The 199,719-nt window shown below is 75.9% G+C and carries 175 protein-coding genes, 1 pseudogene and 1 riboswitch (1 of these 177 running past the window's edge); of the genes and pseudogenes, 89 read left to right on the forward strand and 87 right to left on the reverse strand.

What is annotated here, in order from left to right; all coding sequences use genetic code 11:
• Positions 1–645 carry the 3' portion of a pentapeptide repeat-containing protein gene (locus WHI96_RS04620; protein WP_345650847.1) on the forward strand. The gene continues 441 nt to the left of window position 1, outside the view, so 645 of the gene's 1,086 nt are visible here — the last part of the coding sequence; its start codon lies beyond the left edge, outside the window; the stop codon is at positions 643–645.
• Positions 646–651: 6 nt separating this feature from the next.
• On the opposite strand, the gene WHI96_RS04625 is transcribed toward WHI96_RS04620, so the two are convergent.
• From WHI96_RS04625 to WHI96_RS04665, 9 genes are all read right to left on the reverse strand, one after another.
• Positions 652–1,263, reverse strand: a complete 612-nt coding sequence (locus WHI96_RS04625; protein ID WP_345650850.1) for a hypothetical protein — start codon at positions 1,261–1,263, stop codon at positions 652–654.
• A 69-nt stretch (positions 1,264–1,332) separates the two neighbouring features.
• Positions 1,333–2,139 carry a hypothetical protein gene (locus WHI96_RS04630; protein ID WP_345650853.1) on the reverse strand — a complete coding sequence of 269 codons (807 nt, stop codon included), beginning with the start codon at positions 2,137–2,139 and terminating at the stop codon, positions 1,333–1,335.
• Between the two features lie 138 nt (positions 2,140–2,277).
• The gene (locus WHI96_RS04635) at positions 2,278–3,207 is read right to left on the reverse strand and encodes a hypothetical protein (RefSeq protein ID WP_349302344.1); all 930 of its coding nucleotides are present in this window, start codon (positions 3,205–3,207) and stop codon (positions 2,278–2,280) included.
• A gap of 161 nt (positions 3,208–3,368) precedes the next feature.
• Positions 3,369–4,340 carry a 5-oxoprolinase subunit C family protein gene (locus WHI96_RS04640; RefSeq protein WP_345649769.1) on the reverse strand — a complete coding sequence of 324 codons (972 nt, stop codon included), beginning with the start codon at positions 4,338–4,340 and terminating at the stop codon, positions 3,369–3,371.
• Positions 4,337–5,209: a 5-oxoprolinase subunit B family protein gene (locus tag WHI96_RS04645; protein ID WP_345649771.1), complete on the reverse strand. Its 873-nt coding sequence runs from the start codon at positions 5,207–5,209 to the stop codon at positions 4,337–4,339. The genes WHI96_RS04640 and WHI96_RS04645 overlap by 4 nt, the downstream gene beginning before the upstream one ends.
• Positions 5,206–6,558 (reverse strand): acetyl-CoA carboxylase biotin carboxylase subunit, encoded by a 1,353-nt coding sequence (locus WHI96_RS04650; protein ID WP_345649774.1) that lies wholly within the window; start codon positions 6,556–6,558, stop codon positions 5,206–5,208. Before WHI96_RS04650 ends, WHI96_RS04645 begins: the two co-directional genes overlap by 4 nt.
• Positions 6,555–6,800 (reverse strand): acetyl-CoA carboxylase, encoded by a 246-nt coding sequence (locus WHI96_RS04655; protein WP_020625095.1) that lies wholly within the window; start codon positions 6,798–6,800, stop codon positions 6,555–6,557. Before WHI96_RS04655 ends, WHI96_RS04650 begins: the two co-directional genes overlap by 4 nt.
• A gap of 15 nt (positions 6,801–6,815) precedes the next feature.
• Complete coding sequence (gene pxpA / locus WHI96_RS04660; protein WP_345649778.1) at positions 6,816–7,541, reverse strand: 5-oxoprolinase subunit PxpA; 726 nt, start codon at positions 7,539–7,541, stop codon at positions 6,816–6,818.
• Positions 7,542–7,564: 23 nt separating this feature from the next.
• A complete protein-coding gene (locus WHI96_RS04665; protein WP_345649781.1) occupies positions 7,565–9,952 on the reverse strand; it encodes a xanthine dehydrogenase family protein molybdopterin-binding subunit in 2,388 nt (795 codons plus the stop codon).
• 122 nt (positions 9,953–10,074) lie between these two features.
• Between WHI96_RS04665 and WHI96_RS04670 the strand changes: the two genes are divergently transcribed.
• Complete coding sequence (locus WHI96_RS04670; protein WP_345649784.1) at positions 10,075–11,577, forward strand: PucR family transcriptional regulator; 1,503 nt, start codon at positions 10,075–10,077, stop codon at positions 11,575–11,577.
• Positions 11,578–11,844: 267 nt separating this feature from the next.
• A complete protein-coding gene (locus WHI96_RS04675; RefSeq protein ID WP_345649786.1) occupies positions 11,845–12,585 on the forward strand; it encodes a sulfite exporter TauE/SafE family protein in 741 nt (246 codons plus the stop codon).
• A gap of 45 nt (positions 12,586–12,630) precedes the next feature.
• Here WHI96_RS04675 and WHI96_RS04680 read toward each other — a convergent pair whose 3' ends face one another.
• Positions 12,631–14,694, reverse strand: coding sequence for a serine/threonine-protein kinase (locus tag WHI96_RS04680; protein ID WP_345649788.1), 2,064 nt, complete (start codon positions 14,692–14,694; stop codon positions 12,631–12,633).
• 124 nt (positions 14,695–14,818) lie between these two features.
• Positions 14,819–15,328, reverse strand: a complete 510-nt coding sequence (locus tag WHI96_RS04685) for a MarR family winged helix-turn-helix transcriptional regulator (protein WP_345649791.1) — start codon at positions 15,326–15,328, stop codon at positions 14,819–14,821.
• A gap of 275 nt (positions 15,329–15,603) precedes the next feature.
• On the opposite strand from WHI96_RS04685, the gene WHI96_RS04690 reads away from it, so the two are divergent.
• Positions 15,604–16,434, forward strand: a complete 831-nt coding sequence (locus WHI96_RS04690) for a DUF427 domain-containing protein (RefSeq protein WP_345649794.1) — start codon at positions 15,604–15,606, stop codon at positions 16,432–16,434.
• Positions 16,435–16,449: 15 nt separating this feature from the next.
• Here the strand turns inward: WHI96_RS04690 and WHI96_RS04695 are convergent, their stop codons facing one another.
• A complete protein-coding gene (locus WHI96_RS04695) occupies positions 16,450–16,950 on the reverse strand; it encodes a MarR family winged helix-turn-helix transcriptional regulator (RefSeq protein ID WP_345649797.1) in 501 nt (166 codons plus the stop codon).
• An 87-nt stretch (positions 16,951–17,037) separates the two neighbouring features.
• On the opposite strand from WHI96_RS04695, the gene WHI96_RS04700 reads away from it, so the two are divergent.
• Positions 17,038–18,153: a M20/M25/M40 family metallo-hydrolase gene (locus tag WHI96_RS04700; RefSeq protein ID WP_345649800.1), complete on the forward strand. Its 1,116-nt coding sequence runs from the start codon at positions 17,038–17,040 to the stop codon at positions 18,151–18,153.
• Here the strand turns inward: WHI96_RS04700 and coaA are convergent.
• Positions 18,125–19,054, reverse strand: a complete 930-nt coding sequence (gene coaA, locus WHI96_RS04705; RefSeq protein ID WP_345649901.1) for a type I pantothenate kinase — start codon at positions 19,052–19,054, stop codon at positions 18,125–18,127. The genes WHI96_RS04700 and coaA overlap by 29 nt on opposite strands.
• Before the next feature lie 313 nt (positions 19,055–19,367).
• Here coaA and WHI96_RS04710 point away from each other — a divergent pair, with 313 nt between their 5' ends.
• Genes WHI96_RS04710 through WHI96_RS04720 form a run of 3 tightly spaced genes read left to right on the forward strand, consistent with a single transcriptional unit; the run spans position 19,368 to position 22,777 of the window.
• Positions 19,368–20,738 carry a hemolysin family protein gene (locus WHI96_RS04710; protein ID WP_345649905.1) on the forward strand — a complete coding sequence of 457 codons (1,371 nt, stop codon included), beginning with the start codon at positions 19,368–19,370 and terminating at the stop codon, positions 20,736–20,738.
• Positions 20,735–21,796, forward strand: a complete 1,062-nt coding sequence (locus WHI96_RS04715) for a hemolysin family protein (RefSeq protein WP_345649803.1) — start codon at positions 20,735–20,737, stop codon at positions 21,794–21,796. Before WHI96_RS04710 ends, WHI96_RS04715 begins: the two co-directional genes overlap by 4 nt.
• A 27-nt stretch (positions 21,797–21,823) precedes the next feature.
• Positions 21,824–22,777, forward strand: coding sequence for a 3-methyladenine DNA glycosylase (locus WHI96_RS04720; RefSeq protein WP_425571662.1), 954 nt, complete (start codon positions 21,824–21,826; stop codon positions 22,775–22,777).
• Between the two features lie 4 nt (positions 22,778–22,781).
• On the opposite strand, the gene WHI96_RS04725 is transcribed toward WHI96_RS04720, so the two are convergent.
• The 4 genes from WHI96_RS04725 to WHI96_RS04740 form a co-directional block, all read right to left on the reverse strand.
• The gene (locus tag WHI96_RS04725) at positions 22,782–22,979 is read right to left on the reverse strand and encodes a hypothetical protein (protein WP_226357117.1); all 198 of its coding nucleotides are present in this window, start codon (positions 22,977–22,979) and stop codon (positions 22,782–22,784) included.
• Positions 22,980–23,105: 126 nt separating this feature from the next.
• The gene (locus WHI96_RS04730; protein WP_345649808.1) at positions 23,106–23,966 is read right to left on the reverse strand and encodes an SDR family oxidoreductase; all 861 of its coding nucleotides are present in this window, start codon (positions 23,964–23,966) and stop codon (positions 23,106–23,108) included.
• Positions 23,967–24,020: 54 nt separating this feature from the next.
• A complete protein-coding gene (locus WHI96_RS04735) occupies positions 24,021–25,724 on the reverse strand; it encodes a P-loop domain-containing protein (protein WP_345649811.1) in 1,704 nt (567 codons plus the stop codon).
• A gap of 84 nt (positions 25,725–25,808) precedes the next feature.
• Positions 25,809–26,504 carry a DUF4232 domain-containing protein gene (locus tag WHI96_RS04740; RefSeq protein ID WP_345649813.1) on the reverse strand — a complete coding sequence of 232 codons (696 nt, stop codon included), beginning with the start codon at positions 26,502–26,504 and terminating at the stop codon, positions 25,809–25,811.
• 150 nt (positions 26,505–26,654) lie between these two features.
• Between WHI96_RS04740 and WHI96_RS04745 the strand changes: the two genes are divergently transcribed.
• Positions 26,655–27,788 (forward strand): DUF368 domain-containing protein, encoded by a 1,134-nt coding sequence (locus WHI96_RS04745; protein WP_349302345.1) that lies wholly within the window; start codon positions 26,655–26,657, stop codon positions 27,786–27,788.
• 224 nt (positions 27,789–28,012) lie between these two features.
• Here the strand turns inward: WHI96_RS04745 and WHI96_RS04750 are convergent, their stop codons facing one another.
• On the reverse strand, positions 28,013–29,398 hold the full coding sequence (locus WHI96_RS04750; RefSeq protein WP_345649818.1) for a chloride channel protein: 1,386 nt from the start codon (positions 29,396–29,398) through the stop codon (positions 28,013–28,015).
• A gap of 53 nt (positions 29,399–29,451) precedes the next feature.
• Positions 29,452–32,343 carry an aminomethyl-transferring glycine dehydrogenase gene (gene gcvP, locus WHI96_RS04755; protein WP_345649821.1) on the reverse strand — a complete coding sequence of 964 codons (2,892 nt, stop codon included), beginning with the start codon at positions 32,341–32,343 and terminating at the stop codon, positions 29,452–29,454.
• A 168-nt stretch (positions 32,344–32,511) separates the two neighbouring features.
• Positions 32,512–32,607, reverse strand: a riboswitch (glycine riboswitch).
• Between the two features lie 73 nt (positions 32,608–32,680).
• On the opposite strand from gcvP, the gene WHI96_RS04760 reads away from it, so the two are divergent.
• Positions 32,681–32,980 carry a YiaA/YiaB family inner membrane protein gene (locus tag WHI96_RS04760; protein WP_062394965.1) on the forward strand — a complete coding sequence of 100 codons (300 nt, stop codon included), beginning with the start codon at positions 32,681–32,683 and terminating at the stop codon, positions 32,978–32,980.
• A gap of 10 nt (positions 32,981–32,990) precedes the next feature.
• Here WHI96_RS04760 and WHI96_RS04765 read toward each other — a convergent pair whose 3' ends face one another.
• The 5 genes from WHI96_RS04765 to clsA all read right to left on the reverse strand — a co-directional run bounded on the left by WHI96_RS04765 (position 32,991) and on the right by clsA (position 36,375).
• Positions 32,991–33,569 carry a MerR family transcriptional regulator gene (locus WHI96_RS04765; RefSeq protein WP_208623102.1) on the reverse strand — a complete coding sequence of 193 codons (579 nt, stop codon included), beginning with the start codon at positions 33,567–33,569 and terminating at the stop codon, positions 32,991–32,993.
• 273 nt (positions 33,570–33,842) lie between these two features.
• Positions 33,843–34,319 carry a bifunctional nuclease family protein gene (locus WHI96_RS04770; RefSeq protein WP_010224693.1) on the reverse strand — a complete coding sequence of 159 codons (477 nt, stop codon included), beginning with the start codon at positions 34,317–34,319 and terminating at the stop codon, positions 33,843–33,845.
• A 378-nt stretch (positions 34,320–34,697) separates the two neighbouring features.
• Positions 34,698–35,150, reverse strand: a complete 453-nt coding sequence (garA, locus tag WHI96_RS04775) for a glycogen accumulation regulator GarA (protein ID WP_345649826.1) — start codon at positions 35,148–35,150, stop codon at positions 34,698–34,700.
• 183 nt (positions 35,151–35,333) lie between these two features.
• A complete protein-coding gene (gene gcvH, locus WHI96_RS04780) occupies positions 35,334–35,726 on the reverse strand; it encodes a glycine cleavage system protein GcvH (protein WP_345649829.1) in 393 nt (130 codons plus the stop codon).
• A 10-nt stretch (positions 35,727–35,736) separates the two neighbouring features.
• On the reverse strand, positions 35,737–36,375 hold the full coding sequence (gene clsA / locus WHI96_RS04785; RefSeq protein WP_345649911.1) for a cardiolipin synthase ClsA: 639 nt from the start codon (positions 36,373–36,375) through the stop codon (positions 35,737–35,739).
• 189 nt (positions 36,376–36,564) lie between these two features.
• Between clsA and WHI96_RS04790 the strand changes: the two genes are divergently transcribed.
• The 4 genes from WHI96_RS04790 to WHI96_RS04805 all read left to right on the forward strand — a co-directional run bounded on the left by WHI96_RS04790 (position 36,565) and on the right by WHI96_RS04805 (position 40,341).
• Entirely contained in the window at positions 36,565–37,092 is a 528-nt protein-coding gene (locus WHI96_RS04790; RefSeq protein ID WP_345649832.1) for an OsmC family protein, read from the forward strand.
• Positions 37,093–37,397: 305 nt separating this feature from the next.
• Entirely contained in the window at positions 37,398–38,306 is a 909-nt protein-coding gene (locus WHI96_RS04795) for an MEDS and STAS domain-containing protein (protein WP_345649914.1), read from the forward strand.
• Complete coding sequence (locus WHI96_RS04800; protein ID WP_345649835.1) at positions 38,303–39,253, forward strand: ATP-binding protein; 951 nt, start codon at positions 38,303–38,305, stop codon at positions 39,251–39,253. The genes WHI96_RS04795 and WHI96_RS04800 overlap by 4 nt, the downstream gene beginning before the upstream one ends.
• A gap of 218 nt (positions 39,254–39,471) precedes the next feature.
• Entirely contained in the window at positions 39,472–40,341 is an 870-nt protein-coding gene (locus tag WHI96_RS04805; RefSeq protein ID WP_345649838.1) for an AfsR/SARP family transcriptional regulator, read from the forward strand.
• A 97-nt stretch (positions 40,342–40,438) separates the two neighbouring features.
• Here the strand turns inward: WHI96_RS04805 and WHI96_RS04810 are convergent, their stop codons facing one another.
• Together WHI96_RS04810 and fgd are read right to left on the reverse strand one after the other, a co-directional pair.
• The gene (locus tag WHI96_RS04810; protein ID WP_345649841.1) at positions 40,439–41,215 is read right to left on the reverse strand and encodes an enoyl-CoA hydratase/isomerase family protein; all 777 of its coding nucleotides are present in this window, start codon (positions 41,213–41,215) and stop codon (positions 40,439–40,441) included.
• The gene (gene fgd, locus WHI96_RS04815) at positions 41,212–42,216 is read right to left on the reverse strand and encodes a glucose-6-phosphate dehydrogenase (coenzyme-F420) (protein ID WP_345649844.1); all 1,005 of its coding nucleotides are present in this window, start codon (positions 42,214–42,216) and stop codon (positions 41,212–41,214) included. Before fgd ends, WHI96_RS04810 begins: the two co-directional genes overlap by 4 nt.
• A 363-nt stretch (positions 42,217–42,579) precedes the next feature.
• Between fgd and recQ the strand changes: the two genes are divergently transcribed.
• The 3 genes from recQ to WHI96_RS04830 are packed head-to-tail and all read left to right on the forward strand — an operon-like array spanning position 42,580 to position 45,276.
• Entirely contained in the window at positions 42,580–44,406 is a 1,827-nt protein-coding gene (recQ, locus tag WHI96_RS04820; protein ID WP_345649917.1) for a DNA helicase RecQ, read from the forward strand.
• Positions 44,407–44,413: 7 nt separating this feature from the next.
• Complete coding sequence (locus WHI96_RS04825; RefSeq protein ID WP_345649847.1) at positions 44,414–44,695, forward strand: gamma-glutamyl-gamma-aminobutyrate hydrolase family protein; 282 nt, start codon at positions 44,414–44,416, stop codon at positions 44,693–44,695.
• Positions 44,696–44,706: 11 nt separating this feature from the next.
• Positions 44,707–45,276, forward strand: a complete 570-nt coding sequence (locus WHI96_RS04830) for a DinB family protein (protein ID WP_345649850.1) — start codon at positions 44,707–44,709, stop codon at positions 45,274–45,276.
• A 7-nt stretch (positions 45,277–45,283) separates the two neighbouring features.
• Here WHI96_RS04830 and WHI96_RS04835 read toward each other — a convergent pair whose 3' ends face one another.
• The 4 genes from WHI96_RS04835 to WHI96_RS04850 form a co-directional block, all read right to left on the reverse strand.
• Entirely contained in the window at positions 45,284–47,671 is a 2,388-nt protein-coding gene (locus tag WHI96_RS04835) for a HelD family protein (protein WP_502310946.1), read from the reverse strand.
• A gap of 195 nt (positions 47,672–47,866) precedes the next feature.
• Positions 47,867–50,251: a glycoside hydrolase family 65 protein gene (locus tag WHI96_RS04840; RefSeq protein WP_345649853.1), complete on the reverse strand. Its 2,385-nt coding sequence runs from the start codon at positions 50,249–50,251 to the stop codon at positions 47,867–47,869.
• Positions 50,248–50,982 (reverse strand): beta-phosphoglucomutase family hydrolase, encoded by a 735-nt coding sequence (locus tag WHI96_RS04845; RefSeq protein WP_345649856.1) that lies wholly within the window; start codon positions 50,980–50,982, stop codon positions 50,248–50,250. Before WHI96_RS04845 ends, WHI96_RS04840 begins: the two co-directional genes overlap by 4 nt.
• A gap of 73 nt (positions 50,983–51,055) precedes the next feature.
• Positions 51,056–52,912: a histidine kinase gene (locus WHI96_RS04850; protein WP_345649859.1), complete on the reverse strand. Its 1,857-nt coding sequence runs from the start codon at positions 52,910–52,912 to the stop codon at positions 51,056–51,058.
• A gap of 160 nt (positions 52,913–53,072) precedes the next feature.
• On the opposite strand from WHI96_RS04850, the gene WHI96_RS04855 reads away from it, so the two are divergent.
• Both WHI96_RS04855 and WHI96_RS04860 read left to right on the forward strand, forming a co-directional pair.
• The gene (locus WHI96_RS04855) at positions 53,073–55,622 is read left to right on the forward strand and encodes a DEAD/DEAH box helicase (protein ID WP_345649862.1); all 2,550 of its coding nucleotides are present in this window, start codon (positions 53,073–53,075) and stop codon (positions 55,620–55,622) included.
• A gap of 132 nt (positions 55,623–55,754) precedes the next feature.
• A complete protein-coding gene (locus WHI96_RS04860) occupies positions 55,755–57,899 on the forward strand; it encodes a putative bifunctional diguanylate cyclase/phosphodiesterase (protein ID WP_345649865.1) in 2,145 nt (714 codons plus the stop codon).
• A 2-nt stretch (positions 57,900–57,901) separates the two neighbouring features.
• On the opposite strand, the gene WHI96_RS04865 is transcribed toward WHI96_RS04860, so the two are convergent.
• Together WHI96_RS04865 and WHI96_RS04870 are read right to left on the reverse strand one after the other, a co-directional pair.
• The gene (locus WHI96_RS04865) at positions 57,902–58,687 is read right to left on the reverse strand and encodes an LLM class F420-dependent oxidoreductase (RefSeq protein ID WP_345649868.1); all 786 of its coding nucleotides are present in this window, start codon (positions 58,685–58,687) and stop codon (positions 57,902–57,904) included.
• 56 nt (positions 58,688–58,743) lie between these two features.
• Positions 58,744–59,595, reverse strand: coding sequence for a DUF742 domain-containing protein (locus WHI96_RS04870; protein WP_349302346.1), 852 nt, complete (start codon positions 59,593–59,595; stop codon positions 58,744–58,746).
• A 505-nt stretch (positions 59,596–60,100) separates the two neighbouring features.
• On the opposite strand from WHI96_RS04870, the gene WHI96_RS04875 reads away from it, so the two are divergent.
• Positions 60,101–61,030, forward strand: coding sequence for a hypothetical protein (locus WHI96_RS04875; RefSeq protein WP_345649874.1), 930 nt, complete (start codon positions 60,101–60,103; stop codon positions 61,028–61,030).
• Positions 61,024–61,377: a GntR family transcriptional regulator gene (locus tag WHI96_RS04880; RefSeq protein WP_062394920.1), complete on the forward strand. Its 354-nt coding sequence runs from the start codon at positions 61,024–61,026 to the stop codon at positions 61,375–61,377. Before WHI96_RS04875 ends, WHI96_RS04880 begins: the two co-directional genes overlap by 7 nt.
• Positions 61,378–61,393: 16 nt before the next feature.
• Here WHI96_RS04880 and WHI96_RS04885 read toward each other — a convergent pair whose 3' ends face one another.
• Both WHI96_RS04885 and WHI96_RS04890 read right to left on the reverse strand, forming a co-directional pair.
• Positions 61,394–62,602, reverse strand: a complete 1,209-nt coding sequence (locus WHI96_RS04885; protein WP_345649877.1) for an acyl-CoA dehydrogenase family protein — start codon at positions 62,600–62,602, stop codon at positions 61,394–61,396.
• A gap of 309 nt (positions 62,603–62,911) precedes the next feature.
• Positions 62,912–63,760, reverse strand: coding sequence for an NAD(P)-dependent oxidoreductase (locus WHI96_RS04890; protein ID WP_345649880.1), 849 nt, complete (start codon positions 63,758–63,760; stop codon positions 62,912–62,914).
• A gap of 391 nt (positions 63,761–64,151) precedes the next feature.
• On the opposite strand from WHI96_RS04890, the gene WHI96_RS04895 reads away from it, so the two are divergent.
• Complete coding sequence (locus WHI96_RS04895) at positions 64,152–64,892, forward strand: HpcH/HpaI aldolase family protein (RefSeq protein WP_345649882.1); 741 nt, start codon at positions 64,152–64,154, stop codon at positions 64,890–64,892.
• A 281-nt stretch (positions 64,893–65,173) separates the two neighbouring features.
• Here the strand turns inward: WHI96_RS04895 and meaB are convergent, their stop codons facing one another.
• The 3 genes from meaB to WHI96_RS04910 all read right to left on the reverse strand — a co-directional run bounded on the left by meaB (position 65,174) and on the right by WHI96_RS04910 (position 70,460).
• A complete protein-coding gene (gene meaB, locus WHI96_RS04900) occupies positions 65,174–66,157 on the reverse strand; it encodes a methylmalonyl Co-A mutase-associated GTPase MeaB (protein ID WP_073574919.1) in 984 nt (327 codons plus the stop codon).
• A gap of 164 nt (positions 66,158–66,321) precedes the next feature.
• On the reverse strand, positions 66,322–68,532 hold the full coding sequence (scpA, locus tag WHI96_RS04905) for a methylmalonyl-CoA mutase (RefSeq protein WP_345649886.1): 2,211 nt from the start codon (positions 68,530–68,532) through the stop codon (positions 66,322–66,324).
• On the reverse strand, positions 68,529–70,460 hold the full coding sequence (locus WHI96_RS04910) for a methylmalonyl-CoA mutase family protein (protein WP_345649889.1): 1,932 nt from the start codon (positions 70,458–70,460) through the stop codon (positions 68,529–68,531). Before WHI96_RS04910 ends, scpA begins: the two co-directional genes overlap by 4 nt.
• A gap of 357 nt (positions 70,461–70,817) precedes the next feature.
• Here WHI96_RS04910 and WHI96_RS04915 point away from each other — a divergent pair, with 357 nt between their 5' ends.
• The 12 genes from WHI96_RS04915 to WHI96_RS04970 all read left to right on the forward strand — a co-directional run bounded on the left by WHI96_RS04915 (position 70,818) and on the right by WHI96_RS04970 (position 89,918).
• Positions 70,818–71,438, forward strand: coding sequence for a molybdopterin-dependent oxidoreductase (locus tag WHI96_RS04915; protein WP_345649892.1), 621 nt, complete (start codon positions 70,818–70,820; stop codon positions 71,436–71,438).
• Between the two features lie 2 nt (positions 71,439–71,440).
• The gene (locus WHI96_RS04920) at positions 71,441–72,157 is read left to right on the forward strand and encodes an FAD-binding oxidoreductase (protein WP_345649895.1); all 717 of its coding nucleotides are present in this window, start codon (positions 71,441–71,443) and stop codon (positions 72,155–72,157) included.
• Positions 72,158–72,222: 65 nt separating this feature from the next.
• Positions 72,223–73,152: an alpha/beta hydrolase gene (locus WHI96_RS04925; protein ID WP_345649898.1), complete on the forward strand. Its 930-nt coding sequence runs from the start codon at positions 72,223–72,225 to the stop codon at positions 73,150–73,152.
• Between the two features lie 241 nt (positions 73,153–73,393).
• On the forward strand, positions 73,394–78,109 hold the full coding sequence (locus WHI96_RS04930; RefSeq protein ID WP_349302350.1) for a Pls/PosA family non-ribosomal peptide synthetase: 4,716 nt from the start codon (positions 73,394–73,396) through the stop codon (positions 78,107–78,109).
• Positions 78,106–78,807: a BPL-N domain-containing protein gene (locus WHI96_RS04935; protein WP_345641535.1), complete on the forward strand. Its 702-nt coding sequence runs from the start codon at positions 78,106–78,108 to the stop codon at positions 78,805–78,807. The genes WHI96_RS04930 and WHI96_RS04935 overlap by 4 nt, the downstream gene beginning before the upstream one ends.
• Positions 78,804–80,582 carry a heparan-alpha-glucosaminide N-acetyltransferase domain-containing protein gene (locus WHI96_RS04940; protein WP_345641538.1) on the forward strand — a complete coding sequence of 593 codons (1,779 nt, stop codon included), beginning with the start codon at positions 78,804–78,806 and terminating at the stop codon, positions 80,580–80,582. Before WHI96_RS04935 ends, WHI96_RS04940 begins: the two co-directional genes overlap by 4 nt.
• Before the next feature lie 57 nt (positions 80,583–80,639).
• Positions 80,640–82,091, forward strand: a complete 1,452-nt coding sequence (locus WHI96_RS04945; RefSeq protein ID WP_345641541.1) for a M1 family aminopeptidase — start codon at positions 80,640–80,642, stop codon at positions 82,089–82,091.
• 107 nt (positions 82,092–82,198) lie between these two features.
• Positions 82,199–83,722, forward strand: a complete 1,524-nt coding sequence (locus WHI96_RS04950; protein WP_345641544.1) for a cytochrome ubiquinol oxidase subunit I — start codon at positions 82,199–82,201, stop codon at positions 83,720–83,722.
• A gap of 16 nt (positions 83,723–83,738) precedes the next feature.
• Positions 83,739–84,803, forward strand: coding sequence for a cytochrome d ubiquinol oxidase subunit II (gene cydB, locus WHI96_RS04955; protein WP_345641547.1), 1,065 nt, complete (start codon positions 83,739–83,741; stop codon positions 84,801–84,803).
• A gap of 5 nt (positions 84,804–84,808) precedes the next feature.
• On the forward strand, positions 84,809–86,584 hold the full coding sequence (gene cydD / locus WHI96_RS04960; RefSeq protein WP_345641550.1) for a thiol reductant ABC exporter subunit CydD: 1,776 nt from the start codon (positions 84,809–84,811) through the stop codon (positions 86,582–86,584).
• A complete protein-coding gene (gene cydC, locus WHI96_RS04965) occupies positions 86,581–88,284 on the forward strand; it encodes a thiol reductant ABC exporter subunit CydC (RefSeq protein WP_345641553.1) in 1,704 nt (567 codons plus the stop codon). Before cydD ends, cydC begins: the two co-directional genes overlap by 4 nt.
• 188 nt (positions 88,285–88,472) lie before the next feature.
• Positions 88,473–89,918, forward strand: coding sequence for a GH39 family glycosyl hydrolase (locus tag WHI96_RS04970; RefSeq protein ID WP_345641556.1), 1,446 nt, complete (start codon positions 88,473–88,475; stop codon positions 89,916–89,918).
• Between the two features lie 67 nt (positions 89,919–89,985).
• On the opposite strand, the gene fabG is transcribed toward WHI96_RS04970, so the two are convergent.
• Positions 89,986–90,744, reverse strand: coding sequence for a 3-oxoacyl-ACP reductase FabG (gene fabG / locus WHI96_RS04975; RefSeq protein WP_345641559.1), 759 nt, complete (start codon positions 90,742–90,744; stop codon positions 89,986–89,988).
• Positions 90,745–90,909: 165 nt separating this feature from the next.
• Here fabG and WHI96_RS04980 point away from each other — a divergent pair, with 165 nt between their 5' ends.
• The 3 genes from WHI96_RS04980 (at position 90,910) to WHI96_RS04990 (ending at position 93,065) form a co-directional block, all read left to right on the forward strand.
• The gene (locus WHI96_RS04980; protein ID WP_345641562.1) at positions 90,910–91,668 is read left to right on the forward strand and encodes a class I SAM-dependent DNA methyltransferase; all 759 of its coding nucleotides are present in this window, start codon (positions 90,910–90,912) and stop codon (positions 91,666–91,668) included.
• Positions 91,669–91,774: 106 nt separating this feature from the next.
• The gene (locus tag WHI96_RS04985; protein ID WP_345641565.1) at positions 91,775–92,284 is read left to right on the forward strand and encodes a substrate-binding domain-containing protein; all 510 of its coding nucleotides are present in this window, start codon (positions 91,775–91,777) and stop codon (positions 92,282–92,284) included.
• 19 nt (positions 92,285–92,303) lie between these two features.
• Entirely contained in the window at positions 92,304–93,065 is a 762-nt protein-coding gene (locus WHI96_RS04990; RefSeq protein ID WP_345641568.1) for an SDR family NAD(P)-dependent oxidoreductase, read from the forward strand.
• A gap of 52 nt (positions 93,066–93,117) precedes the next feature.
• On the opposite strand, the gene WHI96_RS04995 is transcribed toward WHI96_RS04990, so the two are convergent.
• From WHI96_RS04995 to WHI96_RS05015, 5 genes are all read right to left on the reverse strand, one after another.
• Entirely contained in the window at positions 93,118–94,119 is a 1,002-nt protein-coding gene (locus tag WHI96_RS04995) for an ABC transporter substrate-binding protein (protein WP_345641571.1), read from the reverse strand.
• Between the two features lie 55 nt (positions 94,120–94,174).
• Positions 94,175–94,942 (reverse strand): ABC transporter ATP-binding protein, encoded by a 768-nt coding sequence (locus WHI96_RS05000; protein ID WP_345641575.1) that lies wholly within the window; start codon positions 94,940–94,942, stop codon positions 94,175–94,177.
• Positions 94,939–95,934 (reverse strand): FecCD family ABC transporter permease, encoded by a 996-nt coding sequence (locus WHI96_RS05005; protein WP_345641578.1) that lies wholly within the window; start codon positions 95,932–95,934, stop codon positions 94,939–94,941. Before WHI96_RS05005 ends, WHI96_RS05000 begins: the two co-directional genes overlap by 4 nt.
• 79 nt (positions 95,935–96,013) lie before the next feature.
• The gene (locus WHI96_RS05010) at positions 96,014–97,120 is read right to left on the reverse strand and encodes a cytochrome P450 family protein (RefSeq protein WP_345641581.1); all 1,107 of its coding nucleotides are present in this window, start codon (positions 97,118–97,120) and stop codon (positions 96,014–96,016) included.
• A gap of 38 nt (positions 97,121–97,158) precedes the next feature.
• Positions 97,159–98,748 (reverse strand): Na+/H+ antiporter, encoded by a 1,590-nt coding sequence (locus WHI96_RS05015; RefSeq protein WP_345641638.1) that lies wholly within the window; start codon positions 98,746–98,748, stop codon positions 97,159–97,161.
• Positions 98,749–98,853: 105 nt separating this feature from the next.
• Here WHI96_RS05015 and WHI96_RS05020 point away from each other — a divergent pair, with 105 nt between their 5' ends.
• From WHI96_RS05020 to WHI96_RS05035, 4 genes are all read left to right on the forward strand, one after another.
• The gene (locus WHI96_RS05020) at positions 98,854–99,387 is read left to right on the forward strand and encodes a YbhB/YbcL family Raf kinase inhibitor-like protein (protein WP_345641584.1); all 534 of its coding nucleotides are present in this window, start codon (positions 98,854–98,856) and stop codon (positions 99,385–99,387) included.
• 11 nt (positions 99,388–99,398) lie between these two features.
• On the forward strand, positions 99,399–100,436 hold the full coding sequence (locus WHI96_RS05025; RefSeq protein ID WP_345641587.1) for a hypothetical protein: 1,038 nt from the start codon (positions 99,399–99,401) through the stop codon (positions 100,434–100,436).
• Positions 100,437–100,531: 95 nt separating this feature from the next.
• Entirely contained in the window at positions 100,532–100,999 is a 468-nt protein-coding gene (locus WHI96_RS05030; RefSeq protein WP_345641590.1) for a nitroreductase/quinone reductase family protein, read from the forward strand.
• 147 nt (positions 101,000–101,146) lie between these two features.
• Positions 101,147–102,226, forward strand: a complete 1,080-nt coding sequence (locus WHI96_RS05035) for an AbrB family transcriptional regulator (protein WP_345641593.1) — start codon at positions 101,147–101,149, stop codon at positions 102,224–102,226.
• Positions 102,227–102,233: 7 nt separating this feature from the next.
• Here the strand turns inward: WHI96_RS05035 and WHI96_RS05040 are convergent, their stop codons facing one another.
• Positions 102,234–103,115 carry an ABC transporter substrate-binding protein gene (locus WHI96_RS05040; RefSeq protein WP_345641596.1) on the reverse strand — a complete coding sequence of 294 codons (882 nt, stop codon included), beginning with the start codon at positions 103,113–103,115 and terminating at the stop codon, positions 102,234–102,236.
• Between the two features lie 54 nt (positions 103,116–103,169).
• On the opposite strand from WHI96_RS05040, the gene pgm reads away from it, so the two are divergent.
• From pgm to WHI96_RS05055, 3 genes are all read left to right on the forward strand, one after another.
• Entirely contained in the window at positions 103,170–104,825 is a 1,656-nt protein-coding gene (gene pgm, locus WHI96_RS05045; RefSeq protein ID WP_345641600.1) for a phosphoglucomutase (alpha-D-glucose-1,6-bisphosphate-dependent), read from the forward strand.
• The gene (gene ppgK / locus WHI96_RS05050; RefSeq protein WP_345641603.1) at positions 104,822–105,571 is read left to right on the forward strand and encodes a polyphosphate--glucose phosphotransferase; all 750 of its coding nucleotides are present in this window, start codon (positions 104,822–104,824) and stop codon (positions 105,569–105,571) included. The genes pgm and ppgK overlap by 4 nt, the downstream gene beginning before the upstream one ends.
• A 204-nt stretch (positions 105,572–105,775) precedes the next feature.
• Positions 105,776–106,399: a TetR/AcrR family transcriptional regulator gene (locus tag WHI96_RS05055; protein WP_345641605.1), complete on the forward strand. Its 624-nt coding sequence runs from the start codon at positions 105,776–105,778 to the stop codon at positions 106,397–106,399.
• Between the two features lie 12 nt (positions 106,400–106,411).
• On the opposite strand, the gene WHI96_RS05060 is transcribed toward WHI96_RS05055, so the two are convergent.
• A complete protein-coding gene (locus WHI96_RS05060; protein ID WP_345641607.1) occupies positions 106,412–106,957 on the reverse strand; it encodes a dihydrofolate reductase family protein in 546 nt (181 codons plus the stop codon).
• A gap of 83 nt (positions 106,958–107,040) precedes the next feature.
• A complete protein-coding gene (locus tag WHI96_RS05065) occupies positions 107,041–108,522 on the reverse strand; it encodes a mannitol dehydrogenase family protein (RefSeq protein ID WP_345641609.1) in 1,482 nt (493 codons plus the stop codon).
• A gap of 208 nt (positions 108,523–108,730) precedes the next feature.
• On the opposite strand from WHI96_RS05065, the gene WHI96_RS05070 reads away from it, so the two are divergent.
• The 8 genes and pseudogenes from WHI96_RS05070 (at position 108,731) to WHI96_RS05105 (ending at position 117,043) form a co-directional block, all read left to right on the forward strand.
• Complete coding sequence (locus WHI96_RS05070) at positions 108,731–109,651, forward strand: TetR/AcrR family transcriptional regulator (RefSeq protein ID WP_345641612.1); 921 nt, start codon at positions 108,731–108,733, stop codon at positions 109,649–109,651.
• Positions 109,648–110,539 (forward strand): annotated as a pseudogene (locus WHI96_RS05075) (beta-keto acid cleavage family enzyme). Before WHI96_RS05070 ends, WHI96_RS05075 begins: the two are co-directional and overlap by 4 nt.
• Entirely contained in the window at positions 110,532–111,515 is a 984-nt protein-coding gene (locus tag WHI96_RS05080; protein WP_345641615.1) for a 3-hydroxyacyl-CoA dehydrogenase NAD-binding domain-containing protein, read from the forward strand. Before WHI96_RS05075 ends, WHI96_RS05080 begins: the two are co-directional and overlap by 8 nt.
• Complete coding sequence (locus WHI96_RS05085) at positions 111,512–111,973, forward strand: thioesterase family protein (protein WP_345641618.1); 462 nt, start codon at positions 111,512–111,514, stop codon at positions 111,971–111,973. The genes WHI96_RS05080 and WHI96_RS05085 overlap by 4 nt, the downstream gene beginning before the upstream one ends.
• A 51-nt stretch (positions 111,974–112,024) precedes the next feature.
• On the forward strand, positions 112,025–113,575 hold the full coding sequence (locus WHI96_RS05090; protein ID WP_349302347.1) for an ABC transporter substrate-binding protein: 1,551 nt from the start codon (positions 112,025–112,027) through the stop codon (positions 113,573–113,575).
• Entirely contained in the window at positions 113,572–114,546 is a 975-nt protein-coding gene (locus tag WHI96_RS05095) for an ABC transporter permease (RefSeq protein ID WP_345641623.1), read from the forward strand. Before WHI96_RS05090 ends, WHI96_RS05095 begins: the two co-directional genes overlap by 4 nt.
• Before the next feature lie 35 nt (positions 114,547–114,581).
• Entirely contained in the window at positions 114,582–115,451 is an 870-nt protein-coding gene (locus tag WHI96_RS05100) for an ABC transporter permease (protein WP_349302348.1), read from the forward strand.
• A complete protein-coding gene (locus WHI96_RS05105) occupies positions 115,448–117,043 on the forward strand; it encodes an ATP-binding cassette domain-containing protein (RefSeq protein ID WP_345641626.1) in 1,596 nt (531 codons plus the stop codon). The genes WHI96_RS05100 and WHI96_RS05105 overlap by 4 nt, the downstream gene beginning before the upstream one ends.
• 21 nt (positions 117,044–117,064) lie before the next feature.
• Here the strand turns inward: WHI96_RS05105 and WHI96_RS05110 are convergent, their stop codons facing one another.
• From WHI96_RS05110 to WHI96_RS05125, 4 genes are all read right to left on the reverse strand, one after another.
• Complete coding sequence (locus tag WHI96_RS05110) at positions 117,065–117,664, reverse strand: malonic semialdehyde reductase (RefSeq protein WP_345641629.1); 600 nt, start codon at positions 117,662–117,664, stop codon at positions 117,065–117,067.
• A gap of 79 nt (positions 117,665–117,743) precedes the next feature.
• On the reverse strand, positions 117,744–118,676 hold the full coding sequence (locus tag WHI96_RS05115) for an aldose 1-epimerase family protein (protein WP_345641632.1): 933 nt from the start codon (positions 118,674–118,676) through the stop codon (positions 117,744–117,746).
• 27 nt (positions 118,677–118,703) lie between these two features.
• Positions 118,704–122,255 carry an AAA family ATPase gene (locus WHI96_RS05120; protein WP_349302349.1) on the reverse strand — a complete coding sequence of 1,184 codons (3,552 nt, stop codon included), beginning with the start codon at positions 122,253–122,255 and terminating at the stop codon, positions 118,704–118,706.
• A complete protein-coding gene (locus tag WHI96_RS05125; protein ID WP_345645273.1) occupies positions 122,252–123,478 on the reverse strand; it encodes a metallophosphoesterase family protein in 1,227 nt (408 codons plus the stop codon). Before WHI96_RS05125 ends, WHI96_RS05120 begins: the two co-directional genes overlap by 4 nt.
• A 223-nt stretch (positions 123,479–123,701) precedes the next feature.
• Here WHI96_RS05125 and WHI96_RS05130 point away from each other — a divergent pair, with 223 nt between their 5' ends.
• Both WHI96_RS05130 and WHI96_RS05135 read left to right on the forward strand, forming a co-directional pair.
• The gene (locus WHI96_RS05130) at positions 123,702–123,884 is read left to right on the forward strand and encodes a hypothetical protein (RefSeq protein ID WP_062394822.1); all 183 of its coding nucleotides are present in this window, start codon (positions 123,702–123,704) and stop codon (positions 123,882–123,884) included.
• Complete coding sequence (locus tag WHI96_RS05135) at positions 123,881–124,108, forward strand: hypothetical protein (protein ID WP_179759914.1); 228 nt, start codon at positions 123,881–123,883, stop codon at positions 124,106–124,108. Before WHI96_RS05130 ends, WHI96_RS05135 begins: the two co-directional genes overlap by 4 nt.
• An 8-nt stretch (positions 124,109–124,116) precedes the next feature.
• Here the strand turns inward: WHI96_RS05135 and nhaA are convergent, their stop codons facing one another.
• From nhaA to edd, 3 genes are all read right to left on the reverse strand, one after another.
• Positions 124,117–125,430, reverse strand: coding sequence for a Na+/H+ antiporter NhaA (nhaA, locus tag WHI96_RS05140; protein WP_345645269.1), 1,314 nt, complete (start codon positions 125,428–125,430; stop codon positions 124,117–124,119).
• Between the two features lie 314 nt (positions 125,431–125,744).
• On the reverse strand, positions 125,745–126,362 hold the full coding sequence (gene eda / locus WHI96_RS05145; protein WP_345645266.1) for a bifunctional 4-hydroxy-2-oxoglutarate aldolase/2-dehydro-3-deoxy-phosphogluconate aldolase: 618 nt from the start codon (positions 126,360–126,362) through the stop codon (positions 125,745–125,747).
• A 37-nt stretch (positions 126,363–126,399) separates the two neighbouring features.
• A complete protein-coding gene (gene edd, locus WHI96_RS05150) occupies positions 126,400–128,241 on the reverse strand; it encodes a phosphogluconate dehydratase (protein WP_345645263.1) in 1,842 nt (613 codons plus the stop codon).
• Between the two features lie 139 nt (positions 128,242–128,380).
• Here edd and WHI96_RS05155 point away from each other — a divergent pair, with 139 nt between their 5' ends.
• On the forward strand, positions 128,381–129,559 hold the full coding sequence (locus tag WHI96_RS05155; RefSeq protein ID WP_345645260.1) for an ROK family transcriptional regulator: 1,179 nt from the start codon (positions 128,381–128,383) through the stop codon (positions 129,557–129,559).
• 5 nt (positions 129,560–129,564) lie between these two features.
• Here WHI96_RS05155 and WHI96_RS05160 read toward each other — a convergent pair whose 3' ends face one another.
• A complete protein-coding gene (locus WHI96_RS05160; RefSeq protein ID WP_345645258.1) occupies positions 129,565–130,302 on the reverse strand; it encodes a GNAT family N-acetyltransferase in 738 nt (245 codons plus the stop codon).
• A gap of 119 nt (positions 130,303–130,421) precedes the next feature.
• On the opposite strand from WHI96_RS05160, the gene galK reads away from it, so the two are divergent.
• Both galK and zwf read left to right on the forward strand, forming a co-directional pair.
• Positions 130,422–131,558, forward strand: coding sequence for a galactokinase (galK, locus tag WHI96_RS05165; protein ID WP_345645255.1), 1,137 nt, complete (start codon positions 130,422–130,424; stop codon positions 131,556–131,558).
• Between the two features lie 138 nt (positions 131,559–131,696).
• Positions 131,697–133,193 (forward strand): glucose-6-phosphate dehydrogenase, encoded by a 1,497-nt coding sequence (zwf, locus tag WHI96_RS05170; protein WP_345645252.1) that lies wholly within the window; start codon positions 131,697–131,699, stop codon positions 133,191–133,193.
• Here the strand turns inward: zwf and cobM are convergent.
• Genes cobM through cobT form a run of 3 tightly spaced genes read right to left on the reverse strand, consistent with a single transcriptional unit; the run spans position 133,187 to position 136,881 of the window.
• The gene (cobM, locus tag WHI96_RS05175) at positions 133,187–133,948 is read right to left on the reverse strand and encodes a precorrin-4 C(11)-methyltransferase (protein WP_062394808.1); all 762 of its coding nucleotides are present in this window, start codon (positions 133,946–133,948) and stop codon (positions 133,187–133,189) included. The two genes, zwf and cobM, sit on opposite strands and share 7 nt — an antisense overlap.
• A 10-nt stretch (positions 133,949–133,958) precedes the next feature.
• The gene (gene cbiE / locus WHI96_RS05180; protein ID WP_345645248.1) at positions 133,959–135,170 is read right to left on the reverse strand and encodes a precorrin-6y C5,15-methyltransferase (decarboxylating) subunit CbiE; all 1,212 of its coding nucleotides are present in this window, start codon (positions 135,168–135,170) and stop codon (positions 133,959–133,961) included.
• Positions 135,163–136,881 carry a nicotinate-nucleotide--dimethylbenzimidazole phosphoribosyltransferase gene (cobT, locus tag WHI96_RS05185; RefSeq protein ID WP_345645245.1) on the reverse strand — a complete coding sequence of 573 codons (1,719 nt, stop codon included), beginning with the start codon at positions 136,879–136,881 and terminating at the stop codon, positions 135,163–135,165. The genes cbiE and cobT overlap by 8 nt, the downstream gene beginning before the upstream one ends.
• Before the next feature lie 128 nt (positions 136,882–137,009).
• On the opposite strand from cobT, the gene WHI96_RS05190 reads away from it, so the two are divergent.
• From WHI96_RS05190 to WHI96_RS05210, 5 genes are all read left to right on the forward strand, one after another.
• Positions 137,010–137,369, forward strand: a complete 360-nt coding sequence (locus tag WHI96_RS05190; protein WP_226357021.1) for a YchJ family protein — start codon at positions 137,010–137,012, stop codon at positions 137,367–137,369.
• A 217-nt stretch (positions 137,370–137,586) separates the two neighbouring features.
• Positions 137,587–138,858 carry an HNH endonuclease gene (locus tag WHI96_RS05195; protein ID WP_345645242.1) on the forward strand — a complete coding sequence of 424 codons (1,272 nt, stop codon included), beginning with the start codon at positions 137,587–137,589 and terminating at the stop codon, positions 138,856–138,858.
• Between the two features lie 50 nt (positions 138,859–138,908).
• The gene (locus WHI96_RS05200; protein ID WP_345645239.1) at positions 138,909–140,093 is read left to right on the forward strand and encodes a CaiB/BaiF CoA transferase family protein; all 1,185 of its coding nucleotides are present in this window, start codon (positions 138,909–138,911) and stop codon (positions 140,091–140,093) included.
• 63 nt (positions 140,094–140,156) lie between these two features.
• Positions 140,157–140,639 (forward strand): DUF4188 domain-containing protein, encoded by a 483-nt coding sequence (locus tag WHI96_RS05205; RefSeq protein ID WP_345645236.1) that lies wholly within the window; start codon positions 140,157–140,159, stop codon positions 140,637–140,639.
• A 50-nt stretch (positions 140,640–140,689) separates the two neighbouring features.
• Complete coding sequence (locus WHI96_RS05210) at positions 140,690–142,078, forward strand: sugar porter family MFS transporter (protein ID WP_345645232.1); 1,389 nt, start codon at positions 140,690–140,692, stop codon at positions 142,076–142,078.
• 19 nt (positions 142,079–142,097) lie between these two features.
• On the opposite strand, the gene WHI96_RS05215 is transcribed toward WHI96_RS05210, so the two are convergent.
• Positions 142,098–144,401 carry a molybdopterin-dependent oxidoreductase gene (locus tag WHI96_RS05215; protein WP_345645229.1) on the reverse strand — a complete coding sequence of 768 codons (2,304 nt, stop codon included), beginning with the start codon at positions 144,399–144,401 and terminating at the stop codon, positions 142,098–142,100.
• A gap of 53 nt (positions 144,402–144,454) precedes the next feature.
• On the opposite strand from WHI96_RS05215, the gene WHI96_RS05220 reads away from it, so the two are divergent.
• Positions 144,455–144,970: a mycothiol transferase gene (locus WHI96_RS05220; RefSeq protein ID WP_345645226.1), complete on the forward strand. Its 516-nt coding sequence runs from the start codon at positions 144,455–144,457 to the stop codon at positions 144,968–144,970.
• 27 nt (positions 144,971–144,997) lie between these two features.
• A complete protein-coding gene (locus WHI96_RS05225; protein WP_345645223.1) occupies positions 144,998–145,921 on the forward strand; it encodes a LysR family transcriptional regulator in 924 nt (307 codons plus the stop codon).
• A 27-nt stretch (positions 145,922–145,948) separates the two neighbouring features.
• On the opposite strand, the gene crcB is transcribed toward WHI96_RS05225, so the two are convergent.
• The 5 genes from crcB to WHI96_RS05250 all read right to left on the reverse strand — a co-directional run bounded on the left by crcB (position 145,949) and on the right by WHI96_RS05250 (position 148,937).
• Positions 145,949–146,317 carry a fluoride efflux transporter CrcB gene (gene crcB, locus WHI96_RS05230; protein ID WP_345645221.1) on the reverse strand — a complete coding sequence of 123 codons (369 nt, stop codon included), beginning with the start codon at positions 146,315–146,317 and terminating at the stop codon, positions 145,949–145,951.
• Positions 146,314–146,703, reverse strand: a complete 390-nt coding sequence (locus tag WHI96_RS05235; protein WP_345645218.1) for a fluoride efflux transporter FluC — start codon at positions 146,701–146,703, stop codon at positions 146,314–146,316. Before WHI96_RS05235 ends, crcB begins: the two co-directional genes overlap by 4 nt.
• On the reverse strand, positions 146,700–147,947 hold the full coding sequence (locus tag WHI96_RS05240; RefSeq protein WP_345645215.1) for an MFS transporter: 1,248 nt from the start codon (positions 147,945–147,947) through the stop codon (positions 146,700–146,702). Before WHI96_RS05240 ends, WHI96_RS05235 begins: the two co-directional genes overlap by 4 nt.
• Entirely contained in the window at positions 147,944–148,384 is a 441-nt protein-coding gene (locus WHI96_RS05245) for a MarR family winged helix-turn-helix transcriptional regulator (RefSeq protein WP_345645213.1), read from the reverse strand. Before WHI96_RS05245 ends, WHI96_RS05240 begins: the two co-directional genes overlap by 4 nt.
• Positions 148,385–148,469: 85 nt before the next feature.
• On the reverse strand, positions 148,470–148,937 hold the full coding sequence (locus WHI96_RS05250) for a MarR family winged helix-turn-helix transcriptional regulator (protein WP_345645210.1): 468 nt from the start codon (positions 148,935–148,937) through the stop codon (positions 148,470–148,472).
• 438 nt (positions 148,938–149,375) lie between these two features.
• On the opposite strand from WHI96_RS05250, the gene WHI96_RS05255 reads away from it, so the two are divergent.
• Positions 149,376–149,786 carry a DoxX family protein gene (locus WHI96_RS05255; RefSeq protein WP_345645207.1) on the forward strand — a complete coding sequence of 137 codons (411 nt, stop codon included), beginning with the start codon at positions 149,376–149,378 and terminating at the stop codon, positions 149,784–149,786.
• Here the strand turns inward: WHI96_RS05255 and WHI96_RS05260 are convergent.
• From WHI96_RS05260 to WHI96_RS05270, 3 genes are read right to left on the reverse strand one after another with little or no spacing between them, the layout of a single operon-like run.
• On the reverse strand, positions 149,783–150,058 hold the full coding sequence (locus WHI96_RS05260) for an SRPBCC family protein (RefSeq protein WP_345645204.1): 276 nt from the start codon (positions 150,056–150,058) through the stop codon (positions 149,783–149,785). The two genes, WHI96_RS05255 and WHI96_RS05260, sit on opposite strands and share 4 nt — an antisense overlap.
• A 50-nt stretch (positions 150,059–150,108) precedes the next feature.
• Positions 150,109–151,206, reverse strand: a complete 1,098-nt coding sequence (locus WHI96_RS05265; protein ID WP_345645201.1) for a baeRF2 domain-containing protein — start codon at positions 151,204–151,206, stop codon at positions 150,109–150,111.
• A 46-nt stretch (positions 151,207–151,252) separates the two neighbouring features.
• Positions 151,253–152,077, reverse strand: coding sequence for a hypothetical protein (locus tag WHI96_RS05270; RefSeq protein ID WP_345645198.1), 825 nt, complete (start codon positions 152,075–152,077; stop codon positions 151,253–151,255).
• A gap of 107 nt (positions 152,078–152,184) precedes the next feature.
• Between WHI96_RS05270 and WHI96_RS05275 the strand changes: the two genes are divergently transcribed.
• The 6 genes from WHI96_RS05275 to WHI96_RS05300 all read left to right on the forward strand — a co-directional run bounded on the left by WHI96_RS05275 (position 152,185) and on the right by WHI96_RS05300 (position 157,774).
• The gene (locus tag WHI96_RS05275) at positions 152,185–152,514 is read left to right on the forward strand and encodes a hypothetical protein (protein ID WP_345645195.1); all 330 of its coding nucleotides are present in this window, start codon (positions 152,185–152,187) and stop codon (positions 152,512–152,514) included.
• A gap of 46 nt (positions 152,515–152,560) precedes the next feature.
• A complete protein-coding gene (locus WHI96_RS05280) occupies positions 152,561–152,956 on the forward strand; it encodes a hypothetical protein (protein ID WP_345645192.1) in 396 nt (131 codons plus the stop codon).
• Between the two features lie 216 nt (positions 152,957–153,172).
• Positions 153,173–154,291, forward strand: coding sequence for a polyprenyl synthetase family protein (locus WHI96_RS05285; RefSeq protein ID WP_345645189.1), 1,119 nt, complete (start codon positions 153,173–153,175; stop codon positions 154,289–154,291).
• A gap of 86 nt (positions 154,292–154,377) precedes the next feature.
• Positions 154,378–155,136: a class I SAM-dependent methyltransferase gene (locus tag WHI96_RS05290; RefSeq protein WP_345645186.1), complete on the forward strand. Its 759-nt coding sequence runs from the start codon at positions 154,378–154,380 to the stop codon at positions 155,134–155,136.
• Positions 155,133–156,743 (forward strand): FAD-dependent oxidoreductase, encoded by a 1,611-nt coding sequence (locus tag WHI96_RS05295; RefSeq protein WP_345645184.1) that lies wholly within the window; start codon positions 155,133–155,135, stop codon positions 156,741–156,743. Before WHI96_RS05290 ends, WHI96_RS05295 begins: the two co-directional genes overlap by 4 nt.
• 23 nt (positions 156,744–156,766) lie before the next feature.
• Positions 156,767–157,774, forward strand: coding sequence for a Rieske (2Fe-2S) protein (locus WHI96_RS05300; RefSeq protein WP_345645181.1), 1,008 nt, complete (start codon positions 156,767–156,769; stop codon positions 157,772–157,774).
• Positions 157,775–158,080: 306 nt separating this feature from the next.
• Here WHI96_RS05300 and WHI96_RS05305 read toward each other — a convergent pair whose 3' ends face one another.
• Complete coding sequence (locus WHI96_RS05305) at positions 158,081–159,103, reverse strand: AraC family transcriptional regulator (RefSeq protein WP_345645178.1); 1,023 nt, start codon at positions 159,101–159,103, stop codon at positions 158,081–158,083.
• Positions 159,104–159,221: 118 nt separating this feature from the next.
• On the opposite strand from WHI96_RS05305, the gene WHI96_RS05310 reads away from it, so the two are divergent.
• From WHI96_RS05310 to WHI96_RS05320, 3 genes are read left to right on the forward strand one after another with little or no spacing between them, the layout of a single operon-like run.
• Positions 159,222–160,829, forward strand: coding sequence for a flavin-containing monooxygenase (locus WHI96_RS05310; protein ID WP_345645175.1), 1,608 nt, complete (start codon positions 159,222–159,224; stop codon positions 160,827–160,829).
• Complete coding sequence (locus tag WHI96_RS05315) at positions 160,829–161,689, forward strand: SDR family NAD(P)-dependent oxidoreductase (RefSeq protein ID WP_345645172.1); 861 nt, start codon at positions 160,829–160,831, stop codon at positions 161,687–161,689. Before WHI96_RS05310 ends, WHI96_RS05315 begins: the two co-directional genes overlap by 1 nt.
• The gene (locus WHI96_RS05320; protein WP_345645169.1) at positions 161,686–162,573 is read left to right on the forward strand and encodes an alpha/beta fold hydrolase; all 888 of its coding nucleotides are present in this window, start codon (positions 161,686–161,688) and stop codon (positions 162,571–162,573) included. The genes WHI96_RS05315 and WHI96_RS05320 overlap by 4 nt, the downstream gene beginning before the upstream one ends.
• Here WHI96_RS05320 and WHI96_RS05325 read toward each other — a convergent pair.
• The gene (locus WHI96_RS05325; RefSeq protein ID WP_345645166.1) at positions 162,510–162,929 is read right to left on the reverse strand and encodes an SRPBCC family protein; all 420 of its coding nucleotides are present in this window, start codon (positions 162,927–162,929) and stop codon (positions 162,510–162,512) included. The genes WHI96_RS05320 and WHI96_RS05325 overlap by 64 nt on opposite strands.
• Before the next feature lie 69 nt (positions 162,930–162,998).
• Between WHI96_RS05325 and WHI96_RS05330 the strand changes: the two genes are divergently transcribed.
• Together WHI96_RS05330 and mtnA are read left to right on the forward strand one after the other, a co-directional pair.
• On the forward strand, positions 162,999–164,351 hold the full coding sequence (locus WHI96_RS05330; RefSeq protein ID WP_345645163.1) for a PQQ-dependent sugar dehydrogenase: 1,353 nt from the start codon (positions 162,999–163,001) through the stop codon (positions 164,349–164,351).
• Between the two features lie 102 nt (positions 164,352–164,453).
• On the forward strand, positions 164,454–165,503 hold the full coding sequence (mtnA, locus tag WHI96_RS05335; protein WP_345645160.1) for an S-methyl-5-thioribose-1-phosphate isomerase: 1,050 nt from the start codon (positions 164,454–164,456) through the stop codon (positions 165,501–165,503).
• Here the strand turns inward: mtnA and WHI96_RS05340 are convergent.
• Positions 165,427–166,101, reverse strand: coding sequence for a class II aldolase/adducin family protein (locus WHI96_RS05340; RefSeq protein ID WP_345645156.1), 675 nt, complete (start codon positions 166,099–166,101; stop codon positions 165,427–165,429). The two genes, mtnA and WHI96_RS05340, sit on opposite strands and share 77 nt — an antisense overlap.
• A gap of 95 nt (positions 166,102–166,196) precedes the next feature.
• Here WHI96_RS05340 and WHI96_RS05345 point away from each other — a divergent pair, with 95 nt between their 5' ends.
• From WHI96_RS05345 to WHI96_RS05365, 5 genes are all read left to right on the forward strand, one after another.
• The gene (locus WHI96_RS05345) at positions 166,197–166,739 is read left to right on the forward strand and encodes a hypothetical protein (protein ID WP_345645153.1); all 543 of its coding nucleotides are present in this window, start codon (positions 166,197–166,199) and stop codon (positions 166,737–166,739) included.
• Complete coding sequence (locus WHI96_RS05350) at positions 166,736–167,740, forward strand: hypothetical protein (protein WP_345645151.1); 1,005 nt, start codon at positions 166,736–166,738, stop codon at positions 167,738–167,740. The genes WHI96_RS05345 and WHI96_RS05350 overlap by 4 nt, the downstream gene beginning before the upstream one ends.
• An 83-nt stretch (positions 167,741–167,823) precedes the next feature.
• Positions 167,824–168,375 (forward strand): hypothetical protein, encoded by a 552-nt coding sequence (locus WHI96_RS05355; RefSeq protein WP_345645149.1) that lies wholly within the window; start codon positions 167,824–167,826, stop codon positions 168,373–168,375.
• Entirely contained in the window at positions 168,372–169,202 is an 831-nt protein-coding gene (locus WHI96_RS05360; RefSeq protein WP_345645147.1) for a hypothetical protein, read from the forward strand. The genes WHI96_RS05355 and WHI96_RS05360 overlap by 4 nt, the downstream gene beginning before the upstream one ends.
• A 191-nt stretch (positions 169,203–169,393) precedes the next feature.
• A complete protein-coding gene (locus WHI96_RS05365; RefSeq protein ID WP_345645145.1) occupies positions 169,394–169,696 on the forward strand; it encodes a hypothetical protein in 303 nt (100 codons plus the stop codon).
• A 7-nt stretch (positions 169,697–169,703) separates the two neighbouring features.
• Here WHI96_RS05365 and WHI96_RS05370 read toward each other — a convergent pair whose 3' ends face one another.
• From WHI96_RS05370 to WHI96_RS05385, 4 genes are all read right to left on the reverse strand, one after another.
• Positions 169,704–170,552: a CBS domain-containing protein gene (locus WHI96_RS05370; protein WP_345645142.1), complete on the reverse strand. Its 849-nt coding sequence runs from the start codon at positions 170,550–170,552 to the stop codon at positions 169,704–169,706.
• 40 nt (positions 170,553–170,592) lie between these two features.
• Positions 170,593–174,003, reverse strand: a complete 3,411-nt coding sequence (locus tag WHI96_RS05375; RefSeq protein ID WP_345645139.1) for a proline dehydrogenase family protein — start codon at positions 174,001–174,003, stop codon at positions 170,593–170,595.
• 71 nt (positions 174,004–174,074) lie between these two features.
• Positions 174,075–174,692 carry a maleylpyruvate isomerase family mycothiol-dependent enzyme gene (locus tag WHI96_RS05380; RefSeq protein ID WP_345645136.1) on the reverse strand — a complete coding sequence of 206 codons (618 nt, stop codon included), beginning with the start codon at positions 174,690–174,692 and terminating at the stop codon, positions 174,075–174,077.
• The gene (locus WHI96_RS05385; RefSeq protein ID WP_345645134.1) at positions 174,659–175,846 is read right to left on the reverse strand and encodes an SGNH/GDSL hydrolase family protein; all 1,188 of its coding nucleotides are present in this window, start codon (positions 175,844–175,846) and stop codon (positions 174,659–174,661) included. Before WHI96_RS05385 ends, WHI96_RS05380 begins: the two co-directional genes overlap by 34 nt.
• 49 nt (positions 175,847–175,895) lie before the next feature.
• On the opposite strand from WHI96_RS05385, the gene WHI96_RS05390 reads away from it, so the two are divergent.
• Positions 175,896–176,318: a hypothetical protein gene (locus WHI96_RS05390; protein ID WP_345645131.1), complete on the forward strand. Its 423-nt coding sequence runs from the start codon at positions 175,896–175,898 to the stop codon at positions 176,316–176,318.
• Positions 176,319–176,332: 14 nt separating this feature from the next.
• Positions 176,333–177,100, forward strand: a complete 768-nt coding sequence (locus tag WHI96_RS05395; RefSeq protein ID WP_345645128.1) for a PIG-L deacetylase family protein — start codon at positions 176,333–176,335, stop codon at positions 177,098–177,100.
• A gap of 57 nt (positions 177,101–177,157) precedes the next feature.
• Here WHI96_RS05395 and WHI96_RS05400 read toward each other — a convergent pair whose 3' ends face one another.
• Positions 177,158–178,075, reverse strand: a complete 918-nt coding sequence (locus WHI96_RS05400) for an MEDS and STAS domain-containing protein (protein WP_345645125.1) — start codon at positions 178,073–178,075, stop codon at positions 177,158–177,160.
• Between the two features lie 199 nt (positions 178,076–178,274).
• On the opposite strand from WHI96_RS05400, the gene WHI96_RS05405 reads away from it, so the two are divergent.
• Positions 178,275–178,496 carry a hypothetical protein gene (locus tag WHI96_RS05405; protein WP_345645122.1) on the forward strand — a complete coding sequence of 74 codons (222 nt, stop codon included), beginning with the start codon at positions 178,275–178,277 and terminating at the stop codon, positions 178,494–178,496.
• A gap of 40 nt (positions 178,497–178,536) precedes the next feature.
• Positions 178,537–180,126 carry a benzoylformate decarboxylase gene (gene mdlC, locus WHI96_RS05410; protein ID WP_345645118.1) on the forward strand — a complete coding sequence of 530 codons (1,590 nt, stop codon included), beginning with the start codon at positions 178,537–178,539 and terminating at the stop codon, positions 180,124–180,126.
• Positions 180,127–180,145: 19 nt separating this feature from the next.
• On the opposite strand, the gene WHI96_RS05415 is transcribed toward mdlC, so the two are convergent.
• On the reverse strand, positions 180,146–181,948 hold the full coding sequence (locus WHI96_RS05415) for an ABC transporter ATP-binding protein (protein ID WP_345645115.1): 1,803 nt from the start codon (positions 181,946–181,948) through the stop codon (positions 180,146–180,148).
• A gap of 70 nt (positions 181,949–182,018) precedes the next feature.
• On the opposite strand from WHI96_RS05415, the gene WHI96_RS05420 reads away from it, so the two are divergent.
• Positions 182,019–182,507: a MarR family winged helix-turn-helix transcriptional regulator gene (locus WHI96_RS05420; protein ID WP_345645111.1), complete on the forward strand. Its 489-nt coding sequence runs from the start codon at positions 182,019–182,021 to the stop codon at positions 182,505–182,507.
• On the opposite strand, the gene WHI96_RS05425 is transcribed toward WHI96_RS05420, so the two are convergent.
• From WHI96_RS05425 to WHI96_RS05450, 6 genes are read right to left on the reverse strand one after another with little or no spacing between them, the layout of a single operon-like run.
• On the reverse strand, positions 182,476–183,723 hold the full coding sequence (locus tag WHI96_RS05425) for an APC family permease (RefSeq protein WP_345645108.1): 1,248 nt from the start codon (positions 183,721–183,723) through the stop codon (positions 182,476–182,478). The genes WHI96_RS05420 and WHI96_RS05425 overlap by 32 nt on opposite strands.
• Before the next feature lie 37 nt (positions 183,724–183,760).
• Positions 183,761–184,435 (reverse strand): phosphonatase-like hydrolase, encoded by a 675-nt coding sequence (locus WHI96_RS05430; protein WP_345645105.1) that lies wholly within the window; start codon positions 184,433–184,435, stop codon positions 183,761–183,763.
• On the reverse strand, positions 184,432–185,262 hold the full coding sequence (phnE, locus tag WHI96_RS05435; RefSeq protein WP_345645102.1) for a phosphonate ABC transporter, permease protein PhnE: 831 nt from the start codon (positions 185,260–185,262) through the stop codon (positions 184,432–184,434). Before phnE ends, WHI96_RS05430 begins: the two co-directional genes overlap by 4 nt.
• Positions 185,259–186,023 (reverse strand): phosphonate ABC transporter ATP-binding protein, encoded by a 765-nt coding sequence (locus WHI96_RS05440; RefSeq protein WP_345645099.1) that lies wholly within the window; start codon positions 186,021–186,023, stop codon positions 185,259–185,261. The genes phnE and WHI96_RS05440 overlap by 4 nt, the downstream gene beginning before the upstream one ends.
• Positions 186,020–186,931, reverse strand: a complete 912-nt coding sequence (locus tag WHI96_RS05445) for a phosphate/phosphite/phosphonate ABC transporter substrate-binding protein (protein ID WP_345645096.1) — start codon at positions 186,929–186,931, stop codon at positions 186,020–186,022. Before WHI96_RS05445 ends, WHI96_RS05440 begins: the two co-directional genes overlap by 4 nt.
• A gap of 14 nt (positions 186,932–186,945) precedes the next feature.
• Positions 186,946–188,118 carry a TIGR03364 family FAD-dependent oxidoreductase gene (locus tag WHI96_RS05450; RefSeq protein WP_345645093.1) on the reverse strand — a complete coding sequence of 391 codons (1,173 nt, stop codon included), beginning with the start codon at positions 188,116–188,118 and terminating at the stop codon, positions 186,946–186,948.
• Positions 188,119–188,243: 125 nt separating this feature from the next.
• Between WHI96_RS05450 and WHI96_RS05455 the strand changes: the two genes are divergently transcribed.
• Positions 188,244–188,978 (forward strand): GntR family transcriptional regulator, encoded by a 735-nt coding sequence (locus WHI96_RS05455; RefSeq protein ID WP_345645090.1) that lies wholly within the window; start codon positions 188,244–188,246, stop codon positions 188,976–188,978.
• 573 nt (positions 188,979–189,551) lie between these two features.
• Here WHI96_RS05455 and WHI96_RS05460 read toward each other — a convergent pair.
• Positions 189,552–190,607 (reverse strand): alcohol dehydrogenase catalytic domain-containing protein, encoded by a 1,056-nt coding sequence (locus WHI96_RS05460; protein ID WP_345645087.1) that lies wholly within the window; start codon positions 190,605–190,607, stop codon positions 189,552–189,554.
• Between the two features lie 140 nt (positions 190,608–190,747).
• Here WHI96_RS05460 and hchA point away from each other — a divergent pair, with 140 nt between their 5' ends.
• Positions 190,748–191,626, forward strand: a complete 879-nt coding sequence (gene hchA / locus WHI96_RS05465) for a glyoxalase III HchA (RefSeq protein ID WP_345645084.1) — start codon at positions 190,748–190,750, stop codon at positions 191,624–191,626.
• Between the two features lie 25 nt (positions 191,627–191,651).
• Here the strand turns inward: hchA and WHI96_RS05470 are convergent, their stop codons facing one another.
• The 3 genes from WHI96_RS05470 to WHI96_RS05480 are packed head-to-tail and all read right to left on the reverse strand — an operon-like array spanning position 191,652 to position 196,559.
• Positions 191,652–194,375, reverse strand: coding sequence for a molybdopterin-dependent oxidoreductase (locus WHI96_RS05470; RefSeq protein WP_345645081.1), 2,724 nt, complete (start codon positions 194,373–194,375; stop codon positions 191,652–191,654).
• Positions 194,372–195,178 carry an FAD binding domain-containing protein gene (locus tag WHI96_RS05475; protein ID WP_345645078.1) on the reverse strand — a complete coding sequence of 269 codons (807 nt, stop codon included), beginning with the start codon at positions 195,176–195,178 and terminating at the stop codon, positions 194,372–194,374. Before WHI96_RS05475 ends, WHI96_RS05470 begins: the two co-directional genes overlap by 4 nt.
• A 4-nt stretch (positions 195,179–195,182) precedes the next feature.
• Complete coding sequence (locus WHI96_RS05480) at positions 195,183–196,559, reverse strand: 8-oxoguanine deaminase (protein WP_345645075.1); 1,377 nt, start codon at positions 196,557–196,559, stop codon at positions 195,183–195,185.
• A 92-nt stretch (positions 196,560–196,651) separates the two neighbouring features.
• Between WHI96_RS05480 and WHI96_RS05485 the strand changes: the two genes are divergently transcribed.
• A complete protein-coding gene (locus WHI96_RS05485) occupies positions 196,652–198,205 on the forward strand; it encodes a PucR family transcriptional regulator (protein ID WP_345645073.1) in 1,554 nt (517 codons plus the stop codon).
• A gap of 7 nt (positions 198,206–198,212) precedes the next feature.
• Here WHI96_RS05485 and yidC read toward each other — a convergent pair whose 3' ends face one another.
• Positions 198,213–199,112 carry a membrane protein insertase YidC gene (gene yidC, locus WHI96_RS05490; RefSeq protein ID WP_345645069.1) on the reverse strand — a complete coding sequence of 300 codons (900 nt, stop codon included), beginning with the start codon at positions 199,110–199,112 and terminating at the stop codon, positions 198,213–198,215.
• Between the two features lie 97 nt (positions 199,113–199,209).
• The gene (locus WHI96_RS05495; protein WP_345645066.1) at positions 199,210–199,548 is read right to left on the reverse strand and encodes a hypothetical protein; all 339 of its coding nucleotides are present in this window, start codon (positions 199,546–199,548) and stop codon (positions 199,210–199,212) included.
• Positions 199,549–199,719: the final 171 nt, after the last annotated feature.

Raw genomic sequence — 199,719 nt, forward strand, 5'->3', positions numbered from 1 at the left:
GACCTGCTCGCGGCGGCCCGGGACGGCGTCGAGGTCGGCTCGGCCGTCCTCGACGAGACCGACCTGCGGGAGACCGACCTCGCCGGGCTGGTCCTGCGGGGCGGCTCGCTCGCCGGGGCCGACCTGCGCGGCGTGCGGCTGGTCCGGGCGCGGATCACCGCGACGTCGCTGGCCGGGGCCGACCTGCGCGAGGCGGACCTGACCGACGCCGTGCTCAGCGGGGTCGACCTGTCCGGGGCCCGGCTGGCCGGGGCGACCCTCGGCGACACCCGGTTCACCGGCTGCCGGATGATCGGCACCGTCCTGCGCGGTCTGCGGGGGCTGACGGCGTCGTTCGTCCTGGACGACTGTTCGCTGCAGCTGGCGGACCTGCGCGACGTCGCGATGCGCGGGCTGCGGATCGCCGACTGCGACCTGTCCGAGGCCGACCTCTCGGGCGCCGACCTGCGCGACGTCCGGTTCGAGCGGTGCCGGCTGCGGGGCACGGTGCTGCGGTCCACCCGGCTCGACGGCGCCGACCTGCGGGGCTGCGACCTCGGCGAGGTCACCCCGGACACCCCGGGCGAGCTGCGCGGGGCGATCGTCTCCCCCACCCAGGCGGGCGCGATCTGCGCGGCGCTGGGGCTGACGGTGCTCGAGCCGTAGGCCGGGTCAGCCGACGGGGCGGTCGAGGCCGCCGCGGCGCATCGCGTCGTCGACCTGGCCGGCGATCCACGGGTCGTCGTCGCACTGCGGTCCGGTCGCGGTGAGCGGGCCGAGCCGGACGACGTCCGCGGCGCGGCAGAGCGGCGAGGTGTCGGTGAGGTCGTCGTCCCCGGTCTGCTCGTCGGGGACGACGGGGCGCGAGACGTCCGCGACCCGGTCCTGACGGGCCGCCTCGTCACGGTGGTAGGCGGCGAGCTCGGCGTCCCCGGCGGCGCGGGCCGCGTCGGCCCGGGACCGTGCCTGGTCGCGCAGCTCGGCGGCCACGGTGCTGACCCGGCCCGCGGTCCGCGCGTCGCCCGCCCGGGTGGCGGCGTCGCGGGCCCCGCCGACGGCGTCCAGCACGATCTCGCCGCGCCCGGGGACCGCGACGGGTTCGGTCACGTCGACGGCCGTGGCGTCGGCGGCTGCGGCGGCGGGGGTGGCGTCCCGGGCCGGGTCCGTGCCGTCGGCGCCGCCGGCGAGGGCGGCCGCCAGACCGGCTCCGCCGACCAGCGGGACGGTGCCGAGCAGGGCCAGGCGGCCGGGCGTGGTGCGTGGACGTCGGTGCCGTCCGCTCATCGTGATCGCCTCCTGTTCTGACGGTAGCCGGAGCCGGAGGGGCTCAAACCTGCATCGCCCGGCCGGACGTCAGCAGGGCACGATCACGGACCGGACGACCCGGCAGACGACGCCCTCGGTGCGCGGGACGCCCCCGGTCGGGGCGGGGGCCGCGGTCCGGGTGTCGTCGGGCGCGGTGCCGGTCGGCGGGGCCGAGGTGGGGCTCGGGTCGGGCGGGGTCGTGGGTGCCCCGCTCGGGGGGACGGTGGCGCGGCGGCGCGCGTCGGCCTGCTCGCGGGCCCGTCGGGCGGCACGGTCCTGCTCCGCGCGCCGCTCCGCGGCCCGGCGCTCCTGTGCGGCCACCTCGGCGGCCCGGCGTTCCTCGGCGATCCGCCGGTCCTCGGCGATGCGGGCCGTGGCCGCCCGCACCGCCCCGTCGGCGACGGCGGCCGCGCGCGTCTCGCGGGCCGCGACCGGTGCCGTGGTCGGCGCGACCCCGGTGTCGGAGCCGTACCAGCGCGACGGCATCGGGATCGACGAGGCGTCGTCGACGGTCGGGCCGGAGGCGAAGGTCGGTACCGGGACGTGGTCGTCGACCCGCTGGTCCGCCGGAGCGACCCCGCCGAGCACCCCGGTCCCGAGGAGGCCGGCGACGGTGACCGCGGCGACCAGCACCACCGGGACGACCCCGGCCAGGGTGATGCGCAGGCGCCGGCGGCCCCGCGGCGGCCGGGCCCGCCCCTCGACCGGTCGTGGCGCGTCCCACGTGCCGACGGGCGCCGTCGCGGTCGCGCCCCGGGAGCGGGCCGCGGAGCGCGGTCGCGCCTGGGGCCCGACCGTGGCCGGGTCCGGGCCGGCCGGGTCGGCCTCGCCCGGGATCCGGTGCCGGCCGGTCACGTGGTGGAGCCGCTCGCCGTGCGCATGGGGTGATCGTCACCGGCGGACGGCGGTACGACCATGCACCGAACGGGTGTGTCGCCATCGCGGGCCGTCCCGGTGGGGTGAACCGCGCGCCGCCCGGACGGGCGGCCGGGCTCAGCCCCCGAGCAGCGACCGCGCGGGTCCGGGCACCCGGACGTCGACGGGCGGGGTCTCGGCGATCCGCAGGCGTAGCCGGAGCAGCGCGCCGTCCGCCACACCGGTGCTCGGGTCGGCCGGTGCGACGGCGCCCGGGGAGACACCGGAGGAACCGCTGCCGGTCGGGTCGTCGTCCTGCGGCGCGGTGGACCGTGGGGCGGCGTGTGGCGGGACGGCCACGCGCGGGGCGGGTACCACCGGCCGCGGGACCGTCGGCCGGGACGGGGCGGACCACCCGGTGTCCCTGCTCCGTCCGGTGTCCCGGTCCGGTCCGGTGTCGTCGCCGGGTGCGCTGGCGTCGTCCGGCGCGGTGTCGTCGGCCGGGGGCGTGTCGTCGGCCGGGGCGGTGTCGGCCGGGGCGGTGTCGGCCGGGGCGGTGTCGGCCGGGGCGGTGTCGGCCGGGGCGGTGTCGTCCGGAGCGGTGACCTGGCCGGGTGCCGGCGCGGTCCCCGTGCCGGGCGCGACGGCGAGGGGTCCGGGCGCGGTGCGGTCACCGGCCGTGCCGCCGGCCGGGCCCGCCGGAGCGGGGCCGTCCGCCCCGCCGGTCGACGGCGGTGCGGCGGAGCGCGGCGCGGCGCCCCCGCCGGACCGGACCGGGCCGGGCCCGCCGGTGGCCGTGCCCGGCTCCCGGGGCGATCCCGCCGTGGGGTTCCGGGGCGCGGCGGCCGCGGCGTCGGCGGCCGCCCGCACCGGTGCCTGCGCAAGCGGTGCCGGGTCGGCCATCCGCGCCGGGGAGCCCCCGCCGGGCACCGCGGGACCGGCGGCGAGCGGCGCGGCCGGGCCGGGGTCGGTCTGCTCCCCCTGCCCCGCGACGGGCTGCTCCCCCGGCGTCACGGTGACGACGACCGCCGCGGCGAGGGCGAGCGCCCCGACCACGGGGACCGTCACGGCCAGGACCCGCCTGACCGGTCCGGCCCCCGCCGTCCTCCGGTGCCTGCCGCTCATCGCTCGGTCCTCCCCCGCGTCCGGTACCGCCTCGCGTCACCGAGCGTCGAGTCTGGACCAGACGGGGCCCCCGGGGCCACCCCGAACGGGTGAGCGGCGCGGTCTCACCGCTCCAGCGCGCGATGCACCCGCGCGAGCCGGTCCTTCCGCTCGGCCCGCAGCGACAGCGCCGTCTCCAGGTCGACCGCTACGAACCGGGTCCGGGTGCGCGGCGCCGACTGGGCGACGACGTCGAGGTCCCCGGAGATCACCGTCGCCACCATCATGTAGCCGCCGCCGGACACCGCGTCCCGGTGCAGCACGATCGGCTCGACACCGCCCGGGACCTGGATGGAGCCGATGGGGTACGGCGAGTCGACGATGTTCGACGGGTCCTGGCCCGCCCCGAACGGCGGCTCCCGGTCGACGGTCTCCAGCTCGCCACCGGTGTAGCGGAACCCGATCCGGTCCGCGACCGGGGTCAGCGTCCACGTGGTGTCGAGGAAGGTGCCGCGGCCGCGGTCGGTGAGCCGGTGGTCGTAGAGCCCCATCACGACCCGGACCTCGACGTCCTTCGCGAGCGACGGCCGCAGGTCATCGGGTACGACGAGCCCGGCCCGGCCGGTGCCGGACCCGACGGGCAGGACGTCGCCCTCGGCCAGCGGCCGGCCGTCGAGCCCGCCCAGGGCGCCGAGCGCGTAGGTGGCGCGGCTGCCGAGCTTCTCCGGCACGTCGATCCCGCCGGACACCGCGAGGTAGGCCCGTGCGCCGGCCTTGAGGTAGTCGAAGGCCAGCACGTCGCCCTCGGCGACGTCGAAGGACTCCCACACCGGGCGGGGCTCGCCGTCGACCGTCGGCGTGATCGTCGCGCCGGCCACCGCGACCGTCGCCGGGCCGGTGAACACCAGCTCCGGGCCCAGGTAGACGATCTCCAGTGCGGCGGCGCCGTCCGGGTTCCCGACCAGCGCGTTCGCGCAGGTCAGCGAGTACTGGTCCAGCGCGCCCGACGGCGGGATGCCCAGGTGGTAGTAGCCGGAGCGGCCACCGTCCTGCACGGTGGTGGACAGACCGGGCTTGCGGACCTCGATGCGTGTCACGCGAGCACCTCCAGCAGGCGCGTGTTGTAGCCGTCGGGGTCGTCGAGGAACGGTTGCAGGTCGAACGCCACCGGCCGGGCGGTGATCCGGTACTCCCCCGCCTCGGCGGCGGCCTGGAGCTGGTCGTACTCGTCGCGGTCGATGCCGCGGAACGTGACCATGTCCCCGGGCCGCATGAACACCATGTGCTCGGTGAAGTCGGGCTTGGTCTGGGTCGGGTCGTAGATCGGCGCCGGGGTGATGCCGAACATCTGGTAGCCCCCGGCGCCGCGCACCGAGTAGATGCAGGAGAAGCAGCCGCCGTAGCCGACGGTCTGCTTGGGGGTGTCGGTGCGCGGGCGCAGGTACTTCGGCACCACGATCTGCCGGTCCCGGGGCACCATCTGGTACTTGAACGGCAGCCCGGCGACGAAGCCGACCATCGAGGTGAACCAGGGCGAGCCGGAGTGCGCGGCGATGAACTCGTCCACACCGGCGTAGCCGTTGATGCGGGCCGCGTACTCGATGTCGGTGACCTCGGGGTCCTGGTGGCGGTCGCGGAACCGCATCAGGGTCTCGGTGGTCCACGGGTCCTGGTAGAGCACCGGGATCTCGACGACCCGGCAGTCCAGGGTGACCCCGAGGGCGTCGCCGACCCGGGTCTCCAGCTCCTTCAGCTGCGCCATCAGGGCGTGCGGGTCGAGCACGTCGGGGTCGTAGCGCACCTGGTACGACGCGTTCGCCGGGCAGATCTCCAGGATGCCGTCCGGACGTTCGGAGCGGAGCAGGTTGGTGATCGCGACGGCCTTGAAGTTGGCCTGCAGGCTCATCTGTTCGGCCAGCTCGACGAACACGAACTCGTCGCCGCCCCAGCTGTAGCGGGCGCTCATGAGGTCCCCTTCCCTTCGGCCAGCCAGTGTTCGAGGGTCCCGGTGTGGAAGTCGGCGTCGGCGACCCACGGCTCCCCGGCCAGGGTGCGGAGCAGCCCGGCGGTGGTCGGGATCCCGGCGACGGAGAACTCGTCGAGCGCACGCCGGGACCGGGCCAGCGCCTCGGTCCGGTCGGCACCCCACACCACGACCTTCGCCAGCAGCGAGTCGTAGTACGGCGGGACCGTCCCGTCGGGCTCCAGCCAGGTGTCGCAGCGCACCCACGGACCGGACGGCAGCGTGACCCGCCCGACGCCGCCGGGCTGGGGCAGGAAGTCCCGCTCCGGGTCCTCCGCGCAGACCCGGAACTCGATCGCGTGCCCGCGCCGCTCGATCCGGCCCTGGGTGAACCGCAGCGGCTCCCCCGCGGCGACGCGCAGCTGCTCGGCGACCAGGTCGATGCCGGTGACGAGCTCGGTGGTGGGGTGCTCGACCTGGATGCGGGTGTTCATCTCGATGAAGAAGAACTTGCCCGTCTCGTCGTCGACGAGGAACTCCACGGTGCCGGCCGAGGTGTAGCCGACCTCGCGGCACAGCGCGACCGCCGCGGCCGTCATCGCCTCGCGGGTCGCCCCGGTGATCCCCGGCGACACCGCCTCCTCGACGACCTTCTGGCGGCGGCGCTGCAGCGAGCACTCCCGCTCGAACAGGTGGACGGCGTCGCGGCCGTCGCCGAGGACCTGCACCTCGACGTGCCGGGCGCGCTCGACGAACCGCTCCAGGTACATGGTGCCGTCGCCGAACGCCTTCTCCGCCTCGGTCGAGGCCTGCCCGAACGCGGTGCGCAGCGCGTCGGCGTCGGCGACGACCCGGATGCCCCGGCCCCCGCCGCCCGCGGCGGCCTTGAGCATCACCGGGTAGCCGACCTCCTCCGCGGCGGCGACCGCGGCGTCGGCGTCGGCGACCCCGCCGGGGGTGCCGGGCACGGTCGGGACCCCGGCGGCGCGGGCGACCTCCCGGGCCGCGACCTTGTCGCCCATCCGCTCGATCGTCGCCGCGTCGGGGCCGACGAAGGTCAGGCCCGCGCCGGCGACGGCGGCGGCGAACGACGCCCGCTCGGACAGGAACCCGTAGCCGGGGTGCACGGCGTCGGCGCCGGTGTCCTTCGCCGCGGCCAGGATCGCGTCGGCGACCAGGTAGGACTTCGACGCGGGCGAGGGCCCGATCGCCACCGCGGTGTCGGCCAGGCGCACGTGCAGGGCGTCGGCGTCGGCCTTCGAGTGCACCGCGACGGTGCCGATGCCCAGGTCCCGCGCGGCCCGGATGATCCGGACGGCGATCTCGCCGCGGTTCGCGACGAGCAGCCTCATGCCGTCTCCACCACCGCCACGGGCTGGCCGGCGTCCACCTCGTCCTCGTCGCCGACCAGGAACTCGACGACGGTGCCGGTGGCGCCCGCCGGGATCTGGTGGAAGGACTTCATGACCTCGACCAGGCCGATCGCCTGGTCGTCGGTGACGGCGGCGCCGTCCTCGGCGAAGGGCGGGCTGCCGGGGTCGGGACGGCGGTAGAACACGCCGGGGATCGGGGAGACGACCTCGTGTCGGGGCACTGCGGGTACTCCTTCTCAGCTGCTCAGGTGGGGCGTCAGCGCGTCGTGCACGGCACGGGCGAGCTCGACGGCGTTCGGGGTGTCGGAGTGCACGCAGACCGAGTCGGCGCGCACGGTGAGCTCCTTGCCGTTCTCCGAGGTCGCCTTCCCCTCGGTGACCGCGCGCAGGGCGCGTTCCGCGGAACGCGCCGGGTCGAACGCCTCGTGCTCCCGGGTGATGATCAGCGAGCCGTCGTCGCGGTAGTCGAGGTCGGCGTAGTACTCGGCGACGAACCCCGCGGGCCGGTCACCCCAGACCTGTTCGTGCACGGTGCCGACCATGCCGACCAGCGGGGCGCCGAAGACGTCCGCGGCGTCGGCGATCGCGGCGGCCACCTCCGGGTCCCGGGCCGACATGCCGTAGAGCGAGCCGTGCACCTTGACGTGGTTGAGCTCCATGTCGTGCGCGCGCAGGAACCCCGCCAGCGCGCCGATCTGGTAGACGACGCCGGCGGTCAGCTCCTCGCGGTCCAGCCTCATCTCGCGGCGGCCGAAGCCCTCCCGGTCGGGCAGCGACGGGTGCGCCCCGACCTTCACCCCGTGCCGCTCGGCCAGCGCCACGGTCCGGGCCATGACCCGGGGGTCGGAGGCGTGGAAGCCGCACGCCACGTTGGCGACGGTCACGAGCGGCATGAGCCCCTCGTCGTCGCCGCAGTGGTAGATCGAGTACGACTCGCCCATGTCGCAGTTGATGTCCACCATGTCCGGTCTCCCTCCCGGTGGGTTCAGGCAGTCTGGCCGGACGCGGCGGTGATCGCCCGCCAGACCGCCTGCGGCGTCGCGGGCATGTCCACGTGGGTCACGCCGAGGTGGGCCACGGCGTCGATCACCGCGTTCACCACGGCGGGCGAGGATCCGATCGCGCCGGACTCGCCGATCCCCTTGACCCCCATCGGGTTCGTCGGCGACGGCGTGACCAGCTGCTCCAGCTCGAAGTGCGGCAGGTCGGTCGCGGCGGGCACGGCGTAGGACGCCAGGTTGCCCGCGGTCGGGTTGCCGGCCTCGTCGAAGGTGGCGTGCTCGTAGAGGGCCTGCCCGATGCCCTGGGCGATGCCGCCGTGCAGCTGCCCCTCGACGATCGTCGGGTTCACCACGACCCCGCAGTCGTCGACGGCGACGTAGCGGCGGATCCGGGTGAACCCGGTCTCGGTGTCGACCTCGGTGACGCACACGTGCGTCCCGAACGGCCAGGTGAAGTTCGGCGGGTCGAACGCCGAGTCCGCGGTCAGGTTGGGCTCCATGCCCTCGGGCAGGTCGTTCGCCAGCGACGCCGCGCCCGCCACCTCCTGGATGGTCACCGACGGCCCGGCCGTGCCCGCCACCGCGAACCGGCCGCCGGTGAACTCCAGGTCGGACTCGTCGGCCTCCAGCAGGTGCGCGGCGATCCGCATCGCCTTGTCCAGCACCTTCCCGGCGGCCAGGTGCACCGCGGTGCCACCGACGGCGAGGCTGCGCGAGCCGTAGGTGTCCCGGCCGAACGGCGCGACCAGGGTGTCGCCGTGCAGGACCTCGACGTCGTCGGGGTGCACACCGAGGCGGTCGGCGACGATCTGCGACCAGGCGGTCTCGTGGCCCTGCCCGTGCGGGGAGGTGCCGGTGACGACCTCGACCCTGCCGCTGGTCGTCATGCGCACGGTGGCCTGCTCCCAGCCGCCGGACTGCAGCCGGACCCCGGCCGCGACCTTCGACGGCGACAGCCCGCCGGACTCGGTGAAGTTGCCGAACCCGATCCCGATCTGCACCGGGTCCGAGGAGGAACGGCGGCGGGCCTGCTCGGCGCGCAGCTCGTCGTAGCCGACCAGCTCCATCGCCCGGCGCATGCAGGTCTCGTAGTCCCCGGAGTCGTACTGCACCCCCGACGGGACCGTGCGCGGCTCGAGGAACTTCGGGTGCAGGTTGCGCAGCCGCACCTCGGCGGCGTCCAGGCCGAGCTCGCGGGCCAGGTCGTCCATGATCCGCTCGTGGCCGTAGGCGGCCTCCGAGCGGCCGGCGCCGCGGTAGGCGTCGGTCGGGGTGAGGTTGGTGAACACGCCCTTCGCGGTGAACGAGTAGTGCCCGAAGTCGTAGAGCCCGCAGAAGGTGAACGCGCCGAACACGGCGATGCCGGGGGTGAGCAGCTGCAGGTAGGCGCCCATGTCGGCGAGCAGCTCCACCTTCATCGCGAGGATCCGCCCGTCGCGGGTGGCGGCGACGGAGACGTCCTGGATCTGGCCGCGGCCGTGGGTGGTGGCCTGGTGGTGCTCCGAGCGGGTCTCGGTCCACTTCACCGGGGTGTTCAGCCGGCGGGCGAGGACGAGGGCGAGGAACTCCTCGGCGTAGACGTTGAGCTTCGCGCCGAACCCGCCGCCGACGTCCGGGGCGACGACCCGGATCCGGGTGTCCGGGATGCCGGTGACCGCGGCGAGGATGTCGCGCACGAAGTGCGGCACCTGGGTGGCGGTGTAGACGGTGAACCCGGCGCCCACCGGGTCCGGCACGCACACCACGGCGCGCGGCTCCATCGGCGAGGGGATGACCCGCTGCTGCAGGTAGCGCCCGGAGACGACGACCTCGGCGTCGGCGAAGGCGGTGTCGACGTCGCCGGTGGCCAGCGGCCAGGTGTAGCAGTGGTTGGTGCCCATCTCCTCGTGCACGACCGGGGCACCGTCGGCGAGGGCGTCGGCCATGTCGACCACGGCGGGCAGCTCGGCGTACTCGACGTCGACCAGGTCGGCGCCGTCGCGGGCGGCCGCGGCGCCGGTGGCGAGGACGACCGCGACGCCGTCGCCGACGTGGTTGACCTCGTCGCGGGCGAGCGGGCGGTGGTCGGGGATGCGGATGTCCTCAGTGACCGGCCAGCCGCACGGGATGCCGGCGAGGAACTCGTCGTCGACGTCGGCGGCGGTGAGGACCGCGCGGACGCCGGGGACCGCGGCGGCCGCAGTGGTGTCGATCGCGACGATCCGGGCGTGCGGCAGCGGGCTGCGCACCACGACCATGTGCAGGGTGCCGGGCGGGGCGATGTCGTCGGTCCAGGTGGCACGGCCGGTGAGCAGCGCCTGGTCCTCCTTGCGCTGCATGCGGGTGCCCACCCACGGTGCCGCAGCGGTACCGGTCTCCTGCGTGGCGGTCAAAGCGCTCCCTCCGACGACGACTGCGGTCCGTGCCGGACAGCGTGATCCGGAACACGCCGACGCGGTAGTGTCCGGAGTGTCCAGTTCGATGTCCGGGACACGCCGGTCCGGCAGGGGGTCCGATGGCGCTGACGCTGCGCACGCTGTGTGCGAGCCGCAGTCTCGGACTGCGGCTCGCGTGTCCGTCCGCGGATCAGGATCGACCGCTCACGTGGGTGCATTCGAGCGAACTGTCCGATCCGACGCCCTACCTCGACGGCGACGAGCTGCTGCTGACCACCGGCCTCGGGCCGGCGTCCGACCCGGCCGGCTACGTGTCCCGGCTCGTCGCGCACGGTCTCGCCGGGCTCGGGTTCGGCTGCGGTCTGGGCCACGACGACCTGCTCCCCGCGCTGCGCGAGGCGTGTGCGCGGGCCGGGCTGGCGCTGCTGGAGGTCCCCGAGCGCACCCCGTTCCTGGCGCTGACCAAGGCCGTCGCCGAGGCCCGCGCCGCCGACCGCTACGCCGAGGTGGTCCGCACCGACGAGGCGCAGCGGGCGCTCACCGCCGCCGCACTGGGCGAGGACGACCCCGACACCGGCACCGCCCGGGTGCTCGACCGGCTCACCGAGCGTCTCGACGCCTGGGCGCTGATCTCCGGGACCGACGGCCGGGTCCGCCGGTCCGCGCCCGCCGGGGCGGCCCGGCGGGCGGACCTGCTGCGGGCCGAGATCGACCGGGTGCGCGAGCACCCCGGGCCGTCCAGCGTCACCGTCGCCGCCGGGGACGGGCAGGTCGTGCTCCAGCCGGTGCGCCTGATCGGACCCGCGGTGCTCGTCGTCGGGCGGGACCGGCGCTTCACCCCGGTCGACCGGCAGCTCATCGGGTCCGCGGTGTCGGTGCTGACCCTGGCCCACGCACGCAGCGCCGCGGCCGGGCGGGCAGAGCGCCGGGTGCGGACCGCGGTACTGCGGGCGCTGGCCGCGCTGCCGGGCTGCGGTGCCGAGGACGTGCTCGCCGAGACCTGGGGGCCGCTGCCCGGCGGGGACCTGGTCGCGGTCGCGCTCGGCGGGCGGGCCACCGGTGCACCGCCGGACGTGCTGCTCGACGCCCTGGAACGGGCCCCCGGGGTCGCCTTCCACGCCGAACTCGACGGGCGGGTGGCGGTGCTCGTCGGCGCCGGGTCGGCGCCGGCGGTGCTGGAGGTCGCCGGACGGGTGCGCGGGGTGCGGGCCGGTGTGTCCACGCCGGCGCCGGTCGGTGAACTGGGCCGCGCGCTGCGCGAGGCGGGCCGGGCGCTCGACGCCGCCGAACGCCGCGACCGGGCGGTGCTGCGCTTCGCCGACCTCGCGGGCAGCGGGCTCGCCTCGCTCGTGCGCCCCGAGGACGCCACCGCCTTCGCCGACGCGGTGCTGGCCCCGCTGGTCCGCCACGACACGGAGCGGCGCGGCGACCTCGTCGCCTCGCTGCGGGAGTGGCTGGCCCACCACGGGCAGTGGGACCCGGCCGCGTCCCGGCTCGGGGTGCACCGCCACACCCTGCGGGCCCGGATCACCCGGGCCGCCGCCCTGCTGGAGCGCGACCTCGACTCCCCCGGTGTCCGCGCCGAGCTGTGGTTCGCCCTGCACACCACCGACCCCGGCTGAGGAGGCGCTACCGGGCGGCGACCGACCCCACCGTGGCCTGCGGCGGCTCGGTGGTCGCCACGAACGCGACCCCGGGCGGCCGCGAGTACCGGGGGGGCGGGCGGGCAGGAGCAGCGGGGCGGCACCCACCCCGGCTCGCGCGGACTCACCACCGCGCCCTCGGTTCCGACGCAGGTCGCTGCGCCGGTCGGCGTCACCGTGAGGTGGGCGTGCCCCTCACCGGGCGGGGGGTAGGGTCCTGTGCATCGACAACGAGGGGCTCCGCCCGTGACCCCGTGGCAGCTGCTCACCCTGTTCGGTGCCGGCGTCGCGGCCGGCCTGATCGGCGCCGTCGCCGGGCTCGCGTCGCTGTTCTCCTACCCCGCGCTGCTGGCCGTCGGGCTCCCCGCGACGACGGCGAACATCACCAACACCGTCTGCATGCTGTTCCAGGGGGCGGGCTCGGTCGCCGGGTCGCGCCCGGAGCTGCGCGGCGCCGGGCCGCAGCTGCGCCGCTGGATCGGCCCGGCGCTGCTCGGCGGCGCGGCCGGGGCCGGGCTGCTGCTGCTCACCCCGGCCGGTGGTTTCGAGCGGATCGTGCCGTTCCTCGTCGCGGTCGCGGCCCTGCTGCTCCTGCGCCCGCCCCGGCCCGCGGCCGAACCGCGACCGCCCGGGCCGGGCGTCGCGGTGGGGGTGTTCGGCGTCGCCGTCTACGCCGGGTACTTCGGCGCCGCGGCCGGGGTGATGATGCTGGCGCTCACGCTGTCGCTTCCGGGCGCGACCCTGCTGCGGGCCAACGCCCTGAAGAACGCGCTGAGCTGGGCGGCGAACGCCGTCGCCGCGGTCGGGTTCGCGGTCTTCGGTCACGTCGCGTGGGCGGCGGTGCCCGCGCTGGCCCTGGGCCTGCTCATCGGCGGCCGGCTCGGCCCGGTCGTGGCCCGGCTGCTCCCGGCCCGCCTGGTCCGGATCGGCATCGCGGTCGCGGGCCTCGGCCTGGCCGTGCGGCTGTTCGTCCAGGCCTGGCTCTGAGCGACCCGGCGACGCCCGGCGGTGCGCCGTGGGTGGGGCGGGCCCTCAGCCCCGGCGGTACTCCAGCATCGCGGTGACCGGGCCGTCGGTGCGGTGCCCGTGGCGGCGCAGCCAGCCGTCGAGCTTGCCCTGCACCGTGGGCAGGTCCGGACGCCGGTGCGGCTCGGTGCGCATCGCCTGCTTGAGCAGCGCCAGGTGCGCGGTGCGGCTCGGCAGGTGGGTCAGTTTCGCCCCCGCCGCGGCGGCCCGCAGCCCGGCGACGGCGTCGGCGGACTCCCCGCGCGGCGGGTGCCCGCTCAGCGCGAACGACACCGCCGCCGCGAGCTGCCAGGAGTCCGAGGCGGGCGAGGCGGGCTTCCCGGCCGCGGCCTCCGGCGCCAGGTAGTCCGGCGTGCCCAGGACGTAGCCGGTCTGGGTCAGCGTGGAGTCGCCCTGCTTGCGCGCGATCCCGAAGTCGATCAGGTGCGGGTGCCCCTGCGGGTCGACGACGATGTTGCCCGGCTTGATGTCGCGGTGCAGCACCCCGGCGCGGTGCGCGGTGTGCAGGGCACCGGCGATGCCGGTCCAGATGCGGGCCGCGGAGATGTCGTCCACCGGGCCCTGCTCGCCGACGAGCTGGCCCAGGGACATGCCGTCGACGTACTGCATGACGATGACCAGCCCGTCCATGCCCTGCAGGCCAGGGTCGGACGAGGCGTGCAGCAGGTCGTGGATCTGCACGCAGCAGGGGTGGCGCAGCGCGCCGAGCGCGGCGGCCTCCCGGCGGATGCGCTCCTCGGTCTCCGGGTCCGCGGCGTGCGCGGACTTGACCGCGACGGTGTGGCCGAGCTTCGCGTCGTGGGCCAGCCAGACCCCGCCGAAACCACCGGCGCCGAGGCGGCGGATCAGCCGGAACCGGGATGCCCGCGGCGGACCGCCCGCCACGGGTGCGACGAGCGTGGGCCGGCGCGGCGGACCCGCCGGGGGCCGTCCCGCGCCGGAGACCGGGCCGCGGGCCGCTCCCGACACCGGGCCGCGCAGCGGACCCGCGGCGGGGTGTGCGGCCGGGCCGGTGAGCGGTGGCGGTCCGGCGGGCGGGCGTCCCGCCGGGCCGGGTGCGTACCCGGCGGGCGGCAGCGCGCCGTACCCGGACGGTGGGCGGGGCGCGGCGGCGAACCCGGCGTAGGGCGCGGACTGCTCGACCGAGGACGGCCCGCGGGTGCCGTTCGTCCCGGCGGTGCCCGGGGTCTCGCGGGCGGAGAAGCGCTGGGCGAGGCGCTCGGCGACACTCGGCGTCGCGGCGGCGCCGGACTGCGGGGCGAGCCCGTCGCCGCCACCGCGCCCGGCCCGCGACGACCCGGTGCCGGTGCGTCCCGCGGCGGACGGCTCGGCGCGGCGCGGCGGCGCGTCGCGCCCGGCGCGGATCCGCTCGACCGTCGCCCGCGACGGCGCGGGGAACAGCGGGACGACCAGCACCCCGACCAGGCTCGCGGCGAGGATGCCGACCCACAGGTGCTCGGCGGTGCCCGCGGGGACCGCGCCGGTCAGCACGATCAGCGCGAACAGCGGGAGCCAGAAGAACTTGGCGGGCCAGCGGGGCCCGCGACGGAGCGCGGTGCGCGCCTGGACCGCGACGAGCACGGTCGCGAGCAGCGGCACGACGCCGAGCAGGGCGACGGAGGTGACCGAGGTGACGACGTCCCCGCCGATGGACCCCGCCACGGTACCGCGGCCCAGGTAGCTGCTCTGGGTCCCGACGACGCTGCAGGTCTCGACCCGGATCGACGACGTGGCCGACGAGCTCAGGCCGGGGACGGCCGGCACCCCCGCGGTGGCCCGGCTGAACACCCCGCCCGCCCCGACGAACACCGCCAGCGGGAGCAGGCCCGCCGACAGCACACCGATCCCGGCCAGCAGCACGGACTCGGCCGAGCCGTAGCCCGAGGAGGACCCGGAGCCGATCCCGCGGCGCAGCAGCGCGACCAGCGCCGCACCCGCGGTGGGCAGCAACCCGGTCAGCACGCCGAGCGCGGTGACCGACCAGGCCCAGTCCCCCGGGCACACGTCCGGCACACCGAGCCCACGGATGCCGTCCAGCACTCCGGCGACGAGCGCCACCAGCGCGTCCACGCCCGTCCTCACCCCCGAACTCGCTCCGGGTGCGGGCCACCCGGACTGCCCACTATCGCATCACCCGGGTGGGGCCCGGCGGAGCAGCGGGGTACACGGACGCGCGCGGGCGCGGGGCGGACCCTCAGCGGACGAACAGGTCCAGGTCGGTGTTGAACCGGTCGAGCAGCTCGGCCAGGGAGTCGCGGTCGTGGGTCGGCCAGTGCGCGATGACCTCGCGCAGGGGCGCCAGGCGGGCCTCGCGGACCTGCTCACGGGCGGCGAGCCCGGCCGGGGTCAGGGTGACGCTGACCGAGCGGGGGTCGCGCTCGCGGGGGGACACGTCGACCAGGCCGGCCCGCGACAGACGCGAGACCTGGCGGCTGGCGGTGGGCTTGGAGACACCCAGCTTGCCGGTCAGCGCGGTGAGCGAGAGGGCGCCCTCGTCGTCGAGCAGCATGAGGACCGGGTAGGTGTAGCGGTCCACGGCGTCGTTCGCGCCGTAGCCGTGCGACCACACCGACTCCATGGTGCGGCGGACCAGCAGCGTGATCTGCTTCTCCAGCGAGTGCAGCGGGTCCTGGGTCGCCGTGGCGAGGCCGCCGGTCGCCACGGTTGCGTCGTCGTCAATCGGGCCAATCGGACGTTCCGTCATGATTCGCATGCTACACACGTTGCGGGCCGCAACATTGACGATCGCAATCACGTAAGCGGATCGAAAGGTTCGTGCGCCTTCACGCAACGATGCTGCGCCGAACGGGTGTGATCGGCGACGCCCGTCGTCGAGAGTGCCGGAAGCACCCCCGACTCCCCCTACGTGCCCGAGGTCGCCGAGTACGTCGGGACCTCGCCGCGCGCCACTCATGGAGCTTTGGTTCGGTGGCACCGGACCGAAGCTCCATGAGTGCACCACCCTGCGAGGAGGGGAACGTGGGACTCACCCGCACCGACGGCCCGCTGTCGCCGTACGCGCCGTCCACGGTGAACTACGCGATCGACGGACCGCCGCACAAGCTGCTGATGCATCCGTTCCCGAGGCGGGTGCGGGCGGAGTTCGCCGGGCGCACCGTGCTCGACACCCGGGCCGGGTTCCTGCTGCACGAGTCGAACCTGCTGCCCGTGCTGTACGTGCCCGAGGCCGACCTCGACCCCGGCGTGCTCGTGGCGACCGACCACTCCACGCACTGCCCGTTCAAGGGCGACGCGTCCTACCGCTCGCTCGTCGTCGGCGACCGGACCGCGGAGAACGCCGTCTGGCACTACCCCGAGCCCGTCGCGGCGGCGCCCTGGCTGCGTGGGCTCGCCGCGCTGTACTGGAACGCCGCCGACGCCTGGTACGACGAGGACGAGCAGGTCTTCGCCCACCTCACCGACCCCTACACCCGGGTCGACGTGCGCCCGACCCACCGCGAGGTCGTGGTCACCCACGTCGCGACCGACGGCGTCGAGACGGTCCTGGCCCGCTCGGCGCACCCGTGGGTGCTGTCGGAGACCGGGCTGCCGAACCGCTGGTACCTGCCCGACGCCGACGTCGCCGTCCCGAGGACGCCGAGCGGGCTGCGCACCCGCTGCCCCTACAAGGGCGAGGCGCACTACGAGCACGCCGACCTGCCCGGCGGGACCCGGCTGGCCGACGTGTTCTGGCACTACCCCGACCCGCTGCCGGAGTCGGCGCGGGTCGCGGGGCTGCGTGCCGTGGCGGGCGGCAGCCGTGACGACGGCTCCCGGGTCGTGGTCACCGTCGACGGCGCCGAGGCCTGAGGGGCCCCGCAGCGCTCAGTCCTCGTCGGCGACGATCAGGGCCTCGATCGCGGGCAACGCGGCCTCCAGGGCGGCGCGCTGAGCGGCGTCGAGCCGGTCGAGCCGGCGGGCGACCAGCGCGGTGCGCTGGCTGCGGACCTCGCGCAGCCGGTCCAGCCCGTCGGCGGAGATGGAGATGAGCACGCCGCGGGCGTCACCCGGGTCGGCGGCGCGCCGGACCATGCCCTGGTCGTCCAGCGCGGACAGCACCCGGGACATCGTCGGTGCGGTCACGCCCTCCCGGCGGGCCAGCTCCGACAGGCGCAGCGGGCCGTGCTGCTCGACGGTGACCAGGGTCGACAGCTGCAGCGGCGGCAGCGACTCGGAGCCGTCGATGCGGATCCGGCGGTTCAGCCGGCCCACGGCCAGGCGCAGCCGGGAGGCCACCTCGTCGTCGCTCGTCTCGAAGCGGCCGGCCACCACCGTGCCGCCCGCGCCGCCGGAGCCGCCGGACTCGCTGCCCGATCCCTCACTCATCGCCCCATTCTGCCAAAGAAGTGCTGAGCAATGGCATCGGCCCTCGGCGGCAGCTGGTCGTGGCGGGGTCGTGGCAGGGTCGCGGGGATGGAGACCCCCGACCCCGTCGCGCTCGCCGGCTCGCTGATCGCCCTCGACACCCGGGGCGGCGGGGAGCGCGCGGCCGCCGACCTGCTCGCCGGCCTGCTCGACGACGGCGGCTTCACCGTGCGGACCGAGCCCGACCCGGCCGACCCGGCGCGGGCGAACCTGGTGGCGCGCCGCGGCGACGGCCGCCCGCCGGTCACCCTCACCGGGCACCTCGACACCGTCCCCGCCGACCCGGCCGGCTGGTCGTTCGACCCGCACGCCGGTGACGTCGTCGACGGGCGGCTGCGCGGGCGCGGCAGCACCGACATGAAGGCCGGTGTCGCGGCACTCGTCGTCGCGGCGCTGCGCAGCGACCCGGCGACCCCGCTGCAGCTGGTGTTCACCTTCGGCGAGGAGACCGGCGGCGACGGCGCCCGGCTGCTGACCGGCCTGGAGCCGTCGCCGCTGCTGGTGGTGGCCGAGCCGACCGCCAACCGGGTGCTGCACGGCCATAAGGGCGTGCTGTGGCTGCGGCTGGTGCAGCACGGGGTCGGCGCCCACGGGTCGCGCCCGGAGCTGGGCGACAACGCGCTCGTCGCGCTCGGGCGGGTCGCGGCGGCGCTCCACGACCACATCTGGCCGGTCGGCCCGACGCACGGCGCCGCCACGGCCAACCCCGGGACGCTGCACGCCGGACTGCAGCCCAACCTGGTGCCCGACCGCGCGGAGCTGGAGGTCGACCTGCGCCTGGTCCCCGGCCTGGACGCCGCCGCCGCCCGCGACGAGGTGGCCGGGATCGCCCGCGCCGCGCTGGCCGGCACCACCCACCGCGGCGTCCCGGACGTCGAGGTGCGCCTGGACCTGCCCGCCGTCGGGACCGACCCGGCCGACCCGCGGGCGGCCGCGGCCGCGACGGCGCTCGGGTACGGCGGGCCGGCGGCGTTCGCGTCCTACTTCACCGACGCGTCGGTGCTCGTCCCGGCACTCGGGGACCCGGCGGTGCTGGTGTACGGACCCGGCGACCCCGAGCTGGCGCACGTCACCGACGAGACCTGCTCCGCGGCCCGGGTCGGCGAGGCGGCCGACGCCCTGGTCCCGGCGCTGGTCAGAGCTTGCGCAGCCGCACCCGCGTGACGTCGTGGTTCGGGCCCTTGGTCAGCACCGCGCTGGCCCGCGAGCGGGTGGGCAGCACGTTCTGCTCCAGGTTGGGCTGGTTGATCGTCGCCCAGATCTGCTCGGCCCGGGCGATGGCCGCGTCGTGGTCGAGCTCGGCGTAGCGGCGGAAGAACGACTGCGGGTCCCGGAACGCGGTCTGGCGCAGCCGCAGGAACCGCTCCACGTACCAGCGGCGCACGTCGGCGGTGGCGGCGTCGACGTAGACCGAGAAGTCGATGAAGTCCGACACGGTCAGCGCGCCCGCGACCGCGGGCTGGAGCACGTTGAGACCCTCGACGACGAGGATGTCCGGGCTGCGGACCACGAGCTGCTCGTCGGGCACGATGTCGTAGACCAGGTGCGAATAGACCGGGGCGGTCACCTCGGGGCGGCCACCCTTGATCTCGGAGACGAACCGCAGCAGCTTGCGGCGGTCGTAGGACTCCGGGAAGCCCTTGCGCTCCATCAGCCCGCGGGCCCGCAGCTCGGCGTTGGGGTAGAGGAACCCGTCGGTGGTGACCAGCTGCACGTCGGGGTGCTCCGGGGAGCGGGCCAGCAGCAGGCGCAGCAGCCGCGCGGTGGTCGACTTGCCGACCGCGACCGAGCCCGCGATCCCGATCACGAACGGGGTGCGGGCCCCGCCCGAGCCGAGGAAGCGCCGGTAGGCCCGGTACAGCCGCCCGCCCTCCTCGACGTGCAGGTTGAGCAGCCGCGACAGCGGCAGGTAGACCTCGCGGACCTCGTCGAGGTCGACGAAGTCGCCGTAGCTGCGCAGCTGCTCGAGCTCCCGGGACGACAGCGGCACCGTGGTCGAGGACGCGAGCTGCGCCCAGGAACGGCGGTCGAAGTCGACGAACGGTGAGGCGCTCCCCCGAGCCAGCCCGGAGCTGCGCCGACCGCCGTACTGCGGGGGCGCCGCCGCCGCGGGGGTCGCGCGCTCCGACGGGGGCGTCGGCTGCGGGGCGCTCACCGCTGCGCCGCGGTCGGGGCCCCGCCCACCGGCCCCCGGCGGCCGTCCGAGGGACCCGGTGGCGCGGGGAGCGGTGCGGAGGGCGACGTCGCCGTGGTCATGGCTGACCAACCTAGACCCCGGCCACGGACCGGATCACCGTCGGGACGCCGTGAGATCACTCGCAGCTCCCGTCGGGCGGTCGGGGCGCGGCGCCCGTATCGTCGTGCACCGTTTCTCCCTGATGGAGGCCCTGAACTCCGTGTCCGTCCTGCTCTCCTGTCTCGGGCTGCTCGCGGTCGTCGCGCTCACCCTGGGAACCGCCGTCTCCGTCGCCTCGGAGTTCTCCCTCACCGCGCTCGAACGCAGCCGCATCGACGCCGCCGTCGCCCGCAGCGACGACCGCCGCACCCGCTCGGTGCAGCGGGCGCACGAAGGGCTGTCGTTCCAGCTGTCGGGCTGCCAGCTCGGCATCACCGCCACCACCCTGGCTACCGGCTACATCGCCGAGCCCGCCGTCGCCGAGCTGATCCGGCCGGTGCTGGAGGCCGTCGGGCTGCCCGCCGGGATCGCCTCGGGCACCGCGACCGTCCTGTCGCTGGTCCTGGCCACGGTGCTGTCGATGGTGTTCGGCGAGCTGGTCCCGAAGAACCTCGCGATCGCCCACCCGATGGAGGTGGCGCGCTCGGTGGTGTGGCTGCAGGCCGGGTTCGCCTCGGCGTTCCGCTGGCTCATCACCGGCCTGAACACCGCGGCCAACGCCATCGTGCGCCGGTTCGGCATCGAGCCGGCCGAGGAGCTGCGCTCGGCACGATCCCCCGGCGAGCTGAGCTCGCTGGTGCGGGCCAGCGCCGAGAGCGGCAGCATCGACCCGGGCACCGCGGTGCTGCTGGAGCGCTCGCTGCGCTTCACCGACCGCGTCGCCGGGGACCTCATGACCCCGCGGGTGCGGGTGGAGACCATCGACGCCACCGACACCGTCACCGACCTGGTCGCGCTGGCCCGCCGCTCCGGGTTCTCCCGGTTCCCGGTCGTGGACGGCGACCCGGACGTCCCGCTGGGCCTGGTGCACGTCAAGCAGGCGTTCTCGGTGCCGCCGGCCCGCCGCGCCGACACCGCCGTGCGGGACCTGGCCCGCCCGGTCGAGACCGTGCCGTCGTCGCTGGACGGTGACGAGCTCATGACCCGGCTGCGGGCGGCCGGGCTGCAGACCGCCGTCGTCGTCGACGAGTACGGCGGCACCGCGGGCCTGGTGACCATGGAGGACCTGGTGGAGGAGATCGTCGGCGACGTCCGCGACGAGCACGACCGCGGCGAGCAGAACCGGGTGCGCCGCCTCGGCGACGGGGTCTGGGCGCTGTCCGGGCTGATGCGCGACGACGAGGTCGACGAGGCCACCGGCTTCCGGATGCCGCACGGGGAGTACGAGACCCTCGCCGGGCTGGTCGTGGCCCGCCTGGGCCGCATCCCCGACGTCGGCGACGCCGTCGAGGTCGACGGGTGGACCCTGGAGGTCCTGCGCCGCGACCGCAACCGGGTCGCCGAGGTCCGGGTGGGCCGCGCCACCGACCGCGCCACCGACCGGACCGCCGCACACGGGGCGGTGCCGGCGTGAACGACCTGCTCGCACTGCTCGCCGCCGTCGCCCTGCTCGGGGTGAACGCGTTCTTCGTCGCCGCGGAGTTCGCGCTGATCTCCGCCCGCAAGGACCGCCTGGAGGCCATGGCCGACGGCGGGTCCGCCGGGGCGCGGCGGGTGCTCGACGCCTCGCACGACCTGTCCCGGATGCTCGCGGCCTCCCAGCTGGGCATCACGATCGCCTCGCTGCTGCTCGGCCGGCTGGGCGAGCCCGCCGTCGCGCACCTCATCGACGGACCGCTCGCCGCCGTCGGGGTGCCGGAGGCGTTCGCCTACCCGGTCGCGTTCGCGGTGTCGCTGATGATCGTCGTCGTCGCGCACATGATGCTCGGCGAGATGGTGCCGAAGAACATCTCGATCGCGGGCCCCGAGCGCGCGGCGATCCTGCTGGTCCCGCCGTTCCTGGTGTGGACCCGGGTCACCCGCCCGTTCATCGACCTGTTCAACGCGATGGCCAACGGCACCCTGCGCCTGGTCGGGGTGACCCCGCGCGACGAGCTGGAGACCGCGTTCACCACCGGCGAGCTCGCCGAGATGCTGGGCGACTCGCGCCGGGAGGGCCTGCTCGACGACTCCGAGAGCTCCCGGATCGAGCGGACCCTGTCCTCGGCGGAGGCGACCGTCTCCGACGTCGTCGTCGCACTGGAGGACCTGGTGTGCCTCGACGCGGGCCCCGGCGGGTCGACGACGGTCTCCGCGCTCACCGAGGCCGTGGAGCGGACCGGGTACTCCCGCTTCCCGATCCGCGGCGCCCAGGGCAGGCTGACCGGGTACCTGCACGTCAAGGACGTGCTGGACCTCGCCGACTCCGAGTCGGCGACGATCCCGCCGCAGCGGGTCCGCAGCCTGCCCTCGGTCCCGGCCTCGGCCCGCCTGGACGAGGCGCTGGCGACGCTGCGGGCGGCCCGGGCGCACCTGGCCCGCGCCGTCGACGGGCACGACACCACCGTCGGGGTGGTCACCATGGAGGACCTCACCGAGGCGTTCGTCGGCAGTGTCCGCGACACCACCCACGCCCCCGGCACACCGGCCTGACCCGGACGGGTCGTACCGTCGGACACCGTGCCGACCCCGTCCGCCCCCGCCACCGCCGTGCCCGTCCTCGACGGCGCGGCGTGGCGGGCGCGGGCGGCGGCGCACCGGGAGCGGGTCGCGGTGTGGACCGTGCCGCACCGCGAGCGGCGCCGGCGCGGCGAGCCGCACCCGGTGTGGGACTTCCTGTTCACCTACTACTCCCACCGCCCCGTCCGGCTGGAGCGCTGGGACCCGGGCCCCGGAGTGGCACTGGCCGACGCCGCGGAGTTCGCCGACCGCCCCGGCCACGTCACCCGGCCCGACGGCACGGTGCTGTTCGACCCCGCGACGGCGCCGCCGCGGCTGCGGACGACGGCGGCGTTCGTGCACCGGCTGCTCACCGCGACCCGGTCCCGGGCGCCGCGGCTGGGCTGCTTCGGCCTGCACGAGTGGGCGATGGTCTACCGCACCGACGACGCCCGGCACCGCGACACGGTGCCGCTACGCCTCGGGCGGGCGGGCACCGACGCCGTCGTCGAGTCGGCGCGGATCAGCTGCACCCACTACGACGCCTACCGGTTCTTCACCGACGCCGCGGCCCCGCGCAACGAGCTCGTCCCGACCCGGGAGCGGCAGGTCGAGATGGAGCAGCCGGGCTGCCTGCACGCGACGATGGACCTCTACAAGTGGGCCTACAAGCTCGCCCCGGCGGTGCCGTCGGAGGTGGTGGCCGACTGCTTCGCCCTGGCCGCGGACGTCCGCGAGCTGGACATGCGGGCCTCCCCGTACGACCTGTCCGGCCACGGGTTCGATCCGGTGCGGATCGAGACGCCGGCCGGCCGCGCCGAGTACGCCCGCGCCCAGGCCGGGTTCGCCGAGCGCGCGGCGCCGCTGCGCGAGGAGCTGATCGACCTCGCGGGGCGCCTCGCCGGGGCCGGTGACCGTCCCGGGGACGACGACGGGGCCGCCGGGGAGGTCCCCGGCGGCCCCGCGACCGCGTAGCGGCTCAGCTCGCGACGAGCTCGTCCAGCAGGCCGTTGCGGGCCGAGGCGACCAGGTCGGCGAACTGGTCCACGCTCATCTGCACGCGCTGGCCGAAGTCGTCGGTGACCACGATGCGCTTCTCCGGCACGGCGGCGTCGTCGACGTAGAGCTCGGGGCATCCGCAGTTGCAGCTGCCGCAGAAGGTGGCGATGTGTCGCACTCGGGTGCTCCTCGTCGTCGGTCCGGGGTGGCGGGACGGGTGCCCGCGCCGTTGTGAGGGGTCGCGCATCCGGTTCCGCCGGTTCCCGACATCACCCGATGGGGTCAACCGGTCACCGTCGGACCACTAGTGCTCCGGGAGGTCCGCCGGGTCGGTGCCCTCGATGAAGAAGTCGATGTCGTTGTGCTCGGAGTCGCCGTACGGGGCGAGGTCGGTGACGCCGTGCGCGGCGAGCACCTCGTCGTCGATGAAGGTCTGCCCGGTGGGGCGGGCCGGGTCGGTCAGGACGGCCACGGCGGCGTCGGCCATGATCTCCGGGGTGCGGGCCCGCTTGCCCGCCTCGTCGCCACCGAGCAGGTTGACCACGGCCGCGGTGGCGATGGTGGTGCGCGGCCACAGGCAGTTGGCCCGGATGCCGTCGCCGGCGAACTCGTGCGCCCAGCCCAGGGTCAGCAGCGACATGCCGTACTTGGAGAGCATGTAGGGCGGGAACACGCCGAGCCACCTCGGGTCGAGGTTGATCGGCGGGGATAGGGTGAGTACCTGCGCGTCGTCGGAGGCCTTCAGGTGCTCCAGCGCGGCCCGGGTCAGCAGGTAGGTGCCGCGCGAGTTGATCGACTGCATGAGGTCGTAGCGCGTGGGCGTGACGTCGGCGGTGCCGCTCATGTTCAGCGCGCCGGCGTTGTTGACGACGATGTCGACGCCGCCGAAGGTCTCGACGGCGGTCGCGACGGCGCGGTCCACGTCCTGTTCGACCCGCACGTCACCGACGACGGCGACGGCCCTGCCGCCGGCCTGCTCGATCTCGGCGACCGCGGTGTGCACGGTGCCGGGCAGCCGCGGGTCGGGCCGGTCGGTCTTGGCCAGGATGACGGCGTCGGCGCCGCGGCGGGCGGCCGCGAGCAGGATCGCGAGGCCGATGCCGCGGCTGCCGCCGGACATGACGATGGTGCGGCCGTTCAGGTCCCGCTGGGCAGGCTCGGTCATGGGGTCCTCCGGTGACGGTGCGTCGGTGCACGTACTCGGAGCGGACTGTAACAGTCAGCTCTGACCGTTTCTGTGGAGGTGGATCACCCGAGCGGGTCGCAACCGGTTCAGAGCGGCCGCGACCTCGTGCCGCCGCGGCACCGCGACGTCCACGGGGGCGCCCCGGGTGATCGCGTCGGGTCCCTCGCGGCGCAGCGCCTCCTCCAGCCGGTCCAGGGCGTGGGCGAGGGTGACCCCGCGCAGGTCGAGGGCGGCCAGGGCGTACCCGACGCCGGTGGTCTGGCCGGGGTCGGCGAGCTGGGCGATCGCGGACAGGTCGATGTCGTCGGCGCCGAAGGTGAGCCGGCCGCGGCCGCGGGCGGTGACCCTGCGCCGACCGCGCACCGAGGCGTCCACGCTGCGGGGGTCGAACTCGCGGCGCGCGAACCCCGGGAACGCGGTGTCGCCCGCCTCGTCCGCCCGCCCGGCGATCTCCCGGGCCCGCCCGGTGACCTCGGCGGCGGCGTAGTCCTGCAGCAGGACCACCGTGTCGGCGCGGTCGAGGTACTCCCCCGACCCGCCCATGACGAGCACGGTGGACACCCCGTGCCCGCGGTGCAGCGGCCGGACCCGCTCGACGAACGGGACCAGCGGCTCGGCCGGGACCAGCGCGCGCATCCGGTCGTCGCGGATCATGGCGTTGGTGGCGGCGGTGTCCTCGTCGACCAGCAGCACCCCGGCGCCGGCCTCCAGGGCCTCGACCGTGGCGGCGGCCTGCGAGGTCGACCCGGACGCCGACTCCGTCGAGAAGTCGTCGGTGGGGTTCCCGGACGGCAGGCCGGTGACGAAGGCCGACACGTCGACGCGCTGCACCGAGCGCTCGTCCTCGGCGCGCACCGACACCGTGTCGGCACGGGCGACGACGCGCTCGCGGCCGTCGCCGGGGACGTGGTCGTACACGCCGTTCGCCAGCGCGCGCAGCAGCGTGGACTTGCCGTGGTAGCCGCCGCCGACGATCAGCGTGACCCCCTCGGGGACGCCCATCCCGGTCACCGTGCCGCGGTGCGGGACCTCCAGGGTCACCCGCAGCTCCGGCGGGGAGACGAACGGGACCCCGCCGGCCAGCGGCCGGTCGTCGACACCGGAGGCCCGCGGCAGCACCGCGCCGTCGGCGACGAACCCGACCAGGCCGCGCCCGGCCAGCGCGTCGCGCAGGGCACCCGCGTCGGTGACGGTCTCCACGAACTCCTCGGCCGCGGCGGTGTCGGCGGTCTCCCAGCGCAGCGCGCCGAGCACCGCGCGGGGCAGCACGACCGTCACCGCGGCGGCCGCGGCCCAGCCGTCGATCCGGCGACCGCGGCCGGGCAGCGGGACCGACAGCTCGGCGACGACCGTGCCGTCGGACCGGATGCGGACCGCGCTGCGGTCGAGCACCTCCTGGCCGCCCGCGTCGACCCGCAGGCTGCTGTGCTCCACGGCGCGGCGCAGGGCGCGGGCGAGGAACCCGCCGAGGGCACGCGCGCGGACGGGGCCGTGGTACAGGCCGGGCGGCAGTCCCGCGGTCCGTGCGGGCACGGTCACCCGCAGCCGCGACGGCGGCGCGAACGGGTCGGCCTGCACCGTCCGGATCTCGAGGTCGTAGCCGTCCTCACCCGTCCAGACGCCGGTGAGGCCCTTGTAGGAGCGGTAGGAGGCTCCGTCGAGGTCCTGCAGCCGGTAGCCGAGCGCGGCGACGTCGCCACGCCGGCGGGGCGCGTGCGGGCGGTCGTGCGGGGTCATGCGGGGGTTCTCTCCTCCACCGTCGTGGCGGCCACCCGCGGACCCCGCCGGCCCGGTCCACGGCGGACCGGGCCCGGGCGCGGGTCAGCGCGCGGTGAACGCCTGGATCACCAGCTGGTCCCCGGGCGGGGTGGCGGCGCAGCCGGTGCCCTCCATCGGGACGAACAGCGAGTCGGTCTCGCCGGGCGGGTAGACGCGCAGGCCGCGCACGGCCGTCGGGCGGCAGGCCGCCTCGTCGAAGTTCCGCACGTTCACCACCCGCAGTGTCGCACCGGCGGTCCCGCCGGGGGCGAGGCGCACCGGGTCGCCGTGCCCGCCCTGCATCGCGGCGGCCGGTCCGACCTGGTGGCCGTCGTCGCCGCCGACGTAGGACACGCCGGGGAAGCCGCGCACGTGGCAGGTGCGGGCGCCCTGGTTGCGCAGCGTCAGCGTCACGTACGAGGAGCCCGCGGCGCCGCCGCCCGGGTCGGCCGCGACCGAGCCGGCGAGCTCGGAGGTGTGGCAGCGCTCGTCGCCGCCCGCCTCGGCGCCACCGGTGCCGGGGTGCGTGCCACCGTTCCCGGCTCCCCCGGCCGATCCGGCGCCCCCGGCGTCGGACACCGGGGCGCTCGTCGTCGGCGCGGCGGCGCTCGGCGTGGCGGCGCTCGGCGTGGCGGAGGCGCCGCCGGACCCGGCGGCCGCCGGCCAGTCGCCACCGCCCCCGCAGCCGGCCAGCACGGCGCCGCAGGCGGCGATGGTCACGGCCCGGCGGGCGGTGCGGCGCAGGACGTACCCGTCCATGTCAGTCCCCCGATCGTCATGGTGTGTACGTCTTCTCGGACGTATCGGCACGCAACCGGTTGCCCCGATCCTTCGTGATGCGAACGAGGGTTCACCCGTCCGTCCCCGACCGTCGCCCGGTCGGTACCGTCCTGTCCTGTGTTGTCGCGTATGTCCGGTGTTCATCTGGCCCGTGGGGCCGCGATCGGCGTGGTCGAGACCATCCCGGGGGTCAGTGGCGGGACCATGGCGCTGGTCGTCGGGATCTACGAGCGCCTGATCGCCCAGGGCGCCCACCTCGTCGGCGCGGCCCGGGCGCTGCTGCCGGGCGCGGCGGGCGGTGACGTCGCACCCCGCGAGGAGCTGCGACGGCTGGACTGGGGCCTGCTGCTGCCCGTCGCGCTGGGCATGGTGCTGGCGGTCCTGGCGGCGTCGCAGGTGCTCCCGGGGCTGATCGAGGACCACCCCGTCGGCGCCCGGGCGGTGTTCCTGGGGATGGTCGCCGCCTCGGTGGCGGTCCCGCTGCGGATCACCGGGCGACCGTGCGGGCTGCGGGAGTGGGCGCTGGTCGTCGTCGCGTTCGCGGCGACGTTCGCGGTCAGCGCGCTCCCCCCGGCCGTCGGCGACGGCCGCCCGCCGATGCCGCTGGTCGGGCTGGCCGCGGCGGTCGCGGTGTGCGCGCTGGTGCTGCCGGGCTTCTCCGGGTCGTTCCTGCTGCTGGTGTTCGGGCTCTACGAGCCGACCCTGCGCGCGGTGCGCGACCTCGACCTTGCCTACATCGCGGTGTTCGGGCTCGGCGCCGTGCTGGGGCTCGCGAGCTTCGTGTCGGTGCTGACCTGGCTGCTGGAGCACCACCGCCGCACCCTCATGGTGATCATGATCGGGGTGCTGCTGGGAGCGCTGCGGGCGCTGTGGCCCTGGCAGGACGACGCCCGCGGCGTGCTGGCGCCCGACCCGGGCTGGTGGTGGATGCTGCTGCCGGCCGCGGCCGGCGCCGCGGTCGTCCTGGCGATCATGGCCGTCGAGCGGCGGGTGGACGGGTCGGGGGCGCCGGCCGCCGCGCACGGCGCCCCCGGCCACGCCCCCGACCACGCCCCCGACCAGGCCACGACGCAGGTCATGGACCGCGTCCCGGGCACCGTCGCGGACCCGGGCGGGAACCGCGCCGTGGACCGCGCCGTGGACCGCGCCGTGGACCGCGCCGTGGACCGCGCCGTGGACCGCGCCGTGGACCGCGCCGTGGACGATGCCGACGTGACCCGCCCGATCCCCCGGGTGGAGCCGCCGCGACGCCGCGACCGCTGATCGGCGGGCTCCGGACCCGGACCGCCGGACGCCGGCCTCGGCGCAGCAGCACTCCGGGCGTCCGGACCCGCGGGGAGGAGGAGCACCGTGCGGGTGCTCCCCGGCGTCGCGCTCGTCGTGACCTGGTCGGTCACCCCCTGGTGGTGCCCCGGCGGGGTCTGCGCGGTGGACGTGTCCGGGGCGGCCACCACGCCCCGGGCGCCGCGCTGCCCGCCTGACCCGCCTCAGGTGGTCTGGTCGGCCGAGGGCTGCGCGGCCAGGCGCGCCGAGTAGATCGAGTACCCGTCCAGCCACCGGGCCACCGCGGTCGCCACCAGCGTCGCGGCGACCAGCGGGACGGCGATCGCGAACCCGGTGCCGGTCAGCTCCAGTACCAGCACCAGACCGGCCAACGGCGCCTGCATCCCGGCTCCGATCATCGCGGCCGCCCCGACCAGGGCGAACGTGCCGACCGGGGTGCCCGGCCACAGCGCCGACCACGCCCCGCCGAGCGCGGCCCCGAGCACGGCGCCGGTACACAGCGTCGGGGTGAACAGCCCGCCGGACGCGCCGCTGCCCAGGCACAGCGCCGTCACCAGCGGCTTCAGCACGGCCAGCGCCGCGAACAGCAGCAGCGCCCCGCCGCCGAGGAACGCCTGCTCGGCCAGGTCGGCGCCGTTGCCGTAGAGCTGCGGGAACGCCAGCCCGGCCACCCCGAGCAGCCCGAACGCGACGACCGGGGCGGCGATCCGCCACCACGTCCGCCGGGGCCCGTGGTGCGACACGAACCCGATCAGCCGGACCCAGCCGGTCGCGAGCACCCCGATCAGCACGCCCGCGGGCACCGCCCACACCAGCAGCGACGGCGTCGTCGCCGGGACCGGCAGGCCCGGGTAGACCGGGCCCACGGGCAGGTACAGCCACGCGACGACGGTAGCGGTCGCGGTACAGGCCAGCGCGGGCAGCACCACCGGCAGCCGCACGGTGCCCACGAGCACCTCGGCGGTGAACAGCGCCCCGCCCAGCGGCACGTCGTAGACGCACGCCAGCCCGGCCCCGGCGCCGCAGGCGACCAGCAGGCGTCGCTGCTCGACCGACAGGCCGCCCCAGCCGGCCAGGACCGCACCCCACACCCCGCCCATCAGCTTGGGCGCGGCCTCGCGGCCGAGCGAGGCGCCCAGCCCGACGACGACCTCCGACAGCACCGCGGTGCCGGAGCTGCGCCGCACGCCGAGCCGCGCGTCGCCGGTCCAGATCGCGTCGTCGACGTCGGTGCGGCCGGGGACGCACCGACGCAGCAGGTACCCGCCGACCCCCGCGAGCAGCCCCGCCACCAGCAGCGGCCACACCCGGCCCCAGGCGTCGGCCCGCTCGACCGCCGCCTGGAACTCCTCCGCCGCCCCGGACCCCCAGGCCCGGTCCGACACCGCGTGCAGCAGCGCCATCAGCACGATCCCGGACAGCCCCGCGGCGACGCCGGTGACGACGAGCAGCACCCAGAACCGGGCGGTCAGCGGCGACGCGCCGTCGCCGGTGACGTTGGGCTGGTCGGTGGCGGCCCGCTTGGATCTGACGCGCGTCCGCAGGACGGGGGCGGGGACCCGGAGGCGCTCACTCGGTCGGCGTGACACCCCGCCATGATCCCCGCCCTGTCCGGACATTCTCCCGGTGGGCCGGTGCCGGCTCAGGCGAAGGCGTCCGGCGGCGGGCAGGAGCAGACCAGGTTCCGGTCGCCGTGCGCCCCGTCGATCCGCCGCACCGGCGGCCACACCTTCCGGTCGTGCACGCCCGGGGTGACCCCGGTCGGGTACGCGGCCAGCTCCCGCGGGTACGGGTGGTCCCACTTGTCGTCGGCCAGGCAGGCCGCGGTGTGCGGGGCGTTCCGCAGCGGGTTGTCCTCGGCGGGCCACTCCCCCGCGGCGACCCGGTCGATCTCGCCGCGGATGGACACCATGGCGGCGACGAACCGCTCGATCTCCGCGAGGTCCTCGGACTCGGTGGGCTCGACCATCAGCGTCCCGGCCACCGGGAAGGACATGGTCGGGGCGTGGATGCCGTGGTCGATGAGCCGCTTGGCGACGTCGTCGACGGTCACCCCGGTCTCCTTGGTCAGCGTGCGCAGGTCGAGGATGCACTCGTGGGCGACCGTGCCGTCGGCGCCCGCGTAGAGCACCGGGAAGTGCTCCCGCAGCCGGGTGGCCACGTAGTTGGCGGCCGCCACCGCGGTGAGCGTGGCGCGGCGCATCCCGTCCAGGCCCATCATCCGCAGGTAGGCCCAGGAGATCGGCAGGACGCCGGGCGAGCCGTGGCGGGCGGCGGACACCGGGCCGACGCCGCCGTCGGACCGGGGCGTGCGACCGGGCAGGAACGGCGCCAGGTGCTCGGCCACCGCGACCGGGCCGACACCGGGCCCGCCGCCGCCGTGCGGGATGCAGAAGGTCTTGTGCAGGTTGAGGTGGCTGACGTCGCTGCCGAAGGCCCCCGGGCGGGCGACCCCGACCAGCGCGTTCAGGTTGGCGCCGTCGACGTAGACCTGGCCGCCGGCGTCGTGCACCGCAGCGCACACGTCGCGGACCCCGGCCTCGTAGACGCCGTGCGTCGACGGGTAGGTGATCATCAGCGCGGCCAGCCGGTCGCCGTGCTCGGCGATCTTCGCGTGCAGGTCGTCGAGGTCGACGTCGCCGCCCGGGGCGGTCCCGACGACGACCACCCGCATCCCGGCCATGACCGCCGAGGCGGCGTTGGTGCCGTGCGCGGAGGCGGGGATCAGGCAGACGTCGCGGTCGTCCGCCCCGCGGCTGCGGTGGTACGCGGCGATCGCGAGCAGCCCGGCGAGCTCGCCCTGGCTGCCCGCGTTGGGCTGCAGCGAGACCGCGGCGTAGCCGGTGAGGTCGGCCAGCCAGGTCTCCAGCTGCTCGATCATCGCCCGGGTGCCCGCGGTGTCGGACTCGGGCGCGAGCGGGTGCAGGTCGGCGAACTGCGGCCAGGTCACCGCCTCCATCTCGGCGGCGGCGTTGAGCTTCATGGTGCACGAGCCCAGCGGGATCATCGTGCGGTCCAGCGCGAGGTCGGCGTCGGCGAGGCGGCGCAGCCAGCGCATCAGCGCGGTCTCGGAGCGGAACTCGTGGAACGTCGGGTGCGTGAGGTACTCGCTCGTGCGCCGCAGGTCCGCGGGCAGCGCGTCGGCGGTGTCCCCGTCGAGGGCGGTCACGTCCACCCCGGTGACGCCGAACGCCTCCCACACCGCGTGCAGGTGCGCCACGGTGGTGATCTCCGAGGTGGCGACGCCGACCTCGTCGTCCGAGGCGCGGCGCAGCGCGATCCCGGCGTCGTGCGCGGCGGCGACGACGGCGTCGGCGCGGCCGGGGACGCGGGCGAGCACGGAGTCGAAGAACGTGTCGTGGACGATCTCCACCCCGCCCGAGCGCAGACCGGCGGCGAGCACCGCGGCCATCCGGTGGGTGCGGGTGGCGATCGCGCGCAGCCCGTCCGGGCCGTGGTGCACGCCGTAGCAGGCGGCCATGACGGCGAGCAGGACCTGCGCGGTGCAGATGTTGGAGGTGGCCTTCTCCCGGCGGATGTGCTGCTCACGGGTCTGCAGCGCCAGTCGCAGGGCGTAGTGGCCGTCGGCGTCGCGGGAGACCCCGACCAGGCGTCCCGGCAGCTGACGGGAGTGGCGCTGCCCGACCGAGAGGTAGCCGGCGTGCGGGCCGCCGAAGCCGAGCGGCACCCCGAAGCGCTGGGTGGAGCCGACCGCGGCGTCCGCGCCGAGCTCCCCGGGCGGGGTGAGCAGGGTCAGGGCCAGCAGGTCCGCCGCGACGGCGACGAGCGCCCCGCGCCCGTGCGCGGCCTCGACCAGCGCCGACGGGTCGGCGACCCGGCCCGACGCGCCCGGGTAGGACAGCAGCACCCCGAAGAACTCGCCCTCGGGCAGCGCGCCGTCGCCGAGGTCGGCGACGACCAGCTCGATGCCGAGCGGCTCGGCGCGGGTGCGCAGCACGTCCACGGTCTGCGCCACGGTGTCGGCGTCGACGACGAACCGCGGGCTGGTCGAGCGGTTGGCCCGGCGCAGCAGCGTCATCGCCTCGGCGGCGGCGGTCGCCTCGTCGAGCAGCGACGCGCCGGCGACCGGCAGCCCGGTCAGGTCGGACACCATCGTCTGGAAGGTCAGCAGGGCCTCGAGCCTGCCCTGGCTGATCTCGGGCTGGTACGGCGTGTACGCGGTGTACCAGGCCGGGTTCTCCAGCACGTTGCGGCGGATCACCGACGGGGTGCGGGTGCCGTGGTAGCCGTAGCCGATCATCGGGACGGTGACGGTGTTGCGCCCGGCCAGCCCGCGCAGCTCGGCGAGCATCTCGGCCTCGCCGACCGGCGCGGGCAGCGACGCACCGACCGGTCCGTCGTCGCGGATGGTGTCGGGCAGCGCGCGGGCGGCGAGCGCGTCGAGCGAGTCGACGCCCAGCACCTCCAGCATCCGGGCCAGGTCACCGGGCCGGGGGCCGATGTGGCGCTCGGCGAACGGGAGCCCCCGCTCCAGCTCGGCGAGGGTGGGACGGTGCTCGGACGTCGGGCTCACGGCGCCTCCGGAGGTCGTCGGGCGGATCGGGGCAGGGCAACTCGCCCCTCCCCCTCTGTCCGTACCCGTGGAACGGGCGCCTGAGAGATTCACCGGAGGCTTCCGGCTTTCCCCGTCGGCGGACGGGCGCCCCGCACGCGTGTGCGGCCCGTCGCTTTCCAGAGGCGCCTCGACCGCGCGGTCCGTGTGCCTGAGAGATTCCGGGAAGGGGTTTGCTCCTTCGGCGCCCGGGCTCGTTCCCCGGGGCTCTCCCGCGCGGCGTCGACGACTACCGGGCCAGCCTACCTGCGTAGTTCTGCGGCGTCGCCGCCTGCGCCGGCTCGTCACACTTCCTGCCATGTCGAACACCAGCGCTCCGAACACCACCCCGGCCACCACCGCCGCGTTCCATACGCAGGCGATGTTGTCCTTCGGCGTCTCGCTCGCGGCCGTCGTCGTCGGGACCGTCTACCTGCCCGTCGACGGGTGGGTGAAGGCGTTCCTGGCCATCGCCGTGCTGTACGCGATCACCTCGGCGTTCACCCTGGCGAAGTGCGTGCGGGACCGGCAGGACAGCCTGACCGTGGTCAACCGGGTCGACCAGGCGCGGATGGAGAAGCTGCTGGCCGAGCACGACCCGTTCCGAGCCGTCGCCTGACCGGGTCCGGTCAGGAGATCGCGCGGCGCGCGCGACGGCGGGCCAGCTCGTCCTCGGGGGCCTCGTCGACGGTGCCGCCGTCGGCCCGCTCGGCCGGGAAGTCCTTGATGACGCCGGAGATCTCGCGCATCGCCCCGGACACCGCGATCCCGAACACGCCCTGGCCGCCCTGCAGCAGATCGACGACCTCCTCCGGGGAGGTGCACTCGTAGACGGTGGTGCCGTCGGAGAACAGGGTGATGCCGGCCAGGTCGCGGATCCCGCGCCTGCGCAGGTGCTCGACGGCGATCCGGATGTTCTGCAGCGAGACACCGGCGTCGAGCAGCCGCTTCACGATCTTGAGGACGAGGACGTCCTTGAAGGAGTAGAGCCGCTGGCTGCCCGACCCGGCGGCGCCGCGGATCGACGGCACGACCAGCCCGGTGCGGGCCCAGTAGTCCAGCTGCCGGTAGGTGATGCCGACGACCTGGCACGCGGTCGGCCCGCGGAAGCCGACCAGGCGGTCGGTCACCCCGTCGAGCCCCTCACCGACGAGCGGGTCCGGGAACAGCTCTCCCTGACCCGGCCCCTCGGGTGGTGGCGTCTGCACCGCGCGGTCTCCCTCGGTCGGGACCGTGGTCCTCCCCTACCATGTGACTCTGGGTAGTGGGTGAGTTCCACGGATGTCATCAGTCGTGATGACGGTAGGCCCAGTGGCCGAGGTGGTCAACGCGGCTCGCCGACCCGGGCGTACCGGACACCCGCCCGGGTCGGCAGGTACGGAGGGCGTACAGCAGGTGAACGGTCGGTGACGTCGGTGAACGGTCGGACGACGGTCCGCCCGATCCCGGCTCCGGATGACGGCGGTGGTCACCCGGACGGATCAGCCCGGCTGGGCCCCGCGGAAGTCCTCCGGCGACACGGAGTCGAGGAACTCGCGGAACTTCTCGACCTCGTCCTCCTGCTCGTCGGGGATGACCAGCCCCGCCTCGGCGAGGACGCTCTCGTCGGCGTGCACCGGGACACCGGTCCGCAGCGCCAGCGCGATCGAGTCGCTCGGCCGCGCGGACACCGTGACGCCGCCGTCGAAGATCAGCTCGGCGTAGAAGGTGCCCTCCTGCAGATCGGTCACCCGCACCTGCTCGAGCCGCCGCCCGAGGGCCCCGATCACGTCCTTGAGCAGGTCGTGGGTCAGCGGCCGCGCCGGCTTGACCCCCTGCTGCTCCAGGGCGATCGCCGTCGCCTCCACCGATCCGATCCAGATCGGGAGGTATCGGTCGCCGTTCGTCTCCCGCAGCAGCAGGATCGGCTGGTTCGCCGGAAGTTCGACCCGGACGCCCACGACGCGCATCTCGCTCATCAGCCCGCCTCCCCGGCCCTGTCGGGCCTGTCGGGCCACCCGGGTGGACACGCCACCCCGGCCGCCCTGATCGCCTTGCTCGCCCTGACCCGTGCGGCGGACCCGACGGGCTCCGTGTCGTTGCCACCGCACTGCCACCGACACCTGATGACGCTACACGGCGGCCCGCCCCGACGCGCGCCTCCGGACGGGGAGTGACGGGGTCCGTTCGACGATCGTCACACGCCCGTCGCGCGCGGCGTGTGGGCTCGACACCCGCCGGTACGGACGCACGCCGACGGCCCGCCGCGGTACGGGTGCCGGAGCACCCGTGGCCGCGACGGGCCGGTCGTGCGAGGGGCGCGGGCGGGCGGCGGTGGCGCCGGCCGCGTCCCGGGGTCAGCCCTGGGCGCCGGCCTCGCGCGGTCCGGTCAGGAAGACCAGGCGGAACTTGCCGATCTGCACCTCGTCGCCGTTGGCGAGCACGGCCGTGTCGACCGGCTCGCGGTTGACGTAGGTGCCGTTGAGGCTGCCGACGTCGACGACCACGAACTCGCCGGCGTCGCGGCGGAACTCCGCGTGCCGCCGGGAGACGGTGACGTCGTCGAGGAAGATGTCGCTGTCGGGGTGCCGGCCGGCGCTGGTGGTCGGCACGTCCAGCAGGAAGCGCGAGCCGGCGTTCGGACCGCGCCGGACGACGAGCAGCGCCGACCCGGCGGGAAGCCCGTCGACGCCCGAGACGGCGGGCTCGGCGGCCGGCTGCTCGACGTCGGCGAGGAAGTCCGCCCGGAAGACCGACGTGGTCTCCGGTGCGCGCTCCGGTGGCACGTCGCGCGGGTCGTTCGTGGTCACCTCGGGGACTCCTCCTCGCGGATGCGGTACCCGGACGGCGTCCGGGCGGTCAGGGCTGTGCGGGGCCGGTGTCCCGGTCCCCTCCGGACGGCACGTCCAGGGGATGTGAACCTACCGGTCGGAGCGGCCGGGGCGATACGGAGGTCGGCGCGCCGTGCCGCGTGGCGCGGCGGGCGGGCCGGCTCAGGCGCCGTCGGCCAGCTGGCGGTAGGCGTCGGCGTCGAGCAGGCCGTCGAGCGAGGCCCCCTCGGCCAGGCGGATCTCGACGATCCACCCGTCGCCGTAGGGGGCGGAGTTCACCAGCTCCGGACCCGCGTCGAGACCGTCGTTCACGGCCACGACCTCGCCCCCGACCGGCGCGTAGATGTCCGACACGGACTTGGTCGACTCGACCTCGCCCATGGCGTCGCCCGCGGCGAGGGTGTCACCGACGGTCGGCAGCTGCACGAAGACGACGTCGCCGAGCTGCGACTGGGCGTGGTCGGTGATGCCGACCCGGACCACCCCGTCCCCGCTGCGGCGGACCCACTCGTGGGCCTCGGTGTAGGACAGGTCCGACGGAATCTCCGAGCTCACGCCGGGGAGCCTATCCCCCGGCGCCGCCGTGATCGAACCGGGTCGCCGGGGCCGGGACGCCCGGTGCCGGGCGGCGCAGGGCCAGCCGGAACTGGGCCAGGTACAGCAGCCCCGACCACAGGTAGAGGGCCACGCCCCAGATGGCGAAGGCGTTCGCGACGACACCGACCACGGCCTCGGCGGCCGAGGGCCCGTCGCCGAGCAGGAGCAGCGGGAAGGCGTAGAGCAGGACGAAGGTGGCGGCCTTGCCGAGGTAGACGACCTCGAACGGCCCGTAGCCGCGGTGGCGCAGCACGAACACGCAGCCGGCGAGGACGACGTCGCGGGCCACCAGGGCGACCACCGCCCACCACGGGACGATGTCGCGGGCGGCCAGCCCGACCAGCGCGGCCAGGATGTAGAGGCGGTCCACGGCCGGGTCGAGCATGGCGCCGAACCGGCTGAACTGGTCCAGGACGCGGGCGAGCTTGCCGTCGAGCCAGTCGGTGAACCCGCCGATCGCCAGTACCGCGACGGCCCAGCCGTCGGCCTCCGGGCCGAGCATCAGCCACAGGAACAGCGGCACCCCGGCCAGGCGCAGCACGCTCAGCGCGTTGGGGACGGTCCAGAGCCGGTCGTCGTCGGTGGGCGGGCCGACGGTCTCGTGCACCGAGCCCCGCACGGTGTCGCGCACCGTGTCCCGGACGGTGTCACGGGCCCCGCGGACCGAGTCGGCGGCCCCGCGGGCGCTGCGGCGCACCGCTGCCGCCCGTCCGGTGTCGCTCTCCCCGCCCACACCGGGCACCCTAGTCGTCGGGTCGGGGTGTGCGGGTCGCCCCGTCGGGGTGAGGATGGGGACATGACCGACACCAACATCTCCCTGCGCGACCTCCAGGCCCCGCTCAAGCAGCAGTACCGCGACGACCCGGAGTCGGCGGTCATCACCCTGAGGGCGGACGGGGAGCTCGGCTCCGGGGTGGCGTGCAAGGTCTCGACCGGCCGGGCGATCGCCGAGGCGGGCCTGCACCCGGCCACCGGCGGCGACGGCACCCAACTGTGCTCGGGCGACATGCTGCTGGAGGCACTGGTGGCCTGTGCCGGGGTGACCCTGCGCGCGGTGGCGACCGCGCTGGAGCTCGAGGTGCTCGGCGCCGTGCGCGCCGAGGGCGACCTCGACTTCCGCGGCACCCTCGGCGTCGCGAAGGACGCCCCGGTCGGCTTCCGGGAGATCCGCCTGTCCTTCGACGTCGACGTCCGCGACGGCGGCGCGCCCGCCGCCGAGGACAAGGTCGCGACCCTCGTGAAGCTGACCGAGCGGTACTGCGTCGTCCTGCAGACCGTCCAGGGCGGCACGACCACCTCGGTCGCGGTCAACCCGGCCGCCTGACCCGCCCCGCCGCGCGCCGGACGGTGATCACCCGGACACGGGGTGCCACAGCCGTCCGGCGGGCACCGGGCAGCGCCGAACGGCCGTAGGTCCTGGTCGGACCGGGTCTGCCGAGCCCCGTCCCCCGCCGTCGGCGATCCGCTCGTCGCGCGTCACCGTCGGTTCGGCGCCCCACACGCTCCGAGGGCTCGGGCCCCCGCCGAGGGCCTCCGTACGGTTGGTCCGTCCAGGATTCCGTGACGGGGTGTGCCCGGCGCCGCGACGTGCGGCGGCGGGGCGCGCGCGGCAGGTGAGACGTGATCAAGATGGCGGACGCGCTGACGTCCGGCGATCACGTGTGCGCGGTCCCGGACAGTACGGAGCACCTCGGGGAGCTCGCCGCCGCCTACGTCGCACACGGTCTCGACCGGGGCGAGCGCATCCTCTACTTCGACGACGACGGCGCCGCCGACGTCCTGCTCCGCCGCCTCGCCGAGGACGGCGTCGAGGTCGACGACCCGCTGCGCCGCGGCCAGCTGGAGATCCTGCCCGCCGAGCAGACCCGGCGCACCTTCCGCACCCCGCTGTCCGACGTGCACGCCGGGATGTCCGGCGAGGTCGCCCGCTCCCGCGAGCTCGGCTGGAACGGCACCCGGATGACCGGGCAGATGCACTCGGTGCTCGGCGCCGGCGCCGCGGGCACCCTGCCCGAGTACGACGGCCTGCTGGCCCGGCTGGTCCGTGAGAGCGCGGGCGGGCTGACCGCACTGTGCACCTACGACACCGAGCACTTCCCGGCCGAGCAGATCGACATCATGCGGGCCCTGCACCGCGACCACGTCCCCCGCTCCACCGCCTACGACGACGGCCTGCTCCGGATCGTGCGCCTCGGCACCGGCCACGCCCGGCTGGCCGGCGAGGTCGACCACAGCAACCGCTCGAAGATCACCTCGCTGCTGCACTCGGCCCTGGACGCCGCGCTGCGCTCCGCGGACGCCTCCCCCGACATCGGCCTGGACATGGCCTCGGTGCGGTTCGTCGACGTCGCCACCGCGGTCGCGCTGGTGCACGCCGCCGAGGGCTTCCCGGCGACCCACCGCCTGGTGCTGCACCGGGTCCGGCCGCGGGTGCTGCGGGTGCTCGAACGCTGCGGCGCGGCCTTCTCCCCCCAGCTCGTGTTCGACGACCACCCGCCGGCCCCCGAGGTCGTGCACCCGGGAGGACGGCTCCGGTGAAGGTCAACGCCGCACCCCGCCCGCCCGGCTTCCGGCACGCCCTCGTGCACGCCGACGACCCGGTGGAGCTGCTGGCCGCCGTCGCCCCCGCCGCCCGGGCCGCGGCACGGGACACCGGCGCCCGGGTCGCGCTGGACCTGCCCGCACCGCTGGAGCAGGCGCTGCACGACGAGCTCGGCGACGAGGTCGAGCTCGGCAGGCTCACCTCGCTCACCAGCTCGGCCCGGGAGTCCGGACAGACCGTCGCCGCCTGGCGGGCCCGGGAGCTGCGGGCGCTGACCTCCTCGGGCCGCCCGGTGTTCGTGGTGGGCGCGCACGACCCGGACCTCGACGGCGTCGACGGCGGGTTCTGGGTCGAGCTGGAGGCCGCGCTCAACATCTCCCTCGCGGGGCTGCCGGTCCTGCAGGTGTGCGCCTACCCGCGGCTGCCGGTGCACGGCGCGGTCGGCGAGTCGGCGGTGGTCAACCACCCGCTGCGGCTGCGCGCCTCCGGGCTCACCGAGAACCCGCGCCACCGCCCGCCCGCCGAGGTGCTCGCGGCCCTGCCGATCGCGCCGCCGCACCTGCTCGGACCGCCGGACCTCACGCTGTCCTACAACACCTTCGAGCTGTCCCGGGTGCGCGACGCCGTCACCGAGGCCGCCCGGGTGTGCCGGTTCGACACCGCCCGCGGCGAGGACATGGTGCAGGCGGTCAACGAGGTCGCCACCAACGCGGTCGAGCACGGGTCCCCGGAGGCGGGGCTGTCGGTGTGGGCGCGCGACGGGGAGCTGGTCTGCGAGGTCCAGGACAGCGGCGCGATCGCGCTGCCGCTGATCGGGCTCGCGCCGCCGCACCCGTCGCAGGCGCGGGGACGCGGGACGTGGATCGCCCGGCAGCTCTGCGACAGCCTGCACGTGTGGCGGGCCCCGGACGGGACCCACGTCCGGCTGCTCTCCCGGGCCTGAGGCGGCTCTCACAATCCGGCCGTACCCGGATCTCACACCGTGGGCACTGCTGGGCTATCCTCGTCCCACGACACCACACGGAGACGCCGCCCGCCGTCCGTGTCGGTGCGGTTCCGTCGTGCCCGCTCCGCGATCCGAGGCCCTCCCGCCCGGCGCGCCCCGGCTCCGTACGGAGCCGACCGCGGGCCGCACGCCACGACCGATCCGGGGAAACGGCCATGTCCGACGATCACTGTCGATCCAGTGAGCAGAGCACTCCCACCCCCGCCCCGCACGTCCGGGTGCTGGGCTCGTTCGGGCTGCGCGCGGGTGACCGCGCCGTCCCGCTGCCGGTCGACTCCCGTCGCCTGGTCGCCCATCTCGCCGTCCACCGGCGGCCGCAGCCGACCGCGGCGCTCGCCGCGACGCTGTGGCCCGGGGTCGGCCCCGTGCCCGCGGCCCGGCTGCTCGACGAGGCCGTCGCCGGCGTCGACGTACCGGGTCTGCTCGACGCCGACCACCTCGGTCGGCTGCAGCTCGGCGACGACGTGGTCGTCGACCTCACCGAGGCCATGCTGCTGATCCGCGGTCTGTCGGCGCCCAGCATGCTGCGCACCGTGCGCGAGATCGGCGCCCCGGAGACCGCGCTGCTGGAGGCCGACATCCTCCCGTCGTGGACCGCGGCGTGGATCGCCGTGGAGCGCGAGCGGTTCCGTCAGCTTCGCCTGTCCGCCCTCGAGGGCCTGGCCGGCACGCTCAGCGCCGCCGACCGGCACGACGACGCCGTCGCCGTCGCGCGCCGGGCCGTCGCCACCGCGCCGAGCCGCGAGCGGTCGCGCCGCGCGCTGGTCGAGGCCCTGCTCGCCGGCGGGCACGTCGCCGACGCCCTCGCCGAGTACGACGAGTTCCAGCGGCTGTTGCGCAACAGCGTCGGCGCCACCCCGGACTCCGAGCTGGACCGCCTGCTCGCCCCGCTCGACGCGGGCTGGCCGCGCGGCCCGGGCCTGCACCGCCCGGCGCAGCGCTTCGCCGTGGGCATGCCCGGCACGGGCCGTGGCCCGCAGCGGTCGCGCCGGGTCGTCGCGGGGAGCCCGGCCAGCGGGCGCTGAGCGACCGCGACGGGGCACCCACTCACCCGCGGAGGGGGCGCGACCGGGTCGGTCGCGCCCCCTCCGTCGTGTCCGGGTGCGTCGTGGGCGAGGGTGCTCAGTGGAACTGCGGGCGGCGCTTCTCGCCGAACGCGGCGAGGCCCTCGGCGCCCTCCGGACCCGCGGCGCAGGTCGCGATGGAGTCCGCCTCGGCCTGGAGCTGCTCGTCGAGCCCACGGTCCCAGGTCACGGTCAGGAGCCCGCGGATGCGGCCCAGCGCGGCCGTCGGGCCCTGGGCGAGCCGGTGCGCGACCGCGGCGGCCTCGTCGGCGACCCGGTCGTCGTCGACGACGGAGGCGAGCAGCCCCAGCTCGGCCAGCGTCCCGGCATCCAGGACCTCGTCGGTGAGCAGGACCCGCCGCGCCCGCGCGGCACCGATCAGCCGCGGCAGCGTCCAGGTCATCCCGCCGTCCGGGGAGAACCCGATGCCCGGGTAGGCCGGGCGCATCCGGGTCGAGGTCCCGCCGACGGCGAGGTCGCAGGCCAGCGCGATGCTCATGCCCGCACCGGCGGCCCAGCCCGGCACCGCCGCGACCGTGGGCACCGGGGAGGCGGCCAGCGGGCGCAGCATGGAGTGGAAGGTGTCGGCGAGTTCGTGCACGGAGGCGTAGCGGTCCTCGGCCCCGGCGAAGGCGCGCACGTCACCGCCGGTGCAGAAGTTCTCGCCGTCGCCGTGCACCAGCACCGCGCCGGTCTCGGCCGGGTCGAGCGCCAGCAGCGCCTCGGTGACCTCGGCCGTGGCGGGCCCGTCGAGAGTGCCGTGGCGGCCGGTGGAGACCCGGCAGCGCAGCACCCGCCCGTCGCGGACCACCGCCGGGGTGCCCGCGGCGCTCACGCGAGCGCCCGCAGCCTCGGCGCGACGTCGGAGGTGAACTGGGTGAGGAACCGGCGCTGGTCGTGCCCCGGGCCGTGCACGACGAGGTGGTTCAGGCCCGCGTCGAGGTAGGGCCTGATCTGCTCCACGGCCTCGTCGGGGTCCGACGCGACGATCCAGCGCTTCACGACCTGCTCGATCGGCAGCTCGTCGGCCAGACGCTCCATCTCCTGTGCGGAGTCGACGGAGTTCTTCTGGTCCGCGGTCAGCGACAGCGGCGCCCAGAACCTGGTGTTCTCCCGCGCGGCGTCCGGGTCGCGGTCGTAGCTGATCTTGATCTCGATCATCCTGTCGATGGCGCCCGCGTCGCGGTCGGCCTTGCCCGCGCCCTCCTCGACGCCCGGGAGGAGCTTGTCGGTGTAGAGGTCCATGCCCTTGCCGGAGGTGCAGATGAACCCGTCGCCGAACCGGCCGGCGAACCGGGCGACCATCGGGCCGCCCGCGGCGACGTAGATCGGCACCGGCTGCTCGGGCCGGTCGTAGATCATGGCGTCGACGACGGTGTAGTACTCGCCCTCGGTGCTGACCGACTCCTCGGTCCACAGCGCGCGCATCAGCTTCACGGCCTCGCGCAGCCGGGCGAAGCGCTCCTTGAACTCGGGCCACTCGCGCCCGGACACCGCGATCTCGTTGAGCGCCTCGCCGGTGCCGACGCCGAGCGCGACCCGGTTGCCGGTGAGCAGCGCCATCGTGGCGAACTCCTGGGCCAGCACCGCCGGGTTGTAGCGGAAGGTGGGGGTGAGCACGGAGGTGCCGATCTGCACCCGCGTCGTGCGCTCCCCCACCGCCGCCATCCAGGGCAGCGCGGCCGGGGCGTGCCCGCCCTCGTGCCGCCAGGGCAGGAAGTGGTCCGACGCCCAGACGCTGTCGAGCCCGAGCTCCTCGGCCAGCACCGCGTACTCGACGAGGTCGCGGGGGCCGAACTGTTCGGCCGACGCCTTGTACCCGATCTTCAGATCCACGGATCAGTCCTTCTCGCGTGATCGCCCGGCGTCCGGTCTGCGAACGCCGTTGGTCCTGCAGGTCTTGCTACACCCCGGGGCCGTCCGGCGCAGCACCGCGGCGCCCGCGACACCCGGGCGGTGACCGGGACCACGCCCCGGCCCGGGGTCCGGCGCGGTCGGTGGTGCCGCGAGGCGAGTGCCGGGCGGGGCGGACGTGACGGGGCTCGTAGGATCGACGACGTGTTCGACGCCTCCGACCCGGACGAGATCCCGCTCCCGCCCGAGCCCGAGGACGACTACGGCGACGAACCCCCACCGGAGGACGCCCGTGCCGCCGCGCCCGCCGGGCCGGGGCGGCTGCCGGAGCCGGTCCCGGAGCGGGTGCACAGCAGCGACCCGCACGAGATCCTGCGCCGCGTCTTCGGTTACGACGCGTTCCGCGGCGAGCAGCAGGCGATCGTCGAGCAGGTCACCGGCGGCGGGGACGCGCTGGTACTCATGCCGACCGGTGGCGGCAAGTCGCTGTGCTACCAGGTCCCGGCGCTGGCCCGGCCGGGCACCGGGGTCGTGGTGTCGCCGCTGATCGCGCTGATGCAGGACCAGGTCGACGCGCTGCGCGCGCTCGGGGTGCGGGCCGGTTTCCTCAACTCCACCCAGGACGCCGACGAGCGCCGCCTCACCGAGCAGGAGTTCCTCGCGGGCGAGCTGGACCTGCTCTACCTCGCCCCGGAGCGGCTGCGGGTCGAGTCCACCGTGCGGCTGCTGGAACGCGGGCGCATCGCCCTGTTCGCGATCGACGAGGCGCACTGCGTCGCGCAGTGGGGGCACGACTTCCGGCCCGACTACCTGCTGCTCTCCGAGCTGCCGAAGCGCTGGCCGGACGTCCCGCGGATCGCGCTGACCGCGACCGCGACCGACGCGACCCGCGCCGAGATCGCGCAGCGCCTGGAGCTGACCGGGGCGCGGCACTTCGTCGCGAGCTTCGACCGGCCAAACATCCAGTACCGGATCGTCGCCAAGAACGAGCCGCGCCGCCAGCTGCTGGAGCTGCTGCGCTCCGAACACGCCGGGGACGCGGGCATCGTCTACTGCCTGTCTCGCAGGTCGGTCGAGCAGACCGCGGAGTTCCTCACCGCGCAGGGGATCCGGGCACTGCCGTACCACGCGGGGCTCGACGCGTCGGTGCGCCGGGAGAACCAGTCCCGGTTCCTGCGCGAGGACGGCCTGGTCATGTGCGCGACGATCGCGTTCGGCATGGGCATCGACAAGCCCGACGTCCGCTTCGTCGCCCACCTGGACCTGCCGAAGTCCGTGGAGGGCTACTACCAGGAGACCGGCCGCGCGGGCCGCGACGGCGAGCCGTCGACGGCGTGGCTGGCCTACGGGCTCGCCGACGTCGTCCAGCAGCGGAAGATGATCGACGACGGCGAGGGGGACGCCGCGCACAAGCGGCGCCTGGCCCAGCACCTCGACGCGATGCTCGCGCTGTGCGAGACCACCGAGTGCCGCCGGGGGCAGCTTCTGCGGTACTTCGGGCAGGGGCCTGGTGCGCAGATGTGCGGGAACTGCGACACCTGCCTGACGCCGGTGTCGTCGTGGGACGGCACGGTCGCGGCGCAGAAGGTGCTGTCGACGGTGTGGCGGCTGAAGAAGGAGCGCAACCAGGAGTTCGGCGCCGGGCAGGTCGTCGACATCCTGCTGGGCAAGCGCACCCCCAAGGTCGACCAGCACCGCCACCACGAGCTGTCGGTGTTCGGCGTCGGGACCGACCTGACCGACGTCGCGTGGCGCAACGTGCTGCGCCAGCTCGTCGCGCGCGGGCTGCTGACCGTCGGCGGGAACTACTCGACGCTGCGGTTCACCGACGAGTCCCCCGCGGCGATGCGCGGCGAGCAGAAGGTCATGCTGCGCACCGAGCCGGAGCGCGCCGCGCGGTCGTCGCGGTCGCGGGGCGGGTCGAAGCAGGCCGTGGAGATGCCGGCCGAGCTCGCGCCGGTGTTCGAGCGGCTGCGGGCCTGGCGGGCGGCGACGGCGAAGGAGCAGGGCGTCCCCGCCTACGTGATCTTCCACGACGCGACGCTGCGCGAGATCGCGACCCGCGCCCCCGCCGACCGGGCCGCGCTGGGCACGATCTCCGGGATCGGCGAGGGCAAGCTCGCGCGCTACGGCGACCAGGTGATCGACGTGCTGCACGGTGCGGACCCGTGAGGCCGGCGTGACCCTGCCGCTCCACGGGATCTCCTGCTGCACCGAGCGCGACGCCGCCGACCTCGCCGCGCTGCACCGGGCGCCGACCCGCGGCGTCCCGGTGCCGGGGATCTGCCGGAGCCACCAGCTGCTCGACGTCGCACTCGGCGGGACACGGCACCAGCACCTGCCCGACGCGCGGGTCGCCGCGGCCCGGCGCGCGCGGACCTCCGGGTTCCGCCCGGTCCGCGTCGCCGGCCGAGCGCACCGCCCCGCCACGCGGACCGCGGCCGTCCTCGATCGGCCCTAGCCTCCGGGGGCATGACGACACCCACCACGACCCTCGACTGGAACGCCGAGCTGCTCGCGCAGCTGACGTTCCACTGGGACACCTTGCTGCGCCCGCGGCTGGCCGGGCTGACCGACGACGAGTACCACCGCGAGCCGGTGCCCGGCTGCTGGGGCGTGCGCCGCCGCGGGGAGTCGGTGACCCCGCCGGGCGCCGGGTCCGGCGACTGGGTGATCGACTTCGCGTTCCCGACGCCGGAGCCGCCACCGGTCACGACGATCGCGTGGCGGTTCGGGCACCTCCTCGTCGGGGTGTTCGCGATGCGCTCGCACTCCCACTTCGGCGGCCCGGCCGTCGACTACCACTCCTACGCCTACCCCGGCACCGCGGCGGAGGCGCTGGACGCACTCGACGCCGAGTACGCCCGCTGGACCGCCGGGGTCGCCGCGCTCGGCGCCGAGGGTCTCGCCCGGCCGTGCGGACCGGCCGAGGGCCCCTACGCCGACGCGCCGCTGGCCACCCTGGTGCTGCACATCCACCGGGAGGCCATCCACCACGGGGCGGAGATCGCGCTGCTGCGCGACCTCTACCGGGCCGGCTGAGCCCGGTTCAGCCGGCCCGCCCGATCCGCTTCAGCACCGGCGGCAGATCCCCGGAGTGGAGCACCCCGAGGCGCTGGGTGGCCCGGGTGATCGCCACATAGAGGTCGTTGAGCCCGCGCGGGGACTCGTCCAGCATCTCCTGCGGCTCGACGACCACGACGGCGTCGAACTCCAGGCCCTTCGACGCGGCCACCGGGAGAACGACGACGGGGGCGTCGAGCTCGGACTCCCCGGCGGTCTCCTCGGTGTCGGGCCCGGCCGGCGTCACGAGGCCGGCGGCCTCCAGCACGGCGCGCACGTGGTCGACGCGGCCCTCGGGGGCGAGGACGACGGTGCGCCCGTCCCCGACGGCGGCGCGCTCGGCACGGATCCGCTCGACCAGCACCCGGTCGCCGTCGGCCCCGGCGGGCAGCGCCGCCGCCCACGGCGGCACCCCGGTCGAGCGCACCGACGAGGGCGGCTGCAGCGAGGCGTCGATCTCGGCGAGCACGTCGTCGGCGACGTCGGCGATCTCCGAGGGGGTCCGGTAGTTCACCGTCAGCTGCTCCAGGCGCCAGCGGCGCGCCACGAACGGCGACAGCACCTCGTCCCAGGAGCCCGCGCCGCCGCGGTCACCGGTCTGGGCGATGTCCCCGACCAGGGTCATCGACCGGGCGGGGGCGCGGCGCATGACCATCCGCCAGGCCATCGCCGACAGCTCCTGCGCCTCGTCGACGATGATGTGGCCGTAGGTCCACTCCCGGTCCGCGGCCGCCCGCTCGGCGGTGGAGTCGTAGCGGGAGACCTGCATGCGCTCGGCGAGCCGGTCGGCGTCGATGATGTCGGTCGCGCGGAGCAGCTCGGGGTCGAGGTCCTCCTCCAGGTCGAGCACGTCGAGCACACCCTGGGCGTACTCGACCTCCTCGCGCAGCGCGGCGGCCTCGGCCGCGGCCTGGGCGGCGCCGTCGTCGCCGAGCAGCTCGGCGGCCTCGTCGAGCAGGGCGACGTCGGCCGGGGTCCAGCGCAGGTCCGGGGGCACGTCGGCGCCGGGCGCCGGACGCTCCAGCAGGGCCCGCTCGGGGGCCGGGATCCGCCGGGCCACCGAGTTGAGCCGGCGACGGTCGGCGAACAGGTCGGTGAGCAGCTGCTCGGGCGACAGCGTCGGCCAGAGCTCCTCGAGCTGCGCCGCGACCTGGGCGGACTCGGCGAGCTCGTCGCGGATGTCGTCGACGTCGCGCCGGTCCAGCAGGCCGGCCTCGCCGCCGCCGACGCGACGGGCGACCTGCTGGGCGAGCAGCCGCAGCAGCTCCTTGCGAAAGATGCGGCGGGCCTCGTTGTGCGGCCTGCGGGAGCGCCGGGCCCGGGTGCGGGCCTGGGCGACGGTGTCCCGGTCGAGGACGAGCCGCTGCTGCTCCACGACGAGCTCGACCGGGGTGCGCGGCAGCTGCTGCCGGTCGCGCACCGCGGCGGCGATCACCGGCGCCATCTCGGCGCGGCCCTTCAGCTCGGCCGTCGCCGGGGACTCGGGCCGCCGGGCCTCCAGGCCGGGGAACAGCTGTGCGACGGTGCCGAGCACGACGCTGGTCTCCCCCAGCGAGGGCAGGACCTGACCGATGTAGCGCAGGAACGTCGGGTTCGGCCCGACGACGAGCACGCCGCGCCGGGCGAGCCGGTCGCGGTGGGTGTAGAGCAGGTACGCCGCGCGGTGCAGCGCCACCGCCGTCTTCCCCGTGCCGGGCCCGCCCTGCACGACCAGCACCCCGGACGGCTTCGACCGGATGATCCGGTCCTGCTCGCCCTGGATGGTGGCGACGATGTCGCCCATCCGCCCGGTACGGGCCGAGGAGACCGCCGCCAGCAGCGCGGCCTCGCTGGTGAGCCCCGAGGCGGAGCGGGCCCGCTCCGCCTCGGTCATCTCGGCCAGGTTGAGCGGCTCGTCGTCGACCGCGACGACCTGCCGCAGCCGGGTCCGCAGATGCCTGCGCCGCCGCATCCCCTCGGGGTTCGCGGCGGTGGCGGTGTAGAACGGCCGGGCCGCGGGTGCCCGCCAGTCCATCAACAGCGGCTCGTACTCGTTGTCCTCGTCGAGCAGGCCGATGCGGCCGACGTAGCGGACCTCGCCGTCGTCGGCGTCGAGCCGGCCGAAGGCCAGCCCGTGCTCGGCGGCGCGCAGACCGGCGAGCCGGTCGGTGAGCATCTCCGCGGCGGCGTCGCGCTGGGTGATGGCCTGAGGGGTGCCGACGGTCTCCTCGCGCAGCGTGTCGGCCAGCCGACGCGCGGTGTCGCGGCGGCGGTCCTCGAGCTGCTCGTAGAGCATGGCCACGTAGGACTGTTCGTGTGCCAGCTCCGGGTCGACCGGCGCGGCGGGGTCGGCCGCGGCAGCCGGGGAGCCGGCAGCGGAAGTGGGTTCGGGCACGGCGCGGGGATCCTCCACCGGGGGGACGTACACGACACGTCCGCGCGGTGGCAGGACGGACCTGTCGCCGACGGAGCGACTGGCCAGGCTACCAGTGGTGCACGACCATCCGGTGAACGACGGGCCCGGTGCCGGCCGCCCGCGACCGGCACCCGCGCCCGCACCCGGTGACGTGGCGGCGGCGGCCGGGCGCGGTCAGCCGCGGACCCGGGGGGCCCGCCCGTGGGGCTGCTCCACCGGCTCGACCCACTCCGGGGTGGGGGTCGGCGCGGTGGCCGGGCCCTCGTCGTCGAGCGCGATGGGCTCGCCGTGGTGGCGCAGCCGCATCGGGGCGCCGTCGGTGAGCCGGTACTCGGTCTCCTCGGGGGTGATCGAGACCCGGATCCGGCGCCCCTGCCACTTCAGGCCGAACGAGATCCGCGACAGCGACGCCGGGAGCACCGGCGCGAACGACAGCCCGTCGGCCTCGCAGCGCATCCCGCCGAAGCCCAGCACGACCGCGGTCCAGGTACCGGCCATCGACGCGATGTGCATGCCGTGGTCGGTGTTGCCCGCGAGGTCCTGCAGGTCCACCAGCGCGGCCTCGGCGAGGTACTGGTGGGCCAGCTCCAGGTGCCCGGTGCGGGCGGCCATCACCGACTGGGTGCACGCCGAGAGCGAGGAGTCCCGCACGGTGATCGCCTCGTAGTAGGCGAAGTTGCGGCGCTTCTGCTCCTCGGTGAACGCCTCCGGGAAGATCTGCATCGCCAGCACCAGGTCGGCCTGCTTGATGACCTGCTTGCGGTACAGGTCGAAGTACGGGTAGTTCAGCAGCAGCGGGTACCGCTCGGCCGGGGTGTCCTCGAAGTTCCACCGCTGGTGGTCGGTGAAGCCCTCGGACTGCGGGTGCACGCCCAGGCGCTCGTCGAACGGGATGAACATGGCACCGGCGGCGTCGCGCCAGGACGCGATCTCCTCGGAGTCCACCCCGAGCCGCGACGCCGACCGCGGGTGCTTCGCGGCGACCTCGGCGGCGTAGCGCAGGTTCTGCTGGGCCATCAGGTTGGTGTAGACGTTGTTGTCCGCGATCGAGGAGTACTCGTCGGGGCCGGTGACGCCGTCGATGCGGAAGTTGCCCGCCGAGTCGTGGCTGCCCAGCGAGCGCCACAGCCGCGCGGTCGCGACCAGCAGCTCCAGCCCGACCTCCAGCTCGAACTTGGTGTCGCCGGTGGCGTGCACGTGCCGCTTCACCGCGTCGGCGATGTCGGCGTTGATGTGGAACGCCGCGGTGCCCGCGGGCCAGTAGCCGGAGCACTCGTGGCCGCGGATGGTGCGCCACGGGAACGCCGCTCCCTGGAGGCCGAGGGTCTCGGCGCGCTCGAAGGCCAGGGGCAGGATCGACTTGCGCCAGCGCAGCGCGTCCGCCGCGGCCTCCGGCGCGACGAAGGACAGCACCTGCAGGCAGAACGTCTCGGTGTCCCAGAAGGTGTGGCCGTCGTAGCCGTCGGCGGTCAGCCCCTTGGCCGGGATGCAGCGACGCTCGGCGCGGGCGCCGGCCTGCAGGATGTGGAAGGTCGCCAGCCGCACGGCCTGCTGCAGCTCGGCGTCGCCGTCGATCTCGACGTCGGCGGTGGCCCAGAAGTCGTCGAGGTAGTCGCGCTGCTCGGCGACCAGGCCGTCCCAGCCGGTGTAGCGGGCGGCGGCGATGGCGGCGCGCACCTGGTCGTAGACGGCGGGCAGGCTCCGCCGCGACGACCAGCCGTAGGCGAGGTACTTGACCACGCGCAGCGACTGGCCGGGCCTGACCCGGGCGATGACGGTGGTGCGGGCGAGGTCCTCGTTGGCGTCGGTGGACACCTGGACGCCGTCCGGGCCGACCACCTCGTGCTCCATCGCGGCGCCGCAGCGCAGCTCCGACTTGCGGGTGCGGTGCACCAGGGTGGCCCCGGCGTCGCCGGCGCGGGACTGCTCGGGCTCGAGGACGTTGTCCAGCGCGGTGTCCAGGCGCGGGTCGTCCGCGTCGCGGCCGGGCAGCTGCTCGTTGGCGACGAGCTCGGACTGCAGCACCAGCAGCGCGGCGTCACCGGCCGCGCCGCTGCCGTCGTTGCCGTTGCTGACCAGCTCGACCTCGTAGGAGATCGCGGCGACCGCGCGCTGGGTCAGCGAGACCATGCGGGTGGAGCGGACCCGGACCCGGCGCCCGGCCGGGGACTCCCACTCGACCTCGCGGTGCAGCGTGCCGGCCTGCATGTCCAACACCCGCTCGTGCCGGTGCAGGGTGCCGTAGCGCAGGTCGAACGGCTCGTCGTCGACCAGCAGCCGGATCAGCTTGCCGTTGGTCGTGTTGATGATCGTCTGCCCGGACTCGGGGTAGCCGTAGCCGCCCTCGGCGTAGGGCAGCGGCCGGACCTCGTAGAAGGAGTTCAGGTAGGTGCCGGGCAGGACGTGCGGCTCGCCCTCGTCGAGGTTGCCGCGCAGCCCGATGTGGCCGTTGGACAGCGCGAAGACCGACTCGGTCTGGCCCATCGCGTCCAGGTCGAGGCGCGGTTCGCGGACCACCCACGGCTCGACGGTGAAGGTGGGCAGGTGGTCGGGCTTCACGAACGCTCCAGCAGGTCGGCGAGATCGGTGACGACGACGTCCGCGCCGTGCTCGCGCAGCGCGTCCGCCTGGTCGAGACGGTCGACGCCGACGACGGCGCCGAAGTCCCCCGCGTGGCCGGCCTGCACGCCGGCCAGCGCGTCCTCGAACACGACCGCGGCGGACCGGTCGACCCCGAGGTCGGCCGCGGCGGCGAGGAAGGTGTCGGGCGCGGGCTTGCCGGGCAGGCCGCGCTCGCGGGCGGTGACGCCGTCGACGCGGTGGTCGATGAAGGTCTCGAGCCCGGTGACCCGCAGGATCTGCTCGGCGTTCGCGCTGGAGGACACGACGGCGGTGGTGAGCCCGGCGTCCTTCACCGCCTCCAGGTAGCGGCAGGACCCCGGGTAGACGTCGACGCCGTCGGTGCGGATGCGCTCCTGCACGAGGTCGTTCTTGCGGGTCGACAGGCCCCACAGGGTCTCGGTGTCCGCGGAGTCGTCCGGGGTCCCCTCGGGCAGCTCGATCCCGCGCGAGGCGAGGAAGCTGCGGGTCCCCTCGAGGCGGGGCTTCCCGTCCACGTACGGACCGTAGTCGGCGTGGACGTCGAACGGGGTGTACCCGTCACCGTCGCGGGAACGGAGGTACTCGTCGAACATCTGCTTCCACGCCGCGGCGTGGACGCTCGCGGTGTCGGTGAGTACGCCGTCCAGGTCGAACAGGCACGCGCGTGTGCCCTCGGGCAGCCCCAGCATGGCGCGCACGCTATCCGGATCGATGAAGGTCCGTCGCCCCGGGCGGTGCACGCCACTCCCGCACCGACGGGTGTCACACGACGGGCACGCCCAGCGGCAGGACCAACAGGACGAGCGGGGCGCGGGCGGACCGCTCCGCCGGTCCCGCCGGATGGACCTCCACCCGGGCCGCGGGCCCGTCGGGGGCGTCCGGATCCAGCCGCACGTGGACCGCGCCGCCCGCGCTGTGCGGCTCGATCTCCTCCTGCACCCCGCGGCGGACCGCGGCGAGCACCGACAGCGGTGGCACCGCCGAGGACGGGTCGACCCCGGCCGCGGCCGGGTCGTCGAGCTCGGTGGTCAGCCGGGCGCCGAAGCGGGTCCGTTCGATCTGCAGGTACGCCCGCACGGCGGCGAGCTCCTCGTCGAGCCGGATCGACGGCTCCCCGGCCCGGTCCGCGGCCCGGGACAGGTCGGCGAAGCCGAGCAGCAGCTCCCGGGCCCGCGGCGGGTCGGTGCGCACCAGCGAGGCGATGGTGTTGAGGGTGTTGTAGACGAAGTGCTGCTCCAGCCGCCGCGACAGCGGCCCGTGCCAGGGGCCGTCCGGAGCGGCGGCCGGCGCCACGGGCTCCCCCGGGGCGGGCGGGACGGCGTCGCGGACCCGGATGCGGACGGTCTCGTCGGGGGCCGGGGCGCGGTGCGCACCGGGCCGCGCCACGCGGCCCTCGTCCGGTGACGTGTCCCGGTCGGGCCGGTCGGGCCGGTCGGGCCGGTCGGGGTCCGCGGGGCCGGCGCGGCCGGTGGAGCCCGGGGGGCGGGTGCCCGGCGGGGCGTCCCCGTCCTCGGCCGCGGGCCGGGTGCCCGGCGCGGCCGCGGCACCGGCGCGGGGCAGGACGACGGTCTCCGGGCCGTGCCCGGGTCCCTGCTCGGCCCCGTGGCCCGGGCGGCGCAGCGCGACGGTCGGGCGGGCCGCCGAGGCCGCCCGGCGGGCCGCCTCGATCGCGGCGGCCAGGTCCTCGTCGTGCTCGGCGGGCACGACCAGTCCGCGCCAGGACGGCAGGGTGAGCCGCCCGGCGGCCGTCCGGCCCCGGTGCTCGACCGCCGCGACCAGGCCGGGGGCCAGCCAGCGGGCGTCGACGCCGATCCCGTCGGGCACCCCGAGCGGCGGGGTCCCGGTGGCGGGGACGCGCAGGACGGTGCGGGCGTCGACGTCGGCGGCGCCGATCCCGACGCGGCCCACGTAGCGGAGCCCGTCGGGCTCGGGCAGCGCCAGCAGCACCGCGCCGATCCGCTCCCGGCCACCGCCGGGGCCCCCGGCGGGCACCCAGCCCGCGACGAGCACCTGCCGGTGGCGGCGCAGCGGCACCCGCAGCCAGTTCCGGGTGCGCCGCCCGGGCTGGTAGGGCAGGTCGAGCCGCTTCAGGTGCAGCCCGTCGAGGCCGTAGCGCTCCGCGGTGCGGACCACGAGGTCGGCCTCGTCGAGCCCGAACGAGGGCGGGACCAGGATCTTCGGCCCGGCCAGGTCGAGCGCCTCCAGCTCCGCGCGGCGCCGCCGGTAGGGCAGCTCGCACGTGCGGCGGCCGTCGCAGAACAGCAGGTCGGTGACGACGTAGCCGACCGGGACCTCGGTCCGCAGGGCCGCGTCCGGGGACACCGTCGCGGTGCGGCGCAGCAGCGGACCGCGCGACGGGCGGCCCGCCTCGTCGAGGGCGACGACGGTGCCGTCGAGCACCATGCCGCCCGGCGGGGCCTGGTCGCCGAGCACGGCGAGCTCGGGGAAGGACCCGGTCACGCTGCGCGCGGTGGAGGACAGCAGCCGGACGCGGCCGGGCCGGGCGTAGGCCACACAGCGGTGGCCCTCCCAGGCGAACTCGACCGCCCAGCGGTCCGGGTCGCCCGCGTCGGTCAGCTCGCCCGCGGCGGGCAGCATCGGCGGGACGAGGTCGGGCATGGGCGCAGCAGGACCCGCGCCGGCGCGCGCATGCCCGGCGCCGTGCGTCGCACCGCCCCCCACCACGGCATCCACGCTATCCCCCGCACGGGCGAGTGCGGGCGCCACCTCGGCGCTGCGGCGCCCGGTGTCGGGGGTGTCTGCGACGATCGGTCCCATCATGACGCTCACCGACCGGCTGCCGCGCTCCTCCGACCCCGCGAACCCCCCGGATCCCGCCGCGCTGGTGGACACCTTCGCCGAGTGGGCGTTCGACGAGCGCGGTCTGTCGCTGTATCCGGCGCAGGAGGAGGCGCTGCTGGAGCTGGTCACCGGCGCCAACGTGATCCTCTCGACGCCGACGGGCTCGGGGAAGTCGCTGGTCGCGATCGGCGCGCACGCCGCGGCGCTGGCCCGCGGGGAGCGCAGCTTCTACACCGCGCCGATCAAGGCGCTGGTCAGCGAGAAGTTCTTCGCGCTGTGCGAGGTCTTCGGCGCGGACAAGGTCGGGATGCTGACCGGGGACGCCGCGGTGAACGAGAAGGCGCCGATCATCTGCTGCACCGCGGAGATCCTGGCCAACCTCGCCCTGCGCGAGGGCCCCGGGACCGACGTCGGCTCGGTGATCATGGACGAGTTCCACTTCTACGCCGACCCGTCGCGCGGCTGGGCCTGGCAGGTGCCGATCGTCGAGCTGCCGCAGGCGCAGTTCCTGCTGATGAGCGCCACGCTGGGCGACACGTCGTTCTTCGCCGGGGACCTGACCCGGCGCACCGGGCGGGAGACCGCCGAGATCACCTCGGTGGAGCGGCCGGTGCCGCTGCACTTCCGCTACGTCGTCGAGCCGCTGCACGAGACGATCACCGAGCTGCTGTCGACCCGTGAGGCGCCGGTCTACGTCGTGCACTTCACCCAGCAGGCCGCCGTCGAACGGGCGCAGGCGCTGATGAGCGTCAACGTCACCTCGCGCGAGGACAAGGCCGCGATCGCCGAGACGATCGGGGCGTTCCGGTTCACCTCCGGCTTCGGCCGCACCCTGTCCCGGCTGGTGCGCCACGGGATCGGCGTGCACCACGCCGGGATGCTCCCCCGCTACCGGCGGCTGGTGGAGACCCTCGCCCAGGCCGGCCTGCTCAAGGTCATCTGCGGCACCGACACCCTCGGCGTCGGCATCAACGTGCCGATCCGCACGGTGCTGTTCACCGCCCTGTCCAAGTACGACGGGCGCCGCGTGCGCCCGCTCAAGGCCCGCGAGTTCCACCAGATCGCCGGCCGCGCCGGGCGGGCCGGGTACGACACCGTCGGCACCGTCGTCGCGCAGGCCCCCGAGCACGACATCGAGAACGCCAAGGCACTGGCCAAGGCGGGCGACGACCCGAAGAAGCGCCGCAAGGTCCAGCGCAAGCAGGCCCCCGAGGGGTTCGTCGGCTGGTCGGAGACCTCGTTCGAGAAGCTGCGCCACGCCCGCCCGGAGCCGCTGACCAGCCACTTCGAGGTCACCCACGCGATGCTGCTCAACGTGGTCTCGCGCGGCGGGGACACCTACGCGGCGATGGAGCACCTGCTCACCGACAACCACGAGCCCCGCAAGCGGCAGCTGAAGCACATGCTGCGGGCGATCGCGATCTACCGGGCGCTGCGCACCTCCGGCGTCGTCGAGCAGTACACCGTGGACGGTGCGACCCGTCCGCGGGCGCGGGTGGTCGACGAGCTGCAGCTGGACTTCGCGCTCAACCAGCCGCTGTCGCCGTTCGCGCTGGCGGTGTTCGAGCTCCTCGACCGGGAGTCGCCGACCTACGCCCTCGACGTGCTCTCGGTGATCGAGTCGACCCTCGACGACCCCCGCCAGATCCTCGCCGCCCAGCAGAACAAGGCCCGCGGCGAGGCGATCGCGGCGATGAAGGCCGACGGCATCGAGTACGAGGAGCGGATGGCCCGCCTGGAGGAGGTCACCCACCCCAAGCCCCTCGACGAGATGCTGCACGCCGCGCTGGAGACCTACCGCCGCGGCGCACCGTGGGTCGCCGACGCCGTCCTGTCGCCGAAGTCGGTGGTCCGGGACATGAGCGAGCGGGCGATGACGTTCACCGAGTACGTCTCGCACTACCAGCTCGCCCGCTCCGAGGGCCTGGTGCTGCGCTACCTGGCCGACGCCTACCGTGCGCTGCGCCAGACCGTGCCCGAGCACGCCCGCACCGAGGAGCTCACCGACCTCGTGGAGTGGCTGGGCGAGCTGGTCCGCCAGACCGACTCCTCGCTGCTCGACGAGTGGGAGAAGCTCGCCGCCGGCGCGGGTGCCGACGGGGAGGTGCTGCCGCCGGGGGCCGAGGTCGCGGTCGCCACGCCGACCGGGGTCACCGGCAACGCCCGCGCGTTCCGGGTCATGGTGCGCAACGCGCTGTTCCGCCGGGTGGAGCTCGCGGCGATGGGCCGCTACGCCGAGCTGGGTGACCTCGACGCCGACGCCGGCTGGACCGCCGACCGCTGGCGGGACGCCCTGGCTCCCTACCTCGCGATCCACGACCGGATCGGCTTCGGGCCGGACGCGCGCGGGCCCGCGCTGTTCGACCTCACCGAGGAGGCCGACCGCTGGCTGGTGCGCCAGGTCCTCGACGACCCGGCCGGCGACCGGGACTGGGCGATCACCGCCGAGGTGGACCTCGCTGCCTCCGACGAGGCCGGTGAGGCCGTCGTGTGGGTGACGGAGGTGACCGACGGGTCGCCGGCCTGACCCGTCCGGCCCGCGACAGGGCACCGACGTAACCCGGTCGGCCCCACCGGGCGGGTCGGATCGGTTACGGTGTTCACCGATCATTCCGATCATGAGGGAAGTCCCTCCCACCGGAGCGAACGGGGGCGGTGGATGCGGCAGGCCGACGTCGCCGCTGCTCGCGCCGACCACGGACGGGCGCTCGTCCCCGCAGCACTCCCCGACCCCGCCGACCTCGCCGGTCCCTGGGCCTCGGAGCTGGCCCGCCGTTCGGTACTGCCGGTCACCGAGCTGCGCCCGGTCCTCGACCGGGTGACCGGCCGGCTGCGGGAGGCCGCACTGGCGGAGCGGTACGACCCGGCCCTCCCGGCCGCCGCCGGCGGGGACCTGGTGCGGGCACGGATCCACCAGCCGGGCTGCATGGAGATCGGCATGGAGCTGCTCGGGGCGCACCTGGAGCCGGCCGCGGACACCGCCGCCCGGGTCCGGCGGATCGCGGCCGTGCTGGCGGCGTTCGCCCGCGGGTTCACCGAGGCCACCCGCAGCCTGGTCCTCGCCGAGCACGAGCAGGTCACCCGGGCCGCGCTGGAGGCCCGCCGCGTCGCCGAGGAGGCCCGTCGCCGCTCGGACCTGCGGCTGCGGACCGTCGTCGACTCCGCGGCCGTCGGGATCGTGATCTTCGAGCCGGACGGCCGGCTCGTCGAGGTCAACGAGACCGCCGCCGTCATGTCCGGGTACACCCCCGCCCAGCTGCTGAGGATGCGGGTCACCGACTTCGTCCCCCGGGCGTCGGCGCCGGAGGTGTGGGCGGAGGGGCCGCGGCTGCTCGACGGCTCCCTGGACCGGCTCCGGGTGGTCCGCCCGGTCCGGCGCGCCGACGACAGCGACGTGTGGATCGACACCGTCGTCACCCTGCTCGGCCCGGTCGGTGGTGACGAGCAGCTGCTCGTCGCGGTGGTGACCGACGTGACCGACCAGCTGCTGATGCAGGAGAGCCTGGCCCACCAGGCGTCGCACGACCCGCTGACCGGGCTGCCCAACCGGTCGCTGTTCTTCGAGCGCCTGGGCGCCGCGATCGACGCGGGCTCCTCCGGCGCCCGCCCGGGGGTCTGCTACCTGGACCTCGACGGGTTCAAGGTCGTCAACGACACCCTGGGCCACCAGGCCGGGGACCGGCTGCTGCAGGTGCTGGCCGAGCGGCTGCGGGGTGCGCTGGAGCCCGGCGGGCACCTCGTCGCGCGGATGGGCGGCGACGAGTTCGTCGTGCTGGTGCCGCGCACCGCCGACCGGGCCGAGCTGGAGGAGGTCGCGACCCGCGCGCTGGGGACCGTGCGCCGGCCGGTGCGCGTCGACGGCCGCGACATCGTGATCTCGGCGAGCGTCGGGGTGGTGCGCCACGACGGCGAGCTGGACACCGACGAGCTGATCGCCGCCGCCGACACCACCCTGTACTCGGCCAAGCGCGCCGGCCGCGGGCGCTACGTGTTCTACGACCGTGACCGGCACCGCGACGACGTCGCCCGCTTCGAGCTGTCCTCGCAGATGCCCGAGGCGCTGCGCCGCGACGACTTCGTGGTCGTCTACCAGCCGCTGGTGCGCCTGGCCGACGAGCAGACCATCGGGGTCGAGGCGCTGGTGCGCTGGCAGCGACCCGACGGGCAGCTGCTGGGCCCCGACCGGTTCATCCCGCTCGCCGAGGAGACCGGGCTGGTCGTGCCGCTGGGCCGCCGGGTCCTCGACGAGGCGTGCCGGCAGGGCCGGGTCTGGGCCGACGCGCACCCGGGCAGGCCGCTGACGATCAGCGTGAACGTCGCCGCCCGGCAGGTGACCGAGTCGGACCTGGTCGCCGACGTCGCGGCGACGCTGGAGCGCCACGACTGGCCGCCGGAGCTGCTGCAGGTCGAGCTGACCGAGTCCGACCTGATGGGCTCCCCCGGCCGGCCGCTGGCCACGCTGCGCGAGCTCGACAAGCTCGGCGTGAAGATCGCCATCGACGACTTCGGGACCGGCTACTCCAACCTCGCCTACCTGCGGCACCTGCCGGTGCACCGGCTCAAGCTGGCCGGGCACTTCCTGGCCGGGACCGCCGAGCGCGACGACGTCATCCTGCGCACGCTGATCTCGCTGGCCTCCGCGCTGGACCTGGAGGTCACCGCGGAGGCGGTGGAGACCCGGGAGCAGGCGGCGCGGCTGCGCGAGTACGGCTGCGCCAACGCCCAGGGCTGGTACTACGCACCCGCGGTCGTCGCGGAACGGGTCCCGGACCTGATCCGGGACCCGTTCCTGCGCGCGCTCTGAGCTCAGCCGTTGCGCTCGTCGCGCCAGACGATCCAGTCCTTCAGCCGGGACAGGTCGTAGCCGCCCTGCCCGTCCTGGCCGACGGTGAACAGGCGCACCCCGGCGTCGTACAGGGCGGCGCCGTCGTCCTCCGGGGCGCCCTCGACGCCGACCGAGCGTTCGATCTCGGCCGGGTCGCGGCCGATGTCGCGGCAGTGCCCGTCGAGGATGCCGCTCTTGCGGGTGACGGTGTCGACGTCGCCGAAGCCGTGCCAGATGCCGGCGTGCTCGGCGGTGTAGCGCAGGGTCTTCTTCTCGCCGCCGCCGCCGATGAGGATCGGGATGTCGCGGGTCGGGGCGGGGTTGAGCTTCGACCACCGGTCCCGGATGCGGGGCAGCGCGGCGGCCAGGTCGTTCAGCCGGCCGCCCGCGGTGCCGAACTCGTAGCCGTAGGAGTCGTAGTCGCGCTGGAACCAGCCGGAGCCGATGCCCAGGATCAGCCGGCCGCCGGAGATGTGGTCGACGGTGCGGGCCATGTCGGCGAGCAGCTCGGGGTTGCGGTAGCTGTTGCAGGTCACCAGGGCGCCGATCTCCACCCGGGAGGTCGCCTCGGCCCAGGCGCCGAGCATGGTCCAGCACTCGAAGTGCTTGCCGTCGGGTTCGCCGTAGAGCGGGAAGAAGTGGTCCCAGTTGAAGACGACGTCGACGCCGGCCTCCTCGGCGGCGGCCACGGTGCGGCGGATGTCGGCGTAGTCGGCGTGCTGGGGCTGCAGCTGCAGTCCGATGCGGACGGGACGGGAGTCGGTCATGTCCCCATCCTGGCCCCGGCGGCCGGGACCCGCAGGGCACCCGCGGGACCGGCGGGTCAGAGCCGGCGCAGCCCGGCCAGCACGCGGTCCATCAGCGCGACGCTCGGCCCGTCCTCCGCCGACGACACGCCGTGCACCACCAGGCGCCCCTCGGAGGCGAGGTCGTCGATGAGCACCCGGGCGACGCCCAGCGGCACCGCGGCCAGTGCCGCGACCTCCGAGACCGACCGCGGCCGGGTGCACAGCCGCAGCACCGTGGCGCGCTCGACCGAGTCGGCGCGCGGGACGGGGCCGGGGCCGGGCCGCACCGACACCAGGGTCTCCAGCCGCAGCTCGGCGCGGACCCGGGTCCGGCCGCCGGTCATGACGTAGGGCCGGACCGCGGCGAACGCCGGGACGTGCGGCGGCGCACCGTCCGCAGGCGCGGACGGTGCGACCCCGGGGCCCGACGGCGCGACCGGACGCCCCGGTCCCGGCGCGGGGCGGCCGGCGACCACGGGCAGCGGCGCGGTGTCGGCGGGCCCGGGCGGGCCGGTGTCGGCGGGCCCGGGCGGGCCGGTGTCGCCGTCCGGGCCGCCCACGGTCCCCGCCACCGCGGGGTCGCCGGTCGTGGTGCGGCCCACCGCGGTGTCGTCGGCCGGGTGCCCGTCCGTCTCCGCGCGGGCCGCCGCACGGCGCGCCGCCCGCTCACGGCGGCTCAGCCGGGTCCGCTTCGCGGAGTGCCCGCCGAACCGGGCCCCGGTCACCCCGACCAGGTTCTCCGGTCCGGACTCCGGCTCCGGGTCCACGACGGCGGGCTCCGGTTCCGGCTCCGGCGGCCTGCCGTGCGGGTACTCCGGGTCGGGGGCGTGCCGGGACGGGGGTGCCCCGAACCGGGCCCCGGTGCGTCCGATCTCCGACCGTGCCATCCACCCTCCGCGCCTCGCGACACCGGCGGCCCGCGGGCGCCGCTGTCGTCCGTGTCGTCCCACGGTGCGGTCGTCGTCACGACCCGCCACCGGGGAGCCACAGGGTGGCGCAGGACGGCTACCGCACCGTGTCGTCCGTGTCACGTCCGCGTGACGCGACCCCGTCGGTGCAGGTCACGGGCGCCACGGTTCACCCGATCCGGCGAGCGACGCAGCACCGTGGAGGACGCGGCCGGCGCGCCGGCACGGACGGGTGGTCCGCACCCCGGGCAGCGCCGGGCCGGGCGGCGACCGGTCGTGCGCCCGCGTGGCGACCGGGTCGCCGTCGCGGACCGGCGGCAGGGCCCGGCCCCGGCCCCGGCCCCGGCGGGGGTGTCGAGCACGGTCCCGGACGCGGGGTCGGGCGCCATGGTCGTGACACGCCTGCGGCCCCCGGGGGGATGCACAGGAAGCATTGTTCTAGTACATTGCAAACAAATTCGGATCACCCGACGAGAGGGACGTCATGACCACACCCGTCGCACACACGAGCCGTCGCCGGCTCCTCGCCACCGCACCGGCCACCGCACTGACCGTCGCGGGCCTGGCGACCCTCGTGGCCACCCAGCCGCCCGGCCGGACCCTCCCGAGCACCCTCGCGGTGGTCGTCGTGGGGCTGCTCGCGATCGGGCTGCCGCCGGCGCGGCTGCGCTCCGGGCGGCCCGACGTGGAGCGCCGCGCCGTCGGCACCGCCTGGGCCTTCGCCGTCATCGTGTGGTGGGTGCCCGGCACCCGGCTGGCCCCGCAGGTCCCCGGCTGGGCCTGGACCGTCGGCGTCCTGGCCGCGGTCGCGGCCGCCTACGGCATCGGACACCTGCTGGCCGGACCCGACGCCCCGCGGCCGTCGGCGACCGGCAGCGCCCCGGCCGGCGCGGCGCGCACCCCGCTCGCGCCCGGTGAGCGGTACCTGTGGGCCCGCACCGTGCTGTCCCGCCCCACCCTGCTCGTCGCGGCCGTGCTGCTCCTGGCGGCGGCCGCCCAACTGCCGGCCGGCGGCAGCGCGGTGCTGGTCGTCGTGCTCGTCGCCGCCGCCGTCGTCTCGACCGCACTGACCGCCGTCGCCCGGGTCCGCGTCGACGGCGACGGCGTGCACGTCCGGCAGGCGCTGCTCGGACGGCCGCTGGCCGAGGCGCCGCTCGCCGAGGTCCGCGGCGCGCGGTCGGAGCAGCTCGACCCGGAGCGCTTCGGATGGAACGAGTACGGCGTCCTGCGCCGGTCGCCGTCCGTGCTCGGCTACCGCGCCCGTCGGGCCGGGGAGGCGCTGGTGCTCGACCTCACCGACGACCGCCGGTTCGTCGTCACCGTGCCCGACGCCGCCACCGCCGCCGGGCTGGTCAACGCCGAGCTCGACCGTCGCGCCGGGCACGGCGCGGCCGGCGCCGCACCGTCGTGCTGATCCGGGTCGACCCGTCGTCGCCGGTGCCGCTCGGGGACCAGGTCGCGGCCTCGGTCCGCCGGGCGGTCGCCGACGGCCGGGCCGCCGCCGGGGACCGGCTCCCCCCGGCCCGCGAGGTCGCGGGCGCGCTGGGGATCAACCTGCACACCGTGCTGCGCGGTTACCAGCAGCTGCGCGACGAGGGGCTGGTCGACCTGCGGCGCGGCCGCGGGGCCGTGCTCACCGAGCGGGCCACCGGCGGCCGCGCCGAGCTGGAGCGCAAGGCCGGCGAGCTGGCCGAGCTCGCCCGGCGGCTCGGGCTCGACGAGTCCGACGCCCTCGGCGCGGTACGGGCCGCCTTCCGCTGACGCCGCGGCGCCGACGTCAGCCGAGCGGGCTGCGCGGCAGCAGCCGGTCGGAGATGATCTTGCGCTGGATCTCGCTGGTCCCCTCGAAGATCGTGGTCAGCCGGGCGTCGCGCCAGTGCCGTTCCACCTGGTGCTCGGTGGTGTAGCCGTTGCCGCCGTGCAGCTGGATGCCGTCCGCGGTGACCTCGGCGGCCATCTCGGTGGCCAGCAGCTTGACCATCGCCGCCTCCCGCTCGCAGGGCTCGCCGAGGTCGAGCCGGTGCGCCACGTTCCGGTAGAAGGCGCGGGCCTGCTCGACCCGGGCGGCCATCGTCGCCAGGGTGAACCGGACGGCCTGGAAGTCACCGATCGGGTGCTCGAACTGGTGGCGTCGCTGCAGGTAGCGCACGCAGTCCTCGACGGCGGCCCTGGCCAGCCCGACCGCCCGCGCGGCGGTGTGCACCCGGGCGATGTTCAGCCAGGACTGGGCGTCGGCGAAGCCCTCGCCGCCGGCGCCGAGCTGGTTGCCGACCGGCACCCGCACGCCGTCGAACTCCAGGTCCCAGGTGACGAAGCCGTGATAGCCGATCTTGTCGATCGGGCGGCCGGTGATCCCGGCGGGGAAGGTGTCGCGCTCCTTCTCCACGACGACCGTCGCCAGGCCCGCGGAGCGCTTCTCCCCCGGTGCCGGGTCGTCGGTGCGCACCAGCACCTGGATGAAGTCGGCGGCCTTGGCGTTGCCGGTCCAGCGCTTGTGCCCGGTGATGACGAACTCGTCGCCGTCGCGGACCGCGCGGGTCTCCACCCCGGCCAGGTCGGACCCGGCGTCGGGCTCGGACAGCGCGATCGCACCGATCCACTGCCCGCGGGCGGACCGGCGCAGCAGCTCGGTACGGCGCTCCGGGTCGGTGACGGCGGTCCCGGCGCCCTGCGCGCGGGCGATGATGGACCCGACGCTCATCCACGCCCGGGCGAGCTCCTCGGCGACCATGCAGTACTCGAACGCCCCGAGGCCGAGCCCGCCGTGCTGGCGGTCGACGGTGATGCCGAAGTACCCCAGCTCGCCCATCTCGTCGAGCAGGTCGCGCGGGATCTCGCCCTTGCGCGGGTCCAGTTCGTCGGCGACGGGCAGCACCCGGGTCGCGGCGAACTCGCGGGCCTGCTTCTGCAACGCCTCGCGCTCGGGGGTGTGGTACGGCGCGGTGAGCACCGGGACAGGCGGCTCGAGAAGATCGTCACTGGCCATGGCGGCAGTATGACCCGTCCCGACCGCCTCCGCCCGGACCGGACCCGGCCATCGGCACAGGACCGCTGCGGGACACGTCGCCGCGTGCGCACGACCGATCCCGCGCCCCCACGACGGTCCGGGCGGCCGGAGCCGGGCCGGTCGGGCCGGCCGCGGCGCACACCGCGCAGCTGCCGGGGGTCGGCCGCGGTCGTCGTCGGGGACGTGATCCCCGAGCGGCTCGCGCGGGCGCGCGGCCTCGGCCGGGAGCGGTCGACCTGTCCGGCGACGGCACCGGGTCCGGTGCCACCGGCGCGGGACGGGCCCGGCTCACCCGCCCGGCCCGGCCCCGGCCGCGCGCCGGTACAGCTCGGCGGCGGCGCGGGAGAAGCCGTCGGGCACCCCGGCGGCGGCGAACGCGTCGGCCGCCTCGTCCATCTCCCCCGCCCAGCGCCACGCCTTGCCCGCCATCCGCTCGCGGGCGCGGGCCAGCGCGGCGGTGTGGTCGACCCCGGCCCGGTCCAGCTCGGCGTGCAGGGCGCCGGTGACGCCGAACGCCGCCGCGGCCTCCTCCAGCGCCAGCCACAGCATCGGTGCGGCCTTGCTCTGCAGCGCGAAGCAGGCCTTCAGCCCACTCGCGGCGCCCAGGTCGGTCCCGGCGGTCCCGAGTACCCGGGCGGCGAACGGGCCGGGCTCGAACAGGGGGGCGGCGGTGTCCGCCCCGGGCCCGGACAGCCAGAGCGTGGTGGTGCCCGCCGTCCAGGCGGGCGGGCCGATGACGGCGCCGTCGCAGACCGTCGCGCGGTCGCCGAGCAGCGTCGCGATGCCGCGCACGGTGTCCGGGGACACCGCGTTGGCCTCGACGTAGAGCGGGCGGTCGGTGCGCCCGGCCAGCCCGGCGCCCACCAGGCCCGCGACCTCGCGCGCGGCGTGCGGCGGGCAGATCGACACGATCACGTCGGCCCGGGCGGCGAGGTCGGCGACGGTCGGCACCGCCTGCAGGTCGGCCAGCTCGGCGCGCTTGGCGGTGGTGTGCGAGCGGCCGGCGTCGGCCCAGATCACCGCGCCCGCGCGGGCCTTGAGCGCCGACCCGAGCGCGGCGCCCATCGCGCCGGGGTGCAGGACCCCGACCACCGGCCGGGCGGGCAGGGACACCGGCTGCGCGGACGGCGACGACATGGGGTGATGATGGCACCCCGCCCCACCCGACCCGGCGCGCGCACCCACGGCGCGGGCCCGCAGGGCGAGGTCGTCGACGAGCGCCGCGCGGCACCGGCCGGGCCCGGCGCACGGCCGACGAGCAGCAGGTCGGTCCTCCCGTTCACCCCGTTGCCCCCGGTCGTCACGGTCGGCGCGATCGGCGGACAGCCGAGGGGTGGAGGTCCGTGCGCGGGAGGACGCGGTCGGGCTCGGGGGAGCCCGGCGCACAGCGCGGTGGGGCCGCACCGTCCCCGCCCGCGGGCGGGGGGTTCTCGGTGGCACCGTCGCCGCAGCCGGCGAGCAGGACCGGGAGCAGCGAGACGGCGGTCTCGACTGGCGGGTCGGGAGCGTGGGGCGGCACGGTCGTCGCATGACCCCTGATCCCCTGTTCACCGGCGACGCGGTCGGTGGCTGGCTGCAGCTGCCCTCCCCCGCCGTCGCCGAGATCGCCGGCTCCGTCGGGTTCGACCTCGTCTGCGTCGACACCCAGCACGGCCTGATCGGCGACGACACCGTCCTGGGCATGCTGCAGGCCCTGTCCGCGACGGGGACGCCGTCGCTGGTGCGGGTCCCCGGGCACGGTGCCGAGGGCATCGGGCGGGCCCTGGACCGGGGCGCCGACGGCGTGATCGTCCCGCTGGTCGAGACCGCTGAGCAGGCCGCGGCGGCGGTCGCCGCCTGCCGCTACCCGCCGGACGGGGTGCGCAGCTTCGGGCCGGTCCGCCCGTCGTGGCAGGGCCGCGACGTGTTCGCGCCGCCGCACACGGTGGTGATGGTGGAGACGGTCGCGGCGGTGGCGAACCTGTCCGACGTCGTCGCCGTCGACGGGGTGGCGGCGGTGTTCGTCGGGCCGTCGGACCTGGCGTTGGCGCACGGGCTCCCGCTCGCCGCCCAGGGCGACGGCGGCCCGGAGTCCGACCGGCACGCCGAGCTGGTCTCCGGGATCGCCGCGGAGTGCGCCCGGGCCGGGGTGCCGGTGGGGATCTACTGCGACTCCCCCGCGCACGTGCGGCGCTTCCGGGCGCTGGGGTGCACGTTCACGATGCTCGCCGCCGAGCAGGCGATCCTGCGGTCGGCGCTGGCGGAGAAGCTGGCCGACGCCCGGCGCTGAGCGGTCGGCCCCGAGCGGTCGGGCACCGCGGGACGGCCCGGACCGCAGCGGGAACACTCCGGTGCCGCGCGGTGCCCGGGCGAGGCGGCGTCCGCGGCCGGGGACGCCGCCGTCGGGCAGCGCCGGGCGCAGCGCCACGTCGAGCACCACCCGCGCCGCGGCGGCGTCCGCGAGCCGGTCCCGCACACCGGTCGCGTCCTGACCGGCGGCGGCAGGTCAGCGCGACGGCGGGGACGGGCACGGCCGGCGCCGGGGTGCGCCCGGGGACCGGGACGGGTGGTTCAGCCCAGGACGTCGAGGATCTGCTGGGCGGCGAGGGTGGGGGTGAGCCCGCCGTCGCGGACCTCGGCGGTGAGCTTCGGGAGCCGCTCGGCCGTCGCCGGGTCGTGCAGCACCCGGTCCATGAGCCGGTCGCGCACCATCTGCCACATCCACTCGACCTGCTGGTCGGCGCGCCGGGTCGCGAGCTCGCCGCCCTTGTCGAGCGCCTCGCGGTGCGCGGTGACCTTTTCCCACACGGTGTCCAGACCCTTCCCGGTCTGCGCGGAGCAGGACAGCACCGGCGTGCGCCAGTGCGCCGAGGTGGGGGTCATCATGTGCAGCGCGCCGGCGAGCTCGCGGGCCGCGGCGCGGGCGTCGCGCTCGTGCGGGCCGTCGGCCTTGTTGACGGCGACGACGTCGGCGAGTTCCAGGATGCCCTTCTTGATCCCCTGCAGCGCGTCGCCGGTGCGGGCGATGGTGAGGAACAGGAAGGTGTCCACCATCCCGGCGACGGCGGTCTCGGACTGGCCGACCCCGACGGTCTCGACGAGGACGACGTCGAACCCGGCGGCCTCCATGACGACCATCGTCTCCCGGGTGCGGCGGGCGACCCCGCCGAGGGTGCCCGCCGACGGCGACGGCCGCACGAACGCGTGCGGGTCGACGGCCAGGCGCGGCATCCGGGTCTTGTCACCCAGGATGGACCCGCGGGTACGGGTGGACGACGGGTCGACGGCGAGGACCGCCACCCGGTGGCCCCGGGCGGTGAGCGTGGAGCCCATCGCCTCGATGAAGGTCGACTTCCCGACCCCGGGTACCCCGGAGATGCCGACCCGCACCGCGTGCCCGGCCTTCGGGGTCAGTTCCAGGAGCAGCTCCTGGGCGGCCCGCTGGTGGTCGGGCCTGCTGGACTCGACCAGGGTGATCGCCCGGGCGAGCAGGGTGCGGTCGCCGGCCAGGACACCGCGGGCGAGCTCAGCGGGGTCGGGGACGCGAGGGGCCATCGGCGGGACTCTCCTTGCGGGTCGGCACCGCGCCCGGTGCGCGGGTGGGCGCACCGGGCACGGCGACGGCGAACGCGATGACGGCGCCACGGTGCCGGCGGCTCTGTGGCGGCCGCTCCGTGGCGGCGGCACCGTGACGGCGGCACCGTGACGGCGGGCGTGGCTCAGTCGGCGTAGACGCTGCCGGCCTGTGCGGACGTGTCCGGCTCGTCGTGGCCGAGCGCGGCGGCCAGCTTGCCGAGCAGGTCGACGGCGGCCTCGGCGATGACCGTGCCGGGCGGGAACACCGCGGCGGCGCCCATCTCCAGCAGCTCCGGCACGTCCGCGGGCGGGATGACCCCGCCGACGACGACCATGATGTCGTCGCGACCCAGCTCGGCGAGCTCGCGGCGCAGCTCCGGGACCAGCGTGAGGTGCCCGGCGGCCAGCGAGCTGGCGCCGATCACGTGCACGTCGGACTCGGCGGCCTGCTTCGCGACCTCGGCCGGGGTCTGGAACAGGGGCCCGACGTCGACGTCGAAGCCGATGTCGGCGAACGCGGTGGAGATGACCTTCTGGCCGCGGTCGTGGCCGTCCTGGCCCATCTTCGCGACCAGGATGCGGGGCTGGCGGCCCTCGTGGCCGGCGAACTCGGAGACGAGCTCGCGGGCACGGTCGATCGCCGGGTTCTGCCCGGCCTCGGCGGAGTACACACCGGAGATGATGCGGATCTGTCCGGCGTGGCGCCCGAAGACCTTCTCGAGTGCGTCGGAGATCTCCCCGACCGTGGCCTGGTCGCGGGCCGCGTTCACGGCCAGCTGGAGCAGGTTCTCGTCGTCGGAGCGCGACGAGCCCTCGGCGATCTTCTCCGCGGCGCCGGTGAGCGCGCGCAGCGCCTCGTCGACGGCGCGGTCGTCGCGCTCGGCACGCAGCCGGGCGAGCTTGTCGAGCTGCTCGCGGCGGACGTTGGCGTTGTCGACCTTGAGCACGTCGATCTGCTCGTCGGCCTCGACGACGTACTTGTTGATGCCGATGACCGGCTGGCGGCCGGAGTCGATCCGGGCCTGGGTGCGGGCCGCGGCCTCCTCGACGCGCATCTTCGGGATGCCGGCGTCGATGGCCTGGGCCATGCCGCCCGCCTTCTCGACCTCGTCGATGTGCGCCCACGCCCGCTTCGCGATGTCGTAGGTGAGCTTCTCGACGTAGTACGAGCCGCCCCACGGGTCGACGACGTTCGTGGTGCCCGACTCCTGCTGCAGCAGCAGCTGGGTGTTGCGGGCGATCCGGGCGGAGAAGTCCGTCGGCAGCGCGAGGGCCTCGTCGAGGGCATTGGTGTGCAGCGACTGGGTGTGGCCCTGGGTGGCGGCCATCGCCTCGATGCAGGTGCGGACGACGTTGTTGTAGACGTCCTGGGCGGTCAGCGACCAGCCGGAGGTCTGCGAGTGCGTCCGCAGCGACAACGACTTGGCGCTCTGCGGCTCGAACCGGTTCACGAGCTTCGACCAGAGCAGGCGCGCGGCCCGCATCTTGGCGACCTCCATGAAGAAGTTCATGCCGATCGCCCAGAAGAAGCTCAGCCGCGGGGCGAACCTGTCGATGTCCAGGCCCGCGTCGACCCCGGCCCGCAGGTACTCGACGCCGTCGGCGAGGGTGTAGGCCAGCTCCAGGTCGTTCGTCGCCCCGGCCTCCTGGATGTGGTACCCGGAGATCGAGATCGAGTTGAACTTCGGCATGTTCCGGCTGGTGTAGCCGAAGATGTCGGAGATGATCTGCATCGACGGCTGCGGCGGGTAGATGTAGGTGTTGCGGACCATGAACTCCTTCAGGATGTCGTTCTGAATGGTCCCGGTCAGCTTCTCGGGGCTCACGCCCTGTTCCTCGGCGGCGACGATGTAGAGCGCCAGCACCGGCAGCACGGCGCCGTTCATCGTCATCGACACCGACATCCTGTCCAGCGGGATGCCGTCGAAGAGCTGGCGCATGTCGAGGATCGAGTCGATCGCGACACCGGCCATCCCGACGTCACCGGCGACGCGGGGGTGGTCGGAGTCGTAGCCGCGGTGGGTGGCCAGGTCGAACGCGATCGACAGGCCCTTCTGCCCGGCGGCGAGGTTGCGCCGGTAGAACGCGTTCGACTCGGCGGCGGTGGAGAACCCGGCGTACTGGCGCACCGTCCACGGCTGGTTGGTGTACATCGTCGGGTACGGCCCGCGCAGGTACGGGGTGATGCCCGGGTAGGTGTGCAGGAAGTCGACGCCGGCGAGGTCGTCGGCGGTGTAGAGCGGCTTGACGCCGATCCCCTCCGGTGCCTCCCAGACGTCGGCGGAGCCGGTCCAGGTGGTCGCGGGGGTGGTGTCGCCCAGGAGCGGCACGCCGGTGAAGTCGGGAATGCTCACTTCGAGCCCTCCAGGTGGGTGTACACGTCGTCGAGGACGGCGAGGGCGTCGCAGCCGGCGAACAGGTGGCCGTCGACGCCGGGGACCTCGTCCTTCGGCTTCCCTGCGAGCAGGATGCGCGCGGCACCGGCCTCGCGCAGCGCGGCGGCGGTCTCGGCGGCCCGCTCGTCGTAGAGGCTGTCCGAGGAACAGAGCACCACGACCGGCGTGCCGTCCTTGCCGTAGGCCTCGACGACGTCGGCGGTGGAGTCGGTCGGGCCGGCGTCGACGGTGTCGACGCCGCCCGCGGCCAGCAGGTTGCGGGTGAATCCGGCGCGCGCGGTGTAGACCGCGAGCGGGCCGAGGGTGGCGAGGAAGGCGGTGGGGCGCGAGCCCGTCTCGGCCAGCAGCGCGTCGGAGCGGTCCCGGTGGGCCTCGTAGACCTCGGCGGGGCGGTAGAGCGGCAGCCCCCCGCGCTCGACGGCCGGCGGCAGCGGGGTGCGCTCGACCGGCTTCTCGTTCAGGTCGGGGAACTCCGAGACGCCGGTGAGCGGCGTCCTCCGCTTCGCGACGTCGGCCTCGCGGCGGGCGCGGACCTCGCCGACCCGTTCGGCGACCAGGCCGGAGTCGAGCGCGGTGACGGCGCCGCCCGCGCCCTCGATCTCGACGAAGAACTCCCACGCCAGGCGGGCCAGGTCGTCGGTCAGGTGCTCGACGTACCAGGAGCCGCCGCCCGGGTCGATGACCCGGGCCAGGTGCGACTCCTCGACGAGCAGGTTCTGGGTGTTGCGGGCGATGCGGCGGGAGAACGGCTCGGCGACGCCGAGGGCGGCGTCGAACGGCGGCACGGTGACCGCGTCGGCGCCGCCGACGCCCGCGGCGAACCCGGCGACGGTGCCGCGGAGCATGTTCACCCACGGGTCGCGGCGGGTGAACAGCGCCTCGGGGACGGTGGCGTGCTGGGTCTGCGGCACGTCGGTGACGCCGGAGGCCTCCAGCACCCGGGCCCACAGCCGCCGGCCGGCGCGCAGGGCGGCGATCGTCGGGAACTGCTCGGGGGTGGCGGCGTAGCGGAACTCGAGCAGCCGGGCCGCGTCGGCGACCCCGATCCCGGCCGCGTCGAGCGCCCGCAGGTAGGCGACGCCCGCGGCCAGGGACCAGCCCAGCTCCTGGGCGTTCGAGCCGCCCGCCTCGCGGATGACGGTCGCGTCGACGGTGATCGCGGTGATCTTGTCGAAGGTGCCGTGGACTCGGCGGGCGACCTCGACGACCGAGTCGACGTCCGGGCCGGCCCCCGCGCGGGCGCGCAGCCCGATCGGGTCCACGCCCAGCGAGCCGAGCAGCTCGGCGTCCTCGACACCGTTGCGCGCGGCCAGGTCCAGGTAGGCGTGCGCGGCCGCGACCTGCTCGGTCCCGGCGTCGAGGGCGACCCCTGCCAGGTCCAGATGCACGCCCTCCAGGGCGCGTGCCAGGTCGGCGACGGCGACGCCGCCCCCGCCCACGCGCAGCCACACCGAGGTGACGCCGCACTCCAGGTCGGCCAGCACGGCCTCGCGGACGGCGGCCGGGTCGGTGCCGGCGTGGCGCTGGCGGATGTCCCAGCCGTCGGGGACGTGCCCCTCGGTGCGGGCGCCGCGGGTGAACGGCCACGACCCCGGCACACCGGTGGGCGGCAGGTCGGTGGTGTCCTCGTCGGCGTAGAGCGGCGCGACACGGATGCCGTCGGGAGAGGTGCGGGTCAGGGTCTCGACCCCGGCCCCGAGCTCGGCGTCCTCGCCGATCCGGCCCGACTTGCGCACCACCGCGTCCGCGGCGGCGAGCCACTGGTCACGGGTGACCGGGTCGAAGCCGCCCGCCAGGACCAGCTCCTCCGGCTCCACCGGACCGTCCACGGCAGAGCCCTCCGGACCGGCTGCGCGGTCGACCGCGCTGCGGTCACTGTCCGTCATCCGCTCTGTTCTCCTCACCGGCCCGCGGGGCGGCCTCGTTGCCCGCCGGATGGCGCCGTCGTCGACGCCACCGAAGTGCAGCGGAGTCTAGTGAGCCGGTGCCACCGGGGGCAGGCGCTGTGGCGAGGCGCGCACGGCCCTGTGATGCACCCGACTGGCGCAACGGGACCGTCCGGGGGCCTCGCGGCGTACACCCGGCGGTTCCCCGCCGGTAGTCCTCACGGGTGGCCCCGGACGCCCTGGACGCCGGTCGGGGGCCGTGTCGACTCCCGGACCGCGTCGGCCGTGCGGACGACGCACACCTGGTGACCCGAGACGGGCGGGAACAACAGGGGGCGGGGGTGCATTCTGGTCGGCATGCCCCCCGTGACCCGAGGATTCGTCGGGCGCAGGCCGCGGGACCGGCGGCTGCCACCCGGCCAGTACGACGCCGGCGACCAGTGGCCGGTGCTGACCGCCGAACGCGCCCCCACCCTGGACACCGCCCGCTGGACCTTCCGCGTCGACGGCCTCGTCCAGCGCCCGGTCGAGTGGACCTGGGACGAGATCCGCGCCCTGCCCCGCGAACGCTGGGACGGCGACATCCACTGCGTCACCACCTGGTCGAAGTTCGGGATGCGCTGGAGCGGGGTCGCGGTCGACACGCTGCTGGAGGCCGCGGGACCACTGCCGGAGGCGCGGTTCGCCGTCGCGCACTCGCACTCGGGCTACACCACGAACATGCCGCTGTCCGACCTCACCGGCGGCCGGGCGTGGCTGGCGTTCGAGGCCGCGACCGCACCCGCCCACCCGGCCCCGCTGACCCGCGAGCACGGCGGCCCGGCGCGGCTGCTGGTGCCGCACCTGTACTTCTGGAAGAGCGCGAAGTGGGTCGCCGGCCTGCGCCTGGCCGCCGAGGACGAGCCCGGCTTCTGGGAGCGCAACGGCTACCACGACCGCGGCGACCCGTGGTCCGAGCAGCGCTTCGCAGGGGACTGACCGTGGACACCACCCCGCGGCGCACCCTGCGCTGGCAGGCCGCGACCGTGCTGTCGGTGCACGACGAGGCCCCGGGGGTGCGGACGTTCCGGCTCGGTCTGTCCGAGCCCGCCACGCACCTGCCGGGCCAGTACTACGTGCTGCGTCTGACCGCCGAGGACGGCTACACCGCACAGCGCAGCTACTCGGTGGCCTCCGCGCCCGACGGGCGGCCGGAGATCGCGCTGACCGTCGAACGTCTCGACGACGGTGAGGTGTCGGAGTTCCTGCACGACGTCGCCGTCGTCGGGGACGTGCTGGAGGTCCGCGGCCCGGTCGGCGGCTGGTTCGCCTGGGACGGGGTCTCCCCCGCGCTGCTGGTCGGCGGCGGCTCCGGCCAGGTCCCGCTGGCCGCGATGCTGCGCCACGCCCGCGCCGCCGGCCGTCCCGACCTGGTCCGGATGCTGGTCTCGGTCCGCACGCCGGACGACCTGTTCTACGGCGAGGAGCTCACCGGCCCGCCGGTCACCACGGTGTTCACCCGGACCGCCCCGCCGGGCGCGGCCCGCCCGGCGGGCCGGCTCACCCTCGGCGACCTCGCCCCGCTGGTCCGCGGCGAGGAGACCGCGTTCGTGTGCGGCTCCGCCGCCTTCGCCGCCGCCGCGGCCGACCTGCTCGCCGCCGCCGGGATCCCCGACCACGCGATCCGGATCGAGCAGTTCGGGCCGACCGGGGCCTGACCCCGCGGCCCGCCGCGGGCGTGCGGCAGGATGACGCCCCCGCCCGCGCACCGCAGGAGCCGACGATGACCGTCACCCCCGCCGAGACGTCGTTCCCCAGCGGCGGGCTGCGCTGTGCGGCCTGGCACCTCGCCCCGGCCGGCGACGCGCTCGCGAACGACCGCGGCCGCCCCTGCGTGGTCATGGCGCACGGCTTCGGCGCCACCCGCGACTCCGGGCTGCTGCCCTTCGCCCAGCGTTTCGCCGCCGCGGGCTGCGCGGTGCTCGTGTTCGACTACCGCGGGTTCGGCGCCTCCGACGGCACCGGCGACCCCCGCCTGGACCAGGACGTCCACCACGGCAGGCACCGCGCCGACTACCACGCCGCGATCGCGCACGCCCGCACGCTGCCCGGCGTCGACCCCGAGCGGATCGTGCTGTGGGGCAGCTCGTACTCCGGCGGGCACGTCGTCCCGGTCGCCGCCCGCGACGGCCGGGTCGCCGCGGTGATCTCCCAGGGCGCGGCGATGGACGGGACCGCCGCGCTGCTGGAGATCCTGCGCTACGCCGGACCCGGGCAGCTGGCCCGCCTCACCGGGCACGGACTGCGTGACGCCGCCGCCGAGCTGCTCGGACGCCCGCCGCACCGGATCGCGGTGTTCGGACCGCCCGGGTCGACCGCGGCGATCACCTCGCACGACGCCGAGAGCGGCTACTCCTCGATCACCGGACCCGGGTTCCGCAACACCATGCGGGCCCGGGGCGCGCTGCGGATCCCGCTGAACCGCCCGGTGACGGCGGCGGCGCGGCTGCGGGCGCCGATCCTCGTCGTCGTCGCGGCGCGGGACTCGATCGCGCCGCCGGCGTCGGTGCGCGCGGTCGCCGCACGGGCCGGGGCGGGCTCGGAGGTGCTGGAGCTGCCGTGCGGGCACTTCGACATCTACCTCGGCGAGGTGTTCGAGCGGTCCGTGACCGCACAGGTGGACTTCCTGCGCCGCACGCTCGCCGTCGCCTGACTGGGCCGGACGGAGGACCCGGGGACCCCGGCCGGGGCAGCACGGCCTGTGAGCGGGCACACTCCGTAAAACTGAGCGCGTATCGCTTAGTTGCTCGCCGTAACGGGTCCCGATCCCGTGGCGATGTCACGGGGGACCACGGCGGCCTCACCGGTCCGCACCCCTGAACCCACAGGGTTGCTCCCCAGCCGGACCGCAGAAAGCGTCCCGTCGCCGTGTAGGGAGATGACGGCACGTGACGATGTCCCCGCCCCGCGCGGGGGTCGCCGTGGCGCGCCCGGCCCCGGCCGGAGCGCCCGCGCGACACCCGGACCGCCTGCACCGGTTCTTCGAGGCCACGGTCGCCCGGACCCCGCGGGCGGTCGCGCTGCAGGACGGCGGCCTGGAGCTGACCTACGCCGAGCTGGACGCGCGCGCGAACCAGCTCGCCCGCCACCTGGCCGGGCTCGGCGCGGGCCCCGGCCGGCGCGTCGGGATCCTGCTGCACCGGACCTGGCGGACCTACGCGGTGCTGCTGGCGATCGGCAAGACCGGCGCCGCGTTCGTCCCGATCGACCCGGCGGCCCCGGCGGACCGGGTCGGCTACATCCGCGAGGACGCCGGGCTGGACCTGCTGGTCACCACCTCGGACCTGGCGGGCGAGCTGCCCACGCCCGGGCTGGTGCTGCTCGACACCTGCGTCGACGTCGTCGCCGCGCTCCCCCGTCACCCGCTCGCCCCGGTCGCGGTCGACCCGGACCCGGCGCCGCTGGCCTACATCATCTACACCTCGGGCTCCAGCGGGCGGCCCAAGGGCGTCGCGATCGCCCACCCCAGCATCTGCAACTTCGTGCACGTCATCACCCGCGTCTACGACGTCCGTCCGCACGACCGCGTCTACCAGGGCATGACGATCTCCTTCGACTTCTCGATCGAGGAGATCTGGCCGACCTTCGCCGCCGGGGCGACACTCGTCGTCGGGCCGACGGACTCACGCCGGATCGGCGCGGAGCTGGGCGACTTCCTCGCCGACACCGGCGTCACCGTGCTGTGCTGCGTGCCGACCCTGCTGGCGACGATCCCGCGGGAGCTGCCCGCGCTGCGCACCCTGCTCGTCGGCGGCGAGGCCTGCCCGGCCGGCCTGGTGGAGCGCTGGGCGCGCCCCGGGCGCCGGATGCTCAACACCTACGGCCCCACCGAGACCACCGTGACCTGCACCTGGGGCGAGCTGCACCCGGGGAAGCCGGTCACGATCGGGCGCCCGGTGCCCACCTACTCCGCGGTGATCCTCGACGACTCCCTGCGCGAGGTCGCCCGCGGCGAGGTCGGCGAGCTCTGCATCGGCGGCCCCGGGGTCGGCATCGGCTACGTCAACCTGCCGGAGAAGACCGCGGACCGGTTCGTCCGCCACCCCGCGGCACCGGCCAACGGCGACGGACGGCTCTACCGCACCGGTGACCTCGCCCGGTTCGACGAGCACGGCGAGATCGTCTACCTGGGCCGCGCCGACGACGAGGTCAAGATCCGCGGGCACCGCGTCGACCTGGGCGAGATCGAGACCGTCGCGCTGGAGCACGCGGACGTGGAGAGCGCCGTCGCCGCGGTCGCGAAGACCGACGACGGCACCGGTGAGGAGCTGACCGTCTACGTCGTCCCGGCCGCCGGGCCGGGCGGGCCGGTGGACCGGGCGGCGCTGCACGAGCTGCTGCGGACCCGGCTGCCCGAGTACATGGTGCCGGGCTACCTCGAGGTGCTCGACGCCCTGCCGATGATGCCCAGCGGCAAGGTCGACCGGCCGAAGCTGCCGGCCCCGTCCGGGCCGCGGATCGTGGTGGCCCACGGCCCGCACGTCGAGCCGTCGACCGAGCTGGAGACCGGGGTCCGGGCGGTGCTCGCCGAGGTGCTGGCGCTCGACGCGGGTCAGGTCTCGGTCACCGCCGACTTCTTCGACGAGCTCGGCGGGCACTCGCTGCTCGCCGCCCGGCTGGTGACCCTGCTGCGCGAACGCGGCGTCGGCCGCTCCCCCGCGGTGCGCGACCTGTACGAGCACCCGACGGTCCGTGGCCTGGCCGCGGCGCTGGACCCCGACGCGGCGGGCGACGGCGGCGACGGCTCAGTGCCCCCGCCCCCGCGCCCGGAGCCGCTGCGCCACTCCCGGCGCCGCTACTCCGCCGCCGGGACCGCGCAGGGCGCCGGGCTGTTCGTCCTGATGCTGGTGATGACCCTGCCCGCGGCCGGGGTGTACGCCTGGCACAGCGGCCGGGTCGCCCCGGACGTGCTGGCCCAGCTCGCCGTCGGCGCGACCGCGATCTTCCTGCTGCAGCGCTGGCTGCTCGCCCCGCTCGCCGTGCGCGGGCTCACCGCCCGGGTCGCACCCGGCCGGTACCGCATGTGGGGACGGGTGCACCTGCGGCTGTGGGCCGCGGACCTGCTGCTGTCGATGTCGCCGCTGCCGGTGCTGTCCGGCGGTCCGCTCGCCCCGGCCTACCTGCGGATGCTCGGCGCCGCCGTGGGCCGCGACGTGCACCTGGGCACCTCGGTGCTGTCGATGCCCGCGCTGCTGCGGATCGGCGACGGCGCCACCGTCGGCTACGGCGCCGCGCTACGGCCCTGGACGCTGGCCGACGGCTGGGTGACCGTCGCCCAGATCGCGGTCGGCGAGGGCGCCCACGTCGGCGCCAGCGCGGTCGTCGAACCGGGTGCGGTGGTCGGCGCGGACGCCGTCGTCGGGGAGCAGTCCGCGCTCGCCGCGGACCAGGTGGTGCCGCCCGGCGAGCACTGGGCCGGGTCCCCCGCGGTGCCCGACGCCGCCGACGCCGCGGTCGCCGAGCTGACCGAGCGCGGCCCCGCGCCGTCCTGGACGCGGCCGCAGCGGGCGGCCGCACTGGCCGGGATCGCCGCGCTGGAGTTGGTGTCGCTGCTGGCGCTGGTCCCGGCGGTGCTGCTGGTGTGGTCCTCGCTGCTGCTGTTCGGCGACGGCCCCGCCCTGCTCGTCGCCGCCCTGGTCGGGCCGGTGTTCGTGGTGACGGTCTGCGTGCTGGTGGCCGTCGGCCGGCGGGTCGTCGCGCCCCGCACCGGGCCCGGGGTCTTCCCGGCGCGCTCCGCGCTGGGGTTGCGCAAGTGGTTCGGCGACAAGCTGCTGGAGATGAGCCTGACCTACACCAACTCGCTGTACTCGACGCTCTACACGGTCGGCTGGCTGCGGCTGCTCGGCGCCCGGATCGGGCGCGGCGCGGAGGTGTCCACCGCCTCGCACATCGACCCGGAGATGCTGACGATCTCCCAGGGCAGCTTCGTCGCGGACATGGCGAGCGTGGGCAGCGCGACCTTCCACAACGGCTGGATGGTCCGCCGTCCGACGCTGGTGGGTCGGCGCGCGTTCGTCGGGAACGCCGCCGTCGTCCCGGCCGGGTCGACGCTCGGCGACGAGTCGCTGATCGGTGTCGCGACGGTGCCCCCGGCGTCGGGCGTGCCGCGCGACACCACCTGGCTGGGGTCCCCGGCGATGCACCTGCCGGTGCGCCAGGACTCCGGGGACCACCCGGAGTCGCTGACGTTCGCTCCGTCGCGGCGCCGCGTCGCCGAGCGGCTCGGCATCGAGTTCCTGCGGGCCACCCTGCCCGCCTCGGCGATCTCGGTGTCGATCTACCTGTTCCTGCAGGGGCTGTCCGACGTGGCCCGCACCGGCGCGGCGTGGCAGGTCGTGCTGGCGGCACCGGTGCTGGCGCTGGCCTCGGCGCTCGCGCTGGTCCTGCTGGTCGCGGCGGTGAAGTGGCTGGTCGTGGGCACCTACCGGCCGCGGACCGAGCCGCTGTGGAGCCGCTTCGTGCGCCGCTCGGAGTTCGTCACCGGGCTGTACGAGGCCTCCGCGGTGCCCGGGCTGCTGAGCATGCTGTCCGGAACCCCGCTGCTGCCGCCGATGCTACGGCTGCTCGGAGCCCGGATCGGGCGCCGGACCTGCGTGTCGACGACCTACCTCACCGAGTACGACCTGGTCGAGATCGGGGACGACGCCGTCGTCGGGCGGGACGTGTCGCTGCAGACCCACCTGTTCGAGGACCGGGTCATGAAGATGTCGACGGTGTCGATCGCGGACGGCGCGTCGGTCGGGGACCGGGCGATCGTGCTCTACGACGCCGTCGTCGGCGCCGGGGCGCGGCTCGACCCGCTGTCGCTGGTGATGAAGGGCGAGCACCTGCCGCCCGGCACCCGCTACCGGGGCATCACCGCCCGCGCGGTACCCGACGCGGCTCCGGCCGACGCCGGGATCCGGCCCGTCCCGGAGGCCTCCGCCGCGGCACCGGCCGTGCCGCCTGCCGTGCCGCCTGCCGTGGCGCCGGAGACCGTGGCCGCGACCGTGCGGGTCGCGGCCGTCGACCCGGAGCGGACGATGGTCCTCACCCGGGTGCAGGGGGCCGACGACCCGGGCCGCACGCTGCTGATGCGCTCCGTACTGGCCGGGCGCCAGGCCCCGCGCCGCGGCAGCACCGGCCGGCACCGCGCGGGCGCCACCGGCTCGACCGGTGCCCCCGGAGGCGGACCCGCCGGTGCCGGGCACGGCCGCCGCGCCCCCGCCCGGCCGGGCGGCACGTCCCGTGCGCCGCACCGCCACGCCGCCGCGGGCCACGAGGACCGCGCCGGCGCGGTCGTCGGTGCGGGCGACGGCGGGCCGGGCCCCACGGCGCGTTCCGCGCAACACGGCCCGGCCCCCACGCCGCGTTCCGCGGAACGCGGACAGACCACCGGAGCAGCTGCCGCCGGGCACGGCCCGGGCCCGACGCCGCGTTCCGCGGACCGCGGACGGAGCCCCGGAGCAGGTTCCGCGGAACGCGGGCAGGGACCGGTGGCGCGTTCCACGGAACGCACCGAACGGGCCCTCCCGGCCGTGCCACACCAGCCGGGACCGGGGACGGCCCCGCCCCCGGTGTCGCGCCCCCGCGACCGCCGCCCCGCCCGATCCGGGCCGGGCCCGCGGTGAGGCTGCTCGACCGGCTGCTCGGCCGCCGCGCCCCGGACCCGGTCGGCACCGGCCGCCCGGTCGCGCTGGTCTACCGCGGACCGGCGTCGCAGCCGACCGGGTGCGCGGAGTCGGTGGCGGCGCTGCTGGCCTCGTCGCGGCACGGGTTCGAGGTGCACTACACCGGCCCGCGCGAACGGCTCCCGCTCACCGCGGACACCCTCGCCCGCGCGACGCTCTACGCCCAGCCCGGCGGCGGCACCCTGTCCGCCGCGTGGCGCACGATGCGGCCGGTGGCCGGTCCGCTGCGCGACTGGGTCGGCGACGGCGGCCGCTACCTCGGGTTCTGTCTGGGCGGCTACCTGGCCGGGGCCACCCCCGGGTTCGGGCTGCTGCCCGGCGACACCGACCGCTGGATCGACTCCCCCGGCGCCACCGTCGGCCACGACGGCGACGCCCTGGTCCGGCTCGACTGGCGCGGCCGCGACCGCACCCTGTTCTTCCAGGACGGCCCGCACTTCCTGCTCGACTCCGGCACCGTCCTCGCCCGCTACCCCGACGGGCTCGTCGCCGCCGCCGTGACCCCGTTCGGGCGCGGCCGGGTCGGCGTCGTCGGCCCGCACCCCGAGGCCGGTCCCGACTGGTTCGCCGACGCCGGCCTGCACCCGGCCGACGCCCGCGACCTCGGGCACCAGCTGATCGACGAGGTTCTGACATGACCCGACCGCAGCCGCCCGGCAGCCACCGCCGCGGCGCCGACCGCCCCGCGTCGTCCCGGCCGCCGGTGCCCGCCCTCGTCCCCGTACCGGGCGCGCCGTCGACCACCCCACCGCAGCCGCCCACCGCGGCGTCGCGCACCGGTCCGCCGCACACCGCCCCGCCGCACACCGCCCCGCCGCACACCGCAGCCCCGCCGACCGCAGCCCCGCCGACCGCGGCGCCCCGGACGGACGCCCCCCGGCGGAGCGGCACCGGCACCCACCGCACCCCGGAGGGACGGCCGGACTCCGCCACCCGGGCCGGGAGCCGGCCGCGCCGCCCGTCCGGTCCGCCCGGCACCACGCCCGGGACGACCGTCGCCGTCCCGGCCCCCCGCACCGCCGGTCCCCCGCCGGCACCGCCGGTCCCCGGGCGGACCCAGCGCGCCGCGGCCGCACCACCGGACGCCGCCGAGACCACCACCGTGCTCCCGGCCGCGACCCGGTCCATGCCCGCCCCGGCCACGGCTCCCCCGGCTCCCCCGGCTCCCCCGGCCGCGCCGGCCGCGCCGGCCGCGCCGGCCGCGCCGGAGCCCGCGCCGCCCCGCGAGCGCCTGATCGGTGTCGACGCCACCCGCGGGGTCGCGCTGCTCGGCATCATCGCCGTGCACGCCCTCGTCGAGGCCACCGACGACGGCACACCCACGCCCAGCTACCTCGTGTTCGGCGGCCGCTCCGCGGCGCTATTCGCCGTCCTCGCCGGGGTCTCGTTCGCGTTCATGACCGGGCGCGACCGGGTCCGCACCGGCCCGGACCTGCGCGCCGCGGCGGCGATGCTCGCCACCCGCGCCGGGGTCCTCATGGTGCTGGCACTGGCCCTGAGCTGGACCGACCCGTCGATCGCGGCGCTGATCCTGCCCTACTACGCGGTCGCGTTCCTGCTCGCGATCCCGCTGGTCGCGCTCCCGACCCGGATCCTCGCGCCGCTCGCGGTGCTGCTGTGTCTCGGGATACCGGTCCTCTCGCACCTGGTGCGCCCGTTCCTGCCGGTGCCCGACCTCGGCAACCCCTCGGTGCCCGACCTCGTCACCGACCCCGGCGCGCTGCTGTCGGAGCTGACCCTGACCGGCGCCTACCCGGCGGTGGTCTGGCTCGCCTACATGGCGGTCGGGATCGTCGTCGGACGGCTGCGGCTGTCGGACCGGCGCACGGCGGCCGCGCTGCTGGGTGGCGGCGTCGTCGCGGCGACGGCGGCCACCGGACTGTCGATGTGGCTGCTCGGCCCGGGCGGCGGGTACGCCGCGATCGCCGCGGTGAGCCCGCCGTCGATCCTCGACAGCGCCCCGACGATCGCCGACGTCGTCACCGGCTACCCCGACGGCGTCACCCCCACCTCGACGTGGTGGTGGCTGGCGACCGTCGCGCCGCACTCGGGCACCCCGCTCGACATTCTCCAGACCACCGGGTCGGCGCTCGCCGTGCTCGGCGCGGTCCTGCTCCTGGCGTCGGTCACCACCCGCGGCGCCGCCCCGCTGCTGGGACATCTGCTGCGCCCGCTCGCCGCCGCCGGGTCGATGACGCTGACCCTCTACGTCGGCTCGATCCTGTTCATGAACTCCCCGCTCGACGACCTGGGCCCCTGGGAGGGCTACCTGTGGCAGATCGCCGTCGCGGTCGGGATCGGGCTGGCGTGGCGGCGCGCGGTCGGGCGCGGCCCCCTGGAGACCGTCGTGTCGGCGCCCGCGCACGCCGTCCGGGACCGGCTGCGCGGCCGGGCCCGCGATCGGGTGGCGTAGCCGGGCGGTGCCGCACGCCGTTCGCCGCCCGCGGGCACCACGGATAGCCTCGCCGTCATGATCGACCTGACCCGGCGGCGCCGTGCCCTCGTCGGCGTCGCCGTCGTCCTGGCCGTGCTGGGAGGCTGCGCGGCCGGCGTGCCGCGGGTCGAGCGGGCAGCCCCGTCGCCGCAGCGCCCGGTCGTCGACGCGTCGCTGGACCTCGCACCGGACCTGTCCTCGGCCACCGGCCGCCAGACCGTCCGCTTCACCCCCGACGCCCGGATCTGCGAGCTGGTCTTCCGGCTCTGGACCAACCGGCCCACCGTCGTCTCCGGCGGCGGCTCGTCCCGGGTCACCGACGCGAGCGTCGACGGCATCCCGGTCACCCCGCGCACCGAGCAGGCGGGCGCCCCGGACGGCGCGCCCGGCACGCTCGTCGAGCTGCCGCTGCCGTCCTGCGTCGACGCGGGCACCACCGTCACCGCGCAGCTCGGGTTCACCCTCACCCTCGGCGAGGACTCCACCGAACGCATCGGCCACTCCCCGTCGGCGGGCACCGCCTGGCTCGGCAGCCCGCTGCCGGTGCTGGACCGGGTCCGCGGCCGCGGCTGGGTCCGCACCCCCGCGGTGCGGATGTCCGGCGAGACCGTCGTCGCCGAGGACTACCGGCTCGCCTCGCTCGCCGTCACCGCGGCGGCCGACCAGCAGGTCGTCGGCGTCGGGACGGCCACCGGCACCCGCGACGCCGGCGGCGGGCGCCTCACCCGCACCTTCACCGCCGACGCGGTCCGCGACGTCGCGGTCGCCGTCGGCGCCTACGAGGTCGCCGAGTCCACGGTGGGGACCACCCGGGTGCACGTCGCGCTGCCCACCGAGGGCCGCGCGGGGGCCCGACGCGGCGGCGAGCTGCGCGGCTCCGCGCAGGACTGGCAGCGCGAGGTCGCCCGCTTCCTGCCCGCCCTGGAGCGGCTGCTCGGCCCGTACCCCTACTCCGACCTGTGGCTGACGGTCGTCCCCACCCAGAGCGACGGCGTCGAGTTCCCGACCCACCTGCAGTTCGGCGACGTCGACGACGCCACCCGCCCGTCGCTGACCGCGCACGAGATCGCCCACTCCTGGTTCTACGCGCTGGTCGGCAACGACCAGGCCCGCGACCCCTGGCTCGACGAGGCGTTCACGACCTGGGCCCAGGCCATGGTCGCCGGGCAGCGCGACCTGTACCGGATCGGCAGCTTCGGGCCCGGCGACGTCGCGGGCCCGATCGGCGCCCCCGTGTCGTTCTGGGACTCCCGCGGCGGGTTCACCGACCTCGTCGACGGCGTCTACGACCAGGGTGCCGCCGCCCTGTTCGCGGGCCGCGACGCCGTCGGCGCACAGCGGTTCGACGCCGCGGTCCGCGCCTACGTCGAGGCGAACGCACACCGCGTCGCCGCCCCCGCCGACGTCGAACGGGCCTTCGCCGACCTGCCACAGGTGCTCGACGTGCTGCGCCGCCACGGCGCCTTCGACCCGCGCACCGGCGGCTGAGCAGCCCCGCCGCGACCCGCGTGTCCAGGTCCACCGGGCCCGGTTCCCCATTGATCTTCTACTTCCGGTAAAACTACAGGACGTAAAACTTCGCTCGGGAGGTCCGGATGGACGCGCTCGACCTGGCACGCTGGCAGTTCGGGATCACCACGATCTACCACTTCCTGTTCGTGCCGCTGACCATCGGACTCTCGGTGATCGTGGCGTCGCTGCAGACCGCGTGGGTACGCACCGGCAAGGAGGAGTACCTCCGGGCGACGAAGTTCTTCGGGAAGCTGTTCCTGATCAACTTCGCGATGGGCGTGGTCACCGGGATCGTCCAGGAGTTCCAGTTCGGCATGAACTGGAGCGCGTACTCCACCTTCGTCGGCGACGTGTTCGGCGCGCCGCTGGCGATGGAGGCGCTGATCGCGTTCTTTCTGGAGTCCACCTTCATCGGACTGTGGATCTTCGGGTGGGACCGGCTGCGGAAGGGCGTGCACCTGGCCTGCATCTGGGCCGCCGCGCTCGGGTCGAACCTGTCGGCGTACTTCATCCTCGCGGCGAACGCGTGGATGCGGAACCCGGTGGGCTACGAGGTCGACCGCGCCACCGGCCGGGCCCGGCTCACCGACATCGGCGCCGTGCTGACCAACCCCCAGGCCTGGTCGACCTACCTGCACGTCGTCGCCGCGGCGTTCCTGATCGCGGGCCTGTTCGTCGCCGCGGTGAGCTCCTGGAAGCTGATGCGCGAGCGCTGGGGCCGTCCCGGGGACACGGCCCCGCACCCGAGCGAGCACGCGCTGTTCCGGAAGACCCTGCGCGCCGGGTTCCTCGTCACCCTCGTGGCCGGGGTGCTGGTCATCGCCTCCGGTGACCACCAGGCCAAGCTGGCCGCCACCTACGAGCCGATGAAGCTCGCCTCGGCCGAGGCGCTGTGGCAGACCGAGGAGTCGGCCGGGTTCTCGTTGTTCGCCGTCGGCGACGTCCAGGGCAGCCGCAACCACGTCAACGTGCAGATCCCCGGCGTCCTGAGCTTCCTGGCCACCGGCAGCCCGTGGGGCCCGGTACAGGGCATCGAGAACGTGCAGGCGCAGTACGAGGCGCTCTACGGGCCCGGGGACTACCGGCCCAACATCGCCGTCCTCTACTGGGCGTTCCGGCTGATGATGGGCCTCGGCCTGGCCGGGGTCGCGGTCGCGACGGCCGGGCTCTGGCTGACCCGCGGCGGCCGGCTGCCCGGGTTCACCCGCGACGGCGCACCGGCTCCGGCCGGGCGGCTCCCGCGGTGGGCCTACCGCGGCGTGGTCGCCGCGCTGCCCGCGGCGCTGGCCGGGAACATCGCCGGCTGGGTGCTGACCGAGGTGGGCCGCCAGCCCTGGACGGTGCACGGCGAACTGCTCACCGCGCAGAGCGTGTCCCCCGGCGTGAGCCTGGGCCAGGTCGCGTTCTCCCTCGCCGCGTTCACCGCGCTCTACGGCGTGCTCGCCGTCGTCGAGGTGCGGCTGCTGTTCCGCTACGTGCAGGCGGGCCCCGGCGCCGCACTCCCCTACACCGACGACACCACCGACGACGCAGACGGCCCACGCGACGGCACGGACGGCGACGCCGCCGGGCCCGACGAGCGCCGCCCCGCGGCGTTCAGCTACTGACCCCGGAGGGACGACGATGGACCTGCCCACGATCTGGTTCCTGGCCGTGGCCGTGCTGTGGACCGGCTACCTGGTGCTCGAGGGGTTCGACTTCGGCGTCGGCATGCTGGTCCGCGTCCTGGGCCGCGACGACGAGGACGACCGCGAGGTCGCCCTCGGTGCGATCGGCCCGGTGTGGGACGGCAACGAGGTGTGGCTGATCGCCGCCGTCGGCGCGATGTTCGCCGCGTTCCCCGCCTGGTACGCCGCCATGCTGTCGGGCCTCTACCTGCCGGTGCTGCTCGTCCTGCTGGGCCTGATCGTGCGCGGGGTCGGGTTGGAGTACCGGCACAAGCGCTCCGACGCGCCGTGGAAGGCCCGCTGGGACCTGATGATCGGCCTCGGCTCGCTGGTGCCGGCGTTCGTGTGGGGCATGGTCCTCGCCAACCTGGTCCGTGGCCTGCCCACCGTCCTCAGCGCCCCGGGCGGCGGGCAGAACACCGTGGTCACCGCGTCGCTCGCGGACCTGCTGAACGGCTACGCGCTGCTCGGCGGTGTCGTCACCACGGCGCTGTTCCTGCTGCACGGCGCGGTGTTCCTGGCGCTGAAGACCGACGGGCCGGTGCGGTACCGGGCGCGGCGGTTCGCGCTGCGCGCGGTGGTCCCGGTGCTGCTGGTGACCGTCGCGTTCCTGGCCGCGACGCTCGCGCTGCGCGAGCCGTCCTGGACCACCACCGTCGCCTGGGTCTCCGGGGCGGCCCTCGCCGCGGCCGGGGTGGCGCTGCTGCTCGACCGCGAGGGGTGGGCGTTCACCGCCACCGCGCTCGCGATCGGTGGGCTGTCGGTCGTGCTGTTCGGGCAGCTGTACCCGACGCTGCTGCCCTCGACGACCGACCCCGCGCACACCCTGACCGTCGCGAACGCGGCGTCCGCGCCGTACACGCTCGGCGTCATGTCCTGGATCGCGGCCGTGTTCCTGCCGCTGGTGCTCGGCTACCAGTCCTGGAGCTACTGGGTGTTCCGCCGGCGTCTCGGCGGGACGCGGGTCGCACCGGCCGGGACCTCCGACCCTGGCGACACCGCGGTGCCGGCACCACGATGACGACCGTGTCCACCCCGTCCATCACCACCGGCGGGGCGCCGCCCGCGGGCGGCCCGCCGGTCGACCCCCGGCTGCTGCGCACGGCGAGCGCGGTCCGGGTGCACCTGGCCGTCGCCGCGGTCTGCGGGGTCGCCGCGACCGGGCTGATCCTGGCCCAGGCCTGGCTGGTGTCGCGGGTGGTGGCCGGGGTGACGCCGTCGTTCACCCTCGACGGCGCGCGCACCGGGCCGGGCGCCGGGCTCGACACCCTGGCCTGGCTGGTCGGGGGCGTCGCCGTCGTCGCGGTGGCGCGGGCGCTGCTGTCCTACGGCGCGGAGTCCGCGGCACTGCGCAGCGCCGCCCGCGCCAAGTCCCAGCTGCGGATGCAGCTCGTACGCCGGCTCGCCCTCGCCGCACCGGACCCGCAGCGGTCCTCCGGCGAGATCGTCACCCTGGCCACCCGCGGCCTCGACGCCCTCGACGACTACCTCGCCCGTTACCTGCCCCAGCTGGTGCTCGCGGTGCTGGTCCCGGTCGCGGTGCTGGTCGTCGTCGCCGACGCCGACTGGATCTCCGCGGTCGTCATCGCGGTCACGCTGCCGCTGATCCCGCTGTTCATGGCCCTGGTCGGGATGCACACCCGGGCCCGCACCGACCGCCAGTGGCGGCTGCTGTCGCGTCTCGGCGGACACTTCCTCGACGTCGTACAGGGGCTGCCGACGCTCGCGCTGTTCCGCCGCGCGCAGGTCGTCGCGGGCAAGGTCCGGGAGACGACCGACTCCCACCGGCACGCCATGACCGGCACCCTGCGGGTCGCGTTCCTGTCGGCGTTCGTGCTGGAGGTCCTCGCGACGCTCGCCGTCGCCCTGGTCGCGGTCGAGGTCGGGCTGCGGCTGCTCTACGGGGACCTCGACTACGCCACCGCGCTGTTCGTGCTGGTCCTGGCCCCGGAGGCCTACCTGCCGCTGCGCGAGGTCGGAGCCCGGTTCCACGCCAGCATGGAGGGCGTCGCCGCGGCCCGGCAGGTGTTCGCCGAGCTGGACCGCCCGGCCGGCGGCGCGACCGGCGGGACCGCGCCGGTGCCACCGGCCGACCCGGCCGGGCGCGGCCTGACCGTCGACGGGCTGCGGGTGCGCTACCCCGGCTCCGACGCCGACGCCGTCGCCGGGCTGTCGCTGGACCTCGCCCCCGGGGAGACGGTGCTGCTGCGCGGTCCGTCCGGGGCCGGGAAGTCCACCCTGCTCGGCGTGCTGCTCGGCATGGTCGCCCCCACCGGCGGCACCGTCACCGTGCACGGCCGCGACGGCACGGGCGCCGATCTCGCGGGCCTGGACCTCGACGCCTGGCGCCGCGGGGTGGCCTGGGTGCCGCAGCAGCCGCACCTGTTCGCCGACACCGTCGCCGCCAACGTCCGCCTCGGTGCCGGGCCCGACCGCGCCACCGTCACCGACGACGCCGTGCGCGCCGCCGCGCACCGGGCCGGGCTCGACGCCGTCGTCGCCCGGCTGCCGCACGGCTGGGACACCGTGCTCGGCGAGGGCGGCGCGCAGCTGTCCTCGGGCGAGCGCCAGCGGGTCGCGCTGGCCAGGGCGTTCCTGCGCGACGCCCCGCTGGTCCTGCTCGACGAGCCGACCGCGCACCTCGACCCCGACTCCGCCGACGCGGTCCGTACCGCGGCCGCCGAGCTGCTGCGCGGGCGCACCGCGGTCGTCGTCGCGCACGACGCGGGCTGGGCCGGGCACACCGACCGCACCGTCACGATCACCCCGGTCGCGACCACACCCGCCGGGGGACTCCGATGAGCCCCTGGTCGCTGGCCCGCAGCGTGCTGGCGCCCCGGCTGCGCGGCGTCGTCGGCGGCGCGCTGCTCGGCGCGCTCGCCACCGCCTGCGGCGCCGGGCTGCTGTCACTGGCCGCCTGGCTGCTCGCCACCGCCGCCCAGCACCCGTCGGTGACGGCGCTGTCGGTCGCCGTCGTGCTGACCCGTGCCCTCGGTGTCGGGCGCGGGGTGGCCCGCTACGCCGAGCGGCTGGTCGGGCACGACGCCGCGCTGCGGGCGCTGTCGGACATGCGCGGCCGCGTCTACGCCCGGCTCGCCGCCACCGAGCCGGTGCGCCGGTTCCGGTCCGGCGAGCTGGTCGCCCGGCTGGTCGGCGACACCGACTCGGTGCAGGACCTGGTGGTGCGCGGGGTGCTCCCGGTCGTCGCGGCCGCGGTCGCCGGGTCCGGTGCGGTGCTGCTCGCCACCGCGCTCCACGTCCCCGGCGGGGCGCTGCTCGCCGCCGGGCTGCTGCTCGCCGGGGTCGCGGTGCCCGCGCTCGCCGCGGCGCTGTCGCGGCGGCCCGCCGAGCGCGCCGGCGTCGCGCGGGACCGGCTCGCGACCGCCCTGGTCGACCTGCTCGACGGCGGCTCGGAGCTGCTGGCCCACGGCGCGACCGGCCACGCCGTCGACGCGGTCGCCCGGGCCGACGCCGAGCTGACCCGCACCGCCCGCCGCGACGCCGCGCTGCTCGGCCTCGGCGCCGGGTCCGGCGCCCTGGTCGCCGGGCTCACCCTGGCCGGGACGCTGCTCCTGGGCGTCGCCGCCGTCGACGCCGGTGCGCTGGATGCGGTCCCGCTGGCCGTGCTGGTGCTGACCGCGCTGGCGGCGTTCGAGATCGTCGCGCCGCTGCCGGCCGCCGCGGCCCGGCTCGCCGCGGTCCGTACCGGGCTGGCCCGGCTGGTGCCGGTGCTCGACGCCGCACCCGCCGTCGTGCACCGCGCCCCGGGGCCGGAGCCGCTGCCGCACCGTGGTGACCTGCGGGTCCGCGGGCTCACCGCCGCCTGGCCCGGGCCGGGACCGGACGGGCGCGGCCGCACCGTCCTGCACGGGGTGGACCTCGACGTCGATCGCGGGGAGGTCGTGGCGCTGGTCGGTGCCAGCGGGTCGGGCAAGTCGACGCTGGCCGCGGTGCTGTTCCGGTTCCTCGACCCGCGCGCGGGGACGGTCCGCCTCGACGGGCACGACCTGGCGCTGCGCCCGCCCGACGAGGTCCGTGCGGTGGTCTCCGGGGTGCCCGCCGACCCGCACGTGTTCGACTCGACGGTCCGGGAGAACCTGCGCCTGGCCGCCCCCGACGCCGACGACGCCCACCTCGGGGACGTCCTGCGCCGGGTCGGGCTCACCGGCCTGGACCTCGACGACGAGGTCGGCGCGCACGGCGCCCGGCTCTCGGGCGGGATGCGCCGACGGCTCGCACTGGCCCGCGCGCTGCTCGTCGACCCCGCGGTGCTGGTGCTCGACGAGCCCACCGCGCACCTCGACCCGGACACCCGCGACGCCGTCCTCGACGACCTGCTCGCCGCCGCGGCGGGCCGGGCCGTGTTGGTCATCACCCACGACCCGGCGGTGCTGCCGCGGGCCGACCGGGTGTACACGCTGCGCGACAAGCGGGTTCACCTGCGCGGCGGGGCTGCGTGCAGCCCTCGCGAACCGCGGCCCTACTCTGCTCCGAACGTCTGAGAGCGGGCCCCGGCCGGCTCCGGTCGTTCGCGAGGTTCTCTCAGGCAGGTCACAGGAGGCCCCTGACACGCTGGGAGCACCTCGCCGGGACACCGTCCCGCGCAGGAGTGCAGGAGTCAGTACGAGCCCGCGCGCGCCACGGCATCCGCCCGGCGCCGCGTCCGGTCAGAACGTGAGGTCACCACCCCGTGCGAGCGTCACGCCGTCCCGCCCCGACGACGCCGGGACCGAGGTCCCCGTCGCGGACCCCCCGGTTCCGGCCCGGCCTGCGCCGGACACCGGCCCTGGCCCTGCTGCTCGCGGGGGTCCTGGCCCTCGCCGCCTGCACCTCGGGGACCGGCGGCACCACCGGCGACACCGCGCCGTCGTCCGCGCTGGAGGCGTCGGCGAAGGCCGTCGACCTGAACGGCTGGCGCTGGGACAAGCAGCCGGGCCCGATGGAGATCGGGGTGACCCACACCCAGGACAGCCTCGACGACACCGAGCCCGCGCAGGCCCGCCAGCGCGGCGTCGACATCCTGTCGAGCCTCGGGCAGGAGTACCAGAACCACCACCTCATGGGCTTCGGCACGCTGAACCCCGAGCCCCGGCCCGGCGAGTTCGAGTGGGGCTCGCTGGACCGCCGGATGCAGCTCACCGAGGAGACCGGCGGCAAGGCGATGCTGACGCTGTGCTGCTCCCCGGACTGGATGAAGGGCGCGCCGCGCGACAGCGGCGACACCCGCTGGGACCGGCTCGAGAAGGCGCCGCTGCCCGAGCACTTCGCCGACTACGCCAACCTGGCCAAGGAGGCCGTGCAGCGGTACCCACAGGTCGACCGCGTCCTGGTGTGGAACGAGCTCAAGGGCTTCTACAACGAGGCCGAGAACCGCTGGGACTACGAGGGCTACACCACGATGTACAACGAGGTGTACCGCGCGGTGAAGTCGGTCCGGCCCGACGTGCAGGTCGGCGGCCCGTACGTGGTGATGAGCAGCGTCCCGGTCGACTCCGGCGACGCCTCGGACATCCGCGGCGCCTGGGGCGCGCTCGACCAGCGCCCGCTGGACGTCCTGGACTACTGGCTGAGGAACAACGTCGGCGCGGACTTCATCGTCGTCGACGGCTCCACGACCAACCGCGGCCAGCAGGACGCGATCTCCCCGGTCGACGTCGGCGCCGAGAAGTTCTCGGTGATCGACCGCTGGATCCAGGAACGGACGCAGCTGCCGATCTGGTGGGCCGAGTTCTACGCCAACGTCCCCGCCGACGCCCAGGCCGGTTTCGCCTCCCCCGCCAGCGCGGTCTCGACGATCGCGGCCCTGCAGGCGATGGCCCGCTCCGGCACCCAGGGCTCGCTGCTGTGGGGTCCCGAGGGCAGCAACTCGCTCGAGTACTCGTCGCTGTGGACCCCCGCGACCGACGAGGACGGCGGCCGGCCGACCCCGCTGACCGAGGCGTGGCGCTGGCTGGTGCCCAAGCTCCGTGAGGGCACCGTCGAGCTGGGCCGGGCGACCGACGGCTCGTCGCTGGGTGGTTTCCGCGCGGCCGACGGCTCGGTGCTGCTCGTCAACCTCTCCGCCGACGCGGTGCCGGTCCCCGGCCAGGACGACATCCCCGGCTGGGCGATCGTGCCGATGAACAGCAGTTCCTGACACCCTCCCGCGACGACGGACGGGCCGGCACCGCAGCTGCGGTGCCGGCCCGTTCGTCGTGGGCGGGTCAGGCCTTCGGGCCACCGGCCACGTAGATGACCTGGCCGCTGACGAACGACGAGCGCTCGTCGACGAAGAACGACACGGTCTGGGCGATGTCCTCGGGCGCGCCGGGACGCTGCACCGAGGTCTCGCTGGCCCGGGCGGCCATGAACTCCTCCCAGTCCATGCCGATCCGCTCGGCGGTCGCCTTGGTCATCTCCGAGGCGATGAAGCCGGGGGCGATGCAGTTCGCGGTGACGCCGAACTTGCCGAGCTCGATCGCGAGGGTCTTGGTGAAGCCCTGCATGCCGGCCTTCGCCGCGGCGTAGTTCACCTGGCCGCGGTTGCCCAGCGCCGAGGTCGAGGAGAGGTTCACGACCCGGCCCCAGGCGGCGTCGACCATGTGCTTCTGCACCGCGCGGGTCATCAGGAACGCACCGCGCAGGTGCACGCCCATGACCGCGTCCCAGTCGTCGACGGTCATCTTGAACAGCAGGTTGTCCTTGGTGATACCGGCGTTGTTGATCAGCACCGTCGGTGCGCCGAGGCGCTCGGTGACCGCCTCGACGGCGGCGGCGACGGCCTGCTCGTCGGCGACGTCCGCGCCGAACGCGGCCGCGGTCCCGCCGGCGGACTCGATGGCCTCGACGGTGGCCTTCGCGGCCGACTCCTCCAGGTCCAGCACCGCGACCTTGTGCCCGTCGGCGGCGAGCCTGATCGCGGTGGCGGCCCCGATGCCGCGCGCCGCACCGGTCACGACGGCGGTCCTCTGCTGCTGGGTCATGTCTCTCCTCGCTGATCCACGGTGATCTCCGGGTGTCTCCCGCAGCCGATCGTGTCACCACCTACCGCCGAGTCACATCGCGGCCCGTGCGACGTCGCTCACCCCGATCGGAGGCGTCGGGTGCACTAGCGTCGAGGTGTCCGTTCCCGACCAGGAAGGATTTTCATGGCCGTCGAGCGTTCCGAACCGACCTACCGGCTTGCTCTGCCGGAACCCACGACCTCGTTCGAGCAGGACGCGGAGTACTGCGTCCTGGACCTCGGACACGGGTGGACCGAGTACCGCTTCCACGACTACGACGAACTCTTCAAGATCCCGGGCCTTTACGAGAAGCTGTTCTACGACATCCTGCAGTGCCAGTCCCCGCCCGTGGTGGCCGGCGCGCTGGCCGAGCAGCTCGACGCCGTCGGCGTCGACCCGTCCGGGCTGCGGGTCCTCGACGTCGGCGCCGGCAACGGCATCGTCGCCGAGGAGCTGCGGGCCCGCGGCGTCGGCAAGGTGGTGGGGATCGACATCCTCGCCGAGGCCCGCGACGCCGCCGAACGGGACCGCCCCGGGGTCTACGACGACTACCACGTCGTGGACCTCACCAGCCTGGACGACGAGACCACCGAGACCATCTCCGCGGGCGGCTTCGACGCCCTGACCTGCGTCGCCGCGCTGGGCTTCGGCGACATCCCACCCGCGGCGTTCCGTGCCGCGTTCGACATGGTCGCGGTCGACGGCTTCGTCGCGATCACCCTGCGGGACGACTTCCTGGCCGACGGCGACACCTCCGGGTTCGCCGGCCTCATCTCCTCGCTGCTGGCGTCCGGCGAACTCGAGGAGCTCGGGTCGACCGTCTACCGGCACCGGCTCGCGACCAGCCGCGACCCGCTGCTCTACCGGGCCGTCGTGGCCCGCAAGCGCCGCCCGCGCGGCTGACCCGGCGCGTTCGCACCGGTGCGCGACAGCCCGCCGCCGGTGCGAACGCGTGCTTCGAGACGATCCGGACATTCCAGGTGAGGCAAGGCTCGGTCATCGTCCCGGCGTGCTAAGTCGACCGATCGTGCTGCTGGCGCCGGGTGAGACCGCCCGCGGCGAGGAGCTCGTCCGGACCGCCGACGTCGCGTTCACCGACGCCGACGCCGCCCACCCCGGGTTCCGCGGGAAGGTCGGCGCGACCGTGCTCCCCTTCGACGGGAAGTACGGCGCCTTCACCGACGCCGACGCGCGCGGCCAGTTCATGGCCGGGCTCGGCTTCGTCCAGCCGCCCGGTATCGCCGAGCGGGACGACGACACGAGCTTCTACGTCGAGATCGCCCCGGAGCAGGCACGGCTGCTCGACGGCGACGTCCTCGTCGCGCTCGCCGACGAGGGCAGCGCGAGGCGGCAGGTCGACTCCGACCCGGTCCTGCGCCGGATCCCGGTCGTGGCCCGGGGGGACGTGGTCGTCCCCGACGCCGACACCCGCGGCGCGATGACCTACAACAGCGTGCTGTCCGCCCCGTACGCCCTGGAGCGGCTCGTCCCCCAGCTCGCCGGGAAGCTCGCCGGCTGATCCGGGTTAGGGTCGCGGCGTGACTGTGATGGAGCGGTTCCGACTGGACGGCCGGGTCGTCGTCGTCACCGGTGCCTCGTCCGGCCTGGGTGTGGCCTTCGCGAAGGGCCTCGCCGAGGCCGGTGCGGACCTCGTGCTGGGTGCGCGACGGGTCGACAGGCTGGCCGACACGGTGGCGCTGGTGGAGGCGGCGGGGCGGCGCGCGGTCGCCGTCGCCACCGACGTGGCCGAGCCCGAGGACTGCCGGGCGCTGGCGCAGGCCGCCGTCGACGAGTTCGGCCGGCTCGACGTGCTGGTCAACAACGCCGGGATCGGCACCGCGGTGCCCGCCCTGAAGGAGACCCCGGAGCAGTTCACCGGGGTCGTCGACGTCAACCTCAACGGCTCCTACTGGATGGCGCAGGCCTGCGCGGCGCACATGGGCGCCGGGTCCAGCATCGTCAACATCTCCTCGGTGCTGGGGCTGACCACCGCGTCGCTGCCGCAGGCGGCGTACTCGGCGTCGAAGGCCGCCATCGTCGGCCTCACCCGGGACCTGGCCCAGCAGTGGACCGGCCGCCGGGGCATCCGGGTCAACGCGGTCGCGCCCGGGTTCTTCGCCTCGGAGATGACCGACCAGTACCAGGACGGCTACCTGGAGCGGATGACCGAGCGGATCCCGATGGGCCGCAAGGGCGACCCGGAGGAGCTGACGGCGGCCGTGCTGTTCCTCGCCTCCCACGCCGGTGGCTACGTCACCGGCCAGACCTGGGCCGTCGACGGCGGCATCACGATCACCTGACCGACCGGCCCGGTCCCGGGGGCGCCGTACGGCGCCCCCGGGACCTCCGCGCTCAGCTGCGGGGCACGTCGTCGGACTTCGGGGTGAGACCCGAGGCGGGCACCAGGTTCCAGCGTTCCAGCGCCGCCCGGACCTGCTCGGCGGCGTCGACGTTGAGCGGGCCCGAGGTCCACAGTGCGTAGGGCAGGTTCAGGAACCGGTTCTCCTTCACCGCGGGCAGGTCGCGGGTGTCGGGACGGCTCGTGAGGACCGCGACCTTCTCGGCGAAGGTCTGCGGCGGGTAGTCGACGAACAGGAACGCGGCGGGCTGCGCCGTCGCGACCCGCTCCCACGAGACCTTGGTCCAGGTGTCGTCGACGTCGGAGAGCGCGTTGCGCGCCCCGGCCGCCTCCATGATCGCCTGCGGGGCGCCGAACCGGCCGCTGGAGAAGGGCGTGTCGGTGCCGCTGTCGAACAGGAACACCGTCGGCGGCGTCGCGGCCTGCGGTGCCTTCCCCAGCGCGTCGAGCCGGGTGTCGAGGTCGGCGACGACGCGGTCGGCGTCGGCGGTGTGCCCGGTGATCGTGCCGAGGCCGTGCAGGTCGTCGCGCAGCGCCGTCCAGGGGTCGACGATGCCGCGGGCGCGCTGGCCGTCGACCTGGCGGCAGGACTCGGTCAGCACGTACGGGGCGATGCCCTGCTCGCGCAGCCGGGCCGGGGTGAGGTTCTTCTCCTCGCTGTAGCCGTAGTTCCAGCCGGCGACCATCACGTCGGGGTCGCGGGCCAGGACGGTCTCCAGGGTCGGGTACTCCGGCGCCGCCTGCGCCAGGCCGTCGACGGCGGCGCCGTAGTGGCGGCGCAGCGTGTCGGCGTCGCGCTGCATGCTCGACACCGCGGTGACGCGGTCCTGGGCGCCGAGCGCCAGGACCATCGAGATCATGTTGCCGTCGTTGACGAACATGCGCTGCGCCGGCGACGGGAACGACGCCGCGGCCCCGCAGTTCCGCACGGTGACCGTGCCGGCGGGGTCACCGGCGGCGGCGGGCGGCGGCGGGGCGGGGCGGGTGCCGAGCATGCGGCGAGGGCGACCAGCCCCGCGGCGAGGACGGCGGACAGGCGTGGCGGACGGGTCACGAGCTCTCCCTGAGCGAGTCGAACACGAGGCGGGACCGCCCGGTCACCGGATGCGTGACGCGGGCGGCGGCGACCCCGAAGACCCGTGAGACGGTGCCGGGGTCGAGGTCGGACACGGCCGGGACGGCCCGGCCGTCGTGCAGGACGACGAGGCGGTCGCACCAGCGGTCGGCCAGGTCGAGGTCGTGCAGGCTCACCACGACGGTCCGGCGCAGCGACCGGACCAGCTCCAGCAGGCCCAGTGCGTGCCGGACGTCGAGGTGGTTGGTGGGCTCGTCGAGCAGCAGGACACCGGCGTCCTGGGCGAGGCCGCGGGCGAGCAGCACCCGGCGCCGTTCGCCGCCGGAGAGCCGGTCGACCGGCCGGCCGGCGAGACCGTCGAGGTCGACCGCGGCCAGCGCGGCGGTGACCGCGGCCCGCTCGACCGCGTCGCCGCCCGACCACGGCGGCCGGTGCGGGACCAGGCCGAGCGCGACGACCTCCCCGGCGGACAGGTCCGCGGGGAGGTCCTCCTCCTGGCCGACGTAGGCGATCCGCCGGGCCCGCTGCCGGGCCCGCAGCGCGGTCAGCGGCGTGCCGTCGAGCAGCACGCGGCCCGCGGCGGGCCTGCGGATCCCCGCGAGGGCGCGCAGCAGGGTGGACTTGCCGCTGCCGTTGGGTCCGACGACGCCGAGCACCTCGCCCGGCTCGACCACGAGATCGACCCCGGTCAGGACGCTGCGCCCGCCGAGCACGCAGGTGACACCCTCGGCGCGCAGGCTCATGCCAGGCTCCCGGCGGTCCGGTAGCGCCGGCGTCCCATCAGGACCAGGAACACCGGGGCGCCGATCAGCCCGGTGACCACGCTCAGCGGCATCTCGGTGGGCCGCACCGCGATCCGGGCGGCGACGTCGACGACGACCAGGAACAGCGCCCCGCCCAGCGCGGTCACCGGCACCAGCACCCGGTGCCGGGAGCCGACGAGCAGCCGGGCCAGGTGCGGCACGACCAGGCCGACGAAGCCGACCGCGCCGGAGACCGCCACGAGCACGCCGACCGCGACCGCGCAGACCGCGAACAGCGCCGACCGGGCGGCGGTCACCGGCACGCCGAGCGCGGCCGCGGTGTCGGGGCCGGCGGTGAGCGCGTCGAGCCAGCCGCTGAACGCCGCGAGCAGGACCAGCAGCAGCACGACGGTCACCGCGGGCACCGCGACCCGGTCCCACTGCGCCCCGGACAGGCTCCCCAGCAGCCAGAACAGCACGGACTGGGCGGCGGCCGGGTCGCCGGAGCGGAACACCAGGTAGCTCGCCGTCGCCGAGAACGCCGAGCCGAGCACGGTGCCGGTGAGGATCAGCCGGATCGGGGTGATCCCGCCCTGGGCGACGGCGATCGCCCCGACCAGCGCGCCGGCCGCGAGGGCCCCGAGGAGCGCGCCGGTGAACAGCGCCCAGGTGCCGAGCGCACCCAGCGCCCCGGTGGTGATGACGGCCGTGGCGCCGACGCTCGCGCCGGAGGACACCCCGAGCAGGTAGGGGTCGGCGAGCGGGTTGCGCACCAGGGTCTGCACCCCGGCGCCGGCGAGCGCGAGGCCCGCGCCGACGACCGCGGCGAGCAGCGAGCGCGGCATCCGCAGGTCCCACACGATCGTCGAGACCGGGCCGGGGCGGTCGTGCAGCACCGCGTCGACGACCTTCCCGACGGGGAGCACCTCGGCGCCGAACGCGAGCGAGCCCACGAGCGCGACCGCCAGCAGCACGGCGAGTGCCACCGTCACCGTCCCGGACCGCACCGCCCGTCGTTCCCACACCTGAACAGTTCATCATGTGAAGGCACGGCCGCGGCTGCGGGGAAGATCACCGTGCGGGTCGCAGCCGGACCCGTAACGCGGCGAGCCGCGCCCCGACCGGCCCGCCCGGGTGCACCTCCACGAGCCCGGTCACCGGACCGGCGAGACGGGCGTCGGGGAACCCGTCGCGCAGCACCTCCAGCACCGTGCGCAGCTCCAGCCGGGCCAGGTGCGCACCGGCGCAGAAGTGCGGGCCGTGCCCGAAGGTCAGCGGGTGGCCGACGGCCGGGCGGGCGTCGATCCCCCGGATGTCGACCAGAACCGGCGCCCCGGCGGGCAGCGGCTCGCCGCCGAGGTCGACGGCGGTACGGGCGAAGCGCCACAGCGAGAACGGGGCGGGCGGGTGGACCCGCAGCACCTCGGCGACCAGCGCGTCGAGCTCGTCGGCGGTGCGGCCGGCGAGCCCGGAGTCCAGGGCGTGGGCGACGAGGTACCCGAGCGCGGCGTCGGTGGTGAGCTGCCCGGCGAACACCAGCCCGAAGACGAGGTAGCCGACCTGGGCGTCGGTGAGGTCGGGCAGGGCGGCGCGCAGCCCGGCCGCGACGCCGTCGCCGGTCCCGTCGGTGACCGCGGCCGTACCGATCGCCTGCAGCCGACCGAACGCCGCGCCCGCCACCGCCGGGTCGGGGCTCCACATCGCCCGGCAGGCGGCGACGGCGTCGTCGAGGAGCCCGGGCGGGGCGCCGACGACCTCGAGCACGACGGCCAGCGGATAGCGGGTGGTGAGGTCGCCGGTGAGGTCGACCTCACCGGGGCCGAGGTCGTCGAGCAGGGCGGCCGCGAGGGACCGGACGCGCCCGGCGTACGGGGCGAGCGCACGGGCGGACAGCAGCGGGGCGTGCGCGCGCCGCAGCCGGGCGTGCCCGGGGCCGTCGGCGGTGGTGAGCGACAGCCGCTCGGCGGCCGGCGGTTCGAGGTCGGTGACGCCGGGCGGGGCGAGCGCGGGGTCCTTGGCGAACCGCGGGTCGGTGAGCACCCGGCGGGCGGGCGCCTCCTCGGTGACGACCCACACGACGGTTCCGCCGGGCAGCGTCGTGCGCACGACCGGACCTCCGGTCAGGGCGGGGTCCGGCTCGGACAGGAGGCGGGTGCGGGCGGTGAACGGGCACGTCATGGGGTGAGCGTGACCGTCGACGCGGACGGCTCCGGTCCTCAGTCGAGCAGCACCGTGCGCAGGTCGAGACGGCGCAGCACCCGGTCGACGGCGTGCGGGTCGACGCCGGGCTCGCGCCGGGCGGCGAGCACCTCGGTCCGGGCCGCGGCCAGCGCCGAGGCCTGGGCCTCGGCGAACGCGCGCCGGGACCTCTTCACCGCCGCGATCCGGGACCGTTCCTCCTCCGAGGGCGTCTCCCCCGACAGCACCCGCTCCAGCCGCTCGACCCGCTCGCGCATCGCGGTGCCGACCTCCTCGGGCAGGCCCCGCACCGCGCGTTCGAACTCCAGGGTGGCGACGGCGGCGCGGCGCGCCCGCAGCACGATCTCGCGTTCGGCGCGCTCCTCGGCGTCGGCCTCGTCGTCGATGTCGAGGGCGCGGACCAGCATGCCGAGGGTGAAGCCGGGCACGAGCAGCGTCACGAACAGCACCGACACCGCGATGAGGACGAGCTGGTCGCGGGCGGGGAACGGCGCCCCGGACGCGGTCTGCAGCGGCAGCGACAGCGCGAGGGCGAGCGTGGCGAGGCCGCGCATGCCGCACCAGGACAGCAGCACCGCCTCGCGTCCGGTGAGCGGCGCGGCGCCGGCCGCGGCGGCGTCGTCGGCGCTGCGGGCCAGCACCCGCCAGGCGAGGACCATCCACAGCACCCGCACCGCGACGACGACCACGCACACGACCGCCGCGTGCGCGAGCATCGTCGGCAGCTCGTCGCCCGCGGCGAGCACGACCTGGCGCAGGTCGAGCCCGATCAGGCCGAACGCGAGCCCGGTGACCAGCAGCTCGACGACGTTCCACAGCGAGGACTGGGTGAGCCGCTCGGCGGCCTCGTCGGCATCGGCCCCGGCGCGCAGCTGCAGCGCGAGCACGACGACGGCGATGACCCCGGAGGCGCCGAGCTCGTCGGCGGCCAGGTAGGTGGCGAACGGCAGGACCAGGGTGAGCGCACTGCGCCCGGTGGCGTCGGTCAGCCTGCCGAGCACCCGGCGCGCCAGCCAGGCCACGCCCAGTCCGATGAGGACCGCGCCGGCGGCGCCGAACACGAACCGCAGGCCCAGCCCGAGCGGGCTCAGCTCGTCGCCGGAGACGGTCGCCAGCACCGCGGCCTGGAAGACGACCAGCGCGGTGGCGTCGTTGAACAGGCCCTCGCTCTGCAGCACCGCCACCACGCGGCGCGGGATCGGGACCTGCCCGGCGACGGCCTCGACGGCGACCGGGTCCGGTGGGGCGACCATCGCCCCGAGCGCGACGGCGGCGGTGAGCGCGAGCCCCGGCACGAGCAGCCAGACCGTCCCGGCGACCGCGGTGGCGGTGACCAGCACCAGGCCGACGGCGAGCAGCGCGATCGTCCGCCTGCGCGCCCGGAACAGCGCCCACGACGTGCGCTGGGCGGTGGCGAACAGCAGCGGCGGCAGGAACAGCGGCAGGATCAGCTCGGGGTCGATGACGAACGCGTCGGGCAGCCCGGGCAGCAGCGCGACGACCACGCCGAGCACCACCATCAGCGCGGGCCAGGGCAGCCGGAGCCGGTCCCCCACCCCGACCAGGACGACCGCGGCCACCATCAGCCCGACGAGCACGAGCAGCATCTCCACGGACCGACACCCTGCCCTCCGCGCGGCCGGACGGCAGCCGACGCGCCGTGCCAGGATCACGGCGAGACTCACCGCCACCGATCCGAGGAGGTCCATCCCGTGCCCCGCAACCCCTACGACGAGCTGCCCCCGGTCCCGTCGTTCACCCTGACCAGCACCGACGTGAACGACGGCGCCGCGCTCGCCACCCCCCAGCTGTCCGGCATCCTCGGCGCGGGCGGCGAGGACGTCTCGCCGCAGCTGTCCTGGTCCGGTGCACCGGAGGGGACGCAGTCCTACGCCGTCACCTGCTACGACCCGGACGCCCCGACCGTCGCCGGGTTCTGGCACTGGGCGGTGTTCGACGTGCCGGCCTCGGTGACCTCGCTGCCGTCCGGCGCCGGTGACGACAGCGGGTCCGGCCTCCCCGAGGGCGCGGTCCAGCTGCGGGGCGACGCGAGCCTGGCCCGCTACGTGGGCGCCGCCCCGCCGCCCGGGCACGGCCCGCACCGGTACTACTTCGTGGTGCACGCCGTCGACGTGCCCACGCTGGACGTGCCCGCCACCGCGACGCCCACGTTCCTGGCGTTCACCCTGTTCGGCCACACCGTCGGCCGCGCCGTCCTGGTCGGGACGCACGCGAACCTGAGCTGAGGCCGACCGGCGTGGACACCGACGCGGAGCTGGACCGGCTGTACCGGGTCCCGCCGGAGGACTTCGTCGCCGCGCGCGACGACGCCGCCGCCCGTGCCCGCGCCGACGGGGAGAAGGACGCGGCCCGGGAGATCGCCGCCGCCCGGCGGCCGACCCGGGCCGCGTGGCTGGCGAACCTGCTGGTCGACGACGCCCGCGACGAGGTCGAGGGGCTCCTGGCGCTGGCCCCGGTGCTGGCCCACGCCCAGCGCTCGCTCGACGGCGCGGCCCTGCGGGAGGTGTCCGCGCAGCGCAACCGGCTGGTCGGGGCGCTGGCCCGGCGGGCCGCGGCCCTCGGTCGCGCCGCGGGGGCCCGGGTGGACTCCGGTGTGGAGCGCGACGTGCGGTGGGTGCTGGAGTCGGCGCTGGCGGACCCGGACCTGGCCGACCGGGTCCGGTCGGGGCGGCTGGAGCGCTACGAGCGGCACAGCGGCTTCGGGCCGCTCGGGGACGCGGGGTCCGGCCCGTCCGGGCCACCGGCGGCGGGACCCGCCTCGGCGGACCGGCACACCGGCCCTCCGCGGGCCGCAGGCTCCACTGCGGACGCGGACCCCCTGCAGGACGCCGGGTCCCCGCAGCAGGACGGCGACGGGGAGGGCCGGGACGGCGACGGGGAGCTGGCCGGGCGACGGCGTGACGCCCGGCGGCGGGAGGCCGAGCGCCGCGCCGCCGAGGAGCGGGAGCGACGCGAGGCCGAGCAGCACGCGCGGGCGCTCGCCGAGGCGGAGAAGGCCGTCGAGACCACCCGGCTGGCCGCCCACGACGCCGCCCGGGAACGCGACGACGCCCGCGACCGCGCCGAGCAGGCCGGCGGCCGCCGCGACGACGCGCACCGCCGGGTGGACGAACTGACCGCCGAGCTGGACCGCGCCCGGGACGCCGCCGAGGAGGCCGACCGTGCCCGCGACGGTGCGGAGGGCGCCGCCCGGGACGCCGACGGGCGGGCCCGGCGGGCCGAGGAGCACCTGGCCCGGGCCGAGGAGGCGCTGGACGGGCTGCGGTCGGACTGAGCCGGCAGCCGGTCCACCCGGTACCGTGGCGACGCCCTGCTCCCGCCCGCCGATCCGTGGCGTCCCGGCCCGCCGACCCGAGAACGAGGAGACCCGTGTCCGACGATCCCCGTCGTCACATCCGTGCCCCGCAGCAGATCAAGGACCTGAACGACGACCTGCTCGCCCGGCGCGACCGTGGCGAGCTGCCGTTCGAGCTGCCCGTCCTGACGGTCCCCGGCCGGCGCAGCGGCACGCCCCGGCACACCCCGCTGACGGTGTACGCGACCGGCGGGGAGCGGTTCGTCGTCGGCGGGTTCCCGGGCGCGGACTGGATCGTCAACGTCCGGGCCGCGGGCGGGCACGCCACGCTGAGCACGGGTCCCGACGCCGACCCGGAGTCCGTCGTGCTGGTGGAGGTGCCGCCGGAGCAGGCGCGCCCGGTGCTGGAGGCGTGGCCGCAGGTGACCCCGGACGGCGTCGGGATCATGGTGGAGAACGGGGTCGTCGCCGAGCCGACGCCCGAGGCGCTGGGCGCCCTGACCGGCATCTGCCCGGTGTTCCGCATCGACCCGGTCCGATAGCCGTACGACGCCGGCGGCCGCGCGTGGCACCGTGACCGGCGGAGGCTCCGACGGACGCCGTGATCGTTGGCTTTCGACAACGATCGTGTCCCGACTCACCGCGACCCGGTACGCCCGTCCCATTTAGGCTCGGGTCGTGATCACACGGTGAGGTCCCGCCCGTCGCCCGCCGGATGGTGGCGCTGGCTGCTGCTCGCCGCGCCGACCGTGCTCGTGACCGCCGGGCTCGCCGCGGTCGACGTGCCCTCCCCCGCCCTGTTCGCCGGGCTGCTGGTCGCGACCGTGCTGGCCCTGTGCGGGCTCGGCCCCACCCGGGTCGCCCGCCCGGCGACGTCGGGTGCGCAGGCGGTGATCGGCGTCGTCATCGGCCTGCTCGCCCGCCCCGAAACCCTCGCCGCGGTCGCCGCCGAGTGGCTGCCGGTCCTGCTGATCAGCCTCGCGACGCTGCTGCTCAGCATGGGGTCCGGGCTGCTCATGGGTCTGCAACGCGGGGTCACCCCGCTCACCGGGATGCTCGCGCAGACCGCGGGCGGCGCGTCCGGGCTGGTCGCGATCAGCCGCGAGCTGGGCGGCGACGAGCGCACCGTCGCCGTCATCCAGTACCTGCGGGTCGGGCTGGTCACCGCGACGATGCCGGTGGTCGCCGCGTTCGTCTACGGCGCCTCCCCCGGCGCCCCGGCCGCCGCGGGCTCCGGGCCCGGTGCACCGTGGTGGGTCGGGCTCGCGGTGACCGCGGTGTGCGTGGGCGTCGGTGTCCCGCTGGGGAAGCTCGCGCGGGTACCCGCCGGGGCGCTGCTGGGGCCGATGGTGGTGGCGCTGGTCGTCAGCCTGGCCGGGTTCTCCGTCGCCGCGTCGGTGCCGCTGCCGATCGTCGACGTCGCCTACGCCGTCATCGGCTGGCAGGCCGGGCTGCGCTTCACCCGGGCCGCGCTCGGCACCGTCGCGCGGGTGCTGCCGCTGGCGACCGCGCTGATCCTGGGCGTCGTCGCGCTCTGCGCCGGGCTGGGGCTGCTGCTGTCGCACTTCACCGGCATGACCCCGCTGGAGGGCTACCTCGCGACCACCCCGGGCGGGGTGTACGCGGTGCTGGCGACGGCGATCTCCTCCGGGGTGGACGTCACCTCGGTGGTCGCGGTGCAGGTACTGCGGGTGATCCTGATGCTGCTGGTCGCGCCGTGGATCGCGCGGGTGGTCGGCCGGCGGCTCGGCCCGGGCACCGCGGCCTGAGACCCGCTCAGCGGACCCGCGCGACCCGCCCCGGCGGCGGCGCAGGGACCGCACCGGGGTGCAGCAGGGCGGCGATCGCCTCGACCCCGTCGACCAGGCGCGGACCGGCCCGCACCACGAACGACGCCGAGTCGATCGCGTGCACCCCGACCCCGGCGGGCAGCCGGGGCAGCGCCGCGCGGGCCTGGGCGAGCGCGTCGTCGAGGCCGAAGCCGCACGGCGCGACCAGCACGGCGTCGCACGGGGGCAGGTCGGCCGGGTCGACGGCGGTGCTGCGCCCACCCGGGGCGGCCGCCACCGGGACACCACCGGCCGCGGTGACCAGGTCGGGCACCCAGTGCCCGGGCAGGAACGGCGGGTCGGTCCACTCCAGCACCAGCACCCGCGGCGCCGGGCGGCCCCGCACCGCCGCGGCGACGGCGTCCAGCCGCGCGGTGAGCTCCCCCACCAGCGCGGCCGCCCGGTCCGGGACGCCGGCCGCGGCGCCGACCGCGGTCACCGCGTCGAGCACGTCGGCCAGCCGGTGCGGGTCCAGCGACAGCACCCTGGCCCGGGTCCCCAGTTCCGCCTGCACCTGTGCGACGGTCGAGCCGGGCAGCGCGCACACCGCGCACAGGTCCTGGGTGAGGATCAGCTCCGGGTCGGCGGCGGCGAGCCGGGCGCGGTGCACCTCGTACAGCGGCAGCCCGGCCGCGGCCCGCTCGCGGACGGCCGCGTCGATCTCCCCCGGCGACGCGGCGGGCGGCAGCGCGGTGTCGACGACCACCGGTACCCGGTCCCGGACGCCCACCGGGTCGTCGCACTCGAAGGTGACGCCGACCAGGTCGGCCGCCAGGCCGAGCCGCCCGGCGATCTCGGTCCCGGCCGGGAGCAACGACGCGATCCGCACACCGCGGAACGGTAGGCGGTGGCGTGGGCCGCGACGAGGGGGAAGGATCGCGGCATGACCGTGCACGAGCGCGCCGGGACCCCGGCCCGCCCCGAGGACCTCGTCGACGTCGACGCGCTGCTGGCCGCGTACGCCGCGACCCACCCCGACCCGTCGGTCGACGTGCAGCGGGTCGCGTTCGGCACGTCCGGGCACCGCGGGTCGGCGTTCACCGCGACCTTCAACGACGACCACATCGCCGCCACCAGCCAGGCGATCGTCGAGTACCGGGCCGCGCAGGGCACCGACGGCCCGCTGTTCCTCGGCCGCGACAGCCACGCGCTGTCCGAGCCGGCCTGGCTCACCGCGGCCGAGGTGTTCGCGGCGGGCGGCGTCGACGTCGTCGTCGACTCCCGGGACGGGCTGACCCCGACCCCGGCGATCTCGCACGCGATCCTCGTGACCAACGCCGGGCGCGACGGCAGGCACCTCGCCGACGGGGTGGTCGTCACACCGTCGCACAACCCGCCCGCCGACGGCGGCTTCAAGTACAACCCGCCGGACGGCGGCCCCGCCGGCACCGAGGCGACGTCCTGGATCGCCGACCGGGCCAACCAGCTGCTCGAGAACGGCCTGAAGGAGGTGCGCCGCGCCCGGTTCGACGCCGCGGCCGCGCACCGCTACGACTACCTGGGCACCTACGTCGACCAGCTCGACCAGGTGCTCGACATGGCCGCGGTCCGCGACGCCGGCGTCACCATCGGCGCGGACCCGCTCGGTGGCGCCTCGGTCGGCTACTGGGGTGAGATCGCGCAGCGCTGGGGCCTGGACCTGACCGTGGTGAACCCCGACGTCGACCCGGCCTTCGGGTTCATGACCCTGGACTGGGACGGGAAGATCCGGATGGACTGCAGCTCGCCGTACGCGATGGCGTCGCTGCGGGCCCGGATGGAGGCCGACCCGGCGCCGTTCACCATCGCCACCGGCAACGACGCCGACGCCGACCGGCACGGCATCGTCACCGCCGACGGCGGCCTGATGAACCCGAACCACTACCTCGCCGTCGCGATCGGCTACCTGTTCGCCCACCGCCCCGGCTGGCCCGCGGCCGCCGGGATCGGCAAGACCGCGGTCAGCTCGTCGATGATCGACCGGGTCGCCGGTGACCTCGGCCGCAGGCTGGTCGAGGTGCCCGTCGGGTTCAAGTGGTTCGTGCCCGGCCTGCGGTCGGGGGAGATCGGCTTCGGCGGGGAGGAGAGCGCGGGCGCGTCGTTCCTGCGCCGCGACGGCTCGCCGTGGAGCACCGACAAGGACGGCCTGCTGCTCGCCCTGCTGGCCTCGGAGATCACCGCGGTCACCGGGTCCACCCCCAGCGAGCACTACGCCCGGCTCACCGAGCGGTTCGGCGCCCCCGCCTACGCCCGCACCGATGTCGCCTGCTCCCGGGAGGACAAGGCGGCGCTGTCGAAGCTGGACGCCGACGCCGTCACCGCCACCGAGCTCGCCGGGGACGCGATCACCGCGAAGCTCACCCGCGCCCCGGGCAACGACGCCGCGATCGGCGGGCTGAAGGTCGTCACCGACGCCGGGTGGTTCGCCGCCCGCCCCTCGGGCACCGAGGACGTGTACAAGGTCTACGCCGAGAGCTTCCGCGGGCCGGAGCACCTGACGCGCATCCAGGACGAGGCGCGCGGCGTGGTCGCGGCGGCCCTGGAAGGATCGGGGGCGTGAGCAGCACGCACGCACTCGGGTTCGGTATCGACATCGGCGGCTCCGGCATCAAGGGCGCGCCGGTGGACCTGCACAAGGGCCGGCTGGCCGCGGACCGGGTGCGGATCCCGACGCCGCAGCCGTCCACCCCGGAGGCGGTCGCCGAGACGGTCGGGCAGATCCTCGACGAGTTCGACTGGCGGGACTCCTTCGGCTGCACGTTCCCGGCCGTCGTCCAGCACGGGGTGACCCGCACCGCGGCCAACGTGGACCGGGCCTGGATCGACTGCGACGCCGCCGCGGTCCTACGCCGGGTCACCGGCCGGGACGCGCTGCTGGTCAACGACGCCGACGCCGCGGGCGTCGCCGAGGCCGAGTTCGGGGCGGCCGCCGACCACCACCACGGGCTCGTGCTCGTCGTGACCCTCGGTACCGGCATCGGGTCGGCGCTGGTCAACCACGGGAAGCTGGTACCCAACACCGAGTTCGGGCACCTGGAGATCGACGGGTTCGACGCCGAGTCGCGCGCCGCCGACTCCGCCCGCGAGCGCGAGGACCTGGACTGGGAGGAGTGGGGCGGACGGCTGCAGCGCTACTTCACCCACGTCGAGAACCTGGTGTGGCCGGACCTGATCGTGGTCGGCGGCGGGGTGAGCAAGAAGTTCGAGAAGTGGTCGCCCCACGTGCGGACCCGCACCCAGCTCGTCCCGGCCGGGCTGCTCAACGAGGCCGGGATCATCGGGGCAGCGCTGCTGGCGCACGGCTGACCGGGTCCCCCGGCGCCGGCGCGGCGGCCGCTCCGGTTCCCGCGCCTTCTCCTGTGACACGCGTCCTCCGTCCGGGTTTGCGTCATGCAATAGTTTGCGGTGCTCACGAATGTACGAGCACACTGCAGTGACTGCACGACTGCACTCCCCGCACGTTTCGAGGGTGCGAGCCGCGCCGGGACCGGTGGGAGAGGTGGGACGGGCATGATCGGCGAGATGCCGGCCGACCGGGAGGCGCGCTGCCGCGGGCTGCGGGAACGCAAGAAGGTGCGCACCCGCCGGGCGCTGCGCGCCGCGGCGCTGGAACGCGCGCGTACCCAGGGCCCGGACGCGTTCACCGTCGAGGAGATCTGTGCCGACGTCGACGTCGCGCCGCGCACGTTCTTCAACCACTTCCCCTCGAAGGACGCGGTGCTCTTCGACTGGGACACCGCCTCCCTCGACGAGCTCGCCGCCGAGGTCCGCGCGCGGACCGAGGCCTCCCCGCTCGGGGCGGCGACGACGGTGCTCGCCGAGCTCACCGTGGCGCTGACGACCAGCCCGACCTGGCACGGGCAGATGGAGCTGCTGCGCACCCATCCCGAGCTGCACCCGCGGATCGCCCACGTCGGACGGACCGTGGAGCAGACCGTCGCGCAGGCGCTCGCCGAACGCGACGGCGCCGACACCCCCGCGAGCGCCCACCGGCTCGCCGCAGCCGGTGCGATGGCGGTGATGCAGGTCGCCGTCGCCGGCTGGCTGGCCGACCCGGCGGGCCGACCGGCCCGCCGGGTCTACGGCGACGTGCTGGCGGCCGCCCGCGAGGCCTTCGCGGCACTGCCGGACTGAACGCGCCCGGACTCAGGCGAGCGGCGGCCCGTAGGTCAGCCGGACCACGCCGTTCTCGTAGGTCTCGGACTCCCGCAGCCGCAACGGCACCCGGGCGCCCTCGGCGAACAGCCGCAGCCCGGCCCCGAGCGACACCGGGTAGACGAACAGGTTGAGCGTGTCGACCAGGCCGTCGGCGAGCAGCGCACGGACCAGGGTGACGCTGCCGGAGACGTAGATGCCGCCGTCGGTCGCGTCCTTGAGCTGCTGGATCCGCGCCGGGTCGTACGGACCGAGCACTCGGGAGTTCTCCCACTCCAGCGGGTCGGCCAGGGTGGAGGTGACGACGTGCTTCGGCGCGCCGTTGAAGAACGCGCCACCGGACTCGACGTCGTGCCCGCGGGCCGACCAGGCCGGGTGGAACATCTCGTAGGTGGTCCGGCCGAGCAGGATCGCGGCGTCGGTCAGCCGGCCGATCGCCTCCCCCATCGCGTCGGTGAAGCCGTACTCCGCGGTCCAGGACGGGTCGGACACGACCCCGTCGAGGCTGATGAACTCGTGCACGTCGATCGTGCCCACTGTGGTCTCCCGGATTCGAGGCGAGGGGTCATCGGCTACGACCGCAGACGTGTGGGGAACTCATCGGTTCCCCACTGCGCCGATCATGCGAGGTCGGCGACGGTCGCCGCGGCGCCGCGGGACCAGAGCGACTCCAGCGCCGAGCGGAACGCACCGGCGAACCGCTCGTCGGAGCCGAGGTCGCCGAACACCCCGCGGTGGGACAGGAACGACCCCGGGGTGTCCCGTTCGGCCCGCGCGAGCGCGGTCATCCCCTCGGCGAGCCGGTCCTGCTGGGTGATCGGCTCGCCCTGCTCGTCGGTGCCCTCGGCGTAGCGGCACCACCCGGCGACGACGGCCGCGGCCCGCTCGACCGGCCCGCCCGCGGCGAGCTGCTCGCGCACCACCGGCAGCAGGAAGATCGAGATCCGGTCGGAGCTGCCGTAGTTGATCCGCATCAGGGTGTCGGCGACGCCCGGGTTCGCGAAGCGTTCCAGCAGGGTGTCCTTGTAGGCGTCGAGGTCGATGCCGGGCACCGGGCGCAGCGTCGGGGTGGCCTCGTCGTCCATGTAGCCGCGCAGGAACGCCGCGAACGTCGGGTCCCGGGCGACCTCGTGCACGTAGCGGTGCCCGGCGAGGTAGCCGAGGTAGCCCAGCGCCTGGTGGGTGGCGTTGAGCAGGCGCAGCTTCATGAACTCGTAGGGGACGACGTCGTCGACGACCTGGACCCCGACCCGCTCGAACTCCGGGCGGCCCGCGGCGAAGTGGTCCTCGAGCACCCACTGGGTGAACGGCTCGCACACGACCGGCCAGCCGTCGCGCAGCCCGAAGCGCTCGGCGAGGGCCTCGCGGTCGGTGTCGGCGGTGGCCGGGGTGATCCGGTCGACCATCGAGTTCGGGAAGGTGACCGACTCCGCGACCCAGGCGCCCAGGTCGGCGTCACGGAGCTGGGCGACGCCGGTGAACACCCGGCGGGCGACGTCGCCGTTGCCCTGCATGTTGTCGCAGCTCATGACCGTGAGCGGGCCGGTGCCGCGCTCCCGGCGGCGCGCCAGCGCCTCGACGACCAGCCCGAACGCCCCGGTCGGGGCGGAGCCGGCGGCCATCGCGTCGAGGTCGGCGCGGACGCCGGGGAAGTCCGGGTCGAACTCGCCGGTCTTCTGGTCGATCGCGTAGCCGCCCTCGGTGATCGTCAGCGAGACGATCCGGGTGTCGGGGTGCGCGATCCGCTCGATGACGGCCTCGGGGTCGTCGGGGGCGAAGAGGTAGTCGACGAGCGACCCGACCACCCGGGGCGTCAGCGTCCCGTCGGCCTCCTTCAGCACGAGCGTGTACAGCCCGTCCTGGGCGGCGAGCACGTCGCGCATCCGGTCGTCGGCGGCGAGCACCCCGACCCCGCAGATCCCCCACTCCGGCGCCCCGCCGGAGGCGAGCAGCGCGTCGACGTACATCGCGAGGTGCGCGCGGTGGAAACCGCCGACGCCGATGTGGACGATCCCGCGGCCCACGGCGGCCCGGTCGTAGCCGGGGACCTCCACGCCCTCGATCCCGTCGGTCCAGATCCCGGTCTCGTCCAACGAACGCATGGTCCCCCTCGCCACGTCCCCGGCGCCCCACGGCGCCGTCGGGTGAGAGGCCGACCCTACCGCTCACACTGTCCGACGCAAGCGCTTCCGCGAGCGGCTCCCGCGAACTGGCCCACGCACCGAACGTACCCGGGTCGCACCCTTGTGCGCTGCGACGATCCGGACCCGACGCTTGCGCTAATCGCAAGTATCGGCCTACGGTCGCCCGGTGACCGACCCCCGTGCCCCCCGGACCGCCGAGGACGCGGTGGCCGGGCGGGTGCGCGCCCTGCTGGAGCGCGACGGCTGGACCCAGCGCCGGTTCGCGGCCGCGGTCGGGCTGGAGGAGACCAAGCTGTCCAAGTCGCTCGCCGGGCGCCGCCGCTTCGCCGCCGACGAGCTCGTCCGCATCGCCGACGTCACCGGCGAGACCGTCGCGCGGCTGCTGCACGGCCGCGACGGCGCCCGCGCCCGGACCGCGGTCCCCACCGGGGCCGCCGCCGCGGCCGCCGAGCCCGACCCCGGCCGCGAGCCCGGCGGCACCCACGGCACCCGCGGCCGGATCCTCGACGCGGCCTGGGAGCTGATCGCCGACCACGGATACCACCGGGTCCGCACCGCCGACGTCGCGCGGGCGGCGGGCACCAGCCCGGCGGCGATCCACTACCACTTCCCCACCCGCTCGGAGCTGCTCGACTCCGCGCTGCGACACAACGTGCGCCTCGCCTTCGACCGCCAGGTCGCCGAGCTCGACACGATCGCCGACCCGCACGAGCGGCTGCTGCGGCTGATCGACCTGCAGCTCCCCGACGGCGCGCTGCTGCGCCGCGAGTGGTCGATCTGGATCCAGGTGTGGGCGGAGTCGGCGATCGACCCGGCCCGGCGCGAGCTGTACTGGGACGCCTACGACCGCTGGTACCGCAGCATCGCGATGACGATCGCCGACGGGGCCGAGGCCGGGGTCTTCGTGTCCGGCCGCACCGGGGCGCTGGCCGACCAGCTCACCGCGCTGGTCGACGGGCTCGGCATCCAGGTGCTCGCCATGACACCGCGCGCCGGTACCGACCGGATGCGCGCCCTGCTGCACGACTTCATCGACCGGGCCGTGCTCGCGGCGCCGGCACGCACGGAGCGAACGGAGAACGGATGAACCGTGACGTCATCATCACCTGCGCGGTGACCGGGGCCGGGGACACGGTGGGCCGCAGCCCGCACGTACCCGTCACCCCGGCCGCGATCGCCGCGGACGCGGTCGCCGCGGCCCGCGCCGGCGCCGCCGTGGTGCACATCCACGTGCGCGACCCGGAGACCGGCAGCCCGTCGCGGGCGGTGGAGCTCTACCGCGAGACCGTGACCCTGATCCGGGACTCGGGCGTCGACGTCGTGCTGAACCTGACCGCGGGCATGGGCGGTGACCTGGTGATCGACGCCGAGGACCCGCTGAAGCCGATCGACGGCACCGACCTGGTCAACGCCCTGGAGCGGCTCCCGCACGTCGAGGAGCTGCTGCCCGACATCTGCACGCTGGACTGCGGTTCGCTCAACTTCGGCGAGGGCAACCAGCTCTACGTCTCCACCCCGGACATGCTGCGCACCGGCGCCAGGCGGGTCCAGGAGCTCGGCGTGAAGCCGGAGCTGGAGATCTTCGACACCGGCCAGCTGTGGTTCGCCACCGTGCTGGTCGAGGAGGGGCTGATCGACGCCCCGGCGCTGTTCCAGCTGTGCATGGGCATCCCCTACGGCGCCCCCGCCGACCCGGGCGTGCTGGCCGCCGAGGTGAACCTGCTCCCCCGAGGCGCCAACTTCGCCTCGTTCGCGATCGGGCGCGACCAGCTGCCGTGGGTGGCGCAGTCGGTGCTGGCCGGCGGGCACGCCCGCGTCGGGCTGGAGGACAACCTCTACCTAGCGCGGGGTGAAGGCGACCAACGAGCAGCTCACCGAGCGGGCGGTGGAGATCGTGCAGAACCTCGGTGCCTCGGTGGCGACGCCGGACCGTGCCCGGGAGATCCTCGGCCTGACGGAGCGCACCGGTGCCTGAGCCGCGTGGAGTGCAACAGATCCGGACCGTCGCCTGCATCGGCGCCGGGGTGATCGGCGCCGGCTGGGCGGCGTACTTCCTGGCCCGCGGGCTGCGGGTCCGGGCCTGGGACCCCGCCCCGGACGCCGGGGAGAAGCTGCGCCGGGTGGTCGACGCCGCCTGGCCCGCGCTCACCGAGCTGGGCCTGGCCTCCGGCGCCGACCGGGACGCGCTCACGGTGCACCCGACCGCGGCCGAGGCCGTCGCGGGCGCGGACTTCGTGCAGGAGAGCGCCCCGGAGGATCTGGAGCTCAAGCGCGCCCTGCTGGCCGAGCTGGCCGACGCCGCGGTGGCGGCCGGGCCGGACGTGGTGGTGGCGTCGTCGACCTCGGGGTTCCCGATGACCGACATGGCGACCACCGCGGCCGAGCCGGGCCGGCTCGTCGTCGGGCACCCCTTCAACCCGCCGTACCTGATCCCGCTGGTCGAGGTCGTCGGCGGCGAGAGGACCGAGGCCTGGGCGGCGTCGCGGGCCGCGGACTTCTACCGGCACATCGGCAAGTCGGTGATCGAGATGGAACGGGAGCTGCCCGGCTTCGTCGCGAACCGGCTGCAGGAGGCGATCTGGCGCGAGGCGCTGCACATGGTCGCCGCGGGCGAGGCCACCCCGGAGGAGATCGACCGCTCGATCACCGACGGCCCGGGGCTGCGCTGGCCGGTGCACGGTCCCTGCCTGACCTTCCACCTGGCCGGCGGCCAGGGCGGGATGGCGCACATGCTGGACCACTTCGGACCGTCGCTGAAGGCGCCCTGGACCCGGCTGGAGGCGCCGGAGCTGACCCCGCAGCTGCGCGACGACATGGTCGCCGGCGCCGAGGTCTCCGCCGGTGGGCGGCCGATGGCGGAGCTGGTCGCCGAGCGCGACCGGGCCGTGATCGCGGTCCGCCGGGCCGTCGCCGCGGCCCGGGAGACCGCAGCCCGGGAGAGCACCCGGTGAGCGCGCCGCCGGTGCACCACGACGTCGTCCGTCCCGAGTGGATCGACTACAACGGCCACCTGTCCGAGCCGTACTACGTGCTCGTGTTCGGTGACGCCACGACGGCGCTGATGGAGCACACCGGGATGGACGCCGGCTACCGGGACGCGACCGGCTGCTCGCTGTACACGGTCGAGGCGCACGTCCGGTACCTGCGCGAGATCGGCCCGGACGCACCCCTGGAGGTCACCACCCGGGTGCTGGGCCGCGACGCGAAGCGGCTGCGGCTGTGGCACGAGCTGCGCAGCGCGGGCCGGCTCTGCGCCACCGAGGAGCTGATGTGCCTGCACGTCGGCCCGGGCGGCGCCACGCCGTTCCCGGACGGCGTCGCCGCCGACCTCGACGCGCTGGTCACCGGCGACCCCGCACCCGGGCACGCCGGACGCGCGGTGCAGGAGGTGCCCCGGCCCCCGACCTGACCCGCGACCGCGGCCCCGCAGGTGCGGGGCCCTCCCCGAGGAGACAGCTCGATGACCAGCCCGACCCTGACGCCGCTGTCCCGGCGGCGACTGCTGGGCGGCGCGGCGGGACTCGCCGCGGCGGCCGTGCTCGCCGGCTGCGGCGGCCCCGCCGCGGCCCGCGACGCCGGACCCCCGCGCCGCGGCGGCGTCCTGCGGGTGGGGGTGACCGGCGGCGGATCGTCGGACACCCTGGACCCGCACAGCCCCGCCACGAACCCCGACATCGCCCGCACGCTCAGCCTCTACGAGCCGCTGCTGCACTGGGACGACGCCTACACCCTGCAGCCGGCCGTCGCCGAGTCGGTGACCCCGGAGCCCGGGGCGCGGGCCTGGACCGCGGTGATCCGCGCCGGCATCACCTTCCACGACGGCCGTCCGGTCACCCCGGACGACGTCGTCGCCACCTTCGCGCGGATCACCGACCCGGCCGACCCGAAGTCCGGGGCGTCGCAGTTCGGGATCCTCGACGACGTCGTCGTCGCCTCCGACCGGTCGGTGCGGTTCGTGCTGTCCGAGCCGTCCCCGGTGTTCGACCAGTACCTGGCCGAGTACTCGTGCGGGATCGTCCCGGCCGACTTCTCCCTGGAGCGCCCGGTCGGCACCGGTGCGTTCCGGTTCGAGTCGTTCTCCCCGGGCCAGCAGAGCGCGTTCGTCCGCCACGACGGCTACTGGCGCCCGGACCAGCCCTGGGTCGACCGCCTCGAACTGATCAACTTCTCCGAGGACGACGCCCGGATCAACGCCCTGCTGTCCGGGCAGGTCGACGCGATCGACCAGGTCCCGCTGTCGCTGACCGAGGTGGTCGGCTCCTACGACTCGATCCGGCTGCTGACCTCGGAGTCCGGGTCGTGGCTGCCGTTCACGATGCGCGTCGACGTCGCCCCGTTCGACGACGTCCGGGTCCGCCAGGCGCTGCGCCTGGTCACCGGCCGCGGGGAGCTGGTCAACCAGGTGCTGTCCGGGCAGGGCGCCGCCGGCGTCGACCTCTACGCCCGCTTCGACCCGGACTACCTCGACCCGTCCCGCGAGCAGGACCTCGCGCGGGCCCGCGACCTGCTCGCCGCGGCCGGGAAGCCGAACCTGGCGGTGGAGCTGGTGACCTCCCCGATCCAGGCCGGCACGGTCGAGGCCGCGCAGGTGCTCGCGACCCAGGCCCGCGGCGCCGGGATCGACATCGGGCTGCGCCGGGTCGACACCTCGACGTTCTTCTCCGACCAGTACCTGCAGTGGGAGTTCGCGCAGAGCTTCTGGAACACCCGCAACTACCTGCCGCAGGCCTCGCAGTCGTCGATGCCCGACGCGCCGTTCAACGAGACGCACTGGACCGACGCGCAGTACCAGGGCGTGGTCCGCCGGGCCCGGTCCGAGCTGGACCCGGGGCGGCGCGCCCAGCTGGTGCGCGCGGCGCAGCGGATCGAGTTCGACCGCGGCGGCTACCTGATCTGGGGCTTCCCGGACCGGGTGGACGCCCACCAGGCCTACGTCGGCGGGCTCGTCCCGAACCGCACCGGGCTGTCCCTGTCCGGCTACGAGTTCCGGAAGGCGTGGGTGGACGCATGAGCCCGCTCGTCCGCATGATCCTGCGGCGCCTCGCGCTGTCGGTGCTGATCCTGCTCGTCGTGTCGGTGCTGATCTTCGCCGCGACGCTGCTGCTGCCCGGCGACCCCGCCCGGGCCATCCTCGGCCAGCAGGCCACCCCGGAGCGGGTGGCGGCGCTGACCGCGCAGCTGGGCCTCGACCGGCCCGCGCCCGAGCGCTACCTGACCTGGCTGGGCGGTGTCCTGACCGGCGACCTCGGCTTCTCCGCCGCCACCGGCGGACCCGTGTCGGAGCTGCTCGGCGGCCGGATCGGCGCCTCGGCGCTGCTGCTGGTGCTGACCGCGGTGATCTCCACCCCGATCGCGCTCGCGCTGGGCGCGCGGGCCGCGGTCCGCCGCGGCACCCGTACCGACTCCGCGCTGTCGGGTGCCTCGCTGGTGCTGGCGGCGCTGCCCGAGTTCGTCATCGGTGTGCTGCTGGTCGTGCTGTTCGCGACCTCGGTGCTGCAGGTCCTCCCGTCGGTGACGATCGCCCGGCCCGGCGAGCCGGTGTGGGCGCGGCCCGAGCAGCTGGTGCTGCCGGTCGTGACGCTGGCGCTGGTGGTGATCCCCTACGTGGTGCGGATGACCCGCGCGACGCTGTCGGAGACCCTCGACGCCGGCTACGTCGAGATGGCCCGGCTCAAGGGGCTGCCCGAGCGCACCGTGCTGTTCCGGCACGCCGTGCCGCACACGATCGGCCCGGTCGCCCAGGTGATCGCGCTCCAGCTGGCCTGGCTCGCCGGGGGTGTGGTCGTCGTCGAGTTCCTGTTCCGCTACCCCGGGATCGGCCAGGCGCTGATCGACGCCGTCGCCAACCGGGACGTGCAGGTCGTGCAGGCGATCACGCTGATCATCGCCGCGTTCTACGTCGTGGTGAACCTCGCCGCGGACGTCGCCGGGATCCTGGCCGACCCGCGGATCCGGCACTCCTCGACCGGAGGTGGCTCGTGAACCCGGAACCCACCGCATCCGTGGACCCCGCACCCGTGGGCGACGGGGCACGCTCCGCACCCGCGGGGCTGCTGCGCCGCACCTTCCGTCGCCGCCAGGCGCGGATCGGTGCGGTCCTGACGCTCGTCGTGGTCGCGGTCGCGCTGCTCGGGCCGGTGCTCGGCCCGCTGCTGACCGGCTACGGCGTCGACGACTTCGCCGGGCGCCCGTTCCGCGCCGAGGGCGTCGCCGGCACCGACGACCTGGGCCGCGACGTGTTCACCCGCTTCCTCGCCGGTGGCGGACCGGTGCTGCTCTACGCGCTGGCCGCGACCGCGATCGGCATCGTCGGCGGCACGGCGCTGGGCATGCTCGCCGGATACTCCGGCACCACCGGCAGCAGGCTGGACACGCTGATCATGCGCGGCGGCGACGTGCTGCTGTCGTTCCCGCAGCTGGTCCTGGCCCTGCTCGCGGTCGCGGTGCTCGGCTCGTCGGGCTGGCTGCTGGTGCTGGTCATCGGCATCACCCACGTCCCGCGGGTCGCGCGCGTCGCCCGGCAGGCGACGCTGTCGGTCGCCGGGCAGGACTACGTGCTGGCCGCCCGGATGTACGGGATGCCCCGGCGGCGGATCCTCGCCACCGAGGTCCTGCCCACCATCACCGGCCCGCTGATGGTCGAGCTCGGCCTGCGGCTGACCTACTCCATCGGCTACGTGGCGTCGCTGTCGTTCCTGGGGCTGGGGGTGCAGCCGCCGGCCGCGGACTGGGGGCTGCAGATCAACGAGAACCGGATCGCGCTGATCGTCACCCCGTGGGGGGTGCTGCTGCCGGTGCTCGCGATCGCGGTGCTCACCGTCGGCACGAACATGATCACCGACGCGCTGGCGAAGGAGTCCGCGGACACGACGGGGGGCGGGGCATGACACCGACACCGACACCGACACCGACACCGACGATCGAGTGCACGGGGCTGCGGGTCGCGACGACCCACGGCCGGGAGGTGCTGCACGGCGTGGACTGGGCAGTCGCACCGGGCGAGATCCTGGCCCTGGTCGGCGAGTCCGGCTCGGGCAAGACGACCGCGGCGCTGGCCGCGCTCGGCCACTTCCGGGCCGGGCTCACCCACACCGGCGGGACGGTGCGCTTCGCCGGGCACACCGAGTCCCACGACGACCTGCTGACGCTGCCCGCGGCGACCCTGCGCGGGGTCCGGGGGCGGCTGGTGTCCTACGTGCCGCAGGACCCGGCGCTGTCGCTGAACCCGGTGCTGCGCATCGGGCCGCAGGTCGCGGAGGTCCTCACCGCGCACGGCTGGGAGGGGGACGTGACCGCCCGGGTGCGGGAGGTGCTCACCGACGTCGGGCTGCCCGGCGACGACGCCTTCCTCGGCCGCTACCCGCACCAGCTCTCCGGCGGCCAGCAGCAACGGGTCGGGATCGCGGCGGCGTTCGTGCACCGGCCCGACGTCGTCGTGCTCGACGAGCCGACGACCGGGCTGGACGTCACCACCCAGGACCTGGTGCTCGACACCGTGCGTGAGCTGGTGACCCGCTCGGGGACCGCCGCGCTCCACATCACCCACGACCTCGCCGTCGTCGCCGGGCTGGCCGACCGGGTCGCGGTCATGCAGGCCGGTGAGGTCGTCGAGACCGGGCCGGTGCGCGACGTGCTGACCGCGCCGGAGCACCCCTACACCCGGGCGCTGATCGCGGCGGTGCCGGACCTGCACCGGGCGAGCGGACGGGAGCCGACGACGGCCGGGGAGCCGGTGCTGCGGGTGCGCGGCGCCGGGAAGCGCTACGGCGAGCGCCCCGTGCTCGACGGCGTCGACCTGGAGCTGGCCGCCGGGGAGTGCCTGATGCTGCTGGGCGAGTCCGGGTCGGGGAAGACCACACTGGCCCGTGGCCTGTCCGGGCTGCTGACCCTCGACGCCGGGGAGCTGAGCCTGCACGGCGAGGCGCTGGCCACCCCGCGCAGCTACGCCCAGCTGCGCAGCGTGCAGTACGTGTTCCAGAGCCCGTTCGCGTCGCTGAACCCGCGACGCACCGTCGCGAGCTCGCTGGAGGTGCCGCTGCGCCACCTCACCGACCTCGACGCCGACGCCCGCCGGGACCGGGTGCTGGACATGCTGCGCCAGGTGCGGCTCGACGAGTCCTTCGCCCACCGCTACCCGGGCGGGCTGTCCGGTGGTGAGCGTCAGCGCGCGGCGATCGCCCGCGCCCTGGTGACCGCGCCGGACGTCCTGGTGTGCGACGAGGTCACCTCGGCGCTGGACGTGTCGGTGCAGGCCTCGATCGTCGAGCTGCTGGCGACGGTCCGTCGCGAGCTGGGCACGGCGATGCTGTTCGTGACGCACAACATCGCCCTGGCCCGGGAGGTCGCGGACCGGATCGCGGTGCTGCAGCAGGGCCGGATCGTCGAGCAGGGCACGGTGGAGGAGGTCCTCACCGCGCCGCGGCACGACTACACGCGCACCCTGCTGCAGCACACCCCCTCGATGACGGCCGCGCGGTGACGGCCGCGGTGGTGGGCCCGCTCAGGCGAAGTCGAGGACCTGCCCGGCCTCGAGGCGGGGCAGCCGCGGGTGCCAGGCGTCCGGGCCGGGGTGGCCCAGGTTGACCACGAGCAGCGCGCGGTGCCGGCCGCCGGGGAAGAACTCGGCGGTCACGGCGTCGGCGTCGAAGCCGGCCATCGGGCCGGTGGCGAGGCCGTGCGCGCGGGCGGCGAGCAGGACGTAGCCGACCTGCAGCGACGCGTTGAACCGCGCCATGGGCTCGCGGCCCTCGCGGCCCTGGGACTCCAGGCCCTCGCGGAAGCCGGGCTTGACCGGGAACGTGGTGTCCGAGTGCTCGTGGAAGTCGAGGTCGGCGGCCAGGATCGCGACGACCGGGGCGGCCTCGGACTTGGCCCGGTTGCCCTCGGCGAGCAGCGGCAGCAGGCGCTGCTTCCCCTCGTCGCTGCGGACGAAGGTCACGCGCAGCGGCTGGGTGTTGGCCGCGGTCGGCGGCCACTGGGCCAGGTCCCACACCGCGCGGAGCGTCTCGTCGGTGACGGGCTCGTCGGTGAAGGTGTTGGCGGTGCGGGCCTCGGTGAACAGGGCGGCGCGGCCGGCCTCGTCGAGGTGGGGCAGGAGCACCGGGGAAGCGGTCTGGGCAGTCACAGAAGGTAGAGCGTTCAACGACCTCTCCGGTGTTCCGCTCCGGGGATGATCCGGATCACCCGGTGGCGTGGACACCCCAGCGCAGGACCTGCGACTCGCCGGGGACGAGCTCGATCAGGTCGGTGCCCGAGTTCAGCGCGTCCGGCGGGCAGGTCATCGGCTCGACCGCGATCGCCCGCGACGGCGTCACGGCTCCGTCCGGGCCCTGGCGCGGGAAGTCCGACGGGGTGAAGACCTGCACCCAGCCGAACGCCGCGTCGGCCCACAGCTCGGTGCCGCCGCCGTCCCGGGACCCGACGCGGTGCCGGACCCGGCCGTCGGCGCCGCCGTCCGGGCCGTCGCCGGGGGTGCAGCCGCCGAACGCGCTGTCCAGGACCAGCCCGGCGAGCCGGGTCCGGGAGACCGCTCCGTCCAGCGGCCGTGCCGGGCCGTCCGGGAGCTGGTCGCGCAGCGGCAGCTCGGTCCGCGCGGACAGGGTCAGCTCCAGCTCGTCGGTCGGCACGTCACCGACCCGCAGGTACGGGTGGAAGCCGAGGCCGAACGGGACGGGCGCGTCCCCGAGGTTCTCCACGACCGTGGTGACGGTGAGCCCGTCGCGGCCGACGGCGTAGGTCACCGTGACCCGCACCGGCTGCGGCCAGCCGGGCTGCACCGGCGCGACGGCGGTCAGCGTGATCCGGTCCCCCGCCCGCTCCACGGGGGTCCAGGGCACGTGCCGCAGCAGGCCGTGGATGGCGTTGCCGGCGTCCGGCTCGGTCAACGCGAGCTGCCTGCGGGTCCCGCGGTGGGTCCAGGCGCCGCCGCGGACCCGGTTCGGCCAGGGTGCGAGCACCGCGCCGGAGCCCTTCGGCGGGCGGGCCGTGGGCGGGTGCGGATCGACCCGGACCCGGCCGCCCTGGGAGAACCCGGCCAGCGCCGCCCCGACCTCGTCGACCTCGGCCCGGGAGTCGCCGCTGACGATCACGAACCGTTCACCGCACGCGTCCACGTCGGTGAGTCTCCGTGATCGCTCCGCTCAGCCGGCCAGCGGGGTGGCGCGGGCGGTGTCGGCGTCGCCGACGACCTCGACCGGGGCGGGCGGCCCCAGCTCGGCGACGGTGAACCGGACGCCCGCGTCGCGGGCGAGCCCGACGACGTGCTCGTGGTGGGTGAACAGCAGCACCTGCGCGGTGGCGGCCAGCTCCCCCAGCACGGCGACGGCGGCGGCGCCGCGCTCGTCGTCGAAGGTCATGAGGACGTCGTCGAACACGACCGGCACCGTCGGCAGCCCGGCGGCGACCCGGTCGGCCTGCAGCTGCTCGATCCCGGCCAGGCGCAGCGCGAGGTGCACCTGGTCGGCGGTGCCCTCCGAGAGCCGGGTCGGGGCGAGCTCCTCGCCGTCGGCGCGCACCGCGACCAGGCTGCGTCCGGCGCCGCCCGCCTCGGCCGGGGGCCGCAGCGCGACGAACCGGCCGCCGGTGAGGCGTTCGAGCACCACCCCGGCGCGGACCAGCAGCGGGGAGGCGTGGCTGCGCTCGTAGGCCTCCAGCTCGCGACGCAGGATCTCGCGCTGCAGGTGCAGCACCAGGTAGCGCTCCGCGGCGTCGGCGACGCCGGCCAGCTCGGACTGGGCGCGGGCGTACAGCTCGGCGGCCCCCTCGGCCTCCTCCAGCTCACGGCGCCGGGCCCGCAGCCCGCCCAGCTGCTCACGCACCTCGTCCTGCTCGGCCCCGAGCTCGCGCTCGTGGGCCTGCGCCCGGTCCAGCGCCTCGGTCAGCGCACCGGGCTCGGTGTCCGGGGCGGCGGCGACCAGCTCGTCCGCGTCGAGGTCGGGCGCCGCGGCGGCCAGCAGCCGCTCCTGCTCGGCGATGCGGGTGTCGAGCACGGCGACGTGCGCGCCGCGCTGCGCCGCGGCCTCCAGCCCGCCCGGCTCCGGGGCCTCGGTCAGTGCCAGCTCGACGGCGAGCCGGTCCAGCACCGCGGTGGCCGCGGCCGCGCTGCGGGCGGCGCGGGCGGCGTCGTCCTCGGCGGCGGTGATGCCGTCGTCGAGGTGGCCCGCCGACACCGCGGCCTTGGTGACCTCGCGGACGCGGTCGGCGAGCTCGCCGAGCCGGTCCGCGGACGCGGTACCGGTCGGTGCGGGCTCCAGGTGCCGCTCCACCAGCGCGACGACCGCCCGCCCGTGGGCGGCGACGGCGCGCTCCAGACGGCGGGCCTGTTCGTCGTCCTGGCGGGCGAGCGCCCCCGCGGTGCGGGCGTCGGCGACGGTGTCGCGGCGGGTGTCCCAGCCCGCGGGCTCCAGATCGGTGGGCAGACCGGCGCCGCGCAGCGCGAACCGCCAGCGCTGGGTGGCCAGCTCCCGTTCGTGGCGGGCGGCGTCGGCCGCTCCCCCGGCGCGTTCGGCCTCGCTGCGCAGCCGGGCCAGCAGCACCCGCCGGTCGCGGGCGTGCTCGGCCTCGGTGGCGAGGTCGGCGGCGGCGACGAGCAGCACGTCCAGCGGGGCGCCGTCGCGTGGGCGCCCGGCCGCGGCGAGCGCGGAGCCCAGCGCCCGTTCCTGCACCTCGGCCTGGTCGCGCAGCCGGGCCAGGCGCTCGTCGGCGCGGGCGGCGTCGTCCTCGGCGCGGGCGGCCTCGGCCAGCGCGGCGACGACGGCGTCGGCGTCGTCCGGGTCCGGGACGGCGACGCCGTGCGCCCGCCACAGCGTCGCCCAGGCAGCGGCCGCGGCGGCGGTGCGCTCCCCGGCCGCGGCGGCGGCGGCCGCGGTGCGGGCGGCCTCGGCGTCGGCGGTGTCGAGCTCGGCGTCCCGGTGGGCCAGCTCGGCGACCCGGTCCGCGGAGGCGATCATGTCGTCGGCGACCCGGTCGGCCCCGGCGAGCGCGGCGGACAGCCTGCCCGCGGCCGCGGCGGCGCCGCCCGGCCCCGCGGCGAGCAGCTGCTCCAGCGCGGCGTCACGGGTGGCGCGGGCCGTGGCGAGCGCGTCCGCGCCGACCGGGCGGCCGTCGGCGGCCACCCCGTCGCGGGCGGCCCGGGCGCGGTGCGCACGGTCCGCGGCGTCCGCCGCGGCCCGCTCGGCGCCGCGCTGGTCCTGCTCGGCGGTGCGCAGTGCGGCCCGCAGCTCCCGGACCTCGCGGCGCGGCGGGGCCAGCACACCGCGACCGTCGACGGCGGGGCCGTCGGAGGTGCCCCGGTACCCGGCCGCGACGAGCGCCTCGGCGCGCCGGCTGCGGGCGGCGTCGCCGTCGGCGACGGCGGCCCGGCACAGCGCGGCGGCCGACCCGTCGGCCTCGATCGCGCGGCGGACCTCGGCGACCCGGCCGACCCGGTCGGCGTCGAGACCGCCCGGGACGTCGGCCACCTCGCGGACCTCGGCGAGCGCGTCGGTGTGCAGCCGCTCCGCACGGGCCTGCTCGGCGATCGCCTCGGTGAGGCGGCGGGCGTGCTCGTCGAGGTCGCGGGCCCGGTCGGCCGGCAGGTGGACGGCGGCGAGCCGGTCGGCGGGGCTGCGCCCGTCCTCGGCGACCAGCCCGGCCAGCGCGGTCTCCGCGCGGCGGTGGGCCTCGGCGGCGTCGGCGCGCAGCCGGGCCGCCCGCTCGGCGTCGCCGCGGCGGGCCTGGGCGGCGGACTCCAGCTCGCGGACCCGGGTGGCGTCGGCGAGCAGGTCCTCGTCGAGGTCGAGCTCGGCGCGGCGGGCCCGCAGTGCGTCGGCGGTGGCGCGGTGCTCGTCGCGGGCGGTCTCGGCGTCGGCCAGCGCGGCGGTGGCGCGGGTGTACTCCTCCAGCGAGGCCGCGTCGAGGGCGGCGCCGGTCGCGCACAGTGCGGCGCGTTCGGCGCGCAGCGCGGCCAGCTCCCGGGCCGGCTCCTGGCCGCGGACGGCCTGCCGGGCCCGGTCCGCCGCCCCCGCCGCCCCGCGACGGGTGCGGGTCAGCTCCGCGGCGCGGCGTTCCAGCCGGGCGATCTCCTCGGCCAGCGCCGTCACCTCACCGGCCCGCGACACCCGCTCCCCCACGGCCTTCTCGGTCTCGGTGAACCGGGCGAACGCCGCCCGCACCTCGACCGACCGGTTGCCCCGGTGGTCCTTGAACAGGGCGTCGGCCTCGGTGTCCAGCGCGGCGATCAGGGCGCGGGCGTCGCGGCCGCTGCGGGCGGTGAACACCAGCTCGGCGAGGTCCCCCTCCCCCGCGCACAGTGCCCGGCCGCCCTCGCGCAACTCCTCGTGGCCGAGCCCGAACCCCTCCCGCCAGCGGCGCCGGGCGTCGGCACCGGACTCGCCCCAGGGCGGGTCGGCGACGGCGCCGGTGTCGTCGTGCAGGCCGCGGGTGGTGCGGCGCAGCACGGTCTCGGCCCCCGCCGCACCCGCACCGGCGACCCGGGCCGCGACGGCCAGCCGCGACGGGCCGACGGCGTAGGCGTGGCGCACCGGGCGGGGCATCCCCCACAGCAGGTCGGACAGGGCGTCGAGCAGGGTGGTCTTGCCGGCCTCGTTGGGTCCGGACACGATCGTCAGACCGTCGCCGAGGGTCAGCTCGCGGCCCTCGTAGGCGCCGTAGCGCTCCAGGACCAGCGTGCGCAGCCGCGCGGTCGTGCTCACGACCCGGCCATCCGGGCCAGCAGCTGCTGCTCGGCCTGGCGGGCCAGCGTGGCGAGGCGCTCGTCGTCGCGCAGGTCCAGCAGGCCCGCCTCGCGCAGCCGGCGGCCGACCTCGCGTTCCAGCGGGGCGGCGAGCTCGCGGATGCGGTCCGGGTCGGCGGCCAGACCGGCCGCGGCGGCGGACACCGCGGCGGTCAGCTCCGGGTCGACGGCGAGCGCCCCGGCGGGCGGGCGGGTGCGGTTGCGGACCTTCTCCAGCACCGCGCCGCAGCGCTCGGCGAGCAGCTCCAGCTCGGTGCGGACCCCCTCGGCCGAGGTGAGGTCCGCGGCGGCCGGCCCGGCGCCGTGCAGCGTCACCTGGGCGACGACGGTGCGCGGCGCGGCGGCGGCGCACCGCTCGCGCAGCGCGGACTCGACGGCCTCGTAGACCTCGTCCGCGCCGCCGAGCCCGGCGATGTCGACCTCGACGAGCTCCCAGCGGGCGACGTCGAGGACCAGCGGGGTGACCGTCGCCCACCGCTCGGGCGCCGCGTCGACGAGCAGGGCGCCCTTCGCGCCGCGCTCCTGCGGGTGGCGGCCCTGCAGGTTCCCGGAGAACCAGGCCGGGTGCGGGCCGTCGCAGACGGCGCGCTGCTCGTGCACGTGGCCGAGGGCGAAGTACTCGTAGCCGCAGCCGGACAGGTCCTCGGGGCGGCAGGGGGCGTAGGTGTCGTGCCGGTCGTCTCCCTGCACCGAGGTGTGCAGCATGCCGACGTTGACCAGACCGGGGATCCGGTCGGGGTAGGCGGGGACGAGGTTCTCCAGCACCGCGCGGCGGGCGAAGCCCTGGCCGTGCACGGCGAGGCCGAGGTCGTCGTCGACGACGGTCTCGGGCGCGTCCACCGAGAGCCGGTGGGTGTTGGGCGGCAGCCGCAGCGACCGGGTGATCTCGGACTCGGCGTCGTGGTTGCCGCTGACGAGGAACACCGGGATGCCCTCGTCGTGCAGTCGCGAGAGCTGCCGGACGAAGAACGCGCCGGTCGCGTAGTCCTTCCAGTCGCCGTCGTAGACGTCACCGGGCAGCACGAGCGCCTCGGCCCGGGAGTCGACGACCGCGTCGACGAGGTTCTCGCAGGCCCGCCGGGTCGCCGCACGCAGCGTTGTGGCGAGCCCGGAGTCGCCGAGCCGCGACAGGCCGCGCAGCGGGCTGTCGAGGTGCAGGTCGGCGGCGTGCACGAAGCGCACGGAGGAACTCCCGGAGCGGTCGGGTACGGGGAACCGCCGAGTCTAGGACGGGGCCCCCGCCGTTCCCCGCCGCGACACCGCCCGCCCGCCCACCGATGACGACGTCGCAGGTCAGGTGGGGCGGCCCACACAGCGGCGCCGGTCACGTTCCGGTGTCCGGACGATGGCCGGTGGGTAGACCCTGGCCGTCCGATCCCGAGAGAGAGCCGCGAGGTCGAGCCCGATGATCCAGCTCTGCGAGCGCTGCTACGCCCCCGTCGACGCCGCGACCGAGCGCGTCTACCGGTTGTCCCACATCGAGTCGGCCGACGCGGCCGGCGAGGTGACCTGGCGCGAGGCCGTCGTGCACGTCGCGGCGTGTGTCCCCGCGGGCACCGTCGTCCCGGCCGGGCGGTGGGCCGCGTGATCCGGGACGCGCTGTGCGAGCGCTGCCTCAACCCGATCGACCCGACCCGCGAGCCGCTGCGGATGCGCACCCACGGCGGGACCGCGGCCGACGGCGGACCGGCCCGCAGCTTCGTGCACGCCCTGCCGTGTGTGCGCCCGGACACCGGTGACTGGGACCGCGGGCGGCGCGGTCTCTCGCCGGCCGCGGTGCGGCACGCCGCGGCCCGCGCCGACCACCGCTGAGCCGGCGCTCAGCCGTCCCGGCGGGGTTCGCCCTCCTGGTAGACGTCCGGCACCCCGTCACCGTCGGCGTCACGCGTCTCGATCTGCTCGGTCCGCCGGTAGTGGGCGTTGCGGGCGCGCAACACCACGGTGGCGAGCAGGGCCGCGAGCAGTGAACCGGCCAGCACACCGATCTTGACGTGGTCGTCCTGCGGGGTTCCGGTCCCGAAGGCCAGCTCGCCGACCAGCAGGGACACGGTGAACCCGATCCCGGCGAGCTGGGCGAGGCCGAGCAGGTCCCACCAGGACAGGTCGTCGGACAGCCGGGCCCGGGTGAACCGCTGCACGAGCCAGGTCGCGCCGAGCACACCGACGGTCTTGCCGAGCACCAGGCCGGCGACGATGCCGAGGGTGACGGTGTCGAGCAGGGCGCCGCCGATCCCCCCGCCCTCGCCACCGACGACGGTGACCCCGGCGGCGAAGAACGCGAACACCGGTACCGCGAACCCGGCCGACAACGGGCGCCAGCGGTGCTCGAAGTGCTCCGACAGCGACACCCCGTGCACCCGGCGGCGCCCCAGGACCGGCACCGCGAAGCCGAGCAGGACACCGGCGACGGTGGCGTGTACCCCGGACTCGTGCACGAGCACCCAGGTGATCGCGGCGAGCGGCAGCAGCACCCACCAGGAGCGGATCCCGCGCTGCACCGCGAGGGTGAACAGCGCCAGCGGGACGAGGGCGCCGAGCAGGGCGGGCACCGACAGCTGGTCGGTGTAGAAGACCGCGATGATCGTGATGGCCAGCAGGTCGTCGACGACGGCGAGGGTCAGCAGGAAGGTCCGCAGCGCGGTGGGCAGGTGGGTCCCGATGACGGCGAGCACCGCGAGCGCGAACGCGATGTCGGTGGCGGTCGGGATCGCCCAGCCGACCAGCGCGTCGGGGTTCGCGAGGTTGATCGCGACATAGATCAGCGCGGGCGCCGCCATGCCGCCGACGGCCGCCGCGACCGGCAGCAGCGCCGTGCGCGGGTCGCGCAGGTCCCCGGCCAGGAACTCGCGTTTGAGCTCCAGCCCGACGACGAAGAAGAAGATCGCCAGCAGGCCGTCGGCGGCCCAGGTCGCGAGCGACAGGTCCAGATGCAGCGCGGCGGGGCCGACGGTGAACCCGGCGAGCGCGGTGTAGGCGTCGCGCCAGGGCGAGTTGGCGAACAGCAGCGCCGCCGCGGCCGCGATGACGAGCAGGACGCCGCCGACGGTCTCTGTGCGCAGCACGTCGGCGACGCGACGGGCCTGTGCCCACGAACCGCGGGAGAACAGGCGGCGGGGGGCGGGGGTGGTGTTCACGGGGCTCCGGGGAGGTCGGGAGGGCAGGGGGCAGCGCTCGCCGACCAGACTTCCCGGCACACCGGAACGGGATCCTAACGGTCCCGGGCCCCCGCGTCAGCCCGTTCGAGGCGCTCGCCACCTCCTCGCCGGACGCCCGGGGGCGGCCCCCTCGTGCCGTCCCCGGGCGTCAGGATCGCGTCAGGACCCGGCCCGTCGGTGTCGCCGCGGGCGCACGATGACGCGATGAGCGACATCGCCGGGTGGGCGCTGATCCTGGTCTACCTCCTGCTGGCCGTGGCGGCGGCCAGGGCCGTGCTCGTGGTCCCGCGCCGTCAGCCCAGCGCGGCGGCGGCCGCGGCGAGACCGCGGATCCGGTCGAACTCCCCCGCGGCGACGGCGTCGGCCGGGGTGAGCCAGGAGCCCCCGACGCAGGAGACGTTGGGCAGGGTCAGGTAGCCCGGTGCCGAGTCGACGGTGATCCCACCGGTCGGGCAGAACCGCAGGTCCGGCAGCGGCCCGGCGACCGATGCCAGGAACGGGCGCCCGCCCGCGGCCTCGGCGGGGAAGAACTTGCAGGCGGTGTGGCCGCGCTCGGCGACGGCCATCATCTCCGAGATCGTCGCGGTGCCGGGGAGGAAGTCCAGCCCGGAGTCCTCCATCGCGTCGAGGAGCCGCGGCGTCGCACCGGGGCTGACCAGGAAGCGGGCGCCCGCGTCGACCGAGGCGCGGACGTCGTCGGGGGTGCGGACGGTCCCGGTGCCGACGACCGCGTCGGGCACCTCGGCCGCGATCCGGCGGACGGCCTCGAGCGCGGCCGGGGTCCGCAGGGTCACCTCGATGACCGGCAGCCCGCCGTCCACCAGGGCACGGGCGAGCGGGACGGCCGTCGCGGCGTCGTGCAGCACGACGACGGGGACGACGGGGGCCAGCTCCAGCAGCTTCTCGCTCATGGTTCCTCTCGGACGGGACGGTCTCTCGACCGGTCCCTCAGTGGGGCAGGACGACGGTCGCACCGGTGTCGGCGGGTCCGACCGCGGCGCGGAACGCCGCGAACAGCTCACGTCCGGTGCCGGTCGTCGGGCCGGACGGGCCGGCGGGCCGGGCGGGCTCGCGGGCGTCGAACTCGTCGGCGTCGACCAGCAGGGACAGGGTGCCGTTCAGGGTGTCCAGGCGTACCGGGTCGCCGTCGCGCACGTTCCGCAGCGGTCCGCCCTGCGCGGCCTCCGGGGTGACGTGCAGCGCGGCGGGCACCTTGCCCGAGGCGCCGGACATGCGGCCGTCGGTGACGATCGCGACCTGGTGCCCGCGGTCCTGCAGCAGCCCCAGCGCGGGCGTCAGCTTGTGCAGCTCGGGCATGCCGTTGGCGCGCGGTCCCTGGTACCGGACGACGGCGACCAGGTCCCGCCCGTCGAGCTCGCCCGCGGCGAACGCGGCCAGCAGGTCGTCCTGGTCGTCGAAGACCACGGCCGGCGCCTCGACGACGCGGTGGTCGGGCTCGACGGCGGAGGTCTTGACCACCGAGCGGCCCAGGTTGCCGTGCAGCACGCGCAGCCCGCCGTCCGGGGAGAACGGGTCGGCGACCGAGCGCAGCACCGACTTGTCCAGGCTCTCCGTGGTGCCCTCACGCCATACGAGGGTGTCCCCGTCGAGGAAGGGCTCGCGGGTGTAGCGGGACAGGCCGGGGCCGTCGACGGTGCGGACGTCGTCGTGGGCCAGGCCGTGGTCGAGCAGCTCGCGGATGAGCAACGCCGTCCCGCCGGCGGCGTGGAAGTGGTTCACGTCCGCCGTGCCGTTGGGGTAGATCCGGGCCAGCAGCGGCACGACGGTGGACAGGTCCGAGAAGTCGTCCCAGGTGATCTGCACGCCCGCGGCGGCGGCCATCGCGACCAGGTGCATCGTGTGGTTGGTGGAGCCGCCGGTGGCCAGCAGCGCGACGATCCCGTTGACCACCGCCTTCTCGTCGACGACCGCACCCATCGCCTTGTCCGGGTCACCCGCGGCGTCGAGCGCGCGGCGGGCGACCTCGTCGGTCAGGGCGTCGCGCAGCGCGGTGCCGGGGTTGACGAACGACGACCCCGGCAGGTGCAGGCCCATGACCTCCATCAGCAGCTGGTTGGAGTTCGCGGTGCCGAAGAAGGTGCAGGTCCCGGGGCCGTGGTAGCTGGCCGACTCGGCCTCGAGCAGCTCGGCGCGGTCGGCCCCGCCCGCGGCGAACGCCTGCCGGACGCGGGCCTTCTCCTTGTTCAGCAGGCCCGAGGTCATCGGGCCGGCGGGTGCGAGCAGCACCGGCAGGTGGCCGAAGGACAGCGCGCCCATCACGAGCCCGGGCACGATCTTGTCGCAGACCCCGAGCAGGACCGCGGCATCGAACATGTCGTGGCTCAGCGCGATCGCGGTGGACAGGGCGATGACGTCGCGGGAGAACAGCGACAGCTCCATGCCGGCGCGGCCCTGGGTGATGCCGTCGCACATGGCGGGGACCCCGCCGGCGACCTGGGCGACCCCGCCCGCGGCGCGGGCCGCGGCCTTGATCCGCGCGGGGTAGGTCTCGAACGGCTGGTGCGCCGAGAGCATGTCGTTGTAGGCGGTGACGATGCCGATGTTGCGGGCGGGCGACGCGGTGAGCGTCAGCTTGTCCGGCCCGCACGCGGCGACGGCGTGGGCGAGGTTGGCGCAGCCGAGGTCGGCGCGGCCGGGGCCGGCGGCGGGCCCCGTGGCGGCGGCCCCACGGATGCGCTCGAGGTAGGCGGCGCGGGTGGTGGCCGAGCGGGCGACCACCCGTCGGGTGACGGCGTCGACGACGGGGTGCAGCGGGACGGAGGCGGTCACGGTACGTCGATCTCCAGGTGGTGGGGTGCGTGGCGAACCGTTCGATAAGCACTCTATCGACTGACTTATGTACTCACAAGACGTTAGTGAGACACGATCAGCGTTTTACCAGGTCGAAGCCCTGTGGTTCACTGGACGAATGCGAGGACGCACCCCGACCAGCGCGCCCGCCACGGCGGGCGAGATCTTCCGGCTGGTCCGGGACGGCGTGGCCGGGACCCGGACCGAGATCGGTCGCGAGACCGGCCTGTCCCGGACCGCGGTCGCCGCGCGCGTCGACCGGCTGCTCGCCGACGGCCTGGTCACCGAGGTGGTCGGTGCCGCCGCGACCGGCGGGCGGCCCGCCGCGCGCCTGGAGTTCAACGCCGCGGGCGGCACCGTGCTGGCGCTGTCGGTCGGCGTCAGCCGGTCCAAGGCCGCCGTGTGCGACCTGTCCGGCGCCGTGCTCGCCGAGGACGTCGTGGACATCCCCGCCTCCGCCGGGCCCGAGCACCTGCTCTCCGAGGCGGTCATCCGGCTGGAGAAGCTGCTGCTCACCGCCGGGGTCGACGACGCGACGATCCGCGGCATCGGGCTGTCGGTCCCCGGCACCGTGGACGGCGCGCACGGCTGGTCGGTGGGCGTCCCCGCGCTGCCCGGCTGGGAGCGGGTCGCGCTGCCGCCGCTGCTCACCGCCCGCTTCCCCGCCCCGGTGCTGGTCGACAACGACGTGAACGTCATGGCCCTGGCCGAGCAGGACGCCCACCCCGACGTCGACGACCTGCTGATGGTCAAGATCGGGTCCGGGGTCGGCGCCGGGCTCGTCTGCGGCGGGGTGCTGCAGCGCGGCGCCTGGGGCGCGGCCGGCGAGATCGGGCACACCCCGGTCCACGACGGGCCGGGCATCGGCTGCGGCTGCGGCAACATCGACTGCCTGGAGGTGCTGGCCTCGGGCCGCGCCCTGGTGCGCGACCTCGCCGAGTGCGGGCAGCCGGTCACCGCGATCGCCGACGTCGTCGCGCTGGTCAAGCAGGGCGACCCGGACGCGGTGCGGCTGGTGCGCATCGCCGGGCGCCGGCTCGGCGAGGTCCTCGCCGCCGCGGTCAACCTGGTCAACCCCGCGCTGGTCGCGATCGGCGGGGACCTGGTCGGCGCGTTCGACCCGCTCGTCGCGGGCGTGCGGGAGGCGATCTACCGGCGCTCCATGGCCGCGGCCACCCAGAACCTGCGCATCGAGCCGGGCCTGCTCAGCGGGCGGTCGGGCGTGATGGGCTGCGCGATCCTGGTGCTCGACGAGGTGCTCTCACCCGGCTCCGTCGACGCCGCCCTGTCGGCCTGAGCCGCTCAGCGGTGCGGCGCGCGGAGCAGGTCGAACCGCATCGTGCGCGACAGGGTGAACCCCATCGCCCCGTAGAGCCGGATCGCGCCGAGGTTGTCCGCGGCCGCGTGCAGCACCGGACGCTCGCCGCGGGCGACGATCCCGGCGGCGACGGCGTCGACCAGGCGGCGGGCCAGCCCCCGGCCCCGGAACTCCGGGTCGGTGCAGACCGCGCTGATCTCGGTCGCCCCGGCGCCGCCGGCGCCGCCGATGCGCATGCGCTCCCCCGCCATCGCGACCAGCCGGCCGTCGTGGCGGACGCCGAGGTAGCGGCCCAGCTCGGCGGTGCGCGCCAGCCAGGGTCCGGGCCGGGTGCGGCCGGCCAGCTCCGCCATCTCCGCCCGGTCCGACGGCCCCAGCTCGACGAGGCCGTCCGCGGCCGCGCCCGGCACCGCGGCGCCGTCCATCTGCACCCCGGGGAACGCGCGCAGCAGCTCCCAGCCCGCCGGGATCCGCGGCGGCCCGGCGGCGGCGCGCACCACCACGACCTCGCTGCCCGGCGCGCAGAGCGCCGCGAGGTCGGCCCAGTCCCCGGCGCTGCCGTGACCGTCGGCGTCGAGCGGGAGCGCCGCGAACGGCGACACCTCCGGGTCGAAGCGCACCGCGGCACCGCGGGTCGCGCCGAAGCCGGCCAGCCGCCCGCGCAGGGCGGAGGTCACCGGGTCGGTCAGGGCGGTGTCGGGACGGTCGGGGGCGTCGGGCACGGCCGTCATCGTGCCCCGGCGCCCCGGCCGTCCGGCGCAGGGGTCGGCTACCGTGCCCGCGCCCCGGGCCACCCGCACACCCGCCCAGGAGACCACGCACCCGTACGACCGGAGCCGCCATGTCCACCGTCGCCGACGCCTTCGCCACCCGTCACGGGGCGGCCCCGACCGGGGTCTGGTTCGCCCCCGGGCGGGTCAACCTGATCGGCGAGCACACCGACTACAACGACGGCTTCGTGCTGCCCTTCGCGCTGCCGCACCGGGCCGTCGTCGCCGCGGCACCCGCGACCGGGGGCCGCAGCCGGGTCCGGTCGGTGCAGGAGCCGGGTGCCGCGGTGGAGTTCTCCGCGGCGTCGGTGGTGCCGGGTGAGGTGCCCGGCTGGGCGGCCTACGTGGCCGGGACTTGCTGGGCGTTCCGCGAGGCCGGGTACCCGGTGGGCGAGGTGGAGCTGGAGCTGGACTCCGACGTGCCGGTCGGGGCCGGGCTGTCGTCGTCGGCGGCGGTGGAGTGCGCGGTCGGCGTCGCGCTCGCCGGGCTCGCCGGGGCCGACGTCGACCCGACCACGCTGGCCCGGATCGCGCGGCGCGCGGAGAACGAGTTCGTCGGCGCCCCCACGGGCGGCATGGACCAGATGGCCTCGATGCACGGGCGCGCCGGCCGGCTGGTGTTCCTCGACACCCGCGGTGACACCGTCGAGCTGGTCCCCTTCGACCTGCCGGCGCACGACCTGGAGCTGCTGGTCGTCGACACCCGGGCGCCGCACGCGCACGCCTCGGGCGAGTACGGCGCCCGGCGCGCCGACTGCGAGGCCGCGGCCGCCGCCCTCGGCGTCCCGGCCCTGCGGGACGCAGGCCCGGACGACCTGCCCCGGATCGCCGACGAGCGGATCCGGCGCCGGGCCCGGCACATCGTGACCGAGAACGCCCGGGTCGTCGAGACCGTGCGACTGCTGTCGGGCGGCGCGGACCCGCGGGCGATCGGGCCGCTGCTCGACGCCTCGCACACCTCGATGCGCGACGACTTCGAGATCACGGTCCCGCACGTCGACGTGGCCGTCGAGGCGGCCCGCGACGGCGGCGCGACCGGCGCGCGGATGACCGGCGGCGGCTTCGGCGGCTGCGTGATCGCGCTGGTCGAGGCCGACGGGGCGGCCGCGGTCACCGCCTCGGTGCGGGAGGCCTTCGCGCAGCGCGGCTGGGCCGAACCGGTCGTGTTCCCGGGCACGCCGTCGGACGGGGCGGGCCGCCTCGCCTGACCAGGACCCCTTCCGCCTTTCGCGAGCGGAACGGAATCGGTACAGTACGGAAGTGCCCGTCACGCGGGCCCTGGCACCGCTCGACCCGCACCCGTTCGCTTACCGAGGAGACGGCTCGTGCCGCACCCCCTTCCCGTCATGGACCCCGCCGACGTCGTCGTGTTCGGCGGCACCGGCGATCTCGCGATGCGCAAGCTGCTGCCCGCGCTCTACCTCCGCGACCGCGACGGCCAGCTCGCCGACGACACCCGCATCGTCGCCGTGTCCCGATCCGGGCTCGACGACCCCGGCTACCGCGACAAGGTCGACTCCGAGCTGCGGCGCACCGCGCCGCGCTGGGCCGGCCCCGACGCCTGCGCCGACGACGCGCAGCACCACCGCTTCCTGGACCGGCTGCACCACGTGACCCTCGACGTCGCCGACGACGACTGGTCGCTGCTGTCGGAGCTGATCGGGGCGCCCTCCCCGGGGCGCACCCGGGTGCTCTACCTCGCCTCCGCCCCGCAGCTGTTCGGACGGATCTGCGTCGGCAGCGCGGCCGCCGGCATCGTCGACGACCGCACCCGCGTCGTGCTGGAGAAGCCGCTGGGCACCGACCTGGCCTCGGCGCAGGCGATCAACGACGAGGTCGGCTCGGTCTTCGCCGAGGAGCAGATCTACCGGATCGACCACTACCTCGGGAAGGAGACGGTGCAGAACCTGCTGGTCCTGCGCTTCGGCAACTCCCTGTTCGAGCCGCTGTGGAACGCCTCGCAGATCGACCACGTGCAGATCACCGTCGCCGAGTCGATCGGCGTCGGGAACCGCGCCGACTACTACGACGGCTCCGGCGCGCTGCGCGACATGGTGCAGAACCACCTGCTGCAGCTGCTGTGCCTGGTCGCGATGGAGCCGCCGGCCAAGATCGACGGCGAGGGCGTGCGCGACGAGAAGCTCAAGGTCCTGCAGTCGCTGCGTCCGCTCGACGGCCCGGACGTCGTGCGCGACACCGTGCGCGGGCAGTACGCCGAGGGCCTCGTCGACGGCACCGCCGTGCCCGGCTACGCCACCGAGCTGGCAGAGTCCCGCGCCGGGACCCCGCGGGAGCGGGAGCGGTCCTCCACCGAGACCTTCGTGGCGCTGCGCGCCGAGGTCGCCAACTGGCGCTGGGCCGGGGTGCCGTTCTACCTGCGCACCGGCAAGCGACTGGCGACGCACGCGTCGGAGATCGTGGTGCAGTTCAAGCCGGTCCCGCACTCGATCTTCCCGGCGTTCGGCGAGGAGATCCCGGCCAACCGGCTCGTCCTGCGGCTGCAGCCCGACGAGGGCGTCCGCCTGCACATGACGGCCAAGCAGCCCGGCCCCGGCGGCATCCGCCCGATCCCGGCACCGCTGGACCTGAGCTTCGCCCGCACCTTCGGCGACCGGCTGCCCGACGCCTACGAGCGGCTGCTCATGGACGTGCTGCGCGGCAACCCGACGCTGTTCATGCGCCGCGACGAGATCGAGGCCGCGTGGCGCTGGGCCGAGCCGATCCTGCGGACCTGGGAGGCCACCGACCAGCGGCCCCGCCCCTACTCCGCGGGCAGTCACGGCCCGGCCTCGGCCACCGCGCTGATCGAGCGCGACGGCCGGGCCTGGCACGAGGACTACTGAGCCGGGCCCTCCGGCGCCCGGCAGCGGTCCGCGCTGTACAGGTGCGAGTCCGGGAAGTGCCGGGCCGCCAGCGCCTCCCCGACGATGATCACGGCGGTACGCTGGATACCGGCCTCGTCGACGGCCTTGGGCATCTGCTCCAGGGTCCCACGCAGCACGATCTCGTGCGCACGCGACGCGTGTGCGACCACCGCGGCCGGGCAGTCGCCGCCGTAGGAGGGGGCCAGGGCGTCGACGACCTCGGCGATCCGGTGCACGGCCAGGTGCAGCACCACGGTGCCGCCGGCGGCGCCCAGCTTGTCGAGTCCCTCGTTCTCCGGCATCGGTGTCGCGCGCGCGGCGATCCGGGTGAGGGTGACGGTCTGGGCGACCGTGGGGACGGTGAGCTCGCGGCCCAGGGCCGCGGCCGCCGCCGCGTAGGCGGGGACGCCGGGGCACACGTCGTAGGGCACGCCCTCGGCCTCCAGGCGGCGCATCTGCTCGGCCATCGCCGAGAACACCGACGGGTCCCCCGAGGCGAGGCGGGCGACGTCGAGCCCGTGCCGGTGCGCGCGCACCATCTCGCCCGTGATCTCGTCGAGCGTCATCAGCGCGGTGTCGACGGTGCGGGCCCCGGGCGGGCAGATCTCCAGCATCTCCGGCGGCACCAGGCTGCCCGCGTAGAGGCAGACCGGCGCGGCCGCGATGAGGTCGCGGGCCCGCAGCGTCAGCAGGTCGACCGCACCGGGTCCGGCCCCGATGAAGTGCACCGTCACAGCTCGGTCCTCACAGCACGTTCCTCCAGCTCCACAGGGTCACGGGCATGGCGGGACGCCATCCGTGGAAGCCGCCGACGGGGACGGTGCGGGCGACCTGCACCCGTACGAGGTCCCCGCCGTGGGCGGCGTGGGCGGCGGCGAGGGCCGCCTCGGTCTGGACGGTGACCGCGTTGGCGACCAGGCGACCGCCCGGGCCCAGCGCGGCCAGGCAGGCGTCGAGGACACCCTCCCGGGTCAGCCCGCCGCCGACGAACACGACGTCGGGCCGTTCCAGCCCGGCCAGCACGTCCGGCGCGGGACCGGTCACCACCCGCAGGCCGGGGACACCGAGCGCCGCGGCGTTGGCGGCGACCCGGTCGGCGCGCTCGGGGCGGGTCTCGACGGCGATCGCGCGGCACCGCGGGTGCGCCCGCATCCACTCGATGCCGATCGACCCGGACCCGGCGCCGATGTCCCACAGCAGCTCCCCCGCGCGCGGCGCGAGGTGGGCGAGGGTGACGGCGCGGACCTCGCGCTTGGTGAGCTGACCGTCGTGGTCGTAGGTGTCGTCGGGCAGGCCGGGCGTCTCCCCCGGCGGGACGAGCCCGGCGTCGGGGACGCACTCGAGCGCGACGACGTTCAGCGCGTCCGCGTCGCCCCGCCAGGCCGCGGCGGTGGTGGACACCCGGCGCTCGTCGGGCGCGCCGAGCCGCTCCAGCACCGTCATCCGCGAGCCGCCCCATCCGGCGCCGGAGAGCAGCCCGGCGATCTCGGTGGGTGACCCGGCTCCGGCCGAGAGCACGACCAGTCGGGCGCCCGGGGCCAGCGCCCGGCGCAGCGCGTCGAGCGGGCGGCCGACGACGCTCAGCACCGCCACGTGCTCCGAGCCCCAGCCCAGCCGGGCGCAGGCCAGCGCCACCGACGACGGGTGGGTCAGCACCCGCAGCCGGTCCGGCCCGGCGACGCGGGCCAGCGTGGCGCCGATCCCGAAGAACATCGGGTCGCCGGAGGCGAGCACCGCGACGCGCCGGTCGGCGAGGGAGTCGAGGATCCCCGGCAACGCCGGGACCAGCGGCGACGGCCACGCCCGCCGCTCCCCTGCCACGTCGGCGGGCAGCAGGTCGAGCTGGCGGGGCCCGCCGAGCAGCACCTCGGCGTCGCGCAGCGCGTCGCGGTGGGTCTCCGGCAGCCCGGCCCAGCCGTCGGCGCCGACTCCGACGACGGTGAGCGGGTCACCCACCGGTCTTGTCCGTGACCCCGGCGGCGTCGAAGGTGGCGACGTCGGCCATCGCCCGCGCCGCGCCCTGCAGCATCGGCAGCGCGAGCAGCGCGCCGGTGCCCTCGCCGAGGCGCATGTCGAGCTCCAGCAGCGGCGCGAGGCCGAGGTGGTCCAGGGCGAGCGCGCCGCCCGGCTCGGCGGAGCGGTGCCCGCCCAGGCAGTAGCCGACGACGTCCGGCGCGAACGCGGCGGCGACCAGGGCGGCGGAGCCGGCGATGACGCCGTCGAGCACCACCGGGGTGCGCAGCGCGGCGGCGCCCAGGACGAACCCGGCCAGCCCCGCGTGCTCCAGCCCGCCGACGGCGGCGAGCACCCCGAGCGGGTCGGCCGGGTCGGGCCGGTGCAGCTCCAGGGCACGGCGCACGACGTCGGTCTTGCGGGCCAGGGTCTCGTCGTCGACGCCGGTGCCGCGCCCGGTCGCGACGGCCGGGTCGGCGCCGGTGAACGCGCACACCAGCGCGGCCGCGGCGGTGGTGTTGGCGATGCCCATGTCCCCGGTGAGCAGGCAGCGGTTCCCGGCGGCGACCAGGTCGCGGGCGACCTCGATGCCGTGCTCGAGCGCGGTGCGGGCCTGCTCGCGGGTCATGGCCGGGCCGGTGGTCATGTCGGCGGTGCCGCGGGCGACCTTGCGGGGCAGCAGCCCGGGCACCGGGTCGAGCTCGGCGGCCACCCCGACGTCGACGACGAGCACCTCCGCCCCGAGCTGGCGGGCGAACGCGTTCACCACCGCACCGCCCGCGGTGAAGTTCGCGACCATCTGTGCGGTGACCTCCTGCGGCCACGGGGTGACGCCCTGGGCGTGCACCCCGTGGTCGCCGGCGAAGATCGCGACCGCGGCCGGGGACGGCACCGGCGGCACCTCGGCCCCGGCGATCCCGGCGAGCGCGACGGCCACGTCCTCCACCCGGCCGAGCGCGCCGCGCGGCTTGGTCATCCGGTCGAGCCGGTCGCGGGCCGCGGACCGGGCGGCCCCGTCGACCGGTGCGACGGCGTCCACGGTGGACTCGAGCAGGGCGGTGGGGGCGGCGCCGGGCAGCCCGCGGGCGCCCCAGGTGTCCTGGTGCACCGCCCAGTCCAGCGGGCGGCGCCGGGCCCAGCCGTGCTGCTCCAGCTCGGGCCGGTCGGGGAAGGCGTCGACGTGGCCGACGCACAGGTAGGCGACGACCTCGACGTGCGCGGGCAGCCCGAGCAGCGCGCCGAGCTCGGTGAGGCCGTCGTCGCCGAAGAACGACACCCAGCCGACGCCGAGGCCCTCGGCGCGGGCGGCCAGCCACAGGTTCTGCACCGCGAGCGCGGCGGAGTAGGGGCCCATCTCGGGGCGTTCGTGGCGGCCGAGGGTGTGCCGGCCGCCACGGGTGGCGTCGGCGGTCACGACGACGTTCAGCGGGGTCTCGCGGATCGCCTCCACCCGGATCGCGCGCAGTGCCTCGGCGCGGGCGGCGGGCAGCGACGCGGCGTAGCGGTCGCGCTGGGCGGAGACGAGGGCGTGCACGCGCTCGCGGACGCCCGCGTCGCGGACCAGGACGAAGTCCCAGGGCTGGGAGAACCCCACGCTCGGGGCGGCGTGCGCGGCCTGCAGGACGCGGGTGAGGACGTCGTCGTCGACCGGGTCGGGCCGGAAGCCGGTGCGGACGTCGCGGCGGGAGTGCAGGACGTCGTAGAAGTCCGTCACGTCGGCATTCCTCCTGCGGTACACGGCTCGACGACGGACGAGACGACCACACGTCCGTAGAGGTGGTCAACTGTCCCCTGCGGGTCGGTCGGGCACCTCACACGCGGGATGGGGCATGCTCGACGACCGTGCTCTGCCCCTGCGGTACCGGCCGCCCCGAGGACACCTGCTGCGCCCCCGTGCTCGCCGGGCGCCCCGCCGCCACGGCGGAGGCGCTGATGCGCAGCCGCTACACCGCCTTCGTGCGGGGCGACCGCGCGTACCTGCTGGCGTCGTGGCACCCGTCGACGCGGCCGCGACGGCTCCGGCTCGAGCCGGGGTCGGTGTGGACGGGGCTGGAGATCGTGGCGCGCTCGGGCGGGACGATGTTCTCCACCGACGGGACCGTCGAGTTCCGGGCCCACCGGACGGACGGGGTGCTGGCCGAGCGCAGCCGGTTCGTCCGGGAGGACGGGCGGTGGTTCTACGTCGACGGGGACGTCGGGTAGGTAACGCCCCGTACCTCGCCCGCGACTCTCCGCGGACCGATCCGGGGGGACGATGAGCTGGCCGACGCGGTGGCTCGCGACGCGGCGCGGAACTGACACCCGACGTCCCGGGGACGACGAACGCGCCGCACACCGCCGTCTCCGGCGGAACGACGAACGGCCTCCCACCTGCGCCGAACACCTTCTATTCGAACATATGGTCGAGTATCATGGTTGCGTGACCGCGACCCAGGAACCACCCGTCCACGCCACCGGCGTGCCGGGCGGCGGGTTCACGTCCGGTGACCTCGCCCTGCTCCGCCTCCTGGTCGACCAGGTCGTCGACGACGACATCACCGTGCTCTCCGAGGCCGACCTGATCGACCAGATCCGGCAGATCGAGTCCCTGCAGGCCTCCCTCGCCGCGCTCCAGGCGACGCGCATCCGGGCGTTCGCCCAGGCACAGGTCGAGAACCGCCTCACCGACGACCGGGCCGACGTCGACGGGCTCCACCGCAGCGTGGTCGCGCAGGTCCAGCTCGCCTGCCGCATCTCCACGGCCGAGGCCCGCACCCGGGTGGCGAACGCCCGGGACCTGTACGCCGGACTCGGTCGTGTCCGGGACCTGCACATCGCCGGTGAGCTCAGCGCCGCGAAGGTCTCCGCGATCGCCGTCGGATGCCGCGACCTCGATGCGCGCCGGCGCAGGCAGGTCGATGCCCGCCTCGCCGTGCACGACCTGACCCGGCTCGGCATCGGACGGCTCCGCGCCATGACCCGCCGGCTCGTCGCCGAGATCGCTCCCGACCGGTTCCGCGCCCGGGTCCGTGCCGCCCGGGCCGAACGCCGGGTGACACTGCGCCCGGCACCGGACGCGATGAGCTACCTCACCGCCTACGTACCGGTCGAACAGGGCGCCGCATGCCTGGCCGCGCTGCAGAAGACCTTCGTCGAGATCCAGATCGACCCCGAGCCCTTGACCCGCACCCGCGGTCAGGTCCTCGCCGACACCCTCGTCGAACGTGTCACCGGCCAGGCCACCGCGACCGCGGTGAACCTCGAAGTCCAGGTCACCGTCCCGGTCCAGGCCCTGCTCGACCCACGGTCCCCGCTGCCCGCCGAGATCCCCGGGCTCGGACCGGTACCGGCCGACCTGCTCGCCACCCCCGAGGGGACGAAGTCCCTACGCAGACTGCTGACCGACCAGGGCATCGTGATCGGCGGCGACTCCCGACAGCGCACCTTCACCGGACTCCTCGCCACCCTCGTCAAAGCCAGAGCGCAGAACCGGTGCACCGAGCCCTACTGCGACGCACCCGTCCGCCACCTCGACCACATCCACCGCGACGCCGACGGCGGCCGCACCGAGCTGGACAACGGACGCGGAGTCTGCGAGTTCCACAACCACGTCCGCGAACAACCCGGCTGGCACGTCGCCCGAGCCCCCGACGGGACCGTGGTCACCCGGACCCCGACCGGGCACACCTACCTCGCACCCGACCCACCGTGAGCCGCGTCGCGACTGTCGCCGGTGCGGCGACGCGGCTAGCGTGCCGGCACGTGGATCATTCCCCGCTCGGCGACGACCCCACCGGCGGCCCGCTGGACGGCGTGCTGGTCGCCGACTTCTCCCGCGTCCTCGCCGGGCCCTACGCCACGATGATGCTGGCCGACCTCGGCGCGACGGTGGTCAAGGTCGAGGGTCCGGGCGGCGACGACACCCGCACCTGGAAGCCGCCGGCGGTCAGCGACCCCGAGCAGGGCGACATCTCCACCTACTACCTGTCGATCAACCGGAACAAGCGGTCCGTGGTGCTCGACCTGACCGACCCGGGTGACGTCGCGGCGGCACGCGAGCTGGCGCGGCGGGCCGACGTCGTCGTCGAGAACTTCCGGCCGGGCGCCGCGGCGCGGTTCGGGCTGGACCACGACAGCGTCGCGGCCGGCAACCCCGGGGTCGTGTACTGCTCGATCACCGGGTTCGGCGCCCGCGGCGGCGCCCACCTGGCCGGTTACGACCTGCTGGTCCAGGCGGTGTCGGGCCTGATGAGCCTGACCGGCGACGTCGACGGGCCGCCGTTCCGCGCGGGGGTCGCGGTGTTCGACGTCCTCACCGGGCTCCACGCCGCACTCGCGGTCGGCGCGGCCCTGCGGCACCGCGAGCGGACCGGGCAGGGCCAGCTGCTGGAGACCAACCTGCTGTCGGTCGCGATGTCCACCCTGGTCAACCAGACCGAGGCCTACGTCGCCGCGGGTGCGGTCGGGCGCCGGATGGGCAACGCCCATCCCAGCGTCTTCCCGTACCAGCCGATGCCCACCGCGGACGGCGACCTCATCGTCATCGCCGGCAACGACGGCCAGTTCCGGAAGCTCGCGGCCGTCCTCGGCGACCCGGCCATGGCGCAGGACCCGCGTTTCGCGACCATGTCCGACCGGATCGGCCACCGCGAGGAGATCGAGCAGCGGCTGCGCGCCCGCCTCGCCACCCGCACCGCCCAGGAGTGGTACGACGCGATCACCGCCGCCGGCGTGCCCTGCGGCCCGATCAACACCGTCGACGGCGGTGTCGCCCTCGCCGAGGAGCTCGGTCTCGACCCGGTCGTCCGGGCCGACGACGCCGCCGCCGTCCCGACCGTCCGCAACCCGGTCGGCTGGTCGGTGACCCCGCCGTCCTACCGCCGCTCTCCCCCGTCGCTGGGCGCCGACTCCGCCGAGGTCCGGGCCTGGCTCGACCAGAACGGATAGCGTCACTCGCCATTGTCGGATAGTCTCGGTATCCACACAGCACCGGGACGAGGGAGTCGACCGATGGCGCCGTACACCCGCACGACCACCGAGCCGACCGACGGGCCGGTCGTCGTGTTCCTGATCGGCATGCGCTTCAACCGGCCCTGGAGGGTCCGGGCCTGGCTGCCGGTGGTGAGCGCGATGTCCGGGATGCTGCGCGAGCTGGAGCGCGACCCCGCCCACGGGCTGCTCGGGACCCGCTCGGGGATCGGCCCCGGCGGCCCGTTCCTCGTGCAGTACTGGCGCGACCGCGAGTCCCTCTACGCCTACGCGAGCGACACCGCGGCGACGCACCGGCCGGCCTGGGCCGCGTTCAACCGCCGCGCCCGCCGCTACCCCGGCGCCGTCGGGATCTGGCACGAGACCTTCGTGGCCGGGGAGTTCGAGACGATCTACGGCGACATGCCGCCGTCGGGGCTGGCGAAGGCACTGGGCGTGCGGGAGGTCGACGCCGCCACCGACGGCGGCCGCCGCCGGCTGGACGCCTCGCGACACCCCGCCTGACGCTGAAGCCCCATGTTGCGGCCCGTAACGGGCGGCCGCAGGATCGGCCGATGAGCTCGGGGGCGCGGACGGCGCGGCGGCCGTCACAGTGGGCGATCTGGTTCTTCGGGGCACTCGGCGGGATCCTGTGGGGCTACGACACCGGGGTGATCTCCGGGGCGATCCTGTTCATCCCCGACGACATCCCGTTGTCGTCGCTGGAGCAGGGCACGGTGGTGTCCGGGCTGCTCGTCGGCGCGATGCTCGGGGCGGGTGTCTCGGGCCGGCTCGCCGACACCCTGGGCCGGCGGCTGCTGATCCTGATCGGCGGGATCGTGTTCGTGGTCGGCACGCTCGGTGCCGCGCTCGGCGTGAACGTCGCGATGCTCGTGGCGTTCCGGTTCGTCATGGGCACCGGCGTCGGGATCGTGTCGGTGGTCGTGCCGATGTACCTGTCCGAGCTGGCGCCGGCCCGGATCCGCGGGCGGCTCACGTCGCTGATGCAGCTGCTGGTGACCGTCGGCATCTTCCTGGCCTACGTCACCGACTTCGCCTTCGCCGAGTCCCGGGACTGGCGCTGGATGATCGGGCTGGGCGTGATCCCCGCGGTGCTCCTGGCGGTCGGTATCTACACCCAGCCGGAGAGCCCGCGCTGGCTGGTCGCGCAGAAGCCCGACGGCGGCGTGGAGGACGCGCGGGTCGTCCTGGAGCGGCTGCGCGGCACCCCGGAGGCGGCCGAGGCCGAGCTGTCGGAGATCCGGGAGAGCGTACGTGTCGAGCGGGAGAACACCGAGAAGGTCGCGATCGGGGCGCTGTTCTCCCCGCGGCTGCGGCGGCTGACCCTCATCGGGATGCTGCTGGTGTTCTTCCAGAACTTCGTCGGCATCAACACGATCATCTACTACGCGCCGACCCTGCTCACCGACGTCGGCTTCGGGGCGACCGGCGCGATCGGCGCCAACGTGGGCATCGGCGCGGTGAACATGCTGATGACGCTGCCCGGGATGTGGCTGATCGACCGTGCCGGGCGGCGCCCGCTGCTGCGCTGGGGCGCGGTCGGCATGTGCGTGTCGATGGTCGTCCTGGCGGTGACGAACCTGGTCGGGCTGGAGCAGGGGCCGCTGCTGCTCGGGCTGACGCTGGCCGGGATCGTCGTCTACATCGCGTCGTTCTCGATCTCCTGGGGGCCGGTGCAGTGGGTGCTGCTGCCGGAGCTGTTCCCACTGCGCGTCCGCGCCGGCGCGGTCGCGTTCTGTGTGACGTTCAACTGGCTGTTCAACATGACCGTCGCACTGCTGTTCCCGTCGCTGCTCGAGGCGTTCGGCGCGGGCTGGAACTTCCTGTTCTTCGCGGTGACGACGGCCGCGGCCTACGTCTACGCGACCCGGCTGCTGCCCGAGACGAAGGGCCGCAGCCTGGAGGAGATCGAGAGAAGCCTGCGGAACGAGTATCAGCACTGAGCGGGAGGGGTCCGGCCGGTCACGGCGAGGCCGGCGTGACCGGCGGGGTGTGCGCGGTGACCTCCGGGGCCTCGTGGTGGTACGGCTCCACCGCGACCGCGCACAGCTGACCGCTGCACCCCTGCGCGAAGCCCGACGTCCCCCGGTCGCGGGTCACGGCGTTCGGGTTGCCGTGCACGCAGAGGCCGTCGTCGCCGAGCTCGGGACGGTCCGGGTCGGGGCGCGGGTCCCACCACGCCCCGGTCGGCAGCTGCAGCACGCCGGGCCGGATGTCGTCGGTGACCCGCGCCGCGGCCAGGCAGGCGCCCCGGTCGTTGTGGAGGCGGACGACGTCGCCGTCGCCGATGCCGAGCCGGGCGGCGTCGTCGGGGTGGATGCGCACGACCTCGCGCCCGGAGCGTTTCGACCCGGCCGAGTGGGCGCCGAAGTCGAGCTGGGAGTGCAGCCGGGTCGCCGGCTGGTTGGACACCAGCCAGAACGGGTGCCGGTCGTCGGGGACCTCGGTCGGCTCGATCCACGCCGGGTGGCCGGGGTGGTCGGGCAGCCCGAGCGCGGCGATCGGGCCGGACCCGACCTGGACGCGGCCGGACGCCGTCGGCAGCGGGTGCCGGGCGGGGTCGGCACGGAAGCGGGCCAGCACCCCGCCGTCGTCGGGGCGCCGGGGCAGCTCCAGCTCGCCGCGCTCCCAGAACTCCTCGAACGACGGCGCGTCGAGCCCGCGGTCGGCCAGGCCCTTGCGGGTGCGGTCGTACATGTGGACGAGCCACTCGTGCGACGTCCGGCCCTCGGTGAAGGCCTCGCCGTGCCCGAGCCGCGCGGCCAGGTCGGCGAGCACGTCGTAGTCGTCGCGGGCCTCGCCGTGCCGGGGCACCAGCTGCTTCATCGCGACGACGAGCGGGTCGGAGCCGGTGGCGCCGATGTCGTCGCGTTCCAGGGTCGTCGTCGACGGCAGCACGACGTCGGCGTGCCGCGCGGTGGCCGTCCACATCGGGTCGTGCACGACGAACGTGTCCAGCTCGGCGACCGCGCGCCGCATCCGGCGCAGGTCCTGGTGGTGGTGGAACGGGTTGCCGCCGGCCCACCACGCCATCCGCACGTGCGGGTAGGTGTGCCCGACGCCCTGGTAGGAGTAGGTCTCCCCCGGGTGCAGCAGCATGTCCGCGACCCGCGCGACCGGGATGAACGAGGTCACCGGGTTCGGCGCCCGGGAGAACGTGGGCACCGGCACCGCGTTGCGCGGGCGCCCGTAGTGCCCGAGCGACCCGAGGCCGTAGTTGAAGCCGCCGCCGGGCAGGCCGATCTGGCCGAGCACCGCGGCGAGCGCCGTCCCGCCCCAGACCGGCTGCTCGCCGTGCTCGGCGCGCTGCAGCGACTGCGCGACGGTCACCAGGGTGCGGCCGTGCGCGATCCGCCAGGCCAGCTCGCGGATCGTCGCCGCCGGGATGCCGGTGACGCCCTCGGCCCACCCGGCGTCCTTCGCCGGGGCGGCGAACAGGTACCCGCGCAGCCGGTCCCAGCCGTCGCAGTGCGAGGCCAGGAAGTCGGTGTCGGCCCGCCCCGCCTCGACGACGGTGTGCATGAGCGCCAGCATCAGCGCGACGTCGGTGCCGGGCCGGATCGGCAGCCAGGTGGCGTCGACCTCCTCCGGCAGGTCCGGGCGCAGCGGGCTGACCAGCACGAACACCGCGCCCCGGTCGCGGGCGGCGCGCATGGCCCCGCGCTCGACGTGCCGGCTGACCCCGCCCGCGGCGATCGCGGAGTTCTTCAGCGCCATCCCGCCGAACGCGACGACGGTGTCGGTGTGCGCCGCGACCTGGTCCCAGGTCACCGCGTAGCGGGTCACCGCGTCGAAGGTGCCCAGCACGTGCGGCAGCACCACCTCGGCGGCGCCGCCGGAGTAGGTGTTGACCGAGCGGGTGTAGCCCCCGGTCAGCGCCAGGAACCGGTGCAGTTGGCCCTGGGCGTGGTGGAACCGCCCGGCCGACGCCCAGCCGTAGGAGCCGCCGTAGACGGCCTCGTCGCCGTGGGTGGAGCGGACCCGGTGGGTCTCCTCGGCGAGCCGGTCGAGCACGGCGTCCCAGGACACGGTGCGGTAGCCGTCGCGGCCACGACCGGGGTCACGGCCCGGGCCGCGGTCCCACCAGCCGCGGCGCACCGCGGGCGCGGCGACCCGGGCGGCGTGCCCGACGGCCGCGGGGACGTTGTCCAGCACCGGGGACGGGTCCGGGTCGCCCGGGTGCGGGCGGACCCGCAGCCTGCTGCCGTCCCAGCGGGCGTGGAACACGCCCCAGTGCGCGCTGTGGGTCCTCACGTTCTCGGTCACCACCGACCACCGTAACCCGCATGCGGGGGCCCGCATACGGGAAAGCCCGCCCCATGACGACGACCGCGGAACTGCTGACCGACCACGTCGGCCGGATCGACGAGCTCGTGCGCGAGGTGGTGGACGGCCTGTCCGAGGCCGACCTCGCCCGCCGCCCGGAGGGTGCGGACGGCCCGGGCAACCCGATCGGCTGGCTGGTGTGGCACCTGCTGCGGGTGCAGGACGACCACGTCGCCGAGGCGTTCGGGTCCGAGCAGGTCTGGACCGGCGCGGGCTGGGCGCGGCGCTTCGGCCTGGACCTCGACGTCGCCGACACCGGGTTCGGGCACACGTCGTCGCAGGTCGACGCCGTGCGCACGACCGCGGACCTGCTGGCCGGCTACGGCGCGGCGGTGCACGAGCGCACCGTCGGGCACCTCGCGGGCCTCGCCGACGACGACCTGTCCCGCGTCCTGCCGCCCACCTGGGGGGAGAACGTGACCCTCGGCGAACGCCTGGTCAGTGTGCTCGGCGACGACCTCCAGCACGCCGGTCAGGCGGCCTACCTGCGCGGGCTGCTCGGGGTGTGACCCCGCCCGCCACCTAGGCTGGTCCCGATGGCCACCGCACCCGCACGCGTCCCCGACCTGACCGCTCTCGCCCTGCTCCGTGACATCGCCTGCACCGGGAGCCTGTCCGCCGCGGCCGAGGGGCTCGGGCTGACGGTGCAGGCCGCGTCCGCACGGATCCGGGCGGCCGAGCAGCAGGTCGGGGGCCCGGTGCTCGAACGTGCCCGCCGGGGGCGGCGGTCCAGCAGGCTCACCACCCGCGGGGTCCTGCTGGTGGAGTGGGCGGGCCCGCTGCTGGCCGCCGCGTCCGACCTGGACGTCGCGGTCGCGGCGCTGCGCGACGAGCCGGCCGGGGAGGACACCGTCGTCCTGGCCGCGAACCCGGTGGTCGCGGAGTGTCTGCTGCAGGCCTGGCTGGTCGAGCTGCGCGACGGTCCGGGCGGGCGGGTGGTGCTGCGCGACACCCCGGACCCGGCGGCGGCGGTCCGGTCCGGTGACGCGGCGGTCGGTGTGGTGTCCACGCCCGGCCCGTTGGAGGACCTGCACGCGGCGACGGTGGGATCGGACCCGCTGGTGCTCGTCGTCGCCCCCGGGCACCCGTGGGCCGGGTCCGACGGCGTCGATGCCGCACAGCTGGCCGGTACCCCGCTGCTCACCCGGCCGCCCGGTGCCGGGGCCCGGCCCGCGCTGGAGGCCGCGCTCGACGCCGCCGGTGCCGGTGGGCCCGTCCCGCCGCGGCGCGAGTACGCCGCGGACGCCGCCCTGCGTGCCGCCGTCCGCGCCGGTGGGGGCCCCGCGGTGCTGGGGCGGGCGGTGGTCGGCGCCGACGTCGCGGCCGGGTCGCTGGTCGTCGTCGACGTCCGCGGCCTCGACCTGACCCGGGAGTTCCGCGCCGTCTGGCGCGAGGGCACCTCGCTCCGCGGCACCGCCCGTGACCTGCTGCGGATCGCCACCGGCGGCCGGATCCGCTGACCCGGCCCGGCCCGCGCGCGAACCGGCTCAGCCGGCGACGGCGGCGAGCAGCGCGTGCCCGGCCAGTGCGGCCGCGACACCGGCCACCGCGCTGGCCGCCGCATAGCCCACGGCGAACGCGGTGCGGCCACGTTCGAGCAGCGACAGCGTCTCCCAGCCGAAGGTGCTGTAGGTGGTGAACGCCCCGCAGAACCCGGTGCCGAGCAGCGCGGCGAACCCCGGCCCGGACAGCGGGGTCAGCGCCACCACGCCGCCGAGCACGAAGGACCCGGCCACGTTGATCACCCAGGTGCCCCACGGGAACGCCGAGGGCGTCCGCGCCTTCACCGCGGTGTCGACCAGGTAGCGCAGCGGCGCCCCGACGGCCGCCCCGAGGGCGACGAGCAGCGCCGTCACCGGGCTCCTCCCGGGGCGAGCGCGCGGGTCAGGGTCGCGCCGAGCGCCGTCGCGGCGACGGCGAGCACCGGGGTGCCGACCATCAGCGCCAGCGACCCCGGCGAGCCGAAGGCCGGCGCGGCGACGTCGACGGCGTAGGTGGAGAACGTCGTGTACCCGCCGAGCACCCCGACGCCCAGGGCCGGGCGGACGAGCGGATGGGCCCGGAACCGCTCGGTGACCAGCACCATCAGCACCCCCATCAGCAGGCAGCCGGTGACGTTGATCAGCAGCGTCGTCCACGGGGCGGGCGGGCCGACGAGCCCGAGCAGTCGGCGCACCTCGGCGCCCACCACCCCGCCGGCGGCGACCGCCGCGAGCACCGCCGGCCGGGCGGGCGCGCTCACCCGGCGGCCTCCGCCCGGGCGGCGCGGCGCGCCGTGGGCAGGCCGATCGCGGCCGCGACCAGGCAGGCCACCGCCCCCAGCGCGAGCCCGCCGCGACCGCCCCACTGCTCGCTGACCCAGCCGGCGATCGGGCCGCCGATCGGGGTGGACCCGAGGAAGGCCACCGACCACAGCGCCATCACCCGGCCCCGCATGTGCGGGGCCGAGGCCAGCTGCAGCGTCGAGTTGCCGCCGGCCATGAACGCGACGCTGGCCATCCCGACCAGCCCCATCGCGACCAGCGCGACCCACAGCGACGGCGCGACCGCGGCGAGCCCCAGGACCAGGCCGAACAGCAGCGCGGTGCGCACCAGCATCGGCACCCCGGTACGCCCCTGCCCGGCCACGACGAGCCCCCCGACGACCGCGCCGACGCCCATCGCGCCGGTGAGCCAGCCGTAGGTGCCGGCGTCGCCGCCGAAGGTCTGCGAGGCCACCACCGGCAGCACCACCGGGAACTCGTAGGCCAGGCAGCCGATCAGCGCCATCATCACCAGCGGCACCCGGAGCTCGGGGTCGCCGCGCACATGGGCGAGCCCCTCGCGCAGCTGTCCGGGAGCCCGGGGCGCCGGAGCGGTCGGCACGAGCGCGGAGGCGTCCAGGCGCAGCAGCGAGGTCACGACGGCGACGAAGCTGACCGCGTTCACCGCGAAGCAGATCCCGGTCCCGCCCGCGACGATGACCAGCCCGGCCACGGCCGGTCCGACCGCGCGCGCGGCGTTGACCAGGACCGAGTTGAGGGTGACGGCGTTGCGCAGGTCCGCGGGCCCGACCAGCTCGTGCACGAAGGTCTGCCGGGCCGGGTTCTCGACGGCCTTGTTCAGCCCGAGCACCGCGGCCAGCACGTAGACGTGCCAGAGCGCGACGGTGCCGGTGAGGGTGAGCACGGCGAGTGCCGCGGCCTGCAGGCCCATCATCGTCTGCAGGCCGACCATCAGCCGTCGCCGGTCGAGGCGGTCCACCCACACCCCGGCGTAGGGCCCGAGGAGCAGGGTGGGCACGGTCTGGGCGGCGACGACGGTGCCGAGCACCGCCGCGGACCCGGTCAGCTCGTACACCAGCCAGGACTGGGCGATCGACTGCATCCAGGTGCCGACCAGGGAGATCGACTGGCCGCCGATCCAGAGCCGGTAGTTGTGGCCGGACAGCGCGGCGAAGGTGCGGGCGAGCGCCCGGCGGGGTGCCTGGTCCGGGCCGGCGCTCACCGGGCGTCCCGCAGCGCGCCGGCGAGCGCGTCGAGCGCGGGCAGCGCGGCCCGCAGCCGTGCGGCGTGGTCGGGGGTCAGGGCGTCGACGTGCGCGGCGAGCAGCCGGGTGCGTTCCTCGCGGCGTCGGCGGTGCTCGGCCGCGCCGGCCTCGGTGACCGCGACGCGCACGGCGCGGCCGTCGTCGGGGTCGGTGTCGCGGACGAGCAGCCCGGCGGCCTCCAGCTTGCCGGCCAGGCGCGACAGCATGGTGGGGTTGACGCCCTCGACGCCGGCGAGCTCCCCCATCCCGATCGGGCCGCGGACGGCGACGGTGCCGAGTACCGACAGGGCGCTGCGGGTGAGGTCGGAGCCGCGGGTGGCCCGGTCCAGGCCCCGGGCGATCCGGGCCAGGTCCGTGCGCAGCCGCGCCAGCTCGTCGGGGTCGAGGCCGCTCATGCACCCTCCATATGTTTGCCTGTCGGCAAGCATATACCCGTGCAACGATCCACGCCGGGCGCGGGTGGGTGGGGCGGCGCCCCGGTCAGGCGGGGGCGGCCTCGGACTCGGCGGACCGGAGCCGGGACGCGAGCCGCTGCAGGTCGTCGCGGAGGCGGAACAGCTCGTCCATCGACATGCCGGTGGCCTTGATGACCTGGTCCTGCGCGGCGGCGGCCTGCTCGCGCAGCGCCTTGCCCTTCTCGGTCAGCGACACCTGCACGGTGCGCTCGTCGTCCGGGCGACGGGCGCGGGTGAGCAGCCCGTGGCCCTCCAGCCGGGTCAGCATCGGCGACAGCGTGCCGCTGTCGAGGAACATCCGCTCGCCGAGCTCACGCTGGGGCACCGTCTCCTCGGCCCACAGCACGAGCAGGACCGCGTACTGGCTGTAGGTCAGGCCGATGGAGTCGAGGATCGGGCGGTAGCACCCGGTCATCGCACGGGACGCCGAGTGGAGCGCGAAACAGAGCTGCTCGTCGAGCGCCAGCGGCGCAACGGTTCCGTGCTCGGTCATTCCCACAGGGTAAGCGCTCGACGTCGGGAGTTCATCCGAGCCCGCAGGATCGGGCGCGACGCGACGGCGCACGCAGGTCGGGGAGGGCGAGGAACGGGTCCGGGGCGCGACCACCCCCGAAGCGGTCGCACCCCGGACCCGGGGCCGACGGACCGGAAGGCTCCCCAGCGCCCGGTCCGTGCAGAAGCTCGTGTCGTGCCGTTGTGCACCTCGGATTCCCCGTGTCTGCGCGACTCAATCGCAAACCGGCCCGGTTCACCCGCAGCGCCCAGTGCCGGCGCGCACCGTGACCCGGTCGTCGGCACCCCGCTGCGGCAACGGGGTGACGGCGGGTCCGTACGACGGCGGTACCGCGACCGGCCGTCAGCGCCGTGGAAGGGTGGTCCCCGTTCGGCCGGGGGTCGCGGATCCCCGGGGTCGACGACGTCCGGAGGCGCCGTGCACGCGGTCCGCACCACCGCCCGACTGCTGCTGGGCGCGTTCCTCGTCGCCGCGGGCGTCGCCCACCTGCTCGTCCCGACCGAGTTCCTGGCCCAGGTGCCGCCGTTCCTGCCCGCGCCCGGCGCGGTCGTGCTCGTGTCCGGTCTCGTCGAGATCGCCGTCGGGGCCGTGGTCCTCCTCGCCCCGGCCCGGTTGCGGCCGCACGCCGGGCTGGTCGCGGCGGCGCTGTTCGTGCTGGTGTTCCCCGGCAACGTGGCGCAGTACGTCACCGGCACCGACGCGTTCGGCCTCGACAGCGACGGCGCCCGGGCGACCCGGCTGCTCGTCCAGCCGCTGCTGGTGGCGTGGGCCCTGTGGGCGTGCGGCTCCGGCGTCCTGCTGCACCGCGGCCGCCGCCGCGCCGCCTAGGACCTCGGGCGCAGGACGCCGACGACGGTCCGGGAGACCTCGCGGTCCGGCACGTGGCTCGCGATGTGCACGGTGACGTCGTAGCGGCCCATCGGGCGGTCGCCGAGCCCCCCGGCCGCCGAGACCGGCTCGCCCTCGGCCGACACCAGCATCCCGGAGCTGTCGACGGCCACGTGCCCGCGCGGGTCGCGGAGCACGGCGACGATCTCGGCCGGGCCCGCGTCGACGATGCGCGAGGTCTCGATCCGCTCCTCGCCCAGGAACCCGCTCATGCCCCTGTCCGGCCGGTCCGGCCCGGGGGCGGGGCACGACGGTGGTGCGCTCAGGAGGCGGGGCCGACCGGGAAGCGCAGGACGGCCCCGACGCCGTCGGTGAGCGTGACGTCGTCGCCCGGGTGGACCAGCACGACGGCGGCGCCGGTCGCGGCGGCGGCCCGGACCAGCACGTTCGCCGCCGGACCGGACAGCACCGGGGTGTCGCCGACGAGTTCGTCGGCCTTCTCCCCCACCGCGGCCGGGTCGGACCCGGCGACCAGCTCGGTACCGGGTACCGCGGAGGGGTCGACCAGCAGCGTCTCGACGGCGTGCGCGCGGGTGGCCCCGGCGACGTCGCCGAGCCCGGTGACGGCGAGCCCGTCGCTGCGCCCGGACGCGGTGGCGAAGCTCGTCACGGCCTCGCCACGGCGGGTCTCGCGGACCTCGTCGGCGGCGGCGCGGACGGTGTCGTCGACCTGCTCGGGCACCGTGCCGCCGGTGTTCTCGATCTCGGCCATGATCCCGGCCGAGGCCGGTGGGAGCTCGTCGCGCAGGCGGGCCCGGGACTCCGCGTCCCCGGCGACGACGAGCAGGCCCGCGTTGCCGGCGCGGACGGACTTCTCGACCCGCTCCGCGACGGCCTGGGCGTTGCGCTTCCACGTCTCCTCGACCCGGGCGTCCGCGGAGCCCTCGCCGGGGCCCGCGGTGTTCGCCTTGTGGACCGGGCCGCCGGAGTCGGTCGACACCTGCTCGACGGTGCCGTCGACGCCACGGACCCGGCCCCCGGTCCGGTCGACCGAGACGACCACGGTCGCCACGTCCTCCCCCACCGCGCCGAGCACGGCCAGCAGGTCCGGGACCGCGCCCCAGGCCGCGGTGCCGCGCTCGGGCGGGAACTCGGTGTGCCGGTCGAGCAGGACCCGCGCGGCGTCGGCGACGAGGACCCGCCCGGCCGTGCCGTCGGGGGCGTCGGCGGCGGTCACGGCCTCGTCGAGGACGGCGAGTGCCGCCTCGTCGGCGCCGTCGTCGACGAGGCGCTCCCGCAGGTCGCGCCAGCGCAGGCGGTACTGCTCGGTGGCGTCCGAGGTGTCGTGCGTGGCGTCGAGCACGACGGTCGCGAAGGGGCCGTCGCTGTCGTTCAGGGGGCGGATCCAGTCGGTACGCATCGCCCGTCGCCTTCCCGGCACACCCGGCGGCAAACGTCGCGCCGGCTCAGGTCGACGACGCACCGAGCAGCGTCAGGGCGTCGCGCAGCGCCCGCAGCCCGGTGACGGCGGGGTCGTCACCGGGCAGCGCCGCGAGGTGGGCGTCGACGCACTCCCGGTACAGGCCGGCCAGGTGGTCGGTCAGCAGCGTCCAGGCCGCGACCCGCTCGCCGAGCGCCCCGCCACGCCACCGCAGCGCCGCGGTGACCAGGTCGCGGTGGGCGCCGTCGTAGGAGGCGACGGCGGCGTCGTTGCGGCCGATCTCCCCGGTCGCGAGGGTGTGCAGGAACCGGACCGGGAACAGCACCGTCTTCGTGACCGGCCGCGGCCCGCGGGCCAGCAGCGCCGCCGGGTCGGCGACCCCGGCGAGCCAGGCGTCGTCGACCCGCTCGACGAGGAAGGCGGCCGAGCCGCGGACCAGCTCGTCGTGGGTGGGCGGCACGGCGCCGTCGCGGACGTCGGTGCCGTGGCGCAGCACGCCGGAGTCGAGCAGGTCGAGCCGGTCGACGGCGGGCAGGCGGGCCGGTCGGCCGCCGCGGCCGTGGCGCACGGTCTCCGGGTCGGCCCAGAACACCGAGAGCCGCTCGGCCAGCCCGTCGGTGCCCGCGGCGGCGTCCCGGGCCGCGGCGACGACGTCGTGCACCCGCGAGGCCGTGCCGCCGCCGGTCTCCCGCAGCACCAGGGCCAGGTCGACGTCGCTGACGGCGGGGGCGAACCCGCCGTGCGCGAGGCTGCCGAGCGTGTAGGCCGCCACCAGGTCGTCACCGAACTCGCGGCTGGCCGCGGCGGTCGCCGCGGCCAGCACCGCCTCGCCCCGCTCGTCGTCCGCCACCGGTCCAGCCTGCCACGCGGGACCGCCGGACGACCGCCGGACGACCCGCAGCGCCCACCCGTCCCGCCACGGGTTGCGCACGTCCGGCTCCCGAGGATGATCACCGCGTGCTCTACATCGGACCGGTGGAGATCCCCGGATCGGACGACCACGAGGGGTTCGTCAGCGCGGACACCGCCGACGGCCGCGCGACGGGGATCTGGACCGACGCGCGCCATGCTCCGGCCGTCGCCTACCGCGCGGCCTGCGAGTGCGGCTGGCGCGACGACGTGGCGTTCGTTCCGGACCGGCTCGGCCACTCCGCGGCGCTCCGCGCATTCGTGGACCACCACTTCACCCCGGTCACCGGCTCCCCCGCGCTCGACCCGGCGCGGCACTTCCTCCCGGCCTGGGCCGCCGTCGTCGTCGCGCGGGAGCCCGCGCCCGCGATGGCCTGAACGCCCGGTTCGTGCACGTGCGGCCGGTTGTCGGCAGACTGCGAGGATGCCCGCCCCACACCGCCACGCCGCCCCCGACGTCACCCGCTCCACGCCCGTCCTGGCCCTGCGGGTGCTCGCGACCGCGTCGGTCGTCGTCCTGGCCTGGCAGTTCGTGACCGCCGCCGGCCTGTTCACCGGCGGCGACGTCGGCCCGCACGGCACCGGCGCGATCGTGCTGCACGTCGTCACCGGGCTCGCCGCGGCGGCCGCGGTGTGGCTCCGCGTCGTCACCACGGGTTCGTGGTGGCCGTCGGTGCTCGCCGCGGCGGTCTTCGCGTTCACCTTCGTCCAGGCGTGGTTCGGCGAGATCCCGGGCCTGGTCGTGCACGTGCCCGGGGCGATGGCACTCGTCGCCGGGTCGGTGTGGCTGACCGCCTGGTCGTTCCTGCGGGCCGGCTGACCGTCCCGGCCGGTCGGGAGACGCGGGTCACCGAACCACGCGGCCCTTCCGTCCGAACCCGACCAGGGGTGGACCGTCCGATTCGGCGCGCGCGATGACGACGCCCCCCCTACCCTCGACAGGACCCGGTCCGGCGGTGCCCTCGGCCCCCGACCGGGCCCGGACGTCGACGTCCGGCCGCTCACCACCCCAGGCGACCCGACGGGAGGCCGCGCGATGTTCGTGGAAACCGGGCACGACCGGCGACTCGAGCACGTCCCCACCCACCCGGACTGGGTCGCGGAGATCCGCGGCCGGGTCCGGAGCCACGTGGACGAGACCGTGCGGCTCCGGTGCGCCGAGCACGTGCACTCGATACGCGGTGCGGACTTCGTCGCCGGGGTCCTGAGCGACTTCGTCGGCCGCGGCAAGTACCTGCGGTCGATGTTCGGCTACCTGGGCTGGCGGGCCGCCGCCCCGGAGTCGCCCGCCGCGCTGGCGGCCGTGTCCGGGCTGGAACTGCTGCACGCCTTCGCCCTGCTGCAGGACGACGTCATGGACCGCTCGCACCTGCGTCGCGGCCGGCCCACGGTGCACGTCCAGCTCGCCTCCTGGCACCGCGGCCAGGGTATGTCCGGCTGCCCGGACCGGTTCGGCGAGTCCGGCGCGGTGCTGCTCGGTGACCTGTGCCTGGTGTGGGCCGAGCAGGCGATGCGCGAGAGCGGGCTACCGCGTGCGGTGCTCGACCGCGGCTGGCCGCGCTACGACGAGATGCGCTCGGAGCTGGCCGTCGGGCAGTTCGCCGACCTGCTCAACGAGGCCCGCCGCGTCCCCACCCTCGACGAGGTGATGGACGTGCTGCGCCGCAAGTCCGGCAACTACACCGTGCGGCGCCCGCTGGAGCTCGGCGCCGCGATGGCCGGGGCCGGACCCGAGCTGCTGGCGGCGCTCGGCGACTACGGGACGATGGTCGGCGAGGCCTTCCAGATGCGCGACGACGTGCTGGGCGTGTTCGGCACCGACGCCACCGGCAAGTCCGCGGGCGACGACCTGGCCGAGCGCAAGGCCACGAGCCTGGTCGTGCTGGCCCGCGAGGTCGCCGGACCGGCCACCCGGGGCACCCTCGACGCGCTGCTGCACGGCTCCGACGAGACCGACGGCCCGGTCGACGTCGCCGCGGCGCGGGTGGCGATCGAGTCCACCGGGGCGCGGCGCCGCATCGAGGAGCTCATCGCCACCCGGGTGCAGGGTGCGCTGCGGCTGGTCGACGGGGCGGTCACCGACGGGGTGCTCGGCGAGGACGTCGCCGCGGTGCTGCGCGCGATGGCCGTGCGCTGCGCCGATCGTGTCTCCTGACCGGGCCCGCCCCCGGAGAGTGACTGCGGTACAACAGGATGCGACCCGACGCGCCGTGCGACGCCGGCAGTCCTAGGCTCGCGGACATGGTCGACCGTTCCCCGTCCCGTCCCACCCGCCCCGGAACCGTCGGCCGCGGCGGCCTGCCCCGCGAGCAGGTCCCGTCGCACTTCGACGACGGCGCGGCCGACTACGACCGCCTGGTCGGGATGAACCCCGGCTACCACGACCACCTGCGTGCGTCCGCGGCCCGGATGCGGCTCCCCCGTGACGGCGCCGGGTTGCGTCTGCTCGACGCGGGCTGCGGCACCGGGGCCTCCACCGCGGCTCTGCTCGGGGTCGCCCCGCGCGCCGAGATCGTCGCCGTCGACGCCTCGGCCGGGATGCTCGAGCGCGCCCGCACCAAGCCGTGGCCGGCGTCGGTGCGGTTCGTGCACTCGACCGCCGAGACCCTCGCCGAGAACGGGGTCGAGGGTCCGTTCGACGGGATCCTCGCCGCCTACCTGCTGCGCAACCTCGACGACCCGGACGCCCAGCTGCGCCGCTTCCACGACCTGCTGCGCCCGGGCGGGGTGCTCGCGCTGCACGAGTACTCGGTCGCCGACTCCCCCCGCGCCCGGCTGTCCTGGCACGCGGTCTGCTGGGGGATCATCGTGCCGCTCGGCCGGATGACGACCGGCGGGACCGCGCTGTACCGGCACCTGTGGCGCAGCGTGAACACCTTCGACGGCATCGGCCGCCTGCGCGACCGGGTGCGCGCCGCCGGGTTCGACGCCGTGCACTCCGAGACCATGACCGGCTGGCAGAACGGCGTCGTGCACACCGTGCTCGGGACGCGGTCGTGACGGCCCGCCCGACCGACCCGCGCCGCGTCCGCCACGAGCCCGCCGGCGGCCTCGGCGACGCCGGGCAGCTGGGACGGCGGCCGCGGGCGGTCGTCGTCGGGGGCGGGATCGCCGGGCTGGCCGCGGCGACCGGGCTGGCCGAGCGCGGCGTCGTCGTCGAGGTGCTGGAGCGCGAGCACCACCTGGGCGGGCGGGTCGGTGGCTGGTCGGAGACGCTGCCCGACGGCACGCCGGTGTCGATGAGCCGCGGCTTCCACGCGTTCTTCCGGCAGTACTACAACCTGCGGGCGCTGCTGCGCCGCGGCGACCCCGGGCTGGAGCGGCTGGTGCCGCTGGAGGACTACCCGCTCGTCGACGCCGAGGGGCGCCGGGACACCTTCCGCGGGCTGCCGCGCACGCCCCCCTGGAACGCCGTGCTGTTCGCGCTCCGCAGCCCCACCTTCCGCCCGTCGGACCTGCTGCGGCTCGACGCCCGCGCCGCCGCGCCGCTGGCCGCGGTCAGCGTGCCCGGCATCTACGAGGCGATCGACCACGTCGACGCGCAGAGCTTCGTCGAGTCGATCAACTTCCCGCCCGCGGCCCGGCACCTGGCCTTCGAGGTGTTCTCCCGCAGCTTCTTCGCCCCGCCCTCGACGATGTCGGCCGCCGAGCTCGCGACCATGTTCCACATCTACTTCCTCGGCTCCTCCGAGGGCCTGATGTTCGACGTGCCCGACACGGGCTTCGACACCGCGCTGTGGGAGCCGCTGCGCCACTACCTGACCACCCGCGGTGTCACGTTCCGGACCGGGGTCGTGGTGTCCTCGGTGGAGCGGTCCTCGGTGGACGGTGTCGGCAGTGGACGGTTCCACGTGAATCACCGCGACGGCGGCGGCAGCGAGGCGGACGCGGTCGTCCTGGCCCCGGACGTGCGGGGGCTGCGCGACATCGTCGCCGCCTCCCCCGGCCTGGGCGACCCCGCGTCGGCCGTCGACGGGCCGGACGCGCTCACCCGCTGGCGCGACGACGTCGCCGCGCTGGGCAGCGCCCCGCCGTTCCTCGTGCAGCGGCTCTGGCTCGACCGGCCCGTCGACGCGACCCGGCCGCCGTTCCTCGGCACCGGCGGGCTCGACCCGCTCGACAACATCTCCGTGCTGGACCGCTACGAGCGCGACGCCGCGGGCTGGGCGGCCCGGCACGGCGGGTCCGTCGTGGAGCTGCACGCCTACTCCGCGGCGCCGCCGCCGGGCGTCGACGACGACACCTGGACCGCCGACCTGCGCCGGCGTTCGGTCGCCCGGCTGCACGAGCTCTACCCGGAGACCGCGGGCGCCGGGGTGGTCGGCGAGCTGGTGCAGTGGCGGGCGGACTGCCCGCTGTTCGGCGTCGGCGACTTCGCGCGGCGGCCCACCGTCGCCACCCCCGTCGACGGCCTGGTGCTGGCCGGCGACGGCATCCGGATCGACCTGCCGGTCGCGCTCATGGAGCGCGCCGCGAGCACCGGGTGGCAGGCGGCGAACCGGCTGCTCGCCGGCTGGGGCCTGGCCGGCCACCCCCTCGAGACCGTCCCCACCAGCGGCCGCCTCGGTCCGCTGCGGCGCGCCGCCGAGTACGCGATGCGCACCTGACACCCGTCGAAGGACACCACGTCATGACCCTGCTCTCCCGTCTCACCGCGAACTGGCCGTCCCACTGGCCGCTGCAGCCGCTGCCGTCGCAGAAGTGGGCGGCGCAGAAGCCGACCTACGCCGGCGCGGACCCGAAGCTGATCTCGGCCGCGCTGGAGCGGGCGCAGGCACGCCCGTCGGGGAACTGGTTCGTGGTCGCCGCGAGCCGGGAGGTCCGCGGCGACCGGCCGCTCGGCGTCCGCATCGGCGGGGTCGAGCTCGTCGCGTGGCGGGAGGAGGACGGGACGGTCCGCGTGGGTCCCGGCGCCTGCCCGCACCTCGGTGCGCCGATGGCGCTGGCGGCGGTCGACTGCGGCGAGCTGGTGTGCCGCTGGCACGGGCTGCGCCTGGGCGCCCGGTCCGGCCCCGGCTGGGCGGTGCACCCCGTCCACGACGACGGGGTGCTCGTCTGGGCGCGGCTCGACGACGTGGGCGGTGAGGAGCCGACCGACGCCCCGGTCGTCCCGGCCCGCCCGGCCGGCGCGGTCCTCGACGCCGTGACCACCCTGACCGGGGTGTGCGAGCCCGAGGACATCGTCGCCAACCGGCTCGACCCGTGGCACGGCGCCTGGTTCCACCCGTACTCGTTCCAGAAGCTGACGGTGGACTCCGCGCCCGCCGTCACCGACGTCGCCGAGTCCGACGACCGCTTCCTGGTCACCGTCACCTTCAAGGTCGGGCCGGGGCTCGGCGTCCCGGTACGGGCGGAGTTCGTGTGCCCGGAGCCGCGGACGGTCGTGATGCGCATCGTCGAGGGCGAGGGCGTCGGCTCGGTCGTGGAGACCCACGCGACCCCGCGCGGCACCGACCGCGACGGTCGGCCCCGGACCGCGGTGATCGAGGCCGTCGTCGCCGGATCGGACCGGCCCGGGTTCACCGTGGCCACCAGGCTCGCCCCGGCGATCCGCCCGGCGATGGCGGCGGCCGCCACCAGGCTGTGGCGCGACGACCTCGACTACGCCGAGCGCCGCTACGCGCTGCGCGCCCGGTAGGACCGTCGGCGCGGCCGAGCCGGGCGTCCCGCACGGGTGGGCGTGATCCCCTCCCGCGTGGCGATCATGGCTCCGCTCCACCCCTGGAACGTCCGCACCCGGCGCGACGCCCCGCCGGCGCGTGCGACAGGCCCGGCGCCGCGCAACCCGGCCCACGGACGCGGACCGTGCCACGGACATCGTCCCGAGCAGGGTCCCGAGCAGGCGCCGCGGAGCGGACACCGGCGGCGGCAGCCAGCGCCCGGGACGGGTGCCGGCGGGACTCGCGCCCGGCCGGACCGCGGACCGGCCCGACCGGCGGGCTCGTCAGGCCACCGGCAGCCCGGCCTTGCGCAGCTCCCGCGGGGGCGTCCCGAACCAGCGCCGCGAGGCGCGGGACAGCGCCGACTGCTCCGCCAGCCCGATCATCGCCGCGACCTGGGTGAACGGCAGGTCGGTCCGCAGGATCAGGCGCTCGGCGGTGTCCCGGCGGGCGTCGTCGACGACCTGCTCGAACGTCGTCCCCTCCCCCGCGAGGTGCCGCTGCAGGGTGCGGGGGTGCACCCGCAGCAGCCGGGCGACGGAGCCGATCCGCACCGGGCCCGATCCCAGCGACCGGTCGACGGCGGCCCGCACCCGGTCGGTGACGGTGCGCCCGGGCCGGTCGAAGTGGGTCTCCAGGTACTCGATGGCGATGGCGCGCACGGTCTCGTCGCCGCCGGCCAGCGGGCGTCGCACGAGGTCGGCGGGCACCCGCAGCACGGCGGCGGGCCGGTCGAAGCGGACCTCGGCGCCGAAGAACCCCCGGAAGCGGTCGGCGTCGGCGGGAGCGGGGTGCGGCAGGTGCACCGACCGCAGCCCGTAGGGCCCGCCCGACAGCAGCCCGACGATCCGGTGCAGCACCCCCACGCCCAGGTCGGCGACCTGCGGCGGGAGCGGGTCGGTGCTGCCGTACTCCAGCCCGGTCACCCCGGCGACACCCTCCGGGTCGGCCACGGCGCCGATCGTCAGCGCCGGGCTGTGCACGTAGAGGTAACGCGAGGCGCAGTCGAGCGCGTCGCCGAGGGTCGCCGAGTTCTGGACGGCGACGGCGAGCGGCCCGAGGATCTCCGGGCCCTGCCGCTGCGCGAGGCGCAGGCCCAGGTCGCCGCACCCGAGCTCGGCGGCCGCGGTCTCCAGCACCCGGGCCACCGACCGGGTGGGGACCAGCGCGTCCGGATCGGTCCCCTCGACGGCGTCGATCGGGATGCGGAACCGCGCGAACAGCTCCGCGCCGTCGCCGCCCAGCTCGCCGACCAGCGCGACGAGCCCCCGCAACGCCCTCGCCCGGGTGAGTGATCCGGTGCCCATGTCGTACGAGGGTAAGTTGTTGTCGCGCCAGGTCAAGTTACTCCGGGTAGGTTCGGGGCAGACTGGACCCCGGTCGACAGAGGTAGTCAGCGCGGACGCGCCCGATGAGGAGGACCACATGACGCAGGCCGGCACGACGCCCGCTCCGGACAGCACCGCCGTCGAGCACCGCGACGTGATCATCGTCGGGGCCGGGCTCTCCGGCATCGGCGCCGCGGCCCGGCTGCACCGGGAGCTGCCCGGCAAGGACTACGCGATCCTCGAGGGCCGCGAGAACATCGGCGGCACCTGGGACCTGTTCCGCTACCCGGGCATCCGCTCGGACTCGGACATGTTCACCCTGGCCTACCCGTTCCGGCCGTGGCGCGAGCCGAAGTCGATCGCCGACGGCGCCGACATCCGCCGCTACATCACCGAGACCGCCCGCGAGTACGGCGTGACCGAGCGGATCCGGTTCGGCACGAAGGTCGTCGGCGCGTCCTGGGACTCGGCCACCGCGCGCTGGACGGTCGACACCATCACCGCCGACGGTCCGAAGCGCTGGACCTGCTCGTTCCTGTTCATGTGCTCGGGCTACTACGACTACGACAAGGGCTTCCAGCCGGACTTCCCGGGCCGGGAGGACTTCGCCGGCACCTGGGTGCACCCGCAGTTCTGGCCGGAGGACCTCGACTACACCGGCAAGAAGGTCGTCGTCATCGGGTCCGGCGCCACCGCCGTCACGCTGATCCCGTCGCTGGCCGCGAAGGCCGGGCACGTCACGATGCTGCAGCGCTCGCCGTCGTACCTGACGGTGCTGCCCAGCAAGGACCCGGTCGCCGACCAGCTGCGCCGCTTCCTGCCCGCCAAGGTCGCACACGCCATCCTGCGGCTGCAGTACGTGACGCTGACCCAGGCCTTCTACCAGCTCGCGCGGCGCCGCCCGGAGCGCGTGAAGAAGGTGCTGCGCGGCCTCGCAGTGAGGTTCCTCCAGGACGAGTCCTACGTGGACCAGCACTTCACCCCGAGCTACGACCCGTGGGACCAGCGCCTGTGCGTCATCCCCGAGGGCGACTTCTACAAGTCGATCAACCGGGGGGACGCCTCGGTCGTCACCGACCACATCGAGCGGATCACCGAGAAGGGCATCCGGCTGCGGTCGGGCGCGGAGCTGGAGGCCGACGTGATCGTCTCGGCGACCGGCCTGTCGCTGAGCCCGCTGGGCGGCATCACGATCCACGTCGACGGCGAGCAGGTCGACATCGGCAAGACCGTCACCTACCGCGGCCTGATGCTGTCGGGCCTGCCGAACCTGGCGTTCTGCATCGGCTACATCAACGCGTCCTGGACGCTGCGCGCCGACCTCGTCGCCCGCTACGTGCCCAGGCTGCTCGCGCTGATGGACCGCGAGCGGATCGCCGTCGCCACGCCGGCGCCGACCGCGTCCCCGGACCGGCCGCTGCTCGACATCGAGTCGAACTACGTGAAGCGCTCGGAGCACCTGTTCCCGCGCCAGGGCCGCAAGGACCCGTGGCGGCTGCACCAGAACTTCTTCCTCGACGCCGTCGGGCTCGGCCGCGCCGACCTCAAGCGGGACATGATCCTCACCCCCGTCTCGGCGCTGGGTGCCCGCGACGCCCGCGTCCCCACCCCGACCGCGTCCGGCATCGCCGCGGACAGGGCCGCCGACAGCTCCGTTGACAGGGCCGCCACCCCGGCGACCGCACAGCAGGAGGTGGCCTCCTGATGGCCCGCCCACCGTTCCGCTTCGCCGAGGGCACCGCCGTCGTCACCGGTGCCGCCGGTGGCATGGGCGAGCACGTGGCCCGGCTGCTCGCCGAGCGCGGCAGCGACCTCGTGCTCGTCGACCGCGACGGTGACCGGCTCGACACCGTCGCGTCGGCGATCCGCGCGAAGCACCCCGGCCTGTCGGTGACCACCGAGACCGTCGACCTGGCCGACCGCGACGCCGTCGACGCGCTGTCCACCCGGATCCTCGCCGGTCACCCGGAGATCCGGCTGCTGGTCAACAACGCCGGCGTCGCGCTCGGCGGGGACTTCGCCCGGCTCACCCTCGACGAGTTCGACTGGGTCATGGACGTCAACTTCCGCGCCCCGGTGCGGCTGACCCACGCCCTGCTGCCCGCGCTGACCGCGCGGCCCGGCGCGCACGTGGTCAACGTGTCCAGCCTGTTCGGGCTGATCGCCCCGCCCGGGCAGTCGGCGTACTCGTCGTCGAAGTTCGCGATCCGTGGCTTCTCCGAGGCACTGCGCGCCGAGCTCGCCCCGGTCGGCACCACCGTCACCACGGTCCACCCGGGCGGCATCAGGACCGGGATCGCCGCCGGCGCCCGGGTCGGGGTCAACATCCCCGCCGAGGAGGCCGAGCGCGGCAAGAAGGACTTCGAGAAGCTGCTGACCTTCCCCGCCGAGAAGGCCGCCGAGCTGATCGTCGACGCGATCGCGACGCGCCGCCCGCGGCTGCTCATCGGGATCAGCGCGAAGGTCCCGGACCTGCTGGCCCGGCTCGCCCCGGCGAACAGCATCCGGATCTTCGCGAAGCTGGTGGGCGCCTCGGGGAACGCGAAGGCGGCGCGCACGCGATGACCGCCCCGCAGACCCGCTTCGTCGACGTCGGCGGCACCCGGATCCGGGTCCGCGAGTCCGGCGACCCCGCCGGTGAGCCGGTCCTGCTGCTGCACGGGATCGGCCGCAGCCTGGAGGACTGGGACCCGCAGCACGAGTTCCTGTCCCGGTACCGGGTGGTCGCGCCCGACCTGGCCGGGTTCGGCCACTCAGACCGGGTGCCCGGCCCGGCGACGCTGGAGAAGCTCGCCGACACCGCGCTCGCCACCCTCGACGCGCTCGGGGAGACCCGGCCGGCGCACGTCATGGGCAACTCGCTCGGTGGCGCCGTCGCGCTGCTGCTCTCCACCCGGCACCCCGAGCGGGTCGTCTCGCTGGTGCTCGCCGACCCCGCCGGGTTCGGTGCCGAGGTGACCCCGGCGCTGCGGGTCATCGGGGTGCCGCTGCTGGGCCGGTTCCTGCTGGGCCACCTGGACGCGAGGGCGGCGCGACGCTCGGAGCGGTCCCTGTTCGTCGACGGCTCCCTGGCCACCGACGAGCGGGTCGCCCGCGCCGTGGAGATCGCGCGGCGGCCGGAGTTCGCCCAGACCTTCGCCGAGGTCGCGGCCGAGCTGGGCACCGTCCGCGGGGTCCGGCCGGGCTGGCGGCGCGCGCTGCTCGACGCGTTCGCCCGCGCCCCGAAGCCGACGCTGGTCGTGTGGGGTGAGCGGGACCTGATCCTGCCCGCGGCCCAGCTGCGGGCGGCGGGCCGGCTCCCGCAGGTCACGACGCACGTGTTCGGCCGGGTGGGGCACCTGCCCCAGGTCGAGGTGCCCGAGGCGTTCGCGACGCTGGCGTGCGATCACCTCGCCCGGGCGGGGCGGCGGACCAGCATCTCCAGCGACAGCCGCGCCGGCACCAAATAGGGCAGGACCACGGCGGGCGGGCCGTGCACGGTCAGCCAGGTCCGGGTGCCGGCCCCGGACGGCCGCACGCCGTGGTCCAGGCCCAGCCGCACCCGGTTCAGCGGGGAGGCACCGGCGCCGAGGGCGACGTCCCAGCTCCAGGTGCGGGCGCGCTCGTCGACGTCGGTGACCGCGAAGGACACCGTGACGCCGAGCGGGCCGCGTACCTGCCCGGTCACACCGGGGCGGATCCGGTCCGCCGCGGCGTCGACGCCGAGGATGTAGGGCGCCCACTCCGGCCAGCGGGCGGGCACGGCGTAGCGCTCCCAGACCTCGTCGGCGGGTTGCGGGCCGCGGGCGTGCAGTGTCAGGCGCATCGACGACGATCCTGGCGGCTGCGCGCCCCCGCCGCGCGACGGGCCGGTACCGGCCGTAGCGTCGGGTTCATGCGGATCGCCCCCTGGCTGGCCGCCCTGGTCACGCTCCCCCTGCTCGCCGCCTGCGGCACCGGCCCCAACCCGGTGACCAACGCGCTGTCCGGCGCCGAGGCCCCGGTCGCCGCCGCGGGCGCGGACCTGGTGCCGGTCACGGTGTCGGTGCCGCCCGGGGCCGCGACCGCCCCGTTCGACGAGCCCCGCGAGGCGCTCGTCCCGGCCGGCTGGACGGTGTCGGTGTTCGCCCGCGTCCCGAACGCCCGGCTGGCCGTCCGGACCCCCGACGGCGAGCTGCTCGTCTCGGTGCCCGACGACGGCCGGGTGCTGGCGCTGTCGCCCACCGGTGAGCAGCGGCCGTTGCTCGACGGGCTCACCCAGCCGCACGGGCTCGCGTTCTCCCCGGACGGCGGGACCCTCTACGTCGCCGAGTCGAACCAGGTGTCGGCGTACGCCTGGGCGCGCGGCGCGGCGACCGGGCGGCGGGTCGTCGTGCCCGGCCTGCCCGACGCCGACTCCCCCGACCTGCGCGGCGCCTACGGCCACGAGCTGAAGTCGGTCACCGTCGGCCCGGACGGCGCGGTGTACGTCTCGGTCGGGTCGACCGGCAACATCTCGGTCGCCGACCGGGACGCCACTCCCCCGCGCGCGTCGATCCTGCGGATGCCGCCCGGCGGCGGACCCGCCGCACCGTTCGCGACCGGGGTCCGCAACGGCACCGGGCTGGCCACCGCGCCCGACGGCTCGGTCTGGACCGCGGCCAACGGCCGCGACAACGTGCCCTACCCCTACGACCGGCCCTACGGCGACGCCGGCGGCTCGTCGTTCGGGAAGGTCGACGACGCCTACGTGACCGACCACCCGGCCGAGCCGCTGGCCCGCCTCACCCCGGGCCGCGAGCTGGGCTGGCCGTTCTGCAACCCGGACCCGGACACCGACCCGGGTGTGGCCGGGTCCGCGCAGGACTTCGCCGACGTCGGCCTGGTCGCCGACGCCGAGCTCAACCCCGGCGGGCGCGCGATGGACTGCGCGGCGCTGGCACCGGTGGAGCAGTCGTTCCCGGCGCACTCGGCGCCGCTGGGCCTGTCGTTCACCGAGGGGGTGCTGCCCGCGCCGTACGCGGCCGGGGCGCTGGCCGGGGTGCACGGCTCCTGGAACGCGGACCCGCCGCGGGCCCCGGAGGTGTCGTTCTTCCCGTGGCGGGACGGCACGCTGAGCGCGCAGCAGACGCTGGTCGGCGGGTTCCAGGACCCGTCGGGGTCGCGCTGGGGCAGGCCGGTCGCGGCCGTCGCCGGGCCGGACGGCGCGGTCTACGTGACCGACGACGACGCCGGTGCGGTCTACCGGGTGGCCCCACCCGGACGGTGAGCACCCGCCCGTGACCGGGGCCGCAGTCGCCCCGGCCGCCCGCGGCGCCGGGGTACGTTCACCCCGGTGCCCGAGGTCGGGTGACCGGGGAGGGTACGGGCGATGCGGATCGTGGACTGGGCCGGCGACGACGAGGGCGGCCCGGCGGTGGTCCTGCTCGACCAGCGCGCGCTTCCCGGCGCGACCGAGCACCTGTACCTGCGCACCGTCGACGAGCTGATCGAGGCGATCCGGTCGCTGGCCGTGCGCGGTGCCCCGAGCCTGGGCATCACCGGCGCCCTCGGGGTCGCGCTCGCCGCGCACCTGCACGGTACGGCGACGCCGGTCGCCGTCGCCGCGGTGCGGGCCGCGGCCGAGCGGATCGCCGTCGCCCGGCCCACCGCCGTCCCGCTGGGGCTGGGGGTGGCGCGTGCCCTGGAGGCGCTCGACGGCGGCCCGGCCGCGGTGCTCGCGCAGGCCCGCGCCGTCGCCGCGGAGGCCGCCCGGGTCAACGCCGCGGCCACAGGACGGGCCGCGGACCTCGCGCGCGAGCTGTGCCCGGACCGCCCGCTGCGGGCGCTGACGGTGTGCAACACCGGCCCGCTGGCCACCGGCGACGGCGGCACCGCGCTGGGGGCGGTCCTGCGGCTGCACGAGCGCGGGGAGCTGGCCGAGGTGCTGGCGTGCGAGACGCGCCCGCTGCTGCAGGGCGCGCGGCTGACCGTCTGGGAGCTCTCCGCGGCCGGGGCGCCGCACCGGCTGTGCGTCGACTCGGCCGGTCCCGCGGCGATCGCGTCCGGGCTGGTCGACGCGGTGTTCGTCGGCGCCGACCGGATCGCGGCCAACGGCGACGTCGCGAACAAGATCGGGACCTACATGCTGGCCTGCGCCGCGGCCCGGTCCGGGATCCCGTTCGTGGTGGTCGCGCCGGAGGAGACGATCGACCCGCACACCCCGACCGGGGCCGACATCGTCGTCGAGCAGCGGGGGGCCGACGAGGTGCGCGAGCACGGCGGCACCCTGCTCACCCTGCCCGGGACCCCGGTCTACAACCCGGCGTTCGACGTGACGCCGTTCGACCTGGTGACCGCGATCGTCACCGAGGAGCGGGCGTGGGGGCCGTCGCTCGCACCTTCGCCCGCTGGGCCGCGAACCGCCCTCGCACCGCGCTGATCTCGGCGTCGGGGAGCAGCCGCGGCTCGCCGACGGCGCGGGCGCGCAGCCAGACGTCGCAGAGCCACTCCAGCTGGCGGGCGCCGTCGTAGGCGGCACCGAGGGTGTCGCCGAGCACCAGCGTGCCGTGGTTGCCGAGGACGACGGCGGTGGACTCCCCCAGCGCCGCGAGCGCGTTCACGACCAGCTCCCGGCTGCCGAACGGCGCGTACTCCGACACCCGCACGCCGTCGCCGAACATCGCGAGCTGGTAGTGCACGGCCGGGACGTGGTCGGACAGCGTCGACAGCGCGACCGCCGCCGGGGAGTGCGTGTGGACCACCGCGACGGTGCCGGGCCGGGCCTGCGCGGCCACGTGCAGCCCGAGCTCGCTGGTCGGCTCCCGGGTGCCGTCGACGACCGTGCCCTGCGCGTCGACGAGCACGACGTCCGCGGCGGTCATCGTCTCGTAGTCCACACCGGACGGGGTGACAGCGATCAGGTCCCCGGTGCGCAGCGACAGGTTCCCCGAGGTGCCGACGACGAGGCCGTCGCGGACCATCCGGCGGGACCAGGTGCAGAGCAGCTCGCGGGCGCGGGTGTGGTCGTGGGCGGTCACCGCGGAAGGATCCCACGGCGCGGGCCGCACACAGTGGATCGTCAGTTCTGGGTACGTGCGGTCCCGGTGCGGCCGCGCTCGATGACGATGGGGACATGCCCACCACGGAGGACTCCCCGCCGGTCGCCGCTACCGCCCGCGAGCGGCTCCGGGAGCTGCACACACGGCTCCCGGCCGGGACCGAGCCCGCGGCGGAGGACCTGGCACGTCTGCTGGAGCTGACCGAGCGGGCGCTGGCCGACGACGAGGCCGCTGCCGCCGCCGGGGAGGATGCCGCATACCGGCACAGCACCGGGGTCGTCGTGGTCGCGGCCGCGGCGCTGGCGGCGGCGGTGGTGGCGGTCCTGGTGGTGCTGCTCGCCGTCACCGGGGGTGCGGCCGGGCCCGCGGCGGTCGGGGCCGGGGCCTGTGGGCTGCTGCTCGCGGCCGGGACCGTGCTGCTGCACCGGCGGTCCGGGGCCGGTGGGCACCGACGGCGGGCCGTGTTCGCACCGGTCGTCGCCGCGGCCGGGACGGCGGGGCTGCTCGCCGTCGCGCTCGGGGCGCCCGGCCCCCTGTGGTTCCTGCTGCTGGCCGCCGCGGTGGTCGCGCTGCTCCTGCTCGCCGGGACCGTCACCGCCCGGGACGGTGTCCGGTGAGCCCGCGCGACGCCGCCGCCGACACCGACCGCAGGCTGGGCCGGCTCGAGGGCGAGCTGACCCACCGCGCCACCCGCACGGACCTCGCGGCCCTGCGCGACGGCCAGGGACGGCAGGACCAGCGGGCCGAGCAGCACGGGCGGAAGCTGACGGCGCTGGGCCGCGAGGTCGAGGAGCTGACCGCCGCCCTGGAGGCGGTGCGCCGCCGGTCGCTGCGCGCGGCGGCCGACGCCGCAGCACGGGTCGACGAGCTCACCGCGACCGTCGCCGACCAGGCCGGGCGGATCGAGCGGCTGCACGGCGAGCTGGTCAGGCTCGACGACCGGCTGCGGGTCGCGACGGGCGTCCCGGACGCCGACCTCACCCCCACCGGCACCGACCGGGAGCTGGCCGCGACGGTCCTGCGCGGCCGGGAGCACGACCGGGCCCGGCTCGGCGACGCCGACCGTGCCGCACACCGGCACGACGCCGCGGGCCCGGAGCGGTGGGAGCGCGAACGCGCCGCCGCGGTCCGCGCGGTGCTCGACGCCAGCCGCGCCGTCGCCGACGGGACGGACGGGACCGCGGTCCTCGCCGGCCGGTTCCGGGCCGCCCGTGACCGCCTCGCCACCGTCCGCGCGGCCGAGGACGGCGTGCGCGCGGCGGCGGCCCGCGCCCGGACCGAGCTGGACGCCGACGCCGAGCGGGAGCTGCGGGACGGCGCCGTCGCCGCGGCGGGCCGGGACGCCGGGAGCACGCTGACCGGGCGGCTCCGGGATCGGCTCGTCGCCGCCGTCGCCGCGGGGCACCGGCTGCCCCCGTGGTTCACCACGGCGCTGGGCTCGGGTCCGCCCGCGCCGCCGGAGGACTGGTACGACACCGCCGTCGCGCTCCTGGCCCACCGCGTCCTGTACGGGATCACCGACACCGCCTCGGCGCTCGGCCCGCCGGACGGTTCCGCGGAACGCGCCGCGGAGCACGCCGCCCTGGCCCGGCGGATGCGGCCCTACGGTCTGCGCTGAGCGCCGGGGGAGCCGCCGGCGGCCCGTCGTCAACTTCGTGTATTCCGCTCGGAACGGACGGCGGGGCGGTCCATCATCGGCGGATGGATCCGGACACCGACGTCGCGGGGACGGCCGCGCGCAGGAGGGGCGAGCTGCGGCTGCTGCACGACTCCCCCGTGGCCGACCCGCCGACCGAGGAGGAGCTGGTCCAGATCGTCGAGGCGACCAACGCCGTGCTCCGGGCGGAGCAGGAGGAGCGGGACCGGGCCGGGGAGCTCCGGGTCCGGGGGATGCACCGCGCGGTGTACCTCCGCCTGGGGCTGCTGGCGGTGCTCGCACTGCTCGTACCGGTGCTCGCCGGGTGGCGGGGGCTGTCCGGATGGGGCGCGCTCGTCCCGGTGTCGTGCGTCCTGCTCGCCGCGGCTGTCCTGTCCGCCGTGGTCCACGCCCGCACGGGCCACGACCGGCCTCCCGTACGAGGGTGGTTCGGCACGCCGCTGCTGGTGGTGGGGGCACTCGCGCTCCTGACGACGGCCGCCCTGCGGTCCTGGTGGGTACCGACGCTCGGGATCCTCCTCGTCGTGCTGACCGTCGGTGCCGAGCGTCGCGCGCTCGATCCGGGCGGTTTCTCGCCGAGGTGGTGGACGCTGTGACGCCGGGAGAGGACGAGCTGCGCCGCACCGTCGCCGCGCTCTCCGAGCGGTTGGACCGGGTCGAGCGGCTCCTCGCCGGGGCGCCGCGCCCCGCCGGCGGGAGCGCCACCCTCGAACCCGCTCCGGCTCTGGTCGAGCTGGCCCGCAGCGCCGAGGCCGGCCGCGCACTCGCGGCCGACCTGCTCTCCGATTCCGACATCAGCCGGATGACGCAGCAGGTCGAGTCGTGGGAGGAACGGCGGCTCCGGTACCCCCTGGCTGTGAAGGACCTCGTCGACGCGAGCCGCGCGATCGCCGCGGGTGCTCCGGGAACGCCCGGCCGGACACGCGCCGAGGCCCGCTACCGGGAGCTCCTCCCCGAGGTGGGGGACCTGCGCCGGCTCCGCGAGACCCTCGACCGGGGGGCACTCGACGCCCGGGACGCGCTGGCCGCCGACGCCCGACGCCGTCCCCGCGACGCCGACGCGATCGAGGCCGGGGACCGGGCGAGGACCCGGCTGCGCTCCGAGGTCCGGGCCATGATCGCCGAGCGGGTCGCCGCCGGGGGCCCGCTGCCGCGGTGGTTCACCGCCGTCCTGGGGAGCGGGCCCGCCGAGTCCGCCGGGGAGTGGCTCACCGCGGCGACCGACGTCGTCGTGTACCGCACGACCTACGGCGTCGTCGACCCGATCGACGCGCTGGGCGAGGAACCCGAGGACGTCGACCACCGGTGGTCGGAGTTCGCACGGATCGGTCGTGAGCTGTCCCGCTGGCGGGTCCGGACCCCACCGTCCCCGCCGCCGCCCGACGACGGTGCGGTCCCGGTCGTGGTGCGCGTCCGCGCCTGACCCGCCTCCCGCGACGCCCGCCCCCGACCGGGGGTCACACCTCCGGGTCGACCTGCGCCCGTCGGGGCGCGCCGGTCACCGGCGGAGCCGCAGGATCGTCACACCGCGGACGCCGGGCTCGGCCGGGACGCCACGCGGAGGGCGGTAGGACCCCGACCGCGCCGGCTCCCGGCGCAGGAAGCGAGCACATCGTGAGGACCGCCCTGCGTGCCGCCACCACCGCGGCGGGCGCCGTCGCCGCCGCACTCGCCCTGGCCGCCGTCACCGCCGGGACGGCGTCGGCCCGGCCCACCCCGCCCGCCGATCCGCCGCTGAGCCCCGCCGACCAGGCCGCCCAGTTCGCCTGCCTGCAGAAGTACCTGGACCTCGGGGCGCTGCCGGGGCAGTCGCTGAAGGACCCGGTGGCGTTCTCGCTGCTGGTCGCGCAGGCCGCCCAGGAGTGCGACGCGGTCCGGGCGCCGGCCACTCCCGTCGCCCCGGTGCCGGGGACCTGACCGCGGGTCAGAGCAGGTCGCTGCGGCTGAGCACCCCGACCAGCACGTCGTCGGCGTCGACGACCGGGACGACCCGGAACCCGCGCCGGGACAGCAGGCCCTCGGCGTCGGTGAGCGGGTCGCCCGGGTGCACGACCTCGACGTCGCGGGTCATCACCTCCGAGACGGTGCGGGCCCGCAGCCGTCGGCCGCCGTCGAGTGAGCCGTGCACGAGGTCGGCCTCGGAGACGATCCCCAGCAGGTGGTCGCGGTCGTCGACGACCGGGACCGCGGTGAACCGGTAGGACAGCAGGACCTCGGCGGTCTCGTCCAGGGCCAGCTCCGGCGGGATCGCGACCAGCCCGCCGTCGGTCATCACGTCCGCGACCCGCAGCGACGAGGTCGGCCGGCCGCCGATCCGGCCGGCCCCGCGGGGGGCCATCGCCTCCGGCAGCGGCGCCACGGGTACGACCCCGCCGATCCGGCGGGCGGTGCGGCGCAGCCGCCCCCCGGAGTGCCGGTACCGCAGCAGGTCGCTGCGGGTCATCACGCCGACCAGGATGCCCTTGTCGACGACGGGCACCAGCCGCAGCTCGCCGTAGACCCGCATGCGGTGCGCGACGACGGAGATGCTCGTCGTCGGGAGCACCGACACGACCTGCTCGGTCATCGCGTCCCCCACGACGGCGTGCCGGTCGTCGCGGTGGCGCAGCACGTCGACCAGCGAGATCACCCCGACCAGGGAGGACCGCCGGTCGATCACGGGCAGGGCGGAGAACCGGGACTCGGCCATCCGCTCCTGCGCCCGCGCCAGCGGAGCGTCCGCCCAGATCGTGACGACGCGTTCGGTCATGACATCACGGGCACGCACCACCATGGACGCACCGTAACCGCGGCGGCGTCGCGGCCGCCATCGCTCACCGTTCGAGGTGGCCGAACCGGTGCCGGGTCCGGCTGACCGCCTGCTCGCGCAGCACGGTGAGCAGCTCCCGGCGTCCGTCGAGCACCACCGGGGTGTCCACGACGGACGCGCCCACCTCCGCGGCGGCCGCCCGCAGACCGTCGGGCACGGTGCCCAGGGCCCGGATCCGGTCGCCCGCGACGGGGACGAGCCCGTCGCCGCCGTGCACCCCGCCCGGGACCCCGCCCGGCGGGACCCCCGGCCCGTGCAGCCGTACCGGCACCCCCGCGGTGGCCGCGGCGAGCAGCACCCGCAGGACGTCGGCGCGGGCCGTACCGGTGCCGCACCACAGCGTCGCCGACGGGGCGGGCCGGTAGCGGAACACGTTGGACTCCGCGGCCAGACCGGTCGGGTCGTGCTCGATCCCGAACTCGGTGTCCCACGCGCGGGCGTCGGAGGCGGCGGCGCGGACGAGGCGGTCGCGGGCGGCCGGGTCGAGGTCGGCCGCCGCGGTCAGGACGCGGTCCGCGGCCGGGCCGGACGTCGGACCCGGTGCGGGCAGGTCACCGTCGTGCCAGGTGCCGAACTGGGCGACGTAGTTGGGTCCGCCGGGCTTGGCGCCCGGGCCGAGCACCGAGCCCTTCCAGCCGCCGAAGGACTGGCGCTGCACGATCGCGCCGGTGATGTGCCGGTTGACGTAGGCGTTGCCGACCTCGACGCGGTCGAGCCAGTGCGCGACCTCGTCGGGGTCGAGGGAGTGGATGCCGCCGGTGAGGCCGAAGCCGGTGGCGTTCTGCCAGGCGATCGCCTCGTCGAGGTCGCGGGCGGCCATCAGGCCGAGCACCGGGCCGAAGCACTCGGTGCGGTGGAACCAGCTTCCCGGCGACACCCAGGCCCGCACGCCCGGTGTCCACACCGTCTCCGAGACCCGGCGCGGACGCACCAGCCACCGCTCCCCCGGCTCCAGCGTGGTCAGCGCCCGGTGCAGCTTCGCCGAGGGCGCCTCGATGAGCGGGCCCATGGTCGTCGCGAGGTCGGTGCCGGGGCCGACGCGCAGGGTGGTGACGGCGTCGACGAGCTGGCGGCGCAGCCGCCTCCCGATGGCCGAGCCGGTCGCGGCGGGGCCGACGAGGATGGCCAGCGACGCCGCGGAGCACTTCTGCCCGGCGTGCCCGAACGCCGAGCGCACGAGGTCGGCGACGGCGAGGTCCGGGTCGGCGGCGGGGGTGACGACCAGTGCGTTCTTGCCGCTGGTCTCGGCGACGAGGTTCAGGTCGGGCCGCCAGGACCGGAACAGCGCGGCGGTCTCCGACGAGCCGGTGAGCACGACGCGGTCGATGTCGGGGTGGGTGACGAGCCGGCGTCCGGCGTCGGCCTCGTCGGTGGGCAGCAGCTGCACGGCGTCGCGCGGGATCCCGCCGCGGTGCAGTGCGGCGACGCCGGCCTCGGCGCACCCGCGGACCTGCGGGGCGGGCTTGAGCAGCACCGGGGCGCCCGCGGCGAGCGCGGCGAGGCAGCCGCCGAGCGGGATCGCGACCGGGAAGTTCCAGGGCGGGGTCACGGCCACGACCCGGTCCGGGGTGAACGGGGCGCCGTCGAGCTCGGCGGCGCGCTCGGCGTAGTAGGCGGCGAAGTCGACGGCCTCGGAGATCTCGGGGTCGGCCTCGGCGACGGTCTTGCCCGCCTCGTGCAGCATCACCGACAGCAGCGTCCCGCGGGCGGCGGCCAGCGCGCGGGCGGCGCGGCGCAGCGTCGCGGCCCGCTCCGCGGCGGGCACGTCGCGCCAGCCGCAGGTGCGGGCGCGCTCCACCGCGGCGTCGACCGCGGCCGGGTCGGTGACGAGGGGGACCTCGGTCCGCACGACGGCGGTCGTCGCGGCGCGACGGGCCCAGTCCCGGTTCGCGGGCAGCGACGGGTCGGTGTCGGGCTCGGCGCGGAACCCGGCCGGCACGGGGTCCCCGGGCAGCGGGCCGTCGGCCCCGACGGGTGCGGACACGGTGCGGTCCTGGGTGCGACGCGGGGTGTCGGCGACGGCGTCGCGGTCGCGCACCGAGGCGAGGAACCGCTCCCGGTAGGTCGCCGGACCGCCGGAGCCGGGGGCGAACAGCGTGTACAGGTAGCCCTCCGGGGAGGCGTTCTCCTCCAGCCGCCGGACCAGGTAGGACACCGCGGTGTCGAAGTCGCCGCGGTGCACGACGGGGGTGTAGAGCACCAGCTGCGAGCCCGGCCCGGACTCCGGCAGGTCGCCCGCGACGGCGTCGGCGAACGCGGGGGCCATGCCCTGCAGCATCTCCAGGTCCAGCTGGGACCGGGCACCGCGGGCGTCGGCCAGTTCCAGGGCGAGCGCGACGTGGTGCAGGTGGTGCGACGCGACGCCCAGGCGCATCCCGTCGGCGTGCGGGCCGCCGATGCCGCGGTCGAGGAGCCGGACGTAGTTGGCGTCGACCTCGGCCTTGGTGGCGTAGGGGGCCTGCGGCCAGTCGTGCAGCTCGGCGTCGACCCGTTCCATCGCCAGGTTCGCGCCCTTCACCAGGCGCACCTTGATCGGCGCCCCGCCCGCGGCGGCGCGGCGGCGGGCGAACTCCCCGAGCTCGTCGAGCGCGGCGACGGAGTCGGGCAGGTAGGCCTGCAGGACGATGCCGGCGGGCAGGTCGTGGAACTCCGGGCGCGCCAGCAGCGTGGTGAACAGCGCGACGGTGAGGTGGAGGTCCTTGTACTCCTCCATGTCGAGGTTCACGAACACACCGTGCTCGCGGGCCGCCCGGTAGAGCGGCAGCAGCCGGTCCACGAGCAGGTCCCGGCTGCCCACGAGGTCCCACGGCACGAGCTGCGCGACGACCGAGGACGCCTTCACCGACACGTGGTCGACGCCCGGCCGGCGCAGCAGCGCGATCGTGCGGGCGAGACGACGGTCGGCCTCGGTGCGGCCGAGGACGGCCTCGCCGAGCAGGTTCAGGTTCAGCCGGTGCCCGTCGCGCCGGGCCGCGGCGAGCCGCCGGTCCAGGCCGCGCCCGCCCGCGTCGACGATCAGGTGCCCGACCAGGCTGCGCAGCCGCGACCGCGCCGCGGGCACGACGACGTGCGGCAGCGCCGTCGCCAGCCGGCCGCCGGCCCGCAGCAGGAGCCGGTCGGTGCCGGCGACGAACGCGGGCAGCGCGGCGCCCGCCCCGGCGAGCCGGGCCAGCTCACGGGCCGCGACCCGGTCGTCGGCGGGGCGGGCGACGCGGTCGACGAAGCGCAGCGTGAAGTCGACCCCGGCGGGGTCGTGCATCAGCGCGGCCAGCCGCTGCGTCGGGTCCGCTCCGCGGCCGGAGCCCGACGACGGGGCGGTGCCGGTGCGCTCGGTCCAGCGGCGCACGCGCTCGACGGCGCGCCCGGTCAGCGCGTCGTCGAGGGCGGGGACGGGGTGGGTGGGGTGCACGCTCACCCGCCCAGTCTGGACCCACCGTCTCCGACCGTGTCACGACAACGGTGCTGACGATTCGGTGACGACCGCGGTCAGGACTCGGTGAGGTCGGTGTCGGGCAGCGGCCCGAGCAGGGCGAACGCGTCCAGGTAGGGCTCGACGTCGCCGCGCTCGGTCCAGGCCCGCAGCTGCGCCGCCGACCGGCGGGTGACCAGGGCACGGGCCAGGTCGAAGTCCGGGGCCCGCACGACGACCGCGGCCCCCGCCTCGTCGCCCGCGGACACCCAGCGGCGGCCGTCGCCGACCAGCGCGATCGGCGGGAGGTCCCCGAGGGCGTCGGCGAACCGGCCCAGGAAGCGGTCCATGATCGCGTAGAGGCCGGGGGTGTGCTGCCCGCCGGGCTCGCGCAGCGCACCACGCAGGTCCTGCTCGTGGACGATCACGTCGCCGAGCGGGCGGGTCGTGTTCGCCGCCATCCAGTCGCGCAGCGGGCCGGTCAGCGACTCCCACTCCGCGACGAGCGCGGCCACGTCGCGGTCGCGCCGCGCCCGCACCTGCCGGTTCGTCCACTCCTCGTTGTGGTCGTCGGGCTCGTCGCCGGCGACCACGTCCGCACCCAGGCCGACCATGTGTGAGAGCAGGTCGCGCACCGTCCAGTCCGGGCAGGACGGGACCGTCAGCTCCGAGCGCTCGGGCGGCAGGTCCCGCACCAGGTCCCCGCGGCGTGGAACGCACCCCCGGCACCGAACACCAGCCGGGCGAACCGCTCCCCCATCCGCAGGTGCGCCTCGGGACACGGGTGCAGCCGGTCGGGCAGCGGCAGCTCGGCCGCGTCGTCGTCGCCGTAGAGCTTTCGGCCGTCGAGGTGGGCCAGCGCCGGGTCCTCCGGCGTGCGGCCGGCCACGATCCGGGCCAGCTCCTCGCGGATCACCGACAGCGTCAGCTTCCCCGCCGCCACCTCGGCCGGGTCGCCGGTCGCGCGGAACCGCAGCCGCCCGTCGACGACCTCCGGCGCGCCCGGGCCCGGGGTGTGCTCGTGGATCGGGCACAGCACCGGGGACACCACCAGCAACGGGGTGTCGGGGTGCCCGTCGCGGATCGTGTCGAGGAACCCGTGCACGGCGGGTGCGAAGGCCCGTCGGCGCATCAGGTCGGCGTTGACGACGTTGATCCCGATCTTGACGCTGATCAACGCGGCCGGGGTGTCGCGCAGCGTGCGGGCGACGAACGGGTCCAGCATCGCGCTGCCGGAGAACCCCAGATTGACCAGCTCGACACCGGCGGCGCGGGCGGCGAGCGCGGGCCAGGTGGTGCTGGGACCCGCGGCGTTGCTGCCCTGGCTGATCGAGCTGCCGTGGTGCAGCCACACCGGGCGCCCACCGGGCGGGACGACGGCGACCGGCGCGTCGGTGCGCAGCGCGACGACCTCGGTGATCTCGTTGTGCGGCAGCCAGATCTCCACGAGCGCGTCGCGGCCGGGCAGGGTGAACCGCACCGGGCCGGGTGGGCCGTCGGTGACCGTGACCTCCCCCGTCGCCGGGTCGGTCATGAGCAGCTTCCCGCCGGAGGTCGTGGCGCTGCCCGCCGGCCGGCCGTCGACGAGCAGGTCGTAGGCGCCGTCGGGCCGCAGCGGGGCACCGACGAGGCCGATCCGGGTGCGCAGGGTCTCCAGCTCGACGGTCCGTGCGGCGGTGCGGAACACGACGCGCACCCCGGACGGCTGGCTCTGCGCGCCGGCCAGCTGCGGGTCGGTGTTGCGGGCGCGGGCCGGGGCGGGCAGCCGCTGCGGGAGCAGGCCCCGCTCGCCGTCGACGGCGTCGAGGACGCCGTGCAGCAGCGCGGGCCCGATCGCGGTGGTGATCACCCGGGCAGCCTGGCACGCGCGCGGCGCCGGTTCACCCGAGAATCGGACGGTGCTGATCGCCGCCGTCGTCCAGGCCGTCGCGACCGTGCTGCTGGCCGGGATCGCCTGGACCGTGCAGGTGGTCGTCTACCCGGCGTTCGCACTGGTCCCGGCGGGGTCCTGGGCCCGCTACCACGCCGCGCACAGCCGGGCGGTCACGCTCGTCGTCGGGCCGCCGTGGGTCGCGCAGGGTCTCGCGACGGCGGCGCTGCTGGTCCTCGCGCCCGGCGAGCCGCTGGTGTGGGTGGCGGCGGTGGCGGCCGCCGCGGGTGTCGCGGTGACCCTGCCCGCGGTGTCGCTGCACGGCCGGCTCGACCCGGCCGCGCACCCGGGGGACCTGCGCAGGCTGCTGCGGGTCAACCTGGTCCGTGCGCTGGTGTGGTCGGCCGGGTCCGTGGTGGGGGTCCTGCTGGTGGCGGCCTCCGACGCGTGACCCAGGATGGCCCGGTGACTGCGACCGAGGACGAGCGCACGGCGGTCGACGACCGCGCGCACACCGGGGTGGGGCGCGTGCTGGTGATCGCCGCGCACCCCGACGACATCGACTTCTCCTGCAGCGGCACCGTCGCGGTGTGGACCGCGGCCGGGGTCGCGGTGACCTACTGCCTGGTGACCGACGGCGACGCGGGCGGCTTCGACCCGGCCGTGGCGCGCAGCGACATCGCGGGCATCCGCCGAGCCGAGCAGACCGCCGCGGCCGCCGAGGCCGGCGTCACCGACCTGGTGTTCCTCGGCCACCCCGACGGTCGGCTGACCGTCACCCTGGAGCTGCGCCGCGACCTGGCCCGGGTGATCCGGCAGGTCCGCCCGGACCGGGTCGTCGTGCCGCAGCCGGTGCGCGACCTGCGCAGCATGTACGGCAGCCACCCCGACCACACCGCGACCGGCGAGGCCGCCCTGTGCGCGGTCTACCCCGACGCGCGCAACCCCTACGCCTTCCCCGAGCTGGCGGAGGCCGGCTACGAGGCGCACACCGTCGGCGAGGTGTGGGTCATGGGTCCCGCCCCCGACGACGACCCCGACGGCGCCCGGCACGTCGACATCACCGACACGATCGCCGTCAAGATCGCGGCCCTGCGGGCGCACGCGAGCCAGACGGCGCACATGACGGGCCTGGAGGACATGATCGGGCAGTGGTCCGGGTCGCTGGCGAAGCGGGCCGGGTTCCCGTCCGGGCGGCTCGTGGAGTCCTTCCACGCGCTCGACACTCGCTGAGGCCGGCCGGCCGGTCGGCGTCGCCGCCGTACCGGCGCAGGGCGTGCACCGGCCCGCTCACCCCGCCCCGTCCCCGGCGAGGCCCAGCGCGTCGGCGGGGCACAGGGCGTGCCGCTCGCGGGTGCTCGTCTGCAGCTGCGGGGCGAACCCGGCGCCGCAGCGTAGGAGCAGCCGGGCCACACCGGGGCGCAGGTTCACCAGCCGGAGCCGGACGCTGACCGGGAGCTCGTCGGCGGCGTGCACGAGGTCGACCGCACCCGCGACGTCGACGAACCGCAGCGCGGACAGGTCCGCGGTCAGCGTGCCCTCGCCGACGTCGCCGCGCACGACCCGGTCGATCAGCCCGGCCAGCACCCGGCGGACCTGAGGCCGGTTGGCGTGGTCGACCTCGCCTGCCAGCCGGACCCGGGCCGGGCCGGTCTCGGTGATCCGCAGCAGGCTGTCGTCGTAGAGCGGGGCGGCGGCGAGCTCGGCGGGGTGCAGGCCGCGCATCGTCGCGATGAGCTCGTCGGGGTAGCGCAGGTGGTCGTAGACGCACAGGGCGCGCAGGGGGTGGTCGCGGACGGCGTCGTCGAGCCTGCGGTCGTACTCGTCGAGCACCTGTCCGCCGGGCCGGCGCAGGCCGTGGTCCATCTGGCCGCTGAAGCGCAGGCCGGCCCAGCCGTCGTCGAGGGCCGAGGTGACGTTCTGCTCCATCAGCCCGGTCAGCTCGTCGAGCGGGGCGTGCAGGGCGGCGCGGGTGAAGCCGCCCGGGACGAGCTGGAACTGCCCGGACCGCAGCGGCCCGGTGACGTCGACGCCGTCGTCGGCCAGGCGGGACAGGACCAGGCCGGCGGTGTCGTCGTCGAAGTAGGCGACCCGCTCGCCCGCCGCGAGCCCCTCGGCCAGGAACGCGGAGACGTCCTCGGCGAGCTGCTCGTCGCTGACCGGCACGGTCAGCACGTGCCGGTGGGGATCCCGTACCGGTGCGGTCACACGTCACCCCCGTCGTGGCGTCACCGACGGCCCCCCGACAGGTGTGACGCTGCGTACACGTTAAGTGATCACAGGTTCCACGGCGACCCGACGCTGTTGTTCAGGCGCGCCGAGGCGTAGAGTTAGCCGGACCGAACTCCGGTGTTCGGGGCGCACGGTGCGGGCAGGGAGCACGGGCGCCGAGCAGGAGGTGGACGCCATGTTCCGAGCCGCTCCGCAGTCGCGGGCGACCGAGGTGCGCACGGTCGTGCTCGCCGGCGTGCTCATGGTGCTGCTGGCCGTCGCCACCATCGTCTCCGTGTCGCTGGCCCCCACCGCCGTCACCCTGGTCCTGGCCGCCACCGCGCTGGCCGTGCGGCCGCTGGTCGTCGCCCACGTGCGCCGCGGCGCCCGGGCCGAGCGGGTCACCGCGCGCCGCTGACGGCACCTACGGTGGGGGGCCGCGACCCGAGGAGCCCCCCATGACGACCGTCGGCGAGGCCGGCTGGCAGGTGCTGACCGCCCACGGCATCGACACCGTGTTCGGCAACCCCGGCTCGAATGAGCTGCCCTTCCTCGCGGCGATGCCCGACGGGGTGCGCTACGTGCTCGGCCTGCACGAGGGCGCCGTGCTGGGCATGGCCGACGGCTACGCCCTGGCCACCGGCGGCCCGGCGCTGGTCAACCTGCACGCGGCGTCCGGATCGGGCAACGCGATGGGCGCGCTCACCAACGCCGTCTACTCCCACTCCCCGCTCGTGCTCACCGCGGGCCAGCAGTTGCGGTCCACGGTCGGCCAGGAGGTCATGCTGACCAACGTGGACGCGGCCGCGCTGCCGCGCCCGCTGGTCAAGTACGCCGCCGAGCCCGCGTCGGCCCAGGACGTGCCGCGTGCGCTGTCCCAGGCGGTGCACACCGCGCTGCTGGCACCCCGGGGGCCGGTCTACCTCTCGGTCCCCTACGACGACTGGTCCCGCGAGGCCGGCCCGGACGCCGCGCACCTGCCGTCCCGGCGTGCGACCGCCGCCGCCGAGCTCGGCGGGGCGGCACTGGAGGAGCTGGCCGGCGCGCTGGCCGGGGCGGCGAACCCGGTGCTGGTGCTGGGCCCGCAGGTCGACGCGGACCGGGCCAACGACCACGCCGTCGCCCTCGCCGAGCGGCTCGCCTGCCCGGTCTGGATCGCGCCGTCGGCGTCGCGGTGCCCGTTCCCGACCCGGCACCCGGCGTTCCGCGGGATCCTCCCGGCCTCGGTGCGCGACGTGTCCGACCGGCTGGCCGGGCACGACGTGGTGCTGGTCGCGGGGGCGCCGGTGTTCCGCTACCACCAGTGGGTCCCCGGCGACCTGCTGCCGGCCGGGGCGCGGCTGCTGCACCTCACCGCCGACCCGGCCGAGGCCGCGCGGGCCCCGATGGGCGAGGCCTGGGTCGGCCCGGTCGGCCCCGCCCTGGCCGCGCTCGCCGGACGGGTGCCCGCCTCCGGGCGGGAGCCGCTGCCGCCCCGGTCCGGGCCGCCCGCCCCGCAGGGCGCCGAGGACCACGTCCCGCCGCAGCAGCTGTTCGCCCTGGTCCGCGACGCGGCCCCGGCCGGGACCGTGCACGTCTGCGAGTCCACCTCGACCATCGACGACGTCGTCGCCCAGGCCGACCTCACCGAGCCGGGCAGCTACCTGTTCCCCGCCTCCGGCGGCCTGGGGTTCGGCCTGCCGGCCGCCGTCGGGGCGCAGCTGGCCCACGGCGACGCGCGCCGGGTGGTCGCACTCGTCGGCGACGGGTCGGCCAACTACGGCATCACCGCGCTGTGGACCGCGGCGCGGTACCGGGTGCCGGTGGTCTTCGTGATCCTGAAGAACGGCACCTACGGTGCGCTGCGCGGCTTCGCGGGGCTGCTGGGCACCGGGGAGACACCGGGCCTGGACGTCCCCGGCCTGGACTTCGTGAAGATCTCCGAGGGCTACGGCGTCCCGGCGGTCTCGGTGTCCGACGCCGCGTCGGCGGCGGCCGCGCTGACCGACGCGTTCGCCGCCGACGGGCCGCGGCTGGTCGAGGTCGTCACGGCCCCGGGCGTGACGTAGCCGCTCACACCGTCGCCGCTCACACCGTCGCCAGCGCGGCGTAGCGGCCCGCGTCGGCGAGCAGCTCGTCGTGGCTGCCGGACTCGACGATCCGGCCGTGGTCGACGACGGCGATCCGGTCGGCGTCGCGCACGGTCGAGAGCCGGTGCGCGACGGTGATCGTCGTGCGGCCGTGGGCCAGCGCGTCGAACGCGGCCTGCACGGCGCGCTCGGTGCGGGTGTCCAGCGCGCTGGTGGCCTCGTCGAGGACGAGCACCTTCGGGTCGCGCAGCAGCGTGCGGGCGATCGCGATGCGCTGCTTCTCCCCGCCGGAGAAGCGGTGCCCGCGCGAGCCGACGACGGTGTCGTAGCCGTCGGGCAGGGCGGTGATCAGGTCGTGGACCTGCGCGGCCCGCGCGGCGACCTCGATCTCGGCGTCGGTCGCCTCCGGGCGGGCCTGGCGCAGGTTCTCCCGGACGGTGGCGTGCACCAGGTAGGTGTCCTGGCCGACGACGCCGACGATCCGGGTGCGGTCGGCGGCGGCCATGTCCCGCAGGTCCACGCCGTCGATGGTGACCCGGCCCGCGGTCGGGTCGTGCAGCCGGGCCACGAGCCCGGCGAGGGTCGACTTGCCCGACCCGGTCTCGCCGACCAGCGCCAGGGTCGTCCCGGCCGGGACGTCGAGGTCGATGCCGGCGACGGCGGCGGCGTCGCTGCCCGGGTAGGCGAACGTGACGCCCTCGATCCGCACGTGGCCGCGGACGCGGTCGTGGTCGACCGGCACCGGGTGCTCGGGCTCGGCCACGTCGACGATCAGGTCGAGGTACTCGAAGATCCGGGCGAACAGCGCCAGCGACGCCACGATCTGGACCCCGACACCGAGCAGTCCCATGACCGGCCGGAACAGCCCGCCCTGCAGCGCGGTGAACGCGACCAGGGTGCCGATGCTCATCGTCCCGGCCGCGAAGGGCAGTCCGGCCGCGAGGTAGATGACCGCCGGGACCGCGGCGAAGACGACCTGCGTGACGGCCATCGTCCAGCGTCCGGCGAGCTGGGAGCGCAGCTCCAGCCCGATCAGCCGCGACGACGAGGTGGTGAACCGGCGGGTCAGCTCCGGTCCGCTGCCGAGGGTCTTGGACAGCGCGACGCCGTCGACCGACAGGCTCTCCTCGACCGTGACGTTGAGGTCGGCGAGCTCGCGCTGCTGGGCGGCGGTGATCGCGCGGCGGGTGCGGGCGACCCGGCGGGTCAGCAGGATCGCCGGGGGCAGCACCACCAGCGAGACCAGCGTGAGCTGCCAGGACAGCGCGAGCATCGCGACCAGGGTCGCGACGGTGGTGGTCAGGTTCGACGCGACCGAGGTGGCCGTGTTCGTGACCACCGACTGCATGCCGCCGATGTCGTTGGTGATGCGCGACTGCACCTCACCGGTGCGGGTGCGGGTGAAGAAGGCCAGGCTCTGGCGCTGCAGGTGGGCGAAGACGCCGGTGCGCAGCCCGTGCATGACCTCCTGGCCGATGCGGGTGGAGATCCAGGTCTGGGCGACGCCGAGCGCGGCGGTGACCGCGGCGACCGCGACCATCCCACCGGCGAGCCAGGCGAGCAGGGTGACGTCGCGCTGCGGCAGTGCCACGTCGATGACCTCGCGCAGCAGGAACGGCGAGGCCATCCCGACGATCGACGAGGCGACGATCGTCACGACGACGACCGAGAGCGGGCCCCGGTGCGGGGCGAACAGGGCGCCGATGCGGCGCAGCGAGACCGCGCGGGCCTGGTCCTTCTCCTCCGGGGAGGAGGTGCGGGTGTCCGGCCGTCCGGGCCGGGTCGGGGGTCGGGTGTCCAAGGGGGCTCCTCGCGATGTTGTGGTTACCTCACTATGAGGCGACAACAGCGTCGCTTGCTAGTCTGTTCCCGTGCCGGAGCCCGACCTCCCGAGCGACCTCGTCGACGCGTTCTGGGCCGTGGCGCGGCGGCTGCGGCACACCTCCGCCGAGCGGCTGGCGGACTGGGGGCTGTCGCCGTCGCAGGCCAGGGCGCTCATGGTGCTGGCCCGGCACGGCGAGATGCGCCCCGGCGAGCTGGCCGGGCACCTGCGCATCGCGCCCCGCTCGGCGACCGAGGTCGTCGACGCGCTGGCCGGGCTCGGGATGGTGGAGCGCGCGGCCGACCCGGGCGACCGCCGGGCCGTGCTGCTACGGCTGACCGGGGACGGCGCGGCGACCGCGCGCGCGATCCGGGCGGGCCGCGCCGACGAGGCACAGCAGTTCTTCGGCAGGCTCGGCGACCACGACCGGGCCGAGCTGGCCCGGATCCTGGGCACCCTGCGCGACGAGGTGCACCGCGACGCGCACCGCGACCCGGACGGTGGCCCTACCCCCTCCGGCGGGTCCGCAGCACCCTGACCACGGCCCGGAGCGCGAACGCGCCGAGCAGCACCGCGGCGCCGGACAGCACCGACACCGGCGGCAGCGACAGGGCCAGGGCCACGCACCCCGCGAGGCCGGCGCCGGACAGCACCCGGCGCCACGGGTGCCCGGGCAGCGTGAGCGCGGCGGCGTTCGCGACGGCGTAGTAGAGCAGCACGGCGAACCCGGACAGCCCGATCGCGGTGACCGGTGCGGCCGTCAGCACGAGCACGAGGACCACCGCCCCGACGGCGAGCTCGGCGTGGTGCGGCACGGCGCGCCGCGGGTGGACGGCGGCGAGCCCGGCGGGCAGCTCCCGGTCCCGGGCCATCGCCAGCACCGTCCGCCCGACGCCCGCGACCAGCGCGACGAGCACCCCGGCCGAGGCGACCGCTCCCCCGGCCCGCACCAGCGGGGCGAGCCCGTCGCCGGCGGCGGTCGCCAGCGGTGCCGGTGCGAGGGCCAGCGCGTCCGGACCGGCGGCCCGCAGCGCGGCGATCGCCACCACCGCGTAGACCGCGAGCACGATGCCGAGGGCGAGCGGGACCGCCCGCGGGATCGTGCGCGCCGGGTCGCGGACCTCCTCGCCGAGGGTCGCGATGCGCGCGTACCCGGCGAAGGCGAAGAACAGCAGACCGGCGGCCCGGGCCACGTCGAGCGGCGCGGTGTCGGCCCACCCGGCGAACGGGGCCGCCACGGCCGGGCGGAACAGCGCCGACACCACGACCGCGGCGAGCACGGCCAGGGTGAGCGCGACCAGCACCCGGGTCACCCGCGCGGTCCGGGTGACCCCGCACAGGTTGACCGCGACGACGGCGACGACCGCGGCCGCCGCCACCGCGCGGGCGTGCCCGGGCCAGGCGTACGCGCCGAGCGTCAGCGCCATCGCCGCGCACGACGCCGTCTTCCCGGTGACGAACGCCCACCCGGCGAGCACGCCCCAGGTCTCCCCCAGCCGGCGTCGGCCGTACACGTAGGCCCCGCCCGACTCGGGGTGGCGCGCGGCCAGCCACGCCGTGGACATCGCGTTGGCCGTCGCCACGGCCCCGGCGAGCAGCAGGGCCGGGAGCAGCGCGGTGCCGGCGACCGCGGCCGCCGGGCCGAGGACGGCGAACACCCCGGCGCCGAGCATCGAGCCCAGGCCGAGGACGACGGCGTCGCCGGGGCCGAGCCGGCGCTCCAGCCGGCCGGACGGGGAGGGCGTTCCGGTCACCCGGACAGCCTCCCGCACCCGGCGGCGGGCGGGCCGGTCACCTCGTCCGGGCGGCGGGGGTCAGCAGCTCCGGCAGGTCCGCGACCCCGTCGACGACGTCGGTCGGCCGGGCCGCGAGCAGCTCGGCGCGGGTCTGCGCGCCGGTCAGCACCGCGACGACGCGCCCGGCGCGGGCGTTGCGCCCGGCCTGCACGTCGAGCACGGTGTCGCCCGCGGTGAGCACCGCGGCAGGGTCGTCGACGCCGGTCAGTGCCATCGCCCGGTGCACCATCGCCGGGTCCGGGCGGCCGGCGCCGACCTCCTCGGCGCACACGACGGCGTCGAGGGCGCCGGTGAACTCCCCGGGCAGCGCGGCCAGCAGCGGGTCGGTGACCTGCCGGTCGAACCCGGTGGTGAGCACGACGGCGACGCCCGCGGCGCGCAGCGCGGCGCAGGCCCGCGGCACGCCGGGCAGCGGGCGCGGCGGGGCCGCGGCGTAGGCGTCGGCGAGCGCGGCGACGAACGCGTCGTGCAGCTCCTCGACCTCGCCGGGGGTGCTGCGCCCGGTCAGCGCGGCGAGGGCCTCGCGCTTGTCGGCGCCCATCCAGCGCCGGATCGCGGCGTCGGACGGTGGACGCCCGGCGCCGGCGACGACGTCGGCGAGCACGCGGTAGACCGCTCCCCCCTCGTCGACCGTGGTGCCGGCGATGTCCAGTGCGGCGAGGCGGATCATGCGTCACTCCCGAGTCGGCGGCGGACCAGTGCGGAGACCTGGTCGACCGCGACGATCAGCACCAGTACGACGAGGATGTGGGTGAGCATCTCGTCGAACCGGAACAGCTGGATGGACTGGTTGATGAGGAACCCGATGCCGCCGGCGCCGACCAGGCCGAGCACCAGCGACGAGCGGACGTTGACGTCGAAGCGGTAGAGCAGCAGCCCGACCAGCTGCGGGGTGACCGACGGCAGCAGCGCGTGCGCGGCGACCTGCAGGCGCCCGGCGCCGGCGGAGCGCAGCGCGGTGGGCGGTCCGGGGTCGGCGTCCTCGAGGGTCTCGGCCCACAGCTTGCCCATGACGCCGACGTTGTGCAGCAGCAGCGCGAGCACGCCGGGGAACGGGCCGAGCCCGACGGCGGTGACGAAGATCAGGGCGAAGACGACGTCGGGCACCGCGCGCAGGAACGACAGCAGCCCGCGGGCGGCCTGGTAGGTGAGCGGCCCGGCGGCGGTGCCGCGGGCCGCGGCGAGGGCGAGCAGCAGCGCGAACGGGATCGACAGGGTGGTGCCGAGCAGGCCGATCCACAGGGTCACCAGGGCGCCCTCGAGGCTGGGCCCGAGGACCGACCAGGACAGGTCGGGCGGGATCGACTCGGCGAGGAACCCGGCCATCCCGCCGGCGCCGTCGACCAGCGTCGCGAACGACATCTCGGTGGTGCGCCAGGCGATGACGTGCACGACGAGCAGCCCGGCGGCGACGGCGGCGGCCAGGGCGAGGGTGCGCGGCCCGCGGCGGCGCGGCGGGACGGGGACGCGGCGCACGTCCGGGGCGGTGGTGGTCACGGTGCGGCCTCCCGGGTGGGGTCGGCGGTCCCGGCGGGGACCAGGTCGGGGCCGGGGGCGGGCGGTGCGGGGTAGAGGGCGCGGACGTCGGTGCCGGGCGGACCGTCGAGGACGACGTGCCCGTCGCGCAGGCCGACGACGCGGTCGGCGTGCCGGGCGGCGAGGTCGGGCTGGTGCAGCACGGCGAGCACGGCGAGGCGCTCGGTGTGCGCCAGCTCGGCGAGCAGCCCGAGGACCTGCTCGGCGGCGGCCGGGTCGAGCGCGGAGACCGGCTCGTCGGCGAGCAGCACCCGGGCCCGCTGGCACAGTGCGCGGGCGACGGCGACCCGCTGCTGCTGGCCGCCCGACAGCGACCCGGCGCGGTCGTGGGCGCGGTCGGCGAGCCCGACCCGCTCCAGGCAGCCCATGGCCTCCTCCCGCACGGCGCGCGGGAACAGGGCCGGGACCAGCGAGGACCGCAGCGGGAGCCGGCCCAGCGCCCCGGCGCACACGTTCTCCAGGACGGTGCGGCGGGTCACGAGGTGGATGCGCTGGAAGACCAGGGCGACGTCGAGGCGGCCGCGGGGCCTGCCGTCGACGAGGACCTCGCCGTCGCAGGGGGTCAGCCCGGCGGCGGCGCGCAGCAGGGTCGACTTCCCGGAGCCGTTCGCGCCGAGCACGGCCAGCAGCTCGCCGGCCGCGACCCGGACGTCGACGCCGCGCAGGACCTCGCGGGTGCCGTAGCGGACGCGGGCGCCGCGGACGTGCAGCAGCGCGTTCACTCGACGTCGCTCTCGGTGAGGCCGAGCGTCGTGGCGAGCTCGAACAGCGGGGCGTAGGTGTCGCGGGTGACCGGGACGAGCTTCCCGGGCGGGCTGACGTCGAGCAGGGCGCCGATCTCGCCGACGGCCTGCGCGTCGAGGTTCAGCAGCGCGTCGGTGACCGCGGCCTTGAACGCCGGGTCGAGGTTGCCGCGCACGGTGACCGGATCGTTCGGGATCGGCTTCGAGGTCCAGACCTGCCGGAACCGGGCCGGGTCGATGATCCCGGACGCGGTCGCGGAGGCCAGCTGCTGGGTGTTGATCTCGGCGGCGTCGACCTTGCCGTTGGTGAGCGCCAGCAGCGCCTCGGGGTGGCCGCCGGCGTAGTCGACGCGGACGTCGCCGGGGGCCAGGCCCGCGTCGAGGAGAGCCTGCCGGGGCAGGGCGTCGCCGGAGGTGGAGCCGACGGCGCCGAGGGCGAGGGTGCGCCCGCGCAGCTGCTCGACCGCGGTGATGTCGGAGCCGGCCGGAACCCAGATGCCGGCGGTGTAGGTCGAGAGCTCGCCGGTGGCGGTCCCGAACGAGGCGACCGGCTCGGCGCCGGCGCGCTCGGCGGCGAACACGTAGCCGAGCGGGCCGAAGATGCCGAGCTCCAGGCGGTCGTTGCGCATCGCGATGACCTCGGCCGAGTAGTCCTCGGTGACCTGCACCTCGACCGGGCAGGACAGGCGGCGTTCGAGGGCGTCGCCGAGGATCTCCGCGGCGGGGACGAGCTTCGCCGGGTCCTCGAAGGGTTCGACGCCCATCCGGATCTGCCCGCCGGGGCAGGTGGGTGAGTCGGCGGCGGCGGGACCGGACGGTCCGCCGCAGGCGGTGAGTGCGAGGCTCGCGGCCAGCACGGCGGCGGCGAGCAGGCGGGGGCGGCGCATGGGGGTCTCCCGTTTCAGAGGACGCGGTCGAGCACGGCCGGGGCGAGGCCGAAGGCGGTGGTCATGCCGATCCCGGAGGTGACGGTGACGGCGGTCGTCGCGGGTGCGACGGGGCGGATCAGGAACTCGCCGGGGGCGTCGGCGTAGACGCCCCGCCAGCGGGCCACGACGTCGACACCGGTCCCGAGCAGCGCCCGGGTCTCGGCGAGCAGCAGGTCGTCGAGGGTCTCGTCGGTCCAGGGGTCCGGGGTGCGGTCGTAGTGGTGGGTGTCGCCGACGACGAGGTCGCCGCCGGGCAGCTGGGTGAGCATGTGGTTGACGCCCGCATCGAGCAGCTCCGGCCGCTCGGTGCGCCAGCGCTCGCGCAGCGCGGCGGCGCCCGCGGTGCCCGACAGGGCCGGGTAGCGCAGCATCGAGCTGCCGGTGAGCACCGCCGGGCCGATCGTGAGCGGGGTGTGTGGTCGGACCTGCAGCATCTGCAGGACGCACCGCCGCAGGCCCGCGTCGTCGGCGACGCCGGGGACGAGGCGGTCCAGGTCGTGACCGACGCAGAGCAGGACCCGGTGGGCCCGGAACTCCCCGCGCCCGGTGCGGACGGCCACCGGGCCGTCGCCGCCCCCGGCCGCGGCCCCGATCCCGGCCCCACCCGACCCGACCCCCGACCCGACCGCGTCGATGTCGTGCACCGGGCAGCCGAAGTGGATCTCGGCACCGGGCCGGGCCGCGAGCCACGTCGCGATCGCCCCGACCGCCCTGCGCTGCTCGACCCGCAGGTCGCGCGGCAGGAACGCCCCGCCGTGCAGGCCGTCGCGGGCGACCGGGACCCGGTCGACGACCCGCGCGGGGTCGAGCAGCTCGACGTCGTCGCCGCGGGCGGCTGCGAGCTGCTCGAGCGCGGCGCGCTCCTCGGCCGACCGGGCGACGACCACGGTGCCGCACTCGGCGACGCCGAACCCGGCCTCGGCGCCCAGCCGCAGCCAGGTGCCGCGGCCGCGGGTGGCGAACCGCAGCGCGTCGCCGGTCTGGGCGGTGAGGCAGCCGTGGCCGAAGTTGCGCACCGAGGCGCCGACGGCGTGCCCGTCGCGCTCCAGCACGGTCACGGTCAGCCCGCGCTCGACGGCCTCGACGGCGTGGGCGAGGCCGACGACGCCGGCCCCGACGATCAGGAGGTCACTCGTCCGGGTCACGGCGGGGACGGTGCCAGCCGGACGTCCCAGACCGCAATGACTTGTCGATACAAGTAGGGATCCGTTCACCTGCCCGACCCCTGGAGGTCGTGCTCAGCGACCTGACACTTGTAGAGTCACCGTCCGTGGGGACCCCGTTGCACCGCACACTGGCCGACGAGCTGCGCACCCGCATCCGCAGCGGCGCCATCGGGGTCGGCGAGGCGCTGCCGTCCGAGGCCGAGCTGTGCCGGGAGTTCTCGGCGTCGCGCGGCCCGGTCCGCCAGGCCCTGGCCGCCCTGCGCGACGAGGGCCTGATCGGCGGCGGGCAGGGTCGGCGCCCGGTGGTGCTGGACGCGGTGCCCGCCCAGCCGTTCGAGTCGTTCCTGTCCTTCACCCGGCGTGCGGAGCTGACCGGCCACGTCCCCGGCCAGCGCCTGCACGAGATCGCGCTGCGGCACCCGTCGCCCGCGGTCGCCGCCGCGCTGGGCCTGGAGCCCGAGGACTACGCGGTCCAGCTGATCCGGCTGCGCCTGCTCGACGACCGTCCAGCGATGCTGGAGCGGATGACCTACGTGGAGAAGGTCGGCCGCGCCCTGCTCGACGCCGACCTCAACGCCGGGTCGATCTACGCCCTGCTCACCGGCCGGGGCGTCGACCTGCACACGGCCCGGCACACCTTCGACGCCGTCGCGGCCGACGAGCTCGACGCGTCCCTGCTCGACGTCGAGGTCGGACACCCCCTGCTCCGCGAACGACGGCTGACCTGGGACTCCGCCGGGGACGCCCTCGAGTGGTCGGAGGACCGCTACCGCCCGGACGTCGCGACCGTGACGGTGACGAACACCCGCAGCGGGCGGGGTGGGTTCGCGCGGGAGTGAGCGGGTGGGGTGGGGTGGGGTGGGGTCGCCCGCGCGTGGGCGGCGACGCGCTCCAGTGCACGACGGCACCGGATCGGAGTCGCACCGCCGCCACAGTCGCCGCCGCCTTCGCCGCCGCCACCCCTGCCACCGCCACTGTCGCTGCCGCTGCCACCCAGAGGTGCCCCTGTTCTGAATTCGCTTACCGGGTAAGCGAATCGACACACATCCCCCTCCGGAGCCGGGAGGACCACCGCCCTGCCGAATCGGTTCATGCGATGAGCTGTTCCCGCAGCCCCACGTCGGGTCCGCTGTGGCGCATCGGGTGGATACGCGCGCGACACCAGCGGCCGGCATCCGTAGGACCGGAGGAGCCCGCGCGCACCCGCCGCATGGACCGTCTCCGCAGACATGGTGCTCCGGACCGCGTCGGGCGGGCGGCGGCGACGGCAGCGACCCGGCCCCACCGGACCCGCCCACACCCGCGCCCGACCGGACCCGGACCCGGCCCGAGGCGGCCCGGCCCCGACCCAGCCAGACCCGAGCCGGCCCAACCAGCCCCGGCCCGGCCCGGCCGGACGATCGGGCGCGACGTCAGGGCCGCACGGCCTGGCGCGGCGCCGCACCCGGCGCCCCGGCGGCGGCGAAGGCGTCGTCGAGCGCGTCGAGGGACCACGGGCCACCGGTCAGCTCGGCGAACGGGAACCGCGTGTGCTCGGCGACGAGGAACGCGACCGCGGCGGCGAGGTGGCGGGGGGCGTAGTTGTGCACGCCGACGACCGTGTGCAGCCCGCGGACCAGGCGTTCCGGGTCGAGTCCCACCGCGGGGCCGGGTGAGACCGACCCGGCGAGGACGGCGGTGCCGCCGACGTCGAGCGCGTCGAGGCAGGCGCGCACGGCGGCGGGTGCGCCGGACAGCTCCAGCGCGACGTCGAACGCCCGCTCCGGCGGGGTCCCGACCGTGTCCGCGGCGCCGAAGCGGCGGGCCCGGTCGCGGCGGTCGGCGTGCGGGTCGGCGACCACGACCTCGGCGCCGGCGCGGGAGGCCATCGCCGCCGCGGTCACACCGAGCATGCCCGCACCCGTCACCAGCACCCGCGCTCCCGGGCCCGGCGAGCCGGCGGCGTCGAGGACCGCGGCGACCGTGGCCGTCGCGCACGACGCGGGTGCGGCGACCTCGTCTGGCACCGCGTCGGGGACGACGACCGTCGCCGTACCCGGGGCGAGCAGGCAGTGGGTGGCGAACCCGCCGGTCAGCGGGCGGGCCTCGTCCAGCGGGGCGTGGCCGTACTTGTGCAGGTCGGTGCACTTCTGCGGGATCCCGCGACGGCAGCGGCGGCACTCCCCGCAGGACGCGGCGACCGAGAAGACGATCCGGTCGCCGGTCCGGACCGGCGCGCCGTCGACGTGGCGCAGACCCGGCGCCGTCGCGACGACCCGCCCGACCTGCTCGTGCCCGAGCACCCCCGGCACCGGCGACGAGCGGTGGCCGCGGGTCGTGTGCAGGTCCGAACCGCACACCGTCGCCAGGTCGACCGCCACCAGGACCTCCCCCGGCCCCGGCTCGCCGAGCGCGGTCGTGACCAGGCGGAACGGGGCGCCGACGCCGTCCCAGCGGGCGTAGCGGGCGGTCGTCACGGGAGCTGCCATGCCCGCGACGGTCGCACCACCTCGCCGGGCCGTCCACCACCCTGTATGGACAAGTTGATGAACGCACGGCGGCGCGGTTCACCGGCACCGGGCGGGGGTACGCCGCGCGGGCACCGCACGAACGACCCGGAGGCACCCCGATGTCCGACAGCACGCTCAGCAAGGACCCGACCGCGGACCCGGCGGAGCACGAGGCGTACTTCCCGTCGCCGTACTCGCTGGACGCCTACACCGCGCCGCGGACCGACTTCGACGGTCTCGCCACCGAGCGGCACGCCTGGTCCGGCGGCCGCTGGAAGGTGCTCGTCCTGGCCACCGACGAGCGCTACCTGCGCATGGGCAACGGCACCTTCTTCTCCACCGGCAACCACCCGGTGGAGACCCTGCTCCCCCTGCACCACGTCCTGGAGGCCGGGTTCGGCGTCGAGATCGCGACGCTCACCGGCAACCCGGCGAAGTTCGAGTGGTGGGCCTACCCCGGCGAGGACGAGGCGGTCGCCAGCGCCCGCGAGAAGCTGCTCGCGCAGTGGCGGGCCCCGACGTCGCTGGCCGAGGTCGTCGAGCGCGAGCTGGGCGAGGACTCGGACTACCTCGCGGTGTTCGTCCCCGGCGGGCACGGTGCGCTGTCCGGGCTGCCGTTCTCCACCGACGTCCGCGACACCCTGGAGTGGGCGATGCGCACCGACCGGCTCGTGGTGTCGCTGTGCCACGGGCCCGCCGCGTTCCTCTCGACCCGCATCGGCCGCGGCCGGTCGGTGTTCGAGGGCTACGAGATGTGCGTGTTCCCCGACGCGCTCGACGCCGGCGCCAACATCGACATCGGCTACCTGCCCGGCGAGATGCCGTGGCTGCTCGGCAAGGCCCTGCAGGACGAGGGCGTCCGCGTGGTCAACGACGACATGACCGGCCGCTGCACCGTCGACCGCAACGTCATCACCGGCGACAGCCCCGTGGCCGCGAACGAGCTGGGCCGGCTCACCGCGACCGCGCTGCTGGAGCACGCCCGCCGCCGCGGCTGACCGCCGTGCCTCAGGACACCGTGCCTCAGGGCGCCGTGCCGCCGGCCGCGAGCCGCCACACCCGGTCGCGGCTGAACGGCTGGTGGTACGGCCGCACCCCCAGCGCCCGGCGGATCGCGTTCGCGACCGCGGGTGCCACCGGGTTGTACGGCGCCTCGCTCATCGACTTCGCCCCGAAGGTGCCGAGCGCGTCGTGGGTGCGGGCACAGCGCACCTCGGTCACCGGGACGTCGGCCATCTGCGGGACCCGGTAGGTGCGGAACACCGGGTTGAGGATCTCCCCGGACTCCCCGACGTACACCTCCTCGTAGAGCGCGCTGCCCAGCCCCATCGCGGCGCCGCCCTCGACCTGGCCGCGCAGCTGCTCGGGGTTGAGGACGGTGCCCGCGTCGACGGCCTGCACCGATCGCAGCACCCGCACCTCGCCGGTCGCGGTGTCCACCGCGACCCGCACCCCGTGGCAGTTCGCGGTGATCGCCCGCTCCGTGCCGGGCTCCTCCCCGGCGGCGGACAGGCCGTCCGGCGACGACGTCGCGGCCAGCACGTCGTCGAGGGACCACGCGCGGCCGGGGGTGGTGACCCCGTCGGCGTGGAGCTCGCCGCCGCCCGTGACGGCGAGGATCCGCTCCCGCAGCGCGGTCGCCGCGGCGTGCAGCGCCTTGCCCGCGACGGTGGTGCCCGCCGAGGCGAACGCGCCGGTGTCGTAGCCGCAGGCGTCGGTGTCGCCGTGGTGGGCGTCGACGCGGTCCGGGGTGGTGCCGAGCACGGTGGCGACGACCTGGCGGTGCGTGGTCGTGGTGCCGTTGCCGAACTCGACGGTGCCGGCGCCGAGCCGGTAGCGCCCGCCGGGCAGCAGCGTCACGGTGGTGGCGGCGGCGTGCCCGAACGGGGCCATCGTCGTCATCATCCCCAGGGCGACACCCTCGCCGACCCGCCAGGTCGGGCCGTCGGGGACCGGGTCGCCGGTGCCGTCGGCCAGGGCGTCCTGCACGAGGTCGAGGCACTGGTCCATGCCGTAGCTGGTCCAGTGCAGGTCGTGCTCGGGCTCGCCGTGGTGGGCGACGTGCAGCGGGTCCCCGGCCCGGACCATGTTGCGCCGCCGCAGGTCGAACGGGTCGACGTCCAGCGCGATCGCCAGCTCGTCCATCGCGGACTCGACGGCGAACATCACCTGGCCCAGGCCGTAGCCGCGGAACGCGCCGCTGGGCACGTTGTGGGTGTAGACGACCTCGGCGTCGAGGTGTTTGACGGGGCAGTTGTAGACGCTGACCGACTCGGCGACGGAGTGGAACAGCACCCCGCGGGAGTGGTTGCCGTAGCCGCCGGTGTCGGACAGGACGTCGAGCTTCATCGCGGTGAGCCGGCCGTCGTCGTCGGCGCCGAGGGTGACCGCGACCCGCATCGGGTGGCGCAGCGCGGTGCGGGTGAACTCCTCGGACCGGGTGAACTCGTGGACGACGGTGCGCCCGGTCCGCAGCACGGCGAGCCCGACGAGGTCCTCGGCGAACATCTCCTGCTTGCCGCCGAACCCGCCGCCGACCCGGGCGGTGTGCACCCGGACCCGGTCCGGGTCGAGGCCGAGCACCCGGGCGAGCTCGCCGCGGGTGAGGAACGGGACCTGGGTGCCGGCGCGGACGACGAGGCGTCCGTCCCGGTCGAGCGAGCCGACGGCACCGTGGCACTCGAGCTGGGCGTGCGCGACGCGGCTGGTGCGCCAGGTGCCGGTGACGGTGTGCGCGGACGCGGCGAGCGCGGCGTCGACGTCGCCGCCGTGCCCGCCGTGCAGGGCGAGCACGACGTTGCGGGAGGCGTCGTCGACGCGGTCGGCCGGGGTCCGGTCCGGGTGCACCAGCGGAGCGCCGGGCCGCCGCGCCGCCTCCGGGTCGAACACGGCGGGCAGCACCTCGTAGTCGACGGCGATCAGCGCGCAGGCCGCCTCGGCCTGCGCCGGGGTCTCGGCGACGACGGCGGCGACCCGCTGCCCGACGTGGCGGACGACGTCGTCGAGCATCCGGGTGTCGTCGGGGTCGTCGGTGCGGTGCTCGTGCCGGGCGGTGGAGTAGCGCAGGTCCGGCACGTCGTGGTGGGTCAGCACCAGCGCGACGCCCGGTGCGGCCGCGGCGGCGGTGGTGTCGATCGACCGGATGCGGGCGTGGGCGTGCGGGGAGCCGAGCACGCGCAGGTGCAGGGCCCCGGTGAGGTCGGTGTCGAAGGTGAACGGCTCGCTGCCGGTGACGATGCGCTCCGCGGCCGGGGGCCGCGCCGAGCAGCCGACGGTGCCGGCGGTCCCGCCCGCGGCGCGCGGGGTGCCGCCGCCGCGGACGCCGGTCTCGATCGCCTCGCGGATGCTGCGGTAGCCGGTGCAGCGGCACAGGTTGCCCTTCATCCGCCGCGGCAGGTCGTCGAGGTCGTCGGGGGTGAGCGCGCTGGCGGTGACGATCTGGCCTGCGGTGCAGAACCCGCACTGGAACCCGAACCTCTCGACGAACGCCTGCTGGACCGGGTGCAGCGCCCCGTCCGGCCCGGCCAGCCCGGCGACGGTGGTGACCCGCGCGCCGTCGAGGCGCTGGGCGGGGATCAGGCACGAGTGCACGGGCCGGTCGTCGAGCAGGACGGTGCAGGCGCCGCAGTCCCCGGCGTCGCACCCCTTCTTCACCTCGAGGTGCCCGTGCTCGCGCAGGAACGTGCGGGTGCACTGCCCCGGGGCGGGCTCCGCCTCCAGCTCGGTGTCGTTGACGTGCAGTTTCACGACAGCTCCTCCCGGATCTGCTCCAGCAGCACCGCGCTGACACCGTGGCGCCAGTCCGCGGAACCGAGCGGGTCGGTGTACCAGCCATCGACGGCGTCGACGTCGGCGCGCAGCCGGTCCGCGCCGGGCACGCCGGCCGGGTAGCGCAGGACGGTGGGCGCCTCGGTCGCGGCGGTGATCACGAACGTGGCGGCGCCGCCGTCGGGTGCGGTGTCGACCCGCCCGGTGAGCACGGCGCCGGAGCGGCCGAGCTCGGCGAGTGCGATCCTGCGGAAGGCGGTGCGGGCGCGGAGTGCGGCGCCGGGCAGCTCGACCGCGCGCAGGACCTCGCCGGGGCGCAGCGCGGTGGTGCCGTTGCCGGTGACGAGCGCCGCGACCGGGACGCGGTACTCCTCGCCGTCGGGGGTCCAGACGACGGCGAGCCCGTCGAGCGTCGCGGCGAGCGCGACCATCCCGGCGGCGGCGTAGGCGCGGCACACGTTCCCGCCGACGGTCGCGGTGTGCCAGATCTTCCACGACGCGAGCAGCGCGTGCGCGCACTCGGCGAACAGCGGGGTCCCGGTGCGCCCGCCGTACGCGGCGAGGTCGGCGATCGGGCAGGTCGCGGCGACCGACAGGCCGCCGTCGGGCAGGTCGGAGAGGGGCTCCCAGCCCATCGTGGTGAGGTCGACCAGGCCGGTGACGCCGGGCTGCGGCTCGGAGAACAGCCACGTCCCGCCGGCGAGGATCCGCTCCCCCGGCGCCAGCGCCAGGTCGGCGCGCTCGCGGGCGCGCCGGAACCCGGTGACGGTGTGCAGGTCCATCCGCTCACCCGGCCTTGGCCACGAGGGCGCGGTGCACGGCGGCGCACTCGGCGGCGACGGCGTCGGTGTCGACGGTGAGCACGGTGTCCCGTTCGACGACCGGGCGCCCGTGCACGAGCAGCAGCTCCAGCGGCGGCGGGGTGCCCAGGACGAGGGCGGCGACCGGGTCGGCGACGTCGCGGTGCCGGAACCCGTCGAGCCGCCACAGGGCGAGGTCGGCGAGCTTGCCGGTCTCGATCGACCCGATCTCGTCCTCACGACCGAGCACCCGGGCACCGCCGAGTGTGCCGAGCTCCAGGGCCTCGCGCACCGACAGGGCACGGGGGCCGCCCGCGGCGCGGGCGAACAGGACGGCGTGCTTGACGTCCTCCAGCAGGTGGGTGCCCTCGTTGGAGGCGGCGCCGTCGACACCGATCCCGACCCGGGCGCCCGCGTCGACGAGGTCGCGGACCCGCGCGATGCCCGCGCCGAGCCGGCCGTTGGAGGTGGGGCAGTGCGCGACGCCGGTGCCGGTCGCGCCGATCGTCTTCACCGCGTCGTCGTCGAGGTGCACGGTGTGGGCGAACCACACGTCGGGCCCGGTCCAGCCCAGGTCGGCGACGTACTCGGTGGGGGTGGCACCGAAGCGCTCCCGGCAGTACGCCTCCTCGTCGTCGGTCTCGGCGAGGTGGGTGTGCAGCCGCACCCCGAGCTCGCGGGCCAGCGTCGCGGACTCGCGCATCAGCTCCGGTGTCACCGAGAACGGCGAGCAGGGGGCCAGCGCGATCCGCAGCATCGACCCCGGCGACGGGTCGTGCCAGCGGGCGACGGCGTCGGCGGACGCGGCGAGGATCTCGTCGCGGTCGGAGACGACGTGGTCCGGCGGCAGCCCACCCGCGCTGCGCCCGAGGTCCATCGAGCCGCGGGTCGGGTGGAACCGCAGCCCCACCTGCTGTGCGGCGCGGATCTCGGCGCCGAGCACGTCCCCGCCCTCGCGGGGGAAGACGTAGTGGTGGTCGGTCGTGGTGGTGCAGCCCGACAACGCGAGCGCGGACAGCGCGCCGGTGGCGCCGGTGTGCACGGCGTGCTCGTCGATGCCCGCCCACACCGGGTACAGCGTGGTCAGCCACTCGAACAGCGTGTGGTCGACGGCGAGCCCGCGGGTCACCCACTGGTAGAGGTGGTGGTGGGTGTTGACCAGGCCCGGGGTGAGCAGGCAGCCGCGGGCGTCGACCCGGCGGTCGTAGGACCCCGCCGGGGCGGGACCGGGCCCGACGCCCGCGATCCGTTCCCCCTCGACGACGACGTGCCCGCCGGGGATCTCCTCCCCGGTGACGGTGACGACGTGGGCACCTTCGATGGCGGTCCGGTGTGCGGTCCGGCCGGCGCTCGGCTGCTGCATGGACCCAGTGCACCGCGCGCCGGTCACCGGGAGAAGGCACCGCCGTGACGAATCGGGATCCCCCGCGGCGCACCGAGTTGTAGGTTCCTCCCATGCTGCTCTCGGAGCTCGTCGCACGCCCGGAGCTGCGGCTGCGGGTCCTGCACGGCTCGGCGGCCGACCTGGACCGGTCCGTGCGATGGGTCTACCCGACCGACCTGCCCGACCCGTCGCGCTACCTGGGCGGCGGTGAGCTGGTCGTGTCCGGCCTGGTGTGGCGGCGGACGCCCGCGGACTCGGAGCGGTTCGTCGCGGCGGTCGCGCGGTCCGGTGCGGCGGCGCTGGTGGCCGGGGAGGCCGTGTTCGGCGACATCCCGGCCGACGTCGTCGACGCCTGCCGCCGCCACGACCTCGTGCTGGTCGCGGTGCCGGTCGACGTGTCGTTCGGCGCGGTGACCGAGGCGGTGATCGGGGCGCTGTCCGCGGCCCGCGGGGACCGGCTCGCCCACACCCTGGGCCGGCACCGGCGGCTGCTCGCCGCGTTCGCCGGCGGCGCGGAGCTGGCCGACCTCGCCGCAGCGGTGTCGGCGGGCACCGGCCTGGTCTGCCGGGTGCTGACCGCGGCGGGCGGGCTGCTCGCCGGGCCGGGCCTGCCCGACGCCGAGCGCGACGCCGTCGTCGCCGGGTTCCTGACCGCGGGCCGGCTGCCGGTGACCGTCCCGGCCGGCCCGGCGGGCGCGGCGCACCTGGTGGTGCCCGCGGCACCGGGGACCGCCCGGGCCACCGGCTGGCTGGTCGCGGCGCAGCTGCCGCCGGGCGTGCAGCACGCGGGTACCGACGCCGTCGACGCCGTCGGGGAGCTGGCCGCGATCGCCGCGCTGGACCGGTCCCGGCGCCGTGAGGGTGCCGCGGTGGCCCGCCCGATCGCCGACGACGCGCTGGCCCGGATCGCCGCCGACACCGGCGACCGCCCCGAGACCCGGGTGCGGCTGCGCCAGGCCGGGGTCGAGCCGGACGGGACCCTGGCCGTGGTCGTGCTGCGCGCCTCGGGCGTCGCGGACCCGGCCGACACCGCGCACACCGTGCTGCTCGACGCGCTGGTCGGCGCCGGCCCGGCCGCGGTCGGGGTGCAGGGCGGTGACGCGGTCGCCGTCGTCGCGGTGCCCGGGGTCGGGGACGTCCCGGACCCGGTGGAGCAGGTGCTGGCCGCGGTGCACCGGCTCGGGCCGGGCCTGGCCGGCGGACGGCTCTCGGCCGGGGTGTCGCGGCCGTCGACGGCGGACGCGCTGTCCGGTGCGCTCGCCGAGGCCGGGCACGCCGCGGGGCTGGCGGCGGCCCGGTCCGGGCCGGTGACCTCGGTGCGGGCCGGGGAGATCACCTCGCACGTGGCGCTGCTGGCCGGGGTCCCCGACGACGTGCGGCGCGGTTTCGCCGCCCAGGTCCTCGGCCCGGTGCTCGACCACGACGCGCGGTCGGGCACCGGGCTGCTGGAGACCCTGGAGGTGTTCCTCGACGAGTCCGGGTCGTGGAACCGGACCGCGGCCCGGCTGCACCTGCACGTCAACACCGTCCGGTACCGGATCGGCCGGGTGGCGGAGCTGACCGGGCGCGACCCGTCGTCGTTCGCCGACCGCGTCGACCTCTACCTGGCGCTGCGCGCGCGCTGACGGCGGTTCAGCGGCGGGCACCGGCGGGGCGGCGGCGCACCGGCTTGGCCCCCGGCCGTGGCGCCCGGCTGCGTTCCGGGGCCGGCGGGGCGACGACGACCGGTGGCCTGCGGTCGAGCAGCCGGGTGAGCACGAGCTGCTGGACCAGGGTCGCGACGCTGCCGGTCATCCAGTAGAGCAGCAGCGCGACCGGCGCCGGGTAGAGCAGCCCACCGGCGAGGACGCCGACCGGTGCGATCCAGGGCAGGGCCGCGAGGACCCGGGCGGCGCCCTGCGGCGCGGCACCCGGGTCGACCCGGGCGTAGCGCATGCCGAGGTGGGTGCAGACCGCGGCGAGAACGGTCAGCACGACCACCACGACGGCGACCGCCGCCCCGTCCACGGGCGGTCCGCCGAACGCGGCGAGCTGCTCGGCGGGCATCCGCAGCCACGCCGCCAGCGGCGCCCCGAACAGCCGGGCCTGCAGGAACGAGGCGACCTGGTCGGGTGGGAAGGCGTAGTTGGCGATCGCGGCGTTCTGCTCGAAGGTCAGGCCGGGCCGGTGGAACGCGCGCAGCACGTGCAGCAGCGCGACGAACACCGGGAGCTGCAGGAAGACCACCCCGAGCCCGGCGACCGGCGACGAGCCGTGCGTGCGGTGCAGCGCGGCGGTCGCCTCGGCCAGGGCACGGGCGTCGCCGCGGTGCCGTTCGCGCAGGCGGGCGACCTGCGGGGCCAGTGCGCGGCCGATCCGGGCGGCCCGCATCCGGGTCCAGGCCGAGCGCACCAGCAGCGCCCGGACGGTGAGCACGAGGAACACCACCGACAGCGCCCAGGACAGCCCGGTGGCCGGTCCGAACAGCGCGCCGAACAGCTCGTGCCACAGGCGCATGACGAGGGAGACGGGGTAGTACAGGAAGTCGAGCACGGATCACTCCAGGGACGTCCGAGGGTGGGGACGGGTCCCGGAGCAGGGACGACGGCGGTCCGGTGCGCAACCGCGCACCGGCCGGCGGGGCGGCGCGTCAGGCGGCCGCGACGGTGCCGGGGACCTGCTCCGGGCGGAGCGGTCCCGGGGCGCGGGGCCGGGCACGGCCTGCCGCGTCGGGGTCGGTCTGGCGGACGGTCCCGGCCCGGGGCCGGGCCCGACGGGCCTCGCGGACCGGGGTGGTCGCGGCGGTGGCGACGAGGTGAATCGCGCCGAGCTCGCGGTGCCCCGCCCAGGCGAGGACGGCGAGCGCGACGACGGCGCCGACGAGACCGGTGTCGACGTCGGCGGGCAGCAGGACCGGGGCGAGCAGGAGCAACGACGCGACCAGCAGGGCCGCCCCCGCCCGCGCGCGCCGTCCGATCCCGAGGTCCACGCCGCCACCGTACCGGCCCGCAACGACCGCGACGGCCGGCGCGGACGTCCCGCGCCGGCCGGTGGGCCCGGTGGCCCGGTCGGACACTCAGCCGGGCACTCAGCCGGGTACGAGGTCGTCGAAGCGGTGCCCGGCGACGGTCGCGACGGCGACGAGCGCGGCCGCGTGCTC

Source organism: Pseudonocardia tropica (genome assembly GCF_040105315.1).
Taxonomy (GTDB): Bacteria; Actinomycetota; Actinomycetes; order Mycobacteriales; family Pseudonocardiaceae; genus Pseudonocardia; species Pseudonocardia alni.

Bases quoted from the DNA above. Each gene is read 5' to 3' on its own strand.
- WHI96_RS04625 (WP_345650850.1), bottom strand. From the start codon at position 1,263: ATGAGCGGACGGCACCGACGTCCACGCACCACGCCCGGCCGCCTGGCC.
- WHI96_RS04645 (WP_345649771.1), bottom strand. From the start codon at position 5,209: ATGAGCGCCCGCTACAGCTGGGGCGGCGACGAGTTCGTGTTCGTCGAG.
- WHI96_RS04650 (WP_345649774.1), bottom strand. From the start codon at position 6,558: ATGAGGCTGCTCGTCGCGAACCGCGGCGAGATCGCCGTCCGGATCATC.
- pxpA (WP_345649778.1), bottom strand. From the start codon at position 7,541: ATGGTGGACATCAACTGCGACATGGGCGAGTCGTACTCGATCTACCAC.
- WHI96_RS04670 (WP_345649784.1), top strand. From the start codon at position 10,075: ATGGCGCTGACGCTGCGCACGCTGTGTGCGAGCCGCAGTCTCGGACTG.
- WHI96_RS04685 (WP_345649791.1), bottom strand. From the start codon at position 15,328: ATGACGGAACGTCCGATTGGCCCGATTGACGACGACGCAACCGTGGCG.
- WHI96_RS04695 (WP_345649797.1), bottom strand. From the start codon at position 16,950: ATGAGTGAGGGATCGGGCAGCGAGTCCGGCGGCTCCGGCGGCGCGGGC.
- WHI96_RS04700 (WP_345649800.1), top strand. From the start codon at position 17,038: ATGGAGACCCCCGACCCCGTCGCGCTCGCCGGCTCGCTGATCGCCCTC.
- WHI96_RS04710 (WP_345649905.1), top strand. From the start codon at position 19,368: ATGGAGGCCCTGAACTCCGTGTCCGTCCTGCTCTCCTGTCTCGGGCTG.
- WHI96_RS04730 (WP_345649808.1), bottom strand. From the start codon at position 23,966: ATGACCGAGCCTGCCCAGCGGGACCTGAACGGCCGCACCATCGTCATG.
- WHI96_RS04735 (WP_345649811.1), bottom strand. From the start codon at position 25,724: ATGACCCCGCACGACCGCCCGCACGCGCCCCGCCGGCGTGGCGACGTC.
- WHI96_RS04740 (WP_345649813.1), bottom strand. From the start codon at position 26,504: ATGGACGGGTACGTCCTGCGCCGCACCGCCCGCCGGGCCGTGACCATC.
- WHI96_RS04745 (WP_349302345.1), top strand. From the start codon at position 26,655: ATGTCCGGTGTTCATCTGGCCCGTGGGGCCGCGATCGGCGTGGTCGAG.
- WHI96_RS04760 (WP_062394965.1), top strand. From the start codon at position 32,681: ATGTCGAACACCAGCGCTCCGAACACCACCCCGGCCACCACCGCCGCG.
- WHI96_RS04770 (WP_010224693.1), bottom strand. From the start codon at position 34,319: ATGAGCGAGATGCGCGTCGTGGGCGTCCGGGTCGAACTTCCGGCGAAC.
- WHI96_RS04790 (WP_345649832.1), top strand. From the start codon at position 36,565: ATGACCGACACCAACATCTCCCTGCGCGACCTCCAGGCCCCGCTCAAG.
- WHI96_RS04795 (WP_345649914.1), top strand. From the start codon at position 37,398: ATGGCGGACGCGCTGACGTCCGGCGATCACGTGTGCGCGGTCCCGGAC.
- WHI96_RS04805 (WP_345649838.1), top strand. From the start codon at position 39,472: ATGTCCGACGATCACTGTCGATCCAGTGAGCAGAGCACTCCCACCCCC.
- WHI96_RS04830 (WP_345649850.1), top strand. From the start codon at position 44,707: ATGACGACACCCACCACGACCCTCGACTGGAACGCCGAGCTGCTCGCG.
- WHI96_RS04845 (WP_345649856.1), bottom strand. From the start codon at position 50,982: ATGCTGGGGCTGCCCGAGGGCACACGCGCGTGCCTGTTCGACCTGGAC.
- WHI96_RS04850 (WP_345649859.1), bottom strand. From the start codon at position 52,912: ATGCCCGACCTCGTCCCGCCGATGCTGCCCGCCGCGGGCGAGCTGACC.
- WHI96_RS04855 (WP_345649862.1), top strand. From the start codon at position 53,073: ATGACGCTCACCGACCGGCTGCCGCGCTCCTCCGACCCCGCGAACCCC.
- WHI96_RS04860 (WP_345649865.1), top strand. From the start codon at position 55,755: ATGCGGCAGGCCGACGTCGCCGCTGCTCGCGCCGACCACGGACGGGCG.
- WHI96_RS04865 (WP_345649868.1), bottom strand. From the start codon at position 58,687: ATGACCGACTCCCGTCCCGTCCGCATCGGACTGCAGCTGCAGCCCCAG.
- WHI96_RS04870 (WP_349302346.1), bottom strand. From the start codon at position 59,595: ATGGCACGGTCGGAGATCGGACGCACCGGGGCCCGGTTCGGGGCACCC.
- WHI96_RS04875 (WP_345649874.1), top strand. From the start codon at position 60,101: ATGACCACACCCGTCGCACACACGAGCCGTCGCCGGCTCCTCGCCACC.
- WHI96_RS04885 (WP_345649877.1), bottom strand. From the start codon at position 62,602: ATGGCCAGTGACGATCTTCTCGAGCCGCCTGTCCCGGTGCTCACCGCG.
- WHI96_RS04890 (WP_345649880.1), bottom strand. From the start codon at position 63,760: ATGTCGTCGCCGTCCGCGCAGCCGGTGTCCCTGCCCGCCCGGCCGGTG.
- WHI96_RS04895 (WP_345649882.1), top strand. From the start codon at position 64,152: ATGACCCCTGATCCCCTGTTCACCGGCGACGCGGTCGGTGGCTGGCTG.
- meaB (WP_073574919.1), bottom strand. From the start codon at position 66,157: ATGGCCCCTCGCGTCCCCGACCCCGCTGAGCTCGCCCGCGGTGTCCTG.
- WHI96_RS04910 (WP_345649889.1), bottom strand. From the start codon at position 70,460: ATGACGGACAGTGACCGCAGCGCGGTCGACCGCGCAGCCGGTCCGGAG.
- WHI96_RS04915 (WP_345649892.1), top strand. From the start codon at position 70,818: ATGCCCCCCGTGACCCGAGGATTCGTCGGGCGCAGGCCGCGGGACCGG.
- WHI96_RS04925 (WP_345649898.1), top strand. From the start codon at position 72,223: ATGACCGTCACCCCCGCCGAGACGTCGTTCCCCAGCGGCGGGCTGCGC.
- WHI96_RS04930 (WP_349302350.1), top strand. From the start codon at position 73,394: ATGTCCCCGCCCCGCGCGGGGGTCGCCGTGGCGCGCCCGGCCCCGGCC.
- WHI96_RS04940 (WP_345641538.1), top strand. From the start codon at position 78,804: ATGACCCGACCGCAGCCGCCCGGCAGCCACCGCCGCGGCGCCGACCGC.
- WHI96_RS04945 (WP_345641541.1), top strand. From the start codon at position 80,640: ATGATCGACCTGACCCGGCGGCGCCGTGCCCTCGTCGGCGTCGCCGTC.
- WHI96_RS04950 (WP_345641544.1), top strand. From the start codon at position 82,199: ATGGACGCGCTCGACCTGGCACGCTGGCAGTTCGGGATCACCACGATC.
- cydB (WP_345641547.1), top strand. From the start codon at position 83,739: ATGGACCTGCCCACGATCTGGTTCCTGGCCGTGGCCGTGCTGTGGACC.
- cydC (WP_345641553.1), top strand. From the start codon at position 86,581: ATGAGCCCCTGGTCGCTGGCCCGCAGCGTGCTGGCGCCCCGGCTGCGC.
- fabG (WP_345641559.1), bottom strand. From the start codon at position 90,744: ATGACCCAGCAGCAGAGGACCGCCGTCGTGACCGGTGCGGCGCGCGGC.
- WHI96_RS04980 (WP_345641562.1), top strand. From the start codon at position 90,910: ATGGCCGTCGAGCGTTCCGAACCGACCTACCGGCTTGCTCTGCCGGAA.
- WHI96_RS04995 (WP_345641571.1), bottom strand. From the start codon at position 94,119: ATGCTCGGCACCCGCCCCGCCCCGCCGCCGCCCGCCGCCGCCGGTGAC.
- WHI96_RS05000 (WP_345641575.1), bottom strand. From the start codon at position 94,942: ATGAGCCTGCGCGCCGAGGGTGTCACCTGCGTGCTCGGCGGGCGCAGC.
- WHI96_RS05010 (WP_345641581.1), bottom strand. From the start codon at position 97,120: ATGACGTGCCCGTTCACCGCCCGCACCCGCCTCCTGTCCGAGCCGGAC.
- WHI96_RS05015 (WP_345641638.1), bottom strand. From the start codon at position 98,748: ATGCTGCTCGTGCTCGTCGGGCTGATGGTGGCCGCGGTCGTCCTGGTC.
- pgm (WP_345641600.1), top strand. From the start codon at position 103,170: ATGACCGTGCACGAGCGCGCCGGGACCCCGGCCCGCCCCGAGGACCTC.
- WHI96_RS05055 (WP_345641605.1), top strand. From the start codon at position 105,776: ATGATCGGCGAGATGCCGGCCGACCGGGAGGCGCGCTGCCGCGGGCTG.
- WHI96_RS05065 (WP_345641609.1), bottom strand. From the start codon at position 108,522: ATGCGTTCGTTGGACGAGACCGGGATCTGGACCGACGGGATCGAGGGC.
- WHI96_RS05090 (WP_349302347.1), top strand. From the start codon at position 112,025: ATGACCAGCCCGACCCTGACGCCGCTGTCCCGGCGGCGACTGCTGGGC.
- WHI96_RS05095 (WP_345641623.1), top strand. From the start codon at position 113,572: ATGAGCCCGCTCGTCCGCATGATCCTGCGGCGCCTCGCGCTGTCGGTG.
- WHI96_RS05105 (WP_345641626.1), top strand. From the start codon at position 115,448: ATGACACCGACACCGACACCGACACCGACACCGACGATCGAGTGCACG.
- WHI96_RS05130 (WP_062394822.1), top strand. From the start codon at position 123,702: ATGATCCAGCTCTGCGAGCGCTGCTACGCCCCCGTCGACGCCGCGACC.
- eda (WP_345645266.1), bottom strand. From the start codon at position 126,362: ATGAGCGAGAAGCTGCTGGAGCTGGCCCCCGTCGTCCCCGTCGTCGTG.
- WHI96_RS05155 (WP_345645260.1), top strand. From the start codon at position 128,381: ATGCGAGGACGCACCCCGACCAGCGCGCCCGCCACGGCGGGCGAGATC.
- galK (WP_345645255.1), top strand. From the start codon at position 130,422: ATGTCCACCGTCGCCGACGCCTTCGCCACCCGTCACGGGGCGGCCCCG.
- zwf (WP_345645252.1), top strand. From the start codon at position 131,697: ATGGACCCCGCCGACGTCGTCGTGTTCGGCGGCACCGGCGATCTCGCG.
- WHI96_RS05205 (WP_345645236.1), top strand. From the start codon at position 140,157: ATGGCGCCGTACACCCGCACGACCACCGAGCCGACCGACGGGCCGGTC.
- WHI96_RS05210 (WP_345645232.1), top strand. From the start codon at position 140,690: ATGAGCTCGGGGGCGCGGACGGCGCGGCGGCCGTCACAGTGGGCGATC.
- WHI96_RS05220 (WP_345645226.1), top strand. From the start codon at position 144,455: ATGACGACGACCGCGGAACTGCTGACCGACCACGTCGGCCGGATCGAC.
- WHI96_RS05225 (WP_345645223.1), top strand. From the start codon at position 144,998: ATGGCCACCGCACCCGCACGCGTCCCCGACCTGACCGCTCTCGCCCTG.
- WHI96_RS05245 (WP_345645213.1), bottom strand. From the start codon at position 148,384: ATGAGCGGCCTCGACCCCGACGAGCTGGCGCGGCTGCGCACGGACCTG.
- WHI96_RS05250 (WP_345645210.1), bottom strand. From the start codon at position 148,937: ATGACCGAGCACGGAACCGTTGCGCCGCTGGCGCTCGACGAGCAGCTC.
- WHI96_RS05260 (WP_345645204.1), bottom strand. From the start codon at position 150,058: ATGAGCGGGTTCCTGGGCGAGGAGCGGATCGAGACCTCGCGCATCGTC.
- WHI96_RS05265 (WP_345645201.1), bottom strand. From the start codon at position 151,206: ATGCGTACCGACTGGATCCGCCCCCTGAACGACAGCGACGGCCCCTTC.
- WHI96_RS05280 (WP_345645192.1), top strand. From the start codon at position 152,561: ATGCCCGCCCCACACCGCCACGCCGCCCCCGACGTCACCCGCTCCACG.
- WHI96_RS05285 (WP_345645189.1), top strand. From the start codon at position 153,173: ATGTTCGTGGAAACCGGGCACGACCGGCGACTCGAGCACGTCCCCACC.
- WHI96_RS05290 (WP_345645186.1), top strand. From the start codon at position 154,378: ATGGTCGACCGTTCCCCGTCCCGTCCCACCCGCCCCGGAACCGTCGGC.
- WHI96_RS05300 (WP_345645181.1), top strand. From the start codon at position 156,767: ATGACCCTGCTCTCCCGTCTCACCGCGAACTGGCCGTCCCACTGGCCG.
- WHI96_RS05305 (WP_345645178.1), bottom strand. From the start codon at position 159,103: ATGGGCACCGGATCACTCACCCGGGCGAGGGCGTTGCGGGGGCTCGTC.
- WHI96_RS05310 (WP_345645175.1), top strand. From the start codon at position 159,222: ATGACGCAGGCCGGCACGACGCCCGCTCCGGACAGCACCGCCGTCGAG.
- WHI96_RS05315 (WP_345645172.1), top strand. From the start codon at position 160,829: ATGGCCCGCCCACCGTTCCGCTTCGCCGAGGGCACCGCCGTCGTCACC.
- WHI96_RS05320 (WP_345645169.1), top strand. From the start codon at position 161,686: ATGACCGCCCCGCAGACCCGCTTCGTCGACGTCGGCGGCACCCGGATC.
- WHI96_RS05325 (WP_345645166.1), bottom strand. From the start codon at position 162,929: ATGCGCCTGACACTGCACGCCCGCGGCCCGCAACCCGCCGACGAGGTC.
- WHI96_RS05330 (WP_345645163.1), top strand. From the start codon at position 162,999: ATGCGGATCGCCCCCTGGCTGGCCGCCCTGGTCACGCTCCCCCTGCTC.
- mtnA (WP_345645160.1), top strand. From the start codon at position 164,454: ATGCGGATCGTGGACTGGGCCGGCGACGACGAGGGCGGCCCGGCGGTG.
- WHI96_RS05345 (WP_345645153.1), top strand. From the start codon at position 166,197: ATGCCCACCACGGAGGACTCCCCGCCGGTCGCCGCTACCGCCCGCGAG.
- WHI96_RS05355 (WP_345645149.1), top strand. From the start codon at position 167,824: ATGGATCCGGACACCGACGTCGCGGGGACGGCCGCGCGCAGGAGGGGC.
- WHI96_RS05370 (WP_345645142.1), bottom strand. From the start codon at position 170,552: ATGGTGGTGCGTGCCCGTGATGTCATGACCGAACGCGTCGTCACGATC.
- WHI96_RS05405 (WP_345645122.1), top strand. From the start codon at position 178,275: ATGTTCCGAGCCGCTCCGCAGTCGCGGGCGACCGAGGTGCGCACGGTC.
- mdlC (WP_345645118.1), top strand. From the start codon at position 178,537: ATGACGACCGTCGGCGAGGCCGGCTGGCAGGTGCTGACCGCCCACGGC.
- WHI96_RS05430 (WP_345645105.1), bottom strand. From the start codon at position 184,435: ATGATCCGCCTCGCCGCACTGGACATCGCCGGCACCACGGTCGACGAG.
- WHI96_RS05445 (WP_345645096.1), bottom strand. From the start codon at position 186,931: ATGCGCCGCCCCCGCCTGCTCGCCGCCGCCGTGCTGGCCGCGAGCCTC.
- WHI96_RS05460 (WP_345645087.1), bottom strand. From the start codon at position 190,607: ATGGCAGCTCCCGTGACGACCGCCCGCTACGCCCGCTGGGACGGCGTC.
- hchA (WP_345645084.1), top strand. From the start codon at position 190,748: ATGTCCGACAGCACGCTCAGCAAGGACCCGACCGCGGACCCGGCGGAG.
- WHI96_RS05475 (WP_345645078.1), bottom strand. From the start codon at position 195,178: ATGGACCTGCACACCGTCACCGGGTTCCGGCGCGCCCGCGAGCGCGCC.
- WHI96_RS05480 (WP_345645075.1), bottom strand. From the start codon at position 196,559: ATGCAGCAGCCGAGCGCCGGCCGGACCGCACACCGGACCGCCATCGAA.
- WHI96_RS05485 (WP_345645073.1), top strand. From the start codon at position 196,652: ATGCTGCTCTCGGAGCTCGTCGCACGCCCGGAGCTGCGGCTGCGGGTC.